This window comes from Lentzea atacamensis, assembly GCF_003269295.1.
GTDB lineage: Bacteria > Actinomycetota > Actinomycetes > Mycobacteriales > Pseudonocardiaceae > Lentzea > Lentzea atacamensis.
Genome location: NZ_QLTT01000001.1, coordinates 1,551,244 through 1,778,266 on the forward strand (window position 1 = coordinate 1,551,244; position 227,023 = coordinate 1,778,266).

A 227,023-nucleotide genomic window follows, 5' to 3' on the forward strand; every position below is an offset into this window, starting at 1 on the left:
CATGCCGATCGCCACCGGCACCAGCACGATCGCGAACACCTGCACGAACTTCGCCGGCTGCAGCCCGACCGCACCCTCGTCACCCATGAAGTGCGCCATCGACAGCCCCACCACGACCGGCAGCGTGAACACCGCGAGCACCGAGTTGATCGCCGTGAGCGTGATGTTGAGCGCCACGTCCCCGCCCGCGAGGTGACTGAAGAGGTTCGCCGACGTCCCGCCAGGCGAGGCGACCAGCAGCATCATGCCGACCGCCAGCACCCCCTTCAGCCCGAACGCGAGCACGAGGCCGAGGCAGATCGCCGGCAGCACGACGACCTGACAGACCAGCGCGATCACCGCGGCCTTCGGGTACTTCGCGACCCTGGCGAAGTCGGCGACGGTGAGCGTCAGACCGAGCCCGAACATGACCAGGGCCAAGGCCAGCGGAAGGAAGATCTGGGCGACGACCACGGCGGCCTCCACGAAATGTCCGGCTTGTGGACTTTGATCTGATCGGAAGATCCTGGCGTTACTCCCCCGCCGGTGGAATCGGCCAGGTGGAGGCAACCGTTCGCCGCCGTCGAGGTGTTCGTACTCCTCGCGGGCCGAGGGTATTCGACTGGTGGGTTGTGCGGCCGCACGCCTGGGGCGGCGCGGATGCACGGCAGGTGGCCAGTTCGGCAGCCGGGTCGTGCGGCAGCCAGGTCATGCGACAGCCGAGCCACGCCTCCACTCCCGGCCCCCCAGGCGTGCGGAGCGGCGTTGCCATGCGGATTCCCAGAACCGGGCGCACCCTGTTCCGATGGCGCGCCTCCTGACCCCGCGCTTCGCCCTCCTCACCGCCGCCGACCTGGGCTACTTCACCGCGATGGGCATCGCGGTGTACGCCCTGCCCCTCTACGTCACCGGCCCGCTGCACAGCACCAACGCCGCCGCAGGCCTCGCGTTCGGCGCCTTCGCCATCTCTGCCCTTCTGCTCCGCCCGTTCGCCGGCCGCCTGACCGACCGCATCGGCCGCAGACCGCTCCTGCTGGGCGGCACCGCACTGGCCGCCACCAGCCTCGCCCTCACCGCGCTGGCCGCCGACCTCCCGACGATCATCGCCCTGCGGCTCCTGCTGGGCGTGGCCGAAGCCGCCTTCTTCGTGGCCGCGTTCGCCGCCCTGGTCGACATCGCCCCGCCGGACCGCCTCGGCGAGGCGTTGAGCCTCAACTCGCTGGGCCTCTACCTGGGCCTGGCCGCGGGCCCGCCGCTGGGCGAGGTCCTCACGCAACGGTCGTTCCCCACGGCCTGGATGACAGCGGCAGTCCTCTGCCTGGCGGCCACCGCGGCCTCGGCGTTCATCGGCGAAACCGGTACACCCACCACCACGAACACCAAGCTGATCCACCGCCCCGCCATCGCGCCGAGCATCGCGCTCTGCACCTCGCTCGCTGCGGCCGGCGGTTTCCTGGCGTTCGCGGCACTGCGCGCCCAGGAGGAGGGGCTGGAGAACACCAGCCTCCCGCTCTTCCTCTACGGCGCCACGGTCGTCGTGTCCAGGGCGGCGTTCGCCAAGATCCCGGACCGCCTGCCGCCGCTGAGACTCGGCGCTGTCGCCCTGGCCGTCATCGCGGCTGGACTGGTCCTCACCGCCACCCCGCACACGCTCATCGCGGGCAGCGTCGTGCTGGGTCTCGGCGTCACGTTCAGCACCCCGGCGTTCTTCGCCGCAGTCTTCGCCACCGCCGAACCGCACCAGCGGGGCGCCGCCTCCGGGACCGCCAGCGCGTTCATCGACATCGGGCTCGGCGGCGGCCCGATCCTGCTCGGTGTCGTCGCGAACGCGAGCATCCCGGCGGCGCTCGCCACCGGTGGCGCGCTGGCCGCGGCCGGCTGTCTGTGGACGCTGAGGCTGCACCGAGCACACTGAACGAGTGCAGATCGGCGTCTTCACCGCGGGCGACCTGGAACCCGCCGAGATGGTCGCGCTGGCGGTCGCGGCCGAGGAAGCGGGCTTCGACGTCTTCGCGGTCGGCGAGCACCACAACCCGCCCTACAACTCGTCGTCCCCCACCACGCTGCTGGCGTACATCGCGGCGAAGACCAGCACCATCCTGCTCTCCACCGCCACGACGCTCATCACCACGAACGACCCCGCGAGAATCGCCGCCAACTACGCGACCCTGCACCACCTCGCGCCGGGCAGAACCGACCTCGTGCTGGGACGCGGCAACACGGCGAAGGTGTTCGGCTGGTTCGGCAAGGAGATCGAGTACAGCCTCCCGCTGACGATCGAGAACTACGGCGTGCTGCGCGAGTTGTGGCGCGACAGGCCGTACATCTGGCACGCCTGCACCCGCTCCCCCGAGATCGCCGACCTCGCGGCGGAACACGACGACGGGCTTTTCGTGTTCGCCGGCCAGACCGAGCACGTCGCCAGGTACCGCGAAAGGGCCGGAAACCCGACACTCGGCGTGCTGGCCGACGACGACGACCTCGGCGAAGCGCTGGACATCAAACCCGACCGGCTGCTGATCCACGCGAAGAGCCCCGATCACCTCCGCCAGATCACCAGGGCCACCACCAGGATCAGCACACCGACCGCCACCGCGGACCCGAGCACCCACAGCCCGTAGACCGCGAACGCCACGAACTCCGATCCGATGGCGGCGACGGAGGTGACCGTGGCACGGGCGTCGGACTCGATCCGGTGCTGCAACTCGGTCTCGATCTGCACCAGCACGAACCGGTACAGCCCGTAGAACAGTCCCAGCAGGACGATCGCCATCGGCACGGCGAGCACGGCGGCCGCGATCAGCGCCACGCCCGAGGCGAACAGCACCCAGCCGCGGAACGGCAGCCGCCCGCCGAGCGACGCACCGGCCGCGCCCAGCAACGGCACCCCGATCGTCGCGAGCGGCACCCACACCGTCGGCACCTGCCAGTCCTGCGCCAGCAGCGTGAAGTACTCCTCGAACGCGTCGATCGCGTACACCAGCGCCACCGCGATCACGGCTCGCTTGATAGGCACGGATGCCCGCAGACCGGCGCGCAACGTCGCGAAGTAGCTCTCGTGCTCCTCTGACTCACGCGGAGGCTCCGGGAACCGCAGCGCGATCACCGACGAAAGCAGGCACATCACGACGGAAACCCAGCCGGCCAGCTCGTAGCCGCCGTACGAGAACAACGCGGTGGCCATGACCGCGACGGGAACCTGCGAGATCAGCTCGATGGTGTCGACCCGCGCGTTGAGCCGGCCGTACTGCTCCTCGTCGCCGTTGGCCGCCAGCCCGTCGTACAGCAGGGCCTCGAACGCACCGGAGGTCAGCGTTCCGCCGAGTCCCCACAACACGAAACCGACGGCGAAACCCCAGAACGACGGGAACAGCACCCACGCCGCGTGGGCGACGGCTTGCAGCACACCGGCGGCGACCAGCGAGCTCCGTCGCGAGAACCGGTCGGCGATGGCACCGGACGGCACCTCGAACACGACCGCGGTGAACGACCAGATCGCGAGCAGCACGGAGATGGAGGCGTCCGACAGCCCGCTGTCGGCGAAGAGCAACGCGTACAGCGCGTAGATCGGGACGAGGTGCGAACACCACGCGAACGCTGTCGCGGTTCGGGACAGATCAGTTGAAGATCAATGTCGTCGTCGCATGGCACAAGGTTAAGCCGTCAGCGCCACCGATTAAATGGCGCTGACGGCTCGTAGTCGCTCAGAAACCGGCGGTGACGCGGGTGAACGCGAGGTCGGACTGCTGGATGCCGGAGCAGTGCGCGGCCACCTGGCCGTCGCAGCCACCGCGGTCGCGGTTCACCGACCAGAACGCGAGACGCCCGAGGCCGTTGGCCTTCGACCAGTCGCGGATCGCGGTCCAGTCGTCCACGGTGGTCAGCTCGCGCTGGTCGGACAGCCCGTTCATGCCGGAGATGCCGACGTGCCTGAACGCCTCGGCGTCACTCCAGCCGAAGGTCGACTTGAGCTTGTTCTTCAGCCCCGTGGCCGCGCCGATGGTGTCGGTGCGGATGTTGGAGCTGCCGAAGTCGAACGGCATGATCGTGAACACGTCGATGTTCGCGTTGAGCGCCTTGGCCTGGTCGATCAGCCGCGCGCCGTAGAAGTTCGGCCCGGTGGTGCCGGTGCCGAACGTGACGATCGTCTGGATGCCCGGGTTGTTCTGCTTGACGATCCGCAGCGCGGTGATGATCCGGTCCTGGACGGTCGTGTTCTCGAACTCGTCGGAGTTCTCGATGTCGATGTCGATGGCCTTCAACCCGTAGGCGTTGATCACCTGCTGGTACGCGGCGGCCAAGGCCTCCGGCGTCGAGCAGTTCGGGCCGAGCTTGTTGCCGCTCCAGCCGCCGAACGACGGCACGATGTCACCGCCGGCCGCGCGGATGGCGTTGATCGTCTGCTGGTCGACGCCACCGGTGAGCGGACGCTGGCTGTCCCACGACGGCGTGCACCCGCCGCCGGACAGGACGAACGCGAGCGTGAACCACTTGACGCCGGTCGAGCCCATGACCTGCGTGGCGCTCTGCGGGTTGCCCCAGCCCAGGTACAGGTAGGGCGCACCGCGGCCGGTGCCGGGCACCGGCGGGTTCGACGTGGTCGTCGTCGTGGTGGTCGTGGTCGCCGGCGGCTGCCCGGTGCCGTCGCACGCTGCACCGTTGATCTTGCAGCCGGTCGGGCTGCCACCGGAACCGCTCACGGTGAAGCCGAAGCTCGCCGTGCCGCCGACGGGCACGTTGCCGTTCCACGTGTTGCGGACCGTGATGTGCTGCCCGCTGGCAGTGCGGCTGCCGTCCCAGAGGGACCCGATCGACTGTCCGCTCGGGAGCGTGAACTCGACGGTCCACGACGTGAGCGCGGACGAGCCGCCGTTGGAGATCGTGTACTTGGCCTCGTAGCCGCCGCCCCAGTCCGACGTCTTGGTGAACGCCGCCGTCACGCCCGTCGCGCCGCTCGCGGGTGCGGCGAGAACGCCTCCGACCACGGCCGATATCGCCAGACCGATGGTCAGGAACTGCCAGCGGAACCTCTTCATGGTGCTCCATTCACGTGCAGGGGGAACGTGATGGCGAGCACGCTAACTGGTCTGGACCACCGGTTCAAGGGTGTGAACAAGACGCATCGGCCTGCGGTTTTGTGGGAGCGCTCCCCTATGGCGCTACAACTGATCCACCCGCTCCGCGTCGCGCTCCTCCAGCAGCTGCAGCAACGCGTACGTGGTCTGCCGTTGCTCTTCGAGCAGCTTGACCAGCCAGGATCCGAAGTAGAGAAATCCGCCGACCCCGATCAGCCCGACGCCGAGGATCCCGCCGGAGACCACGTACGGGATCTGCTCCCACACGTAACCCGTGTGCGCGACACCCCACCAGGCGAAGAGGATCGCCGCGATCCCCGCCGTCATCAGCATGGTGCCGACGAACCCGAGCCCGCTCTGCATCCGTGCGCGGCGCCGATCCTGCATGGTCATCGCTTCACCCGTTGCGCAGGTCTGGGACACCGGTCGGGTGTCCGGAGGGACAGGGAGCGCCGCCCAGCAGGAACGTGCCGAACGACTTCATGCCGAACGCGCCCGCCGCGGCGACACCGAGCCCGGCGAGGACCAGCAGTGCCGGCACACCGGGAAAGTCGAGCAGCGACCGGGGTTTCGCGCGCGCGGTCGCCACCGGTGTCACGGCCTTGGGCGGCGTCATCCCGGCGACCGGCGGTGAACCGGGCAGCGGGGGCGAAGCACCATCGGCGGCCGGTGGCGGCGGCGCGAGAGGTGCTTGCGGCGCAGGCGCATCAGGCGGTGTGAGCGGCGCGGCGGCGGAAGCGTTCGCGGCCGCCTCGGTGTCGCCGACTATCACGACCATCTTGCGCAACGGGTTCAGCAGCGGCACGAGCTCCTTGGGCAGCAACGGCGCCAGCACGCCGTCCAGGATTCCGCCGAGGCCCAGCTTGTTGCGCAACGCCAGCACGTCGACCGTCAGCGTCAGACCGGTGCTCTTGGACGTCGCGGCGGTGCCTTCGAGCTTCGTCGCGGACGTCGGCCACGTCAGTGTGATACCCAGTGGTTCCAACGCCTTCAGCAGGCCGTCCGGCGGCGCGTCCGGTGCCTTGACCGGGAACTTCTGGCCGAGCACCGTGAACTCGGCGACCGAGAACGTGCTCGTGCCGCTTCCCTTGCTGCCGTCGCTGACCGCGACCGACTCGAAGCGCACGCCCGACAGCACGACCAGACCGGCGAGCAGCGAGAGCGTTTGCGCCGACGACACCGCGGTGGACCGCGCCTCGGAACCCGACACCGAACTCATGCTGCTCGACGCGAGGCCGTCCGCGGTGAGCAGGAACGGCACTTCCTGCTTCGCACCCGCGGAGGACTCGGTCTTCGCGGCACCCGCGGTGGCGCGCATGCCCGACTTCGACTCGTCCGCGGGACCACCGGGATGCGACGCGTTGGCCTGCACCGGATACGCGAAGCCCAGCAGCTGCGGCAGTCCGGTACCGACCGCCGCGCCCGGCCACAGCGAACTCGCCAGTGACCGGCCGATCGGGCCCGAACCCAGCTCGGTCTGCGTGTACGACAGGTGCACCTCGCCCTGCGGTTCCGCGGGCACCGGGATCAGATCGGTGTGCAGCAGCACCGAGACGGGTGCGGCGCGGGCGGAGAGCGTGAACCCGCCGATGTCGGCGGCCTGCGCAGGGGCCGGGGACAGCAGCAGAAGCAGCAGTACCAGCGCGTACCTCACGATGTCCCTCCGAAGTAGACGGTGGCCAGGTCGCTGTCGGCACTGATCTCGCCGTGCGCCATCACCACGACCTGGTCTGCCACGGCCGACGCGGTCTCCGCGAACTGCTCCACGATCAGCATCGTGACGCCGGACGAGGCCAGCTCCTTGACGACCTCGTACAGCTCGGCGACGATCACCGGCGCGAGTCCCATCGACAGCTCGTCGATCACGAGCACGGCCGGGTCGGTGATCAGCGCGCGGGAGAACGCGAGCATCTGCTGCTCGCCACCGGACATCGAGCCCGCGAGCTGCTTCTGCCGCGCCTTGAGCTTCGGGAACCGTTCGTAGACCACGGCGGGATCGCCGCGCATCAGGCGCAGGTTCTCCGCGACCGTGAGGTTCGGGAAGATCGCGCGGCCCTCCGGGATCGTGCACAGGCCCGCGCGCGCCAGCTCGTCGGGAGCGGCGTCGTTGACGTGCACCCCGCCCAGGTGGACGTGCCCGCTGGAGGAGCGCAGCTGTCCACTGAGGACTTTGACCAGTGTCGACTTGCCCGCTCCGTTCGGGCCGAGCAGCGCCGTGACCGTGCCGCGCGGCACGTTGAGCGTGACCCCGCGCAGCACCTCGATCCTGCCGTACCCGGCGTGGACGTCCATCAGGTCGATCATCCGAGGTACGCCTCCCGAACGCCTTCGTGCGAGCGGATCTCGGAGGGGGTGCCGGACGTCAGGAGCTGCCCGAGGTTCAGCACGTGCACGTGGTCGCAGTAGCCCATCACGAGGTCCATGTCGTGCTCGACCAGCACGACGGCGCGTCCTTCCGCGCTCAGCTGGCGCAGCAGCTCACCGAACGCGTCGGTCTCGGCGCGGTCCAGCCCGGACGACGGTTCGTCGAGCAGCAGCAGGTGGGGATCGGTCGCCAGCGCGCGAGCGAGTTCCAGCAGCCGCGCGGCACCGGTCGGCACCGTGTCGGCCTGGGCGTCGGCGAACTCGGCGATCCCGACCCGTGCCAGCAGCTCCGCGGCCAGCTTGGCCGGGCGGCGGCGGCTTTCCAGTGCCACCACCACGTTCTCCCGGACGGTCAGCGACCCGAAGACCTCGAGCCGCTGGAACGTCCGCGCCACTCCCAGTCTGGACCGCTGGTGCGGCCCCTTCGAGGTGATGTCCGCGTCGTCGAGCAGCACCCGGCCGGACGACGGCTTGCGCAGCCCGCTGATCACGTCGAACAACGTCGTCTTGCCGGCGCCGTTGGGGCCGATCAGCCCGGTGACGCCGGGATCGGCCGACAGCGTCACGTCGTCGACCGCGGTCACCTCGCCGAAGCGGACCGTCACGCCCTCCACCCTCAGCCTGCTCATGCGCGCCGCCAGGACCAGGCCCGGAAGAACCAGCTGACCAGACCGTTGGGATCACGCGAGAGCCCGGCCGCCGCCACTCCGAGCAGCACGACCGCGACCCCGGCGAACGCGGGAAACCCGCTCTGCAGCACCGGAAGCAGCATCAGCAGCATCCCGCCCAGCGCCGCGCCGGACACCGACGTCACACCGGCGATCACCGCGAACAGCAGCAGCGGCAGGTTGTTGAACAGCTGGAAGTCGCTCGCCGCCACGGTTTCCCGCAGCTGCGCGAACAACCCTCCCGCGAGCCCGGCGATCGCCGCCGACAGCGAGAACACCCAGACCCGGATCCAGCGCACGTTCACGCCGAGCGTCGCGCACGCGGCCGAACTGTCCTTCACCGCGATCATGCGCCGCCCGAGCCGGCCGCGCCGCACCGCCAGCACACCGGCGCCGACCAGCGCGAACACCCCGGCGGCCAGGAGCAGCTGCGCCGTGGCGGACTCGAAGAGACGCGGCACCTGCAGGCTGCCCCGCACCCCGAACGCGATCGGCGACTGCAGCACGAGCTTGTCCATCAGCTGCGCGAACCCCAGCGTGGCCAACGCCAGGTACAGCCCGCTCACCCGCAACGCCGTCAACGCGATCAGCGCACCGATCGCGGCGGCGACCACCGCGCCGGCCACCAACGCCAGCGGCGAGGAGCTCTCCAGCCGCGCCACCGTCACCGCGCCCACGCCGACGAACGTGAACTGCCCCAGCGACACCACCCCGCCGTACCCGGTGAGCAGGACCATCGACAGCAGCACGATCCCGAACACCAGCCCCAGCGCGAGCTGCCCCGCCACCACGCCGTCCACGAGCAACGCCAGCGCGACCACCACCCCCATGAACAACGCCATCCCGACCCCGGTGGCGAGCCCGCCCGGCACCGCCACCCCGCGCGATCCCCGCACGCCACCGATGCGCAGCGGTGACTGGGGCATCGCGAGCAGCACGACGAACAGCAGCAGTGCCGGAATCGCCGCCCGGAACGCGATCCAGAACGGCGAGGACGGCAGGTACGCCACCGCGTAGGACTGCACCAGGCCGAGGCCGAGGGCACCCACGAACGTCCACGGCAGACTGCGCAACCGCCCGACCAGCGCGGCGGTGTAGGCGGTGATCACGAGCAGCGTCATCGTCACGTAGTCGAGCTGCACGACCGGGGTGAGCAGGATGCCGCCCAGCGCCGCCAGCGCCGACCCGATGGCCCAGCTCAGCGCGGACAGCCGGTGGGGACGGGTCCCGTACAACGCGGCCAGCTCCGGGGCGTCGACGCACGCCCGCATCGCGAGCCCGGTCCGCGTCCGGTTCAGCAGCAGGTAGAGCCCGCCCGCGACCAGGACCGCGCAGGCCAGCGTGACGAGGTCGTGGCCGCTGACGAACGACTGTCCGATGTGGATGCCGTACTGGTCGAGGAACGGCCGCACGGGCCGGGCCTGCGGAGGCCAGATCACCTGGGCCGCACCGATCAGCCCGACCAGCACGCCGACGCCGGCGACGAGCGTGATGCCGACCGGCGCGCCCGCGAGCCTGCGCATCACGAACCGTTCGATCACCAGCCCGAACAGCGGCGCGCAGCCGCCGACGACGATCAGCAGGGCGAGCCACTGAGGCAGGCCGCGGTTCTCGGCGAGCTCCCAGTAGAGGAACGCCATGACCATGCCGATCGCGCCGTGACCGACGTTGAACACCTTGGAGGTGCTGTAGGTCAGCACGAGACCGCCGGCGACGACGGCGTAGGCCCCGCCGGTGACGAGGCCGAAGACGGTGTAGGCCAGGAGGGCGGTCATCCACCCACCCCGGTGTCGATCAACGGGCCGCACGAGTACCCGGACGCGGGCGCCAGCCGGGTCCACGTCCCGCCCTTCAGCTTGATCAGGGACATGCACGCCGACGTCCGCTTACCTCCGACGTCCTGCGGCGCGACCATCCCCTCGGCGGTGAAGTCGTGCACCCCGCGGACCTGCTCCAGCATCGCCTTGCGCGTCAGCTGCGGTCCGATCTTCGCGGCGAGCTGGACGAACAACCGCGCGGCCGCCCACGCGAACATCCCGAAGTACGAGGGTGCCGCACCGGGCGCCACCCGCCCCAGCCACTGCTTGTACAGCGCTACCTGGGCGTTGTTCTCCTCGAACATCGCGCCGTTCGTGTAGACGACGGTGCCGTCGACCGCTGCCCCGCCCTGCCGCACGTACTGCGCGTCGTACGCGCTCGGGTCCGTGATGAACGCTTCCGGCGTGTACCCCTGCTGCCGCATGGCCTGCTGCAGCCGGACCGCGTACTGCGCCGACCCCATCCAGTACACGATCTTCGCGCCCGTCTCCTTGAGCTTGGCGACGTACGGCGCGTAGTTGACGTCCGCGATGTCGATCGCCTGCGTGTAGACGAACTTCAGTCCGCGCTGCTCCGCGGCTTTCTGCATGCTGCGCGCGTTCTGCGAGCTCGCGTCGACGTTGAGGTAGAGGAACGACGCGGCGCCCGCGGCGTTCGGAAAGCTCGACTTGACCAGGTCCGGGTACGCCGAGGACACCAGGTTCACCACGTTGGACGCGACGCCGAAGCTCACCGGGGTGCGCTGCCGCTGCACCGTGACCGTCGAGGCCCGCAGGTCCGGGATGCCGCACCCGGTGGCGGCCGGTCCACCACCCTGGTCGAACCCCGACATCGAGCCGACGAGCGCGAACGCCTGCTCGCACGCCTGGGAGGTGGCCTGCTGGTCGCCGCCGCTGTCCGTCCGGGAGTCGAACGACACGAGCTTGAGCTTGCGGCCGCAGATCGCGCCCTGGGTGGCGTTGAAGTACTCGACGAACGCCTTCGTCCCCTGCTGCGCCGCCTGGAAGAGACCGGGCACCGGGCCACTGATGTCCGAGATGTTGGCGATGGTGATCTCGCCGGCGGTCACGCCCTTGTCCGTGGCGCCACCGGTGCCCTGGCAGCCGCCCGCGATGCTGCCGGGCGGGTTCGGCTGCTTGTTCGGCTGCTGCGGGTTGTTGGCACCCGGCTGCCCCGCGGTGCCGTCGGTGCCGGCCACCCCGCCGTCCTCGTCGCCCGGCGCGGTGCCCTGCTGGGTCTCCGCTCCGCCGCCCAGAGGCACGGCGAGTGCCGCGCGTTGCTCGTCGGTGAGCCTGCTCCCGCACCCCGCGACCAACGCGCAGACCACTAACGCGATCAGCGCAACCCTGCGATGCATGCGGACGAACGCTAGGCCACTGCATCAATCCAGACCAGGCCGCCCACCAGCGATTTCACCCGTGTGGCCGACACGATTTCTAGAACAAGTTCTATTGGCAAAGGAATGCGGCGAACACCGTCACCAAACCGAAGTTACGTCGTTAGACCACCTCGGGCCAAAGAACACGTTCTAGCTAGACGGTGGCAGCAGCTCTGGCCGGCGCGGGCGGATCACGTCGCCCGACGACTCACCGCGCAGCCGTCGCATCACCCACGGCACGACGTGTTCGCGCGCCCACCTCCAGTCCTCCGCCCGCCGGATCTTCCGGTCGACCAGCGGAGCCCTGCCGAGCACCGTCCGCTCCAGGGAGTGCGCAACCCCGAGACCGTCGAGCACGGCGATGGCGACCTCGTGGTGACCCAGCTCGTTCAGGTGCAGCCGGTCCGGAGACCACATACGACGGTCACGCAGCTGCCGCATCGCCCACATGTCGACCAGCACGCACGAGTGCTCCGCGGCGATCGCGCGCACGTGCTCGTTGTAGATGGCCACGCGACCACGCATCTTGCGGAACACCGGGTCGTCGGCCCCGTCGACACCCGTGAAGAGGATGACGCGCGCGCCGGCCTCGACCGTGCGCGCCACCGCGTCGCGGTAACGGCGCATCAACGCGTCGATGTTCACCTTCGGCCGCATGAGGTCGTTGCCGCCCGCGTAGAGCGAGACGAGATCCGGGTTCATCGCGAGAGCGCGCTCAAGCTGCTCACCCAGGATCTGCGGCAGCAACCGGCCGCGCACAGCCAGGTTGGCGTAGGTGAACTCCGGATCGGCGGCACCCAGGACGTCGGCGACGCGGTCGGCCCATCCGCGCACACCGTTCGGACGGCCAGCGTCTTCGTCGCCCACTCCTTCGGTGAACGAGTCCCCCAACGCCACAAAACGCTTGCTCATGCTCAGGACTTTAGGTCGCGCGTCATGACCGAGGTTGCGCGGGGATGGATAACGTTTCGATAACGCCAGGGTCTCGAACTGAGGCGGGCTCCCGCTTTCGGCCGTAGTCCCGATCGTGCGACTCCCCATGAACTTGGCAACGCCGACGCGACTCCTCGTCGCGCTGGCCGGCTGTGCGCTGGCCGTGCTGCTCAACACCGGGATCGCGATCGGCCAGCCCCCCAATCCCTCGACCCCCATCTCGACCCCGCCGCCCGGAAGTGGCGGAACGGGCGACGAGGTCGTGCAGACCCAGTGGGGCCCGCTCGGACCCGCCGACCGGGACTTCATGAACCGGGTCAAGCAGGCCGGGCTGTGGGAGAAACCCGCGGGCGACAAGGGCAGGGCCAAGCGGCCGGACCAGCCCAAGATCCTGGAAGCCTGCAAGCACCTCATCGAGGGCCACACGCTGCTGGACAACGTGGTGAACCGGGCGGGCGTCCTGCTCGGGCACACGCTGCCCACGGAGGCCTCCGACGAGCAAAAGGGCTGGCTGGCCGAAATGGACGCGGCGAACGGCGACGAGTTCGACGCCGTCTTCGCCAACCGGCTCCGGGCGGCGCACGGCAAGGTCTACGCCTATGCCGCGCAGATCCGGGCGGGCACCAAGAACGAACTCATCCGCATCCTGTCCACACAGGCGATGATCACCGTCTTCGACCACATGAAGGTGCTCGAGGACACCGGTCGTGTCGACTTCGCCGGCCTGGAGTCCCCGCAGCCGCTCGCACCACCGACGGCTGCCGCCGGGGCACCGGAACCCACGGGCGAGAACGGCAACAGCGCGGACGCTTCCACGAACCCGACCGACGGTGTGATCCCGACCGTGCCGGAGGGCACCAGGTTCACCCGCACCGCCGAGCAAGGCGTGTTCGGTGACAACAACGGCGTCTTCTTCGGCGCCATAGCGGTGCTCGCGCTCGCGCTGGTGGGGATGCGCATGATCTCCCGATCCAAGAAGACAAGACGCAAATCTCGTTCGTTCTGAAAACGCACACCCGTTCAACCGAAGACAGCGGCTCACCGCCGTCAGCTTCAGCATGCCGTTTTATCGGACTACCACGAGGTGGCAAATGGCTTTTCACCGTAGGAAATCCACGATCTGGCTGACGGCCGCAGCAGCGGCGATGGCCCTGGTCGCTGGCGGTGCCGCGGTGGTGGCCATCAGTTCTTCTGATGGCGCCGCGCTCGCCGACGGGGCTGACAAATCGCAGTTCGTCGACATCACCAAGGTGAAGCCGAACGTCAAGAAACCAAAACCGGAGAACGACGCCACCACGGGTACGTTCACCGTGGACTGCGGCCGGAACGAGAACGGGCACTTCAACCCGGACAACTTCATCGCGCAGCCCGGTGTCCGCAACGGTGCCCAGCACCTGCACGACTACGTCGGCAACCTGTCCACCAACGCGGACTCCAACAACAAGTCGCTCCAGGCGGCCGGCACCACCTGCAAGAACGGTGACAAGTCCGCCTACTTCTGGCCCGTCGTGCGCATCAACGACGGTGCGGAGGAAGGCGAGGGCCAGGAGCAGCAGCCGCCGAAGAAGGACGACAAGGCGCAGCAGGAGAAGGACAAGGCCGCCAAGGACGCGGCCCGCCTCGAGTGCCCCGACGTCGCCTCCCGGCTCTCCGAGGACGTGCCGAACGGCGCCCAGGCGGAGATCGACAGGGAGCTCGCGAACATCGAGAAGGTCACCGACGAGGCCGAGAAGAAGCTCGAGCAGACCAAGGCCCAGGACGTCAACAACATCATCGTCGGCCCGACGCGGGAGAAGCGCGCCGCGATCCTGAACCGGATGATGCTCGCGTTCAGCCGCCAGGGTCAGCAGGCTCCCGACCTGAACCCGGCCGCCGCCTGCGCGGTCAAGGAGCAGGGCAAGGCCGCCGCTCTCGACAACGGCGCCGAGAACAACAACGAAGCCCAGGCCGAGGGCCTCGAGAACAAGAAGAACCAGAACAACCCCGAGGAGAACGCGAACAACGAGCTCCCGGGCAACGAGGGCGAGATCCAGCGTCCCGAGGTCGTCGACCTGACCTTCCGCGGTTCCCCGACCGGCAAGGTCGTCGCGATGCCGAAGTTCCTCCGCGTCCTCTACGGCGACGCCAAGGTCTCGACCAACGGCACCAAGAACGCCAAGGACTCGTGGACCTGCACGGGCTTCGAGGACAAGGTGCTGATGAACAAGTACCCGATCTGCCCGCAGGGCTCGAAGGTCAAGCGCATCCACGACTTCCCGAGCTGCTGGGACGGCAAGAACATCGACTCGGCCAACCACCGCGACCACATCGTGTTCCCGGACCAGAACGGCAAGTGCAAGAAGGGCTTCAAGGCCGTTCCCCAGCTGCGCATCTCGCTGACCTACAACATCCCCAGGGAGATCCAGCAGCAGGGCCGGTACGCGGTCGACGCGTTCCCGGAGGAGGAGCACAACCCGTTCTCCGACCACGACGACTTCGCGAACGTGATGTCGCAGCAGATCATGAACCGCCTGGTCAACTGCGTGAACACCGGCAAGAAGTGCCGCGAGTGACGCGCTGACCGTCTGACCGAAGTCCCCCCGGTGCACCTCCCGCGCACCGGGGGACTTTCGTTGTCCCGCTGGGAGATTCCCGCGGCTAACCTGGCGCGCATGATGGCGAGATCACGGCGGACCTGGCGCGATGTGGACGGCGAGCGGATCGAGGGGACCTGGCGGCACGCCTTCGTCCGCAACGGGGACAGGCACTACCTCACCGATCTGTTCATCTACGCCGACGGGCTGGTCGACTGCTGGGGACTGGTCACACTCGACGAGTTCGCCGCCAAGCTCGCCTCGGGGTGGGTGGCGACCGAACTCCCGGACGGAGCAGAGGCGTCGGCGTTCCACGTCGCCACGTGGAAGTTCGCCGAACCGCAGGCCGCGCTGACCGCCGACATGCTCTACGGCGAGGTCCTCGACGAGATCGACCGGCTCAACAACAGGCCGGACTCCACGGCGCGCTGCCTCGCGGCGGTCGACGTCTTCCTCGACCAGCAGGACGAGGACAGCCGGGCGGCCGTGCGCGCGGCGTACCACGCCATCCCCGAGCACCTGCGGATCTACGCGCTCGGCGACATGGACCGCAGGGACTGGCCGTTGCGGGTGCTCGCGGCAGGGCCGGGCAACCCCTACTCCTGGCAGGACGAGGACAAGCTCGTCTCCAAGAAGGAACACGCCGCGGCGCTGCGCTACTTCGAAGGTCTCCGCAGGCAGCGCCGTGCGGCGCCAACGCCTGCAGAACCGGCCGAGACCAGCATCGTGATCAGCCACACCAACCACACCGTGCCGGGCGGATGGCCGGAGAATCCCGGAATCCTCGTGCTGCGCAACGAGTTCCCCGCACCCGTCACCGTCGGCGCGCAGATCCACCCGAGCGTCGCCGACGCCTACGAGGCCGTCGCGGCGAACGTACCGGCGCAGGCGCGGACGGCGGTCATGGCGGAGTTGCTGCGCCTCAAGTTCGCCCAGCACCCCGAGCTCGCCGAGACGCTGACGGCCACCGGCACCGCACGGTTGGTCTACGCCGACTCGTCGGCGTTCTGGGGGCAGCACAGCACGGAGGGCCGGAACTGGCTCGGACGGCTGCTGGAGCTGGTCCGGTCCGAACTGGCTGTTCCCGACCACGACCTGTTCACCAGCCTGAACCTTGTTCCGGAATGATTGACCGCAAAGGTATAGACCACTGACACTGGCGGCATGGTCACCCGTTCCTGCGCGGTGCTGATCGCACTGCTGGCAACGCTGCTAGTACCGGTCACCGGCCCGTCCGCCACGGCGGCACCGGTGACGTTCGTCCACCCCGGAGTCGGGGTCTCCCGTCCGCAGCTCGACTTCATCCGCGCCAAGGTCCAGGCCGGTGCCCAGCCGTGGAAGCTCGCCTACGACCGCATGATGGCGAGCTCGTACGCCTCCCTGTCCCGCGTCCCGAAGCCGAGAGCGATCGTGGAGTGCGGCCCCTACACGAACCCGAACCACGGCTGCACCGACGAGCGCCAGGACGCGCTCGCCGCGTACACGCTCTCGCTGGCCTGGTACATCACCCGTGACAACCGGTACGCGACCAAGGCCATCGAGATCATGGACGCCTGGTCGGCCACCATCCAGGACCACACCAACTCCAACGCCCCGCTGCAGACCGCGTGGTCGGCTTCCTCGTGGCCCAAAGCCGCCGAGATCATCAAGCACGTCCACGGGAACTGGCCCAACAGCGGCCGGTTCGGCACCATGCTGCGCAACGTCTACCTGCCGGAGATCGCGAACGGCCGCGCGAACACCAACGGCAACTGGGAACTCAGCATGATGGAGGCGTCGCTCGGCATCGCGGTGTTCCTGGAGGACAGGGCCGCCTACGACAAGGCCGTCGGCATCTTCCGCACCCGGATCCAGGCCTACATCTACCTCACGACCGACGGAGCGCTGCCGAAGACGCCGCCGGGCAGCGGGATCGACACCAGGGCCGAGATCATCTCTTACTGGCACAACCAGTCCACGTTCGTCGACGGGCTGACCCAGGAGACCTGCCGGGACTTCGCGCACACCGGGTACGGGCTCGCGGCCGCCGCGCACTTCGCCGAGACCGCGCGGCACCAGGGGCAGGACATCTGGGGGGAGATCAGGGAGCGCATGCGGCACGCGTGGGGCCTGCACACCAAGTACCAGAACGGCACGCCGGTGCCGTCGTGGCTGTGCGGCGGCTCGTACAGCCGCGAGCTCGGGCCCACCCCGGAGGTGTCGTTCAACGCGCTGCACACGCGGCTGGGCATCGCGATGTCGAACACCCAGCTCTACACCGAGTCACATCGTCCACACGGGACCGACAACCTGTTCATCGCCTGGGAGACCCTCACCCACGCGGCGAACCCGGCCTGACAAGGGCTAACGTGCCCGCATGACAGACGTGAAGCCACGCAGCCGGGACGTCACCGACGGCCTGGAGCGCACCGCCGCGCGCGGGATGCTCCGGGCCGTCGGCATGGGTGACGAGGACTGGGAGAAGCCGCAGATCGGTGTTGCCTCGTCGTGGAACGAGATCACGCCGTGCAACCTGTCGCTGGACCGCCTCGCCAAGGCGTCGAAGGACGGGGTGCACGCGGCGGGCGGGTACCCGCTGGAGTTCGGCACGATCTCGGTGTCGGACGGCATCTCGATGGGCCACGAGGGCATGCACTTCTCGCTGGTCTCGCGGGAGGTGATCGCCGACAGCGTCGAGACGGTGATGCAGGCCGAGCGGCTCGACGGCTCGGTGCTGCTGGCCGGGTGCGACAAGTCGTTGCCCGGCATGCTGATGGCCGCGGCCCGGCTCGACCTGGCGAGCGTGTTCCTCTACGCCGGGTCGATCCTGCCGGGCCGGGTCACGCTGACCGACGGCACCGAGAAGGAAGTCACGATCATCGACGCCTTCGAGGCGGTCGGGGCCTGCGCTCGCGGGCTCATGAGCCGCGAGGACGTCGACCTGATCGAACGCGCGATCTGCCCCGGCGAGGGCGCCTGCGGCGGCATGTACACGGCGAACACGATGGCCAGCGCGGCCGAAGCGCTGGGCATGTCGCTGCCCGGCAGTGCCGCTCCCCCGGCCACCGACCGGCGGCGGGACGGGTTCGCGCGCAGGTCCGGCCAGGCCGTGGTCGAAATGCTCCGCAAGGGCATCACCGCGCGGCAGATCATGACGCGCGAGGCGTTCGAGAACGCGATCGCCGTCGTGATGGCGTTCGGCGGCTCCACCAACGCGGTGCTGCACCTGCTCGCGATCGCGCACGAGGCCGGGGTCGAGCTCACCCTGGACGACTTCAGCCGCATCGGCTCGCGCGTGCCGCACCTGGCCGACGTGAAGCCGTTCGGGCGGCACGTGATGACCGACGTCGACCGCATCGGCGGTGTGCCCGTGGTGATGAAGGCGCTGCTGGACGCCGGTCTGCTGCACGGCGACTGCCTCACCGTCACCGGCCGCACCGTCGCCGAGAACCTCGCCGACATCGCCCCGCCCGACCCCGACGGTCTCGTCCTGCGAGCTCTCGACAAGCCCATCCACCACACCGGCGGCATCACGATCCTGAAGGGCTCGCTGGCGCCGGAAGGTGCCGTGGTCAAGTCGGCCGGCTTCGACTCGGACGTCTTCACCGGCACCGCGCGGGTGTTCGACCGCGAACGCGCCGCGATGGACGCGCTCGAGGACGGCACGATCACCGCGGGCGACGTCGTGGTGATCCGCTACGAGGGCCCCAAGGGCGGGCCGGGCATGCGCGAGATGCTCGCCATCACCGCGGCGATCAAGGGCGCGGGCCTCGGCAAGGACGTCCTGCTGCTCACCGACGGCCGCTTCTCCGGCGGCACCACGGGTCTGTGCGTCGGCCACGTGGCACCGGAGGCGGTCGACGGCGGCCCCATCGCGTTCGTGCGCGACGGCGACCAGATCACGCTGAACGTCGCCGAGGGCACGCTCGACGTCCACGCCGACCTGGAGAGCCGGCGCGAAGGCTGGGCGCCGCTGCCCCCGCGCTACGAACGCGGCGTGCTCGCCAAGTACGCGAAGCTGGTGGGCTCGGCTTCACGCGGGGCGGTCTGCGACTAGGGCCGCCGACCGCACGAGTGCGGCGACCGCCGGGGAGTGACTGCTGCGCTGCCAGGCGAGCACCGTGGTGACGTCGGGAGCGTCGACGACGGGCACCGCGACGTGTTCCGGCCACTGCCAGGCGCGGCTCGAAGCGGGGATGACGAGCAGGCACTTGCCCAGCGCCACGAGCTGAGCGAGCTGCGACTGGGTGCGGACCTCCGGCCCCGGCCCGTCGGGATACGTCCCGTCGAGCCGGGGCCAGCGGGCGATCGGCAGGCCCGGCACGTCGCTGACCTCCGCCAGCGTGAGCTGATCGCGGGCCGCCAGCGGATGCGCCGCCGGCAGGATCACGACCTGGCCCTCGACGCGGAGGTCCGCGGTGTCGAACCCGGCGAGATCGTCGTACGGGCGATGCATGAGTGCCACGTCGGCCTGCCCGTCGCGCAGCCGGTGTGCCTGCTCGCCGACCTCGCACAGCAGCACCTCGACCGGTGGCGCACCGGGTTCGCCCGCCAGCGCGTCGAGGAGCCGCCGCAGCAGCTCGTGGGACGCCCCCGCCTTCGTGACGAGCACCAGCGGTCGCTTCGGATCACCGGCCCGGCGCGTCCGGCGCTCAGCGGCGGCGACGGCGTCCAGCGCGGCTCTGGCCTCGCGCAGCAGCACCCGGCCGGCGTCGGTGAGCGCCGCTCCCCTGCGGTCCCGGTCCAGGAGCTGGACCCCGAGCCGGCGCTCCAGCAGGCGAATCGCGCGTGAGAGCGGCGGCTGGGCGATCCCGAGCCGGTCGGCGGCACGTCCGAAGTGCAGTTCCTCCGCGACGGCGACGAAATACCTGAGCTCGCGGGTCTCGAGATCGGCCACCGGACCGAGCCTACGCTCTGATACCCGCTGAGTATCAGAGCGTACTGAACCGATCTTGGACAGTGAAGGTGCTCCGCGCCGACCATTGATCAGGTGAAGGACACGAAGATCGCGCTGGTCACCGGCGCGAACAAGGGAATCGGTTTCGCCATCGCGCAGGGCCTCGGAGCGCTCGGTTTCGCGGTCGCGGTGGGCGCACGCGACGACGTCCGGTGCAAGGAAGCTGTCGAACGGCTGCGCGCCACGGGCATCGACGCCTTCGGAGTCGCCCTCGACGTCACCTCCGACGACAGCGTCACCGCGGCAGCAACCGCCATCGAACAGACGACCGGACGGCTCGACGTGCTCGTCAACAACGCGGGCATCGGCGGCCGGACCGACGGTGGCGCACAGGACCCGGCGACGCTCGATCTCGACGTCGTCCGCACGGTCCTCGACACGAACGTCCTCGGTGTCGTCCGGGTGACGAACGCGCTGCTCCCGCTGCTCCGCCGCGCGACATCGCCCCGCATCGTCAACGTCTCGAGCAACATGGGCTCGCTGGCACTGCGGACCGGTCCGATCATGGCCGCGTATGCGCCGTCGAAGTCGATGCTCAACAGCCTCACGGTTCAGTACGCGCGCGCATTCGCTGACACCGGCATCATCGTGAACGCCTGCTGCCCCGGCTACGTCGCGACCGACTTCACCGGGTTCGCCGGTCTGCGGACACCCGAGCAGGGTGCCGCGATCGCGATCCGGCTCGCCACCCTCCCGGACGACGGCCCGCGCGGCGGGTTCTTCGACGACGAGGGCGTCGTCCCCTGGTGAACAAGGGTCACTCACTCGACTGAATTGCCGTGCGGGCACGGTCACCTCATCAGAGGGCACCGGCGACCGGCCCCGCGGCGGCGGGTACCTCGCGATGGCAAGCCGACAGCCAACGCGGAAGGACAGCGCGATGATCGATCAGACGCAAGTTGAGACTCTGTACGACTGCGACGTGATCGACAACAAGGGCGAGAAGATCGGTTCGGTCAAGCAGGTGTGGCTCGAGGACGGCACCGGCACACCGATGTGGGCCGAGGTCCACACCGGACTGTTCGGCATGAAGGAGAGCTTCGTCCCGATTCAGCAGGGACAGGTGGCGGGTGGCGCGATCACCGTCCCCGTCGCCAAGGAGCAGGTGAAGGACGCGCCGAGCGTGCACACCTCGGGCAACCACATGTCGGACGAGGAGCAGGAGGCGCTCTGCCGGCACTACGGGTTGATCCCGAAGGCGAAGACCGGTGAGCACGACCGGCTCGACGGCAGGCGCGGCAGGGGTGACGCGGCCGAGGTGACGCTCTCGGAGGAGAAGCTCGACGTCGGCACCCGCAAGGTCGAGGAAGGCCGGGTGCGGCTGGTCAAACACACGGTCACCGAACAGCGCAATGTCACCGTGCCGGTGACGCACGAGGAAGTCCGGGTGGTCCGTGAGCCCGCGCAGGGCGGCACGGGCAGGGCGTTCGCCGACGAACAGGCGGAGGTCACGCTGCACCGCGAGGAACCGGTGGTGCGCAAGCACACGGAGGCCGTAGAACGGGTCCGGCTGGAGAAGGACGCGGTCACCGAGCAGAAGAGCGTCAAGGGCGAGGTCCGCAAGGAACGCGTCGAGGTCGAGCGCGACGACGAACCGCGCGGCCGTCGCTGAAGTGACGCCGAGCGAGCCGCCCACCACTTCCGCCGGTGGGCGGCTCGCTAGTACAAGCTGTCCAGCACGTCGGCGTAGCGCTTCTCGATCTCGCGCCGGCGCGGCTTCAGCGACGCGGTCAGCAGCCCGTCCTCGACGCTGAAGTCCTGTTCCAGCACTGCGAACCGCTTGATCGTCTCGTGCCTGGCCAGCTGTGCGTTGACGACCTTCACCGCGTTCTCGACCTCTGCCCGCGCGTCGGACAGCCCCGACGCGGTGTCCGGGTCGATCGTCACCAGTGCCACGCAGTACTTGCGGCGGTCGCCGTGCACGATCGCGTTGCTGATGTACGGCGACGCGGCCTTGAGCAGGCTCTCGATCGGCGCGGGCGCCACGTACTTGCCGCCCGAGGTCTTGATCAGCTCCTTCTTGCGGTCGGTGATCTTCAACCGGCCCGCGTCGTCGAGCTCGCCGATGTCACCGGTGTGCAGCCAGCCGTCGACCAGCGTCTCGGCGGTCGCGTCGGGACGGTTGTGGTAGCCGCGCATGACGCCGGGCCCCCTGAGCAGGACCTCGCCGTCCTCCGCGATCTTCACCTCCATGCCTGGGATCGGCGGTCCGACCGTGCCGATCCTGATCATGCCCGGCCGGTTGAAGAACGTCGCCGCGGACGACTCGGTGAGCCCGTAGCCCTCCAGGATCGTGATGCCGGCGCGCTCGAAGAACTCCGCGATCTCCCCCGCCAGCGGCGCCGAGCCCGACACGAAGTACCGGATGCGCCCGCCCACGCGCTCGCGCAACTTGCGGTACACCAGGCGATCCGCGAGCCAGCGCGTCGCGGGACCGTGGTCGCGGTCGGCCCAGGTGAAGATCTTCTCGGTGAGGCCGCCCTTCTCACGCGCCCCCGCGACGATCCGGCCGTGGATTTTCTCGAAGATGCGCGGTGCGGCGGCCACGATCGACGGCCGCAGCTCGCCGAGGTTGTCCACGATCCGCTCGACACTGCCGTCGACGGCGGTCGGCACGCCCGCGGCGATCATCGCCATCGTCAGCACCTTGCCGAACGCGTGCGACAGCGGGAGCCACAGGAAGTGCAGGTCCGTGGGCTGCAGAATGCCAAGGGACGCAATGGCTTCAGACGTCGTCAGCCAGTTGTTGTGAGTGAGCTCGACGCCTTTCGGCGTGCCGGTCGTGCCGGACGTGTAGATCAACGTGGCGAGATCGTCGGGCCCGAGCTCGTCGATGAGCGTGTCGTAGTCGCCGTCCGCCTCGGGGATGGCACCGAACCGCAGCACCTCGACGTCGGGCATCAGTGCCGCGTGCTCGTCCGTCTCGACGACCACCATGCGGCTGCCGGAGTCGGTGACGATGTGCGCGACCTCGCCCTTCGTGCTGTTCGGGTAGATCGTGGTGGTGGCGCCACCGGCGGCGAGCACCGCGAGGTCGGTGATGATCCACTCGATGCTGGTGCCGCCCATCAGCGCGACCCTGTCGCCCTTGGCGAGCCCCTTCGCGCGCAGCCCGAACGCCTGCTTCGCGACACGTTCCTGCAGCTGCGCCCACGTGAGCGAGGCCCAGCCACCGTGGTCGCGGTACCGCATCGCCTCGGCGTCGGGCGTGCGGGCGACCCGGTCGCGCAGCAGGCCGGGAATCGACAGCGCCATTGCTCTCCCCTTCTCTGGAGCGTCGCTCCAGAGCGGTACTCTAACCCGCATGGCCGACCGAAGACAGTCCCTCCTGGACGCGGCGCTGAAGCTCGTCGAAGAGGGCGGCCTGGACGCCGTGACGATCGCAGCACTGACCGAGCGATCCGGCATGTCGAACGGCAGCATCTACCACCACTTCGGCAGCCGCGCGGGCGTGTTCGCACAGCTCTACGCCGACAGCTACGCCCGCTGCGTCGCCGCGATGCTGCCCGCGCTGGACTCGCGCCCCGCCTGTCCCGCCGTGCGCGACCTGACGTTGCACTACCTCGACTGGGTGGCCGCGAACCCGAGCCGCGCCCGGTTCCTGTACGCCGCGCCGGGCCACGCAGACCCGTCGGTCAAGCAGGCGGAGTTCGCCCCCGTGATGTCGTGGTTCCTCGACCGCATGGCTTCCGGCGAAGTGCGCTCGGTGCCGCCGTGGGCGCTCGAACCGGTGGTGATGGGCCCTGCGCACGAGTCGGTGCGCCGGTTCCTGCTGGGGGTGTTCGACCTGAACGAGGCCCGCGAGATCATCGCGGACGCCGTCTGGGCCGTGCTGAAGCCCTAGTCCTCTTTCGGCGCTCGCCCGCGAATGACGATGCCGCCGTCGAACGAGAGGTCGCCGTCGACCCGGCCCAGCTGCACCACGGTCCCGGACACCTTGCCCCGCACGACGTTGGTGACGTCCTCGTCGGTCTGCACGATCTCGAACTCGTCCGCTTCATCTCCAGTCATACCTGCAACATCACCTCAGACCGCAGTTCGTTAGCCATAGAACACATGTTCGATTATGCTGCTGGTATGCGCCAGGGATCACTGTTCGACCTGGAGGCGGAGCCCGCACTGGCTCCGCTTGCCCCACGCCGCACCGAACTGGGCCACGGCGCGTGGATCGACGTCCAGCCGGGCTGGCTCGCCGGCGCCGACGCCCTCTTCGACCAGCTCGTCGCCGAGGTGCCGTGGCGCGCCGAACGCCGCCAGATGTACGACAACGTGGTCGACGTGCCGCGCCTGCTCTGCTTCTACAGCGGCGCGCTGCCGTTCGACGTGCTCACCACCGCTCGTGACGTGCTTTCTTCTTACTACTTGCCCGAGCTGAAGGAACCGTTCACCACTGCGGGCCTTTGCCACTACCGCGACGGGCGCGACAGCGTGGCCTGGCACGGCGACACGATCGGCCGGGGGCAGACCGAGGACACGATGGTCGCGATCCTGTCCGTGGGCACACCGCGGGCGTTGTTGCTGCGACCGCGTGGTGGCGGTGAGACGCACAAGTACGCGCTGGGGCACGGCGATCTGCTCGTGATGGGTGGGTCGTGCCAGCGGACGTGGGAGCACGCCGTCCCCAAGACCGCGAAAGCCGTAGGACCGAGGATCAGCGTGCAGTTCCGTCCGCGCGGGGTCCGCTAGATCACGTCGACGAACACCGGATTGGCGTAGAACCAGAGATCGGCCCACGGGTCCGAGTTCGCGATCTCGTCGATCATCGGGTCGCCCGACGACGTCAGGCGCTTGCCGTCGCTCCCCCTCAGCCGCAGGTAGAACGCCCGCTCGACACCCGCGAACGTGTGCGTGAACCGGATCCTGCCCCGCCGCGGCACCTCGAACGTCTTCACGACCGACGTCTCCGGCGCCACGAAGAGGTCGCGGTCGGACGAAGGACCGGTCACCGGGCCCGAGATCAGGTCGACCTTGGCCAGGACGGGCGTGGCACCCGAGAAGTTCGGCCCGGCGGCGCGGTCGATCTCGATCGTCACCTCGACGTCGCCGCCGCGGCGCACGAACGTCCGCCCGCCCAGCGTCACGCCGCGCAGGTCGTCACGTGAGCGCACGCGCAGCGAAAGGCCGTCGATCAGCCTGCCGTGCACCGTCACGACCTTGCCCGACTGCAGACCGCGCATGACGTCCACATAGGACTTCGACCGCGCGCCCACCACGTTCGCGCCGTACTGGCCGGGGAAGAAGTCGCCGTAGCCGGTCTGCCGGACACCGGAGTCGATCGGCGCGCCCTTCGAACCCGTTGTGGCGTAGTCCTGTTTGCCGGGCGTCAGCGTGTCGCCGAGGACCTGGTGGACGTCCGAGTTCGCGGTGATCCACCACGGCCTGCCCTCGGCCAGCAGCGCGTCCCACAGGCCGCCGACGCGAGCGGTCATCCAGTCGAAGCCGCCGTGCGTGCGGTAGGACTCCATCGGGTAGCCGGGGAAGGAGTCCGCCAGCGGCGCCGCGAGGTCGTAGTAGCCGCGCGCCCTGCCGGGACCGCCCGCCACCTTCGAGATGCCCGCCGCCTGATGGCCGGGCGCGCCCTCCATGCCCACGGCGACGGACGGGGCCGCGTCCCGCCAGCCGCGCAGCTCGTGCGGGCTGTCGAGGCCGCGCCGGGCCGGGTGGTTCGCGAACATCAGCGCGATCTCGGTCCGTCCGGAGAGGACCTGCGCCTCCAGGTACCGCAGCGCCGCCAGTGCGAGCGGCTCGGTGTTGCCGGCGATGCGGCCGTCGTAGGAGAGCTCGAACGCCTTGAGGATGTCGGTGGTGTGCTTGCCGGGCGGCAGGAACACCGTGGCGTGCTCCGCGCCGGGGATGTTCCACTCGAGGCCCTGGTAGACCAGCACGTCGCGCTGCGCACGACGCGCGCGTTCGATGTCCGGCGCGACCTGGTCGATGGAGAACTTCTGATGCGCGGGACCGCCGTGGTCGGTGATCACGACCCAGTCGAGCCCGAACTCGCGGGCCTTCCGCACCTGGTGCTCGATCGGATACTGACCGTCGTCGGAGTACTGCGTGTGGATGTGGTGGTCGCCCGCGTACCAGCGCTCACCGCCGCCCCACGGGTTGACCGGGACGTGAGCCTCGGCCGTGCCCGAACCGGCGACGACGGCACCGGCCGCGATGCCCAGTCCGGCGAGGAACTTGCGGCGCTCGACCGACGAGGGACGGTCGTCCTCGGGGTCGAGCCAGCTGCCCTCGACCGGCTCGACGTCGTGGTGGTGATGATCGTGTGAGTGGGACATGTGCAAGATCTCAACCGGTGAACCTGTCACCACCGATGAACGGCGAATGAACCTTGGTACCGGGAAATTCGTTCACACGGCCTGAACGGCCAGCAGCGCGAGGTCGTCGTGATCGTCGCGGTCGAGCCACTTGAGCACGGCCTCCTCGCAGCGCCGCGAGATCTCCTCGGCCGACTGGCCCTTGCACTCCTTCAGCACGGCCCGCAGCCGCTGCTCGCCGAACAGTTCGGTGCGGTCGGTGTGCGCGCGGGCTTCGGTGAAGCCGTCGGAGTACACCACCAGCGTGTCGCCGGGTGCCAGCGTCACCTGCTCGCCGTGGAACCGGACGTCGGACAGGATGCCGACGATCGCGCCGGGCGCGCTGACGTCCTGCACGGTGCCGTCCGCGCGCAGGATCAACGGCGCCGGGTGCCCGCCGGAGGCGAGCGAGAGCCGCACTCCCCCTGACGACAACGGCACCAGTTCGCCCACGACGATCGTGGTGAAGAGCTTGGAACCGGTGGCGCGCAACGAGGTGTTCAGCAGGTGCAGCAGCCGCACCGGGTTCGTCTCGACGAGCGACAGCGCCTGCAGCGACTGCCGCACACGTCCACTGTGGACCGCCGCCTCCAGGCCGTGGCCGCAGACGTCGCCGAGAGCGAACGTCGCCGTGCCGTCCGTGCGCGGGTGGACGTCGTAGAAGTCGCCGCCGACCAGCGCGCGCTGGTGGGCCGGGATGAACACCGACCCCATCGCCACGCCACGCACCTCGGGCAGCGGCAACGGCAGCAACGCCGAGCGAAGCACGTCGATCGTCCGCTGCTGCTCGGTCAGTCTCGACGCGGACTCGAGCGCCACGGCCGCGTGCTTGCCGAACAACCGGACACGTTCGATGTCGTTGGGGGCGAATTCACCCTGTCGCAGTACGACCAGAGCACCACCGACACCCAGAGGCACGGCGAGGGCGCAGCCGAAGTCGTCCGGCACGCCCCAGCTACCTTCACCCAATGAGGTGATCCTGGTGAGCGTCGAGGTGCCCGTCAGCACCTCCGTCAGCACGCTGGCCCGGCGCGGCGTCCGGGAGACCGTGGGTTCGCCACCGCCACAGCGCCACCACTCCAGACGGTCGCGTGTGGCCGGCACGACGGCGACGCAGTGCTCCCCCAGCAGCTCCGCGGCGAGCTGCACGATGGTCCTCAGCGTGTCCTGCCGGGAACTGCCGCTCGCGAGCCGCAGATGGGCGTGGTCGAGCGTGGAGTCGGTGAAGTACCAGGCGCTCCAGCCCTCGCCGAGGTCGTGCTGACGGCCCGCGACGTGCACGTCGAAGTGCTCGCCCAGGCACAGCCGGGGGAACCGGTCGGCGGCCGCGGCGTTGCGCACGCGCACCACTCCGGCGGGGTCCACGACGAAGACGGCTTCGCGGAGCCCGTCCACCAGGCGCTGCCAGCCGTCGAGGTCGATGCCCACGGCGCTGCTCATCCGTTTTTGTCCAGCGCACTCGGCCGAATCATCACGGCCTCCTGCGGGTAGTTGGCGTGCATCGCGGCATCAAGTTACCTCGCTCCCAACCTAACGTGGCAGGCTTGGCTGCGACCACCGAGGCACGGAGGCTTGGAGTGACCACGGCCAACGAAGAGACGGACGCAACCCTCGAACGGGTTCTCGCCGCGATGAGAGACCTGCGTGACGGCAACTTCCGCCGCAGGTTGGTGGTGCCGGGAAACGGGGCGTTGTCGGCGCTCGCGGACGTGTTCAACGAGATCGCGGAGCGCAACCAGTGGCTGGCCGGTGAGCTGGGCCGCGTCCGGCAGGCCGTCGGCCAGGAGGGCAGGCTCACCGAACGGGTGGCGCCCGCGGGCACCGCCGGTGGCTGGTCGCTGATGGCCGACTCGGTGAACGGCCTGGTGGAGGACTTGGTGCGGCCGACGTCGGAGCTGAGCCGGGTGCTCGCCGCCGTCGCCGAGGGTGATCTCACCAAGCGCATGTCGGACCAGACGCTGCGTGGTGAGTTCGCCACGCTCGGTTCGACCGTGAACGGCCTGGTCGACCAGCTGTCGTCCTTCGCGGACGAGGTCACGCGTGTCGCCCGCGAGGTCGGCACCGACGGCCGCCTGGGCGGTCAGGCGAAGGTGCCAGGCGTGGCCGGTACCTGGCGCGACCTGACCGACAACGTCAACTCGATGGCGAACAACCTGACCAACCAGGTCCGCAACATCGCCCAGGTCGCGACCGCGGTGGCCAACGGCGACCTGACCCAGAAGATCACGGTGGACGTCTCCGGCGAGATGCTGGAGCTGAAGAACACGCTGAACACGATGGTCGACCAGCTGTCGTCCTTCGCCGACGAGGTCACCCGTGTCGCCCGCGAGGTCGGCACGGACGGCAAGCTCGGTGGTCAGGCGAAGGTGCCCGGCGTCGGCGGCACGTGGCGCGACCTGACCGACAACGTCAACTTCATGGCGGAGAACCTGACCACTCAGGTCCGCAACATCGCCCAGGTCACCACCGCCGTGGCGCAGGGCGACCTGACCCAGAAGATCACCGTCGACGCGCGCGGCGAGATCCTCGAGCTCAAGTCCACGATCAACACGATGGTCGACCAGCTCTCGTCCTTCGCCGACGAGGTCACCCGTGTCGCCCGCGAGGTCGGCTCGGACGGCCGCCTGGGCGGCCAGGCGCAGGTGCCGGGCGTCGCCGGCACGTGGCGCGACCTGACCGACTCGGTGAACGTCATGGCGAACAACCTGACGACCCAGGTACGCAACATCGCCCAGGTCACGACCGCCATCGCGCGCGGCGACCTGACCCAGAAGATCACGATCGACGCCCGCGGCGAGATCCTCGAGCTGAAGACCACGATCAACACGATGGTCGACCAGCTCTCCTCCTTCGCCGACGAGGCGACGCGTGTCGCCCGCGAGGTCGGCACCGAGGGCCGCCTCGGCGGCCAGGCCCAGGTCCCCGGCGTCGCCGGCACGTGGCGCGACCTGACCGACAACGTCAACTTCATGGCGAACAACCTGACCAACCAGGTCCGCAACATCGCCCACGTCGCGACGGCCGTGGCCAACGGCGACCTGTCGCAGAAGATCACCGTCGACGCGCGCGGCGAGATCCTCGAGCTCAAGTCCACCTTGAACACGATGGTCGACCAGCTCTCGTCGTTCGCGGAGGAGGTCACCCGCGTCGCCCGCGAGGTCGGCACCGACGGCCGCCTGGGCGGTCAGGCCCGTGTGCAGGGCGTCGCCGGCACGTGGAAGGACCTCACCGACAACGTCAACCTGATGGCGGACAACCTGACCAACCAGGTCCGCAACATCGCCGCCGTCGCCACCGCGGTCGCGAACGGCGACCTCTCGAAGAAGATCACCGTCGAGGCGAAGGGCGAGGTCGCGGCCCTCGCCGAGACCCTGAACGGCATGGTCGACACGCTGCGCGCGTTCGGTGACGAGGTCACCCGTGTCGCCCGCGAGGTCGGTACCGAGGGCATCCTCGGTGGTCAGGCGCGCGTGTCCGGCGTGGCGGGAACGTGGAAGGACCTCACCGACTCGGTGAACTTCATGGCGGACAACCTGACCAACCAGGTCCGCAACATCGCCCAGGTCACCACCGCCGTCGCGCAGGGCGACCTGACGAAGAAGATCGACGTCTCGGCCCGCGGCGAGATCCTGGAGCTCAAGACCACGATCAACACGATGGTCGACCAGCTCTCGTCCTTCGCCGACGAGGTCACCCGTGTCGCCCGCGAGGTCGGCACGGAGGGCAAGCTCGGCGGCCAGGCCGAGGTCGACGGCGTGGCCGGCACGTGGTCGAAGCTGACCGACAACGTGAACCAGCTCGCCTCGAACCTGACCACCCAGGTCCGCGCCATCGCCGCCGTCGCCACCGCCGTGACCGCGGGCGACCTGACCAGGCAGATCACCGTCGACGCGTCCGGAGAGCTCGCCGAGCTCAAGGACAACGTCAACCAGATGATCGCCAACCTCAAGGAGACGACCCGCGCCAACCGCGAGCAGTACTGGCTCAAGACCAACCTGGCCCGCCTGTCGGGCCTGATGCAGGGCCACCGCGACCTGCGCGCTCTGGCCTCGTTGATCATGAGCGAGCTGACGCCGCTGGTCAGCGCCCACCACGGCGCGTTCTTCCAGATCCAGGAGGACGACGACTCCAAGCAGACCCTGGAGCTCACCGCCTCCTACGGCTTCCGCCTGGACGCCGCCCGCGCGACCCGTGTCGCGCTGGGCGAGTCGCTGGTCGGCCAGTCCGCGCTGGAGAAGAAGACGATCCTCGTCACCGAGGTGCCCCCGGGCTACCTGACCGTGTCGTCGTCTCTGGGCGAGTCCGCCCCGGTCAACCTGGTGATCCTGCCGATCCTGTTCCAGGGCGAGACCCTGGGCGTGATCGAGCTGGCCTCCCTGAACGTCTTCACCGACGTCCACCTCGACCTCCTGGACCAGCTCAAAGAGGCCATCGGCGTCAACGTCAACACGATGCTCGCCAACTCCCGCACCGACGCCCTGCTGGTCGAGTCCCAGCGCCTCACCGCCGAGCTCCGCGCCGGCTCCGAGGAGCTCGAAGACCGCGCCCGCCAGCTCCAGACGGCCTCGAAGTACAAGTCCGAGTTCATGGCCAACATGTCCCACGAGCTGCGGACCCCGCTGAACTCCCTCCTGATCCTGGCGAAGCTCCTCGCCGACAACCTCGACGGCAACCTCAACGCCAAGCAGGTGGAGTTCGCCCGCACGATCCACTCGTCCGGCTCGGACCTGCTGCAGCTCATCAACGACATCCTCGACCTCACCAAGGTCGAGGCGGGCCACATGACCCTGCACGAGGACCCGGTCCGCGTGGACGAGCTGGTCCGCTACGTCGAGACGTTGTGTTTGCCGCTGACCGCCGAGAAGAACCTCGAGTTCTCCGTCCGCGTCGACCCGAACGTCCCGGAAACGCTCCGGACCGACGAACACCGCCTCCAGCAGATCCTGCGCAACCTGCTCTCCAACGCCGTCAAGTTCACCCACGACGGCGGCATCCGCCTGCACGTCCGCATGGACGACCCGTCCACAGTGGCCTTCGACGTGCACGACACTGGCATCGGCATCCCTGCCGAGAAGCTCGCCGTCATCTTCGAAGCCTTCCAACAGGCCGACGGCACCACGTCCCGCAAGTACGGCGGCACGGGCCTGGGCCTGTCCATCAGCCGGGAACTGGCCCAACTGCTGAACGGCGCCCTGCGCGTGCGCTCCGAGCCGGGCATCGGCTCGACGTTCACCCTCTGCCTCCCCCTGGGCAAGGTCGCCACCGACGCCGTGGTCCTGCCGGAGCCCACCCCGATCGTGGCCCCCGACCCGGTGCTGGCCGCGTCCGGCTCGATCCGCTTCCACGGCGAAAAGGTCCTGGTCGTCGATGACGACCTGCGCAACGTCTTCGCGCTGACGAGCGTGTTGGAGTTGCACGGCCTGGAGGCGATCTACGCCGACAACGGCATCACGGGCGTACGTGCTTTGGAACAGTACGACGACGTGGCCATCGTCCTGATGGACATCATGATGCCCGAGCTGGACGGCAACGCCACGATCTCCGCCATCCGGGCCATGGAGCGCTACGCGGACCTGCCGGTCATCGCCGTCACCGCGAAGGCGATGAAGGGTGACCGGGAGAAGTCCCTGGCGTCGGGCGCGACCGACTACGTGACGAAGCCGGTGGACACCGAGCACCTGATCAGGCTGATCGCTTACTACCTCGGGGTGTCCGCAGAAGCCTGAGGACGCTTGAGCCGGGTACCGGCAGGGTGCAGAGGCGAAGCCGAGGCGGACAGGGCGATGCACCGCCGAGCAAGCGGTGATGACGTGAGCCGACGGTGCCAACGTGCCCACGTAGGCAGGCGCTTGGAGCTTGACTTTGGGTGCGAGGTGCTAGCGTGCTCGGATCGGCCGGGCGCTTCTGTGCCCGGCTTTTTCAGGCCGATGAGCGCCTCGCAGGGGCCCCGAAGTCAAGCCCCGATCGCAATCGGCGCGAAGCGGCGATGACGCAATCAACGCTCGGTATCGGCCCGCGCGCCCAGGCCACCCCAACCCTCAGTGAGCCGTGTCCACCGACTCCTGAACAGCCGCGTCCACCGTCTCGTGCAAGCTCAGCACCTGGGCCACATCCGCCAGCTCGAACAACCGCCGAACCGGCGCCTGAGTGGCAGCGATCCGCAGCTGCCCGCCGGCCTCGCCCAGCCGCCGGTGCCAGTCGAGCACCAGCGCCAGCCCGGTCGAGTCCATGAACTGCAACCCGGCGAGGTCCAGCACGGCGTGTGCCCCGGTCACGTCCGCATCCAGCCGTGCGGCAAGCACAGGGACGGTGTCGATGTCCAGCTCACCGGCGACGGCGAGCACTCGCCATCCCCGCTGGACCTCGCTGCCGACGTTGAGCTCCATCGTCGCCGTTCCTTCCGCCACGCCCGACTCGTGCGACCCAAATCGTGCAGCACGACGTCAAGGCATGCGACCACCGGGGGGCTGAAAGATCCGAACGGGGCGCCGGATGTGCGACGATGCGCCTTGTGCTGAACGACCCACTGGCTGAGGTGCGGGTGATTCTGACCGCCGAGGGTGGATCGTGCGCTCGTGCACGTCAGGTGGTCCGCGACGCCGCCGTCTCGTGGGGGTTGTCGGAGGACCTGACGGACGACGCGCAGCTCGTCGTCACCGAACTCGTGTCGAACGGGATCGACCACGGTGAGGGGCTGATCACACTCACTGTAAGCCGAAGAGACAGTGGCATGCTCGTCGAAGTGCACGACGAGTCGTCCCAGCAGCCTCAGGTGCGGCCGGTCGACACCAGTTCGGCGCGGGGACGCGGGATGCAGCTCGTGAAGGCGCTCAGCGTGCGCTGGGGTACTACGCCGGACGCGCGGGGGAAAGTCGTGTGGGCCGAGTTGGAGTCCTGAGAACGGGTACTAAGCCCGTATGACTGCCACACCACCCGATCCTGATCCGCAGCGCACGCCCGGGCTGGAGCCCGGTGGCGGGGTGCGACCAGGAGACACCCCGCCTGAATCCGGACAAACCTCAGGTCTTTCGCATCGCGAGCCGACGCCGCCGAAAGCGACCACCGGGCGCGTCGTGATCGCGCTCATCATGGTGCTCGTCGTGCTCGTGGCCGCGATGCTGCTGACCCAGGCGTTCCTGCTCAGCTGACGACTCAGCCGGACAGACGCGAGGCGAGCAGGCGCTTGCCCTGCTCGGCGCCCTTGCGGCTGTCGGTCTGCGCCTTCTTGAAGAACTCCGCCAGTTCACGGTCGCCTTCGCGTTCCGCGTCCTGAATGAAGGTCTCGAGCCGCAGCGCGTTGTCGAGGCACGCCTCGGTGAACCACAGGATGTTGTAATCCTTGTCCTTCGTACCCGTGACGTGACCGGTTTCCGTGGTCGACACGGTCCCTCCTCATCTATCAGGGAATTAGCGGTCACTCGGCGTGTACCCGCCATGGCCTGGTGAAAACCGTCTCGGCTTGTGGTCGTCACCGGAAGGCGCGTACGGTCGGTCCGGACGGGAGTCCTTATGAACCAGCTTCGCCAGAGAACGACCTACGTCCAGTCCATTCCGATCGTCGCCGTCACGGGCGAGATCGACATGATGTCGTCCGCCCCGGTGACCAGCAGGCTCGCCGAGCTGCTCGACCGCAAGCCGCCCGCACTCGTGATCGACCTGCGGGAAGTGCGGTTCTTCGGGTCCGAGGGGATCCGCGCACTCGTGGAGACGCAGCACCAGGCCGACGAGCTCGGTGTCAAGTTCGGCGTCGTCAGCGACACCAGAGTTGTGTTGCGCCCCTTGGAAATGACGGCCGTCGACCAGTTGCTGCTCTTGTTCAACGACGTCGACGACGCCGTCACGGCGCTGAGCGCCTGCTAGGCGGCTGACTCTCGCCTGTTGCGAGAGCGCTCCACCAGGTCGAGCAGCAGGCCTTCCTTGGTGGACCACGGCGAGATGTCCACGACCTCGTGTCCCGAGACCCGCATCAACGCTTCCGCGACCACCGCGCCCGCCAGCGACTGCTGGGCCCGGTGCCGCGAGATCCCCGGTAGCGCCGCCCGTTCGCGCACCGACAGCTTCGCGAGCCGCGGGATCCACTTCTCCAAGTCCTTGAGCCACAACTGACGTGGCACGTACGTGCCAGTGCGCGCTCCGGCGAGCCTGGCCAGCTGCTCGAACACCTTCGAACAGCCAACGGCGCGAGCGCTCTCATCGCGCGGGAAAGCCTTCGCGATCCGTTCCTGAACTTCAGCGCGCATGTCCTGCACGGTCAGGCCGGCTCGCGTCAAAGTCCGCGCCCCCAGGGGCAGTGACACCGCGCGGTCCGGTTCCGCCCCGGATCCCGCGGCCAGTTCCACCGTGCCGCCACCGACGTCCAGCACGACCATCGGACCGGCGCTCCAGCCGAACCAGTGCCGTGCCGCGGTGTACGACAGACGTGCTTCTTCCTTGCCCGACAACACCTTCAGCTCGACGCCGGTGCGTCTGTGCACCTTGCGCATCACGGCATCGGCGTTCGTGCTGTCGCGGACGGAGGACGTCGCGAACGGGAGGAAGGGCGTGTCACCGGCCTTCTTGCAGGCGGCCAGCACCGCGGCGCACAACGACTCGACGCCGTCGCGGCTGATGGCCCCCTCCGCGTTGATCTCGCGGTCCAGGCGCAGCCTGACCTTGTGGGACACCAGCGGACGCATCAAGTCGCGTTCCACGATCACCAGGTGCGCGCTGAAGCACCCGACGTCCAGAACACCGACCGACATCCGCCAACCTTCCTTCTTCCACCAAGTTCCCTTTACCTCATCGGCACCCATTGTGGGAGTCTTGGCACCCGAACAGGGCATCTTCGGGGGATGAGATGCGTTACAGTGCCCCGATGTCCTTGGCAGAGATCCCTTCCCGGCTCGAAGACGCCCTGAAATCGGCAAATCGCGGCGTCATCGTCCTGGCAGTGGACGGCCTGTCCTCGGACGTGGCCAAACAATCCTGGCTGTCGGCCTCCCTCTCCACGCTCACCTCCACCGTGCCGTCCACCTCAGCGACGGCCTGGCTGACCGCACTGACCGGTGCTCCGGCGGACGTGCACCGCGTGCCGGGAACGGTGTACCGCAACGGATCCGGTCTCGTGCACGCCATCAACGGCACGCCCGCGATCCCGGAGCTGCCGACCGTTCTCGAACGGCACGGCGCCACCGTCCTGGCCCGCGAGCTCGACCTGCTCGAAGGCACCTGGGCCCACGCCCTGCTGCGAGGCTGCACCCGGATACCCGCACCCCCTCGGCACAAACTCACCGCCCAGGCGGAGGACCCGCCGCTGCTCGTCGCGAACGTCGTGGCGGATCTCGACAAGGCGCTGCCGGACGCCCGGCTCCTCTGGACGTACGTGAACATCGACGACCACGTGCACCGCAACGGTTACGACGAGTCGGTGCACGAGGCCATGCTCCGGCTCGACGCGCATGCGTCCCGTTGGGCGGCGCAGGGCTGGACCGTTGTGGCGCACTCCGACCACGGCCAGGTTCCCGTCGAGCCGGACCCCGCTCTCGTGGAGGCCTGGGACGCGATCGTGCGCGAGGACTGCGTGATCCCGTCCGGTGGCGCCGGGCGGCTGCGCTGGCTCTACCCGAAAGCGGACCGCGTGGAGGCCGTATTCGACCGCGTGGCAACGGCTCTGGGCGCCGCGGCGACCGTGCACCACGCCGCCGACCTCGGACTGCCGCAGCCGGAGGCGGGACCTGTCGTGGCCGTGGCGGCGTCGCCGGCGTTCCCGGTGCCGGATCCGTCCGCCAAGTTCGAGCACGGTGGCCTGAGCCGGGACGAGATCGACGTGCCCTTCGCGGTCTGGCAAGCGTAGCGACCATTTGTCGGGCGCCGAGTCGTTCATCCTTGTGAACAATTCCCGTTACAACGTGGGAATCCCGGAACAACGGAAAGAATCGTTTTTGACTCTCTTTACAGACCTTGATCGGATCTGGCAGGGTGTCGCCGGGCGCAAGGACATGAAAGGGACTGGACGGTCTCGTGAATCTGTCTCGACGCACCCTTCTGGCTTCTGCCGCGGCCACTCCCCTGCTCACCGGAGCCGGAGCAGCGTTCGCTGCGGGGGAAGCCTCGGCCTCCCCCGCCAAGCTCCGCGGCGCTCTCGACTACGGCCTGACCAAGCTGAAGGCGGTCGCACCGGGCATCACGTCGTTCCCGGAGATCACCCGGTTCGAGAAGTGGACGTACGTCGCCGACGGCGGCTGGATCGGCGGTTTCTGGCCTGGCACGCTCTGGCTCGCGCACCTCGACAGCGGTGACGCGCAGCTCCGCGCGCTGGCCGAGGCCGCGAACGACAGGCTGGCGCCGCGCCGGCTCGAGCCCCGCGACCACGACCTGGGCTTCCTGTTCTACCCGTCGTGGGTCACCGCGTACCGGCTCACCGGCGCCACCAAGTGGCGTGACGGCGCGGTCGACGCCGCGAACACGCTGATCCAGCGCTGGAACCCCACCGGCAGGTACATCCGCGCGTGGGGCAGGCTCGGCACACCGGGCAACGCCGGCCGCGTCATCATCGACACGATGATGAACCTGGACCTGCTCGCGTTCGCTACCGAGCAGACCGGCGACCGCAAGTTCATCGACATCGCGATCGCCCACGCCAGAACGACTCAGACGCACTTCATCCGGCCGGACGGCTCGACCCCGCACGTGTTCGACTTCAACCCGGACACCGGCGCGGCGATCGGCCCGAACACCGTGCAGGGCTACAGCCCGACGTCGTGCTGGTCGCGCGGCCAGTCGTGGGGCATCTACGGCTTCACGACGATGTACCGCCGCACGGGCCTGCGCGAGTTCCGCGACACGGCCCGCAAGATGGCCGACTTCGCGCTGAGCGCCATCACGCCGGACCACGTGCCGGTGTGGGACTACCGCTCCCCGTTGGGCGCCAACGACATCAAGGACTCGTCGGCGGGCGCGATCCTGGCGTGCGGCCTGCTCGACCTGGCCGCGGTCACCGGCAACGGCCGCTACCGCGAGCGGGCGCTGAAGATCCTCGACGGCCTGGTCGGCACCTGCCTCACCACGAGGTCGGCCCGCGCCGAGGCGATCATGGCCCGCGGCACCCGCAACCGGCCCTCGGAAGACGGTGTGGAGGTCTCGCTGCCCTACGGCGACTACTACCTGTTCGAGGCGATCCTGCGGGTGCTCAAGCCCGCGCAGGTCGCCAAGGCCATCGGCCTGTGATTTTGGCGTCTGCAAGTACCACCGTCCCCAGGTCGGTGGTACTTGCGGACGCCGTTACCAGCTACTTCTCGATCACGCGCGCCGTCGGGCCGTTCGACCACGTGGCCTCCAAACGGGACAGGCGGCCCTCGGCGTTGCGGAAGTTCACCACCAGCGGCCCACCCGGCTGTTCGACGGCCACCGACCACCCGTCGGCCGGCGTGGCCGACAGCGCTTCCACCCCCGACGGGCGGTACCGCACGACCACGTCACCGCCGCGCAGGTGGAACGCGTGGACGTACGAACCGTCCGGCTGCCATTCCCCCTCGGGAAGTTGAGCCGAGGAGGGACGTCCATCCGTACTACTGGGAGGAGCCGGAACAGACGAGCTGATCGCAGGAGGCCTGGTGGACGACGAGGGCGTGACGGGTGACGAACTGGCAGAGGTGCCGGTCGCGGGCACCGCGACGGTGATCGACGTGACGGTCGGCATCGGCAGCACCCCTGGACCCGCCGTGGAGCCCACCGCCGCCACCGGCGCCGGCTCCATCGCCGAACGGATCCCGAACCAGGACAGGCCGACGGCGACCGCGGTCACCACCGCCCAGGCGACCAGGTATCCGACCGACCGTCTCACTGCGACGACCCTCCTGTAGCGACTCATGGCATCAGTACTGCTGGTCGAGGACGACCCGGTGGTGCGAGCGGCGATCACACGCGCTCTCACCGGCCAGGGCCACATGGTGCACGGTGTCGCGCTCGCGATCGAGGCTTTGCGCGAAGTCACCGCCAACAACTACGACGTCGTGGTGCTCGACCTCGGGCTGCCCGACCTCGACGGCGGTGACGCGCTGCGGATGATCCGGGGTGTCACGAACACCCCCGTGGTGATCGCTACCGCCCGCGACGACGAGCAGGAGATCATCCGGCTGCTCAACGCGGGTGCGGACGACTACCTCGTCAAGCCGTTCTCCAGCGAGCACCTCGGTGCCCGCGTGCAGGCGGTGCTCAGAAGGGCCCGCGACAGCAAGCAGCTCGTCGTCGGCGGGCTGGAGATCGACGTGGACCACCGCAAGGCCACTGTGGACGGACGGGAGCTGTCGTTGACGCACAAGGAGTTCGAGCTGCTCTCGTATCTCGCCGCACGCTCGGGCGAGGTCGTCCCGCGCGCCGAGATCCTCGCCAGCCTGTGGCCGTCCACTCGCGACGACCAGACGCTCGACGTCCACCTGTCGTGGTTGCGCCGCAAGCTCGGTGAACGGGCCGCGCAGCCGCGTTATCTGCACACCGTGCGCGGCGTCGGCGTGCGTCTGGTCGCACCGAGATGAGGCGGTCACTGGTGCTGGTCGCTCTCGCGGCGACCAGCATGGTGGCGTTGGCGTTCCTCATCCCGCTCGCCATCGTCACCAAGAAAGCCGCGTACGACAGCGCGATCAGCGAGGCCGAGAAGCAGGCCGCCGCCCTCACGCCGGCGCTGCTGATCACCACGAAGGCGCCCGAGATCCGCCAGGCGATCAGGAGCACCCGCTACGGCGGCCAGCAGCGGCTGGCCGTGCACATCAGCACACCGGCCCCCAACACCTACGGCACCTCGCACATCACCGCGGCCAACCTGCAGGACGCGCAGAACCTCGCGAGGGCGTCCACTCTCGAACGCCCGGACGGCGTCGCCTACCTGCAACCGCTGGCCACCAGCGCCAACGGCATCGTGATCGTCGAGGCGTTCGTGCCACGCGAACAGCTCACGCACGGCGTCATAGGCACGTGGTGGGCGCTGGCGGGGGTCGCTGTCGGACTCGTCGCCGGTTCGGTGTTCGTCGCAGACCGGCTGGGTGCGCGGGCGGTGAAGGCGACCCGCACGCTGGCCGAAGGTGCACGGAGGATGGGTCAGGGCGACCTCTCCGTCCGCGTGCCGGTCAAGGGACCGCCCGAGCTCAAGGAGGTCGGGCAGGCGTTCAACGCCATGGCCGAACGCGTCCGGCACCTGCTCGCCGCCGAGCGCGAGGTGGTCGCCGATCTCTCCCACCGCCTCAGAACGCCTCTCACCGCGCTCCTGCTGGACGCGGACACCCTCGGGAGGGGTCCAGGCGCGGATCGGGTCCGCGAGGCCGTCCAAGGACTGGAGAGGGAGGTCGACGAGATCATCAAGGCGGCCCGGTCCGGTCTGGAGCCCGGCAACACGGCCGTGGACGTGGCCGGGGTCGTGCGCGACCGGCTGGTGTTCTGGTCCGCGCTCGCCGACGACCAGGAACGGCCGTGGACGATCCGCGGCGCCGACCGGCCCGCACACGTGCCGCTCGCCCGCACCGACCTCACGGCCGCGCTGGACGCGTTGCTGGGCAACGTCTTCCGCTACACGCCGGAGGGCACGAGGTTCGCCGTGACGCTGGTGCACCAGGCCGACCTGGTCGCTCTCGTCGTCGAGGACGCGGGGCCGGGCATTGCGGACGTGGAGCGCGCGCTGCAACGCGGCGCCAGCGGCGGTGGATCCACCGGGCTGGGGCTCGACATCGCCCGCCGCGCTGCGGAGAGCACGGGTGGTTCTCTCCGCGTCGACCGCGGGCCGCTGGGTGGGGCACGCGTGCAATTGAGGCTCCGGAGGCTCTAGGGCCCTGGTCAGGGCCGGAAAAGAACACCGCCGGCGGCGCGGACCGTGGGACGGGTCCGACGCCGCCGGCGGGCACCGGCCGGCTGCGCTGCACCGCTGCCGCACCACCGAGTTCCGAGCAGGAGGGTGGAACCCGATGAGCAGTGCGCGCTTGCCATCCCACACCGGTGTTACGAGGTGGATCTCAGCCGGGGCTCTCGGCGCCAGGTGTGGGGACCGGCGTATTCAAGGAGGTCTGTGTGATCGTTTTTCGTGATCTGACACGAAGTTAGCCGACGGCCCGCCGTCGCCAATCCACCGTTCAGACGATTAATCCGTTTTAAATATATTTAAGTTCGCCCGGTCGGCTGTCCTCGCCTTAAGTCTATTTAAGATAACGTCGCTGCCACGCCGCCATCCCATCCCCCGAAATGAAAGGCGCCTCATGCTCAGTGTGATGGCAGCTACGAGTTTGGCACTGTCGCTCCTCGTCGCCCCCGAGGCGCCGAGTGCCGCCGATGTCGTTCCTCCCGGCAAAATCACCGTCGACGTCGTCACGGTCAACGGTTCCGGCTGCCCCGCAGGAACAGCGGCGGTAGCGGTCGCGGACGACAACACGGCATTCACGGTCACTTACAGCGACTACACCGCGCAGGCCGGCTCCGGATCGGCCCCGACCGACTTCCGGAAGAACTGCCAGCTGAACCTGCGCGTGCACTACCCGCAGGGCTTCACGTACGGGATCGCGAAGGCCGACTACCGCGGGTTCGCGCACTTACCCAGAGGCGCGAAGGGCATGCAACGCGCCAGTTACTACTTCTCCGGCCAGTCGTCGACCGGTACGAGCACGCACAACATCGCCGGCCCCAAGACCGACAACTGGCAGTTCACCGACACGACCGACGTCGCCGAGATCGTCTTCGCGCCGTGCGGCGCGGTGCGGCACCTCAACGTGAACACCGAGGTCCGCGCGTTCACGAACTCCTCCAACCAGGCGGCGTTCGTCTCGATGGACTCGACCGACGGCAGCGTCAACACCCGCTACCAGTTCGCCTGGAAGCGATGCTGAGCGAATTCGATCACGGAGTGCCCCCGGTGTTCCACCCAGAGTGAGCGCCGGGGGCTCTCACCGTGACCCGCACGTGACTTTTGACGGGCGAGTCAACCAGGCCATTGCTTCCCGCGTATACCCATGTAGATTCCCGACTCACCGCGACGGCCATTCGGGTGACCGTCGTTGGCTCGCGCGCCGCACGCGAACGGAGGCTGCATGCAGGTGAACGCCCAGACCGCACAGGTTGACGACCTGACACTCATCGCGTTGCCCACCGCGGTGAACTGCGCGGATCTGTTCGTGCGCTTCACACTCAGCGAGTGGCGGCTGCGCAACATGATCGACGACTGTTCCGCGGTGGCCTGCGCCCTGGTGGAGGCGGCCATCGAGTCCGCGGACCCCAAGACCTCGCGGCTGATCACCCTGCGACTGCGGCTGAGCGGCGACTACCTGGTCGTCGAACTCGAGGCGGCCAGGTTCACGATGCCGCCGACCTCGCCCGATCTCCGCACCGGCGAGCTGCAGCTCGGTGGCGGCGTGAAGCTGATCTGGTGCGAGCTCCCGCTGCCGACCGGCGTGAACGCCAACGCGGTGCCGCTGCCACGGCGCGAACCCCGCCGCTCCCCCGCGGCCGAGGCGCTGGGCGACGAGCCGGACGTCGACCCCGAGCTCATCCAGCGGATCCTGTTCGGGCTCGGCGGCTCCATGGGCGGCGGTCCCCAGCGGTAGGGGACCGAGGTAAACCGCTCTAGTTCAAGTTTCACCCACAAGGGCGCGTCCAACGGTGGACGCGCCCTTGTGGTGTCCGCGGGTTCACAACTGTGGACGCTTCACCAATTGGGTTCCGCATCTCAGACTGCGGTTACTCCGTTCGAGCCGTGTTACATTCGGCGCGGCGCGTGGACCATCAGGTTCCTGAATGGCGTTCTTTCGGTACGGATGGCAATTCACCGACGACGGCCCCGCCTCGCCCATTGGTGCGGTAACCGATCGACCACAAAAAGTGACAAATGGTCGATGCGCATTGACTTCGGCTAACGCCCGGCAATGTTGCTCTGGTTGGCGGAGGTTCGTTAACACCCTTTCCGATACGGTCTCGTATCACGCCGCCCGACATGTCCCGCACATTCGGAAAGGTGTCTCATGATTAGCACGTTGGCTGCGGCCGCTCTGGCTCTGTCCACCATCGTCATTCCCCCGGTCGCGGATCCGCCCCCGACGGGCCAGATCACCATCGACGTCGTCACGGTCAACGGCTCCGGCTGCCGCATCGGCACGGCCGCCATCGCCGTCTCCCCGGACAACAAGGCTTTCACGGTCACCTACAGCGAGTACATGGCCCAGGTCGGCCCGGAGGCGCGGCCGACCGATTTCCGGAAGAACTGCCAGCTGAACCTCAGGGTCAACGTGCCGAGCGGATTCACCTACGGAATCGCGCAGGCCGACTACAGAGGCTTCGCCCACCTGGAGCGGGGAGCGAAGGGAACGCAGCGGGCGAGCTACTACTTCCAGGGAATGTCGGACAACGACCAGCGCACCAAGTCCTGGAACGGCGCGATGAGCGACGACTGGCAGGTGACGCACAAGACCGACGTCGCCTCCATCGTCTACCACCCGTGCGGCGCGAAGCGGAACTTCAACATCAACACCGAGCTCCGCGTGGACAGGGGCACGTCCGACCCGAAGAAGACCAGCTTCATGGCAATGGACTCGACGGACGGCTCCATCGAGACGATTTACCACTTCGCGTGGAAGAAGTGTCCGAAGGCGTGACCGAATAACCGAACAGCCTGGCCGCCGGGCCCCTTGGTCTCCCGCCACACGAGACCAAGGGGCCTTCCGCTGTGCCCGCGGCACTTCGACGGGAACGCCGATCTGCGGGCAACCAGGTGTTCCCCCAAGGGGCAAACCTGGGACAAGTAATGGCCAGACAGCCTTTCCGCCGCGATGAAAACCTTTACGTGCAGAATCAGAGCGTTCCTCGGGCAACGCACAAAGCACCGGAGCAGCCATGAAGGTGGACACAGTCGTATTCGACCTGGACGGAACCGTGGTCGACACGCTTTCCGGGACCACGCGCACCCTGAACATCGCTTTGCGCTCATACGTGCTGATGGAGTTCACCGACGACGAGACGCGAGAGCACATCGGCCTGGGCGACAACGCCCTGGTGTGCGCGGCGCTGAGGAAGTCGGAGGCGTCGCCCGATCTGGCCGGGGAGGTCCAGGAGGCGTACCTGCGGGCGTACGCGGCGGATCCCGGCCATCTCGCGGTGGTGCACCCCGGCGCCGAGGTACTGCTGAAACGCCTGCGAGCGCGTGGGGTGCGGCTTGCCTTGTGCACCAACAAGTCCAGCCGCATCACCGGCGGGATGCTGCGCACGCCGGGGCTGGACGGGGCGTTCGACGCGGTGGTGAGCGGGGACGAACTCCCCACCGCAAACCGGATCCGCGGCATCTGCTGGAAGCGGTCCGCCGCGCGGGTGGCACGGCGGCGCTGATGCTCGGTAGCAGCATCAGCGACATCCGTGCCACCCGCGCGGCGGCGGTTCCCGTCGTCTGCGTGTCGTCCGGCTGCGGAATCGGTGGCCTGCGGCCGGACTCCTGGATCGACAGCTTCGACGACGTCGAATCAGATGTTCTGGTTCGCGAAGCCCTTGGTCGCGATCTTTGACAACATGCCCTGCCACACCGAGGAGCTGGTGTGCGGGTCACCCGTCACGCCGAGCGCCGACTTGAGGCCGTTGAACGCGTTCTGCGTGTTCGTGCCCCAGTCGCCGTCGATCACCAGGCCGGAGCCGCGGAAGTTGTTGCAGACGGCCTGGACGAACTTGGTGTCGGACTCGGAGTCCTTGAGCACGCGAACCGGCATGCCACCGAAGTCGGCGTGGATGTGGTCCGCGTGGTCGGCGTTGTACCAGCCGTCGAGCACGTAGCGGAACCGGCGGCGGCACACGGCCTCCGTCGCGAGGTAGCGCTTGCGGATCGCCGCGTTGCTCGACGCGTGGTGCTTGTCGAGCGGCGAGATGGTGTTGCCGCCGGACCAGCGGACGTGGTCGAGGTCCATGGCGGTGCCGGCGCCGTGCTGGCCGGGCTTGTTGACGTAGAAACCGGCCGAGACGATGTAGCTGATCGAGCCGTAGCTCGACGAGAGCGAGCGCAGGTCCCGGATCCAGGCGACGAGCGCGTTGTAGAACGCGTCGGTGCACTGCCAGTTTCGCGCGGTGGTGTTGCCGCGGTTGGACCGCCAGTAGTAGACCGGCGTGCCGTCGATCTTCTGGAACGTCATCATCGCCAGCGCGCCGGCCTCGGCGGCCCGGATCTCGGCGTCGGTGTGCTGGTCCCCGATCTTCGGGTCGGCGCCCGCCAGTCCAGGAGCGATGGTGGACAGACCGGCGAGACCGGCGACGGCCGCCGCGCCCGTGACGAAGCCGCGCCTGGTGACGTTGTTTTCGAACACCCCAGTTCTCCCTCTGTGTCCTAGCCGGTGCGGACAGGAGGAAGGCCTGTCTCACGAACCGGCCCGAGGGAGTCTAGGGATCGTGTTCAGAACGGGGAATGCGGCCTGACCTGCGGTTTTCCTCTTCCTTTACCGCACTGAGCCGAGCACGCGGATCAAGCTGCGCTCCGTGTCGTTGCCGAGTTTCTCCAGCGCCAGCTTCGCCACCGGCGCCCCGAGCTTCGCCAGCCCGTTGAACTCGAGGTGGGCGTGGTAGGCGATCTTGGTCGTGCCGGGAGCCGGTCCCGCGGTGATCGAGATGTCGTCGGTCGCGGTGGAGGTGTCGTTGCGGCCGACGAACTGCAGGCACTGCGGGTCGTCGCGGGTCAGCTCGTAGACGAGCTCGGTCTTGCGGCCGAGGAACGTCGACACGTTGTGCCAGCGCGAGCCGACCTCGACCGGGCCGTCGTCGATGCGCGTGCAGGTCACGGTGCCCGGATCCCACTGCTCGGTGCGGGAGAAGTCGCGCAGGTACTCGACGACACCTTCGGGTGAGGACGCCACGGTGAAGGTGCGCTCGACGTCGACGCCGGACGTGTGCGGCGCGTTGAACGCCTGTGGTGCGAGGCGAATCCGGTGCTGTTCCACGAGGGCCGCCTGGCTCTCCGCGCGGCGAAGCAGCCGGTCCAGTCGTTCGGCGTCGATTCCGGGGACGGTCTGCAGCGTGCGCCACATCGCGGCCTTGCTCTCGATGCCGACGCGCAACGTCTCCAGTTCGAGGACGTCGCTGAGCGGCGACCGGCCCAGCAGCCGTCCGTTGAGCTTCAGCCTGCCCGCCTTCTCGGTGAGCCAGCCGATGGCGGCCTTGTGCGGGCGCGGTTCGACGCCGAACGCCCTCATCACGTCGAGCAGCTCGTGCCGGTCCGCTTCCGCGTCGTCGGCCAGCACGCGCAGTTCGGGGTGCGTGCGGCTGACGCGGCGCGCGAGCTCGACGCCCGCGATCGTCCCGGCCAGGTGGTCGTTGAGGTAGATGCCCAGCAGCTCCGTGTTCACGCCGTGCGGGTACCCCGAACCAAGATCAGGGACTCGCCGGTCCGAGCTGATGTCCCTGGTTCCACAAGGTTTTGATGACCAGGCCGAGCGGGGCGATCCGGCGCCGCAACCGCATGATGTGCAGGTGCAGCGCGTTGCTGGTGTCGCCGTCCTTCGTGGGCAGGCGGAGCAGCAGGTCCTCGCGCGAGGTCAGCGCGCGGAAACGCCGCAGCAGTTCGGCGACCAGCGCACGTTCGGTCGGTGACAGCACGACGGAACGCGAACGGAAGCGCAGGATGCCGGACATGTCCAGCTCCGGCACGGCATAGCGGGCCGCACGGGCACGCAGCATCGCGATGCGCACGGCGAGGTCCTGCTGCGGCACGGGCGCGCGGACCCAGTCCTCCCGCATGTCCGTGAGGACGGGCGCGGGCACGTTCTTCTCCAGCACCAGCAGGCACAACGTCCCGCTGCGCTGGCACGCCTCCCGTGCCGCCGCGTCCACCGGCCACCGCACGACCTCGACGGGCAGGTGGTTCACCAGGCTCGACATACGTCCGCTTCCCGAGTCTCCGGCTTGCGTGGACGCCAGTGGCGCGTCCGGAACGTCGGCGAGGTGATTCACGCTCAGCAGGGCACCTCGCGGCACCGACCCCGTACAACCCCGTCTGACCGCGCATTCCCCCGGCAGCCTTCCGGGCCACACCACTGGAGCCGCCGGTTATTTCCGCTCTATCGCGTGCATCGGCTCCAGGATGATCGGCTGCGCCCGGCGGCCCGTGACGAGGTTCCACGCCCACTGCGCCAGCACCGCGACGCGGTTGCGCCAGCCGACGAGGAACGCGATGTGCACGACCGCCCACGCCACCTTGCCGATGAAGCCCTTCAGCCGCAGCTTCTTGATGTCCGCGACGGCGTCACCAGGCGAAATCGTCGCCATCGTGCCGAGGTCGAGGTACTTGAACGGCTTGGTGGGGCGTCCCTCCAGGCGTGCCCTGATCACGCGGGCGACGTGGTGGCCCTCCTGGATCGCGGGCTCGGCGATGCCGGGCAGGTCGTTCAGGTTGACCATGTCACCGATCGCGTAGATGTCGCCGGTGACGCTGCAGTCTGAGGGATTCACCAGAATCCGGCCCTTGCGGTCGAGCTCGGCCCCGGTGGCGTCGGCGAGCTTGCGGGCCAGCTGCGAGGCCTGCACACCGGCCGCCCAGATGATCGTCCGCGCGTCGACCCGGTCGCCGTCCTTGGTGGTGAGGCCGGTGTCGTCGATCGACTCGACCATCGCGCCCGTCATGACCGTGACGCCGAGGCTCTCCAGCTTCTTCCCGGTGTGCTGACGCAGCGGTTCGGAGAACGGCGGCAGCACGTGCGGCACGGCGTCGAGCAGCGTGATCCGGATGTCGCGCGGGTCGATCTCGCGGAACTGCCCCTTCAACGCCCGGCGCGCCAGGTCGGCGAGCTGTCCGGCCAGCTCGACCCCGGTCGGCCCCGCCCCGACGATCGCGAACGACAGCCACTCCTTGGCGTTGTCGGCCGCCACCGCCGTCTCGAACGCCCGCAGCAGCTTCGACCGCAGGTCGACGGCCTGTTCCAGGGTCTTCATGGGCGGCGCGGACCGGGCCCACTCGTCGTGCCCGAAGTAGCTGTCCCGCGCTCCGGCCGCCACGACCAGCGTGTCGTAGCCGACCGTCCGCGAGGAACCGTCCGGCAGGTCCACGTGGACGCGTTTCTGCTCCGTGTCGAACCCGGTCACCTCACCCAGCAGGACCCGCGCGTTGCGCTGCCTGCGCAGGATCGCCCGGAACGCCGGCGCGATGTCGCCCGCGGGCAGCAACGCGGTCGCCACCTGGTAGAGCAACGGCTGGAACAGGTGGTGGTTCGTGCGGTCGATCAGCGTGACCTCGACGTCCGCGCGCTTGAGCCCGCGCACGACGCCCAGCCCGCCGAACCCGCCACCGACGACGACTACCCGGTGCTTACCCATGGAGTTCGCATACCCGCTCCTCCCGGTTGCCATTCGCGTCGCTGGGTAACCGGATCTCATGACGACGACCGCTGACCAGTCGCTCTGGCTCTCCGCGCTGCCCGCCACGCCGCGCCCGCCCCTGACCGGCAAACACACCTTCGACGTGGCCGTGGTCGGCGGCGGCATCACCGGCCTCACCACCGCCCTGCTGCTCAAGCGCCGGGGGCTGCGCGTCGTGGTCCTCGAAGCCGGCCGCGTGGCCTCTGGGGTGTCCGGCAACAACACCGCCAAGGTGACCGCCCTCCAGTCCACTGTGTACTCGCAGATCATCAAGGCGCACGGCCTGGCCGCGGCCACCGACTACGCCACCGCCTCGCTGGCGGCGGTGGCGCAGGTGGCCGACCTCGTCCAGCTGGAGAACATCTCCTGCGACCTGCGCCGCGCCCCCGCCGCCACCTACGCCTACACCGGGTCCGAGGCCCAGCAGGTCGACGACGAGCTGATCGCGGCACGCCGGGCCGGCCTGCCGGTGCGGTCGAGCGTCGACCTCGACCTGCCGTTCGAGGTGCACGCCGCGGTCCGGCTGGACGACCAGCTCACACTGCACCCGGTGAAGTACCTGCTGGGCCTGGCCGCCGCGGTCGACGGCGACGGCAGCCAGGTCTGCGAAAACAGCCGCGTCCTGGACGTGAGCGGCACCCGTGTGTCCACAGCGGACGGTCAGGTCGACGCGGCGCACATCGTGATCGCCACGCACTTCCCGACGCTGGACCGCGGCCTGTACTTCGCCCGCATGGAGCTCACCCGCGCCTACTGCATCGCCGCCAGGGTTTCGTCGCCCCCGGAAGCGCTCGCGATCAGCACCGGCAGCCCGTCGTGGTCCATCGCTGCCCACGAGGACAAGCTGATCGTCGCAGGCCAGAGCCATCCGACCGGCAAGCAGGCGGTCGAACCGTTCCGCAGGCTGGAGGAGTTCGCCCGCAGGCACTGGCAGGTGGAGGAGATCACCCACCGCTGGTCAGCGCAGGACCCGACGGCCTACGACCACCTGCCGATGATCGGAACCTACCTGCCGGGCAACAACACGATGTTCACCGCGACCGGCTACATGAAGTGGGGCCTGACCAGCGGCACGTTCGCCGCCTCTCTTCTCGCGGACCTGGTGACCGGCAAGCCGAACGACCTGGCCGACCGTTTCAGCCCGCACCGGCTCTCGCTGAAGTCGTTGCCGGAACTGGTGAAGAAGAACGCCGAGGTCGCCGTGGAGTTCATCGGCGACCGCGTCCTGCCCGCCGACGCCACCTCCAGCGAGAACCTGCCGCGCGACCACGCCCACGTGATCCGCGACGGGCTGGGCAAGACCGGCGTGTACCGCGACGCCGACGGCCAGTTGCACGCGGTGTCGTTGCGCTGCACGCACCTCGGCTGCCTGGTGCGGTTCAACGCGGCGGAGCGCAGCTGGGACTGCCCGTGCCACGGGTCGCGGTTCGACATCGACGGCGAGGTGCTGGAGGGACCGGCGACCCGGCCCCTCCCGAAGCGTGAACCGCGTTAGTGCGGCACGGCACTAGCTCTTGGCGACGAGCGTGAGCACGTCGTAGCGGGCGACCGACTCGCCCTTCTGGTTCGCCACGTCGGCGTCCCAGCGCACCTCGCCGTACTCCTGGTCCTCGCGCGGGGTGATCTGCTTGACCGTCAACGTCACCGTCAGCGTGTCACCGGGGAACGTCGGCGTGAGGAACCGCAGGTTCTCCAGCCCGTAGTTGGCGAGCACCGGACCGGGCTCCGGCGAGACGAACAAGCCAGCCGCGAACGAGACCACGAGGTAGCCGTGCGCGACCCGTCCGCCGAAGAACGGGTTCGCGGCGGCGGCTTCCTCGTCCATGTGCGCGTAGAAGGTGTCGCCGGTGAACTCGGCGAAGTGCTCGATGTCCTCCATCGTCACCTCACGCGGCCCGGCCACGACCGTGTCGCCCAGCCGCAGCTCTGCCAGCGTCTTGCGGAACGGGTGCACGGAGTCCCCGTGGCGCGGCGCCCCGGTCACCCAGCGGTTCGTGACAGCGGCCAGCGTCCGCGGGCTCCCCTGCACAGCGGTGCGCTGCATGTGGTGCAGCACGCCACGCATGCCGCCCATCTCCTCGCCACCACCGGCACGCCCGGGCCCGCCGTGCACCAGCATCGGCAACGGCGACCCGTGCCCGGTCGACTCACCCGCGTCATCCCGGTCCAGCACCAGCAACCGCCCGTGCCAAGGCGCCACACCGATCACGACGTCACGCACGAAGTCGCTGTCCGCCGACACGATCGACCCGACCAGCGAGCCGGAACCGCGCGCCGCCAGCTCGACAGCGTCGTCCACCGACGAGTACGGCATCAGCGTCGACACCGGCCCGAACGCCTCGACCTCGTGCGGCTGCACCGCGTCGGCCGCGGCCTTCAGCAGCATCGGCGACATGAACGCGCCACGCTCGGCGTCAGCGTCCACAAGCGACAAAGGCCCGTCGCCGTAGACCACCGAAGCGTTCTCCTGCAACGCCTTCAGCGACCGCCGAACCTCCTCGCGCTGCTCCAGCCCGGCCAGCGCGCCCATCTTCACCGACTTGTCGGCGGGGTTGCCGATCACGACCTCGGCCAGCCGGGCAGCCGTCGCCTCAGCCACCTCGTCCATCAGCGAGGCAGGCACCAGCGCCCGCCGGATCGCCGTGCACTTCTGGCCGGCCTTCGTCGTCATCTCCGTCACCAGCTGGCCCACGAACAGGTCGAACTCCGGCGTACCGGCGACCGCGTCCGGCCCGAGGATCGAGCAGTTCAGCGAGTCGGCCTCGGCGTTGAAGCGCACGGACGACCGGATCACGGCCTGGTGCGTGCGCAGGTGCTGGGCGGTCGACGCGGACCCGGTGAAACCGACCAGGTCCTGCGGGGTCAGGTGGTCGAGCAGGTCGCCGGCGGACCCGCAGACGAGCTGCAGCGAGCCCTCGGGCAGCAGACCGGAGGCGAGCATCAGCTCGACGAGCTTCTCGGTCACGTACGCGGTCTGGGACGCGGGCTTGATCAGCGACGGCACCCCGGCGATGAAGGCGGGCGCGAACTTCTCCAGCGGGCCCCACATGGGGAAGTTGAATGCGTTGATCTGCACGGCCACACCGCGCAGAGGTGTGCAGATGTGCTGGCCGACGAACGTGCCACCACGCCCCAGCGGCTCCACGGCGCCGTCCACGAACACGCGGTCGTTCGGCAGCTCGCGCTTGGCCTTGGACGCGTACCCGAGCAGCACGCCGAAGCCGCCGTCGATGTCGATCCAGGAGTCGGACTTGGTCGCACCCGTGCGCGCGGACAGCGCGTACAGCTCGGCCTTGTGCTCCTTCAGGTACAGACCGAGAGCCTTCAGCAGCTGCGCGCGCTGGTGGAACGTGAGCTCGCGCAACGCGGGCCCGCCGACCTCGCGGCCGTACCGCAGGGCAGCGCCCATGTCGATGCCCGCGGACGAGATCCTGGCGATCTCCTCCCCCGTCACGGCGTCGTGCAACGGGGCGCCCTCGGCGTCCGGCGTGTGCCACCGACCCGACACGTAACTGCGCAGCAAGCTCATCGAGCCAACCCTTCTCCGCGAGGGCCGATGGATCCTCATCGACCCGTCTACCGGCAACGTATCAGGGGGTGAACAGGGCTGTGCAGTGCTCGGCGAACGCTTGCGCCCTGCGGGTCAGCGGCCCTCCGCCGGCCCGGCCCAGCACGACCGGGGTGGTGGGCACGGCGTCGCGCAGCGGCAGAGCGACCACCTCGAGGCCTTCGTAGGAAGCCGAGAGCGCGGGCTGCTGGACGGTCATCGAGTAGCCGATGCCGCGGGCCACGAGCGACCGGGCGAGCTCGAAGCTGCGGGCGCGGTGCGTCACCACCAGGTCGACACCCGCGGCGGCGAACACGGCGCGGAAGTAGCGCTCGCTCGGAGGCACGTCGAGCAGGACGAACGGGTCGTCCGCGAGTTCGCGCAACGCGACCGCGCGGCGCCGGCGCAACCGGTGGCCGGACGGCAGCAGCACCTTCGGCGGCTGGTCGTACAACGTGCTGGTCTCGATTCCCGGCTGCAGGTCCTGGTCGTACAGGAACGCGATCTCGCAGCGTCCCGCCAGCAGGTCCTCCTGCACCTCCGGCAGGCTGCCCTCGACGAACCGGACGGAGACCTCCGGGTGCGCGCGTTCGAACGTGGCGATCGCCGCAGGCAGGTGGAACGGCGCGATCGGCGTGTAGCAGCCGACCGTCAGCACGCCGCTGACCTGCTGGCTGAGTCCCCGCGCCTCGGCTCCGAGGTCGCTCATGGCGCCGATCACCCGGCGGGCGTCCGCGAGCACCCGCGTGCCCGCCGCCGTCAACGCGGCGCCCCGGCGTGGCGACCTGACGACCAGCCGGAGGTCCAGCGCTCGTTCGAGTTCGCTGAGTGCCAGCGAGATGGCCGACTGGGAGACGTGACAGCGTGCGGCGGCGGTCGTCAGCGAGCCGGTCTCGGCCACCGCGATCAGGTACTCGAGCTGCCGCAGGGTCACGTTCATCAGTTGAGCTTATAGCTGGCACAAGAAACTTGAGCTGGTCAGCAGAGTGTGCAGGGCGCATCGTACGAACTGTGAACCGACCGCACCGCCACCCGTTCATCCCGTACGCACCGCCACGGCTGCCGATCGAAGAGGGACTCGACCGCGGCAGGGCCTTCTACCGGCTGCTCGACGGCCGCCGGTCCGTGCGGTGGTTCTCGCCAGAACCGGTTCCCGCCGAAGCGATCGAACTGGCGGTCAGTGCCGCCAACACGGCCCCGAGCGGCGCGCACCAGCAGCCCTGGCGGTTCGTCGCCACCCGGAACGATGAGCTCAAAAGGCGTGTCCGTGAGGCGGCGGAGGAAGAGGAACGCCGCTTCTACCACGAGCGCGACCTGCCGGAGTGGCACGCGGCGCTGGCACCGCTGGAGACCGACGCGACCAAGGAGTTCCTGCAAACAGCGCCGTGGCTCGTGGTGGCGTTCGCGCAGAAGCAGCAGAACGGCAAGAAGACGTACTACACCAACGAAAGCGTCGGCATCGCGTGCGGCTTCTTCATCGCGGCGCTGCACACGATGGGCCTGGCGACGCTGACGCACACACCGAACCCGATGACGTTCCTCAGCGACCTGCTGGGACGTCCCGGCGAACGGCCGTACATCCTGTTCCCCGTCGGCTACCCCGCCGACGACTGCGAGGTGCCCGACCTGCGCCGCAAGCCGCTGTCCGCGGCGCTCACCGTCGTCGACGGGCCGCGCCACTAGAGAGATCGACATGAAGCTGGGCGCCGCCGTTCCGGTCCTCGACGAGTGGCGGTTCCTGCCCGCTGTCACCGGCCAGCTGCTCAAGGTCGTCGACCTCTCCGTCGACCAGACCGGCCTGTGCGAGAGCCGGGTTGACGACCAACCCGGTCAGGGCGGCTCCGACCAGCGACAGGGCGGCGAGCAAACGCGACCGTCTCACGTGCTTTCCTCTCTCGCCAGGTCCGGGGGACGACACGCTCGTCCGCTCCGGAAAGCTGGAAATGGGCGGCACGCAGCCGATGTCGAACCACTGTCCGGAGACCGCGGACTTGCCTGATCGTCCCGCAACCGGGAACCATCGGCAGGGTGGACGAACTGCGCGCGTTGCTCACCAAGCACGCCCGGCCCGACCTGACCACGTCGATCGAGGACGTCCTGGTCTCCAAGACGACCACGAGCGGTCCGCCCGCGCCCTCGATGACCGGCACGATCCTCGCGTTCGTGGCCCAGGGCCGCAAACGCATCGCGCTCGGCGACCGCGTCTACGACTACCGGGCCGGCCAGTACCTGGTGGCCTCGATCGACATGCCGATCACCGGCAACCACGTCGGCATCAGCCCACAGGAGCCCGCGCTCGGAATCGGTCTGGTCCTGCGCCCGGAGAACGTCGCCGAGCTGTTGCTGCGACACGACCTGCCGAAGACCGCGGGCACGCCGGAGGGCCTGGCCGTCAGCGACGCCACCCCGGAGCTGATCGACGCCGTGACGAGGCTCGCGAGACTGCTCGACCACCCGAGGGACGCCAGAGCGCTCGCCCCGCTGATCAAGCAGGAGATCCTCTGGCGCGTCATGACCGGCGAGCAGGGCGCCGTCGTCCGCCAGCTGGGCACCAGGGACAGCAGCCTCAGCCACATCGCCAAAGCGGTCAGATGGATCCGCGAGAACCACGCCGAGTCGTTCAAGGTCGGGAACGTCGCGCGGGTCGCCGGCATGAGCGAGTCGGCGTTCTACCGCAACTTCCACGCCGTCACGGCGATGAGCCCGATCCAGTTCCAGAAGCAGATCCGGTTGCAGGAGGCACGGCTGCTGCTCGCGACCACCAGGGACGTCACGGGCGTGAGCCACCGCGTCGGCTACGACAGCCCGTCGCAGTTCAGCCGGGAGTACCGCCGCCAGTTCGGCGCGCCACCCAGCCGTGACGCCGCCCTCAGGCTTGAACCCGCTCTCTGACGGCCAGGTAGACCGCGCGCACCTCCAGCGTCCGCTCGACCTTCTCGAGCACGGGCGCGAAGAACTGGCGCCGGTGCTCGGCGTCGCTCATCGAGATCACCGAGAAGTACATGCTGCCGAACGCCGCGAACAACGTGGCGTTGCGCAGCATCGCCGACGGCACACCGGGGATCATCGACGGCTCCGGTGGCGCCCCGATCCACTGCGTGGCGATGTCGGGCGTGACGACGATCAGTCCCAGCAGGACGAAGAACGCGAACAGCGCGAGCCCGACCACCGCCGCCTGCACCAGCTGCCGGATGGCGAGCATCACCAGGAGGTTGCGCAGCTGCCGTCCGTTCAACCGCTTGGGCTGCAACGGTTCGGCGATCTCGACGCCGGCCAGCGGCGTGCCCTTGCACGCCACCGTGAGGATCTCCGGCCGCAGGTCCTGCTCCACCCGGCCGATCTCGTCGCGCAGGCGCGCGGCCGCGGCCAGCACGGTGATCGCGGCGAACAGCAGCACGATCAGGCTGACCCGCGGCCACTTCAGCCGGTTCATCGCCTGCCACAGCTCACCGGTGAAGAACAGGAAGAGCGTCACGAACAGCATGGGCGGCAACGCGCGGCCGAGCAGATGCACGCTGTTGCGCAGGTCGGCGATCACGTGCCGGATGGCGGCCTTCAGCAGTGCGCCCAAGCCGTAGGTGGTGGCCAGCATCGTGGCCAGGAAAGCCAGTCCGAAGAAGGTGACGAACCACAGCGGGACGACCCACCACTCGTAGTCCGGCCCCTCCGCTCCCGGCGTGGTGATCTTGTCGTTGACCACGTACTGCAGCAGGGGCACGATCACCGGCATCGCCGCGTATGCGATCAGCAACACCACGGTCGTGCGCGGGGAGAAGCTCGGCAGCCGCCGCACGAACAGCGACAGCAGGATCCACGCGGCCACCATCACCGCGACGATCACCCCGAGCAGCACCCACTTCGGCAGTCCGGCGGACTGCTGGAGCACGAGCCACGCGAGGCTGCCGACCGCGACGAACGTCAGCGCCGGCAGCATCCGGGGCAGCACGTGCGATCGGAAGCCGTACCCCTCGATCATGGTCGGCGCACCCTGACGGACGAACCACTGTTCGGTCCGCCGCACCAACATCTCCGAAGCCACGGCGTGGATCATGCCTCAACGGTCGAAGAGCCGCGCCATCACGCTGAAGTAGTGGGTCGGGGCGATGCGGGCGAGCGCGTCGAACACGTACGCGTCCGGCCCGACCAGGATCCGCGCCTTACCGCGTTCGACGCCGCGGTGGATGATCTCGGCCGCCTTGTCGGGGGTGGTCAGCGCGATCTTGTCGAAGTCCGCCGCCATCTGGTCGAGCGACCGGCCGCGGCCGTCGGGATCGGTGTGGATGCGGGCGTTGCGGATGATGTTGGTCTTGATACCGCCGGGGTGGACGGTGACCGCCGAGACGCCGGTGCCGCGCAGCTCCTGCCGCAACGAGTCGGTGAACCCGCGTACGGCGAACTTCGCCGCGCAGTAGGCGCTGTTCTTCGGCATGCCGACGAGCCCGTACACGCTGGAGGTGTTCACGATGACGCCGTAGTTCTGCTCGACGAGCTGAGGCAGGAACGCGCGCGTCCCGTTCACCACGCCCCAGTAGTTGATGTCGAACAGCCACGAGTCGTCCTCCGACACGGAGTTCAGCACGGTCGTCGACGTGGCGACACCCGCGTTGTTGAACACCGCCGCGAGCGGCAGGTCCAGCCAGGCCCGCACCTCCCCGGCGAACGCCCGCACGTCGTCCGCGTCCCGCACGTCGAGCACGCGGCTGAGCACCGGGCCCTGCAACGAGGCGGCGGTCTTCTCCAGGCCCGCCTCGTCGACGTCGGCGATGACCACCGGGGAACCGTGCCGGGACAGCCGCTGCGCGAGGCTGCGGCCGATGCCGGAGGCGGCACCGGTGATCACCGCCGGGCGACCCGCGATCTTTCGCACCATGCGACCAGTAGATCACCATGGGCAAGCCGCCTACTGGCGCAGTTCGGGGAACTCCTCGTCCCGCCACTCACCGCCCTCGATCCCGGCTTCCTCGCGCGTGCGCAGGTCGACGCGGCGGATCTTGCCGGACACCGTCTTGGGCAGCTCGGCGAACTCCAGCCGCCGGATCCGCTGGAACGGCGCCAGGTTCTCGCGCGCGTGCCGCAGGATCTGCAGCGCGGTCTCCCGGTTCGGCTCCCAGCCCGCGCTCAGCGCCACGTACGCCTTGGGCACGGCGAGCCGCAGCGGATCCGGCGCCGGGACGACCGCGGCCTCGGTGACCGCCGGGTGCTCGATCAGCACGCTTTCCAGCTCGAACGGCGAGATCTTGTAGTCCGACGCCTTGAACACGTCGTCCGTCCGTCCGATGTAGAACAGGTAGCCGTCCTCGTCGCGCCTCGCGATGTCACCCGTGTGGTAGTAACCGCCGGCCATCGCCTCGGCGTTGCGCTCCTCGTCGCCGTGATAGCCGACCATCAGCGACATCGGCCGTTGCGCGAGGTCGATGCAGATCTCGCCTTCCTCAGCCGGTTCACCGCTGATCGGGTCGACGAGCACGACCGGAACGCCCTGCAGCGGCCGTCCCATCGAGCCGGGTTTCACCGGCGCGCCGGGAACGTTGCCCACCGACAGCGTGGTCTCGGTCTGGCCGAAGCCGTCCCGCAGCGTGAGGCCCCACTGCTGCCGGACCTGGTCGATCACCTCGGGGTTGAGCGGCTCACCGGCCGCGACGACCTCCCGCAACGAGCCAGGTCCGCCGCTCAGGTCGGCCTTGATCAGCATTCGCCACACGGTCGGCGGCGCGCAGAACGTGGTGACGCCCTTGTCCCTGATCTGGCCGAGCAACGCGGCCGCGTCGAAGCGGCCGTAGTTGTGGACGAAGATCGTCGCTTCGGCGATCCACGGGGCGAAGAAGCAGCTCCAGGCGTGCTTGGCCCAGCCGGGCGAGCTGATGTTGAGGTGCACGTCGCCCGGTTCGACGCCGATCCAGCGCATGGTCGTGAGGTGCCCGACCGGGTACGAGGTCTGGGTGTGCTCGACGAGCTTGGGGCGGCTGGTCGTGCCGGACGTGAAGTACAGCAGCAGACGGTCGTCCGCCCTCGTCTGCGGGTGCGGCAACGGGTTGTCCGGCGCCTCAGCGGTTTCCGCGTGGTCCAGCCAGCCCGCCGCGGCGCCGCCGACCGCGATCAGGACGGGACCGTCCTCGAACTTGTCCGCGTCCTCCACACGCGCGATGACGTGCCGGACGTTGCCGCGCTTCAACCGGTCCGCGAGGTCGGCGGGCCCCAGCGCCGTGGTCGTCGGCATGATCACCGCGCCGAGCTTCATCACCGCGAGCATCGACTCCCACAGCTCGACCTGGTTGCCGAGCATGATCATCACGCTGTCGCCCTTGCCGACGCCGTGCCACGCGAGCCAGCGCGCGACCCGGTTCGACCGGCGTCGCAGCTCGTCGTAGGAGTAGGCACGCTCGGACCCGTCCTCTTCGACGATGTGCAACGCCGTCGTCGTGTTGCCCTCGGCGATGACGTCGAACCAGTCGTGCGCCCAGTTGAAGCTGCTGCCGAAGCTCGGCCAGCTGAAGGACGCCGGGTCGGTGAGCATCAGGTCGCGGGCCGCGCGGTAGGTGTCATGACTGGACATTCCCAGAGCGTGCGGAGACGCGAGGCCGGCGGTATACCCCCGTACGGGGGTATACCCCTTTTCGAGGGTGCCCGTGTCGGCGAAACTGCCAGCGTGCTGCCAGACCGCTTCCAGGCGCTGCTGCCGCAACGCCTGGACATGCTCCGCCGCGCCACCGGGTTGCCCGTCGTGTTCGGCGGGGCCGTCACGCCCGGTCGCGAGCTGTTGCTCAGCAGCTTCTACGGCACGCGCGGCACGGCGTTGCACGGGTTGCGCGTCGGCACCGGCCGGGGGCTGGGCGGCACGGCGATCGCGATGGGCACCGCGGTGCGCGTCAACGACTACGCCTCGACCCGCGCGATCACCCACGAGTTCGACCAGATGGTGGTCGTCGAGGAAGGCCTGACCTCGGTGTTCGCCTACCCGGTCACGGTCCGCGGCACGGTGCACGGCGTGCTCTACGGCGCCGTGCGCGGGCAGGCGACCGTCGGTGACCGGGCGATCAGGATCGCCGGCGCCATGGCGCAAGGCATCGCAGGGGACCTGGACATGCCATCTCTTCACACCCAAGCCGCCCTGCGCGAGCTCGCCGAGGTCGCCAAGCTCGTCGGGGATCCCGGTCTGCGCGAACGGTTGCGCAAGGTCCACCAGGATCTCGGCGGTGCGGCCCCCGTTGCCGTCCCGGCGGGACTGACCCCGCGCGAACTCGATACGCTTCGGCTGGCCGCGGTCGGAGCGTCCAACCGGGACATCGCCGCCGAACTCGGGTTGAGCACCGAAACCGTCAAGGCCTACCTCCGCGGTGCCATGCGCAAGCTGGGGGTGCACAACAGAACCGCCGCTGTCCACGCGGCGAGGTCGACGGGAGCGCTCTGAATGTCGTGGTTCGAGAAAGCCGTGATCGGCACGGACCGCCTGCTGTACAAGCTGACCGGCGGCAAGGTCATGACCGTCTCGTTCAGCAGGCAGAGCGGGCTGACGTTGATCACCGTCGGAGCGAGGTCCGGTGAGCGGCGCGAGAACCAGGTCCAGTACGTGGCCGACGGCGACAGCATGCTGGTGGTCGGCTCGAACTGGGGCAAACCGAACCACCCGGCGTGGACCGCGAACCTGCTGAAGAACCCGGACATCCAGGTGAACGTGCGCGGCGATGTCCGTGACGTGCGGGCGACGCTGCTCGGAGGGGACGAGCGCGAGGCCGCCTGGAGCAAGCTCGTGGCGGCCTGGCCCTCGTTCCAGGACTACGTCGAGCGGTCAGGAGGCCGCGAGCTGAGGGTCTTTCGCCTCACGCCGCGCTGAGTCCCACGCGAGCCACACACAGCCGACGATCATGAGCACGCCGTGCGCGATCCGGGCCGAGGGCGGCGTGAAGAACTGCGGCAGGAACAACACGAACCCCGCCGCGAACAGGATCGCGGGCAGCGTGCGGAGCTTGAGCGCGACCATGACCGCCGCGACGCCCATGGTCACGAGCCCGATCGCGAAAGTCGTTGCGGCGACCGGGTTGTAGCGCACGGCCTCGGCCAGTTCGAGGAGGTTCGGCTGCGCGGCGATCTCGTGCAGGCCGAAGGTCTCCGCGCCGTAGTACGGCAACGTGAGCCCGGCGCCCACCCAGAACGTGATCGCGGCGGTGCGGTGGATCTCCAGCAGCGCGATCGGCACGAGAATGAACCCGATCATGGCGAACAGGTGCGAGGCGAGCCACGCACCGGATCCCATCGCGGTGGCGGCGCCCGCGGCTGTCGTCTCGTCCTCCCACGGTCTGAACACCGGGTACAGCAGGAAGAGCAGGCCGGCGGCGGTGAGCGTCATCTTCATCGTGTCCCCCTGAGATCGGTGAGATACATCCGGATGAGCTGGTCGTAGGTGTCGTCGAGGCCTTCCGGCAGTCCGAACCCGCCGCTGGACTCGATCGACGCGAAGCCGTGCACGATCACCCGCAGCCGCCGCGTCGCGTGGATGGCGGCCGAGCCCTCGATGCCGTACCCGCGCAACGTCGCGAGCTGGATCTCCATGAGCTTCATCCCGGCCGCCCGCTGCAGTTCGTCGTGCAACGGGTCCATCGGCATGGCCGCATACCGCTTCGGGTGTTCGTTGACGTAGGCGCGATACGCGTGCATCAGCGCTGCCACGGCCTCGTCGCCCGCAAGACCGAGCACGGCTCTGGTGAACCGTTCGGCCATTTCCTCCAGCAGCCGCACGCCGACGTGACCACGCAGGTCCGCGAGGCTCGCGACGTGCTTGTACAGCGAGGGCGTGGCGACACCGGTGCGGGCGGCGACGGCGGCGAGCGTCAGTCCTTCGACACCCTGCTCGTCGACCAGTTCCAGTGCCGCGTCCACGACCTTCGAGGTGGTGAGTCGGGGGCGAACAGCCATAGCCCAAAAGCTAATGTCATTAGCCGGAGGTGTCAAGGCAAGCGCGGTGATCGAAATTTTTGTGAAGATCTTGCGCATACCGCCACGTTCGGCCGCAGGAAAGGTTGAATGGTCAAGTCACTCCCGCAAGCAAGGAGAACCCATTGCGGTTAGCCAGAAACCTGGGGGTGGTTGCCGCAGGCCTGATGGTCGCGGCGACCATCACAGCGGTACCGGCCACGGCCGGACCGTCGTTCCACACCGAGATCGACCCGAGCTCCGTGAAGGAGTCGATCGAGTACCTGGTGAAGACCTACGGCGTCAGCGAGCAGGAAGCGCTGCGCCGGCTCGAGCTCCAGAACGACGCGGCCAAGCTCGAAGAGATGCTGAAGCGCGACGCCTCTGGTGAGTACGCCGGCATGTGGCTGGACCAGGAAGGCGGTGGCAAGCTCGTCGTGGCGATGACGAAGCCTTCCGCCGCCCAGCGGCACGTCGTCACCATGCCCGACCGCGCCAACGTCAAGATCCGCACGGTGAAGAACTCGCTGTCCGCGCTGCGATCGGCTCACGACCGCATCAGCAAGCAGGTCGGCGCCGGTCCGGACGCGGTCTACCTGCCCGCGGTCAGCGAGACCGAGAACCGCGTGGTGGTCTGGGAACGCGCGTGGCTCAAGGAGAAGAAGGCCGGGGTCGCCACCGAGTCACAGGCGACGGAGCGCGCCTTCGACGCCGAGCCGGGCATGGTCTCGACCCGCACCCTGCCGAAGCCGACCCCGTACGCGGTCGACTGGGGCTTCTGCCACCCGTTGTACTGCACGAACTACGGCCCCATGAGGGGTGGTCTGCGGCTCGACATGAGGCGCGACAACGGCACCGTCGGTGGCTGCACCAGCGGCTTCAACCTGCGGACGACCGGCGGCGCGTTCCCGGGCGTGCCGTGGGTGCTGACCGCGGGACACTGCATGGCCACCAAGACGAACAACGTGCCAACGCAGCACAACGGTGAGCCTGTGGTGAACCAGCACGGCATCGAGAAGAACGCGTACCCGTACGACTACGCCGCCGTGCGGTACGTCGACGCGGCCGCCGCCAACAAGTGGCTGGAGAGCCAGACCAACCGCAACGTGGTGCTCAAGTACTGCCGCAACGGCGGTACGGACAGCAACGCGGACACCCCGTGCGGTCCGCAGGCGACCTCGCAGAACCAGGAGATCACCAAGGTCACCCCGCTGGCCGAGATCAAGGCGGGCATGATCGTGTGCGCCTCCGGCTCGGGTTCGAGCGCGGTGAACTACCCGGACTCCGTGGACAGCGGTGCCGGTGCGGGTTACCTGGTCGGCACGAGGTGCGGCCGGGTCCTCTCGACCGACGTCGGCATCAACACCGACGTCTGCGCCAGGGCAGGTGACAGCGGTGGCCCGCTGTTCAGCCAGGTCGACAAGGCAGCGCTGGGTATTCTCAACGGCAGCCAGCAGGCGCGCAGCGGCGCCTGCCAGATGGGTGAGCTGAACAACTACTCACCGATCTCGACGATCCTCGAGGACCTCAGCGCCCGCCAGGCGAGCGGTGGTTCGGTCTTCAACGTGATCACCACGCCGCAGGGCTGACGCCCTCAGGTTCCGGAAGGCCCGGTCCGGGTCTTCCGGAGCCGCAGCGCCACGACGTGGCGTGCCAGCGCCGCCATCGCCATCAGGGCGACGAGACCGCACACGCCCCGCCAGCCGAACCCGGTGTACGCCCGCACGCCCAGCCACGAGCCGGCCGCTCCGCCGAGATACGCACACGTCATGTAGGCGGTGTTGAGACGGCCGCGATGGGTGTCACTAAGCGCGTACATGCGGATCGAGTTCGCCACCATCCCGCACTGCATCGCGACGTCGAGGACGAGCGTGCCGAGCACCAGCGCGACCAGGCCGCCGATCCCACCCGCCACCCCGAACGCCAGCACCGCGGCCGACCCGATGACCGCGAGCATGCACACGAGGTTCACAGGATCCGGTCCGCGCCGGTCCACGACCCGCCCCGCGATCGGCGTCGCGATCATCGTGGCCGCGTTGACCAGCGCCAGCAGCCCGACCGCCTGTGCGCCGTAGCCGTACACCGGCCCGGTGACCAGCAGCGCGACACTCCCCCACACCGTGCTGAACGCACCGAAGATCATGGCCTGGTACCAGCACGAACGTCGCAGCTCGGGCTCACTTCGCAGCAGCCGCAGCGGTTCCAGCAACAGGTCCGGATAGGACTGTCGCGTGTGGGGTTCGGTGCGAGACAACGCCCGCCACAGCGCCACCGCCATCACGAACGCGAGCCCCGACGCCACCAGGTACGGCGCCCGCCAGTCCAGCCACTCGCCGAGCACCCCGCTGAACGTGCGGGCGAGCAGCATCCCGCCGACCGAGCCGGCGAGCATGGTCCCGCTCGCCGCACCGCGCCGGTCGGGAGCGACCATCCCGGCGACCATCGGCCCGATGATCGGTGCGATCACCGTGGCCACGCCGACCGCGACCCCGGCGGCGAACAGCGGTCCGAACGAGGGCGCGAACCCCGCCGTCGCGAGGCCCAGCCCGGTGACGGTGAACAACGTGGCGATCAGCGGCCGGTACGGGATCCGGTCACCCAGCGGCACCAGCAGGAAGATCCCGCACGCGTACCCGATCTGGGCCGCGGTGACCACCAGCGCCGCCTGGCCCGGGGCCATCCGCAGTCCCTCGGCCACCAGCGGGGTGACCGCCTGCGGGAAGTAGACGTTGCCGACCGCGACACCGCAGGCGACGGTCAGCAACCAGAGCATCCCCCGAGTCATGGGCGTGACGCTTGCGGCCGCCACCACCTGGCGCAATCGAATTTCCCTATCGGTTGCAGGCCGTTCGACTCATTGGCTGCAGGTCAGCTGACAAGTACCGTGACCGCGTGCGGCGTCGGGGCGACCGGCGGAGTGCCGGTCGAAGCCGGGATCTTCACCACCCGGAGGCAAGGCATGCGAGTAGCCAGACGCTGGGCGACGGCCGCCACCGTCGCCGTCGGCGCAGCGCTGTTGGTTCCCGCGACCGCGAGCGCGCACGCACCATCAGGCGCGATCTTCACGACGCTGCCGGACGGCAGCGAGGTCAACTTCAACCACTTCCCCACCAAGCAGGACGTGTACCTGGACGGCGGCCCCGGTCCCGGCGCGCCGCAGACGGCGGCCGGGCTCGACGACGGCACGTACGTGTTCCAGGTGACCGACCCCAGCGGCAAGGTGCTGCTGTCCACCGATCCGGCGCGCTGCCGCCAGTTCACCGTTGCGGACGGTGTCATCAGCGGCGTCGTCGACACCGACTGCGAGCACGTGACCGGGTCCGATGTGGACCACGACGCCACCACCGTCCAGCTCTTCCCGTACCTCGACACGCCCAACAACGGTGGCGTGTACAAGGTCTGGGTCACCACGGTCGAGGACTTCCTCGCCGGCTGCGCGCAGTTCGGCGTCGCGAACGGGCTGAACGTCGTCGACTGCGGCAACGCCGGCGGCAACCGGCACGGGTTCGTGCCCGCGCACAGCAAGACCGACAACTTCAAGGTCGGCGACCGGGTGATCGTCGAGATCGACACCCGCTTCTACCGCTGGGACGGCGCGGGCCCGCTGGACGGCTATGCCGTGACGTGGACGGACACCAACGGCGCGTCGAACAAGAAGTGGTCCTACTACGCCCCTGAGCTGTACGTGATGCACGAGGCGCACGTGGAGGCCGTCGAGGCCGGTGTCCACCAGATCTCGGTGGCGAACCAGCCCGGCTGCACCGTGCTGCGCGTCGACGTGCAGAACCAGCGCCTGAACGGACCGGGCACGGTCAGCGTGCGCGTGTCCAACATCGGACACGAAAAGACGATCTTCGTCGACGTCCGCTGCGGTTGATCCCGATCAGGTGGGAGCGCTCGATGGGAGCGCTCTCACCTGATGAATAACTGAAAAGGTTTACACGTTGACCGAGAGTCACGGTGTGACAACACTTCCGAACCACTGGGCGCACAACTAAATCCAGGAAAGGTCGGTTCGATGCAGCGACGCATCGGGACGGCCCTCGCTGCTGCCTTGATGGTTGCCGCGGGGATCACCGTCGCCACCACCACCCAAGCTCCCCCTGCCAATGCGGCGGTGATCTGGGCCGACGAGTTCAACGCCCCCGCCGGCACCGGTGTCGACGGTGGCAAGTGGCAGATGGAAGTGGGCAACAACAACGGCAACAACCGTGAGTCTCAGTGGTACCAGGCGGGCACCTCGAACGCGGTGCACGACGGTGCCGGCAATCTCGTGATCACCGCCAAGCGCGAGAACCCCGGCAACTACCAGTGCTGGTACGGAAGGTGTGAGTACACCTCCGCCCGCATCAACACCGCCGGCAAGTTCACCCAGACCTACGGCCGGTTCGAAGCGCGCATGAAGATGCCGCGCGGCAAGGGCATCTGGCCGGCCTTCTGGATGCTGGGTGCGGACATCAACACGGGCAACCCGTGGCCGGGTTCCGGCGAGATAGACATCATGGAGTTCCTGGGACACCAGCAGAACACCGTGTACGGCACGATCCACGGCCCTGGCTACTCCGGTTCCGGCGGCCTGCTGCACCAGTACAACGGCCCGAACTTCTCCGACGGCTTCCACAACTTCGCCGTCGACTGGCGTCCGGGTGAGATCGTGTGGTCCGTCGACGGTCAGGTCTACGGCCGCAAGACGCCCGCCGACCTCGGTGGCCGGACGTGGGTGTTCAACAAGCCGTTCTTCATCATCATCAACCTCGCGGTCGGTGGTGAGTGGCCGGGTTACCCGGACGGCAGCACGACGTTCCCGCAGCAGCTCGTGGTCGACTGGGTCCGCGTCTCCACCGACAGCCCGCCGCCCAGCGGTGGCACGGAGATCCGCGGCATCGGCGGCAAGTGCGTCGACGTGCCCTGGGCGAACACCGCCAACGGCACGCCCATCCAGATCACCGGCTGCAACGGCAACGCGGCGCAGAAGTGGAGCCGCCCGGGCGACGGCACCATCCGCGCGCTGGGCAAGTGCCTCGACGTCAACGGCGGCGGTGTCGCGAACGGCACCGTGGTCCAACTGTGGGACTGCAACGGAACCCCTGCCCAGCAGTGGGCCGTGAGCGGTGCACGGGACATCGTGAACCCGCAAGCCAACAAGTGCCTGGACACCGTCGGAGGCTCCTCGGCCGACGGCACCAGACTCCACATCTGGGACTGCCTCGGCGTCGCCAGCCAGAAGTGGCAGGTATGAGGTTTCTCCCGGCCGGGTTGCGTATGGCCTGAGCGGGAGAACAACGGCGCTGGACGTGAACCCCTGCGGCGGAAGGGTTCATGTCCAGCGCTTCTTCACGCCAGGAGCCTGGCGACGGCCCAGTCCTGCACCGCGACACCGACCGACTTGAACACGGTCCGGCCCTCGCGCAACGGCGGATTCCCCAGCGCCGCACCGAGTTCGACGAGCGACTCCAGCCGGAGCACGCCCGAGTTGACCGCCTGGATGATCTCCCCCGCCTCGCTCAGCGCGGCCTCGACCTGGTCCACGACCACGACTCCGGCAGTCGCCAGCAGGTCCTCCGGCAGCTCCCGCATCACCGGCCGGTACGAGCCGATCGCGTTGACGTGCACCCGTTCCTTGAGCGCGTCACACGTGAACAGCGGCGCCGTCGACGCCGTCGCACAGCACACGACGTCCGCCCCCGACACGGCTTCCTCGGCGTCGGGCGCGAGATCCATGACCGTGTCCGGCAGCTCGTCCTTCAGGCTCTCCAGCAACGCCTCCGCCTTCTTGGCGTCCCGGTTGAACACGACGAGCTTCTTGAGCGGCCGCACCGCGTGCACGGCGCGCACCTGGTCCGCCGCCTGCGCCCCGGCCCCGAGCAACGCGAGGTGCGAGGCGTCCTCGTCGGCCAGCAGATCCGTCGCCACCCCGACCACCGCACCGGTCCTGAGGGTGGTCAGCGGCACCGCGTCCGCGACGAACTGCCCGTCCGGGTGCGAGTAGACGACCGTGCCGGTGATCACCGGGTCGCGCTCGGCCTCGATGCTGATCACCTTGACGGCCGTGGACGCCGTCGGCCGGTGGTGCGCCGCCATCACGAGCGACCGGCTGCCGCTGAACGCCTGCCGCGGCGGCAGCTCGAACTCCCCGGCGGTCAGCCCGATGAACGCTGCGCGGACGGCTTCGATCGCCGCGGGCATGGTCATGGTTCGGATGGTAACGACCCGGAGAATGGCGCCATGACCGAGACCTGGGACCCGTTCGGCACACTGCGCGACGCACTCTGGATCGGCGGGGCGCAATGGGCGGGAAAGTCCACCGTGGCACGCATTCTGGCCAGGCGGCACGGCATCACCGCGTACCACTACGACTACCACGACGCCCGCGCGCACAACGACCGCCGCATCGCCAGCGGTCAGTCGCTACCGGGTTCGCCGGACGACCTGTGGGTGCACGCGTCTCCTCAGGACATGGCGGCGAGCACGCTGGCGGGGTTCCCGGCCCGGTTCGAGTGGGCGCTCGACGACCTGCGCGCGCTCGTGTCCGGCCGGCCGATCCTCGCCGAGGGCTGGGGCCTGCGCCCCGAACTGGTGGCGCCACTCATCGACTCGCCGCGCCGGATGGTCGTCATGGTGCCGACTCCGGAGTTCCGCGAACACCAGGTCCGCGTGCTGCCCCGAGCCGGAGCGATCGGCGCCGAGGTCAGCGACCCCGCGAGGGGCCAGCGGAACCGCCTCGAACGCGACCGTCTCGTCGCCGAGGACGCGGTGCGCAACGCCCACGCACTCGGGATCCGCGTGATCGAGATCGACGGCAACCGTGACGCCGAAGCAGTCGCTGACCTCGTCACCGACCACTTCTCCCCCTACCTGGGGTAGTCAGCCGCGCTTCACCGTGCTCAGGAACGAGTTCCACGCGGCGGCGCCCACCTCGATGTGAACGGCGGGCGCCTTGCTGTCCCGGACACCGATGCCGATGGCCACCTCCACACAAGAGCTTGCGTTCGCGCTGTGGGTGCTCTTGCGCCAGCCGGCCATAGGAATCTCCTCATGTCAGCAGCTGCTTGATCAGCTCCTTCGATTGTTCCGCATCCAGGGCGATCTCATCGAGTGCCTCCACCACGCGCTCGTACGACTTCACGGCGTACGGCGTCTCGATGATGAGGCTCGAGTTCTCGCTCTCCAGGAAGACGACCGGCTCGTACTTGTCGAACGTCAACATGTCGAACGCCCCTGCGAGCCCGGCATGAGCACCGGCGGAGAGCGGGACGATCCGGATCTCGATGTACGACCGCGCGGCCATCTTCAGCAGATGTTCCAGCTGCGCCTCCATCGCCTCGTGACCGCCGATCGGTGACAACAGCACCGATTCATGGATGTAGAAGACGCACTTCAAGCCCTTGCGCAGCACCATCTGCCGCTCAGTGCGGGCGTGCACGCGCTCCTCGATCTCGTCCTCGGGCACGTTCGCACCCGCCGCGATGACGGCCCGCGCGTACTCCGGCAGCTGGATCAGGCCGTGCACCAGCGAAACCTGCCAGCTGATCAGCTTCTTCGCGGTGCGCTCGTGCTCGATCAACGTGCGCGGCCGGATCGGCGTGCACGCCCCGTGCTCCTGCCACCAGCCCTTGAGGTTGGCCTCGTTGAAGAGCGACAGCAGGTGGTCGCGTTCCTTAGGGGGTGTCCGGCAGGTGCCCAGCAACAGCGCGAGCTCCAGCTCGGTGGCGCCTCCCTTGCCGTTCACCAGGTCGGAGAGCTTGGCCTCGTTCCAGCCGACCAGCTCGGCGACCGCACGCGAAGTCATGCCCGTGGCGGCAATGGCCGCGCGCAGCCCGTCACCGAACTCCCGACCCCTTGCAGTGGAGAATCTTTTCGGCATGGCGAGGACGTTAGACCCATTCCCAGGCGGTTCAGAACGTTTGGCCGCAACATAACCCAAAAGGGCGTTAGCTTGGAGGACCTCCAAGTTCCACAATAATTCCGTGAAATTTCGTTGGATGCCCCACGAGGGGCGGCGCCACGCCATCCCCGACGAGCCGGCCAGGGGGCGGCTCGTCGAGACACTATGCGGCAATCCCTTTGTGCCGCAAGAGTTCAGCCTGTGGCGCGACAAGATCTGCTGGCCGACCTGCTGGGACTGCGACGGCGTCTGGCGCGAGAACGAGGGGATCCTGCCATGGCCGCGGAAATCCTGACCGAAGACCTTCTGCGGATATCTCTTCAACGGCTCTCGCGTGAGGTGGTGAAGAGTTATCCACAGTTCGGCGAGATGCTCGCACAAAATATGTTGCGCACGTGCGGCCTGATTCCCGACGTCGAGCGCGCGGAGCACTATCGGCAGCTCGGCACGCTGCTCATCGACCTCGGCAGGCTGTACCTCGCCGAGGCCGACGTGCTGTCGACGGTCGAGATGCCGCCGACTTGAGGGGCGGTCAGTCGAGCTGGTTGCGCGCCAGTGCCTCACGGAAGCCGTCGATGATCGTGCAGAAGAGAAGACCCGCTGGACACCCTGGTCCTTCTTCGCGTGGAGCAACTTCTCCTCACCAGGAGCCGTCCCGCCAGGTTCAGCCCCGGCACGCCGGGCACCGTACGTCGTGCCCGCACCGCACTGCCGAGAGAGAACCCTTCTTGCGTCTCATTCGTTCGTCCGGCAGTGCGGGAGCGCCCGGATCATCCGGTTCTCCTGGGCCGAAACGTCCAAGGCCTGTCGCGCGGACATCACGACCGCGCGGCCGTTCGTGTCGAACTCGTGCGCCAAGGTCGTCAGGGCCTCACCACCGGCGGCCCACGCCGCTGTCCAGGTGAGGCATTCCGCCGCACCGTTGCCACCGCGCTCGACCAGGTCAGTGCCGATCTCGTCGAGCCAGTCCCACGACGTCCCGCCGACACCGGCCAGGAAGGCCTCGTCCCACGTGCGCACCAGCTCGCGGATCGTGCCTTCGGAGCGAGCCCGCTCGTTGACCGACTTGATCCACGCCTGGCGCTCCTCCTCCGTGAGCACCACGCCGGTCTCGGGCTCGCGGAAACCCGGGAGGTCGTGCGCCAGACCGCCCGACCCCACGTACAGCACGCGCTTGTCCGCGAAGAACTCGCCGACGCGGCGTCCCAGCGACGCCGCGCGGCGGAAGGACGCGTGCGGTGGCGACGCGCAGTTGATGAAGACCGGCAGCACGGGCCGGGCGTCGATGGCGCCCAGCAGGTCGCGGGTCGTGTGGCCGAACGCGTGGTCCAGGGCGGCCTCGTACGCGGTCGCGATGTCGAAGTCGTGGGCCACGAGGTTCGCCACCAGGGCGCGGCCCAGGTCGGACGGCACGTCGTAGGTGCCGACGGGGCCCGCGACGTCGCCCTGGGCGGTGGCCGCCAGCACCACCGCGAAGGTGGGGACGACCGCGCGGAAGGCCCGGCGGTGGTCCGTGCCGAAGAAGACGACGAGTTCCGGGTCGAAGGCCGCGACGGCCTCGCGGGCGGTTCCGATCGCCCCGCGGACCGGGCCGTGCGGCGCGCTGGGCAGGGTGATCAGGTGCGAGGCGCAGACCGTTAGGCGATTCTTCACCGGGCCAGTCTAGGTTCCGGGGCGTGACGAGACGTGCACTTGCGGTGATCATCACCGCGGCGCTCCTTGCGCCCGTTTCCCCTGCTCACGCCGACATCACCAGACGCGTCGAGACCGAGCGGACGGAGAGACCCGTCGCTCCCGGCGTCACACTCAGCTCCTTCGACTGGTACGAGCCCGGCGGCTGGATCCGCGGTGACGCGCTCGCCGTCGACCTCACCAAGGGCAAAGTCGGGTACGTCGACCCCGGCAGCGTCACCTGGGCCGCTCCCCTCTCCCAGCAGGCGTCGAGAGCCGTCGCGGCGATCAACGGCGACTTCTTCGACATCAACAACTCCAACGCACCCCAAGGTGTTGGCATCAAGGACGGCCAGCTCAGGAAGTCCGCCAGGGCCGCGCGGTGGGCGTCGACGCGGCCGGCATCGGCAGCGTGATGGAGACCTTCTTCGAGGGCACGCTCAACGGCACGCACAAGCTGACGCAGCTCAACAACGCGAAGATCGACGTGGACGGGATCGGCGTCCTCAACCCGTTGTGGGGCACCTACAGCAGGCCGCGCGCTGTGCAAGGTCCCACCACCACGGCAGAAGTGATCGTCCGCGACGACGTCGTCGAGACCATCGGCGAACCCGGCGACAAACCAGTCCAGGGTTACGCGCTGGTGGGCAGGGACAAGGGCGCGGACGTCCTCAGGCAGCTCAAGCCCGGCGACCGGGTCCACGTCGACTACCAGAGCCGAACCAGCAACGGCAGCGACCCGGCGACAGCCATCGGCGGTCGGCACCTGCTCGTCGAGAACGGCAGGAACGCGCACCCGACGACCCGCCGCACCCGCGCACCGCGGTCGGGTTCTCCGCCGACGGCAAGAAGATGGTGATGCTCACCGTCGACGGGCGGCAGGGCCCGTACCTGCCCGGCCTGAACCTCAGGGACCTCGCCGACGCCATGATCGAGCTCGGTGCGCACAACGCCCTCAACCGCGACGGCGGCGGCTCGTCGACCATGCTCGCCCGCGAACCCGGCACCACCGGGCTCAAGGTGGTCAACACGCCCTCGGACGGCGGTGAGCGCCCGATCCCCAACGGTCTCGCCCTCTACGCGCCGCAAGGCTCCGGCAGGCTCGTCGGGTTCAACGTCGACACGCACGACAAACGCGTCTTCCCCGGCATGACCCGCCGCATGACCGTGCGCGGCTACGACGAGACGTTCGGGCCGGCCACCAACAACGAGCACGTGACGCGCGCGACCGGCGGCTGGGCCATCGGCGACACCTTCCACGCGGCACCGCAGCCGGGACCCGCGTCGTTCACGGCCTTCCGCGGCAGCACGGCCAAGACCGAGAAACTGACCGTCCTGGGCAAGCTCTCCAGGATCGCCCCGGCCAGCTCGCGGATCAGCCTCGGCATGAACGAGCAGAAGCCGTTGCAGATCAACGGTTTCGACGCCAGGAGCTTCAGCGCGAAGATCGAACGGGCCGACCTGGACCTCAGCTACGACCGCCAGATCGTGGAGGTCACGGCAGACCTGCAGATCAGAGCGCTCAGACCCGGCGCGACCACGATCAAGGCCGGAGCACAGGGCAAGGAAACCCAGGTAGCGGTTACGGTCGGCGTGCAGGACGAGCCGATCGCCACCTTTGAGAACGATGTTCCACAGTGGACCTTCGGATCGGCCCGCGCGACCGGTTCCGTGTCCGCCGAACTGAACGGCCACACCGCAACGGGCCTGAAGCCGAGCTACGACTTCACCCGGTCGACCGGCACCCGCACCGCCTACGCCGTCCCGCCGAAGCCGTTGCAGGTCAACGGACAGCCCCTCTCCCTCGCCGCCTGGGTGCACGGCAGCGGCAAGGGCGAGTGGACCGCGTTCACCGTGAAGGACGCGAGCGGCCAGTCGAGATCGCTCTACGGCCCGTACATCACCCGGAACGGCTGGAAACAGCTCGAAGTCGCGGTCCCGCCCGAGCTGAAGTTCCCCGTCGAGGTCACCAGGTTCACCGCGATCGAGACGAAGGCCGACCGCTCGTACCAGGGCGAAGTGATCGTCGACGACATCACCGCACGGGTCCCGCCACCGGTGGCACTCCCGCCCGCACCAGAGCTGCGCGATGACGTGATCGGCCAGGCGAGCGGATGGAAGTTCGCGGTCATGTCCGACGCCCGGTTCGTGGCGAGGAACCCGGACAGCGACCTGGTCAGGTCCGCCCGGCGCACGCTCAGGGAGATCAAGGCGTCCGGCGCCGAGTTCGTAGTGATCAACGGCGACCTGGTCGACGAGGCCTCCCCGGAGGACCTCAAGCTGGCACGACGGGTGCTGACCGAGGAGCTCGGCGACTTCCCCTGGTACTGCGTGCCGGGCAACCACGAGATCATGGGGCCGGGCACGATCGACAACTTCCGCCGCGAGTTCGGTGCCACCCACCGCACCTTCGACCACAAGGGCACCCGTTTCGTGCTGCTCGACTCGTCGACGGAAACGCTGCGAGGCGGCGGCTTCGAGCAGATGGAGATGCTCAGGAACGCACTCCGGACCGCCGAGGGCCAGGCCGTCGTGATGATGCACCACCCGCGGCGCGACCCCTCGCCCGCGCGCACGAGCCAGCTCGCCGACCGGATGGAGGCCGCCTGCTTCGAGCGGCTGCTGTCCGAACGGGACAAGCCCACGGCGTTCACCGGCGGGCACGTCGGCGGCTTCTTCGCGTCCACAGTGGACGGCGTGCCGCACGTGGTCAACGGCAACTCCGGCAAGGCACCGGCCGAGCAGGGTGGGTTCACCGGCTGGACCCTGGTCGGCGTCACCAAGAACAACATCAAGGCGGAGATCCGGCCGCACGTGGACTCGCTGCACGTCCAAGCTCCGGCGAACCTGAGGTTCGGCAGTCCGGAAAAGGTTGCGGCGACGTTGAAACAAGGTGCGCGGACGCTGCCGGTGAAGTACCCGATGAGCGCGGTGTGGGCGGGATCACCCGGCCTGCACGTGGGCGATTCGTCCGGTGTCCGGCCGTGGCACGTGGCGTGGCTCGACCCGGTTGCAGGCCTGCTGACCGCGATCAGGCCTGGTCAAATCACGATCTCGGTCACGGTGAACGGAGTGACGCGCAGCACCGGAGTACGCGTCAGCCCGGTCTGAGTGAGTGCGATGTCGGGCGGTGGGGGAAGATACTGCCCATGACCACCGCCGACAACGGTTTCGCCGACCTGGGGCTGCGGCCCGACATCCTCACCGCACTCACCACGCTGGGCTACGAGGAGCCGACGCCGATCCAGAGCGAAGCGATCCCGCCGCTGCTCGCGGGCAACGACCTGCTCGGGCAGGCCGCCACGGGCACGGGCAAGACGGCGGCGTTCGCGCTCCCGCTGCTCGAACGCATCGCCGACCGGATCGGCAAGGGCGAGAAGCCTCTCGCCCTCGTGCTCGCGCCGACCCGTGAACTGGCGGTGCAGGTGTGCGAGGCCGTGCACCGCTACGGCCGGCACATGGGCGCGCGCGTGCTGCCGATCTACGGCGGCCAGCCCATCGGCCGCCAGCTGCGCGAGCTGTCCCGCGGCGTCGACGTGGTGGTCGCGACCCCGGGCCGCGCGATCGACCACCTGCAGCGCGGCACGCTGCAGCTCGGCGACCTGCAGATCGTCGTCCTCGACGAGGCCGACGAGATGCTCGACATGGGCTTCGCGGAGGACATCGACGCGATCCTCGCCGAGGCTCCCGCCGACCGGCAGACCGTGCTGTTCTCGGCCACGATGCCGCCGCGCATCGACCGCATGGCCAAGAGCCACCTGCGCGAGCCGGTGCTGATCCAGATCGAGCGCGAGAAGACCGAGCCGGGCGAGGCCCCGCGCGTCCGGCAGACCGCGTACCTGGTGCGTCGTGACCACAAGCCCGCCGCGCTCGGCCGTGTGCTGGACGTCGAGGCGCCCACCGCCGCCGTCGTCTTCTGCCGCACCCGCGACGAGGTCGACCAGCTCACCGAGACGCTGAACGGCCGCGGCTACCGCGCCGAGTCCCTGCACGGCGGCATCAGCCAGGAGCAGCGCGACCGCGTGATGGCCCGTCTGCGCGGCGGCACCGCCGACCTGCTGGTCGCCACCGACGTCGCGGCCCGCGGCCTCGACATCGAGCAGCTCACGCACGTCGTCAACTACAACGTGCCGTCCGCCCCCGAGGCGTACACGCACCGCATCGGCCGCGTGGGCCGCGCCGGCCGCGAGGGCGTCGCGATCACCCTGGTCGAGCCGCGCGAGAACTCGATGCTCAAGACGATCGAGCGCGTCACCAAGACCAAGATCCCGATGGAGAAGGTCCCGACGGTCGCCGACCTGAGGGCACGGCAGCTGGAGCTGACCCGCTCGTCGCTCCAGGAGTCGCTGATGGAGGACGACCTCTCCCGGTTCCGCGTCGTCGTCGAGACCCTGGCCGACGAGTTCGACGTCATGGACATCGCGCTCGCCGCCGTGAAGCTCGCCCACGAGGCCTCGGGTGCCGCCGCCGACGAGGAGGAGATCCCCGAGGTCCGCCCGCGCGAGGACCGTCCCCGCCGCGACGGTGCCCCCGCCGGGCCGCGCCGTGAGCGCCGTGGCCCGTCCGAGGGCATGACGAGGCTGTTCCTGGGCGCGGGCCGCTCGTCCGGCATCCGCCCGCAGGACATCGTCGGCGCCATCACCGGCGAGACGAAGCTGAAGGGCCGCGAGATCGGCGCGATCGAGATCGCGGACCGCTTCTCGCTGGTCGAGGTGCCGGGCGCGGCCGCGAACGACGTGATCGAGTCGCTGCGGGACGCGACGATCAAGGGCAAGCGCGTCACGGTCCGCCGGGAGCGTCAGCCCCGCTAGTGCGGTGAGTTCGGATCCGGGCCCCGGCTGCACAGCCGGGGCCCGCTTTCGTCCCCACCGGGCTTCGAACCGTCGGGCGCCAGGGCTTGCGCGCCTCGATCAGGAACCGCGTCGAGGTGCAGGCGAACTCCCCGTGCTCCTGGATGTGCTCGTGCATGTCCAAAAGCCGGTCCCGATACTTCTCCACCGTGAACCCCGGCACGGTCCACAGCACCTTGCGCAGGAAGTGCACGACCGCGCCGACGTCGAAGAACGCCACGCGCAGCGCCACGGACTCCAGCTGCAGCACCTCCAGCCCTGCCGCCTCTGCCTCGGCGCGCGCCCGCTCGGTGGCGCGAGCGTCGCCGACCGGCTGCGGCCCCATCATGAACTCGGTGAGCCCGCGGTTCGTGCCCTCGCCGATCTGCTGCGAGAAGCAGGTCCCGCCGGGCTTGAGCACCCGCGCGATCTCCGCCCACGGCGTCACTACCGGGTGCCGGCTGATGACCAGTTCGAACATCTCGTCGTGGAACGGCAGCGGGCCCTCGTCCGCCGCCTGGACGACGAACGCCTCCGGCAGGTTCCGGGCCGCCACGCGGGCGTTGGGCGGCCACGACTCGGTGGCGGCCAGCAGCGGCGGCTTCACGGGTGCGGAGGCGGTGACCTCGCCGCCGCCGGTCTGCAGGTCCAGCGCCGACGACACGGCCGCCAGCCTCGACGCGATCTGCGACGCGTAGCCCCACGGCGGGCGTTCCTCGGTGGCGCGGCCGTCGAACCAGGAGAAGTCCCAGCCCTCCAGCGGTACCGCGTCCCCCTCTGCCACCAGGTCTTCGAAGGTCCCCATGGCTCGACATGCCACCACAAGCGCTGAGAACGGGCCACCGAAAATGGCGGCACCTGCCTCCGGCCGCGAGACGCCGCGTCCTTCTTCGTCTCGCGCACAGCGAGGCAGGTGCCGCAGGGAGTTACAACGACCAGATGGCCGCTGGGTTACGCCCGCAGGCGGTAAGCCCGCACGACCGTTTGGTCGACCGTGTTGCCGTCGGTGTCCTCAGCCACCACGCGTAGCGACACGTAACCCCCAGGAGCCCCACCAGGGGGCACGATGGACTTCACCGGGACCCAGTTGACACCGTCGTCGAACGACGCGTAGGCGCGAAGTTCACGAATGGTGGCCTTGCCGGCCCCGGATTGACGCGACGCGGTGAACTTCACCGGCATCGGCGCACCGGCCTTCCAGCTGTTGCGGAGGTCGACGGGCAGCGTGTGGTCGACCTCCAGCAACGGCAGCCTGCCGCTCGCAGCACCGGAGAACTCCCAGGTCGTCCGCACGTTCTTCGACAACGCCGGCGTGTCGCGAGCCGCGTTCAGCGTCAGCTGGTAGCGACCGTCCTTCGCCGCGGCGGGAAGTGAGCCTTGCCGGTAGTCGACGATGCCCACCACCTCGTTGTTGTGCCGCAGTTCGACCGAGCCGTAGCCGCTGTTTCGCCAGTTCTCCACCCACGTGGAGCCACCGAACGGGGAGATCCGCACGCTGATCATGTCGCCGGCCCTGTCGACGCCGCCACCCAGCGACCAGGTCACGGCCGACGGACGGCCGAAGCGGGGTGAGGCGACCGCGCGGTGGTTGGACCGCTCGTACTTCTTGCCCGGTGCGTAGGTGACCGCCTTGAGGTCCGCCCAGGACGTGGCGCCTTCGAAGCCCTCGTGGAACCAGCCGACGCCGTTGCCCGCCGAGTAGTACTCGGTGCGCTGCACCGGACCCGTGAGGTCCTCGTCCAGGGCGCCGATGCTCAGCTTCGGCTCACCGTTCACCACCGGGTAGTTCCGTTGGCCGACATGGCCGTCCGGACCCGACGTGTGGTAGCGCGCCTTGACCTCGGCGAGCTCGGAGTGGCGGATCTGCCGCGTTCCGGCCGGCAACGCACCCTTGTCCTGCACGTACAGGGTGTAGGACACCGGCGATCCCGCGATGGCGCGCAACGTCAGCCGCGACGGCGTGACCGTCACGTGGTGTTCCGCCACCGCGATCACCGGGATCACCGACCGCTCGTTGGCCGGGAACGGCACAGGGCCTGCCCACAACACGGCGACCGCGTCCGCCTGCTGCATCTCACGAGCGACGTCGAGCGGGCTCTCCTCACCGGACGTGCGCACCAGCGCCAGCTTGCCTCGCACGTCGGTGCCGCGTTCAGCCACGTCGAGCGCGTGATCGCCCGGCTTCAGGTACGTGCTGCTTTCCCAGTACAGCACCGGGAACCCGCCCACGACCGAGATCAGCGGCTGCCCGCCCTTGAGGCTCGACTCGTAGGTCAGCTCCGGCAGCGCCGCGCCGAACGACAGGCCGTACAACGGCACCCGGCCGTCGATGATGCTGGCGACACCGTTGATCCGGCCCGGCTTCCACGGCACGCGCAGGTCGGCGTGGCGGTACCACACCTCGGACTTGTCATCGGGCAGCTGGACGCTGATCTGCTCGCCCTGCCTGGCGTCCAGCGTCACCGTCGTGTCCGCGGTCACCGACACGCGACCGGCCACCTCGGTCGCCGACACCGGGGTGAACCAGGCGTAGTTCGCCGTCTTCTCGTCGATCCGGCCGAGCACCGCGTAGTCCCCCACGCCGATGCGCGCCGTGCCGACGCCGTCGGTGATCTCCATGATCGATGCTTCCTGCGTGGCCATGTTGACCAGCACCACGAACTCGTCGGGGACCGGCTTGCCGTCGCGGCCGGTCATCGACAGCGTCAACGTGCGGCGCTCCTCCTGCACGTACGCACCGACCGAAGTGGTCAGCGAGACGCCGCCGCCGGAAGCCTTGATGTGCCCGAAGAACGTGCCGTTGCCCTTGCGCGGGTCCAGCACCACGTCGACCGCCGCCGTGCCACCGGCGGGAACCGTCACCGCGGCCGGAACCGTGAAGTCGGCGCCGAGATCGTGCTGCAGCGCCAGGGACACAGATTCCGAACCCGAGTTCGAGTAGGTGATCGTCTTCGTGAACGTCTTGGTGTGCGGCCACTCCAGCAACCCGAACGACAGGCTGCCGACGTCCGCGCGCACCTGCTGCGACACCGCGCGGCCCACGTCCAGCAGGCCGCTGCCGGCCTTCGCGGGCGTGTCCGCGACGGGCTTCACCGTCGCCATCAGGTGCGCCTTGAGCTCGGCTGCGGTCCAGGAGGGGTTGCGCTGAGCCAGGATCGCCGCGGCGCCGGCGACGTGCGGCGCCGCCATCGACGTGCCGGTCAGTTTCGCGTGCAGGTCGTCGACGTAGTACTCCCACAGCGTTCCCGCCGCCCGCGCGGCCACGATGTCCGTACCCGGCGCCGCGATGTCCGGCTTGACCGCGAAGTCCCTGTACCGAGGCCCCTGCGACGACCACTCGTTCACCGTGCCGGACTTGGTCAGGTTCGCCACCGCCAGCACCGCGTCGGCGGCCGCCGGTCCGCCGACCTTGACGCGGTCACCCGAGTTGCCCGCCGCCGCCACGAACAGGACACCGGTCTCGGCCGTGAGCTCGTTCGCCTTGACCGACATCGGGTCGGTGCCGTCGGACGCCATCTGGCTGCCGAGGCTCATGTTGACGACCTTGGCCCCGGCCTCGCGCGCGGCCCAGTCCATGCCGGCCAGGATGGCGCTTTCCTCGCACCAGTCGGCCTCGCAGACCCGGCCGACCGCGAGCTTCGCGCCCTTCGCCACACCGGAGTACTTGTCACTGCGCCCGGCGATCGTCGCGGCGACGTGCGTGCCGTGGCCGATGTCGTCCTGGATGCCGGCGGGCGTGAAGTCCTTCGAGACCGCCACGACGCCCGCGAGCTCGGGGTGGTTCTGGTCGTAGCCGGTGTCGAGCACGGCGACGGTCACGCCGGTGCCGTCGAACCCGGACTGCCAGGCTGCGGGCGCGCCGACCATCGGCACGCTCTCGTCCAGCGAGATCTTCGCCTTGCCGTTCAGCCAGAGCTTTCCGGCACTGCGCGCGGTGGCCCGCTGCTTCCACCGTTGCTCGGCTTCCTTCTTCGGCACCGCCGCTGCCGCGCGCAACCGGTTGTCCAGCACCGGGATCCGGTCGATCTTGTCGTCGGTGTAGCCGAACGAGTGCAGCGCCGTGACGTCGAAGAAGCGCTTGTCCACGCGATCCTGCCCAACCGCGTCGACGGCGTCCGCCGGCACCACGTACTGGTGGCCGTCCCGCACGTACTGGGCGAACCGCATGCCGGGCCGCCCCTCGACCCCGAGCAGTTCTCCCCGCTCGTTCACGACCACCTTGTCACCGCTGATCAGCGTGATGGTGCTGGTCGTCCCCAGTTGAGCTCTGGTTGGTTCCGCCTGTGCCGTCGCCACCGGGCTGAGCAGCCCGGCGGCGAGGACGGCGATCATCAAACAGCGCGCTCGGCGCACCTGTCCTCCCCTGGATGTGAACCTCTCACCCCAGGAGACTCAAGACGTTCGGAAAAGGTTGCTCGGGTCACGCACCGCGGTAGGTGCCGAAGCTCCAGCGGTTGCCCTCGGGATCGGCGACGGTGAAGCCGCGCGACCCGTAGTCCTCGTCGCGCAGCCCGCGGATCTCCGTCGCCCCGCGCGCCATGCACCGCGCGTGGATCTCGTCGGGCCGGTCGGTCACCACGTAGACGGACCCGGCGCCGGCCGCGGTCGCCTCGACCTCACCGACCGAACGCACGGTGGAGCCGAGCATCACTCCGCCGCCCTCCGGCCAGACCATCTCGCAGTGCACGACCTCGCCCTCGGCTTCACCGGGCACGACGAGGTGCTCGGAGAACCCGAACGCCTCCACGAGGAAGCGGATCGCGGCGGGGGCGTCCTGATAGGACAACGTGGGCCAACAGGTAGGTGAAAGTGTGGTCATGGCTACCACTCTGCGACGCCGGACGCCTCACTGCCTTGTACGAATGGAAGCTCTGCCGCCATCCACTCGGTCGGGGTGGCTCCGCACAACGCCCGCCAGTCCCGGTTGAAGTGCGCCTGGTCGGTGTAGCCGCAGGCAGCGGCCACCTCGGTCAGCGTCGGCCGCCGCTGCCCGCGCAGCATCCGGTTCGCCCGCTCGAACCGCATGACGCGGCCCATGACCTTGGGTGTCAGCCCGTACTCCGCAGCGAACCGCGCGCTCAGGTGCTGCCTGCTCCACCCGACCTCGGCGGCGATCTCCCCGACCGTCGCCCCCGCCGCGAGCCGCTGCCACGCCCACGCGACCTCGACCTGCTGCTTCACGGGCCGCAGCAACCGTCCCAGCACGAGGTCGAGCTGAGCGAACCGGTCCCGCCACGTCGTCGCGGTCTGCAGCCGTTCGCGCAGCTCACCGGCCGGCGCGTCCAGCGTGTCCAGCCCCACGGTGGTCGCCGCCAGCTCGCCGGCGGGCAGTCCGAAGAACGCCCGCGCGCCCAACGGCGTGAGGTCGCACTGGACGCCGTGCTGGAAGCCGTCGTGGGTGATGATCACGGCCTCGTCGTGCAGGCCGCCGCACAGCGCGGCGAACCTGCCCTGGTCGAGGTCGACCGTGCCGTCCACGGTGACGACGAGGGTCAGCGAACGCGACGGCAGGCCGCGGTGGATGCCGGGTTCCGACCGCAGCCGATACCCGGAGTACCGCGTCACGAACGGCCGCAGCCTCGGGTGCGGCGCACCGACGACGTGCTCGACGTCCACGTCCTCGATGCTAGTGCCGTGGCAGTCGGTTCTGCCCCCGTGTTCGGCGGTCAGACGGCCGCATCGTGGTGCCGCTGAGCGTCGAACACGCGGCGAAGGCTGGCTGTCGCGGCACTAGAACAACTCGCCGAGCACTAGCAGCCCAGCGCCCACCGGCACCAGATCGGCGCCGTACGACGTGACGCTCACGTCCAGCCCGGGCATCGCGCGCAGGTACAGCTCGGGGGACTCCAGCACCTTCCGTCCACTCAGGACGATCTGGTCCAGGTCCAGCAGCTGCACCAGGTTCTGCACGGCGGCCGCGAGCACCCGAGCCGCCTGCTCACCGCTCGCAACGGCGTGCACGGCCTCAACGCACCCGCGCCGCCCGCACACGCACAGCGGCCCGTCCAGCTGGATCGTGGTGTGCCCGAGCTCGCCCGCACCCGACCGCGCGCCCCGGTGCACCTCTCCGCCGAGCAGCAGCCCGACACCCAGACCGGTGCCGACGAGCACGAGAGCGGCGTCCTCCATCGGTCTCCGCCAGGCCTCGGCCAGCATCGCGGCGTTGGTGTCCTTGTCCACGACGACCGGCAGCCCGAGTCGTTCCTCCGCCAGCGCCCGCAACGGAACACCGGACCAGCCGGGCAGACCGTTCGGGGACACGACCCCGTCGCGGGAGTTCAGCGGACCGGCGATCCCGATGCCGAGCCCGAGCACCTTCTCATCGGCCGAGATCAGCGGCTCCAACACCTCCAGCACGTCGGAAGGCGTGAACATCGGCGCCAGCGGCACGACGGACGCCGACACGACCTCACCGGTCAGGTCAAGCCGCACCACCCGCAGCTCGTCCCGGTCGACGTACGCCCCGTACGCGAACGCCCCGCCGGCGGCCAGCTGGAGCGACATCCGCGGCTTGCCACGGCCGCCGTCGCGGACCGCACCGGTCTCCTCCAGCAGCCCGGCCGAGATGAGCCGCGCCACGATCTTCGACACCGCCTGCGGGGTCAGCCCGGCTTCGGCGGCGATGGAAGCCCTGCTCAGGGCACCTGACCGAACGAGGCGGAGCACCGTCCGGTCGTTGTGCGAACGCAGTGAGGTGAGGTCCACATAGCAATTATGCAACAGCGTTGTTTTAATCGGGGCATGACACGAGTCGGACTGCTGGGCTACGGCATCGCGGGACGGGTCTTCCACGCCCCGCTCATCTCCTCGACCGAGGGCATGGATCTCGTCGCCATCGTCACGGCGAACCCGGAGCGGCAGGCGCACGCCCGTACCGCGTACCCGGACGCCAAGATCGTGACCACCGACGAGCTGTTCGAGCTGGACCTCGACCTGATCGTCGTCGGCACCCCGAACCGCACGCACGTCGAGTACGCGCGGCGAGCCATCGCCAAGGGTGTCGCGGTCGTCGTCGACAAGCCGTTCGCGCCCACCAGCGCCGAGGCGAACGATCTCGTGACCGCGGCCAGGGCGAAGGGCGTGCCGCTCACGGTCTTCCAGAACCGCCGCTGGGACAGCGACTTCCTCACCGTTCGCAAGATCATCGGCCAACTGGGCGAAGTTCGGCGGTTCGAGTCTCGATATGAGCGCTGGGTGCCGGAGATCTGGGACAACTGGCGCGAGTTCGGCGCGCCGGAGGAGGCCGGTGGCCTGCTCTACGACCTCGGTGCGCACCTCGTCGACCAGGCGGTGCAGCTCTTCGGCCCGGTCTCGAACGTCTACGCGGAGCTGGACCTGCGCAGGCCCGGCGTGCAGGTGGACGACGACGTGTTCGTGGCGCTGACGCACGACAACGGCGTCCGGTCCCACCTGTGGGCCAGCGCGCACGCCGCCCACCACGGGCCGCGGTTCCGCGTGCTCGGCAGCGAGGGCGCGTTCGTGATCAGCGGCCTGGACGAGCAGGAGGACGCGCTCGACGCCGGTCGCCGACCGACCGACGCCAACTGGGGTTACGAGACCCGCAGCGGCCAGCTCGGCGTCCTCGGCCAGACGGTCGAGGTGCCCGTCGAGCTCGGCGCGTACGAACACTTCTACGCCGAGCTGCAGGCCGGCCGCATCCCCGTCGACCCCGCGGGGAGCGTGTACGCGCTCGAGGTCATCGAGGCCGCCTTCACCTCCGCGCGCGAGAACCGGGTGGTGACCCTGTGACCACGAGCGAAGAGCTCCTCGCCCAGGAGCGGCGCCTGCAGTTCACCCGCTTCGGCAACGACGTCGCGATCGACCTCGGCCTGCACCTGCTCGCCGCGGCCCGTGAACAGGGCCTGCCGATCGCGATCTCGGTGCAGCGCAACGGGCACAAGCTCTTCCACGCCTCGCTGCCCGGCACCGCGCCGAACAACGACAGGTGGCTGGAGCGCAAGGCCCGCGTGGTCGACCTGTTCGGCCACAGCTCGTTCTACGTGGGCACCTCGTTCCGCGAGAAGGGCACGACGTTCGAGGCGGAGTCGCGGCTCGACCCGGACCTGTACGCGGCGCACGGCGGCGTCTTCCCGGTCATCGTCCGCGGCACCGGCCCGGTCGGCACCGTCGGCGTGTCCGGGCTGCCGCAGGCCGAGGACCACGCGTTCGTCGTCACTCAGTTGGAATCGTTTCTGAACTCGCGCGACGCGCAATAGCACGAATAGTCCTTGGTACAAAATACCGACACCAGTCCGGAGTGGCACCAAGAGGCGCAATGTTGTATTGGTACACATCACTTCGAGTGGCTTCACATCCACTCGGGGTGGTGTTGTATAGCATCCGAACTTGCCTCACCCGTGCGAACAAAAGGGTGATCCCACTGGGCCAAACGAGTGCCCTATTCCACCCATTTACGAATAGAGGCGGGGTCACCCTTCTGCCGATGCGGAGGCAGTTGCGCGGGCCATCAGTTGTACGCTCCGTAGCATCCACAGGCGTAAGGCACCCGCCCGAATGTCGCCTTGTTGGCCCCTTCACAGCTCTCAATTGCGCGAACTAACGTCCGTTTCGGCGTATCGGATTGGTCCATTAGCGCATTGAGATAGGTGGGTGTGGGTTGTGACTGTGACGGATTCTGACCTCAATGAGGGCCGTCAGCAGCTGAGTTTGGGTACGGCCGCCGCTCGTAATCTGGCCACGACCACCAAGTCCGTCCCGCAGATGCAGGGAATCACTTCCCGCTGGCTGCTCAAGGTGCTGCCCTGGGTCCAGGCCGCAGGTGGCGCTTATCGCGTCAACCGCCGTCTCACCTACACGTTGGGCGATGGTCGCGTCTCGTTCACGAACATCGGCGCGGACATCCGCGTCGTACCGGCCGAGCTCACCGAGCTGTCGCTGCTGAAGGGCTTCGACGACGAGGCGGTCCTCGCCGCGCTCGCCGGCCGATTCCAGCAGCAGGAGTTCGGCATCGGCGACCTCATCGTCGAGAAGGGCCGTCCGAAGGACACCGTCGTGCTGATCGCGCACGGCAAGGTCGACAAGATCGGCACCGGTGAGTACGGCGGCGAGACCGTGCTCGGCAACGTGGCCGACGGCGAGTACTTCGGCGAGACCGTGCTGGCCGGGCCGCAGGACGAGTGGGAGTACACCGCCAAGGCCGTCACCCCGGTCACCGTCCTCACGCTGTCCTGGGACGACTTCCAGGCCCTCAACGGCGAGGCCGGCGGCCTGCGCGCCCACATCCAGCAGGCCTACAACAACCGCAACAAGCCGCAGAACGACTTCGGCGAGGCCGCGATCGACATGGCCGCCGGCCACGACGGCGAGCCGGTGCTGCCCGGCACGTTCGTCGACTACGAACTCTCGCCGCGCGAGTACGAGCTGAGCGTCGCGCAGACCGTGCTGCAGGTCCACACCCGTGTCGCGGACCTCTACAACAACCCGATGGACCAGGTCGAGCAGCAGTTGCGGCTCACGATCGAGGCCCTGCGCGAACGCCAGGAGCACGAGATCGTCAACAACCGGTCGTTCGGCCTGCTGCACAACGCGGACCTCAAGCAGCGCATCCACACCCGCACCGGCCCGCCCACGCCCGACGACTTCGACGAGCTCCTGTCGATCGTGTGGAAGGACCCCGGCTACTTCCTCGCCCACCCGCGCACGATCGCGGCGTTCGGCCGCGAGCTGAACAAGCGCGGCGTCTACCCGCAGCACATCGACTTCCACGGCCAGCAGGTGCCGGCGTGGCGCGGCATCCCGGTGCTGCCGTGCAACAAGATCCCGATCTCGGACACCCGCACGTCGTCGGTGATGCTGATCCGCACCGGCGAGCAGAACCAGGGCGTCATCGGCCTGCACCAGACCGGCATCCCGGACGAGTACCAGCCGGGCCTCTCGGTGCGGTTCATGGGCATCAACGACCAGGCGATCATCAACTACCTGGTCAGCGCCTACTACTCGGCCGCGATCATGGTGCCCGACGCGATCGGTGTCCTCGAGCACGTCGAGCTCGGTCGCGAGGGCTAGACGTTGGCGTCCTTCACCATGCCGGAGTTCTACGTGCCGCACCCGGCACGGATGAACCCCCACCTCGAACGTGCCCGCGTCCACTCGACACAGTGGGCGCGGGACATGGGGATGCTCGACACCGGGGTGTGGACTCCGGAGATCCTCGCGGGCGACGACTACGGGTTCATGTGCGCGTGGACCCACCCGGACGCGCCCGCGGAGATCCTCGACCTCATCACGGACTGGTACGTCTGGGTGTTCTACTTCGACGACGAGTTCTTTGCGGAGTTCAAACAGAACACGGACGTTGCGGGAGCCAAGGCGTACCTCGACCGGCTGCCCGCGTTCATGCCCATCAACGGCACCGATCCGTCACCGGAGCCGCGGAACCCGACCGAGCGCGGGCTCGTCGACCTCTGGCAGCGGACCATCCCGCTGATGTCGGAGGACTGGCGGCGCCGGTTCACCACGAGCACCCACAACCTGCTGCTCGAGTGCATGTGGGAAATCAAGAACATGGCGACCGGCACCGTCGCCAACCCCATCGAGTACATCGAGATGCGCCGCAAGGTCGGCGGCGCGCCCTGGTCGGCGAACCTCGTGGAGGTCTCGGAAGCCGCCGAGGTGCCCGCGTCGATCGCGGGCACGCGGCCGTTGCGGGTGCTCTCCGACACGTTCTCCGACGCCATCCATCTGCGCAACGACATCTTCTCGTACGAGCGGGAGGTACAGCGCGAGGGCGAGAACTCCAACGGCGTCCTCGTGTTCGAGAAGTTCTTCGGCCACGACACGCAGACCGCGGTCGAGGCGGTGAACACCCTGCTGACCTCGCGGCTGCACCAGTTCGAGAACACGGTCTTCACGGAGCTGCCGCTGCTGTTCTCCGAGCACGGCGTCGACCCGCTGGAGCAGGCTCGGGTGCTCAAGTACGTGAAGGGCCTGCAGGACTGGCAGTCCGGCGGGCACGAGTGGCACCTGCACGCCGGCCGCTACACCAAGACCGACTCGGGTGCCGGCAACAGCGCGTTCTTCCGCACGATCCTGCGCGGGCCGACCGGCCTGGGCACGTCCGCCGCGTGGCTGGGGGTGGCTCGTGGTTGAGGTTCCTGTGTTCGACATGCCTTTCGCGGCACGGCTTTCGCCGCACGTCGACCGCGTCCGCGAGCACACCAGGGCGTGGGTGCGGGACATGGGGATGCTGAACGGCGCGCCGTGGACCGAGGCGTTCTACGACGCGGCGGACTACGGCGGTTTCGCGCCGCTGACGCATCCGACGGCGTCGCTGGACGACCTGAAGCACATCAGCGACTGGCACACGTGGGGCTTCTACGTGAGCGACGCGTTCCGGGACGGCTTCCTCCGCACGCGCAACGTCGTGGGCGGCAAGGCTTTCGTCGCCCGGCTCAAGTCGGTGCTGACCGGGTCCGCTCCGGCGCTGCACCCCGCGGAGAAAGGCCTGGCCGACCTGGTCTCCCGGTCCACTTTGGACGCGGAGGATCAGGAGCACCTCGCCGAGTACCTGGACGCCCTGCTGTGGGAGCTGCACAACACCGCCCAGGGCAGAGTGCCCGACCCGATCGACCTCGTGGAGATGCGGCGCCGGTCGATCGCCACGGACCTGTCCGCGAAGCTGGCGCGCAAGTCGGTCGCCGCCGAGCTGCCCGCGGAGTTGTTGCGCAACAGCACGATGCGGGCGCTCGTCGACTCGTTCGGTGACGTTCCGGCGCTGCGCCAGGAGATCGTCGGGTTCGGCCACACCTACGCCACCGGTGCCAGCACCACCAGCGCGGTGCTGGCCGTGCAGCAGTTCTTCGAGTGTGAACCGCAGCAGGCGGCCGACGTGGTCGCCGACCTGATCGCCGCGCGGCTGCGGCAGATCTGCTCGATCATCGGCGACCTGCCGTCCATCGCGGCCGAGTACGACCTCGGCACGGAGGCGCAGGCCGCACTGCAGCGGTACGTCGAGGCGCTCAAGTCGTGGCTCGCCGGTGAGCTGCTCTGGACGCAGAGATCCCGCAGGTTCAGCTTCTCCCCCACCTCCACCCGAAGGTCGTTCCACTCCCCCACCGGGCTCGGCACCGCCGCAGCCCTCGTTCGCTAGTTCCACTTCCGCTGAAGCAGATTGGCGTGATTCGCAGTGACTGTTACCGATCCGGGTCTTGGGGTCGAGGACCAGCAGCTGAGCCTTTCCACCGCCGCAGCCCGCAACCTCGCGACGACCACCAAGTCCGCGCCGCAGATGCAGGGCATCTCGCCCCGGTGGTTGCTGCGCATGCTGCCGTGGGTCGAGACCAAGGGCGGCGCGTTCCGGGTCAACCGGCGCCTGAGCTACGCCGTCGGTGATGGTCGTGTCACGTTCACGAGCGTCGGTTCCGAGGTGCGGGTCGTGCCGCAGGAGCTGTGCGAGTTCCCGCTGCTGCGCGGATTCGACGACGAGGCCGCGCTCACCGCGCTCGCCAACCGCTTCGAGCAGCGCGAGTACGAGCCGGGCGACGTGATCGCGGAACGCGGCGACCCCGCCGACTCGATCGTCGTCATCGCGCACGGCAAGGTCACCAAGACCGGTCGCGGCGAGTACGGCGACGAGGTGGCGCTGGGCACCATCGCGGACGGTGAGCACTTCGGTGACAACGAGATCCTCGCCGGGGTCGAGGGAACGTGGGAGTTCACCGCGCGTGCGTTGACGCCGACGACCGTCGTGGTGCTGTCACGGGCGACGTTCAACCAGCTCAACGGGCAGATCGAGCCCTTGCGCGAGCACATCGCGCAGCAGCTGGCGAGCCCGGCCGGAGCGGCGAACAAGCACGGTGAGGCGGAGATCCGTCTCGCGTCCGGCCACGACGGCGAACCCGTGCTGCCCGGCACGTTCGTGGACTACGAGCTGCGGCCGCGCGAGTACGAGCTCTCGGTGGCGCAGACGATCCTGCGCGTTCACACGCGCGTCGCCGACCTCTACAGCCAGCCGATGGACCAGGTCGAGCACCAGTTGCGGCTGACGATCGAAGCGCTGCGCGAGCGGCAGGAGTTCGAGCTCGTCAACAACAAGGAGTTCGGCCTCCTCGCCAACGCCGACCTCAAGCAGCGGGTCAGCACCGGCTCCGGCCCGGTCACGCCGGACGACATGGACGAGCTGATCTCGCGGCGGCGCAACACCCGGCTGATCCTGGCGCACCCCAAGGCGATCGCGGCGTTCGGCCGGCAGCTGTCGGCCCGCGGGCTCTACGCGCCGACGGTCGAGGTCGAGGGCAAGCAGCTGCAGTCGTGGCGCGGCATCCCGATCGCGCCGTGCGACAAGATCCCGGTCAACAAGAACGGCACCACGTCGATCCTCGCGATGCGGCTGGGCGAGGAGAAGCAGGGCGTCGTCGGCCTGCGCCAGACCGGCATCCCGGACGAGTACGAGCCCGGCCTGAACGTGCGGTTCATGGGCATCGACGAGCACGCGATGCTCAAGTACCTGGTGTCGACGTACTACTCGGCCGCCGTGCTGGTGCCGGACGCCCTGGGCGTGCTGGAGAACGTGGAGATCGGTCTCTAGTCATGACCGCAGAGTTCTTTGGGGAAATGACCGAACCCCTCGCGGCCGGAAGACCAGCCGGCGAGGTGCTCGCGTGGAGCCGGGGCCTCGTGCTCCCGGCTCTGCGCAAGGCAGTCGAACAGCTGCCCCCGTCGATGCGCACGATCGCGGAATACCACCACGGGTGGCGCGACGAGTACGGCAACCCGGTGCTGGAGAACGGCGGCAAGGCCATCCGCCCGGCGTTGGTGCTGCTGGCGGCCGAGGCCGTCGGAGGCGACGCCTCCCGCGCCGTCCCGGCGGCGGTGGCGGTGGAGTTGATCCACAACTTCTCGCTGCTGCACGACGACGTGATGGACAGCGACACGACCCGCCGCCACCGTGCCACGGCGTGGACCGTGTTCGGTGTCAACGCGGCGATACTCGCCGGCGACGCGCTGCAGGCGCTGGCGGTGGACGTGCTCGCGGCGTCCGGGCATCCGCGCATTCTGGAGGCGATCCGGACGCTGGGTGACGCCGTGGTGTCGTTGCTCGACGGCCAGGCGTTCGATCTCGACTTCGAGACGCGTGCCGACGTGGCGGTGTCCGAAGTGGAGCAGATGGCGCGGGGCAAGACGGGCGCTCTGCTCGGTGCCTCAACGGCTTTGGGCGCGTTGTACGGCGGCGGCACGGACGAGCAGGTCGAAGCGATGCGCGGCTACGGCGCCGAACTGGGTCTCGCGTTCCAGCACGTGGACGACCTGCTCGGCATCTGGGGCGACCCGGCGGTGACCGGCAAGGCCGCGCACTCGGACCTGGCCAACCGCAAGAAGTCCCTGCCCGTCGTGCACGCGCTGACCGCCGGAGTTCCGGCGTCGGCGGAGCTGGCGACGCTCTACTTCGGCTCGCAGGAGATGAACGCCGAGACGCTGGCGCGGGCGGCTTCCCTGGTCGACGCGGCCGGTGGCCGGGCGTGGAGCCAGCAGCAGGCCGACGAGCTGCACACGCGGGCACTGCTCCATCTCGGCGAGGCCTCCCCGACCGCACGTGCGGCGGTGGAGCTCGGCACCCTCGCTCAACTGGTCACCCACCGAGACCACTGAAGGGGCACTCGATGACGGAACATCCGCCGCGTTCGGTGCTGCTCGCCTCACCCCGGTCGTTCTGCGCCGGGGTGGAGCGCGCCATCGAGATCGTGGAACGGTTGCTCGACCAGCGCGGCGGCCCCATCTACGTGCGCAAGCAGATCGTGCACAACGTCCACGTGGTGCGGTCGCTGGAGGCTCGCGGCGCCGTGTTCGTGGACGAGCTCTCCGAGGTGCCCGTTGGTGCCACGGTCGTGTTCTCCGCGCACGGGGTGTCGCCTGCTGTGCGTTCTGAGGCTGTGTCCCGGTCTCTGGACGTGCTGGACGCGACGTGCCCGCTGGTGACCAAGGTGCACTCGGAGGCCAGGCGCTTCGCCGAGCGCGGCGACACGATCATCCTGATCGGACACTCCGGGCACGAGGAAGTCGAAGGGACGCTGGGAGAAGCGCCCGACCAGACGGTGCTGGTGGAAACCGTCGAGGACGTCGAGGCGCTGGACATCTCGGGCCCTGTCTCGTACCTGACGCAGACGACGCTCGCCGTGGACGAGACGGCGGACGTGATCGAGGCTCTGCACCGCAAGTTCCCGCAGCTGCGCGGGCCTGGCTCTGATGACATCTGTTACGCGACGACGAACCGTCAAGTCGCGATCCGGGACGTGGCCACGCAGTCGGACCTGGTTCTGGTGGTGGGTTCGAAGAACTCCTCCAACTCGGTGCGGATGGTGGAGCTGGCGGCCCGCGGTGGCACGCCGGCTCACCTGATCGACGACGCCTCGGAGATCGACCCGGCCTGGCTCGCCGGGGTGTCGACGGTGGGGTTGTCGGCTGGTGCCTCGGCACCGCCGGAGCTGGTGGACGAGGTGGTTTCCGCGTTGCGGTCCTTGGGTTCCGTCACGGTCGCCACCCACACGACGGCGACCGAGACGATCTCGTTCACGTTGCCGCTGGCGGTGCGCCGTGCTGGCTGACATCACCTCGCCCGCTGACGTCCGGGCGCTCCCGTCCTCCGCGCTGTGCCCGCTGGCGTCGGAGATCCGGTCGTTCCTGATCTCCAGGGTGCACCGGACCGGCGGGCACCTCGGCCCGAACCTGGGTGCCGTCGAGCTGACGATCGCGGTGCACCGGGTGTTCTCCTCGCCCGTCGACGTGGTGCTGTTCGACACCGGGCACCAGTCGTACGTGCACAAGATGCTGACCGGGCGTTGCACCGACTTCGACTCGTTGCGGCAGGCCGGTGGCCTGTCCGGCTATCCGTCCGCGGCCGAGTCGGCGCACGACGTGATCGAGAACTCGCACGCGTCGACCGCACTGTCCTATGCGGACGGTCTGGCCAAGGCCTTCGAGCTGTGCGGCACCGATCGCCGGGTCGTCGCGATCGTCGGTGACGGCGCGCTGACCGGAGGGATGTGCTGGGAGGCGTTGAACAACATCGGCGGCTCCTCCCGGCCGGTCGTGGTGCTGTTGAACGACAACGGCCGCTCCTACGACCCGACCGCGGGCGGGTTCGCGGCCTCGTTGGCAGCCGGAACCGCGCGCGGGCTGTTCGAGGCGCTGGGCCTCGCCTACATCGGCGAGGTCGACGGCCACGACGTGCACGCCGTCGAGAACGCCCTGTGGGAGGCCAAGACACTGGGCCGGCCGGTCGTCGTGCACTGCAAGACCGTGAAGGGCAAGGGTTACGAGGCCGCTGAAACCGACGAGGCCGACCGCATGCACGCGGTGGGCGCTTCCGGAGCTCCTGGTGGCCGCACATGGACCGACGCGTTCTCCGACGAGATCGTGGCGATCGGCGCGGAACGTCCGGACGTCGTCTGCCTGACCGCGGCGATGCTGGAGCCGGTCGGGCTGCGGCCGTTCGCGTCGAAGTTCCCTTCGCGGGTCTTCGACGTGGGCATCGCCGAGCAGCACGCCGTGACGTCCGCCGCCGGCATGGCCATGGGCGGGCTGCATCCGGTCGTGGCCGTCTACGCGACCTTCCTGTCGAGGGCGTTCGACCAGCTGCTGATGGACGTGGCGCTGCACCGGTTGCCCGTGACGTTCGTGCTGGACCGTGCCGGTGTGACCGGCCCGGACGGCGCGTCGCACCACGGCATGTGGGACGCGTCGGTGCTGCCCGTCGTGCCCGGCCTGCGGCTGGCCGCCCCACGCGATCCCTCTTCGCTGGCCGCGTTGCTGCGCGAGGCCGTCGAGGTGTCCGACTGCCCGACGGTCGTGCGCTATCCCAAGGCTTCGGCCGGGCCCGATGTACCGGCGTTGCGCCGGGTGAGCCATTTCGACGTGCTGCGCGAGGTTCCCGACGCCGACGTGCTGCTGGTCGCGGTCGGCCCGTTGGCTGGTCCGTGCCTGGCGGCGGCTGTCGAGCTGGCGTCGCACGGCGTCCGGGTCAACGTGGTCGACCCGCGGTGGATCGCTCCCCTGGATCCGCACCTCGTCAAGTACTGCGGCCGGCACCGCCTGGTGCTCGCGGTGGAGGACACGACCTCGACCGGTGCGCTGGGCGCGCGGCTGGGCCAGGCGTTACCGGGTCATTGCGTCGCGACGTTCGCCCTGCCGCCCCGCTTCCTGCCACACGACTCACGCGCCCGCATCCTGCGTGCTCACGGCCTGGACGCGGCCGGCATCACGACGAGCGTGCTGAAGCGCCTCGGCGTGAAGTGACGACCCACCCGATCGCGAACGACAACGCGATCGCCCCGGCACCGACCGCCGGTGCCTTGACCTCGGCCGGCAGTTCGAGCGGCCGCATGGCAGTGGCAAGACTCAGCAGAATCGGGCCCTGCACGACGAACGCGACGTAGGCGGACCGCGCCAGCCCTTCGGCGAGAGGCTTCTGGCCGGTCAGCCTGCGTTGCGCCAGCCCGATGAGCCACAAACTGCCCGCGACGACCAGCACTCCTTCTGCCAGCGCGAGCATCAGCGCCTGCCACCGCCAGCCGCCGAGGAACGGTTCGGCGTTCTTGGCGAGGTCCAGAACACCCAGCAGCGCCGCCGCCATCGGCAGCACCGCGATCGTGCCGATGACGACGTTGCGGCACGCCCGGTAGATCTCGTCCGGCACCCGCTCTGCCAGCTTGCGCCCACCGATCGCGCCGAGCAGGAACATGCCGAGGCACTGCGGCCACCACCACAGGTGCAGATCGCCGACCTGCCCGCTCCTGGCCGGAAAGACCAGCCGTGTCAGGAACGTCGTGCCCGCCACCATCACCGTCATGCCGACGACGGTCCTTGTGGTGATGGCGCGTTCCCTGACCGGCGGCCCCAACGCCAGCACCGTCGAGAACACCAGCAACACGCCCACGAACCACAGCGACCCGCTGTCCAGGAACGGATCCCGGTGCGTGAACGCGTGCCACCACGACACCGGCCGCCCGGCACCGTTGTAGGCGATCCAGACGAACGTCGGCCACACGACCACGGCGCTGACCACCCAGGGCGTCCCGAGCCTGACCAGCCGCTCGGTGATGAACCTCCTGGTGCCTTTGCGCTCGATCGAGCCGGGCGTGAAGATCCCGGCCATGAAGTAGAACGTGCCCATGAAGAACAACCCGGACGGCCCGATCAACGCCGCCAGCGCGGTCTCCACGCCGGGGTGGAACGTGACCTCGTTGACCTCGTCGTACGGCCAGCCGCCGATCGCGGCGTAGCCCAGCAGCGCGTGGCCGCCGATGACCCACGCCACGAGGATCACCTTCAGGTTGTCCACAGCGGACAATCTCACGCTTTCCATGGTCCGCTTCGGCGTGTGCTGACGCCAGCGGCCGTTCGCGCAACCGGATCACTACGGACGGTCGCCCGTGTACACGCCCAGCGTGCGGAACCTCAGGCCCGGCTCCAGGTACTCCTCCATCGCGTGCGCGATCCACCCCGCGATACGGGCGATCGCGAAGATCGCCTCTCCCGCGTCCGGCGGCATCTTGAACATCAGCCCGAGCTGGGCCAGCGCCAGGTCGATGTTCGGGAACGTCTGCTGCTGCGAGGCGATGATCTTGTCCGCCACCAGGTCGCCGTGGCTGCGCAGCAGCGCGAGCAGGTGGTCGGCGCGCGGGTCGCGCCGCTCGTAGACCCGATGCCCGAAGCCGGGAATCGGGTGACCGGACCGCAGGTGTTCGGCTACCGCGCCCATCGGATCGTCCTCGGCCTGGGCGAGGAACCGGTGCGCGATCGTCGTGGCGGCGCCGTGCTTCTGCCCCTCCATCGCGCCCAGACCGGCCGACACCACCGCGTACGGGTGGGCGTGGGCCGAGGCGGCCACGCGGGCGGCCATCGTCGAGATGGCCAGGTCGTGGTCGGCCAGCAGGATCAGGGCGGCGTTGAGCAGGTCGGGTTGCGCGGGCTCCGGCGAGAGGCGGGCCCACAGGCGTTCGGCGATGTCGGTGCCCTCCGGCTTGCCGAGCAGGGGGAGGGACTCGACGACGTCGGCGATCATGGCCTTGGCGGTGGAGACGGCTCGGTCGAGGTCGAAGCGCAGGGGGTCGCCGGCGCTCGCGAGGGCCACGGCCACGCGGATGCGGTCGGTCAGGGTGGCGCTTCCGGGGAGGGCCATCCAGATTTCCTGGCCCTCGGGGAACTGCAGGCCGACGGTGTCGATCGACGTCCAGAGCCAGTGGGCCACGTCTTCGAAGCGCTTGGTGCTGGAGAGCTCGGGGACCGAGCGGCCGCGGTAGTAGAGGCGGTCGTTCTCCAGCAGGGAGATGCGGGTGCGGATGCGATCGGTCACAGCGGCCACTGCTCCGCGCGCACCAGTGCGTTGAGCCAGGGCCTCCACCTCGGCGACGCCGAACATGCTCTGGCGGTTGACCTTCTGGCTGGTCAGCAGGCCGCGGCTGACGTAGGCGTACACCGTCGCCGGTTTGACGCCCAGGCGGCGGGCGGCTTGATTGGTCGTCAACATTGATTCCATCAACATTGACTGTATAAGACATGTTGACGGAGCCTGTTGTACATGTTGATTGATGCACCCAAAGGGCTTAAAGACGTCGTCGTCACCACGACCCTGATCGGGGACGTGAACGGGGCCGCGGGCTACTACCACTACCGCGAGCACGACGCGATCGAGCTGGCCAGGACGCGGTCGTTCGAGGACGTGTGGTTCCTCTTCGTCGAGGGTCGACTGCCCACTGCCGACGAGTCCGCGCTCTTCGGTGCGCAGACCGCACCACTCCGGGAGTTGCCGAAGGCCGTCAGCGAGGTGCTGCCGGCGATCGCGCGGTCGGGGTGCACGGCGCTGGCGGGGCTCAGGACGGCGCTGTCGATGCTGCCGAGCCAGCCGATGTGGGACGCGCCGATGAGCAGCAGGAAGGCGGACGCGCTCAGGGTCAGCGCGATGACCCCGACGATCCTGGCGGCACTGCACCGGCTCAAGCTGGGACTTGATCCGGTCAACCCCAGGGTTGATTTGTCAACGTCGGCGAACTGGTTGTACATGTTGACCGGACTGGAGCCGTCAACGTGGACGAGCCGCGCTGTCGAGCAGTACTTGATCGCCACGATCGACCACGGGTTCAACGCGTCGACGTTCACCGCGCGCGTTGTCGCCAGTGCGGGTGCGGACGTCGTGTCGGCGGTGACGGCGGCGATCGGGACGTTCTCCGGACCGCTGCACGGCGGCGCCCCCGATCGGGCGCTGGAGGCGCTCGACCTCATCGGGACACCGGAGAACATCGACGCCTGGGTCCGCGACCGCATCGAACAGGGCGACCGGATCATGGGGTTCGGCCACGCCGTCTACAAGACGGAGGACCCGCGGGCGCGGCTGCTCAAGGAGATCGCGCTCCAGCACCCGAACGAGCTCACCACCTTCGCCGTCACCGTGGAGCGCCGGGTCACCGAGCTGCTGCAGGAGCTCAAGCCCGGCCGGCAGCTGTACGCGAACGTGGAGTTCTACGCCGGCGTGGTGATGGAGCTGTGCGGGATTCCGCGCGAGATGTTCACGCCGACGTTCGCGTGCAGCCGGGTGATCGGGTGGTGTGCCAACGCGCTCGAACAGTCCGAGGACACGAAGATCATCCGCCCGGTCGCCCGGTACACGGGTCCAGCACCCCGAATCGGGTCAACGCGGATCAAGTGAGGTACCGCAGGTCGTCGTACACGCGGATGCGGTCGCGGTCGGTGACGTCGGTCGAGCCCGCCAGGCCCGCGTTGCGGTCGCGGTGCCGGTCGAGCCAGACGGAGACAACTGCCAGAACCAGGAGGATCGCCACGAGAGTCATGGCACTAAGTTTGCGAGCTACCAGATCCTGCCAACAGTGGCAGATCTGACGTGGCGCGCTAAAATCCTGCCATGCTGCAATCGGTGGCGGTTCCGCTGATCGACGGCGTTGCGCCGTTCGAGTTCGGCCTGCTCTGCGAGGTGTTCGGCATCGACCGGACCGAGGAGGGCGTGCCGCCCATCGGCTTCCGGGTGTGCGGCGAGTTCCCGAACGAGCCGGTACCGACGAACATCGACGGGGTCTCCATCACGCCGGAGCACGGGTTCGACGCGCTGCAGAGCGTCGACCTCGTCGCGCTCCCCGCCGCACGCGTTCGCGAGCACTACCCGGAGAAGCTGGTCAAAGCGCTGAGAGAGACCGACGCGACGCTGCTCAGCGTCTGCAGCGGGGCGTTCATCCTCGGCGCGGCCGGACTGCTCGACGACCGGCACTGCACCACGCACTGGCGTGAGGCGCGGCTGTTCCGCGAGCGATTCCCCAAGGCACAGCTCAACCCGGACGTGCTGTTCGTGGACGACGGCAACATCATCACCAGCGCCGGCACGGCCGCGGGCATCGACGCCTGCCTGCACCTCGTCCGGCGAGAGCTCGGCACCAAGGTCGCCAACACGATCGCGCGCAGGATGGTCGTGGCACCGCAGCGCGACGGTGGTCAGCGGCAGTTCGTGGAACTCCCGATCCCGGAGTGCAGCACCGACAGCCTCGAACCGGTGCTGGAGCGGGTGCTCGACACGATCGCGGAGAACCACACGGTGGCGTCCATGGCGAAGCTCGCCGTCATGTCCGAGCGGACGTTCGCACGCAAGTTCGTCGCGGAGACCGGCACCACCCCGAACAAGTGGCTGTCGCTCCAGCGGGTGTTGCACGCGCGCAGGCTTCTCGAAGAGACCGATCTGGACGTCGACGCAGTCGCCGCCAGGTCAGGCTTCGGAACGGCCGCTCTCCTCCGGCACCACTTCCATCGGGTCGTCGGCGTCGCACCGAGCGATTACCGCCGCACATTCGCCTGTCGCTAGGCGGGTGAAGATCTTCTCGGAGATCTCGCGCAAACTCTCGACCTCGGCGTCGGTTAGCTGGTCGAACACCAGTGCCCGCACGGTCTCGGCGTGCGCGGGCGCGGCCGCCTCGATCGCGGACCGGCCCTGGTCGGTCAGCACGACGAACGACCCGCGCCCGTCACTGCTGCAGTTCTCCCTGCGCACCAGGCCGCGCTTCTCCATCCGGGCCACGTGATGTGAGATGCGACTCTTCTCCCAGTGCAAGAACCGTGCGAGCTCCAGCACGCGCACACGCCCGTCCGGCGTGTCGGTGAGCTGCACCAGCACGGCGAAGTCGGCCATCGAGATCTCGGAGTCGACCGACATCTGCCTGTTCAAGTGCGCGTTGAGCTCACCCTGCATGCGGACGTAGGCACGCCACGCCCGCTGCTGCTCGGGCTCCAGCCATCGTGTCACCGGTTCAGCATACGGGAATAGTTGACACATCATCCACGTTCGGGCAAGGTGGATGACACTTCAACCAAATGCCCCTACCGAAGGACTGAACACCATGACCACCGCCACCAACCTCTCCGAGCTGACCGGCGCCTACGTCATCGACGCCTCGCACTCCCGCATCGGTTTCGTCGCCCGCCACGCGATGGTCACCAAGGTGCGCGGCGCGTTCAACGAGTTCGACGGCAAGATCAACATCGACGGTGACAAGCCGGAGAACACCACCGCCGAGGTGACCCTGAAGGTCGCGAGCATCGACACCCGCAACGCGCAGCGCGACGGTCACCTGGCCACCAACGACTTCCTCGACGCCGAGACCTACCCGGAGATCAAGTTCGTCTCGACCTCCGCCAAGCAGGTCGACGACGACAACTTCGAGATCTCCGGTGACCTCACCATCAAGGGCATCACGAAGAACATCACCATCCCGTTCGCGTTCGAGGGCGTCGCCGTCGACCCGTACGGCCAGACCCGCGTGGGCTTCGAGGGCTCGCACACGATCAACCGCAAGGACTACGGCGTGACCTGGAACGCCCCGCTCGAGACCGGCGGCGTCCTGGTGGGCGAGAAGATCGTCCTCGAGTTCGAGATCTCCGCGGTCAAGCAGGCCTGACGACGGCCACCGGGCACGGGGCGTGGTAGATCAGGGCCTGCGAGGTGGACCCGAGCAGCATCCCGGCGAATCCGCCACGCCCCCGCGAACCCACCACCAGCAGTCCGGCCCGCTCCCCGAGCTCCAGCAGCGACGGGATCGGCCGCTCCCCCACCACGAGCTCTTCCACCGCGACGTCCGGGTGCTTCTGCGGCCACCCGGACAGTCGCGCGTTCAGCGACGAGGACGGCTCGTCCACCTGAGCCAGCGCCGCCACCAGCGGCACGCCCATGGCCGCCGCCTCCTCGAACCCGAAGCCCAGCGCCGGGTCCGAGCCGGGCGAGAGATCGACGCCCACCACCACAGGCCCGTCGTGCTGTTGCCCACGCACGACGACGACGGGGCACTCACCGTGCACCGACAGCGCCACGGCCGTTGAGCCGACCAACGCCCCGGTGAACCCGCCCAGCCCGTGCGACCCCACCACCACTTCCCGCGCGCGTGTCGACTCCGCGAGCAACACGGGCGTGGGGTGCTCCATGCGCAGGTCGTGCTCGACAGGCACATCAGGTGCCTCTGCGCGTGCGACGGCAACGGCCTGAGAGAGCCACATCCGCCCCTGGTCGTACATCGCCGAGCGCAACTCACGCGCCGATGAGATGACCTCGGGATAGCCGCGCGTCGGCAGCGTGTACGCGTGCACCAGCCGCAACGGAGCATCGTGCCGCACGCACGCCCGAGCCGCCCACGCCACCGCGGCCAGCGCGGACGAGGAACCGTCGACACCGACGACCACAGGAAGACCGCTCATGATCCCAAAGTAGGCCCGATCGTCGTAGCGGGCCGCGTGCCGTTGGTCCCCTCCTGGCAGAGTCTTTGGGCTACCGTGACCGGATGGCGACGCGCGTTTTCCTCGTCGACGACCACGAGATCGTCCGCCGCGGCATCGCGGACCTGCTCGGTGAGGAGTCCGATCTGGAGGTGGTCGGTGACGCCGCGTCGGTCACGGAGGCGCTGGCCAAGGTGCCAGGAGCCCAGGCCGATGTGGCGGTGCTCGACATCCGGCTCCCCGACGGCAACGGCATCGAACTGTGCCGCGAGCTGCGCAGCCGGATCCCCGGCCTGCAGTGCCTGATGCTGACGAGCTTCGCGGACGACGAGGCCCTGTTCGACGCGATCATGGCGGGCGCGTCCGGGTTCGTGCTCAAGCAGATCCTGGGCGCCGACCTGGTCAACGCGGTTCGCACCGTCGCGGCTGGACAGTCCCTTCTCGACGCTCGCACGACCTCCGCCCTGCTGAACCGCATTCGCCGCGAACGCGAGGAGGGAGACCCGCTGCGCATGCTCAGCGAGCAGGAGCGCACGGTGCTCGACCTCATCGGCGAGGGCCTGACGAACCGGCAGATCGCCGAGCGGATGTTCCTCGCGGAGAAGACCGTCAAGAACTACGTGTCGCACCTGCTCGCGAAGCTCGGCATGCAGCGCCGCACCCAGGCCGCCGTGTTCGCCTCCCAGTTCCGCAAGGACGGCGAGAAGCCCCGCTGACCCTTTCGAGTGAACTGGTCGGTGGACACCCGCCGGCCCACGCGTTCACCTGACCGGGAGCGGCACCCGCCAGACCACGCAGGCGCCACCGCCCTCGGTCCCCCGCACCGAGAGCGTGCCGCCGAACTTCTCGGCGCGGCGGGCCAGGTTGCGCAGGCCGCTGCGCGCGGTGTCGGGCGGGACGCCGATCCCGTTGTCCTGCACGGTGATCACGACGTCCTCACCGGCGTCGATGAGGACGGTCAGCTCCGTGGCGGATGCGTGCCGGACGGCGTTCGTAACGGCCTCGCGCACCACCGCCTCGACGTGTTCCGCGAGCTCTGGTGGCACTGAATTGTCGACGGTGCCGGACATCCGCACCGCCGGCGACAGGTGGGTCGACTCGGTCAGCCCCGCCACGAGGTCCAGAAGCCTGCGGCGCAGGGAGGTGTTGTCGGTCGAGTGCAGGTCGAAGATGGACGTGCGGATCTCCCGCACGGTCTCGTCCAGCTGCTCCACCGCGGTCTGCAGGCGTGCGGCGACCTCGGGCTCGGTGATCCGCCGCATCGTGGCCTGCAGCGTCAGGCCCGTGACGAACAGCCGCTGGATGACGTGGTCGTGCAGGTCGCGTGCGATGCGGTCGCGGTCCTCCAGCACGTCGAGCAGCCGCTGCGAGCGTTGCTGCTCGGCGAACTCCAGCGCGACCGCCGCCTGGTCCGCGAAGGACGCCAGCACCGGCACCTGGTCGGGCAGGAACCGCGACTCGCCGGCCCTGCGCAACACGACGAGCGCGCCCGTGACGACCGGTCCCGACCGCAGCGGCACCGCCAGCACGGGGCCGAACGCCGAGCCCAGGTCGTCCACCAGCAGCGGCACGCCGGAGCGAATGACCTCGTCGACCGCGTAGTCGGAGGCGTTGAAGTCCTCGATCCTGATGCCCGCGCTCGCCGCGACCGTCAGCGGCTCGTGCCGGCCGTCACCGAGCACGACGAGGGCGGCGTCGGCGCCGGCCAGCTCGACGGTCCGCTGGGTGATCAGCCGCAGCGCGTACTCGCCGGACGCGCCGCCGAGCAGCTCGGAGTTGACCTCGCCGATCGCCTCCAGCCACCGCTCGCGCATCCGGGACCGCTCGAACAGCCTGGCGTTCTCGATCGCGATGCCCGCGGCCGCCGCCAGTGCCTGGAGCACCGCCTCGTCGTCGGCGGTGAACTCGGCCGCGTCGATCTTCTCGGTCATGTAGAGGTTGCCGAACACCTCGTCGCGCACGCGTACGGGCACGCCCAGGAAGCTGTGCATCGGCGGGTGGTTCGGCGGGAAGCCGACGGACATGTCGTGCTGGGACAGGTCGCGCAGCCGCAACGGCGTCGGGTCCTTGATGAGCAGCCCGAGCAAGCCCTTTCCCTCCGGCAGGTGCCCCATCGTCGCGCGCGTTTCCTCGTCCACACCCACGTAGACGAACTCGGCCAGGTCGTCGCGCGTGCCGAGGACCCCGAGCGCGCCGTAGCGGGCGCCGACGAGGTCGACGGCGGCCTGGACGATGCGCTGCAGCGTCGAGTCGAGCTCCAGCCCGGACGCGACCGCGAGGACGGCGCCGAGCAGCTCCTGCATGTGGTCACGGGTGGTGACGATCTCGTCCATGCGGTCTCGCACCTCGTCGAGCAGCTCGTCGAGGCCCCGGCGACCAGGCAGATCAGGCACGCCGACTAGATTCGCACACTTTTGAGCATCGCACGGCCCTACCAAAAGAGGACCTTCGACCGTGGACGGCCCCGCCGCCCCGGCCCGACAGTGTGAGCATGACGATCGCCGTGCCCGACTCACTCGGACTCGCGGGTGAGGACGTGCGCGGCGTCCTCGCCCTGGCGAGAGACTCGGCCGGCGGCGTCCGGTTCGAGGTCCGTCCCGAGCAGATCGAACTGCACACCGCGACCCCGCACAGCAGGGAAACGCGGATCAACTGCGGAGTCGCGCTGCTCAACGTCCGGCTGGCGTTGCAGGGCCACGGCATCCGTCCTCTGGTGACACTGCTGCCCGGCCCGAGCGCGAACGACGCGGCCGCGGCCGTGCGGCTCGGCGGCTACCAGGAGCCGGACCCGGGCGTGCTGAGCTTGCTGCACGTGTTGCGCACGAACCGTCGCACGTGGACGACGTTCCCCGGAGTGGCCCCCTGGCGCGGGCTGCTGTCGCGGGCGGCCGAGGTGGAACGCGCCTGGCTGCACGTGAACGGCGGCACCGAGCTGGTGCTGTGCACGTTCAACCAGGGTGCTGCGGCGGAAATCCGTGCGGGGCAAGCGATGCAGCGCGTGGTGCTCACCGCGGGGACGGTGGGGATCGCCGTCACCCCCGCGCCGGACGCGATCAGCCTGCCCGCGTTGCGCGCGGACCTGCGCCCGTGCCTCGGCAACACGCTGGTGCCGCAGGTGGTTCTGCGGCTGGGCGCGGAGTAGGCCGTCCCACGTCGCGCGGGGGTCGGCTGACACGCTGCGCGGGACGGGCACGGCCCAGCGCCTGGGTGGTGATGAACTTCGCCGGGTCCGCGACCGGGGACTCGACGACGAGGTCCTTGTACTCGTCCTCGATGCCCTTGTTGTGGATCTGGATGGCGAGCGGTGCCTCCCGGCCGGCGGGTTCCTTCTTGTCCTCGAACTTCAGGACCTCCTGCGCCTTGCACTTGGTCGCGCCGTCGGGAAGCGGGCAGCACGCCATGCGCGCGATCACGGTGTCACCGTTGGCGAGGATCTCGCACTGCGCCCACTTCTTGATGTCCCAACGGGGGTGCGGGTACCTGGTGAACAGGCCCTTGCCGCCGTTGTTGTGGCCCGGCCGGTAGTCCCACGCGCCACCGTTGGGCGGCTGGAACTGGATCGCGCCGAGGCCGTTCAACGGTGGTGTCTGGACCTTGCCCCAGATCAGCACGGTCGGCTGGTGGTCGCCGGAGACCTGGCGGACCTTGAAGATCCAGCGAAAGCTCTTGTACTGCCGCTTGTTGTAGTAGATCCAGCCGCGCGAGGCGTTCTTCCGGCTGTGGATCGCGCCGTTCTTCACGACGAACGCGTCCTTGGCGTGCGCGGTCCACCCGTCGAGGGTCTTGCCGTCGAAGACGGGCACCAGCACGGGATCCGCGGCTCGCGCGGGGGTCGTTCCAGCGACGAGCGCCAGAACGAGGGCAGCGACTATCCACAATGGACGACGAAACATCTGTTACCGTCCTCGGCTCCGAGGTATTCGGCAGCGACGGTCCACCCACGGTAGGGCGCGGTCATCGGAGCAGTCAACGGAAACGCGTGTTTCTGAAAACGGACAACCCCTACCGGGCCAGCACCGCCCTCCAGAGCAGCCGGGCGAGCTCCGGGTGGCAGATGTCGTTGTGCGCGCCCGCGATTCCGTCGATGCGGCGGATCACGGAGGTGCAGTCGACGTTGTGCACCTGCCCCTTGAGCAGTTCGCCGGGAGATCCGATGTTGTGGCCGTGGGCGTAGGTGCCCTGCACGCCGTGCGCGCCGATGCCCCCGTACTTCGGGTACTCGTCCAGGTCGACCTGCCGGCCCGAGCGTGCGGCCAGCGGGTAGAACCTGCCGATGGCGTGGTCGTGCGCGGACGTGGTGACGATGATCGGGCCCGGCACCCGGCCGAGCACGCCGCGGAAGTAGCCGGAGCCGGCCTGGCCGGGCAGCCGTTCCGCGAACGACCACAGCGACATCGCACCCTGCACCAGGGTGAGCGTCGCGGGCTGCACCACGTTGGCCATGGCGGTCGCGGTGATGCAGCCGAAGCTGTGGCCCATCAGGTGGATGCGCGCGTGCGGGGCGGCCTGGGCGACGTCGCGGGCGATCCGCGCCGCGCCGCTCTCGCCGAACACCTTGGCACGACGCTTCATCTTCCAGAACGTCAGGATCCGCAACGGCGACAGGATCCCGCCCAGCGCCGGGTCCTCGAGGCACGCCCGGTAGAGCTGCTCGGCGTCGAACGCCATCCCGTCCTCGCCCGGCAGGTCGGGAACCGAGCTCTCCAGGTAGTCGTAGGCCTGCTTGACCGTCGCGGACATCCGGCAGGGGTGCTGCCGCGCGGCTTCGACGATCGTCCGCACCGCGGCGGTGCGCCCGGCGCCTCCCCCGAGGCGCTGAGCCTGGGCCTTGATGAACTCGTCGGACCGGACGTCCTCGTCGCCCCAAGCCTTCGAGGGCCAGTGCAGGCCCACGAGCAACGACTTGAAGCCGCCGGGAAGCCGGTGCGCCGCTTCACGTTCCGCACGGCAGTCGGCCATCGTCCTGATCCACTGCCCGTACTGCTGCCGGGCGGCGGGGACGTCGCCGTTCCACCCGTGGATGAAGAAGAACACGTCTGTGACGCCGCGGCGGGCGTCGTACAGGACGTCCGCGCTGTCGCGCCCCCGCTCGTTTCCGGTCTCGTCGAAGCAGACGAGGTGATAGCTGATGTCGTGGCCTGGCACGGATTCTCGGGACATCGCGGATCACCACCACACAAAAAGCGCGCCCTACTGTTCTCCGGTTATCGGAACGCGGGCGGCTCATGGTTAGCCTCTGCGATCAGGAAAACCCGTTCGGACCAGGCGATTCACCCCGATTGCGCCGGTAGTGTCGTGCCGCGCGGACCCGGTTGCCGCAGGACGGCGAACACCATTCCCGCCGCGAGTGGTCCTTCACGAAGTACAGCACGCAGCCCGGTGCATAACAGGCGCGCAACAGAACCCGGCCCTCGCCGGTGAACAGCTCCACCGCCTCCGCCGCGATCGAGGCACGCTCCCGGTCCGCGGGCGACCCTTCGCTTTCCTTGTCCCGCAACAGTTCTCCGTCGCGCACGGCCAGCTGTGGCCACTGCCGCGCACTCTTCGCAGCGCGGTTCACCTCCGCCACAGCACGCCCCAGGTCACGATTCTGCGCGACCGCACGCGTGTCTCCGGTGAGCACGCCGGCGAGGTCGCGGAGTGCCTGCCGCAGCGCCCGGAAGGCCTTCAGGTCGTCCTGATCCACGGGTACGCCCAGGAAGTCGCGCAGCGCACTGACGGTGGTCAGGTCGTCGTGCACCTGCGACCGGTTGGCCCAGATGGTGTTCATCAGCAGGACCGGACGGGGTTCGTCGGGCGTCAGCACGTCTAACGGTAACACGGTCTTGCATCCGTTAGACTCACGTTCTAACGTTTGCAGCGTCGCCCAACCGTTGGAAGGACTCCCGTGAACCTCGTCCCCCCGTTCGACGCCGACACCGCCCGGCTCAAGGTCCGGGCCGCCCAGGACGCCTGGAACACTCGCGACCCGCAGCGCGTCGCGAGCGCGTACACGCCGGATTCGGTGTGGCGCAACAGGTCCGAGTTCGTCCGCGGGACCGCTGAGATCGTCGGCTTCCTCACGAAGAAGTGGGAGCGCGAGCACGAGTACGTGCTGCGGAAGTCGCTCTGGGCCTACGGCGACAACCGCATCGCCGTGCGCTTCCAGTACGAGTGGCACGACGACGAGGGCCAGTGGTGGCGCAGCTACGGCAACGAGAACTGGGAGTTCGCCGCCAGTGGCCTCATGAGCCGGCGCGAGGCGAGCATCAACGACGTGCGGATCGCCGCCGAGGATCGCCGCATCGACCCCGACTCGACCTACGACATCCCGACGGAGTAGCGAGATGCACGTCGAAGCGTTGTGGCGCTACCCGGTGAAGTCGCTCGCCGGCGAGCCGCTCCAGGAAGCCGAGTTCACCGACAACGGCGTGGCAGGCGACCGGCTCGTGCACGTCCAGGGCCCGCGCGGAGTCCTGACCGGACGCACCCGGTACGGGCTGCTGACCATCCCGTCGACGACCGGCCCGGACGGCCCGCTCGTCGACGGACATCCTTGGGACAGCTGGGAGGCTCACGCACTGGTCCTCCCCCACGGCGGCCGGCTGACCCGCTACACCGGCCCGGAGCGGTTCGACGTGCTGAACGTCCTCGTGGCCACGGACGGCCAGGTCGCGGCGGCGGGGATCGACGTGCGGCGGCTGCGGCCCAACATCCTCATCGGCGGGGTCGAGCCCGGCGAGGAGGAGACCTGGCCCGGCCACGCGCTGGTGGTCGGTGACGTCGTGATCGGGATGTTCAAGCAGCGCAGCCGGTGCGTCGTGACGACGATCGACCCGGACACCGGTGCGCAGGACCTGGACGTGCACCGGCGGATCAGGCACGAGTTCGGTGGCGTGCTGTGCCTGGACAGCTGGGTGATCCAGCCGGGCACCGTCAGCGTCGGGGACGCCGTGGAGGTGGTACCGACCGACGAGGTACCCGCCCGTGTCGGCGGGTGGATCGTCGGCCGGCCCTACGCCGTCTGAACGGATCCGCGGGCGGGTCCTCGACGAGGTTCACGGCCAGGTTCGTGCCAGCTTCCGAAACGTCTCGGGGTCGCTGTGCGCGAGCACCACGCGGAGCAGGTGACCGCCGGGTGCGCGCAGCGCGTGGCACTCGAGCCAGCGGGAGACCGGCTCCGCGCCCGGTGCGGTCAGACGGGCGACCTCCGCCGCCACGTCGTCGGTCTCGATGTCGACGTGACAGCGCGGTGCTTCGTCGATCGCCTGGATGTCGACGGTCAAGCCGGGGACGGCGCCGTCCAGAGCCGTGAACTGCTCCTCGCCCTCCACCGGACGCGCCGGGACACCCAGCGCGGCGGACCAGAAGGCCGCCGCTGAACCGGCCTGTGCGACGGGTGTGTCGTGAAGACTCCGAACAGTCGGCTGCGATGCACGGCACCGGCTCCGCTCTCGTCAGATGTTGCGCCGGTACTGGCCGCCCACCTCGAAGAACGCCTCGGTGATCTGCCCCAGCGTGCACACGCGGGCGGCGTCCATCAGCACGGCGAACACGTTCTCGTTCGTCTGCGCGACCTCACGCAGCCGTGCGAGCGCCTTCTGCGCCTCGTCGCGGTGCGCCGCCTGGAACGCACGCGTGCGCTCGACCTGCGACTTCTTCTCCTCCTCCGTGGCGCGGGCGAGCTCGATCTTCACGACCTCCCGCTCACCGCCCTCGGGCAGGAAGGTGTTGACGCCGATCAACGGCAGCGAGCCGTCGTGCTTGCGCTGCTCGTAGAGCATCGACTCGTCCTGGATGCGGCCGCGCTGGTAGCCGGTCTCCATCGCGCCGAGCACACCGCCGCGTTCGGAGATGCGGTCGAACTCCATCAGCACGGCCTCTTCGACGAGGTCGGTCAGCTCCTCGATGACGAACGAGCCCTGCAGCGGGTTCTCGTTCGCGGACAGGCCCCACTCCTTGTTGATGATCATCTGGATGGCCATCGCGCGGCGGACGGACGACTCCGTGGGAGTGGTGATCGCCTCGTCGTAAGCGTTGGTGTGCAAGGAGTTGCAGTTGTCGTACAGAGCGCACAACGCCTGCAGGGTCGTGCGGATGTCGTTGAAGTCCATCTCCTGCGCGTGCAGCGAGCGGCCGGACGTCTGCACGTGGTACTTGAACTTCTGCGAGCGCTCGGCGGCGCCGTAGCGGTCGCGCATGGCCACGGCCCAGATCCTTCGCGCCACCCGGCCGATGACGCTGTACTCGGCGTCCATGCCGTTGGAGAAGAAGAACGACAGGTTCGGCGCGAAGTCGTCGATCTTCATGCCGCGCGCCAGGTACGACTCGACGTAGGTGAAACCGTTGGCGAGCGTGAAGGCGAGCTGGCTGATCGGGTTCGCCCCGGCCTCGGCGATGTGGTAGCCGGAGATCGACACCGAGTAGAAGTTGCGCACCTGCTGCTGGATGAACCACTCCTGGATGTCCGCCATCATGCGCAGCGAGAACTCCGTGGAGAAGATGCAGGTGTTCTGGCCCTGGTCTTCCTTGAGGATGTCGGCCTGCACGGTGCCGCGGACGTTGGCGAGCGCGAACCTGCGCAGCTGCTCGTACTCCGCCGCGTCCGGCTCGCGGCCGTGCTCCGCGCGGAACTTGTCGACCTGCTGGTCGATCACCGTGTTCAGGAAGTAGGCGAGGATCGTCGGCGCGGGGCCGTTGATCGTCATCGACACGGACGTGGTCGGCGCGACGAGGTCGAAGCCGTCGTAGAGCGCCTTCATGTCGTCCAGCGAGGCGATGGAAACGCCGGACGTGCCGATCTTGCCGTAGACGTCCGGCGGGGTGTCCGGGTCGCGGCCGTAGAGCGTCACCGAGTCGAACGCGGTCGACAGGCGCGTGGCCGGGTTGCCCTTGGACAGGTACTTGAAGCGGCGGTTGGTGCGGAACGCGTCACCCTCGCCGGCGAACATGCGCGCCGGGTCCTCACCCTCGCGCTTGAACGGGAAGACGCCGGCGGTGTACGGGAAAAAGCCCGGCAGGTTCTCCTTGCGCAGGAACCGCAGCAGCGAGCCCTCGTCGTCGTAGCGCGGCAGGCTGACGCGGCGGACCTGGTTGCCGGACAACGTCTCCCGCGTCAGCTTGGTGTGGATCTCCTTGTCCCGCACCTTGAACACGAGCTCGTCGCCGGAGTACTGCTCGCGGATCTGCTCCCAGCCGGTCAGCAGGTCCGCGGTGTCGCGGTCGACCTGGCGCTCGGCGTCGGACGCCAGTTCGGCGATGTCGGTGACGCCCTTGCCCGCGGCCTCCAGCGCCTTCTGCGCGGCGGTGAGCTGGGTGTGCGTGCGGACGGCCTCGACCTGCTCCTCGGTCTTGCGGTGGTAGCCGCGCACGGTGTCGGCGATGTCGGACAGGTAGCGAGCGCGCGAGGCGGGCACGACCGTGGACGCCGAAGTCGACGTCTTGCCGCTGACCGGCGCGAGAGAACCGGCCTCCACGGCCAGACCGTGCTCGACGAGCCCGTCGCGCAGGAACTGGTACAGCGCGGTGACGCCGTCGTCGTTGAACGTCGCGGCGGACGTGCCGAACACCGGCATGTCCTCCCACTTGGCGCCGAACGCCTCACGGTTGCGCACCATCTGCCGCGCCACGTCGCGGCGCGCGTCCTCGGCACCGCGGCGCTCGAACTTGTTGATCGCCACGGCGTCGGCGAAGTCGAGCATGTCGATCTTCTCGAGCTGCGACGCGGCACCGAACTCCGGCGTCATCACGTACAGCGAGAAGTCCACGAACGGCACGATCGCCGCGTCGCCCTGACCAATACCGGGCGTCTCGACGATGACCAGGTCGGCACCGGAGGCCTTGCACGCCGTGATGGCCTGCTCCAGGCCGTCCGGGATCTCGCTGCCCGCACGGCGCGTGGCCAGCGAACGGAAGAACACGCGGTCGCCGTCGAGGCAGTTCATCCGGATGCGGTCGCCGAGCAGCGCGCCACCACCGCGGCGGCGCGTCGGGTCGACCGCGAGCACAGCGATGCGCAGCTTGTCCTGCTGGTCGAGCCGGAAGCGGCGCACCAGCTCGTCGGTCAGCGACGACTTGCCGGAGCCGCCGGTGCCGGTGATGCCGAGCACCGGAACCTTGCGCGTGGTCTCCAGCTCGACCGGCAGACCGGCCTCGATGTGCGTGATTGCGCGCGCGAGGGCCTCGTCCGCGCCCGTCAGCAACGCATCGTGGCTGAACGGCTCGGTGAGCGCATGGTCGCACTCCTCGATCATCAGGTTGATCATCCGCGCGAGGCCGAGCGTCTGGCCGTCCTGCGGCGAGAAGATCCGCGCGACGCCGCGGGAGTGCAGCAGCTCGATCTCCTCGGGGACGATGACGCCGCCACCGCCGCCGTAGACCCTGATGTGCCCGGCGCCGCGCTCTTTGAGGAGTTCCACCAGGTACGAGAAGTACTCGACGTGCCCGCCCTGGTAGGCGCTGATGGCGACGCCCTGCACGTCCTCCTGGATCGCGGCGTTGACGACCTCGGCCACCGACCGGTTGTGACCGAGGTGGATGACCTCCGCACCCTGCGACTGCAGGATCCGCCGCATGATGTTGATCGCCGCGTCGTGGCCGTCGAACAGGCTGGACGCGGTCACAAAGCGGACCGGGTTCGCCGGCTTGTGCAGTGTGGTCGCCATGAGAATAGTTTGACTTCCTACTATTGGACGTGCAACCGAGGGTGGTTCACGTCTCTGAATCGAGCACGAACCGCCGCCCCGTCGACCCTGCACGGACGGTCTCGACCGGGGGTCGAGGACGGCTGCGCGAGGGCGATTCGCGGCGGAACCAAGAGACCACTCGCGGATCGCGCCAATGATTCCATATGTTGGAGAAAACGAAACCGCGCCGATCCGAGAATGCGCGCCGGACTGGCGCGAACCAGCCGAATGCAACGAGCACCGATGTTTTGTATTCCACGACACGGGTATGCGCACGCGCGCGAGGTGGCACCCCTTCGGACAAGGGTCGAAAGACCCTGAAACGAACCGGAACTCTGCCCCCGCACTCCATCGGAAGCACTCGGCTCGTACACCTCCACCTGCGCACCAGTAGTCCGTTCGGCCCCATACGTTGCTCCCGAAAAGTCCCCCGTTTCGCACGAAACGAGGTACCGCCGGACAACTTTTCGCCATATCTTTTCTTTCGCGCCGACAGGGGAGGTCAATTGCGCAATCCCGCCTGACCGCTGCCCGGACGATGACTCCTGCCGTCATCACGGGATTCAATCCACCACACAAACCGCTGCTCCGCGCGGACGGTGCCGCGCGCCCAAAATCCCGAGGAAACCGCCATGGCTGCACGCACGAAGTGGATCGCGTCCGTCCTCGCCACGCTGACCGCGGTGGCGTTCGCCGGCCTACCCGCCGCAGGAGCCGCGGAGGACGCGGCCAGACACGGACCCAAGCACGGACACAGACACGGGCTCATCAGGGGTGACGTCGCACGGCCGGCACCACCGCCACCGCCGAAGCTGCGCGTGGTGAACGGCCCCCTCGAGCCGGGAAGGTCACGAGTCGCCGGCACCGGCAAGGTCGCGCTGCGGGTGCTGGTGATCGCGCTCGACTCCGCGGACTTCGGCCTGTCCACCTGGAAGGCGGTGCTCGACCGGATCGGCACGCCGTACGACGTGCTCACCGCACGAACGGAGCAGCTGACCGCCGATCGCCTGGTGCGGTCGGACGGCACCGGCCGCTACCACGCCGTGCTGCTCACCGACAACGCGCTGCTGCAACCCGACGGGTCGGGCGGGTACGTCAGCGCGTTCGAGCCGGCGGAGTGGCAGACGCTGTGGGACTACGAGCGCAACCACCGGATCCGGCAGGTGTCGCTCTACACCTCCTGGGGCACGTTCCCGGAGGACTACTGCCTGCGCCCCGGTGTCGAGGGCGGCGTCGGCGGCAGCGGCCTGAGCGCGACGCTGACCCCTGCCGGAGCCGGCCTGTTCGACCGTCTCGTCGCCGACGCGGACGTACCCATCACCTTCTCCTATGTGTACCGCTCCACCCTCGCACCCGGTTGCGGCGCGCAACCGACGTTGATGGTGGGCGATCACGTCCTCGGCGTCGTCGGCACCTCGGCGGACGGACGCGAGCGCGCGGCGTTGACGTTCTCCTCCAACGAGTTCCTGCCGCAGACCGACATCCTGGGCTACGGGCTCGTCCGCTGGGCGACGCGCGGGGTGTTCACCGGCGAGCTGCGGCACTGGATCAACGTCGACGTCGACGACTGGTTCAACAGCACCGACCACCTCTACCCGGACGGTCACCTGGAGACCGATCCCGGCTTCCGGCTGAGCGGGTCGGACGCCGCCGGGACCAACGCGCAGCAGAACGCGTTGCGCGCCGGCTACCCGGCGGCCGCGGGCTTCACCCTGAACCTGCCCTACAACGGCGGTGACCTCACGCCGTCAGCGCCGTCCCGCTGCTCGGGCTCGGGCACGCCGGACGCGCTCACCAGCTACTCGAAGTGCCTCAAGGGCAACTTCCGGTGGGTCAACCACACCGTGTCGCACCCGGAGATGAACTTCCTCGACTACTCGACGAGCCGCCGCGAGATCGCGGACAACCTCACCATCGGACGGCAGGCCGGGCTCACCGTGCCGACCGACGTGCTCAAGACCCCCGCCTACTCCGGACTCGGTGTCTACCACCCGGATCCGAACGCTCCCGACACCGAGCCGCCGGTCGACTTCGGGCTCCGCGCGTCCAACCAGGCGATGCTCACCGCCGCCGCGGACGTCGGCGCGCGCTACCTGCACGGCAACATGTCGTTCCAGAGCCACCGCCCGTCCTGCTTCAACTGCGGCATCCGGCATCCCCTGCGCCCGGAGCTGCTCGTCGTGCCCGACTGGCCGACCAACATCGGCTACCAGGTGACCACGCCGGCTGAGGAGACGTTGCTCTACAACAGCCTCTACGGACCGAACGGGCGATTCCCCTACTACGACCACGATCTGAGCTACCCCGAGCTGCTGAACTACGAGTCCGAGGTGGCGCTGCAGCACGTGATGAGCGGGTCGGCGTACGCCCACACGCTGCACCAGGGCAACCTGCGCCAGTTCGCCCCCGGCCGCAGCCTCACGTTCGACTGGCTGCGGACGGTCGTGGACAGGTACAGCACCCGGTTCTCGGTGCCGCTGCGCAACCCCGACTGGCCGTCCCTCGCGCGTTACGTCGACGCGCGCACGAGCCACTTCGCCGAGATCCGCGGTGGCGCGGACGCGGTGTGGGACCGCGCCACGAACACCGTCACGAGGACGAGCACGACGACCGGTTCGTTGTTCCTCACCGGCGTCACGCACGCGTCCGGAACGACGGACCGGTACGGGGCAGAGCTCATCACCCGGTTGCCGATCACGGCAGGCACCACCGTCGTCGCCACGGCGGTGCCCAGACCATGACGCCGAAGGTGATCGGTCCGCTGCTGGCGGCCATCGCGCTCGCCATCACGACGATCACGGTGCTCAGCCCACCCGGCACCGACCGGGCGGGCAGGGCGCTCCAGTCCGCCGACCCGGTGCCGTACCCGTTGCCCGCCAAGCGGTTCGTGCCCGTCCGCGCGGCACAGGCACCGGTCGGCTCCGGCCGCCGCGGTGACCTCGTGGCGTTGCGGCAGCTCGTGGTCACGACGGGCGAGGGCGACTTCGGGCTGGAGACCTGGAAGTCGGTGCTGGACACCATCGGCACGCCCTACGACGTGCTGAACGCGAGCACCGAGCTGCTGACGCCCGACCGGCTGGTCCGGCCGGACGGCACCGGCCGGTACAACGGCGTGCTGCTCACCAGCAGCGCGCTGCTCAAAGCCGCGCCGGACGGGACGTACGCGAGTGCGCTGACCCCGGGACAGTGGGAGGTCCTGTGGGACTACGAGCGCACGTACGGCGTCCGGCAGGTGTCGCTGAACACCCACCCGAGCACGTCCCCCGAGGACCTCTGCCTGCGGGTGGGTGACGAAGGCCCCGTCGGCGGCACCGCGGTCGAGATGGCGCTGTCCGCGGAGGGCGGCGCCGTCTTCGACCACCTCAGGCCGGACGCGCGGATCCCGCTCCTGCGGTCCTACGTCCACCGGGCGCGGCTAGCATCCGGTTGTGCCGCCGAACCCGTGCTGACGGCCGGGGACGCGGTGCTCGGCGTGCGGAGCAAGGCACCGGACGGCAGGGAACGGCTCGCGCTGACCTTCTCGTTGGGAGCCAACGACACGACGGCGCACCTGCTCGGCCCGTCGCTCGTGCGGTGGGCGGCTCGCGGCGTCCTGCTCGGGGAACAGCGGCACTGGTTCACCGTCGACGTCGACGACTGGTTCAACTCCACCGCGCGCAAGCACCCCGACGGCACCACCGACATGTTCCGGTTGAGCGGGAGCGACGCCAAAGCCGCGAGCGCGCAACAACGCGATCTCCGCGCCCGCCATCCCGTCGCCGCGGAGTTCACGCTCACGTTGCCCTTCAACGGAAGCAGGCTGAAGCCGGACGCGCCGGCGTCCTGCGACGACCCCGGCACACCGGACTCGCTCAGCAGCTGTTCGCGTGAGCTGGTGCGGGAGTTCCGCTGGGTCAACCACACCGCCACCCACCCGCAGATGAACCACCTTTCCTACGACGTGAGCCGGACCGAGATCAGCGAGAACCTCGCGATCGCCGCCGCGGCCGGGCTGCCCGTCCCCGCGAGCGTCCTCAAAACGCCCGAGTACTCGGGACTGGGCGTGTACACACCGGATCCGGGCTCGCTCGACCCGCCGACGGACTTCGGTCTGACCGGGTCGAACCGCGCGATGCTCGACGCGGCGCACGACGCCGGGGTGAAGTACCTGCAGGGCAACATGTCCTTCGCCGGTCATCGGCCGAAGTGCGGCAACTGCGGGATCTACCACCCGTTGCGGCCGGAGCTGCTCGTCGTGCCGGACTGGCCGACCGCCATCGACTTCGAGGCGACGAGCCCGGAGGAGCAGACCGCCCTCTTCAACCGTCAGTACGGCCGCAACGGCAAGGCGGCCGACCACCGTGATCACGACCTGACCTACGAGCAGGTGATCGACACGGAGGCCGAGGAGGCGGCGCGCCACCTGATGAGCGGGTCGGCGTACGCCCACACGTTGCACCAGGGAAACCTCCGCGAGTACGCGCCGGGCCGTTCGCTCGCGTTCGACTGGATCAACGCGACCGTGGCGAAGTACGCGGCGCTGCACCGGGTTCCGCTGCTGGGGCCCGACTGGCTGACCCTGGCGCGGTACGTGGAGGCGAGGACCGCGCACTTCGCCGCGCTGGACGCCGGGCGTGACGCGGTGTGGGACCGCAGCACCGACGCGATCACCTACGTGCCGAGTGCCGCCGGGAGCCTCTTCCTCACCGGGGTGCGGCAGCGGGAGGCGAGCGAGGCCGATCAGGGCGGCGCCGACGAGAGCGACACCTACGGCGCCGCCACCGTGGCGAAGATCGGCTTGGCGGCGAACCAGACCGTCGTGCTGACGGCGAGCCCACGCCCATGATGACCCTGTCGAGCGAGGATCCGCTCCGCGTCGCGCTCGTGTCCGAGGGGTGTTACCCGTTCCACCCCGGCGGCGTGAGCCTGTGGTGCGACCAGTTGATCCGGGGCATGCCGCAGCACGCCTTCACCACCGTCGCGCTGACCGTGGACGGCACCGAGCGGCCGTGGTGGCCCGCTCCCGCCAACCTCACCGAGGTGGTGACCATGCCGCTGTGGGGTAGACGACCCCGGCGCGCGCGTCGCAGGCCCGCCGGGTTCGATGAAGTGCACGAGGCCTTTCTGAGGTCGTTCATCCCGCACACCGACAGCAGCCCGGAGAAGTTCGCGCGGGCGGTGCGGCGGATCTTCGACCTGGCGCAGACCTCGGACGTCGGCGCGGCGCTGGTGTCCAACGACTCGGTGGCGCGGCTGGTCCGCGCTGTGCACGACTGCGGCGAGGGGCCGATCTCGTTGCAGGACGCAGTGATCGCGACCGATCTGCTCGAACACTCGTTGCGGCCGTTGTCGTTCCCACCTGTCCGCGCGGACGTGTGCCACCTGGCGATGAACGGGTTGAGCGCGTTGGTGGGTCTGGCGGCCAAGTGGGCGCACGGTACGCCGTTGCTGATGTCCGAGCACGGCGTGTATCTGCGTGAGCGCTATCTGGGCGCGGTCGGCGAGTCGCTCGCCCTGCCGGCGAAGGTCGTGCTGCTGAGCTTCCACCGGGCGCTCGCGGGCGCCGCCTACCGCGCCTGCGACATGCTCACGCCGCACTCCGACTACAACCGGCGGTGGCAGCTGCACAGCGGGGCCGACTCCGGTCGCATGTGGACGATGTACAACGGCATCGACCCCGCCGAGTTCCCGGTGGCGCCGGGAGAACCCGACGTGCCGACGATCGTGTTCGTCGGGCGGATCGACCCGCTCAAGGACCTGCACACGTTGATCAGGGCGTTCGGCGAGGTCCGCCGCGCGCTGCCGGAAGCGCGCCTGCGCGTCTTCGGCCCGGTGCCCGAGGCCAACAAGGACTACCACGCGAGCTGCGTGCGGCTCGTCGACCAGCTCGGGCTCGCCGGCAGCGCGGTGTTCGAGGGACTGGTGCCGAGCCAGGTCGACGCCTACCACGCGGGCCACCTCGTCGCGTTGACCAGTGTGTCGGAAGGCTTTCCGTTCACCGTCGTGGAAGCGATGTCCACCGGCAGACCGCCGGTGTGCACGGACGTCGGCGGGGTCAGCGAGGCGGTCGCCGACGCGGGTCTCGTGGTACCGCCGCGTGATCACGAGGCGGTCGCACGGGCGTGCGTGCGGCTGCTCACCGACAACGTGTTGCGGCGCAAGCTGGGCGGACTCGCGCGCCAGCGGGTGATCGAGCGCTTCACCGTGCAGCGGTGGAACGACAGCTACCGCGCGAGGTACGCCGAGCTCACTACGACGGGGGTCGCGCCGTGATCCTCGACGAGCTGGTGGAGCGCGTAGCGAGCCTGCTGCCCGACCCGGTGGACGAGCTGCAGGTGGCTGCCTTGCTGGAAAGCCAGGGCATCACCGACCAGGTCGCGGTGGACCGCTACGGGCGCGCCGACGTGTTCGCGCTCGGGCAGGAGGTGTTCGAACGGTTGCCGCGTGGGAGCGTCGCCGTCGAGGACCACTCCCCTGGCACCACGTGGCTGCACGCCGTGCGCGGACCGCTGTACCTCGTGCCGACGACCGTGTTTCCCGCCGTGGCCGCGGTGCTGGGCGGTCCGGCCGCCGTGTGGGCGATGGTCGTCGCCACCGCCGTGAGCTGGGTGTGGGGCTCGGGTGCGAGCGCCGTCGCGCACCGGTTGCTGAGCGGCGGGGCTGCGGCCACCGCGGCCAGGTCGTTGCGGTGGCTCGGTGCCGCGGGGACGGCTGTCGCGGCGACGACGGCGGCCGCGGTGCTGGGCTGGCGGTCCGCGTTGTTCGTGCTGGCGTTGGCCGGTCTGCAGTTCGCGATCGGGGTGCTCCTGTTCCACCGCGAGGAGGTTCGGCTCGCGGTGGCGGTGCTGCCCGCCGGTGCCGGCGGGGTGCTGTTCCTGGTGTCGGAGGTCGTCGGGATCGCGTTGGTGCTCGGTGGTGTGACGGTGCTGCTCGCCGTCGGTGGCGCGTGGCGGGCAGGGCGTGCCGCCCGCGACTCCGGTGGTGTGCGCCCGCCCCGGGCGTCGACGCTGCTGGGTACCGCGTTGCCCAGCAGCGTGTACGCGGCGCTGTGCGCGATCCTGTTGCTGTACACGGACTCTCGCTACGTGCTCAGCGCACTCGACCTCGCGGTCGCGGCGGCGCCGTTGGTGCTGGGGATGGGCGTGGTCGAGTGGCGCGCCCACCGGTTCTTCGAGCTGGCGACGCAGGAGCTGCGCCGGTGCGCGCTGCCGGCCGACTTCCACCAGGCGATCTGGCGCGGCTTGCTGCGGGAACTGGGCTTCTGCCTGACGGCACTCGGCGCGGCCGCTCTCGTCCTGCTCGTGGCACTGCGCGTCTCCGGCGTGCTCACGTCGCCGGGTGCCCTGCTGATCGACGGGCACGTGCTGCTCGGCGGTGCGTTCTTCCTGGGCTTCGTGCTCGTCCGGACCTCCGGCCCGCTGCCGGCGCCGCTGATCGTGTCCGCCGCCCTGCTCGGTGACGTGACGGCGGTCGCGCTCGGCGCCGATCCCGTGCCGGCCTTCCTGATCACCTGCACCGCGTTGTCGATCTTCTTGCTCGTGGCGCTCCGCGGGAGCGTCGGACAGGTCCGCCACTACCGATGAGGAAGTGATTCCCATGCATGCGGTGATACTCGCCGGAGGCAGAGGAGTGCGGCTTCGGCCGTACACCACGGCTTTGCCGAAGCCGCTCGTGCCGATCGGCGAGGAATACGCGATTCTCGACATCATCCTGCAGCAGCTCGGCAGGCGGCACTTCGACCGCGTGACGCTCGCGATCGGCCACCTCGGTTCGCTGATCCGCGCGTTCGTCGGCGACGGGTCGCGCTGGAACATCAGAGTGGACTACGCGGAGGAGAAGATGCCGCTGTCCACCATCGGGCCGTTGCTCAACATCGTCGACCTCCTGCCGGAGCACTTCCTCGTGATGAACGGCGATGTGCTCACCGACCTCGACTACGAGGCACTGCTGGGCCACCACATCACGTGCGGTGCTCCGCTGACAGTCGCTACCTACCAACGGAAGGTGAAGATCGACTTCGGCACGCTGTCCACTGAGGAGGGACGCATCGTCAGCTTCGTCGAGAAGCCCGAGCTGTCCTACGGCGTGAGCATGGGTGTGTACGCGATGACCCGCAAGACGCTCACCCCGTACCCGCGCAACGTCCCGTTCGGACTGGACGAGCTCGTGCTCGACCTGCTGGCGCGCGGCGAGGAACCGGCAGCCTACGAGTTCGGCGGCTACTGGCTCGACATCGGCCGGCCCGACGACTACGACGAGGCCAACCGGAACTTCGAGCAGCTGCGGCCGGCACTGCTGCCCGGATCCGTTCGCCACAACGCGATGGACGTGACGTCGTGACAGTGCTGCTGTTCGGCGCGTCCGGCTACCTCGGCCGCGCGGCGGGCGAAGAACTCCACGCGCGTGGCGCGCGGGTCCTCCGGGTCAGCAGAACGGTGCCGGGCGAGGACGGCTGGGTGCGCCACGACCTGGTGCGAAGTAGCAGCGGTGAGCTCGTCGGCCTGTTGCGGTCGGTCAGGCCGGACGTCGTCGTCAACTGCACCGGGTTGCTCGACGGTACGACGAGTGAGCTGGTCACCGCCAACGTGACACCGACCGCGGCGCTGCTCGACGCGATCCCGCAGGCGGTGCCGCGTGCCCGGCTCGTCGTGCTCGGGTCGGCCGCCGAGTACGGACGCGTCCGGGAGGGCAGCGCGGTCGCGGAGGACGCGGCGGCGAACCCGGTGTCCGCGTACGGGATCACGAAGCTCGCGAGCACGTTGCTGGTGCGGGACGCGGTCGCGGCGGGACGGCTGGACGCGGTGGTGTTGCGGATCTTCAACCCGATCGGCCCCGACCTGCCCGCGGGCACCGTGCTCGGCCGAGCGGCGGAGGCGATTCGGGCGGCGATGCGGGAGGAGGACGACATCACGCTCGGCCCGCTCGGTTCCTACCGCGACTTCGTCGACGTCACCGACGTGGCGTCGGCGATCGCCGACGCCGCGCTGGCACCGGGGCTGGGCGAGCCGGTGCTCAACGTCGGGAGCGGGCAGGCCGTGGCGGTGCGGCAGGTGGTGGCGATGCTGGCCGAGGTGGCGGGGTTCCGGGGCAGGGTGCGCGAGACCGCTCCGGTTCAGTCGCGGTCGGGCGCCGTCACGTGGATCGCCGCGGACACCAGCCGCGCCCACCGGGCACTGGGCTGGTCACCGCACCACGACCTGGCCGACTCGGTCCGTTCGCTGTGGCAGCACTCGTGACGCACAACGGGAGAAGCACGTCCGGGCTCGTCCCGGACGTGCTTTCCGCGCTGGGCTCAGAACTGGTCGGCGCGGTACCAGTCGAAGGTCCGGCGGACGCCCTCGTCGAGGGCGACGCGCGGGCGGTAGCCGGTCAGGCCGCGCAGCAACGTGAGGTCCGGGCAGCGGCGGGCGACCGATCCCGGCGGTGCGGCGGCGCGGTGCACGGAGGGAGCATGGCCCGCGATCTTGAGCACCAGCTCGGCCAGCTCGCCGATGTTCGTCTCGGCCGTGTCGTCTCCGATGTGGACGATCTGGTGCGCGGCCTTCTCGGTGCGCATCAGCCCCACCACCGCCTCGACGGCGTCGTCCACGTGGCAGAACGCCCGGAACTGGTCGGTGCCGTAGACCGTGAACGGGTCCTCGCGGCGCAACGCGCGCAAGCACAGTTCCGGGATGACGTGGTCGGCGCCCATGCGCGGCCCGTACACGTTGTGGAAGCGCCCGACGACGACCGGCACGCCCTTGGCCCTGCCCGTGTGGATCACCGCCGCCTCGCCCAGCATTTTGCTTACGCCGTAAGCGAACCGGGGCGCGGTGACGTCCTCGACCACGAGCGGCACGGTCTCCGGGGTGGGCACCGGCACGAGCCCGGTGCCGACGCCGCCCGCGTAGGTCTCGCTGGTGGAGGCGAAGAACAGCCGCTGCCGCGGCGTGATCCAGTCCAGGGTGTTGAGCACGGCGAGCGTGTTGATCCGGACGACGCGTGCGGGGTCACGTTCCACGTTGCGCACGCCCACCACCGCGGCGAGCAGGTACACGTCGTCACAGTCGCGTGGCAGCGCGGCGAACGACGCGGGGTCGGTGAGGTCGGCGGAGATCACCGGCACGTCCAGCGCTTCGAGCTCGGGATCGCGGCGGCCGCGCGAGAAGTCGTCGACGACCGTCACCTCGTGGCCGTCGGCAAGGAGTCTCCTGGTGAGGTGGAGCCCGATGAACCCGGCGCCACCCAGCACGAGGTTCTTCATTCACGCCACCTCCGGTTCGTAGCCGAGGGCGGCGTACCGCACGCCGTGCCCGGTCACGTCGCTTTCGCTGAGCACCCGCCACGAGTCGTAGACGAGCCGCACTCCCGATCCCGGCAGCAACCGGCCGACGTCGAGCCGCCGGTACTCGGGGTGGTCGGTGATCACCAGCACGGCGTCGGCGCTCGCGAACCCGGCCTCGACGTCCACCGGTGTGCCGCCGTAGCGCCTGATCACGTCGCCGTCCACGAGCGGGTCGTGGCCGAGCACCTGCACACCCGCCTCGGTGAACCCCGGCATCATCGACGCGATCGGCGTGCCGCGCATGTCGTCGGTGGGCGGCCAGCCCTTGTAGGCCCAGCCGAGCACGAGCAACCGCTTGCCCTCCGGCTCGCCCATCATCTCGATCACCCGCTCCGCGACGTGCACGGGCAGGTCCTCGTTCACGCCGCGAGCCGACTTGATCAACCTCGGCACGTAGCCCGCCTGCTCGGCCGCGGACAACAGCAGGTACGGGTCCTTCGACAGGCAGCCGCCGCCGACGTAGCCGGGCTTGCAGATGTCGGGACGCGGGTAGTCGGCGTTGGTCGCCCTGATCACCTCGAGCGGGTCGAGCCCGAGCCGTTCGGTCAGCCGCGCGACCTCGTTGCCGAACGAGTAGATGACGTCGGTGTGGCAGTTGTTGACGAGCTTCACCAGCTCGGCGGTCTCCAGCGTCGAGACCGGCACGAGCTGTGCGGACAGCCCGCCGAAGAGCTCCAGCCCCAGCCGCAGGCTCTCGTCGTCGAGACCGCCGACGACCTGCGGCAGTTCGACCAGCTCCCGCAGCGCCTGTCCCTGGATCGTGCGCTCGGGTGCCATCACCAGCCGGGCCGATCCCCACGCCTCGGCCAGCTTGGGCAGCACCACCGACCTCGTCGCGCCGACCGGCACGGTGCTGCGCACGACCACCAGCGTGCCCGGTGCGCACCGCTTGCCGATGTGCTCGGCCGCCGCGGCGAGGTTGAGCAGGTAGGGCTCGCGGCCCGACTCGCCGACGGGCGTGGACACGCAGATGATCGCCGCGTCCACCCCGGAGTCCGGCAGGTCGTGCGACAGGAAGATGCGTCTGCCGACCCACTCCTGGAACACGTCCTCGACACCGGGTTCGAAGATGTGCGGCCGCCCGTTGGAGAGCGACTCCAGCAACGCCGGCTGGGTGTCGACGCCGTGCACCTCGTAGCCGCGGCGGGCCATCGCCGCGGCGAGCGTGAGGCCGACGTACCCCATTCCGATGATGCCCACTTGGCGGAATTTCGTTTCCTCGCCTGTCACGACCGGATCCTCCCTCGTGTTCGCACGACATTCACCGGCAGGGAGCCGCGACCGTGTCGAGCGCCCGCACCGTCACATATCCTTCGAATCCTTCTTCGCGATAACGCCGGCACGCTTCGGCGACGTTCTCCGCACGCGTCGCGTAGTCAACCGCCAAAACGGTCTTCCCGGCTTCCTTCAGCTTCCTCGTCTGGGCGAGGTTCGCGGCGCAGAACTCCGCGGTGCACGGCTCGTCGGTAGCACGGAAGAAAAGCTCCTCCATCCCGATGCCGTCAATCGCGGCGAGGTAGCCGGGGTACTCGCGCAGCTCCGGCGAATTCTGCGGGTAAACACCGAAGGCCGGGTTCAGCCGCTTGACGTGAGCGCTGATCCGCACGATCAGGTCCGTCATCCGCGCCGCCAGTGCCACCCGGTCGGTTCCCGGTAAGAGCGCGAGGTCGATCTCCTCGTACGCGAGCGGTGTGTCGAGGTAGACGCCGTCGAAGCCGGTCGCGAGCGCCCGGTCCAGCCGCGGCCGCACCGCGAGCTCCCACCAGCCGGGTTCCCAATAGCGGACGAAGTGCTCGCCCGGCCAGCTCGGCCACTCGTTGAGCAGCAGCCGCTCGGCGCGGATCGCCGCGAAGTCGGGCCGGAACTCCTCGATCGAGCCGATCTCGAAGTAGGCGAGCACCCGCTTTCCGGACGCCTTGAGCCGACCGATCTCGTCAGCCCGGAAATAGGACGAGCCGGCGTCGCGCGCCAGATCCACCACGGCGGTGCGAAACGGCGCGGCCGCCAGCTCGTCCAGTCGCCCGCCGGGATAGCCCTGCAACTGGTACACAAAGCCGCCCGGCAGCGGAGAATCGTCGGCACAGGCGCTCGAAACCGAGGTCAGCATCGTCACCAAAACGATGACGAGCACTCGGAAACGGCGGCCTCCCACACGTTCACGGTACCGATCGGAACCAAACCATCAATGCGCCACCTGGACGATTTCCCGCGATTTACAACCCGCCAGGAATATCTCGAAAAGGCACCGGAATCACGCTTCAACACCTCGACGAGGCTCGTGAGGCTGCGCTGCCCGTGCCGAGCTCGCCGAGTACGCCCGCCTCGCCGCGGACGGCAAGCTCGTCGTGCGCGTCGCGGAGAGCCTGCCGCTGGTCGACGCCGGCCGGGCACAGGAGCTGAGCGCGTCCGGTCACGCACGGGGGAAGCTCGTCCTGCGCCCGTGAGCGCTGTCATCGGGTGGCAACATCTGACTCATGACTCAACGTGTCGCGGTGACCGGAGGCAGCGGGAAGCTCGGGCGTGCCGTCGTGGCCGACCTGCTGGAGCACGGCTGGGAGGTCCACAACCTCGACCAGGCCACTCCCCCGGCTGATCAGGGGTGTGACTTCACGCGCGTCGACCTGACCGACCACGGCCAGGTCGTGGAGGCGATCAGCGGCATCGACGACAGGTACTCCGGCCTGGACGCCGTGGTGCACCTGGCGGCGATCCCCGGACCGGGTGTCGCACCCAACGCGCGTACCTTCCACAACAACGTGACCAGCACTTACAACGTGTTCGCCGCGGCACGGCTGGCCGGTGTGCGCAACGTCGTGTGGGCGTCCAGCGAGACGGTGCTGGGGCTGCCGTTCGACACTCCCCCGCCGTACATCCCGATCGACGAGGAGTACGCGGGGCGGCCTGAGACGTCGTACTCGCTGGGCAAGCTCGTGGACGAGACGCTCGCCCAGCAGTTCTGCCGGTGGGAGCCGGAGATGAAGATCATCGGGCTGCGGTTCTCGAACGTCATGGAGCCGCACGACTACGAGCGCTTCCCGTTCGACGCCGACCCGCTCGCGCGCAAGTGGAACCTCTGGTCGTACATCGACGCACGGGACGGTGCTCAGGCCGTGCGCAAGGCGTTGGCCCACGACGCCACGGGCTTTGACGTCTTCATCATCGCCAACGCCGACACGTGCATGACGACGCCGAACAACGAGCTGGTGGCGAAGGTCTATCCGGGCGTGCCGCTCAAGAGGGAGTTCGGTCCTCACGAGACGCTGCTGTCGATTGAGAAGGCACGGCGGGTGCTGGGGTTCGAGCCTGTGCACACCTGGCGGTCGTGATCTCCCTGGCGAGGCCGGACAGGTCTTCCGCCGCCCGCGCCCTCGGCCCGGCCTGACGCAGGTGGTTGAGGGCGCGGGCGAGCAGCAGTTCCGCCTGCTGCTCGCACCACCTCCTACCGCCCGCCCGCTCGACGCGAAGAGCCAGCTCGCGGGGTTCCGCGTCGGTCGCGTAGACGTCGGTACCGGCGTTGATCGCGGCGACCACGGGCAGCGTGCGGCGGCGGTGCGCGAGGTCGTCGTAGAGCGGGCGGCCGCTGACGGGCGCGCCGCCCCAGATGGCCAGCACGTCGTCCACGTGCTGGCGCGCGAGGCCGACATCGTCGCCGAACTCCCTGAGGTGGACGGCCTGACTCCTGACGGCGCCCGCGGCGAGGGCACCGAGCTCGCACGCGCAGGCCGTCAGCGCCGAGTGCTTCGCCGCCGCGACGCCCAGGTACTCGGCTATGTCGACGTCGTCCCGTTCGTCCATCTCGGCTTCCTGGACGTAACCGTCCACAACGGACAGCAGCGCGGCGTTGAGGATCATCACCTCGGGCCTGGTGAGCTGCGCGAAGGCGAGGGAGATCAGGGCGTCCGCGGCCGAGACGGCACGGTCGTCGCCGAACTCCACCCACGCGCTCGGCTGGTGGCCGCGGCTGAGCGCACGGGTCATCAGGTCCGCGTGCAGCTGTTCGTGCTGGTGGGCGAGTTCGACGGCGGTGGCGACGCGGATCGCCGGGATGGCGTCGCCGACGGCATCGGCGGCGAGCAGCGCGAGTGCGGCCGTCGAGAAGTCCGACCGGTGGTACTCGACGACCTCGCGGGTCTCGTCGGGCAGTGTGGCGAACGCGGCCTTGAGCGGCGCGTCGATCATCGCGCGGCTCCAGGCCAGCACGGCCCGCGGCGGCGCCACCACGTCGATGCTCGTCATGCGCCTCCTCTCGGACCTCGGGAGGAGACGCTAAACCCGCAGGTCAGGTGTGGAGGCGTGATTGCCACTGTCGTGTTGAAGAGGGGCACGATCCGGCGAGCGCGACTACGTTGATGTTGAACGGGTTGTTGCGACCATCACCCGACCGTGACCGTCGTTTTCCTGAAGGGCTGACCGTGCGTTACACCAAGCTCGCCGGCATGGACGTGTCCGAGATCTGCCTCGGCATGATGAGCTACGGAGATCCATCGCTGGGCAACCATCCGTGGTCGATGCCGGAAGAGGAGTCCCGGCCGTTCATCAAGGCCGCGATCGAAGCCGGGATCAACTTCTTCGACACCGCCAACGTCTATTCGGCCGGTTCGTCGGAGGAGATCACCGGGCGTGCGCTGAAGGACTTCGCCCGCCGCGAGGAGATCGTGCTCGCGACGAAGGTGCACGGCCGCATGCGCCCCGGCGTGAACGGCGCGGGGTTGTCCCGCAAGGCGATCTTCGCCGAGATCGACGCGTCGCTGCAGCGGCTCGGCACGGATTACGTCGACCTGTACCAGATCCACCGCTTCGACGCGTCCGTTCCGCTGGAGGAGACGCTCGAAGCTCTGCACGACGTGGTGAAGTCCGGCAAGGCGCGCTACATCGGTGCCTCGTCCATGTACGCGTGGCAGTTCGCCAAGGCGTTGTTCACGCAACGGCAGAACGGCTGGACGCGCTTCGTGTCGATGCAGAACCACTACAACCTCCTTTATCGCGAGGAGGAACGCGAGATGCTGCCGTTGTGCGCGGACCAGGGCATCGCCGTGATCCCGTGGAGCCCTCTCGCCCGCGGCCGCCTGACCCGCGACTGGGACGCCACGACCGCCCGCACCGAGACCGACGAGTTCGGGTCCACCTTGTACGTCGAGTCGGACCGCGCGATCGTCGAGCAGGTGGCGTCCGTCGCCGCCGCGCGTGGTGTGTCACGGGCCCAGGTCGCGCTGGCGTGGCTGCTGCGCAACCCGGTGATCACCGCACCGATCGTCGGTGTGACGAAGCCGCACCACCTGGACGACGCGGTGGCGGCGCTGGAGTTCGAGCTGACCGACGACGAGGTGCGGCTTCTCGAGTCGGCGTACGAGCCGCACCGCATCGCCGGGCACGCGTAGGCAACACTCCGGCCCGGCCCAGTTGGTGGCGCGCGTGGTCGATGGTTTCGGGTGTGGTGGCGAACATCGGTGTGATCACGTTCGCTACGGAGCTCCCGGTCCGGGTCTCCGGCAGGAAGCTCACGCGGGTTCCTCGCGGAGCTGGACCAGCAGCTCGTTCCGCCCCGCCAGCAGCTCGGTCAGGATGCGCCTCGCGGCTCCGAGCAGATCGGCCACATCGGCACCCGCGAGGGCGTACACCACGGTCGAACCCTCGCGGGTCGCGGTGACGATCCCGGATCTTCGCAGCACGGCGAGCTGCGCGGAGAGGCTGGACGGCTCGACCTCGACCTCGGCGAGCAGCTCGCGCACCGCTCTCGGCCCGTCCTGGAGCAGCTCCAGCACCCGGATGCGCACCGGGTGCCCGAGCATCCGGAAGAACTCGGCCTTCGCCTGGTACAGCGGGACCGGCACCGGTCAGCCCACCCCGTGCTCGGCGGCCAGGCGCCTGAGGTTGGCGAGGTCGGCGCTGTGCACTTCCTCGGCGTAGGCGTCCTGCTGTTCGACCGCCTGCCGCACGGCTTCCTCGGCCTGCTCGATGCGGGCGAGGAGGTTGTCCCTGAACTCGTTCACGGCATCACGACCTGTCGAATTGAAGAAATCTTCAATTCAGCAGGCTACCCGAGCTTGGCGACCTCGATGAAGTCGGGGACCTGGGCCTTGAGGGCGCCGTTCGGCTGGAACCGGTAGAACAGGACGGCGGTGCTGCACGCGGAGTTGCCGAACCAGGCGTGGTCGCAGGTGATCTGCGGGCCGAGGAAGCTGTCGAGGTTCTTCACTGCCCGCAGGGCCTGTTCAAGCGTACGTCCGAAGTGGACAGCACTCGCGCGAGCGTCATGATGTCCGCGAACGACATCACCGCACCCGCAACGGGTTCGTCGTGCCCGGCGGCCTTCATCGCCGTGCGGTACTCCTCGATCTCCGCCTGGTTGGCGGGCGGCGCGGACAGCGGATCGGTGGGGTGCCAGAAGTCGGACGACAGCTCGACCCCGATCGACTGGTTCCCGACGGACTCCGGCAGGCCGGTGCACGACGCCGCGAGGATCCGCCCGGCGTAACCGGCTTCCCGCAACGCCCTGACGATGTGGGTGCACTGCTCCTCGGTGGCGGCGATGCTGCCCGACGCCTCCGCGGTCTTCACGGCCCGCGCGAGGCCGGCCCAGTCCGGGCTGCCGGCCGGGTAGTAGACGGAGCGGTAGCTGAGCCCGAACCTCTTGGCGGCCGGGACGAGCACGGTGTCGGTGAAGGCGTGCGTGGCCGGAGACTCGGGCAGCAGCCACGCGACCGTCTTCACCTCCTGGTCGGCGTAGTACTTGAGCGCTGCCGTGCCGTACGCGACTGCTGCGGCGCCGAAGAAGAAGGCGTTCTTGTGGTTCATCAGACCTGGCGTGAACTGCACGTGTCCCACCAACGGGATGGCAGCCGCGCTCAGCACGGGCATCGCGGCGTCGGCACCCGTGTCCACACCTTGCACGACGACCGCGACCTTCTCGCAGACGAACTTCTCCGCGCACTGGTGCGACTGCTCCGGCGCGCCGTCCGTGGGACAGGTGACGAGCTCGAAGGGACGGTTGCGCACGCCGCCGTTGCGGTTGAGGTGGGCAACGGCGACCTCGGCACCGATCTGCAGCTCCGGCACCGCGAAGGCGCCGGACGCGTTGTTGAGATACCCGATCTTCACGGGTTCTCCGCCTGGGCCTTTCTGCGGCTCGGCGGCACATCCGGTGACCAGAAGGAAGACGGCGACCAAGGTCCTTGAGTGCAGGGCCGCCGATGGTCGCCAGCTGAGATGCCACCGATAAGTCGGGTTCCCTCGACACCTACGATCCGCACGGTTGAGAGTTCCGCAGACGCGGATATAAGCTCGCGTTCGTGCCGAATCTGCGGATCAGTGAGGCCGCCGCGTTGCTCGGGGTCAGTGACGACACCCTGCGCCGGTGGATAGACCAGGGCCGCCTGCGGTCCGTTGTGCTCGACAACGGGCGCAAGGGTGTCAGCGGGACGGAGCTCGCCGAGTTCGCCCAGCACCTGACCGAGGTGGCGGAGCCGGGCACGACGGTCGCGGCGTCGGCGCGCAACCGGATGAAGGGCATCGTCACGCGCGTCATCAAGGACGGCGTGATGGCCCAGGTCGACATGCAGGCCGGGCCGTTCCGCATCACGTCGTTGATGAGCCGTGAGTCCGCGGACGAGCTCGGTCTCGAGGTGGGCAGCGTCGCCGTGGCCTCGATCAAGTCCACGCACGTCGTCGTCGAGATCCCGGAGGCCTCGAGTTGAAGCGCGTTCTCGTGCTGACGCTGCTGCTGGCGGGCTGCGGTTCCCCGGCGGCGACGAGCACCGGTGGGGACATCACGGTGTTCGCGGCGGCGTCGCTCACCGAGTCGTTCACGAAGCTGGGGACGGCGTTCGAGGCCGCGCACCCCGGTTCGAAGGTGCGCTTCAGCTTCGCGGGCAGCTCGGCGCTGGCGCAGCAGATCAACCAGGGCGCGCCGGCCGACGTGTTCGCGGCCGCGGCTCCGGCCAACATGAAGCAGGTGACGGACACCGGGGCGGTCACGGCGACGCCGGCGACGTTCGCGAGGAACACGCTGCAGATCGCCGTGCCCAGGGGAAATCCGGGCAGGGTCACCGGACTCGCCGACTTCGCCAAGGCGGACCTGAAGATCGCGCTGTGCGCGGAGCAGGTGCCGTGCGGGGCGGCGGCGAAGAAGGTGTTCGAGGCGGCCGGCGTGAAGGCCGCGCCGGACACGCTGGAGCAGGACGTGAAGGCCGTGCTGACCAAGGTGTCGCTGGGTGAGGTCGACGCGGCGCTCGTCTACCGCACGGACGTGAAGGCGGCGGGCGGCAAGGTCGAGGGCGAGGACTTCGCGGAGGCGGCCAACGCGGTCAACGACTACCCCGTCGCACCGCTGGCGAAGGCTCCGAATGCTCCTACTGCCAAGGCTTTCGTCGACTTCGTGCTGTCCGGCCGCGGTCGCGAGGTGCTCATCGAGGCGGGTTTCAGCGCGCCGTGAGGTCCAGGCTGCCGGTCGTCCTCGTCCTGCCCGCGGTGATCGGGCTGGTGTTCCTGCTCGTGCCGCTGGCGGGACTGCTGATCAATGCACCCTGGGCGACGCTGCCGGCCCAGCTCTTCAGCCAGGAGGTCGGGCAGGCGCTGCGGCTCTCGTTGATCTGCGCTTCGCTCGCCACGGTCGTGTGCCTCGTACTCGGCGTGCCGCTGGCGTGGTTGCTCGCGCGCAGCGACCTGCCGGGACGAGGTGTGCTCCGGGCGCTGGTCACCGTGCCCCTGGTCCTGCCGCCGGTGGTGGGTGGTGTGGCGCTGCTGCTGGTGCTCGGCCGGCGCGGAGTGGTCGGCCAGTACCTCGACCAGTGGTTCGGGATCTCACTGCCGTTCACCACGGCGGGCGTCGTGCTCGCCGAGGCGTTCGTGGCGATGCCGTTCCTGGTCATCTCGGTCGAAGGTGCGCTGCGCGCCGCGGATCCGCGTTACGAGGAGGCAGCGGCGACGCTCGGCGCCTCGCGCTGGCTGACGTTCCGCCGCGTGACCCTGCCCGGCGTCATGCCGGGCGTCATCGCGGGAACCGTGCTGTGCTGGGCGCGTGCGCTCGGCGAGTTCGGCGCGACGATCACGTTCGCCGGCAACTTCCCCGGCAGGACGACGACCATGCCCCTCGCCGTGTACCTGGCGCTGGAGACCGACCCGGACGCCGCGATCGTGCTCAGCATCGTGCTGCTCCTGGTCTCCGTCGCGGTGCTCGCGGGGCTGCGCGACAAGTGGATCAGCGGGCCGTCATGACGCTGCAGGCAGAGCTCCGCGTCGAACGGGCGGGCTTCACCCTCGACCTCGACCTCGCGATCGAACCGGGCGAGGTCGTGGCGTTGCTCGGCCCCAACGGCGCGGGCAAGACCACCGCCCTGCGCGCCCTCGCCGGGCTGCTGGCCAGCACGAGCCGCATCCGGCACAACGGGTCCACTTGGGACGGTCTGCCCGCCGAGAAACGGCCCATCGGCGTGGTTTTCCAGGACTACTTGTTGTTCGCGCACATGAGCGCGCTCGACAACGTCGCGTTCGGCCTGCGCGCCCGCGGCACCCGCAAGGCCGAGGCCAACGCCGTCGCGCTGCGCTGGCTGGACCAGATCGGCCTGGCGGACTTCGCCCACGCCAGGCCCCGCCGGTTGTCCGGCGGCCAGGCCCAGCGCGTCGCCCTCGCCCGCGCCCTGGCGACATCACCGGAACTGCTGCTGCTCGACGAACCCCTGGCGGCACTGGACGCGAGCACCCGGCTGCGCGTGCGATCCGAACTGGGCAGGCACCTCCAGGACTACCCCGGCCACACGCTGCTGGTCACCCACGACCCGCTGGACGCGATGGTGCTCGCCGACCGGCTCGTCATCCTGGAGCACGGCCGGGTCGTGCAGCAGGGCTCGCCGCGTGACGTCGTCCGGCAGCCGCGGACCGACTACGTCGCCCACCTCGTCGGCCTGAACTTCTACCGGGGTGTCGCCCGCGGCACAGAGGTTCTGCTCGACGACGGCGGCACCCTCTCCATCGCCGAGCCGGCGGATGGCCCCGTGCACGTGGTGTTCCCGCCGTCAGCGGTCAGCCTGTACCCCGCGAAACCCGCGGGCAGTCCGCGCAACACGTGGCAGGCCGTCGTTTCCGGCATCGAACAGCACGCCCACACGACCCGCGTCGACCTCGACGGCTCCCCCTCCGTGCTCGCCGACATCACGACAGCGACGGTCGCCGAGCTGCGGCTGCAGCCCGGCGACGCGTTGTGGGTTTCGCTGAAGGCGACGGAGATCCACACCTATCCGCGTTAGTTCACACGAAAGCGCCGCGAAGTGTCCGCTAGTCCTTGCGGAGGCGTTCGGTGACCTGATCACCGACGGCGCGCGTCAGGCCTTCGGGAGCGTTGATGCCGAGTTGCTCGACGACGGCATCGGCGTGCAGGTCGACGGCCGACTCGATCAGATCGGACAACGTGTCGCAGGACGCCCTGCCGCGTCGCCACGCCACAACACAGGCCCCCACCGCGATCACCGCTGACGGCCACCACCACAGCGCGGGCACCAGATACATCAACCCCCACGCGCACAAGCGGGCGTCGTCGGTCAGACGTGCCCGTGCCGACGAGAGCTCTGTGCGGACACCGTCCGGGACGACCAGCCAGAGCCGGGGCCAGAGCGAGCCGAGGTCGAGGCCGTACGTCCCGTGCACGCGTTCGCCGACCGCCCGCAACCGGTCGGCCATCCACAGTGGACGATCTGGCTGGACCGGGCAGATGCGATCACGCTTGGCGAGCAACAGGTTGAGTTTCCGCATGTCGGGGTTCGACGCGACCAGCTCGTCCCCGTAGGCGTCGTCGGCCCGCTTCCACCACCACCGGCGCAACGCCGTCAGCGCCCAGCCCGGCGGTCCGAGCCGGGTCGCGAACCACAGCCGCTGCACGAGCGCCCCCAGGCCCTGCGCGACGAAACCCGCCCCGGCCGCGCCGACGAGCACCGCCGCGGCCAGCAGCACGAGCGAGGCGGCTGGGCGGTGGGGCCGCGACAGCTCCGCCACCACCGGCGAGACGTCGAACAGCCGCCCGTCGCGCATCAGCCAGGTGGCGGCGACGAAGGCGAGGAACAACGCGCCGGGCAACGCCAGCAGGGCGATCCACCGTTCGGCCGCCTTGGCACCGAGCGTGGTCAGCACGCCGGTCATCGCCGCCGCTCCACTCGCATCCGGCGGTCGTGCACCTGACGATCGGTGGTTCGAGGCGCGTCTGCGGCGTGCTGCGCTCGATGCGCGGGCAGTCGCCGGGGCAGCGCAGCACCGCGGTCGACCCGCTGCCGTTGCCGGAGCTGACTCCGCGTTCGGTGCGGCAGCAGGCGGATGCGTTGCGCGCCGCACTCGACGCCCTGGAGGATCCCGATCTGCCTCTCGCCGAACAGGAGCGGCGGGAGGACGAGATCAGTGCGTGCCTGGCGTGGTTGAAGAGCACGATCACCACGCCCGTGCTGGAACACTGCGGTGAGCGCGTGTGGTGGATTCCGGCGGGCCCGCTCGCCGCGTTGCCGGTCCACGCGGCCGCACTGACCGAGGTGTGCTCGTCCTACAGCCCGACGCTCGCGGCGTTGCGCGGGCCCGAGCGCGGTGGTGAGGCGAGTTCGCTGCTACTCGTCGCCATGCCCGAAACGCCTGGTGCGCCGCCGTTGCCGGGGGTGGCCGCCGAGGTCGACCTGCTGCGGCCGTTGTCCCCCGTCGAGCTGATCGGCGAGGACGCGACCAAAGCCGGTGTCACCGCGGCGCTCGGCTCGTGCGAGGTCGCGCACTTCGCCTGCCACAGCGCACCCGCGACGGACCAGGCCCCGGCCAGGCTGCTGTTGCACGATCACCACCTGGAACCGTTGACGCTGCTGGACATCGCGCACGTGCCGGTGCCATCGGGCCGCCTCGCCTACCTGTCGGCGTGCGCCACGTCGCTGGGCACCGCCCGGCTCGCCGACGAGGCCACCCATCTCGCGGCCGCGTTCCAGCTGGCCGGCTTCCCTCAGGTGGTCGCGACGCTGTGGCCGGTGGACGACGAAACGGCACTCGACGTGGCGACCGGCTGCTACGGGCTGATGCGCACCGAACGCGGTGTCGACCCGGCCAGGGCGGCGGAAGCGTTGCGCACCACCACTTTGCGACTCGCGGCGGACAACCCGCGCAATCCGAGTCTGTGGGCCTGCCACATCCACGTCGGACGTTAGGAGCCGAGCGCGCCGAGCCTGCGTGCCGCTTCCGACTCACCCCACCGGAACCCGATCCGCCGCGACAGCGCCACAGCCTCGCCGTAGGACGCCTTGGCCTCGGCAACCCGCCCGGCGAGCTCGTGCACGATGCCGCGATCAAGCAGCACCCCGGCCTCGATCTGCCTGTCCCCCACCGAACGCGCCAGCTGCAACGCTTCCGCGGACAACTCCAGAGCCCGGTCCAGCGAACCCATCTGCCGGTGCGCGTCGGCCATGTTCGCCAACGCGTGCAGCTCGCCGGACCTGTCGCCACAGGCGCGGAAAGTCCGGAGAGTCTCCTCGTAACACCCCAGCGCGGCGGGCAGATCACCCAAAGCCGCGTGCACCAGCCCCAGATTGGTGCGCACGTAAGCCGCGCCCTGCGAGTCGGCGAGCTCCTCGCGCAAGGTCAGCGACGCTTCCAGCGAGGTGACCGCGGCGGGCAGGTCGCGCCGGCGCCAGTGCACGATGCCGAGGTTGTTGAGCGTCACGGCTTCGAGCTGCCGGTCGCCCAGCGATCGGGCCAGGGAGAGGGCCGCGGTCCAGTGCTGCTGAGCCTCGGCGAACTTGAAGCCGCGCTCGCAGGCCGCGCCGAGTTCCTTCAACGCCAGGGCTTCCGCACGCGTGTCGCCCAGAGACCGCGCGGCTTCCAGGGCGAGCGTGTTGAGCTCGGCCCAGTCCGCCACCTCGGAGCGGCGGCGGAAGTACCAGGACAACCCTGCCGCGAACGCGATCGCGTCGGCGGGGGAAGCCTGGTGGGCGGCGGCGATCAGGTTGTCGCGCTCCTCGGCGAGCCAGAGGTCGGCCGGGTTGTCCGCCAGGGCTTCCAGGTAGTGCTTGTGCAGGCGTTCCAGCGCCAGCGACTGCTCTGCGGACGACTCCGAGCCGCGGCACCGCTCGCGCGCGAACAACCGCAGCAGGTCGTGCAGGGCGAAGCGGCCGGGTACCGGTTCCTCGACGAGGTGGGCGTCGGCCAGTTCGGCGAGCAGTTCCTCGACGTCCGGCACGTCGGTCAGCGCCCGTGCTGCCGCGACGGCGAAGTCCGGGCCGTCGAGGAGGCCGAGCAGCCGGAAAACCCTCGCCACGGCGGGAGATCCGAGCTCGGCGTAGCTGACCTCGAACGCCGAGCGCACCGCGACGTCGCCGAGCCTGAGCTCGTCGAGGCGGCGCGCCTCGTCGGCCAGCCGTGCCGCGAGCAACGGTGCGGTCCACTGTGGACGGGCCACGAGGCGAGCACCCGCGATGCGCAGCGCGAGCGGCAGTCCGCCGCACCAGCGCACGAGTTCCGCCGCGTCGTCGACCTTTCCGGCGACACCCTCCAGCAGCTGGAAGGCCTCCTCCAGCGGCAAAGCGCCGAGTTTCACGTACGAGGCACCGTGCAGTGAGGTGAGCGGGCGGCGTGAGGTGATCAGCACGGCCGAGCCCGGCCCAGTCGGCAGCAGGCGTTTGACCTGGGAGGCGGTGGCAACGTTGTCCAGCACCACGAGCAACCGGCGCGACGCGGTGAGAGAGCGGTAGCGCAGGGCTTCCTCGTCGCCGGGACGTTCGCCGAGCGCGCGCAGGAACTGGCTCAGGATCCGGTCGGAGGCGCCGTCGGAGAGGTCGGCGTAGAGCTGGCCGTCCGGGAACCGGTCGGCGATCTCGTGCGCCGCCCGCACGGCCAGTGCCGACTTTCCGATGCCCGCCTGCCCGGTGATCACGCACACCGCGACCCGGTCCTGCCGCGGCTGCCCCTTGATCAGGCTCAGCTCGCGCGACCGGCCGGCGAACGTGACCACGTCCGGCGGAAGCTGGCGGATCGCCGACACGCCAACGGGTTTCGCGCGCAGGATCTCCGCCTGCAGCCGTCGCAGCGGCTCCCCCGGCTCGACGCCGAGCTCGTCCATGAGCACCCGGCGGCACTCCTGGTACGCGGCGAGCGCCTCGGCCGGGCGTCCCGCGCGGTGCAGCGCGAACATCTGCTGTTCGCGCAGGCGTTCGTTCAACGGGTGTTCGCGCACCCACTCGTTCAGGTCGGCGACGATCTCCACGTGCCGCCCGAGGTCCAGCTCGGCCTCCGCGCACTCGACCCGCGCGGCCAGCCGCAGCTCCTCCAGCTGGGCGACGACCCCGCGCAGCAGCCCGGACGCGGCGAGATCGGCCAGCGCCGGGCCACGCCACAACGCGAGCGCCTCTCGATATCGTTGCGGCGTGCGTTCCCTGCGGGCGACGTCGAGCAGCTCGGTGAACCGGGTGAGGTCGAGCTCGGCCGGGTCGATCGACATCAGGTAGCCGGGCGCCCGCGACAGCAGCCGCGAGCCGACGATCTTGCGCAGCTGGTAGACGTAGACCTGCAGGTTCTTCAACGCGGTCTTGGGCGGCGCGTCGTCCCACAGCACGCTGATCAGCCGGTCGACCGACAGCACCCGCCCCGGCTGGGCGAGCAGCAGCGCGAGCACGGCCCGTTGCTTGGGCGGCCCAAGGCTCAGACGCACGCCGTCGTCGGCGTAACACTCCACCGGCCCGAGCACCCGGAACTCCACAACGCCCGATCGTAACTACCGAACGCATACCGGACACATGCCACGCGCGTTGACGTTTGATCCATGACGAAAACATCACTGGCGCTGGTGGTGGCACTCGGCACGCTGGCCGCCGCCGTGTCCCCCGTCCAGGCTGCCGAGCCCTACTCCGAGAGCCCGTCCCAGTCGCAGGCCGTCCGGGCCGGCAACGGCTACGACGTGATCGTCGGCGGCGTCAAGAGAGCCACCGTGCAGGTCAGCGACCCCGCCTACACAGTCCGCTCGGTCTCCTCGGCCGACGGCTCGCTGGCCGCCGTGATCTCCGACTTCGACGGCGTCAAGGGCGCGTCGCTGCAGACCGTCGACCGCTACGGCAAGTCGCGATTCGTGGCACGCGGCGCGATCACGTCCGCCGTCTTCCACGGCTCGAAGCTCGCCTACGCCGACGGTGAGAACGTCGTGGTGGACGGCGCGGTCGCGGGCAAGCTCAAGGGCCGCGCACCCGAACTGCTCGGCTTCACCTCCGACGGCACCGGCCTGCTGGCCGTGCAACACCCCGACGCGGCCGACGAGAGCACGTACGTCGGCTCGCTGGTCCGGTTCGACCTGAAGACCGGCGCCGCGAAGCCGTTGGTCACCTCCGGCACCGAGGCGCTGTACCGCGACTTCAAACTCGTCGACGTCAAGGGCGAACGGCACGTCAGCTTCATCAAGCACAACGAGATCTACCGCTGCGGCGGCGCGGAACCGCAGTGGCTGGGCCTGGTCTCCGAGAACGGCGAGGTGCGTTCCCTCGTGGGCGAGACGCGCCATCACTACCGCAGCGCGGTGTGGAGCACCGACGGCACCCGCGTCGCCTACGAGGTCATGGGTTGCGTGTCCGACAAGACCCGCGGCCCCGACCAGTTCGCGGGCTTCAACGGCGTCTACGTCCAGGACCTGGCCACCCGCAAGGCGTCCCGCGTCGTCGAGGGCCTGTCGTTCAACTACGCCCTGACCGGCATCGAGGGTTCCACGCCGGTCATCGGCAGCCCGCAGAAGGGTTACCTGAAGGCGTCGGGCATCTCCGCGTCGTCGCTGGACGGCGAGATCACCACGATGGGCCGCCTGAACCGCGCCGAGTACATCCACCAGCTCTGGGACACGCGCAACGAGTTCAACGGCAACTCCTCCTGCGGCCCGACCAGCGCCGTGATCGACCTCGTGACCTACCAGCTGCCCAACGAGTTCGGCGTGCAGGTCTCACAGCCGACCTCCCACTGGTCGAAGTGGGGCCGCTACATCACCGACGAGTTCACCAACCGCGGCACCACCTTCAACCGCACGATGAACGACTGGTCCCGCACCGGCAGCTGGAAGGGCGCCCACGGCTGGATCACCGGCTACTACTGCGGCGGCAACCCGGCCCGCCCGTGCGCCTCCTGGGAGTCCGAGCGCGACTTCCTGGCCCGCAACGGCGCCGCCGTGCAGCAGGGCAACTTCACCCCGGCCCAGGTCCGCGCGTTCATCGACCAGGGCAAGTTCGTCATCATGAGCGGTACGTGGGGGTCGACCTCCGGCCACCTGTCCGTGGTGATCGGCTACCACGACAACGGCTCCTTCTACGTCCACGACACCTACGGTGCGGGGACTGACGGCAGCTACGACGGCGCGAACCAGCTCTACACGTGGAGCTACATCGCGCCCGTCCAGATGTGGGCCGCCTGATCCAGCGCTCGCCTTCCCTCCTACCTGTGCGTGTCGCGGGTAGGAGGGATTAGGCCGTTCAAGTGACGGCTCTCTGGCCAAAAAATGGCCATGAATCCAGCCGAAGCAAAGATTCTAACGCGAAACTGAATGGCCGGGCACAACATCACTGATCCGGAGCAGACCTGCACTGCCCGTTCGCGTGAACCTGATCGCCCGCACTCCAGCCGGAAGTATCGTGCAAATCAGCAGCGGGTGCACCCGCCGAGGGGGTCACGAGGATGTAGCCGATGACGTTCGGAGCGAGTATACGCAGGACACGACGCAAGCAGTCGAAAAACGGACAGTCCACAATGCTGGGCTCCACAGTGGAGGCCCTGCAGTCGTACGTGCTCAACACGGGCGTCATAGGCATCGTCGAAGGTGTGCTCGGAATTCTCGCCTGCGGCGGAATCCTCAGCGCCCTGCTCGGCCGGCCCGGTGTCCGCGCCGCCTCGACAGTCGCGGTGATAGTGGCCGTCCTGGGATTGTTCGTCCTCCTCGTCGCGAACAAGCTGGAGTGGCGACGCCGGACGGAGCTGGACCGCAGGCTCCTGCTCCGTTACTGCGACCGGCTCCACGAGCGCTGCAACTTCACCTGGCGGATCTCCGACTGGCGGCAGGTCGTGACGATCGAGGCCAACGGCGACACCCACGACAAGATCACGTTCACCGCCGTGCCGACCTGCGACACCCTCGACTTCGTGACGTTCTGGGAAGGCCCGAACTGGGACTGGCCCGAGAGGTACCGGCGCAAGACCGACGTGCACGTCCGCAGCGTCGAAGTCGAAGGCGAGGGCGGGACCCGCTTCGACGTGACCTCCCAGTGGCTGAGCAGAGGACGCCTCAAGGTGATGGTGCACCTGAGTGAGCCCGCTCTTCGCGACAGCGAGATCAGCCTCATCGCCGAGTTCACTTTTCCAGCGAAGTGCCTGCCGCTGGTGCAGGGCTCACCCGAGGAATTCGTCAAGAAGTTCACCCCGGGACCCGAACACCTCGAATACACGGTGGTCCTGCCGCCGGACTGCAGCGGTTACTGGGACGGGGTGGGCCTGAAGTCCGGAACCGAGCGTTATTCCATTCAACGGCGTACGAACACGAGCGGCCGCGAGGAGATCAGCCTCGTCGCCGATGGCGTGGCCACCGGCGCACGAGTGGGCATGAAACTGGACATCAAGTGAGACGGGAGGCCTCACTTGTCGTCTGCTCCTCCCGAGCCACCTTCGCCACCAAATCCGCGCAAGATTCACTCCCGTTGAATTGAACGACGGCACACGTCGTCAATTCTGCGGCGATAGCGAAAATTGATACGACAATGGGCCGATGTGCCGGGCACCCCGTCGGGCGTCCTGCTGAATCGTAGATCAAACTCGTCTCGGTATACCAATCGCCTACTCCATCCGATACTTGACTCTACCCGTCAAGTAGTTGCTAGCGTGTGCCTGTGGCGACCACCTCGGACCATGTGGACCTGCGCGACGACCTGATCCGGCTCGTGACGAGCCGGCTGCTCGACCCGCTGGAAATCCTGCTCCCCCAAGCAGATCTCGCCGACCTCCGCAACCAGGTGCGGATCGACGCCGAGATGTGGGCGGCCCAGCTGCTCGGCGAGGACGGCGCCCTGGCCAAACAGGTGGCGATCCGCCTGATGGCCGTGCTCTACCCCGGCGACACCCCGTTCGACCCGCCCGACACGTGGTGGGCGACCCCGCTGGGCCGCGTCACCGCACGCCGCGCGGGTCACCCGAGCAAGGAAGGCGTCTCGTTCGGCGTGGCGGGCGCGATGCTCGGCATCACCCGCCAGGGCGTCCACGACCTGGTGAGCCGCAAGAAACTGCTGCGGCACCCGGACGGCGGCGTCACCGTCGACTCGATCCGCGCCCGCCTCGACCAACGGAGAGAACTGTGAACCTCGCGGCCCACGACCACGGCGGCGACGGCCCGCCGATCCTGCTGCTGCACGGCGCGGGCGGTGACATGTCTGCCTGGCAAACGGTTGCGCCCCAACTGAAAGGCCGCGCCGTCACCGTCGACCTGCGCGGCCACGGCCAGTCGCCGGACGGGCCGTGGGAGTGGGACGCGGTGCTGGAAGACCTCGAAGCCACCGTGGTCCACTTCGGACTGACGAGTCCGGTCGTCGTCGGACACTCGCTCGGCGGCATCCTGGCCGGCATGTGGGCGCGCCGCCACCCGGACTGCCCCGCGGCGATCAGCCTGGACGGACACCGGTCCGCCGCAACGGATCCAGCCAACTACGCCGGCCTGCCGCGCGAACAGGTCGAGGCGGACCTCGCCAAGCTCAACGCCGTCTTCACCGCCCAGGAGGAGGTGATCACCCGCCCGAACCGCGAGATCACCAGCGCCTGGCGGAAGTCCCCGGAGTTCGCTGACGCGCTGCCGATCTTCGCCGAGGTCGCGAGCCCGTTCCTGCTCGTCCTGGCCACGAGGAACCTTCCGGTGCCGCCGGATCTGATCCCGCTGATGGACGCTCACCGCGCGGGACTGCGCCGCGACCTGCCGATCGTCTGCCCGAACGTCCGCGTCCACGAGATCGACGCGACGCACGGCATGGTCTTCGAACAGCCCGCCGAGGTGGCCGCACTCGTCAACGCGTTCATCGCGCGCTGAACAGCCGCTCCAGCGCCGTGCGGGCGCGGACCGGCGCCGCGCTGTCGCGTTCCAGCTGCAGGAAGTGGTTGAGCGCCAGCATGATCCCGATGATCTCGTAGACCAGCTGGTCGACATCGGTGCCGGCGGGGAGATCACCGTCGCTGACGGCGCGCCGGATGTGGATGCGGAGATCCCTGCGCCACAACGCGTTCATGCCCGCCAGCGCGTCCCGCACACGGCCGCTGCGACCGTCGAACTCGGTGGTGGCCGCGGTGAAGAAGCAGCCGCCGGGCAGCACCTCGCGTTCGAGGTAGGACACCCAGGCCTCGCACACCGCCTTCAACCGCGGCAGGCCGGACGGGAGTTGTTTGACGCGCTGCGGCACCTCACGGGAGAAGACCGCGGCCGCCTCGTCGACCACCGCCAGCTGCAGGCCTTCCTTCGTGCCGAAGTGTCCCAGCAGACCGGCCTTGCTCATCCCCAGTTCGTCGGCGAGCCTGCCGATCGTCAGGCCCTCCAGTCCTTCCGCGGAGGCGATCGCCAGGCTGCGTTCCAGGATGCGCTGCCGCGTCTCGAGGGTGTCGGCAACAGATCGGCGCGGGCTCACGACGACATCTTAGCCCTTTAGCTACCGACCGATCGGTTGCTATATTCGCGTCGTCGTCTCGCCGAAGGAGCTCACCTTGTCCGGATCCCGTGTCGTCGCGCTCGGTCACCACCAGCCGCAGCGCATGCTGACCAACGCCGACCTGGAGAAGATGGTCGACACCAACGACGAGTGGATCCGCCAGCGCACCGGCATCGCCACCCGCCGCATCGCCGACGACGAGTCGGTCACGGACATGGCGGCCTCGGCAGCAGCCAAGGCGCTCGCCGCGTCCGGCCTGGAACCCGCGGCCATCGGCCAGATCATCGTCGCCACCTGCTCCGCGATCGACCGCTGCCCGTCGATCGCCGCGCAGGTCGCCGCCCGCCTGAACGTGCCCAGCGCGGTCTGCTTCGACCTCAACAACGCCTGCGCCGGCTTCTGCACGGCCCTCGCGACGGCCGACCACACCCTGCGGGCGGGTGCCGCCCAGCACGCGCTGGTCATCGGCGCCGAGAAGATGTCCGACCTGGCCGACTGGACCGACCGCGCCAGCTGCATCCTGCTGGGCGACGGCGCGGGCGCCGCGGTGCTGAGCGCATCCGACGAGCCGCAGATCGGCCCGGTCACCTGGGGCTCCGACCCGACCCGCAACAACGCCGTCCGCCTGGTCGACGCCTGGCAGCCGCGCTTCGCCCAGGAGGGCCAGGCCGTGTTCCGCTGGGCCACCAGCGAACTCCCGGCCGTGGCGGCGCAGGCCTGTGAACGCGCGGGCATCGCCACCACCGACCTCGCCGGCATCGTCACCCACCAGGCCAACCTCCGCATCATCGAGGCCATGACCCGCAAGCTCGAGCTGCGCGACGACGTGGTGATCGCGCGCGACGTGGTGGACTCCGGCAACACCTCAGCCGCTTCCGTGCCGCTGGCACTGTCCAAAATGGTCGAACGGGGTGAGCTGCCGTCCGGTCAGCCGGTGCTGCTCTTCGCGTTCGGCGGCGGGCTCTCGTGGGCCGGCCAGGTCGTCACCTGCCCGTGAAGGCGCGCTGAACGAGCACCCCCAGGCACTGTCTGCGCACGGAGGACGAACTCCGTCACGTGGCGTACGCGGCGTCTCGCCCAGCTGGGTGCGACTCGGATGCCGGCCGTCGGCGTTCGAGTGACAACTCGCGAGATCACCGACCCCGGTGCGGCACACTCCGTCAAAGAGGACTTTGCGGACAGTAGTCGGGGGGTGAAATGCTGCGGGACTTCATCTCCTGGCTGGACGACTACCTCCCACCGGCCATCGCCAAAGCGGTCCTGGGCATCCTGTCCGTCGCGGCACTTCCAGGCGCGGTGTTCGGAAGTCTGCTCATCAAGTCTGCGGCGCTCTTGGTGGCCCTTTTCACCGTCACGTCACTCGGTCTCATCCTGCTCGCCGATCGCAGTGCGCTGCGGCGCGAACTCGAAGAACACAGGCAGCTGGTCCGCCGCTACTGCGCGCACATCAGGCGCGTGGAGAGGCTTTTCTACCAGATGACAAGCTGGCACGAGGTGTGCGTGGTGACCGACGACCGCGGCAACACCGATGGCGTGGTCAAGATCAGAATCCGCGTCCTGCGGCCGGACATGCTGTTCCTCCGCCTCAGGTTCAGCTGCGACTGGGCGCAACCAGCGCGAAGGCTACCCGGCCCGGCCACAAGATCAAAGTCTGCGTCGCACGGGTCGAGTGAAGCATCCAGCAAATAGGCCGGTGTGGCGGCTCGGGAGCCCGCCGAGCCGCCACACCGTTGGTGACGCACGAGAAGGAGGTTCACCAGCCGGCGCGGGAACGAGCGCATCGCCGCGTGGCGTCATCGGTCCGCCACCTGGCCAACGCAGCGACGTCGGAGTTCGCCGTCCCCGCTTGCCCTGTGCCGACTGGTACATGCCTCCTGACCGGGTTAAGGCCTCGCGCGTCCTCCGCCCACTCGCACCATCTCCGGCCTCGAGCGTGAATGCCTCCGCCGCTGCAAAGGCGGGGACATCGACGACGAGACGGACGGGGGAACGGATGATGCGCGGGCGGCGACCGGTTCGGGAACTGGGATCTGGGTGGTCGGGAGAACTTCCGGGGTGGAGGCGACCTTGGTCTCCTCCTCGGCCGGCTGGGTCCACACCGGACGGTTCGCGTCGACCGTGTTCTGGCGGAAGAGTTCCGGGGTCTCGGTGATGATCTTGCCTGGGGATTCGAGACCCACGATGCCGACGAGCTTGCCGTCGGCGATGAAGCCGGTGAGGCCGTTCACGTCGGTGGTGTCGGTACCCAGGACGGGCAGTCCGGCGCCCTGGACCCGCATGCCGTACTGCTCGGTCCAGAACCGGGGCACCGGCGTGTACGGCTTGGCGTGCGAACGGCCCACCAGCAGGTTCTCGGCGGCGGCGCGTCCGCCCTCGACGGCGTTCAGCCAGTGCTCGACACGGCGCACCGCGCCGTTGAAGCGCAGGTTGGGCCACCGGGCGACATCGCCGCACGCGACGATGTTCTCGGCGCCGACCACGTGGTTGGTGGCGTCGCAGAGGACGCCGTCCTCGATGACCAGACCGGAGCCGCGCAGCCAGTCGACGGCCGGTGAGGCGCCGACGGCCAGGACGACACAGGAGGCGAAGAAGACCTGGCCGTCCGAGAGATGGATGCCGATACCGCCGGGCTGGCGCACCCAGTGCTTGATGCCGACACCGGTGGCCAGACGCACACCGTGCTCGACGTGCGCCTCGGTGATCTTCTTGCCGATGTCGTCACCGACGACACCGCCCAGAAGCGCGGGCGACCGGACGATCAGCGCCACGTCGCGGCCCATGTGACGAACCGAACACGCGAGCTCGCAGCCGATGAAGCCGCCACCGATGACGGCGACGAGGCCCTGCGACTGCCGGATGTTCTTGCGGATCGCGACCGCGTCGTCCAGCGTCCGCAGCACGTGCACCCGCGGGTCGTGGCGCGGCGCCCCGCCCATCGCCCTGGCGTCGACCCCGGTGGCGATGATCATGCCGTCGTACTTGATCTCCTCGCCGCCGGGCACCCAGACGGACTGCGTCTTCGGGTCCAGGTGCAGGGCCGGCGAGTTCAGGCGCCACTCGGCGTCGAGATCGCCGGAGAACGACAGCAACGCGTCGTCGGGGTGCCATTCACCCGTGATGATCTGCTTCGACAGGCATGGGCGGTGGTACGGGAGGTGGCGCTCCGCCGACAGGATCGTGATCTGCCCGTCGAAACCCATCTCCCGCAGCCGTTCCGCGGAACGGACTCCTCCGAGCCCGCCGCCGACGACCACGATCCGTTCGCTCACTTCACTCGCTCCCTGATCTCGATCGCGCGCATCGGGCACGCGCGCTGCGCCGCTCGGGCCTGGGCGAAGTGCTCCTCCGGCGGCCGGCGGTTGTAGGTCAGGCGGTTGTCTTCGATCAGCTGGAAGACGTCCGGGGCCTCCGCCTGGCAGGTGCCGTAGCGGTGGCATTTCTCGTTGTTGACGCTCACGTCCATCGCGTCGCCCTCGCCTACGCCGGGTTCCTTGCCGCGCTCGGTGTCGAGCATGCCGATGCGCATGAGCACATCGGGCGGCAGGAAGCGGGCCAGGGCCAGGGTCGCGGTCGGGACGAGGACGGTGAGGCCGGCGAGCCACAGCACGGACAGGTTGCCGTTCGCGATGGCGCCGAACCAGGAGTGGACCACGGTGATGCCCACCGCGATGTAGGCGGTCTGATGGAACCGCAGCCACTTGCGGTAGAAGACTTTGTGTCGCATGGAGGCCAGTACGGCGATCGCGAGCATGACCTCCAGGCCGAGGATGCCGAGCGCGTGCCGGAACAGACCGCCGTCGACGAACGGCAGGACGAGCTTGATGAAGCTGAACGTGCCGGTCTGGATCAGTGTGAAGGCGAACGCGTGGATGGAGCCGAAAGCGATCGCCAGTGAGGCGAGCACCATGTGCCCGTTCTTCAGTCCTTCACGGCCGGTGAGCTTCTCCGCCCACCCGGTCGCGATCAGCACACCCCAGGACAAGGTGGCGCACATCAGGACGTAAGCCAGCCTGGCGGAGATCTGGGCCATCTTCTTGACGCCCGAGTCGAACTCGGACGACTGGGCCACCAGGAGCGGAATCTGGCTGGACAGCAACTCTTCCTCCGGAAAAGAACTTCTCGCGGGAACCCGCCCGGTCCTGTCGTGCAGGAGTGGACACATCAGGGCCGGGCGGGTGGGAACAGGTCCGCGTTGGAGTGCCTCTGACCTTGGGACACCACCTCCGTTTCCCGTTTTCTGACGGGGTCTTGCTGACCTACCGCACCGGTCGTCGCGGGCGGAGTACTCGGAGCAGGAGGATCGTGAGGACCGCTCCCGCGGCGGTGACCGTCAGGATCACCCACATGTTCGGCCCCTCACCGGAGGCCAGCGAGGCGTTGATGATGCCGCCGGCGGGCTGGGGTTCCGCGAAGGACGAGTCGCCCGCGAGACCGGTGCTCTCCAGCAACGTCATGTGCTTCATCACAACGTCGATACCGGCCTGCGCGAACGGGCGGATCGTGTCGTTGCGGGTCTGCGAGCGCACCTTGGCGACGAACATGAAGACCTGACCGTGCGCGGCCCGCAGCCGGGCGACGAACGCCTGGTCGAACGCGTCTCCGTCGAGCGCGCTGATCTCGTCCATCCACGACTGCTGCGCCGGGCTCGGCACGTCGGGAATGGTCACACCCAGCGTCGCGGCGGCCTTCTTCGTCGCCGCGTCCAGCATCATGTGGTCCAGCATGATCATCTTGCCGATCTGCTTGACCCGCGCGTTCGACCCCTTGGTGGCGGTGAGCTCACCCATGGGCATTTCCCACAGGCCCGCCTGGCGGACCTTCACCAGGAGTTCGCGGTCGTTCGCGGTCAACGGACCCGTCGGCGTGTCCTGCACTCCACCGGTGTCCGCGGGCTGCGCTTGAGCCGTGACGGTCACGCCGGAGAAGAGGAACAACATCGCCAAGACGGTGGCGAGGGCTCTGGTCATCGTCTTGATGTCCTCGTTGTTCAGTGGAAGTCGGTAGGGGTTCTGAAGATCGAGCAGTGGGCTCAGTAGCCGGGGGCGCCCGACGTCGGCGCAGGCGGCGGTGCCTGACCGTTGTTCGGGCTCGGGGACGTGCTCGGCTTGCTGCTGCTCTTGCTGTTGTTCTGCGCTTTACCGCCGGTGATCTTGGCGCCGTTCGGGGCGGTGACCCACCACGTTCCGTTCTTTCCCTGACCCTTCATGTCGCCGGCGACCTTGTCCTCGGCGTAGGTGTACTGCGGGAAACCGGCGATGGTGAGCTGCTTGGTGCCGTCCGGCCTGGTCAGGACGCCCATGGAGATCGGGTCGACCCCGGTCGCCATCGGTGCCTTGTCCGCGAGCACCGGCTTCCACGCCTTCGCGCACTCGCCCTCGCAGTTCGACTTGGACGGCTTGGGGGTGTCCCTGTCGAAGCGGTAGAGCGGGAGCCCTTCGGCGTCGGTGACGAACCAGCCCATCTGGTCGGTGTGCGCGATGAAGTACATGTTCGTACCGCCCAGATCAGCGGGTTTGGCCTGCAAGCCGCCCGTTGCCGCCCCTCCGGGAGGAGTCTGGGTGCTACCGCACGCGGTGAGGCTGACAGCCAGTGCCGCCAGGGCGGTGATGGCTCGACCACGTCGCATCGGCAGGTCCTTTCTCGGCTGGGGGTACCGAGGAGTACGGACACGATCCGGCAACGGTTCACGAAGTTCGTGAGGAATATTTGCCTCTCGACTTCCGCCGGTTCATGAGGCAAGGATGTCCCCCGTGGCGCGGCATAGACGTCAACGAGAGTTAGACGAACAATCACCAAGACCGGGATCCCTCGAGGAAGAGTTGATCCGTCGGCTGTACGAGGAATTCGGCAGCGCCCTGCTCGGGCACTGCATGAGGTTGACGGGCCATGATCGTCAGTGGGCCGAGGACATCGTGCAGGAAACCCTGGTCAGGGCATGGCGCAACGCCGAAAAACTCGAACGTGACCCCGTGCTCCTGCGGTCGTGGTTGTTCACGGTGGCAAGGCGGTTGGTCATTGACGACAGACGTAAGAGGAGCGTCCGTCCGCAGGAGTTCGAACTGACCCCTTCGGACGAGTCGCCATCGGGCGGCGAGGAGGATCGCACCCTCGCGGCGATCGTCGTCGCCGAGGCGATGAACGGTCTCTCAGAGGAACACAGGGAGGCTATTCTCGAGACATATCTGCGGGACCGCACCGTCGGTGAGGCCGCGGCGGCACTGGGTGTGCCACCGGGAACGGTCAAGTCGAGGGTGTACTACGCGCTCCGTGCGTTGCGGCGTGCGTTGCACGATCGGGGAGAGACGCGGTGACAACGGCACCAGATCACCTCGACGTCGCCGCCTACGTGCTCGGCATCCTCGATGCCGATGAGGTGGAGGCGTTCGAGAACCACCTGACCGAATGTCGGCGGTGTGCTCTTGACCTGCGCGACTTCGCGGTGGTGCCGGACCTCATCGACGAGGCCGACGCGGGCGGAATGCTGCGCGGAACAGCTCCGGAACGCCCGGACGGCAAGTCGGTGCGGGTCATGCTCGACGCCGTCGCGGCGCGCAGGAAGCGCAGACGGTGGTTCGTCGCCCAGGGTGTCGCGGCCGCCGCCGCCGGCATCGTGGCGGTGACGGCTGTCGTCACCTCGCTGGTCGTACGTGGCGGCGAGGACGGTTCGAACCAGGCAGCGCCCCCGAACCCCGGCACCACGACATCGCAGACTCGTGTGGCGAACAACTCCACCGACTCGTCGATGAAGGTGCAGCAGCAAGACCCCAACAGCGGTGTCTTCACGAAGATCACCGCTTCGGACGAGCCGTGGGGCACCTCGATGGACATCGAGGTCAGCGGCATGACCGGCCCCAGCCGGGGCTCGCTCGTCGCCGTCGGGCGCGCGGGCCGTGTCGCCCAGGTCACCTCCTGGTACGCGCCGGAGCCGGTCGCGGGCGACTCCAAGACCATCCGCCTGCAGGCGAACGTGGCCATGCGCTGGCACGAGATCGCGACGTTCCGGATCGTCGACGAGAACGGCAAGACCCTGCTCGAGGCCGTCGCTTCCTGACGCTTCCGGACACCAGACCACTGCCCCTGCGGGATCCGTGAGATCCTGTGGGGGCGGTTGTCGTTTTTGGGGAGGCTGTGCACGTGGCGATTGGCCCGTCAGCTGTCGAGCGCTGGCTCGATCTGTCCACAGAGGAGCTACGTGCTCAGGTCAAGCAGCTCGTGTCCGCCCGGCTACCGGGCGATCACGCTGTGTGGCAGGCGATCCGGCGTCATCCAGCGCTGGTCCCGCGCATCCGCGGTGTCCTCTCCGGACTCGCCGCGACCGCGGCGGGCAGCAAGGACGAGGCCATGCAGAAGGTCTGGATCTCCAACGCGCGCGCCGCTCTGGACCTCCCGGCGCCGGTGAAGGCCGCGCGCAAGCCGGTGGTGAAGGAGGATCCGGTGCCCGAACCGGAACCCGTCATCGAGCTGAAGCAGCCAGAGGCGCAGCAGCAGAAGCAGCCGCACAAGCCAGCGCCAACGATGCTCTTCCAGGAGCCGAGTTGAGTGCCGCGGCCTCCAACTTTCACCGCGTCTTCCGGCGCCCGGCAGGGCGCCTCGCGGCACCGGCCCCGCATCCACGGACAACCAGTACGAGGACGCGGGGCCGGCACCGCGATGCACCCGTCTGAACGGCGACACACGAGGCAAAGGCTGGAGGCCGCGGCACTGTGGTCATCTTCGGATCGCTCATCTCCCTGTCAGGTCTGCTGATCCTGCTGTTCCGCACCGCGAGCCTGGGCGGGCTCAGCCCCACCGTCGTCGGCTGGGTGATGATCCCGCTCGGCCTGGTGTTCGCGGTGCTGGGCGTGCTGCGCAACCGGCGCAAACGCGGTCAGAAGGGCCCCGGCCCGGTCGGCAACCCGATCCAGCGCGCGAAGGCGTTGCCACGCCTGTGGAAGGCCTGGCGCAGCGGCAAGTACCCGGAGCTGCCGCGCAGCCAGGTGATGATGTGGGCGGTCGCGCTGGTGTACCTGGTGTCGCCGATCGACGTCGTGCCGGAGCTCCTGCCGGTGATCGGGGTCACCGACGACGCCGGGGTCGCGGTGTGGCTGCTCAGCAGCCTTTCGATCGCGTCAGGTTCGTTCCTGCGCTGGGAGAAGGACCATCGCGACCCGAGCCGCGGGATCGAGTCCCCGTGAGGCCTCCTCGCGCATGATCGCAGCCAGGCCGGGCGACGTCTCGGTCACCGGCCGGAAGCCGAGGCGTTCGTAGTACGGAGCGTTCCACGGCACGTCACGGAACGTCGTCAGCGTCACCGCGTGCCCGCCGCGCTTCACGTGCTCGATCAGCGCCGCACCGATCCCCTGGCGTGCGTGTGAGGGGTGCACGCTGACCTGGTGGACGTGCTTCGCGCCGTCCACGTCACCCACCGCGATGAACGCGAGAGGCACGCCCTGCTCGCCCACCGCGACCCAGACTTCGTGCTCTGCCAGCGCTTCCAGGGACATCGGGTCGTCATCCGCGATCTCCGGCATGCCGATGTCGCGGAACGGCTCTCCGGACGCGACTTCGATCTCCTGGAGGTACGGCAGTTCGGCTGGTTGGACGAGACGGATCAACACGCGCGCAATCCTGGTAGGTCGGACGCGAACGCCGCACCTGAATAACGTTAAAGTCCGACCTGATGCGAACCAGAACCGTGCGGGTCCTCCTGGTCGAGGACGATGATGGCGACGCCCTGCTCGTCGAGGCACTGCTCGAAGAGGCGAGGGCGCCGTTCATCCTGTCGCGCGCCCGCTCACTGGCTGAGGCGGAGCGCCTTCTCTCCGACGCCGAGTGTGTGCTGCTCGACCTGGGCCTTCCCGACGCGCACGGGCTCGACAGCCTGCACCGGCTGCTCAGCAAGCCGGACGCGCCCGCGATCCTCGTGCTGACCGGGCTGGACGACGAACGCGAAGGCATCGACGCGGTCTCGGCCGGTGCGGAGGACTACCTCATCAAGGGCCAGGTCGACGGCGAGCTGCTGCTGCGCGGTGTCCGGTACGCGGTCGAACGGCGGCGCGCCGACGACGCCCAGTTCCAGCTGCGCGAGGCCAAGCTGCTCGCCGCGGAACGGTCCCGTCTCGAACGCGGCCTGCTCCCTCCCCCGCTGCTGAAGGGCTCCGACCTCGACCTCGCGGTGCGCTACCAGCCCGGTGGCCAGCGGATGCTGCTGGGCGGCGACTTCTACGACGCGGTCGGGCTGCCGGACGGCTCGGTGCACGCGATCATCGGCGACGTCTGCGGCCACGGCCCCGACGAGGCCGCCCTCGGCGTCTGCCTGCGCATCGCGTGGCGTGCCCTGGTGCTCGCAGGAGAACCTCCGGAGAAGGTGCTGCGGACGCTCGACCAGGTGCTCGTCGCCGAACGACACGGCGAGGGCATCTTCACCACCGCGTGCGTGGTCACCGTGGCACCGGACCGGCGGTCCGCGCGCTACTTCCTGGCCGGCCACCCGGAGCCGTTGCTGGTGGTCGGCCAGCAGATCGTCGACCTGCCGAAGTGCAAGGTCGGCGTGCCGCTGGGCGTGCTGCCGGACTACGCGTGGACCGGTGTGGACGTGCCGTTGCCCCCTGGCTGGCAGCTCGTCTGCTTCACGGACGGACTGATCGAGGGCCGGGTACCCGGTGACACCGATCGGCTCGGTGTCGAGCGCCTGTGCGAGATCCTGCGTGACCAACTGCGGCGAGGGCCTGACTGGCTGGACCCGCTGATCGCGGAGGTGACCAAGCTCAACGGAGGGGAACTCGACGACGACATGGCCGTGCTGCTGCTGAAGGACCCCGCGTGAAGCTGACGGAGAGGCTGCCTGCGAGCAGGCTGCTGACCGCCATCGTCACGATCCTGCTGGCCATGACAGCGGTGGCGATCGCGTCGACGGTCGTCGCACTGGACTCGCTGAGCGATGCGCGGAAACAGTCGATCGACCGGATCGCACCGGCGGAGCGCCGGGCGAAGGACCTGAACCGCGCGCTGCTCGACCAGGAGACCGGCCTGCGCGGTTACGTGTTGACCGGCGAACAGGACTTCCTCAAACCGTACCTCGACGGGCAGACCGCCGAGGTGCAGGCCGCGCAGGACGTGAAACGCCTCGTCGGCGACGTCAACGGCCGGGTGAGCCGCATCGAGGAGCTCACGCGGCAGTGGCGGTCGCAGTACGCGGAGCCCGCGATCGCGGGTGTCCGGCAGTCCGGTCCGGCCGGCACACTCGTATCGGACACCGATCGCGGCAAGGCGCTGTCCGACCAGCTCCGCAGCGAGGCCGGTGCGGTGCAGGCCGACATCGGCAGCCTCGGCGAGACGGCGCGCCAGGACGTCGAACACGCCGCGAAGGTCGTGCTGTGGCTGGTGATCGGCATGGGCGTGTTGCTGGTCGCGGTGATCGGCGGACTGTCGTTGCTGTTGTACCGCCTGCTGGTCGCGCCGCTCGCGGAACTCGCCGAGCAGGTCCGCCAGGTCGCGTCCGGAGACTTCCAGCACGAGATCGATGTGAACGGCCCGCGCGAAACCGTCATGCTCGGCGAAGACGTCAACGCCATGCGCCGCCGCATCGTGCAGGAGCTGGCCACATTGGACGCGGCCTCCGCCGAGCTGCAACGGTCGAACTCCGAGCTGGAGCAGTTCGCCTACGTCGCCTCCCACGACCTGCAGGAGCCCCTGCGCAAGGTGGCGTCGTTCTGCCAGCTGCTGCAACGACGGTACGGCGGCAAGCTCGACGAGCGCGCCGACCAGTACATCGAGTTCGCCGTCGACGGCGCCAAGCGGATGCAGGGGCTGATCAACGACCTGCTGGCGTTCTCCAGGGTCGGCCGGATCACCCGCGAACGCACGATGGTCGACCTGGGTGAGGTAGTGCGCCAAGTGGTGGACAACTTCTCCGAGCGCATCGAGGAAACCGGCGCCCGCGTCGACGTCGTTGGCGACCTGCCTTCCGTGCGAGGTGAGGCGACTCTGCTCAGCGCGGTGTTCCAGAACCTGATAAGCAATGCGTTGAAGTTCAGAGGCAGCGAGACGCCGGTGATCACCATCGGCGCCGAACCCGACGGCGATCTCTGGAAGTTCTCCGTACGTGACAACGGCATCGGGATCGAGCCGGAGTACGCTGACCGGATCTTCGTCATCTTCCAGCGCCTGCACCCGAAGGACGCCTACCCGGGCACGGGCATCGGGCTGGCGATGTGCCGGAAGATCGTCGAGTACCACGGCGGCACCATCTGGCTGAAGACCGATGTGGACGCCGGGACGACGTTCGAGTTCACGCTGCCCGTCGCCCTGGAAGACCTGGTTGAGGAAACGCATGACTGAAGCATCGTTGAACGTGATCGACGTCCTGCTCGTCGAGGACGACCCCGGCGACGCGCTGATGACGCAGGAGGCGTTCGAGCACCACAAGATCCGCAACGTTCTGCACGTGGTGAAGGACGGTGTGGAGGCGCTGGAGTTCCTGCGGCGCGAGGGCCGGTACACCGAGGCTCCCCGGCCGGGGCTGATCCTGCTCGATCTGAACCTGCCCCGCAAGGACGGCCGCGAGGTGCTGGCCGAGGTGAAGGGCGATCCCGAGCTGCGGTCGATTCCCGTGGTGGTGCTGACGACCTCGGAGGCGGAGGAGGACATCCTGCGCAGCTACAGCCTCTACGCCAATGCGTACGTCACCAAGCCGGTGGACTTCGACAGGTTCATCGAGGTCGTCCGCCAGATCGACGACTTCTTCGTCACCGTGGTGAAGCTGCCGCGCTGATCACGGCGGCGCTGAAGTCGAGGCAGTGCCGGCAGATCCGTACGGTCCCGCTCTCGTGGACGGGCCTGGTCTCGCCGCAGAACGAGCACTCGCCGTCCTCGGCGACCTGGAGCGACGCGACGCAGATGTCGCAGATCATCGTGCTCGGGCCGGCCATCATCTTGTCGACGTCACCGCCGCTGCGGCCGCAGAACGAACACAGCTCGGTGCGCTTCGAATGCTCGACGATCTGATGCACGCGCTGATGGCTCATCTTCAGCGCTTCCGCGATCTCGCGCATCGAACCGCCGGCGCGGTGCAGGCGCAGCACGGTGTGGTGGTAGACGGCCTTGGCGATGTCGGCCCGGTCCTGTGCGGCCGCGGCCGCGGTGCACGCCTTGCGCGCCGCCGCCAGCAACTCCTCGTCGAGGGTCATGGCGTCTAGGCTAGCTAGACGCGTCTAGTATGTCTAGACAGCGAGTCAGTCGACGCCGCGGACGATCAACGGATCGTCGTCGGCTTGGACGACCCACTCCTGGTCTTCTCGTGGTTCGGGGACGACAGACGCCCAGAGCCCGTCTCCTCCAGGCCTGATGGTCACATTCGGCGCAGTCATGTTCTCTGGCTACCCGATTGCGCGGCACGTATGCCCGACAACATGGTCGTGATGGCGGCCATCACCCGTGCGGTGGCCTCGTCCAGCACCTCGGCGGTCAGCTCGAGGTCGTACAGGTCGGACAGGTCGACCGGCGCGCCGGCGACCACGTCGACCTTCTTGCGCGGCAACAGCCTCGGCAGGATCGTGCCCCTGGGCAGCAGGTCCTGCGTGCCCCACTCGGCCACCGGGATCACGGGCACCTGGCTCTCCAGCGCCATGCGCGCGACGCCGGACTTGCCCTTCATCGGCCAGCCCTCCGGGTCGTCGGTGAAGGTGCCCTCGGGGAACACCATCACGCACTCGCCGTTCTGGAGCGCCTCCACGGCCGGCTTGAGGGCCTCGGACGCTTTGACCGTGCCGCGTTCCACCGGGATGTGACCGCCCGAGCGCATGACCCGGCCGATGACCGGCATACGCCACAGCGACGCCTTCGCGAGCACGCGCGGCACCCGGCCGGACGTAAGCGCGAACACCACGGCGGCGACCGTGTCGGAGTTGGACAGGTGGTTGAACGCGAGGATCACGCCGCCGTTGCCCGGTACGTGCTGCCTGCCGCGCACCCGCAGACGAACGAAGAGCACGACGATCGGCCACAGCACGTCGATCGCCAGCGAGAACCAGAAGCCCCTGCCTCTCCGGGGCATCTTCCAGGTCCAGGCGGCCAGCTCCAGCGGTGTCACGGTTGGTATTCGAGCACGCCGCCGTTCATCGTTCGGGTCAATTCGCCACGTTCGACCAGAACATCGAGATGCGCGGCCGTCTCCCCGATCGCGAGCACCTGGTTGAACATGTCGAGGTCGTCGAACCGGCGCTGGCGGCGGGTCCACCCGATCTTGCGGGCGGTCTCGAACGCCGAGCCGCTGACCGCCTTGAGGATCTCCTCCAGGCGCTGTTCGTGGTGGTGCAGCAGCTCGTCGACGCGGGCGTGCGAGCTGTCCGTCACCGGGCCGTGGGCCGGCAGCAGGCGCAGGTCCGGCAGCTCACGGGTGAGCCTGAGCGACGTCATGTAGTCGCCGAGCGGCAGTTCGGGGCGCAACGGCTCGAAGCCGATCGACGGCGTGATGTGCGGGAGCACGTGGTCGCCGGAGAACAGCACCTTCGCGGTGTGGTCCACGAACACCACGTGACCTCGGGTGTGGCCGGGCGTCGGAACGACCTCCAGCTCGCGGTGTTCGAGGCCGACCTTGCCCCGGACCAACCACTCGTCCGGCTCCTCGTAGTCGCGCAGGGCCTCGCCGCGGTCGACGTGGTGCATGATCTTGATCCACGTCTCCGCCAGCTCGCTCGCGCCCCACTTGCGCAGGTCGTCGACGTGCTGGTCTTCCTGCCCGTGCAGGATGTGCCGCAACGAGGGCTGCTCGCCGAGGCCGAGCCCGATCTTGGCGCCGAACATGCGCCGCAGCGACACCGCCATCGTGAAGTGGTCGCGGTGCACGTGCGTGACGAGGAACCTGCGGATGTCCTCGAAGCCCTTGTTCAGCGTGCCCAGCGCGGCTTCCAGCTGGTCACGTGCCTCGTCCAGCGCCCAGCCGGAGTCGACCATGACCAGGCCGTCGCCGTCCTCGATCGCGTAGACGTTGACCGCGCGCAGGCCGTCGTTCGGCAACGGCAGCGGGATGCGGTGCACGCCTGGTGCCACCTCGAACGCGCCCGGTTCACTCCACACGCCCGCTCACCTCATTGTTAGCGCTTGCAAGTAATTCTTACCGGACGGTAACACGGTATTCCGGGTGCTTGTCGATGTACTTCGCCACGAACGGGCAAATCGGCGAGACCTTGAGACCACGGGCCTGCGCGTCGTCGAGCGCGAACTTCGCGAGCTGCGCGCCGAGGCCCTGACCGGCGTACGCCTCGTCGACCTCGGTGTGCGTCAACGCGATGACGTCACCGATGAGCTGGTAGTCGAGCTGACCGGCCAGCTGACCGTCGACGTGGAGCTCGTACCGGCTGTCCGTCTCGTTGTTGATGACCATGCCGACCATCTTGCCCCGGACGGATGGAAAATGACGGGCATGGACGTCTACCTGCTGATCCTGGGTGACCACCTGCCCAACCCGTGCACGGGTGAGGAAGTGCCCCAGGCCGACCGGCTGCGGGCGATGGTCGAGCAGGCGGTCGTGGCCGAGGAGGCGGGCTTCACGGGTGTCGCGATCGGTGAGCACCACTTCACCCGCTACATCGTGTCGGCACCGGAACTGCTGCTCGCCTGGGTGGCGGCGCGGACGTCCACGCTCAAGCTCTCCACCGGCGTGACGCTGCTCGCCCACCGCGACCCCGTGCTGGTCGCCGAGTCCCTCGCCACCCTGGACGTGCTGTCCAACGGCCGGGCCGAGCTGATCGTGGCGCGCGGGGTCGACCAGCAGACGGACGCGGCGTTCGGGGTGCAGCCCGGCGAGCTGCGCGAGCGGTTCGAGGAACACCTGCGGTTGCTGATCAAGCTCCTCGAGGAACCCGGCGTGAGCTGGGACGGCCGGTTCCGCGGCCCGCTGAGCCAGGTGACCACGACGCCGCGGCCGGTGCAGCTGCCGCGGCCGACCGTGTGGATCGGGTCGGGGTCGGCGGTGTCCGCGAATCTGGGCGCCGAGCTGAAGATGCCGCTGATGCTGCCGTCGACGCTGCGGGATCCCTCCATCTACGCCGACGTCGTGCGGCACTACCGCGAACGCTTCCCCGGCGGGCGGGTCGGCGTGCCGAGTCACGTCTTCGTGGCGCACGAGGACGCGCGGGAACGGTGGCGGCCGCATCTGGCCGAGTACGCGCGGTTCGCCGATCCGTGGCGCGGGGACGGTGCCGTCGACGTGGACGCGATCATGGACGGCGCGGCGGTGTGCGGGACGCCGGACGAGGTGGCGGCGCGCCTGAACGCGTTGGCGCAGCAGCTGTCCATCGACACGCACCTGGTGATGGTGGACATCGGCGGCATGCCGCACGACTCCGTCATCGAGACGATCCGCCTGTTCGGTGCGGAAGTGCTGCCGAAACTTGTTTAACGCCGGCGCTGCCAAGGGTTAACACACAGCCGTCACGATTGAGGTCGTGGGCATCACCGTCATCGGCATCACGCATCCAGGTCAGGTCGGGGCACTCCCCGGCGGCACGAACGTGCTGGTGCTGGCCGATGACGGCACGTACGCCGATGAGTTCCTCGACACCGACTTCCGTGCGCACCAGCTGGTGGTGCGCGCACACGGGCGCGGGTCGGCTTTCTTCGGGGTGGCGGACAAAGCCCGTGAGTTGGGTGCGGAGCGGCTCCTCTTCGGCGGCGTGCACGACACCGCCGCCTCTTTTGCCGCCGGAGAGGACCCCGTGCTCGTGCTCGGCGTGCGACCGCCGGGCGGGCCGATCGTCTGCAACGCCGCGTTCCTCGAGTGGCTGGACCGGTGGCCGCGACCGGCCCGCGCCTACGGCGAGGACGTGGACCACTGGCTCGCCGAGAACGCGTTGAGGGAAGGCCTCCGCGTCGAACTGGTTTCATGGAGAATGGAACCGATCGTCTCAATGCGACGGAAGTTGACGGCCTAGTCATCGGAAGGCTGAAGACACTGCGGCCGCAGTGAAATACCGTTCCTCCCGCACCGCATCTGCGTGTACACGCAGCGCAGCTGAGAGATCTCTCAGCGTGGCGGCGGGGGGCGGGGTCGCCGGGGTCAATCTCAGGGTCGTCTCAGTGGAAGACCTGACCCTTCGGTGTGCCCGTGTCGCCGAAGATGGTGCGCACGAGACCCACAGGAGGGGACAAACAGTGAGCGCGTCCGATGGAGTCGCGGCCAGAGCCGTTGACGTGTGGAAGGAATACGGGTCCGGCGACGCCGCCGTGACCGCGCTCGCGGGGGTGAGCGTCGACCTGGAGACGTCCAGGTTCACTGCGATCATGGGGCCGTCGGGATCGGGCAAGTCGACGTTGATGCACTGCCTCGCGGGCCTCGACGACGTGACTCGCGGCGAGGTGTGGATCGGTGACACGAAGGTCACCGGGCTGAAGGACCGCGGTCTCACGGAGCTGCGGCGCGACAAGGTCGGCTTCATCTTCCAGCAGTTCAACCTGCTGCCGACGCTGACGGCCGAGGAGAACATCACGCTGCCGCTCGCGATCGGCGGCAAGAAGGTCGATCGCGCGTGGTTCGACGTCGTCGTCGACACGGTGGGCCTGAGGGACAGGCTGACCCACCGGCCGACGCAGCTGTCGGGTGGCCAGCAGCAGCGCGTGGCGTGTGCGCGTGCGCTGGTGTCGCGGCCGGACGTGGTGTTCGCCGACGAGCCGACCGGCAACCTGGACTCGCAGTCCGGTGCCGAGGTGCTGGGTTTCCTGCAGCGGTCCGCGCGTGAGTTCGGCCAGACCATCGTGATGGTCACGCACGACCCGAACGCCGCGTCGTACGCCGACCGCGTCATCTTCCTCAAGGACGGCAACATCGTCCGGGAGCTCCTTTCGCCGTCCGCGGAAGAAGTTCTCGACACGATGAAGCACCTCGACGCACCCGGAATGATCGAGCACAGCGGTAGCAGCCATGTTTAAGGCGACTATCAAGAGCTTGCTGTCGCGCAAGCTCCGGCTGGTGCTGTCCGCGCTCGCGGTGGTGCTGGGCGTGATGTTCGTGTCCGGTTCGTTCGTGCTGACCGACACGCTGCAGCGGTCGTTCACCGACCTGTTCTCGTCGGCTTTCGCCAATGTGGACGTTTCGGTGTCGCCGAAGACGGAGAAGGGCAAGGAACCCGTACCGCTGACGCCCCAGGCCATCGCCGACGTGAAGTCGGTGCCGGGCGTGGCGTCGGCCGTCGGTGACGTGCAGGGCTCCGCGCGGCCGATCGGCAAGAACGGCAAGGTGATGACCACCTCCGGGGCGCCGCGGTTCGGCGCCAACTGGACGGGCACCGGCCAGGAGAAGATCCGGGAGGGCAGGGCCCCTCAGGCGGACAACGAGGTCATCGTCGGCGCGTACCTCGCGTCGTCCGGCCAGTTCAGGGTGGGCGACGACATCTCGCTGCTCACCCTGGAGCCCAAGAAGACCTTCAAGATCACCGGCATCTACGAGTACGCGGGCGGGCGCGAGTCGCTGGGCGGCGAGCTGTCGGTGGCGTTCACCGAGCCGGTCGCGCAGCAGTTGTTGCTGGGCAAGAAGGACGTGTACTCGTCGATCACCGTGACGGCGGCGAACGGCCAGTCGGAAGACGCTCTGCGCAACGCCGTCGCGGCGAAGCTCGGCTCCGGCTACGAGGTGAAGACCGGTGCCACGCTGGCGAAGGAGCAGGCCGACCAGATCAACGAGGGCCTGAAGTTCTTCAACTACGTGCTGCTCGGGTTCGCCGGCATCGCGTTGTTCGTCGGAATCTTCATCATCCTCAACACGTTCTCCATCATCGTCGCCCAGCGCACGCGTGAGCTCGCGCTGCTGCGGTCGATGGGCGCGTCACGACGCCAGGTCATCGGGTCCGTCGTGCTGGAGGCGTTCGTGATCGGCCTGATCGCCTCGATCGTCGGCCTCGGGGCGGGGATCGGCGTGGGCGCGTTGCTGGCGAAGATCTTCAGCTCGGTGGGCGGGACGAACCTGCAGCTCGCGGGCATCGGTGTGCCGATGTCGGCGGTGATCTCGTCGTTCGCGGTCGGCATCGTCGTCACGATGATCGCGGCGGTCATGCCGGCGCTGCGGGCCTCCCGGATCGCCCCCGTGGCGGCGATGCGGGAGGCGGCGACGCCGGACCGGCCGCTGACGAAGATCACGATCACCGGTGCGCTGGTGGCCGCCGCGGGTGGCACGGCGCTGGGCTTCGGGTTCCGGCAGGCGTCGCTGCCGCTGATCTTCGGCGGCATCCTGGTGGCGTTCATCGGCGTGGCGTTGCTGACCCCGCTGCTGTCCAAGCCGATGGTGTCGCTGATCGGCCGGCTGCTGTCGTGGTCGATGCCGGGACTGCTGGGCCGCAGGAACTCCGCGCGCAACCCGCGCCGGACCGCGATCACCGCGGCCGCGCTGATGGTCGGCATCTCGCTGATCACCGGCGTGAGCGTGGTGCTGACGTCGGCGACCAAGTCGATCGAGAAGCTGGCCGCCGGCCAGATCCAGACCGACCTGATCATCTCCGGCGAGGGCCAGATGGAGGGCATGCCCGCGTCGTTCAAGCGGGACGTGCTGACGAAGGTCGAGCAGACAGAAGGCGTGAGCTCGGCGTTCGGCTGGGCCTCCGACGGCGTGCTGCAGGGCGAGGACCAGCTGTTCGCGATCGCCCCGACAAGCGTGCCCGCGATGAAGCAGATGTTCGGCCTCAAGCCGAAGCACGGTGACATCGCGCCGCTGAAGGAGAACCAGCTCGCGCTGCCGGAGGACCTCGCGTCCGAGAAGGGCCTCTCGGTCGGCAGCACGCTGACCCTGCAGCTGGCCAGGAGCGAGGAGCCGCGCACGTTCACCGTCGGGTTCGTCTGGGCCAAGACCCAGGTGCTGCAGGGTGCGCTGGTGCTGCCGGAGTCCGCGTCCCGCGACTTCCGGTCCGACCAGATCGTCCAGGCGTTCCTGCAGGTGAAGCCGGGGACGGCGGTGGCGGACGTGCAGAAGCGCGTCGAGCCGCTGCTCGCCGACAACCCGGAGATCACCGTGCAGGACCGCAGCGGGTTCGTGAAGCAGACGACCTCGCAGTTCGACACGGTCCTGCTGATGATCCAGATCCTGCTGGCGCTGGCGATCCTCATCGCGGTCCTCGGCGTCATCAACACCCTGGCGCTGTCGGTGATCGAGCGGACCCGCGAGCTGGGTCTGCTGCGGGCCATCGGCATGCGGCGGGCGCAGGTGATGCGGATGATCACCGTCGAGTCGGTGGTGATCTCGGTGTTCGGCGCGGTGCTCGGCCTCGCGGTCGGTGCGGCGCTGGGCGTCGCGACCGTGCAGGCGTTGAAGGACCAGGGCATCTCGGAGATCGGGTTCCCCTGGGTCACCATGGTCCAGTACCTGGTGGTGGCCGCGGTCGTCGGTGTGATCGCGGCGATCCTGCCCGCGATCAGGGCCGCTCGCCTCAACGTGCTGGACGCGATCGCCTACGAGTGATCGTCCCCTGAGGGGAACCGGATCACGTTGAGCAAGCGGGGCCGCCGACCGTCTCCCGGACGGTTGGCGGCCCCTTTTCGCGAGTGCCGCCCGCGGAGGTCAGTAAGGTGCTATGAGCCGCGTCCACGTCTTGACCAGCCACGACTCGTACTGCTCGATCGTTTGCTCCGTCGTCTTGGTGAGCGGCATGCCCTCCAGCAGCGGTGCCACCACTTCAAGCTGCCCGTCTCCGGGTTGGAGAAGTCACTGGCCTGGTACTCCGGCCACCTCGGCTACTTCCCGGTGATGCACTTCGTCGAGGAAGGGTGCTGATGGGCGTCGCCCTGACACATCCCAACGGAGGGCCGGGCTTCGCGATCCGCTCAACCCCGAGAAGGCCGCCGCGGCATCCGGGTTCGACTACTTCGCGATCGGCGTGCCGGGCAAGGACGCGCTCAACGCGCTCGCGGCGAACCTGGCCGCGCGGGGCGTCGCGCACGACGGCGTGATGCGCACGCGGGTCGGCTGGCTGCTGTCGGGAATCACCGACCCGGACGGCTACGACATCCGCTTCTACACGGTGCCGCTGGAGATCCCGGAGGGCGCCGGGCTGATGGTGAGAGAGTCGTGACCACCACCGTCTCCCCCGCCCGGCACATGGCGTCCATCGCTTCCGGACTGTTCGCCCTCTGTCTCTTCGGGACGGTCGCAGTCGTGCTCACGCAACTGACGGGGTCGTCGCGCATCTGACCGGTGCGATCTCCGTCGCGACCCTGCGCAGCTGGACCGCGTACGTCGCGGAATCGGTCGTGCCGTGGTCATTCACGCTGTGCCAGGCCGTCGCACTCCGGCACTGGCCACAGGTGGGTGGTTTCCGCCGCCGGAGCAACAGAAACCACCCACCGGCGATCAGGCGTGCGGACAGGTGTCCCGGTAGGCCGAGATGAGCGTGTTCGGCGCCGGGGCCGGGCAGAGGAACTGGTCGTAGCGCAGGTCGTCGTCGACGAACCGCTTGAGCCACGACAGCGTGTACTTGCGGACCGTCACGTTGTCACTGCGCGGATCCGAGTGGTCGCCGCCGCGCAGTTCCAGGAACGCCTTGTCGGGCGCCGCCGTCATCGAGGTGTAGAACGGCAGCGAGTGCTGGGAGTTGGGTGCGGTCGGGTCGTTCTGGCCGCCGAGCACCAGGGTCGGCACCCCGACGGTCGACCAGTTCTTGGTCGTGTGCCATCCGGCCAGCGGGATCGAGGCCTGCAGGGCCGGGCGGCTGACGGAGGCGCGCAACGCCCCGCCACCACCCATCGAGTGGCCCATCACGGCGAGCCGGGTGGCGTCGACGCGCGGGTTCGTGCGGACCGCGTAGTCGAGGGCCGCGAGCAGCTGGCGGCCCCGGCTGTCGGGGTCGTCCCAGCCCGACAGCGTGTTGATGGTGACCACCACGAAGCCGTACGACGCGAGGCGCGGCCCGAAGTGCGCGACGGACGACTGGGTGGCTGTGAAGCCGGGTGAGATCGCGACGGCACCGAAGGTGAGGTTGCTGGTCGGTGTGTAGATGGTGCCGCCACCGAAGTTCGACTGGCGGGGAATGGCGGCCTGGGTGACGGCGAACGTGCCTCGGGAGGCCTCCACCGATGCGGCGGTGGGTGCCGGGCCGCGTTCGTAGGGGTTGGCCGCCGCTGAGGCAACAGCAGGGGCGGTGGCCGGGATCAGCGCCAGGACTAGTGCCGCAAACACAGCTTTGATGCGCACGACGATGACACCTCGAATTGGTTGCAGGGGTACCAATTGCGACAGCGATCCCAACGCTACCGCTCAGTAGCCCCATTGAGGTTCGGCCACATGGATGGTTGCCGGAACATTTCGATGCCGTTCCAACGGACGTCACCGAATCGTTCCCGGTTACACAGCGCAGCAGATCGGTGAATTGTCGTCCGATGCAGTCACCGTAGAGGCGGTATGCGGCGAATCGGATGGCGCACAAGGGTGATCGCGTGCCCACTCGGAGACAGTTCCTCGTTCTGAGCTCGACGGCGGCTTTGACCAGCCTGCTGTCCGAGACTCCCGCGTCCGCCGCCGAAGTCGCGCAACCGTACGCGTCGTACTGGCACCCGGCCACGATCCTCGACTGGGATCCGTCGACGGACCGGGACGCCAGGTACAACCGCAGCACCGTGCCGCTGGCCAAGCGTGTTGTCCCGGCCCGCCCTGCCAACGCCCACGCCCACACCGGTGAGGCGCGAGTGCAGGCGTTGGTCGCGTACGCGCCGACGAGCAACAACCCGGCACAGGGCTCGCTCGACATGAATTACTACGCCACGAACTACTGGCAGTACATCGACGAGCTGGTGTTCTGGGGCGGTTCCGCGTCCGAAGGCCTGATCCTCGCGCCGAACCCGACCGTCACCGACGCCGCGCACCGCAACGGTGTCCGCGTGATCGGCAACGTGTTCCTCCCGCCCACGGCCTACGGCGGCCAGCTGCAGTGGGTCCGCGACTTCGTCCGGCGCGAGGGCGACAGGTTCCCGGTGGCGGACAAGATGATCCAGGTCGCCAGGCACCACGGTTTCGACGGCTGGTTCCTCAACCAGGAGACCGCGGGCGGCGACGCTAAGCTCGCCGGCGACATGCGCGACTTCATCGTGTACCTGAAGAAGAGCGGGCTGCGGGTCATCTGGTACGACGCGATGACCAACACCGGCAGCGTCTCCTGGCAGAACGCGCTGACCTCGCGGAACCAGATGTTCTTCGAGCAGTCCGACGAGATGTTCCTGAACTTCTGGTGGAGCGCGAGCGGTCTGCAGAACTCGGCGAACCTCGCCAGGCAGCTGGGCCGCAGCCCCTACGACCTCGCGTCCGGTGTGGACGTCGAGGCGAACGGCTACAACACGAGCGTCGGCTGGGCGTCCGTCTTCCCCGAGGGCAAGCCGCACACCACGTCGCTCGGCTTCTACCGTCCGGAATGGACGTTCAAGTCGGCCGCCGGTCCCGCCGACTTCTACACCAGGGACAACAGGTTCTGGGTCGGCCCGAACGGTGATCCGTCGAACACGACGACGGCCGCCGCTTGGAAGGGCGTGGCGCACTACATCACCGAGCTGACGCCGATCACCTCGCTGCCGTTCGTGACGAACTTCAACACCGGCCACGGCAGGAAGTTCGCGGTCAACGGGACCGTGCGTTCGTCCCAGGCGTGGAACAACCTGTCGCTGCAGGACGTGCTGCCCACGTGGCGGTGGAGCGTCAAGGGCACCGGGACGAAGGTCGTGCCGTCGCTCGACTGGGACGAGCCGTACGACGGCGGTACCGCGCTGAAGATCACCGGCACTCCGGCGTCCGCCAACGACGTCCGGTTGTTCGCGACGTCGTTGCGGCTGACCGGGAACAGCCAGCTCGAGATCGTCCACCGCACCGGCACCGGACCGTCCCGGCTGCAGGCGGTGCTGCGGATCGGCACCACCGAGAAGGTCCTGGACCTCGGCGGGATCAGCGGTGCGTGGCGGCGCAGCGTGTTCCCGCTCGGCGAGCACGCCGGCGCGACGCTCACGGAGATCACGCTGCGCGTGCTGCCGGGAGGACCGGTCACCGCTCTGATCGGCCGGATCGGCGTGACGGACCCGGTCATGACGCCCCCTGCCGCACCGGCGAACGTGCGGGTCGAGCAGGTGAGCCGCACCGACGCCACGACGGTGTCGGCACGGCTCACCTGGACGCGCTCGCCCGGTTCGGTCCGGCAGTACCGGGTCTACAAGTGGACCGGCAACGAGCGGATCTTCCTCGGCGGGACGGCGAACGACGCGTACTTCGTGCCGGCGATCCCGTTGACCTCGGGGGAAACCGCGCAGATCGAGATCGAGACGGTCAGCGAGGCTTTCGACGTCTCACCGCCGGCCCGCGTCTCCGTCACTGGAACACCCTGACGTAGTCGAGCACCATGTCCTGCGGCAGCTGCGTCCCCGGTCCCGGCGGGCCGGGGAAGTCGCCGCCCACCGCGCTGTTGATGATGATGAAGAACGGGTGGTCGTAGACCCACGGGCCGCGCGTGGACTCCAGCTGGTTCTTGTCGACGGTGAAGAAGTTGTTGCCGTCCACGCTGAACGTCATGTGGCTGGAGCCCCACTCGACCGCGAACGTGCGGAACGCGCTCGCAGCGGGAGTGCCGAGGTCGAGCGGCTGCCCGAACCCGCCGGCGCCGTGGTACGCGGGCGCGTGCAGCGTCGAGTACACCCGGTTCGGTTCCCGGCCGACGTGTTCCATCACGTCGATCTCGCCGCAGTTCGGCCACGGTGTGCGCTGGTCGAAGAAGTCCGCGCCCAGCAACCAGAACGCGGGCCACAGCCCCTGCGTCGTGGACACCTTGATCCGCGCCTCGACCCTGCCGTAGGTGAAGCTGAACCTGCCGTGCGTGTTGAGCCGTGCCGACGTGTACTGGCACGTCGTGCTGCCGCTGACCGGGTCCGGCGGGCACGCGCTGCCCGGCGTGACCTCACGGCGCGCCTGCAGCACCAGGTTGCCGTTGCCGTCGTGCCGGGCGTTGTTGTTGTTCGTGTAGTACTGCAGCTCGTTGTTCACACCCGGCCCGGTCTCCGCCTGCCACTTCGAGGCGTCCGGGCCGGTGCCCGCGGGCGCGTTGAACTCGTCGGCCCACACGAGCCGGCCGGGGAACGACGGGTTCGGCGGCAGCGGCGGGGCGGGCGTGGGGTTGCCACCGGTGCCGTAGACCTGGAACTCCCACAGCGAGTAGCCGTACCCGTTCGACCTGGCCGTGCCGAACATCCGGACGTAGCGGCCCTGACCACTGACGGTCAGCGTCTCCTTGAAGCCGCGGCCGGTGGTCGTCGAGTAGATCTCGCGCCAGTTCGCGTTGTCGTCGGAGACCTCCAGCCGGTAGGCCGTCGCGAAGGCCGGGTCCCACTGCAGCACGACCCTCGAGATGGTCGCGGGTGCGCCGAGGTCCACCGAGATCCAGCCGGGGTCGACCCAGCCGGTGGTCGCGCTCGTGGCCCAACGGGTAGCGGGGTCGTGGTCGAACGCCTTGGCCGGGAGGCACCGGCCGCAGTTGGCGTCGTCCTGGAACGTCGAGGCCGCGCCCTGTTTTCCGTACGAGAGCAGGGTTTCGGCGGCCCCGGTGTCCCGAGTGCCGAACACCTGGAACTCCCACAGCGAGTAACCCCACTGGGTGGCGCGCTCGGTCAGGTCGAGCCGGACGTACCTGCCCGTGCCGTTCACCGGGAGTGTCTGGGTGCCGCCCGGGCCCGTCGCCGTGCTGTACAAATCGTTCCAGCTGTTGCCGTCCGGGGAGATCTTCAGGCTGAACGTCTTCGCGTGCGCGGTTTCCCACACGAGGACGATCTGGTCGACCCTCGCCGTCGAACCGAGGTCCAGCTGGATCCACTGCGGGTCGCGGAACTCGCTCGACCAGCGGGTGCCCAGGTCGCCGTCCACCGCCGCGGCCGGGGTGAAGGCGGCGTTCTCGCTGGTGGACGCCGTGACGGGACGGCCTTGGGAGAGCAGTGGACCGGCGGCTTCCGCGTGGACCGGAACGATCAGAGCGGCAGCGACCAGTGCCGCGGCGACGAGTGGAAGTCTGCCGCGGTGAAGGCTTCCTGACATGGGTGCTCCTGGGGCCGGAGAACGGGATCGTGAGAGCGCCCTCCGGATCCGAGCGTCATCGCAGCAGGCACGCGATGTCAAGAAAACCGGTACTACTGAACATTTCTTGCGGATTGACGCCCCAATGCGACTGCGCCATGCTCGATTTGCGTGAGAGCGCTCTCCTAACCGCCCGCCCCTGCAGCGGAGAGGAAGCTTCAATGACGAAGCCCTTGTCCCAGCTGGCCGCCGTCCTCGCGCTGGCCGCCGGCGTGCTCAGCGTTCCCGTTACCGCGCAAGGAGAACCCGTCCGCGTCGCCGAGTTCGTCGCGGACTGTCAGCTCAGTCACCGCCTGCCGGACGACCCGATCGTCCTGCCCGGTCTGGCCGGTGCCTCGCACTTCCACGACTTCTTCGGCAACCACTCGACCAACGCCCACTCCACCCAGCAGTCGCTGGAGGGGAAGACCGGCAACTGCAACCCGGTCTCCGACATCTCCTCGTACTGGGTGCCGACGATGTACCGCGACAACACCGCGATCACCCCGACCGGCATCACCTTCTACTACCTCGGTGAGGGCGTGAACAACCCGGCGGCGATCCAGCCCACCCCGTACGGGCTGAAGATCGTGGCGGGCAACGCCAGGGCCACCGGCGACCACGACAGCATCGCGCGCTGGTCGTGCCTGCACGCGGGGCACGTCAACCCGTCGAAGAACTTCGTGGTGTGCCCGGCGGGCACGATGCTGGAGACGTACCTGGACTTCCCGCAGTGCTGGGACGGCCGCAACCTCGACTCCGCCGACCACAAGTCGCACATGTCCTACCCCGTCGCGGGTGGATGTCCTTCCTCGCACCCGGTTCCCGTGCCGAAGCTGCGGATGGTGCTGCGGTACCCGGTCAACGGCAGCACGGCGGGACTCCGGCTCTCGTCGGGCACCGGGCAGACGATGCACGGAGACTTCTTCAACGTGTGGCCGCGCGCCGAGATGGAACGCCGCGTCCGCAACTGCATCAACGTGGTGATGAAATGCGATCACGCCGGCAACCACGGCTGATCGTGCTCCTGCTGGCAGGCGTCCTCCTCTCGGCCTGCCGGCAGGAACCACCACCACCGTCATCGCCCCCGAACGGTTACGGCGCAACAGAACGCGCGTTCGTCGAGCTGGCGATCGCCACCGACGAGCAGGCCCTGAAACTGGTGGAGCTGGCCGGCAGGCCCGAACTCGTCGAGAACCGCAGGGCCGAGCTCGTGGCGTTGCGGAAACTGCTCGACGCGCCGTACGTGAACCACCACGCCGGCCACGACATGCCCGGCATGCCGACGGATGCGGAGATCCAGCTCGCCTCCACCAGCCCGGACGCGCTGAAGCAGTTCGTGCACGCGCATCTCACCGAGCAGCTGGAGGTCCTGCGCTCGGCGGCCTCGGCGATCACGCATCCGCCGACCGCCGAGGTCGCGGAACTGATGGAACGCCACCGCACGGCGGAGCTGGCGGCCGGGTGAGGCGTCAGGACGTCCGCAGGCGAACCGGAAGATCCCGCGCGATGGCCCACGTGACGGCCATCGCGACCACCCACGCACCCAGTGACACCGCGTGCCAGCCGTCGCCGAGCAGGTGCGGCATGTTCCTGACGAACGGCGTGTCCCCGGTGCCGGGCATCGTGATCCCCGGCACCACCGCCAGCGCCAGACCGACGGGCAGCGTGAACACCCCGCCGTACCCCCACCGGTCGAACGCCGCGGTGACGAGCATGCCGACCGCGCACCACACGAGGAACATCAGGAAGTACGCGAGCGGCGACCCGTGCGGGGTCGACCGCCAGTCCATCAGGCTGTAGAGGCCGTCCTCGACGAGGAACCCGAGCCACGCCAACAGCGTCATCGCGAGCGCGAAGACCACGGTGAAACCGGTCGCCGCGCCCAGGAACTCGCGGCGGGTGCGGCCGTGCGCGATCGCGATCGGCAGCACGTTGTGGATCGTGTACACGCCCACCCAGAGCACGAACCAGCGCGCGATCTGCACGGTGACGAGCATCCAGCCGCTGAACACGACGTCGCCGAACAGCGAGATGCCGAACTCGACGGCGAGAACCGCCAGGAAGACACTGGCGCCGACGATCCCGCCGTACGACACCAGCGCGACGGTCAGGTGACGGAAGATCTTCACCGCTTGCCTCCGACCGGCTCGGTGAGGTGGACGAACAGGTCCTGCAACGCGATCGGGCCGAGTTCGAGGCCGAGCTGCCGGGCGCGGACGAGCCCGGAGTCGTCGAGCTGACCGAAGACCATCGCGGACTTCGTGCGCCCCAACGACTTCTCACTCAACACGGTCAGCCCCTCGGTGAACTCGTCGACGTCAGCGGCGTTTCCGACGACTTCGGTGCCACGCGACCGCAGCACGTCCGCCTCCTCCTGCAACACCAGCCGGCCGCTGTCGATGATCACGACCTCCTCCAGCAACGACGACAGCTCCTCGATGAGGTGCGTGGAGACGATGATCGTGCGCGGGTGCGCCATGAAGTCGTTGAGCAGGGCGTCGTAGAACGCGTACCGGGTCGGCGTGTCCATGCCGAGGTGCGACTCGTCGAGCATCGTCAGCGGCGAACGGCTGGCAAGTCCGATCACGGCACCAACGGCGGACCGCTGACCCAGCGACAGCTCCCCGACCTTGGACTTCAGCCCGATCTTGAACAGCTCGGACAGCTCGAGCGCGTACGCGTTGTCCCACGTGTCCCGCCACGCCGCGCCGTACTCGAGCACGTGCGAGACCTTGTCGCTCTTGTCCGCGGCGTCGGCCGGGTGCCGCACCAGGCAGACCTTCCGCATCGCGGCCGCGTTCTCGAAGACCGGCTCCCCGTCGAGCTGAACCGAGCCGATCGCCCTGCGGTAGCCGGCCAGCACGGACATCAGGCTGGTCTTGCCGGAGCCATTTCGCCCGAGCAGTCCGTAGATCTTGTTGCCGGACAAGGAGAAGCTCATGTCGTCGATGGCCGTGACGTCGCCGTAGCGCACCGTCAGGCCCTGCACGTCAACGCGCATCACGCACTCCCGTTCTCGTGCTGCTCGATGCGGCGGATGACGTCGGCGAGCGGAATGCCGATGGCGCGCGCCTCCGCGACCATCGGATCAACGACCTCACCGAAGAAGGTCTCCCTCCCCTGTGCCCGCAGCATGTCGCGAGCCTGCGTGCTCACGAACATCCCGATCCCCCTCTTCTTGTAGAGCACCTTCTCGTCCACGAGCTGTTGAAAGGCCTTCGCCGCGGTCGCCGGGTTGATCCGGTAGTAGGCGGCGTACTGGTTGGTCGACATGACCTGCTCGTCCGCTTTCAACGCCCCGCTGAGCACGTCCGCCTTGATCCGGTCGGCGATCTGCCGGTAGATCGGGCTCCGATCGTCGAACACGACGTCACTTCCTGGGTTCGTTACTCATGTAATGAACCATAGCAGTGCCGGGGTACGATTGGCACGTGGTCGGGATCGCGATCCTGTGCGCGGTACTAGCCGCCGGGTGCAGCGCGCTCGGCGCGATGTGGCAGCACGCCGGTGTGCGGGAGCTGACCGATCTGAAGCTGACCTCCGCACACCGGCTCGTGACGTCACGCCGGTGGGTCTACGGGTTCCTCGTCCTCTTCGCGTGCGCGGTCCTGCAGATCGTCGCGCTCGCGCTGGCGCCGGTCTCGGTGGTGGCGCCGTTGAACGCGCTGGCCATCCCGATCATCGCGGTGGCACGCGCGCGGAAGTTCAGCGGGCTGCTCGCGGTCGCGGTGCTGGTGGCCACGGCGGGGATCGTGGTGTTCGTGTGGATCACGGCGGGCCAGGCGGTGCCGACGGAGGTGTCGGCGAAGGTCGCGCTGCAGGCCGGTCAGCTGGTGGTCGCGGGAGTGCTCGTCTGCACCGTCGTGGCGACGTTCCAGGCGGGCGCGGTCAGGGCGCTGGCGCTCGCCGTGGGCGCCGGGATCGCCTACGGGCTGGTCGCCGTGCTGGTCAGGGACGTCACGACCACGCTGCCGCAGATCGAGTGGGTCTCGTTGCTGGGGCTGGTCGTCGCCTTCCTCGCGGGCGCCTGGTTCATCCAGCTCGGGTACGCCGCCGGGCCGCCCGACCTCGTCGTGGCGGGACAGACCGTCGTCAACCCGATCGTCGCCGCGTGGATCGGCATCAAGCTGCTCGGTGAGGGCGCGGGCATGAGCGCGCTCGCCCAGGCCGGCCTCGTGATCAGCGCGATCGCCGCCGTCTCCGGCACCGTCGTGCTGGCGCATTACTACCGTGTCAAAGTGACTGCATGACTTTCGTCGTCACGGGCGGCAACGGCTCGCTCGGCAGGCACGTCGTCGCCGCTCTGCCCGGTGCCAGGGCGGTGTCCCGCTCCACCGGCACGGATCTGTTGCGCGGCACGGGTTTGAGCGCACTGCACGCGGACGTCGTGGTGCACTGCGCGACGTCGTTCCGGCGCGAGGTCGACATGACCAAGGCGGTGCTGGCGGCCAAGCCCGCACACCTGGTCTACATCTCGATCGTCGGCTGCGACCGGGTCCCGCTCCCCTACTACAAGCAGAAGCACGCGGCCGAGCAGCTGATCGCCAACTCCGGTGTGGCGCACACGATCCTGCGTGCCACGCAGTTCCACTCGTTGCTGCGCCGCATGTTCGACAGCACGTCCAAACTGCCGCTGATGCTTGTGCCGGGATTCGCGTTCCAGCCGGTCGACGAGGCCGAGGTCGGCCTGGAACTGGCCACGCTCGCTCAGGCGGCACCGTCGGGACCAGCGCCCGAGATGGGTGGACCGGAGATCCACGAGGCGATCGACCTCGCCCGGATGTACTTGGCCGCAACGGGAAAGAAGCGCACGCTCGTGCCGTTGAAGGTCCCGGGAGCGACGTACCGCGCCTACCGTGCAGGAGGGAACCTGACACCCGGCCGCGCGGTCGGCCGGCGGACGTTCGCGGACTACCTCAGCGGTGATGCCGGCTAGCGGTGGGCCGCGAGCTCCGGCACCGGGTTCACCGTCGTCCGCGGCAGGCGCAGGACCGAGTCGAGGATCTCGCCTGCTCGCACAGCGGTGTTCGAGAGCAGCGACGACGTGATGCCGTGGGTGTGTTCGGTGCCGCCCTGCAGGTAGATCCCGCCGCGGATCTCGTCGTTCGTGACCACCCGGTAGTCGCGGGTGATCTTCAGCCGGCCGTGCTCGTCGCGCTCGCAGTGGCCGGCGAGATCGCCGAGCAGCCGGACGGGGTTCGCCGGCCGGTACCCGGTCGCGTACACGATGACGTCCGCGTCGAGCGGCAACCGCCCGCCGTCCGCGAGCGACTCGATCACACACTTGCCGTCGGGGTTCACGTCGGTGAGCCGCGAGGTGTTGTGCAGCGACAACCTCTGCCTGCCGAGGACCTTCTCCCGGTAGACCCGCCGGTAGAGCTCCTCGATCAGGTCCTGGTCGACCACGCTGTAGTTGGTGTTGGCGTGGTAGCCCATGAGCTTCCGCTTGACGTCCTCCGGCGCGCGGTAGAACTCGTCGACCGCCGCGGGGTCGAAGATGCGGTTCGCGAACGAGCTGTCGTCGGCGGGGCTGTACCCGTAGCGCGCGAAGACGCCGTGCACCTCGGCCTCAGGGAAGCGGTCGTGGAAGAACGCCACCGTCTCGGCCGCGCTCTGTCCGGCACCCACGACTACGACGTGCCGCGGGTCCTCCAGGGTGCCGACCTTGTGCAGCAGGTCCTGGTTGTGCCAGATCCGCTCGCCCGCCTCGATGCCGTCCGGCAGGCTCGCCTCGAGCCCGGTGGCCAGCACGACGTTGCGCGTTCGGACCAGCTCCTCGCCGACGGTGATCTCGAACCCGTCGCCGCCGGTGCGGATCCGGGTCATCTCGGCGCCGTACGACACGTGGTGCGCGACCCGTTCCGCCGCCCACTCGAAGTAGTCGTGGAACTCCTTGCGCAGCGGGAAGAAGTTCTTGCGGTTGACGAAGTCGATCAACCGCCCGCGATCGCGCAGGTAGCAGAGAAAGCTGAAGCCGCTCGTGGGGTTTCGCAGCGTGACGAGGTCCTTGAGGAACGACACCTGCATGGTGGCGTCCTCCAGCAGCATCCCCCGGTGCCAGCCGAACCTCGGCTGCCGCTCGAAGAAGCGCGCCCGGACGGGCCGCTCGTGCTCTTCCACCGCGATCGCGAGAGCGAGGTTGGACGGGCCGAAGCCGATTCCGGCCAGGTCTAACACCGGGTTCATCGCGGTCCTCTCGTGGCACCCCTGAGCATCCTAAAGCGACCCTAACTTAACTAAGGCATACCTTAGCTAGTACATTCGGACGTGATCTACGCCGCTGGCGGGTGACTCGACCGGAGCTCAACTGACGACGAGGCGCGCGGTGGCGAGCAGTGCGCTCGCGGTCAGGCCGAACATGGCGTGGAAGCTGTCGCTGAAGTGACTCGGGGAGACGAACCCGGCCTCGGCGGACGCCCTGGTCAGGTCCGCACCCCTGCTGACGGCGGCCGCGACGTGCCGCATCCGCACCCACAACCGGCAGCGGCGGAAACTCGTGCCCGTGCTGAGCGGGAAGAGGTGCAGGAACCTCGACGTCGACAGGCCGATCGCGGCGGCGACCCGCGCGGCGCTCTGCCCGGGGTCTGACCGCAGGAGGCCGGTCGCGGTGCGGATCCGGTCGTCGGCGGTGTCCGCGAGGCCCGGTTCGAAGTAGAGGAAGAGCATCCGTCCGTCCGCGATGACCTGATGCGTCGTGCGCGCGGGGATGAGGGCGCCGCGGACACGGCGCTCGCCCGTGCCGCCGGTGCGGAGGGTGAACGGGGCGTCGACGCCGTAGGCGAAGCAGTCCACGGAGCCGGAGTGGGCGTCCAGCTTCAGCGACGGACCGAGGTAGGCGGCTTGGCCGAACCCGACCCAGATCGTCGCCCGGCAGCACGTTTCCGGAAGCGCGTCCTCCTCCACGCCACCGATGATCCCACCCGTGCAGACAGCGATCATCGTCATCACCGCGATGTTCTTCCTCGGCATGGGCGTCTACGCGCTCGCCGCCCCGCCGTTCCGCATCGTCGCGGACACAGCGGAGAGCCGGTCCGAGATCCGCGCGGTCTACGGCGGGTTCGGCATCACAGTCGCCGCGGTGCTGACCGCCGCGGCACTCGACGCCGGCGGCACCCGGACCGGCGCGGTCGTCACCGTCGGCGGGGCACTGGCGGGGATGGCCCTGGGCCGCCTGGTCTCCCGGCTCGCCGACAGGGCCGCGCCGTTCTACCCGATCTGGTTCTGCTTCTGGGTGGAGACCGTGACCGCCGCGCTGCTGTTCAGCTCCGCGACCTGGTGATCAGGTCGCGGAACCACTGCGCGCTCTGCTTCAACGTGCGCTGCTGGGTCTCGTAGTCGACGCGGACGATGCCGAACCGCTTGTCGTACCCGTAGCCCCACTCGAAGTTGTCCATCAACGACCAGGCGAAGTACCCGCGCACGTCCGCACCGGCCCGTACCGCCTCGGCCACCGCCGAGATGTGCGAGGCCAGGTAATCGGCCCTGTCGGCGTCCGCGACGAACCCGTCCTCGTCGGCGGCGTCGTCGAACGCGGCACCGTTCTCGGTGATCACCATCGGCACGCCGTAGTCCTGCTGCAGCCGGACCAGCAGCCGGGTGAGGCCCGACGGCACGATCTCCCAGCCCATCGCGGTGACCGGCAGGCCCTGCGGCACCACCTCGGGCGCGGCCGGGTTGTCGGTCGCCTTGAAGACGTGCGAGGTGTAGTAGTTGACGCCCAGCACGTCCATCGGCGTCGAGATGATCTCCAGGTCGCCGGAGCGGACCGGGATCTCGGCGCCGCGCGCGGCGATGTCGATGAGCACGTCCTCCGGGTAACGGCCGTGCACCAGCGGATCCAGGTAGATCCGGGTGCCGAGACCGTCCGCGCGGCGAGCCGCGTCGACGTCGCGCGGGTCGTCGGAGGCGGGGGTGGAGACGCCCATGTTCAGCGTGATGCCCAGCGATCCGACACCGCGCGACCGCAGCTCCTGCGACGCCAGGCCGTGGGCCAGCAACAGGTGGTGAACGGCTCGCACGGCCTCGGCGAAGTTCTTGCGGCCCGGCGCGTGGCGGCCTGTGTCGTAGCCGAGCATCGCCGAGCACCACGGCTCGTTCAGCGTCGTCCACGTCCGCACGCGGTCGCCCAGCGCGTCGTGCACGAGGCCCGCGTACTCGGCGAAGCGGTAGGCGGTGTCGCGGTGCGGCCAGCCACCCGCGTCCTCCAGCTCCTGCGGCAGGTCCCAGTGGTAGAGCGTCAGCCAGGGGTCGACACCCTTCTCCAGCAGCTCGTCGACGAGCCGGGAGTAGAAGTCGACGCCCTTGGGGTTCACCTGTCCGCGGCCGCCCGGCTGGACGCGTGGCCAGGAGACGGAGAAGCGGTACCTGTCGACGCCCAGGCGCGCGATCATCGACACGTCGGCGGGCATGCGGTGGTAGTGGTCGCAGGCGACGTCGCCGGTCTCGCCGTTGGCGACCGCGCCGGGGCGGCGGCAGAAGGTGTCCCAAATGGACGGTGTGCGGCCGTCCTCGTCGTGCGCGCCCTCGATCTGGTACGCCGAGGTCGCGACGCCCCAGAAGAAGCCGGTCGGCAGACCCTCAGACATGCGCTTCCTCCAACCAGCACGCCACGCGCCGGCGCACCTCGACGGAATCCAGCGACGGCATCCGCTCACCGCACACGTCCATCGCGTGCGGGCAACGCGGGTGGAACGGGCAGCCCGCCGGCATCGAGCGGAGATCCGGCGGCGAACCGGGGATGCCGCGCAGCTCCCGGCGAGGACCGCGCAACGCCGGGAAGGAGCCCAGCAGGCCCTGGCTGTACGGGTGCTTGGCGGCGCGGTAGATCTCCGCCGCGGGAGCCTCCTCCACGACGCGGCCGCCGTACATGATCGCGATGCGGTCGGAGAACTCGACCAGCAGCGAGATGTCGTGGGTGATGAAGACGATCGAGAAGCCGAGCGTCTCGCGCAGCCGCATCATCTGGCCGAGGATCTGCCGCTGCACCACCACGTCCAGCGCCGTGGTGGGCTCGTCCATGATCACGATCTCGGGTTCCAGCGCGAGCGCCATCGCGATCATCACGCGCTGCCGCATGCCGCCGGAGAGCTGGTGCGGGTACGCCGTCAGCCGGTCGACCGGGATGCCCACCAGCGACAGCAGCTCGCGGCCACGAGCAGCCCGTTCCTGCCGGGTCATCGCCGGTCGGTGGGTGCGCAGCACGTCGTCGATCTGCGTGCCGACCGAGATCACCGGGTTGAGGGCGTTCATCGCGCCCTGGAACACGATCGCGATCTCGTTCCAGCGCAGCACCTGCAGCTGCTTCTCGGTCAGCGTCAGCAGGTCCTGCCCCTTGAACAGCACCTCGCCGGACGGCACCCGTCCGGGCGGCTGCAGCAGGCGGGTCGCCGCGTAGGCCAGAGTGGACTTGCCGCTGCCGCTCTCCCCCGCCAGGCCGAGAACCTCCCCGGCCCGCAGCGACAGCGAGACGTTGTGCACGGCTCGCAGCGAGCCGTAGTCCACCGAGAGATCGCGGATCTCCAGCACCGGGCTCATGCGCGCACCTTCCGCAGCCGGGGATTCGCGTACTCGTCGATCCCGAAGTTGATCAGTGCCAGTGCCGTGCCGAGCAGCGCGATGCACAGCCCGGCGGGTACGAACCACCACCACGCGCCCTGACCGAGCGCCTGGTTGCTCTGCGCCCAGAACAGGATCGTTCCCCAGTTCCAGGTCGACAGCGACACGACACCGACGAAGGACAGCGTGATCTGCAGCATCACCGCGAAGATCACCGTGCCGACGAACCCGGACGCGATCACCGCCGTCAGGTTCGGCAGCACCTCGAACACGATGATGCGCCAGGTGCGCTCACCGGACGCCCGTGCCGCCTCCACGAAGTCGCGGCGCCGCAACGACATCGTCTGCGCCCGCAGCACCCTGGCACCCCACGCCCACGCGGTCAGCGAGATCACCGCCGCGATCAGCACGGTGTCCGCCGACGGCAGCATCGACGCCACGATGATGATCAACGGCAAGGCCGGGATGACCAGGAAGACGTTGGACAGCATGGACAACGCCTCGTCGGCCGCGCCACCGAGGAACCCGGCGGTCACCCCGACCAGGATCGACAGGAAGGTCGCGAGCACACCGCACACGAGCCCGACGACCATCACTCCCCTGGTGCCCACGAGCACCTGCGAGAAGATGTCCTGCCCGGTCATCGTCGTGCCGAACCAGTGCGCGCCGGACGGTGGCGACAGCAGGTCGTCGCCCATCTCGGACGGGTCGTAGGGCGCGACCCACTCGCCGATCACCGCGATGATCGTGAAGAAGGCCACGATCCCCAGGCCCAGCTTGGTCTTGAAGTTCATCGCGGAGTCAGCCCTCCCGCCGGGTGCGCGGGTCGAGCAGCAGGTAGCCGACGTCCGCGAGCAGGTTCGCCACCAGCACCGCCAGTGTGATCACCAGGAACACCCCCTGCATCAGCGGGTAGTCCTTCGCGCCGATGCCCTGGAAGAGCACGTAACCCAGGCCCGGGTACGAGAACACCATCTCCACCAGCAGCGCGCCACCGACGATGAAGCCCAGCGACAACGCGAAACCCGAGATCGAGGGCAGCACGGCGTTGCGCGCGGCGTAGGCGAACATGATCCGCCGCTGCGACAGGCCCTTGGCCCGCGCGACCAGCACGTAGTCCTCCGCCGTGACGGTCACCATCATGTTGCGCATGCCCAGGATCCAGCCGGCCACCGAGCTCACGACGATCGTGATGCCCGGCAGCACGGCGTGTTCCAGGACGCTGCCCGCGAACTCCCAGGAGAACTCCGGCACCAGCCCCGCCGCGTACCCGCCGGACGCAGGGAACAGCGGGAACGTCACGGAGAACACCGAGATCGCGATCAGCCCGAGCCAGAAGTACGGGATCGACGACAGGAACGTCGTCACCGGGATCAGCGTGTCCATCCACGAACCGCGCTTCCACCCCGCGTAGACACCCATGAGCGTGCCCAGCAGGAACGCGATGACGGTCGTGACGCCGACCAGGCCGAGCGTCCACGGCAGCGACTGCGACAGCACGTCGGCGACCGGCGTGGGGAAGAACGTGAACGACAACCCGAGGTCACCGCGCAGCAGCGTGCCCCAGTAGTCGACGTACTGCTCCCACAACGACTTCTTCTCGTCCAGCCCGAACAGGATGTAGAGCGACGCCATCGCGTCGCTGTTCAGCCGCCCGCCGAGCTTGGTGATCATCGCCTGCACCGGGTCACCCGGCAGCAGGCGCGGCAGCAGGAAGTTCGCCGTGATCGCCGCCCACAGCGTGATCAGGTAGAACAACCCGCGGCGCAACAGAAAGGTCATGCCGCTGCCCCCGCTGTCTCCACGTAGAGCCAGCACGCCGCCCAGTGGCCGGCCCCGACGTCCGAGCGCGGTGGCGCGTCGATCCAGCACCGCGCCTGGACCTTCGGGCAGCGTGCCGCGAACTGACAGCCCGCCGACACCGCGGCGGCCTCCTCGGCGGGTGCGTCCAGCGCGACCACCGACCGTTCCGGATCAGGTGCGGACTCGATCAGCAGCTGCGTGTACGGGTGCGCGGGCTGCTGCGTCACGGACTCGCTGTCGCCGCCCTCGACGATCTGGCCGCCGTACATCACGAACGTCTCGTCGGCGAAGTACCGCGCCGACGCGATGTCGTGCGTGATGTAGAGAACCGCGAGCTTGAGGCGTTCCTTCAAGTCCAGCAACAGGTTGAGCACGCCGAGCCGGATCGAGACGTCCAGCATGGACACCGGCTCGTCGGCGAGCAGCACCTCGGGGTGGGCCGCAAGCGCTCGCGCGATGGCGACGCGCTGCCGTTGGCCACCGGAGAGCTCGTGCGGGTAACGCGAGAGGAAGTCGGCGGGCAGCTGCACCCGCTCCATGAGCTCCTCCGGCGTCTCCTGCCGCTTGTGGATCTTCAGCGGCCGGGTCAGGTGGTAGCGGATCGTGTGGATCGGGTTGAGCGATGCGAACGGGTCCTGGAACACCATCTGGACCTTGCGCCGGTACTCCCGGACCCGTCGCACCTTCCTGCCGTCCAGCAGGATCTCCCCCTCGGTGGGCTCCACCAGTCGCGCCAGCAGCTTCGCCACCGTCGACTTGCCCGATCCCGACTCGCCGACGAGGGCGGTCACGCGCCCGCGGCGCAGGACGAGGGAGACGTCCTGCACCGCGCGCACGCGCTTGTAGGTCTTGACCAGACCCTCAGCTTCCAGCACGACTTCGTTCATCAGGCGGCCGGCTTCAGCTTCATGACGATCTGCAGGGCGTTCGGCAAGGTGGCCTGCGGCGGACCGTACGGGTCCTCCTCGGAAGGCCAGCCGACCCAGCTCTTCGTGCTGTACTCGGCACCGATCGGACCCGCGGAGGTCGGGATCATCGGCACCTGTTCCACCATGATCTTCTGCAGCACGGCGAGGCTCTTGGCCCGCGTCGCGTCGTCGGCGGCGTTCGCGTACTCCGCGAGCGCGGCCGTGGCCTCCGGGTTGTTGTAACGCCCGAAGTTCACCGCGGCGGTCTGCCCGATCGGCTTGATCTCCGCGCCGTCCATGATGTTCTGGTACATCTCGTACGGCGTGGCACCGGTGTTGGTCCAGCGCAGCGAGCCCTGGAAGGCGCCGTTCGCGAAGTCGGTCGTCCACGCGTCCGCGGTCTGCGTGCGCACGGTCGCCTCGATGCCGATCTTCTTCAGGTCACCCTTGATGATGTCCAGCACCGTCAGGTAGTCCGACCAGCCGGACGGGTTGGTCAGCTCGATCGTCACCGGCTTGCCACCGGGTGCCCTGAGCACGCCACCGTCCAAAGTGAACCCGGCGGCGGTCAGCTTCTGCTTCGCCTTGTCGACGTTGACCTCGAACCGCGCGGACTTGTACTCCGGCGCGAGGAACGACTCACCGGCGGGCAACGGCATTCCGGTGGGCGACTCGAGCTTCGGGAAAAGGCGCGCCTCACCGCGGACGAAGATCGCCTCGCGATCGATCACGTCGCTCATCGCCGAGCGCAGCGCGGCGTTGTCGAACGGCGCGACCGTGGTGTTCAGCCACAGGCCGTGGATGCCGAGCCCCGCGGGGAACCACAGCTTGTGGTTCTTCGGGTCCTTGTCGACGTAGAGCTTCTGGTAGTCGGGGATGAAGACGTACGACCACTGGCTCGCGCCCGACGCCAGCGCGGTGGTCTGCGCGGTGTTGTCGTTGTACGAGGTGTACTGGATCTCCGGCACCTTGGGCAGTTCCTGCCAGTACTCGGCGCGCCTGGTGACCGTCACGGTCTGCGAGGTGAACGACTTCACCTGGTACGGGCCGGTGCCGACCGGGTTCGGGTTCGTGTAGGTCGTCGGGTCGGCGACGGTGCTCCAGACGTGCTGGGGCACGATCATCGCGCTGATGACCTTGTTGCGGTTCACGAACTGCGGCGAGGCGAACGTGACCTCGACCTTGCCGTCCGGCGTCGCCGCCGCGGTCTCGACCTTGAGCGAGTCGCGGTTGTTGAGCGCCGGCCACTTCTTCAGGATCTCGTACGAGAAGGCGACGTCAGCGGCGGTGAGCGGCTTGCCGTCGGACCACTTCACGTTCTCCCGGATCGTGAAGGTGACCTTCCTGTAGTTGTCCGCCCAGTCCCACTTGGTCGCGAGCCACGGCACGGGATCCTGGGCCGGCCGCGTGTTGTTCACGAACGCGAGCGGCTCGTAGATCACGTACCGGTAGCCGAGCGAACCCGCTGCCGACGTGGGCAGGAACGGGTTGTGGTTCTCGGTCAGCGGCCCGTTGGGCATGCCCACGGTCAGCACGCCGGAGGCCTTGGTGGCGCCACCGGAGGAGCAACCTGTCGCCGCGAGCGCCAGTGCCAACGCGGCGATGATTGTTCTGCGCATGGGGGAGTCTCCCGACACGACGGCGCATGAGAGCGCTCTCTCATGCGTACGGCGAACTCGCCAGACGGCGTGCGGCCGTCTGGCGCGGTTCGTTCAGTTGTGGTGGGTCAGGGCGCGGATTCGCGCACGATCAACGAGGTGGGCAGCACCAGCGGGTGGTCGGGCATCGGCTGTCCCTCGAGCGTGGAGAGCAGCATCCGCGCGGCGGCGGCGCCCATCTCCTGCAGCGGCTGGCGGATCGTCGTCAGCCGGGGTTCGGTGTGTCCCGCGACCGGGACGTCGTCGAAGCCGACCACGGACACGTCACCGGGAACGGTCCTGCCTGCTTCCCGCAGCGCCCGCAGCACCCCGACCGCAGAGAGGTCGTTGTGCGCGAACACCGCGTCGAACGGGATGCCGCTCGCGATGAGCTTGTCGACGGCGAGCTCACCACCTTCCGTGGTGAAGTCGCCGTCGACCACGAGGTCCGGGTGCAGCGTCAGGCCCGCTTCCGCCAAAGCGAGCCGGAACCCGTCCAGCCTCGCCTGCGTGCACCCGAAGTGCGGTGGCCCGGTGACGACGGCGAACCTGCGGCGACCGGCCGCGACGAGATGCCGTGCGACATCAGCGCCTCCCTGCCGGTTCGTCGTCGTCACCGAAGGGAACTCCGGGTGCGAGCCGCGATCGTCGATCATGACGACGGGCAGGCCGGCCCGGTAGAGCGTGGAGATGTAGTGCAGGGCGTCCGGCGGCTCGACGACCAGCAGCCCGTCGAAGGCGTTGGCGGACACGTGGTTCGCGAACTGGTTCAGCGACTCCGGCCCGCGGTTCAGCGTGTAGAGCAGCAGCCCGTACCCGTCGGCCTCGAGGGTGTCGACGATGCCCTGCATGACCTCACCCATCCAGGGCCAGGTGAGCGACGGCGCGAGCATGCCGACCGTGCGGGTGCGCCCCCGCGCCAGGCCGACCGCACGTGCGCTGGGCACGTACCCGATCTCGTCGATGACCTTGCGGACGCGCTGCGCGGTCGTCGCGTCCACGTCCGGCTTACCGTTCAGCACACGTGACACGGTCGCTTTGGACACCTGGGCGCGTTGGGCGACCTCTGCGATCGTGACACGCATGCCGAACTTCCTTTCCGCCGCCTCTGGAACCGGTTCCGTAACCGGTTCCGACGAGGTGTGACGGAGTCAACAGCCTGACGTGAGGATTAGTCAAGACTCTTACCCGGACTTCGTGGGAGCGTTTCCACGGCGGCGCACATCTCCGCAGCTCAGGCCCGATCGAGTGAACCGAATTGAGACGACTTGATCGAATCCGCGTTCCCGGTACCGCTCGGCCGAACGGCGCAGTCCCTGCCGCAAAAGGATCAGCCGGAAACGAGCTGATGATCGTGCAGAATCTCGGTCATGGGGGTTGTCACGGCAGTGAGCCGCAGCGAGGGGTACACGTTCACCAAGCCCGTCCGTTCGAGCATCACGCTGCTCGAGGGCCTCGGCGTCGAGGGTGACGTGCACCAGGGCGTCACGGTGAAGCACCGGTCGCGGGTCAGGCAGGACCCGACGCAGCCGAACCTGCGCCAGGTCCACCTGATGCACGCCGAGCTGTTCGACGAACTGCGGGACAAGGGTTTCGCCGTCGAGCCGGGCGAGATCGGCGAGAACGTCACGACGCGCGGCATCGACCTGCTCGGCCTGCCCACCGGCACGCGGCTCCACCTCGGCGCGGAGGCGGTCGTCGAGGTGACCGGGCTGCGCAACCCGTGTGTCCAGATCGAGAACTTCTCGGCCGGGCTGCTCAAGGAGGTCGTGAGCAAGGGTCCCGACGGCGAGCTGATCCGGCGCGCGGGAATCATGTCGGTCGTGCTCGTGGGTGGCGTGGTGCGCCCCGGCGACGAGATCCGGGTGGAGCTGCCGCCGGAGCCGCACCGGCCGTTGGAGAAGGTTTAGGGCCTGTATCGAAGTCCCGTTCGATGAGAGTCGCGCCTGAGGTGGCCCCTGGCGTGCCCCCGGAGCCACCTCAGGCCCGGCTATCGCGAACATGGACTTCGATACAGGCTCTAGTACCGCAGGCGGTGGTGCAGCGCCCATGCGCCGGCCCCGACGACCAGAGCGACCAGTGCCAGGAACAGGCCGGCCTCGATCGCCTGGAACGACCAGAACCGGTCGTCCGGCTGGAACCCGACGCGGCGCACGACTCCCTGCGCGCGCATGCATTCAGGAATGTTCGTGGTGGTGCAGGCGGCGGGCGAGAACGCGACGGGGTTGCCCGCAGCGTCCACATAGGACGAGCTGACCACCCAGGCACCGGCGGGCGTCTGGCCGTCCGTCGACGTGACCGGCGTCGCGTAGGCAGGGCGCAGCGCGTTGCCCACCAGCACGAGCAGCGGAACGTACGACATCACGGTGATGACCATGGCGGCCAGCGTGTTGCGCACCATCAGGCCGACGGTCGCGCTGAGAGCGAAGGCCAGCGCCGTGTAGGCCCCGAGGGTGAGGCCCTCGATCTCGAACGTCGGCGTCACCAACCGGCCACCGAACATCACGGCCCGCAACGGCGCGGACGCCCACGAGTTGAGCAGTCCGAGCAGGGTCATGCCGGCGATGACCGGCAACCCCGCCACCACGATCTTGCTGGCCCACCACCGGGTCCGGCCGATCGACTGGGTCAGGCTGAACACGTGCGTCCCGTGTTCGATCTCGCGGCCGAAGAGCGGCCCGCCGATGACCGCGCCGAGCAGCACCGGCAGCGCGAGCAGCACGAGACGCAGGTAGTTGACGTACATGCCGTACCGGTCGTCGACGAGCTGATCATCGGTGATCGACTGCGCGTCGAACCGCACGAACGTCATCACCGCGGCCAGTGCGGCGATGATGCCGAGGCTCAGCAGGATCTGCAGCCGTTGCTGCCGCCACGCCACCCAGATCATGCCGCCACCTTCTTCGCGGAACGCAGGTAGGCCAGAGCCAGTTCTTCGAGCGACGGCTCGTTGTTGTCCCAGCCGGGGACGTCGGGGGTGCGGGCGAGCACGGTCGCCTGACGCCCGGTCGTGCGCGCCTCCACGACGCCGTCCGGCAGCACGAGCTCCCGTGAGCCGACCAGAACCCGGTGCTGCGTCAGCAGATCCTCGACGTCTCCCTGCAACCGGACCTGTCCGTCGGCGAGCAGCAGCAGGTGGTCGCACACCCCGTCGAGGTCGGCGATCACGTGCGAGGACAGCAGCACCGTCATGCCCGTCTCGGCGACTTCGGCCAGCACGGTGTGCATGACCTCCTGCCGTGCGATGGGATCGAGGTCGGCCAGCGGTTCGTCGAGCATCACCAGCTCGGGGCGCCTGCCCATCGCGATGGCGAGCGCGACCCGCGTGCGCTGCCCGCCGGACAACGTGCCGACCTTGGCGCCGAACGGCACGTCCGCCTCACGCACGAGACGCCGGGCGTACTGGTCGTCCCAGCCGGGGTTCAGCTTCGCTCCCGCCCTCAGCATCTCGTCGACGGTGAACCCCTTGTACAGCGGCTTGTCCTGTCCCAGGAAGGCGAGGTGCCGGTTCGCGCCGTGCTTGCCGGGCGCCTGCCCCAGCACGTGGATCTCCCCGCTCGTCTGGCGCTGCAGGCCGGTGGCGATGCGCATGAGCGTGCTCTTGCCCGCCCCGTTGGGGCCGATCAGGGCCGCGATCCGGCCGGCGGGCAGCTGGAACGTGCAGTCGCGCAGCCCCCAGCCGCGCCGGTAGCGCATGGTGAGCGCCATCGCGTCGAGCGCGATCGTGGTCAACGTCCTTCTCCTTCGTAGTGGAGATCAAGCTCTGCTTTGACGAGTGCCTCGACGTACTCGCGGTCGAGTCCGTCCGCCAGCGCCCGCTTCATCCACCCGGCCAGTTCCGCACGCAACCCGTCCGCGTCCGGCTGCACCGGCGCGGCGGACACGAACGTCCCCACTCCGCGCCGCCCCTCGGCGAGCCCCTCGTGTTCCAGCTCCCGATACGCCTTCAGCACGGTGTTCGGGTTGATCGAGGTCGTGGCCACGACCTCCTTCACCGTGGGCAGCTGGTCTCCCGGCAGCAACAACCCGAGTCGCAGCGCGTGTCTCGTCTGGTTGACCAGCTGCTGGTAAGCGGGCACGCCGGAGCGGCGGTCGATCCGGAACTCGATCACCCTTGCCTCTTTATCTAGTTAACTAGTTAAACCACTATCTACTGCGCAGCGGTGTGCCGTCAAGATGTCGCGGAAGGACTCAGTCGACGCCGAAGTGTCCGTCGAGGATCACCGAGATCGTTCGCGGCTTCTCGACCACGGCCAGGTGCGCCGCGTCCCCGACGATGTAGAGGTCGGAGTCCGGCAGCTCGTCCGCGATGTGCCGCGCGCACTCCGGCGGCGTCGCGTGGTCCTGCGCCGCGGCGATCACCACGGTCGGCACGTCGATCTTCACGAGGTCCGGCCGCAGGTCCATGTCCCGGACCGCTTCGGCACAGGCGATGTAGGACGGCACGTCCACTTTCAGCAGTTCCGCGCGGAAGTGGGCGACGACCGCCGGCGAGAACGCGGGGGTGAACCAGCGCGAGACGATCGTGTCCGCGACGGGCTCCATCCCGAAGTCGCGCAGGATGCCGATCCGTTCGTCCCAGCCGGACTTGTCCGGGTGCCAGGCCGTCGTGCACACGAGCGCGAGCCGCGAGATCCGGTCGGTGTGCGCCGCGAGCCACATCCCGACCATCCCGCCCAGTGACACGCCGCAGTAGTACACCTGGCGCAGTTCCAAGTGGTCCAACAGGTCCACGACGTCCGCCGCGAGAGTTTCGATCGTGCAGGGGCCGGACACCGGCGCGCTCGAACCGTGACCGCGGTGGTCGAAGCGCAGCAGCCGGAACGGGAGCGAGAACTCGCGCCACAGCTCGGTGGTGGTGCCGAGTGCGTTGCCCAGCACCAGCACCGGTGCGTCGTCCGGGCCGGTCAGCGTGTGATGCGGGATCACCGGGGGTCACCTCCTCACTCAACGGTGCGAGTCTGCAGGGTGTTTTCCCAGGCCGCACCCCGAATCCACCTCGATCAGCGCTGACGGGCTCGGCCGTAAGCGTGACGGGGCCCCGGGAAACGGCGAATGGACGGGAACCGCTTCGCGTCCCACCACAAACCACCGGCCTGGCCCCCAGCCGTAACACTGTTACGGGGAGCAGAATGAGGGCTTGTCTGCGCCACCGAGCCCACCGGGAAGCCGATGAACTCCGTTGCTCCGTTCGCACACGAAGCCCTGTTCTACCGGGGCGAGGACGAGTTCCTCGCCGGTACGGCCAGATTCGTCGCGGACGGCGTGAGCAGAGGCGAACCCGTGCTGGTCGCGGTACCGGAGGCGAGGATCGTCCTGTTGCGCGAGCGCCTGGGCGACCAGGCCGACCAGGTGCACTTCATCGACATGACCGAGGCGGGCCGCAATCCCGGCCGGATCATCCCCGGCGTGCTGATGGCCTTCAGCGCGAGCGCCCCGCAGAGCCGGGTCCGCATGGTGGGGGAACCGGTGTGGCCGGGCCGCAGCGAGCTCGAGTATCCGGCGTGCGTGCAGCACGAGGCGTTGATCAACACGGCGTTCGAAGGGCGCAGGGGCACGCTGCTGTGCACGTACGACGCGGCGTCCCTGCCCGATCACGTGCTGGAGGACGCCATGCGCACGCACCCGGTGATCATCGACGGCTCCAAACGGTTCGCGAGCGAGTGGTACACCGACCCGGCCCGCCTGGCCGACATCTACAACGTCCCGTTACCGCCGCCGCCCAGTTCCGCGGAGCAGCACAACTTCTCCGTCGGCACGCTCGCACACATGCGCAAGGTCGTGACGGCGTACGCGAACTGGTTGCGCCGCGAACAAGTCGACGATCTGGTGCTCGCCGTGAACGAGCTCGCGACGAACAGCATCCTGCACGCGTCCGGGCGCGGGGTGCTGCGGATGTGGCGGGAGGGCGACACCGCTGTGTGTGAGGTGAGCGACTCGGGCAAGGGACTCCCACCCTCGTTCACCGGTCTGTCGGGCTTCGGGATCGTGATGGTGAACCTGTTGTGTGACCTGGTTCGCACCCACACGAGTCACAGCGGCACCACCGTTCGGGTGTACTTGGGGCCGTAGACAGTCGCCGCCATCTCATAGAAATGCGCCTGACACGCGAACCTGGTTGCCTGGCACATCTATGACGGACCACCTTTCCCCCCTCGACATCGCTTTCCTCGCCATGGAGGGCAACAGCAACCCGTTGCACCTCGGCGCGGTGGCGACCTTCGCGCCCGCCACGCCGGTGCATCCGGCTCGCATCGCCGCCGTGTTGTGCGAACGCGCGCTGGAGATCCCGCGCCTGCGCCAACGCGCCCGCACCTCGTTGCTGGGCGGCGCGCGCTGGGTGGAAGATCCCGGCTTCGCAGCAGAGGATCACGTCTTCACGCACCACGTGCGCGGCCGGGAACGCTTCGCCACCTTGGTCTCCCACCTCATGGCGCAGCCGCTGGACCTCGCGCGCCCGCCGTGGGAGCTGCACGTCGTCACCGGTCTGGCCGGTGGGCGGTTCGCGGTCGTGGCCAAGCTGCACCACGCGTTGTGCGACGGCATGAAAGCCGTTGGCCTGGGCCTGCAGCTGTTCGACGCGTCACGGCTGTCCATTCCGGACGCTCCGGCGCCGCCCGCGAGGTCGATCATCCCGTCGCTGCGCGGGATCAAGGACACGCTCGACATCGCCTCGTCGGTGCTGATGAACACCCGCCCGCCGACGTTGAACTCGCCGGTCCTCACGTCGTCGACCCGTCCGCGCCGCGTGGTGATGTCACGCCTGGATCTCGCGGACGTGCACCGAATTCGCCGGGCACACGGCGGCACGGTGAACGACGTGTTGCTGGCGCTGGTCACCGGTGTGTTGCGGCACTGGCTGTCCGCGCACGGCAGCGCCACTCCGTCGTCCGTGGTTCGCGCGTTGATTCCGGTTAACCAGCGCTCACGCTCCGGCGACGCCGCCGCCGGCAACCAGATCTCCGGCTTCCTGGTGTCGCTGCCGGTCGGCGAGCCGGACCCGGTCGAGCGCCTGCGCTGCGTCCGGGAACAGATGGAGTCGGCCAAGGCCGCCGGACCCGATCGCGGCGCGGGCGCGTTGCCGCTGCTCGCCGACAAGGTGCCACCGCTGGTGCACCGCCTGGCCGCGCCCGTCGCCGCCCGGTGCGCACCGCTGCTGTTCGACACGCTGGTGACGTCGGTGCCGCTGCCGTCCGTGCCGCTGTCCCTGGACGGCGCCGCGTTGTGCGAGCTGTACCCGGTGGCGCCAGTGGCTCCAGGACACGCGGTGGGCGTCGCGCTGTCCGTGTACCGGTCCTCTGTGCACGTCTGCCTGCACACCAACCAGTCGTGGATGTCCGACGCGCAGTGGCTCGACGGTGTGCTGCGCCGCGAGCTGGCGTCCCTTCAGGACGCGCGCGAGCTTGTGGGTTTGCCGAGGTAGAACGACGGGCAAACCTGGCGCATGGGCAACACCGTGGTCCTCGACGTGGACGGAACCCTGGTCGACACCAACTACCACCACACGGTGGCGTGGCTGCGAGCCTTCCGCAGCGTCGACGTCACCGTGCCCGCGTGGAAGGTGCACCGCTCCATCGGCATGGGCGGCGACCGCCTGGTGGCCGCCGTGGCGGGCGACCAGGTGGAGCGGTACCACGGCGACGCGGTGCGCGACGCGTGGGAACGGTGCTTCGACGAGATGATCGACGAGGTCCAGCCCCTCGAAGGCGCGCACCGGCTGGTCCGCGCCGCCACCGACCTGGGCCTGGCCGTCGTCCTCGCGAGCTCGGGCAAGCGCAAGCACGTCGAGCACTACCTGAAGCTGATCGACCCCGGCGACGTGGCGTGGACGTCAGCCGACGACGTGGAGGACTCGAAGCCGGCGCCAGACCTGATCGAGGTGGCGCTGCGCGAGGTGAAGGGCTCCCGCGCGGTCGTCATCGGCGACTCGGTGTGGGACTGCGAGGCCGCCGGGAGGGCAGGGTTGCCGTCGATCGGGCTGCTGACCGGCGGGTTCGGGGAGGACGAGCTGGTCGACCGCGGGGCTTCTGCGGTGTACGCGGACCTGGACACGTTGCGGGCGGAGCTGACGGACCTGCCTTCGCCGAGTTCGAGGAGCCGAGCGCCTGAAGGCTCAGGGCCGGGGCGTGTCCGACTTCTTGGGCGGCTTGTTGCCAGGCTTGCTCGGCCGAGCCGGATCCTCACTCGGCTTCTCCGTCGGCACCACGCTCGACACCGGTGAACCCTCCCCAGCGGCGGAAGTCGTCGGCACCCCGCTGGGCGCCGTGCTCCCCGCACTGGAACTCCCGTGCTGCGGCGGCGCCCCTGGCGCGGCAGGCGTCTGCACCACCGTCACCGTGGAAGGCCCCACCGTGACCACCTGCGTCGACGAGCCCGGCGTTGGCCGCTCATCCGCCGCAGGAGCCTCTCCAACGCCCCCTAGGTTCGCCATGGCGACAGCCACCGCGGCCACAGCCGCCGCCGCTGCCCCGGAGATCGCCAAACGCTTGCCCCGGCGCTGCCGCGGCACCACCGAGGGTGGATCGGACACCGCGGCGTCCGGCAACAACGCCGGCAGCCCAGCGCTGGCCTCGTAGGCCGCCAGCAACGACCGCGAGCACTGCGCGGCGGTCGGCCGGCGCGCAGGCTCCATGTCCGTCATCGCGGAGAGCAACGACACCCAGGCCAGCGGCAGATCGATCGGAATCCGCGGCGGCCTGGCCAGCCGGGCCAGTGCGGCCTCCGCGTCCCCGCCGGGGTACTCGGACCGCCCGGTCAGGCACTCCAGCAGCACCAGGCCGAGCGAGTAGACGTCGGCCTCGGGCCCGACGTCCGCCCCGCGCACCTGCTCCGGCGCCAGGTAGCCCGCGGTCCCGACCAGCACGCCGGTCGTGGTCACCCGCGTGACCTCCGGCGCCAGCGCCAGCCCGAAGTCCGCCAGGTAGGCCTGCTTCTCCTCGTCGTCGATCAGGATGTTGGACGGCTTGATGTCGCGGTGCACCACGCCCAGGCCGTGCACGTGGTCCAGCACCGCGGCGACCTGTCCGCCGACCCGCGCCACGAACCGGGGCGGCAGCGGTTCGCGCATGCGCTGGCGCAGCGTGCCGCCGGTGATCTCGCGCATCACGAAGTACGGGCGGCGCGACACCGTTCCCGACGCGTACACGGGGATGATGCCAGGGCATTCCAGCGACGACAGCATCGTGGCCTCGCGCTGCATGCGCAGTTCGTCGTCGGGCAGGCCGGGGCCGGTGAAGACCTTGATGGCGACGGAGGACGTGGTCGTGCGGTCGTACGCGCGGTAGACCTCGGCCATGCCGCCGGAACCGAGCAACGAGCCGACGACGAAGCGGTTGTCGATCACCGCGCCCGTCAGGTCGCCGTCCCAGGGTTCGCTCATCAGCCTCCGCTCGTCGCGCAGCAACCTAACCGGTCGCGTGGAATTCCGGCTACCCGGCCAACCTGAAGATCAAACTACAATCAGTCCCGCCTCGATTTCTCGCACGAGAGCCTCGTCGCGTTTCAGCTGCGCGAGATCGGTCGTGGCCAGAACCACGTAACCGAGCGAAGTCCACAGGTCCTCGGTGCGCGGCACGGTCGAGCCCTCGCCGTACGGCAGCACGGATCGCTCGAAGCTCGGCAGCAACGACGGAAGCGACTCCAGGCGCACGGCATTGCCCAGCTCACCGGCCGCGGGCGAGGACAGGTACACCGACTTCACGTGCTGGTGCTGCGTGTACCGGCCGACCGACGTGTCGTCATCCACTCGGTGGCGGACCATTCGGGTGATCTGGCTTTCCCGGACGCCGAGGAACGTCAGCTCCTGCTGTTCCGCGCCGGCCAGCCGCGCGCCGATCTCGATCAGCCGCGGGCCGCCCGGTGTGATCATCACCTCCACGTGCGCGGGACCGTTGCGCACGCCGGTCGCGTCCAGCACCTGGCAGACGTACTCGAACAACTCGTCCACCACCGGTTCGTCGGCCGGAACGAGAGTGTTGGACAGGTAGATGCCGAGCCGGTCGCCCCGGCACTCCTTCGCATAGCGCCAGACGGCGGCGAGGCCGTGCCGTCCGTCGATGGAGTAGGTGTCGACCTCGTACTCGGTGCCGAGCGCGAGCTCCTGCACGAGCACGCGGTCGTTGCGGAGGTTCAGCTTGTTGACGGTGCCCAGGATGCGGTTGAACTTGGCCCGCCAGTCGTCACCCGGCCGCGCCACGAACACGTCGTCGGTGCCGCCACTCTCCTGCGGCTTCAGCACGAACTCCGAAAGGCCCTCGCGCCGCAGCCATCCGGCCACCTCGTCGGCGTTGTCGGAGCTGATCTGCCGCAGGTGCGGCACGCCGGCGGTCCGCAACGCCACGGCCATCTGCCACTTGTCCCGCCGTGCGGACGAGAGCGTCAGCACGTTCGAGCGGCCCGGCACGATCAGCTCGGACAGCGTCTCGGCTGTCTCGACACCGGTCTCGGTGCCCGGAACGACTGCCAGCGGCTCGTGGTGTGCGAGTTTCGCGGCCAGCTCGTCCAAGTCATCCAGGACGTGCACCTCGCGGTGGTTCTCCGGGATCCACGTCCTGGCGAGCCCGGCGGGTGGCTCCGGGGTGGTCAGCACCGCGATCGCCTCGACGCCACGCTCGGCGAACGCGGGCGCGATGCCCCTGCCGGCCGAGTACGGATCCACCACGACGATGCTCGCCACCGCTGCTCCTCCAAGATCGTAAAGATGTCTTCCGAACGAGGAGCACAACGGAAGGAGCGTGACCAGGCATTCCTGTCTCGATTGGGTCGAGACGACCGTCACTCGAAACGCAACGTCTCGTAGACAGGAGCTGTCACCAGACAGCGAGCGGACGCCCGCCACACACGGACGAGCCGGGCGCGCAGGTCGGTGCCGCCGCTCAACGCCTGCGCCACGAGCTGCAACCCGAGCAGCTCGGCGACGATCTGCTCGGCCGTGTGCCGCACGTTCACCTCCGGCTGCAGCTCGCCGTGGTCCCGCGCCTTCGACAGCAGGTCCCGCACGACGGCGATCCAGCCGACGACCTGCGCCGCAGCCGCGACGTCGAAGAACACCGCCTCCCGCAACAGCTTCGCGCTCACCCGCACGGTGAGGTCGGACTCCAGCCTGCGGGCGAACTCGAACGACATCGCGATCAGCGCCTGCATCGGCGGCTTCCCGGCCGCGAGCTCTTCGTCGCGCAGCCGGTGCCACAGCAGCGACTGCTCCTCGATGATCGCGACGCCGAGTGCCTCCTTCGAACGGAAATGGCAATAAAGCGCGCCTTTCGACACGTCGGCCCGCCCACACACGGCGGTGAGGCTGGACCCCGTGAACCCTTCGCGGTCGAACACCTCGGCGGCCGCACGCAGGAGCTTCGCCCGCGTGCGTGTCGACTTCTCACGTTTGACGCTCATACCTCGGTCCGCGCGGCGCCGGTCGCGACGGCGACGGCGAGCGTGTCCGGCATCTGCCAGTACTGCTCGATCTCGCCCAGATGCACCGAGAGCACCGCTGCGAACTGCAGGTTCGCCCGCTCACCGGTGGCGAGGACCCGCCAGCGCGTCCAGCCGACCACAGCCGCGTCTCCTCCGTCGACGATCACCTGGCGCACCGACAGCTGCTCCAGGCCGAACGTGGCGAACAAGGTCAGGAACTGGGACTCCACCTCCCGCCGGGTACGCGGGCCGTGTGCCCATCGGGCGCCGCTCGGGTCGGGCGCCTCCCATTCCACGGTCGGCGCGCACAGCCGCGCTATACCGGGTGCGTCCTGTGCCGCTAGTCGCGCTAGGAACACCTGCACCACTTCGACCGTCGAGAGCATTTCCTCCACCTTCTCATCCCGGTCATTGCTGCGGCAACGATCCCGGTGCCGCTCAGACTAGCCCGCGGCACAAAATGTGAGTGTGCACACCCCATTGGCCCATCTACGTTTACCCCAAACATCCGATCGTGTGATTCCAGTGGTACGCGAACTTTCAACGACCGCCGGTATCACCGCAATGCACGGCACGAACTTCGAGCTTCTGCGGCAGGGTGGATGATGCACCCGCCATCACACCGAAACGGAGCAGAACCGTGCTCAAGGCAGTCCGTCAAGCCCACGAGCACCTGGACACCCCGCCGATTACCGCCTTGATTCCACAGGCGCGGCGAGAGCAGGGCCTCACCCAGCGCGAACTCGCGGACCTGTTGTGTGAGATCTCACAAAACGACAGCGTCACCCGTGAAGAAGTGTCGAGATGGGAACGCGGTAAACGCATTCCCGGCCCCTACTGGCGTGCCTGGATCAGCGCGGCGCTCGATGTGCCGCACGCCGAGGTAGACCGTGCCGCGGTGGTCGAACGGGAATCCCGCAGGACACGCAACGAGGACCACTCCCACTAGCGGAGCGCGGGCAGACGGCAGGGGTCTGCCCGCCCGCCGGAGGGCGGCGTCAGCGCGGCCGCCGTGACGCCGCCCTCCCCACAAGTCCCAGGTGGTAAGGACCTTTGGCCCCCTGTGCGCCCGCGCACAGGGGGCCAAACTGCGTAATGTGGCCCCCTACGTGAACACAGTTGGAACGTTGTTGTTACTCGCCGGTAGCTCGTTCGGCAGCACACCAGGGGTTTCCCCTGTGAAAGTGAACGAGATCGCACTCGGCTCCAGCGGATTCGTCGAACTGCGCAACACCGGCTCGACCGCCACAGACGTCGGAGGATGGACGCTGCAGGCGTGCGCGGGACGCACCTCGCGAATCCTCGCCACCATCCCACCCAACAGCGTCCTGCCTCCGGGTGAATACTTCGTGATAGTCGGCAGCGCGTTCAGCGGAACGATGCCGAACGGTCTCGTCGTGAACACCGTGGACGGCACGGGCGTAATCGCCCGAAACCGGTACGGCGCGCACGCGGACAGCATCGGACTGAGCTCCTCCTCCCCGTGCAGCGAAGACGGCGCCGCGCGCCCGTGTGCGGATTCCGCGCTGGGCCGCGACGGCGACTCCCGCGACACGGATCACAACTCGATCGACTTCACCTGCCAAATTCCTTCTCCTGGCGAAAATAATTCGCAACCTATCTGAAATGGCCCCTTTCGAGCCCGAACGAATGAGAGCAAAGTCAGTCCCGGCGGCAAGACAGGCCATTCTCCCCGGCCAGACCTGCCGCCAGCGAGAAATACCCCGAATTCACTTCTCGAAGGGACAAGACAATGCGTCGACTGCTGGGCGGAGCCGCTGCGCTCGCAATCGCGAGCACGATCGCGTTCGCGGGTCTGGCGACGGCCGCCGAGGAGCCCACGGCTCCGGAGGTCATGCAGCTGCCGGCAGTGCTGATCAACGAGGTCTCCACCATGGGTCCGAACGGCCCGCTCGACGAGGCGATCGAGATCGTCAACCTCTCGAACGAGCAGGTCGACCTGACCAACTGGGTCATCCGGATCTACAACCAGCGCAACGAGGTCATCCAGACGATCCCGCTGATGGACGTGACCGGCCAGCCGCTCACGCTGGCTCCGGCGAACAACGTCGGCAGCACGCTGGTGCTGACGGGCGCCGAGTTCTCCGGCACGACCTCGACGCCGAACGTTCTCCCGGTGCGCTTCCTCGGCGCCGAGGGCATTCCGGCGCTCGGTGGTGTCGCGATCTTCGGCAGCACGGCTCCCACCGCGTTCAAGATCGACGGCGTCGCATTCTCCGCTCCGGTGTCCGCTGCCAAGGAAGGCGTGCACGCGCAGCCCGAGAACCAGCGCACCGCTCAGCTCGCGGGCTCGAACACGCGCAACCTGCTCAACCAGGACACCAACAACAACCAGCGCGACTTCTCGTTGCAGGAACGCACCTTCTGATCAACTCGCTCTGACCGTCCAAGCGGGTGCACTCACGTGCCCGGGCCGCCGCCCCTCGGCAGCCCGGGCACTTCCGTGCGTGGCGCGAAGTCGCCAACGGCGACTAACCGCCGCTTTGTCCTATATCCCAACGAATTCCGGCCCCTCATCCTTCTGTGACCTGATCACCGTGGGAGGGCGCCGTGATACGACACGTTCTGGCACTTGCCATCGCCGCCGCGACGCTGGGCGCACCACCCGCGTCCGCCGCACCACCATCACCACCGACACAGACCTCCGAGGCCTCGCACCGGATCACGCTCATCACCGGTGACGTCGTGGAGTACACCGAACGGTCGGACGGCCGGAAGACGGCCCAGATCCACGCCGCGCCGCGCGACGGCGAGGAACCGATCTTCCACACCATGACGACGGCGAAAGGTCTGCACGTCTACCCGTCCGACGCGATGGGAGCCATCACGTCGGGCACGGTCGAACGCACCCTCTTCAACGTCACCGAGCTCGTGCGCACCGGCCAGTCCGACGACCGCACGACCACGGTTCCGGTGCTGATGACCGGCGGCTTCTCGGCGAACGCACACACGAGGATCGGCAGCCTCAACGCTTCCGGCATCCGGGTCGAGAAGGCGAAGGCACGGGAGTTCTGGACTTCGCTCGACATGAGCGCGAAGTCCGGCGTGCGGGTGACGTACGACCGCCCGATCCGGATCACGCTCGACCAGACCACGAAACAGATCGGCGCTCCCGAAGCCTGGAGCACGGGCCTGGACGGCCGTGACGTCACGGTCGCCGTCGTGGACACCGGCATCGACGCGAACCACCCCGACGTCGCCAGGAAGATCACCGCGGCGGAGAACTTCTCTGACGAGCCGGACGTCACCGACCGGCACGGCCACGGCACGCACGTCGCCGCGACCGTGGCGGGCACCGGCCAGGGGTCCGCAGGCAAGTACAAAGGTGTCGCCCCCGCGGCGAAACTGGTGATCGCCAAGGTCTTCAACGGCGCGGGCGAGGCAGAGACGTCGCAGGTGATGGCAGGCATCGAATGGGCGGCCAGGTCCGGCGCGAAGATCGTCAACCTCAGCCTGGGCGGTGAGGTCACCGACGGCACGGACGAGCTGAGCGCCCTGGTCGACCGTCTCTCCGCCGAGACGGGCGTGCTGTTCGTGGTCGCGGCGGGCAACAACGGCCCGGCAGGCCGCTCGGTCACCTCCCCCGGTGCCGCCACCTCGGCGCTCACCGTCGGAGCGGTCGACCGCCAGAACAAGCTCGCGCCGTTCAGCAGCACCGGCCCTCGCATCGGTGACGCGCACGTGAAGCCCGAGATCAACGCTCCCGGCGTGGGTGTCGTGGCTGCTCGTGCCGCCGACACGAGCATGGGCGCCCCGGTCGGCGACGGCTACACCGCCGCGTCCGGCACGTCGATGGCCACGCCGCACGTCGCCGGCGCAGCCGCCCTGCTCGCCCAGCAGCACCCCGGCTGGAACGCGCAGACGTTGAAGAACGCGCTCGTCACCAGCGCCGCGGACGTCGGTATGCCGTGGTACGAACAAGGAACCGGCCGGCTCGACGTGGCCAGGGCGGTCAGGCAGAAGGCCACCGCCACCGCGTCGGCGAGCTTCGGCCGCTACGAACGCGGCCCGCGTGGCGTGCTGACCAGGGAGATCCAGTACGTCAACGACTCCGGCACCCCGCTCACCCTCGACCTCGCCGCGACGATCAAGGGCTGGGACGGGAAGTCCACGACCGGGTTCAACCTCAGCACCACCAGGCTGGCCATCGCGGCCCACAGCAAGGCGTCCGCCGTGCTCACCCTCGATCCCGAGGTCGGCCCGGCGGGCGTGTACGGCGGAGTCGTCACGGCCACCGGCGGCGGAGCAAGCCTGCGCACCGCGGTCAGCGTCTACGAGGCACCGCAGACGTTCCCGGTGTCGGTGCACGTCCGCGACACCGCCGGGCGCCCGCCGGCACCCGCGACGGGTCAGCTGATCGACGACTCCAACGGCGGCGACGACGTCAACGACCCGTTCGACGAGACCACCAGCTTCTACTTCGATGTCGTGAACGGCGAAGGCATCGCGAACGTGCCGAGCGGGCGCTACTCCGCGGTGACCTGGACGACCGAGAACACCGCCGGTGTGCGGCGGTGGTCCGCGCTCGCCGCGCCGGAGCTGACCATCACGGGCGCCGCGAGCGTCTCACTCGACGCGCAGAAGACCGTGCCGATCGAGGTCGTGCCTCCTGGTCCGGCCGAGCAACGCGACCGCACCGTGACGATGCGCCGCGTCGTGCCCGCGGAGGGCGAGAAACTGCCGCTGATCACCGAAATGGCCGCCGTGCTCGGCACGGCGCCGTGGGAGATCCGCGCCATTCCCGCCGCGGCCGTGAAGAAGGGCGCGATCTCGCTGCAGGACAACGTGACGCTGCAGTCCGCGACGGTCACCCTGACCTCAGGCGGACGAACGCTGGGCACCGACGGCGACGTGGCCGTGCTGTCCGCGAAGTGGGCGGGTGACCGCGACCTGACCATCGGCGGGGACACCGCTCTCGTGAAGATCAAGCCGGACACCCCGGCGAACATGGTGAAGGCGGCCAACACCGCAGCCACCAGCGCGGCACAGGCCGGCAAGAAGGCAATCCTGTCCTATGTGGACGCTCCAGGCGCTCTTCCGCTCACCGGGCTCGCCAGCACCTCACTGCCGTCGTTGGGCGTCAGCAACACCGACGGTGAGTTCCTCGCGAAGCAGACGGCGGTGAAACTGAGCGTCAAAGCCGTCCCGGAGGCCGTCTACAACCTGAGCTTCCTCGACGCCAACGGGATTCCGGCCGACCACCGCCGGACGGTCGACCCGGCGAAGCTGGTCAAGCGCCAGACCGCCTACCACGCCGACAAGCCGGGCCTGACCGTGCAGAAGACGTGGTACCCGTTCCCGACCGGTCTGTGGCAGTCGCAGATCCTGCGCGGCACCACGTTCACACCGCCGGCCGCGTGGACCGAGTACATCGGTCCCGGCGACGAGCGGATCGTGTGGAAGCGGCACGTGACGCTGAGCGGCCTCGACGCCAGGGGCCAGCGCGCCGCCATGACCATGTTCCAGGAGAACCTGTTCCGCGAGGGCGCCGCCGCGGCCACCGAGCGGTGGTTCGCCGGACCCGTGCACAGCACCGCGATCGAGCTGCAGTCCGACCACCCGGCCCGCTACCCGGCCGCGAACGGGGCCTGGCGGCAGCTGTGCTCGAACTGCCGGGCGGGCGACATCTTCGTCCCGCAGCTGCAGTGGACCGACGGCACGCCCGGCCATTACACGAACCCTTATCAGAACAGCAAGTTCTTCACGACGACCAAGGTCAGGCTGTTCCGCGGCGACACCGAGGTCCCCGCCGTGCAGGAACCGCTGGCGTTCTACCCGACGTTCCAGATGGTGCCGGAGAAGGCGACCTACCGCCTCGAGACGGTCGAGACGCACGCGCCGGGAGCGGTGGCGGGTGCGGTCAACGCGGTGCTGTTCACCCTGGCCCCGCGCACCGAGACCACCTGGACGTTCCAGTCCCACCGTTCGCAGAACCCGCCGCCACTCGGGTACTCGTGCCACGCGGGCCAGACGACCTGTCAGTTCCAGCCGCTCATCCGGCTCCGCCACGACCTGCCGCTCAGCCTCACGAACACCGCACCGGCCGGCAAACCGTTCGTCTACCACGTGCGCGCGTCGTCCAGCGTGCCCGTGACACTGGTGAAGGTGCAGTGGTCGGCGGACGAGGGCAGGACGTGGCGTCAGGCGGCGATCCAGCCGAGCGGCGACCGCTGGGAGGTCACCGTCGACAACCCCGCCGGCGACGTCTGGCTGCGCACCGAGGCCAGGGACGGCGCCGGAAACACGGTCACGCAGACCATGCAGAAGGCGTTCCGGACTCACTCCGGCGGCTGACGCGGGGGCAGCAGGGAACTCGCGCCTCTGGCCGCAGCGCGCAGACCCGCCTGAAAACGGGTCTGCGCGCCCAGCTCGTCCATGAGCCTGTGCAGCCGCCGCTGGAACGTGCGGTAGCTCAGCCCGAGCTGTTTCGCGATGCTGCGATCCGGCAGCCCGGTCGCGAGCAACGCGAGCAACCGCGCGTCCGCGATCGACATCTCGTTGCTGGACGGCTGGCCCGGCAACGACAGCGGCACCGCGTCCTCCCACAGTCGTGCGAACAACGCCCCGAGCGAGTCGAGCAACGCCGACCGGTGCACGATCACCGCGCTCTCCAGCGTCGTCTCCGTGCTGTGCAACGGGATCAGCCCAAGGTGCCCGTCCGCGAGGATCATCTTCGTCGGCGCCACCGCGACGACCCTGGCCTCCTCCCCCAGCGACAACCCCATTTCCAGGTCGGCTCGCAGGTCGTGCAGCTCCAGCGCCCGCCGCTCGTAGATCCCGCGGAACCGGACACCGCGGTTCAGCAGCTCCTCCTCGACGGGGTGCAACGCTGTCGGCGGCGTGGCGTACGGCGGCTTGTCCACGAAGCGCACCTCGTGCCGGGCCGTGCGCATCACCTGGTCGACCCGCCGCGAGATCGCCTCCGGCCCGTGCACCACCTCGACGAGGTCGGCGGGGGCGCGCACACCGGCCGCGCGTTCGTAGCGCACCTGCAGCTCCCCGGCCAGCAACCGGTCCCGCCGCAGATCGTCTTCCCGGCGCAGGAAGTACATCGCCAGAGCCACGTCCGGCGCGACGGCCGTGTGCAGCCCGTTGACCTGGTGGACGAAACCCAGTTCGGTCAGTGACCTCAGCGCGGCACGAACCGCCCGCTCAGCCAGTTCCGTGGCAAGACAGAGCTCTGTCACCCCGAGTTGATACGAGTCCACGAGCGTCTCGTAAACCGTGAGTTCGACCGGACGCAATCCGAGCACACAAGCCAGTATGCCGACTTCGGGCAACCGTTGACGCGGGGCCGGAAACAGGTGTAGACATCGGTTGAAAAGGTTTACACACCTTCTCATCGCCGCCGCCGCTCGCTGTTGTACCAACGCACGCGCGCGAAAGGACGGCCGATGGAGCCCAACCGCCGCGACTTTCTCAAAGTCGCCGGTGCCACCGCTGGTGTCACGATGTTGTCGGGGTCGTTCCTGTCCACGCCGGTCGCGTCGGCGGAGGAACACGCGAAGATCCCGATGGCCGAGTCGCCGCGGGACCGGGTGCCCGCGATCCTCGCCAAGATCACCCCTCCGACCTTTCCCGGTACGAGGTTCGACATCACCGCGTACGGCGCGAAGGGTGACGGCAAGACCAAGAACACCGAGGCGTTCAGAAAGGCCGTCGAGGCCTGCAACAAGGCGGGCGGCGGGCAGGTCGTCGTGCCGAGGGGCAGCTTCCTCACCGGCGCGATCACGCTGCTGAGCAACGTGAACCTGGTCGTCTCCGAGGGTGCGGCGATCAGGTTCTCCACCGACCCCGAGGACTACCCGCTGGTCTACACCCGGTGGCAGGGCATCGAGTGCATGAACTTCTCGTCGTTCATCTACGCGCGCAAGGCCGAGAACATCGCGATCACCGGTCCCGGCCTGATCGACGGCCAAGGCCCGTCCGGACCGTGGTTCGACTACGACAAGAAGCGCCAGCCGGACTGGGAACAGCTGCAGAAGCAGGCGGTGGACAACAGGCCGGTGACCGAGCGGAAGTTCGGCATGGGCCACTTCCTCAAACCGAACATGATCACGCTCTACGAGTGCAGGAACATCCTCGTCGAGGGCGTGCAGCTGCGGAACTCGGCGATGTGGAACGTGCACCCGGTGTTGTGCAGCAACGTGACGATCCGCGACATCTTCGTCCACAGCCGCGGCGGCATGGTCGACGGCTGCGATCCCGAGGCATCGCAGTACGTGCACATCACGGGTTGCCGGTTCGACTGCGGTGACGACGGCATCGCGATCAAGGCGGGCCGCGACATCGACGGGCGACGGGTGGGCGTGGCGAGCGAGAACATCGTCATCGAGAACTGCTCGTTCGAGGGCCGCTGGGGCGCGCTGACGGTCGGCAGCGAGATGTCCGGTGGCGTGCGGAACGTGTTCTTCCAGGACTGCACGGTGAAGAAGGGCTCGTCGTACAAGCCGTTCCACGTCCTGTACATCAAGACGAACAAGCGGCGCGGCGGCACCGTCGAGAACATCCACGCCCGGCGGATCAAGGCGACCGACGTCGACCGCGAGGCGATCATGGTGACGCTGAACTACAGCCTCACCGGCCCCGGCTACGGCCCGATCGTGAACCCCAAGGTGCAGAACATCACCGCCGACGGCTTCACCGTCAACGGGGTCAGGAAGACGGCGGTGACCCTGGACGGCCTGGCCGAGTCGCACATCAGGAACGTGGCGATCTCCAACAGCACCTTCACCGGTGTGACGACCGCCAAGCCCAGCATCAAGAACGCGGACGGCACCACGTTCACGAACGTCACCATCAACGGCAAGAAGGTCTGAGGAGAGATTCCCCGTGTCCTTGTCACGTCGTGATTTCGCGCGTGTGTCCGGCCTGACGGCCGCCGGTCTCCTGCTCCCGGCAGGCGTGGCGGCCGCCGAAGCTCCGGGTCTGGGCAGAGACCCGTGGCGGGAAGTGCCGCTGATCCTGGCGCGCGTTTGCCCGCCGCGCTTCCGCAGGAAGGACTACGACGTCACCGCGTACGGCGCGAAGGGTGACGGCCTCACCAAGAACACCGAGGCGTTCCACCACGCGATCACGGCGTGTCACAGAGCCGGTGGGGGACGTGTTGTCGTTCCCGCGGGCACGTTCCTCACCGGCGGCATCGAATTGTTGTCCAATGTGGAGCTCCACGTCGCCGAAGGCGCCACGATCAGGTTCTCCACCGATCCCAACGACTACCTGCCGCTCGTGCTCACCCGCTGGGAGGGCACGCTCTGCTACAACTACCAGCCGTTCATCTACGCGTTCGAGCAGAAGAACATCGCCATCACCGGCAAGGGAACGATCGACGGCGACGCGACCAACGGCCCGTGGCCGGAGTGGCGTGCCGGCTCGACCGCGCTGCTGCGGCAGTGGGGCGAGGAGGGCAAGCCGGTCGAGGAACGCGTCATGGGCGTCGGCAAGAACATGCGGCCGAACATGATCCAGTTCTTCCGCTGCAGGAACCTGCTCGTCGAGGACGTGCTGATCAAGAACCCGGCCATGTGGTCGCTGCACTTCGTGTTCTCGCAGAACATCACGGTGCGCCGGATCGAGATCTACTCGACGAACTCGCAGGGCGACGGCGTCGACCTCGACTCGTCGTCGTACGCGCACGTGCACGACTCCAAGTTCAACACCAACGACGACTGCGTCGTGGTGAAGAGCGGACGGGATGCCGACGGACGGCGGGTCGGCATCCCGTCCACCCACATCGTGGTCGAGCGCTGCAAGTTCTCCGGCCGCTGGGGCGGGATCACGATCGGCAGCGAGATGTCGGGTGGCGTCCGGAAGGTGTTCTGCCGCGACTGCGAGATCAACGCGCCCGACTACCCCGGCCGGTACCCGATCAAGCACGCGCTCTACATCAAGACCAACCAGGACCGCGGCGGCGTCATCGACGGTGTCCACCTGCGGAACGTGTTCGGGCAGAACGTCGAGCGCGAGATCCTGTTCGTGTCGATGTTCTACCAGAACGGCGGCACGAAGGGCTTCTTCCCGCAGATCAACAATTTGACGATCGACCGGATGCGGATCAACGGCGGCAGAATCGCGGCGACGTTCCGAGGGTTCCCGCAGTCGCACATCAGGAACGTGCTCATCTCGAACTCGACGTTCACCTCGATCACCGAGCCGAACCTGATCGAGCACACCGACAACCTGGTGTTCCGCAACACCACGATCAACGGGGTGGTGCCGGCGTGAGGTTCCTCCTGGCGCTCTTGCTGATTGCTGCCGGACTCTCCACCGGCTCACCGGTCGCGGTGGCTGGTGGCGGTCTGTCGTGGAAGGCCGTCAGCGACCCGTTCTCGCTGGACTTCCGGGACCGCGGCCGGATGCTGACCGGGCAGCGCGAAACGTCTTACCGGCTGGCTGACGGTACTTCTCATGCGCTGACGAAGGTCGTTGCACAGAAACGGGTTCCTGGTGGCGTCCGGTACGTGGTGGCGACCACGGAGGCGTCCAGGACCGCCTCCGTGGTCGTGACCCGGACCGAGCGCGGGCTGCGGGTGGGCTGGACGCTGGAGCCTTCTCTCGGCGTCGCACAGGTTTCCGCGAACCTCACCGGGTCGCTGGAGGAGCACTTCCTCGGCGGTGGCGCCCACACGATGTTCGTCGACCTGCAACGGAAGGTGTTGCTGAACAAGGCCGTGTTCGTCGGTGCGTCGAACTTCGGCAAGTGCAACAAGAACGGCGCGCCTTCGACGTTCTTCATCTCCAGCGCGGGTTACGGCGTCTACGCGGACACCAAGGCGATCGGGCGGACGGCGTTCCCCGGTGCGGTGGCTGACGACCACTGCGCGGACAAGCCGGCGCCGTGCCCGGTGACGTTCGGCGTGCCGGACCGGATCCAGTTGTGCTTCAAGACCTCCCGGCTGGACTACGAGGTCTACGCGGGCTCACCGGCGCAGGTCAACTCCGCGTACTTCAAGCGCGTCGGCACGCCGACCTTGCCACCGGCGCGGCAGTTCGCGCTGACGAAGTGGCGGGACAAGTACACCCATTCCGACGAGGTCGTCGAGGACGTCACGCAGTTCCAGGCGCGCGGCGTTCCACTGGACACGCTCTGGGTCGACAACCCGTGGGAACAGGGCCCTGTCGGTGCGAGGCCGACCTACGCGTGCATCGGCGCGTTGAAATTCGACAAGACGATGTACCCGGACGCGCAGGGCACGATCAACTGGATGCGCGATCGTGGCGTGAACATGGGTGTGTGGGTGGCGCCGTTCCTGAACAAGATGTCCGACGGCAAGGAATGCCCGCACGACTACCCCGCCGGTTCCTTCGCGCAGTCCGACCGCACCAACGTGTGGGACATCGACCTCACGAACCCGGTGGCGCGCGCTCACTACGAGGCAAAGCTCGAAGCGGTGTTCCGGATGGGCGTGAACTTCGTCAAGGGAGACCGCGGCGAGGAGCACAACTTCGAGGAGACGACGTTCGCCGGCGGGCCGGGCACGCTGATCCACAACCGGTACCCGTTGCTGTACGCCGAATCCGTGGTGAACGCGCTGCGGAAGGTGCACGGCGACAACTACACGACGTTGTTCCGCGCGGGTGGCGACGGGATGCCGACGCTGCTGCGCGGGTTCTGGCAGGCCGACGCCGACATGAGCTTCGACGGGCTGCGGCTCACGAACCGGCGCGGCATCAACTCGTGGATCTCCGGCCACCCTGTGCACGGCTCGGACATCGGCGGCTACCGCAACCTGGGTGGCGGGCCGTCGGAGTCGCTGTTCGTGCGGTGGGCGCAGCAGTCGGCCGTGACGCCGGTGTTCCAGGTCGGCAGCTCGGGCCGCAACGCGACGCCGTGGGTGTACGACGCGGCGACGTTCGAGCGGTTCAAGCGGGCCGCGGTGCTGCACTACGAGCTGTTCCCGTACCTGTACCAGCAGGCGGTTCGCGCTTCGAAGGACGGCACGCCGATCACGCAGCCGATGGCGTTCCGGTATCCGCACGCCGAGGCCGCGTGGAAGGCGGACCAGCAGTTCATGGTCGGGCCGGACCTGCTCGCGGCTCCTGTCACGGCGGATCGGGCCGAGACCGACGGCGCGGCAGGGAAACCGACGCCGGTCGACGTGTGGCTGCCTCGCGGGGAGTGGATCGACCTGTTCTCCGGGGCTCGGGTGACCGGCGGACGGACCGTCACGCGAGAGGCCGCTCTGGACGAGTTCCCGCTCTACCTGCGGGCTTCCGCCGCGATGCCGTTCAACTTCCGCACGCCCGACGTGTGGCCGAAGCCGTGGGGTGTGAACGACCTGGACCGCAAGGACCGCGCTGGCTGGCTCGTCTCGCCTTCGGCCGATGGCCGGTTCGGCAACCTCCAGGCCGACTCGTTCGGCAAGCACCTCCTCGTCCGGCTCACCGGCGCGCCGCGGGAGGCGCAGCTGATGGTTCCGGCCGGGGTGAAGCGCGTGGTGATCGACGGGCAGCCGCTGCCGGCGTCGACCGTCGAGGAGCTGCGCGGCAGGACAACGGGCTGGGCGTCCGTCTCCTCAACGCCCGGCACGTTCGGCGGCACGGTGCTGAAGCTCCTACCCCGAAGCGGCTCCAGCACCGTGCTGCTCACGCTCACCTAGACTCAAATGTTCCGAACATCTGGATTGTGTGCGTATCCTGATGTCCATGGTTCGGCTGACACGAGCACAACAGCAGGAACGCACACGGGCATCCGTGCTGGCGGCGGCGAAGGAGGAGTTCGCCGAGCACGGCTACGCCCTGGCGAAGATCGACCGGATCGCCGACCGGGCCGAGCTGACCCGTGGCGCGGTGTACTCGAACTTCCCGAGCAAACGCGCCCTGTACCTGGCGGTGCTGATCGACGTGGCGGAGGCCGCCGCAGGTGAGCCTCCGCCACCGCCGGCATCGACGGCCGGCGCGCTGGAACAGTTCGCCAGGGTCTGGCTCGAACGGTTGCCGCTGGGCGGCACGGCGTGGGGCGGGCGCCTGCAACTGCGCTCGCTGGACGGCGTCCTCGACGACGAACACGCACGCGAGGTGCTGGCGCAGGTCGCCAGGCTGGAGGCGCTGCTGCTCGCCATCGCGCTGGAAGCGGGCGGCCCGGCGCGCCGGGTGCGGCTGGCCGAGCTGGTGCTGACGATGCTGGACGGCGCGAGTCATCGTGCCGAGACCGCGCCGGGGTCCGGTGACCCCTTCGACCTGACGCACGCGTGCGGGCACCTGGCCGGCATCGGCCTCACGGACACCTGGGCGCCGCCGCACCTGCCCTTCGTCACCCCGGCGAAGCCGTGTGCGGACAGCTGGACCGCGCCGGAGGGACTCGTCGACCGGATCAGCGGCCGGCAGGCCGACCTCGCCTCCGACGGTCTGATCACCGTGCTGGGCGCCGGTCGTCTGGGTGCCGCGGAGGAAGCCGTCCGCTCCGGCGAGAACGTGACGATCGTGGTCGTCACGGGCGACCCCGCCGAGATCGGCCGCCTGGTCCGGCTCAGGATCACCGACGTCGCCGGATGCCTGCGGCGGGTGTTCCCCGCCGATGTCTGGCAGCGCGTCCGGCTGGTTCTCGACGACGACGCGCTGGTGGCATCGGCGCTCGGACTGCCGGATGTCGACGACGAGACCGAGACCGCGGTGCGGGTCCAGGACGGCGTGATCGTCGCCCGGTCCGGCGGGCGCGGCGCCGGCCACGCGGTGTCGGCCGCGCGGAAGACCACGACGTGAGCGGGCCGGATCTGCTGGTGCTGCATGCTTTGCGCTGCGTCGGCACCGCCGGCCTCGAACGCGTGGCGGCGACCACCGGTCTCAGCGAGTCCGACGTCGAGTCCGAGCTGATCGATCTCGCGGCCGCCGGTCTCGTCACTCGCTTCGCCGAGTTCGGCGTGTGGAGCCTGACGGAGACGGGCAGGACCGCGGATGCCGAGCGGATCACCGCCGAGCTGGAGTCGGCAGGTGCCCGCCCGGCGGTGACCGAGGCGTTCGACGGTTTTCTCGTGCTCAACCCGGAACTGCTCGACCTCTGCACGGCCTGGCAGCTGCGGTCCGTCGACGGCGTCATGATCGCGAACGACCACAGCGACTCCTCGTACGACGCCCGCGTGCTCGACCGGTTCGCCGACTTCCACGGGCGTGCCACCGTCGTCTGCGCCCAGCTGTCGTCGGCGTTGCCGCGATTCGGCCGCTATCGGATCCGCCTCGCCGAAGCCCTCGGCCGCGCAGGCTCCGGCGAGCTGGAGCACGTGGCCGACAGCACCGCGTCCTACCACGCCGTGTGGGCCGAACTGCACGAAGACCTGCTGGTGTCACTGGGGATCCCGCGATGAGGTGGATCAGGCAGCTCAACGCCGAGACCGGAGACTCGGCGGAGGTGCTGGGAGGCAAGGCACACGGGCTCGTCGTCCTGCACCGTCTCGGGTTGCCTGTGCCCGCTGGGTTCGTCGTCACCACGCAGGCCTGTCGCGCGTTCCTGCGGGACGGGCGTCTTCCCGACGGGCTCGACGACGAACTCGCGACCGCGATCGCCGGGCTCGACGTGGTGTCCGTCCGCTCCGGGGCCGCCGTGTCGATGCCCGGCATGATGGACACGATCCTCAACCTGGAGCTCACAACCACCGCCGCCGCCAGGTCCGCGGTGGAAGCCGTCTTCTCCTCGTGGAACACACCACGGGCGCGAACCTACCGGGAACTGCACGACATCCCGCACGAACTCGGTACCGCCGCGATCGTGCAGAGGATGGTGTTCGGCAACCGCGACGACCGCAGCGGCACCGGAGTCGCGTTCAGCCGCGATCCCAACACCGGCGCGAACGTCCCGTACGGCGAGGTCCTTTTTGGACACCAGGGCGATGACGTCGTCTCCGGCAGCTCATCGACCCTGCCCCTGCGCGAGCTGGCGGACCGGGAACCGACGGTGTGGGCCGGTCTGCTCGACGCCCTGAGCCGGGCCGAGGCGCACTACCGCGACGCGTGCTACGTCGAGTTCACCTTCGAGGCCGGTGAGCTGTGGCTGCTGCAGGTCCGTCCGGGCCGGTTCGTGGGAGCAGCCGCTGTCCGCCTCGCCACCGACCTGGCCGACGAACGCGTGATCGACCGGCACGAGGCGCTGCTCAGGATCTCGCCACAGCACCTCCGGCACGTCCGCACACCCCGGATCGCAGCGACCTCAGAGGTGCTGGCCAGAGGACTGGGCGCGTGTCCCGGCGTCGCGACCGGCAGGGTGGCGACCACGGCCGACGCGGCGGTGCGCCTGGCGGTGGACGGTCCGGTCGTCCTGGTACGCCCCGAGACGTCGCCGCACGACATGCGCGGCCTGGCTGCGGCCACCGGCATCGTCACCGCCCGCGGCGGGCCGGCCAGCCACGCCGCGGTCGTCGCACGGGCGATGGGAAAGCCCGCCGTCGTGGGAGTCTCCGGCCTCGTCGTCGCGGGAAGCTCGGCGAGCATCGGGGGACGCACCTTCGACGAAAACACCCTGCTCACCATCGACGGGACCGGTGGCGAAGTCGTCCTCGGCAGCCCTCGCGTCGTCACGAACGCTGCGGACGCCCACCTGCACCGGCTGCTGCGCTGGGCTGACGACGTGTCGGGCGACCGCTCGGAACGCGATGAGGCCCAACGCCTCAGCGCCGCCCACGCCGTGCTCCGCCGCTGAAGGCTCAGGGCCGCACAGCAGGCCCGAGCCCCGTCCAGCGCAGCTCCGGCGGAAGGTGGCCCATGTCGTTGTACAGCACCAGTGCCGGAGCTGCGCCGTCGCGGTGTTCGATCGCGGTCAGCGCCGTGTTCCCGCAGTTCAGCCCGAGCCACCTGGCCGGTGGCGCGTCGAGGGCGTGCCGCACCAGCCAGGCCACCGAATAGGCGTGGGTGACCAGGACCTCGTGGGTCTCGGTGTCCGCCGGGCGGGCGAAGCGGCCGATCAGTGCTTCCGCGACACGTGCGCCCGCAGCGGCCTCCGCGGCGTCGTACCCGTCGAAGAACCCCGCCCACGCGGGAGGGATCTCGTCCGGCACGTGCGGCACGTGGTCGATCAGCTCGGCCGCTTCCCGCACAGCGACACCCGGCAGGTACCGGCCGATGATCTGGGCGGATCGTGTCGCCCTGACGAGCGGTGAATGCCAAACGGCGTCGACCGGCAGACCGGCCAGGCGTTCTCCGAGCAGTTCCGACTGCCGTTGCCCGGTCTCGGTCAGCTCGCCGAACGGGTCCGCCTCGCCGTGCCTCACCACGTACAGGTGTCGTGTCGCCATCGACTTAGGATACTCACAACATCCAGATGTTCACACCATCCGAACATCAGCTAGCGTCTCGACAGGTGGCGCACAGGCATCTCACAGAAATCGGCCGCAATCTGTTCCCATGACGGACAACCACGACCGCGGCCTCCAGTTCGACCTCGCCACCCTGATCGGGCGCCGGCGGGCGTTGTCGCTGTTCGGCGGCGCAGGCCTCACGCTCGTGGCCTGTGCTCCGTCGACCACCACGTCGAACTCGACCGCCACCACCAGCAACGCCAGTTCATCAGGAACGACGGCAGCCGGCAGCCCGCTGGAGGCCATTCCCGAGGAGACGGCCGGACCGTTCCCCGGCGACGGCTCCAACGGTCCGAACGCCCTCACGCAGAGCGGCATCGTGCGCTCGGACATCCGTTCCAGCTTCGGCTCGTCCACCCGCACTGCCGAGGGTGTGCAGCTGAACATCGAGCTGACGGTCCAGAGGGAAGACGGCACACCGTACGCGGGTGCCGCCCTGTACCTGTGGCACTGCGACATCAACGGCGACTACTCGATGTACTCCGACCGCGTGAAGAACGAGAACTTCCTGCGCGGGGTCCAGGAGGCGGACTCGGCGGGGAAGCTGAAGTTCGTCAGCGTCTTCCCCGGCGCGTACTCGGGGCGCTGGCCGCACATCCACTTCGAGGTCTACCCGAGCCTCGCCGAGGCCACCAAGGCGGGCAACAAGATCACGACCTCGCAGCTCGCGTTGCCGGAGACGACCTGCAAGGAGGTCTACGGCACGACCGGGTACACGCAGAGCGTCCGGAACATGTCGCGGACGACCTTGAAGCAGGACATGGTGTTCCGCGATGGCGTGGACCACCAGATGGCGACCATGTCCGGGAACGTCCAGTCCGGCTACACCGCCTCACTGACCTTCGCGGTGGAGGGCTAGCCACAGTTCCGCCCGCAGCCCCGGTGAGTCCATCGAGCGGCCGAGGGCTTGCTCGGCCTTGCGCACGCGGTTGCGGAGCGTGTGCCGGTGCACGCCCAACGCCGTCGCCGCCGGATCCCAGGCGCCGTGGTGCGCGAGCCACACCCTCAGCGTCTCCCGCGTTTCCTCGTCGAGCGGCCTCAGCAACGCGTCGGCGAACCCGTCCGGGAGCCGCACGTGCCCGGCGAGGTCCTCGAACCTGCGGAGGCCGGCCTGCCGCGCCTGCCGGGCTTCGCGGTAACCCCGCGCGACCTCTGTGGTGTCCACTTCGGACGATGCGAAGCCGTCGAACTCGGTGGTGAGCACGACGATGTCGCCGTCGTGCTCGGCCCAGAACACGTCGCCGTCCGGCGGTTCGCCGGCGAGGAACACCCGGAACCGGTCAGGCAGGCCGTCGACCACCAGCCCGGCCAGCAGCATCCGGAACTGGCCTGCCCGGAGCTCCCTTCTCGCCGCGTCGGCGGAGTCGTTCTGCGCGAGGGCGAGGACGAGCAGCGAGGCGGCCGTGTTGACGATGCCCAGATCCGGCCTGGTGGTTCCGACCGCGAGCACGCCGCGGGAACGGCTGCCGAGGACCTGGAGGAACACGTGCACGCCGTCGAGCTCGAACGCCGCGCTGGCGAGGCCACCCGCGGTCGTCAGGCGCGCGAGCTCGGCCGTCAGGTCCGGGACGAGGCGGGGGTTGTGGGCGTGCACGGGCCGGCCGGCCGCGTCGAGGAGCACGGCCCATCCGTCGATCCACTGGCCGAGCCTGCGCACCACTCCCCCGACGCCCGCACGGACGGCGGCTCTGGTGAGCGCGCGCTGGCCTTCGCTGGTGCGGGTGAGCGCGGCGTACTCGTCGGCGGCGATGGCCTTCGACACCGCCTTGCTGATGGCGATGAACGGCACCTCGCGCGGCACCTCGACGAGCCCGAGCCCCGCGTCGGCAGCCGCCTCCACCAGGGCACGCGGCACCTCGTCGTGGCCGAGGCCGGTGCCGAAGCCCAGTCCGACCACACCGGCACGCACCAGGCGTTCGACGTAGCCGGCGCTGAAGGGCCTCAGGCCGGTGGTCAGCAGCAGTTCGCCGCCCTCCAGGAACGGGGTCGGGTCCGCGAGCTCGGTGCCGTGCACCCAGCCCACCGGCTTCGTCACGTCCCCGGCGAGCACCGGGAGCCGCAACGTCCGTGCGAGTTCCCGCAGCGTGATGGGCATGTGCCAATTTGTACAACGTGAGCACCCCAGATCACCATTTAAGACACTGCGTGGCGCGGTGACCAGGACCATGCTGAGGACATGACCCGACTGCTGCCCGAGAACCGGCTGGTAACCGCGATCCCCGGCCCGAAGTCGCTGGAACTCCAGGCGCGGCGCAAGAACGCCGTCGCCGCGGGTGTCGGCTCGACGCTGCCCGCCTACATCTCCTCCGCCGACGACGGCCTGCTGATCGACGTCGACGGCAACCAGCTCATCGACCTCGGCTCGGGCATCGCCGTCACGAACGTCGGCAACCCGGCCCCCGCGGTGGCCGAGGCCGTGCACGCGCAGATCGACAGGTTCAGCCACACCTGCTTCATGATCACCCCCTACGAGGGCTACCTCGAGGTGTGCGAGGAGCTGAACCGCCTCACACCAGGCGACCACGAGAAGCGGTCGGTGCTGTTCAACTCCGGCGCCGAGGCCGTGGAGAACGCGGTCAAGATCGCCAGGCACGTCACCGGCAGGCAGGCCGTCGTGGTGTTCGACCACGGCTACCACGGCCGCACGAACCTCACGATGGCGTTGACCGCCAAGAACATGCCGTACAAGCACCGCTTCGGGCCGTTCGCGCCCGAGGTCTACCGGGTGGCGGCGTCCTATCCGCTGCACGACGGACTCACGGGTGCCCAGGCGGCGCAGCGGACGATCGCCGCCATCGAGAAGCAGGTCGGCGCGGACAACACCGCCGCCGTCGTGATCGAGCCGATCCAGGGCGAGGGCGGGTTCATCGCGCCCGCCGAGGGTTTTCTGCCGGCGGTCGCCGAGTGGTGCCGTGAACGCGGCGTGCTGTTCGTCGCCGACGAGATCCAGACCGGCTTCTGCCGCACCGGTTCGTGGTTCGCCTCCGACCACGAGGGCGTGGTGCCGGACCTGATCACCACGGCCAAGGGCATCGCGGGCGGCCTCCCGCTCGCCGCCGTGACGGGCCGCGCCGAGATCATGGACGCCGTGCACGTCGGTGGGCTCGGCGGCACCTACGGCGGCAACCCGGTCGCGTGCGCTGCAGCTCTCGGTGCCATCCGCACGATGCGCGAGCGCGACCTGAACGCCGCCGCACGCCGCATCGAGGAGACGGTCCTCGGCCGGCTGCGTGCCGTCGCCGAGAAGACCGACATCATCGCGGAGATCCGCGGCCGCGGCGCGATGCTCGCCATCGAGTTCACCGAACGCACGCCCGAAGTCGCCGCCCGCGTCGCGAAGGCGTGCCACGACCAGGGTGTCGTCGTGCTGACGTGCGGTACTTACGGCAACGTGATCCGTCTGCTGCCCCCGCTGGTCATCCCGGACGACCTGCTCGCCGAAGGTCTCGACGTGCTCGAAGGAGCCCTGCTCGCATGATCGCGTTCAACACCCCGGAAGACGTCGAAAACGCCGTCGCCAAGGCTCATGACGTCGCCCCCGAGCTCGCCGCGCTGCCCGCACACCGCCGCGCCACCGCCCTGGACCACGTGTCACGCCGGCTCGCCGAGCGCGCGGAGGAGTTCGCCCAGGCCATCAACGACGACTCCGGCAAGCCGCTGAAGTGGGCACGCGTCGAGGTGACCCGCGCGATCTCCACGTTCCGCTGGGCCGCCGAGGAAGCTCGCCGCTTCTCCGGCGAACTGCAGCGCCTGGACACCGACCCGGCCGCCGAGGGCCGCCTCGCTCTGGTGCGCCGGGTACCGCGCGGGCCGGTGCTGGGCATCGCGCCGTTCAACTTCCCGCTGAACCTGGTGGCGCACAAGGTCGCCCCGGCCCTCGCGGTCGGCGCCCCGATCGTGCTGAAGCCCGCGCCCGCGACGCCGAAGGTGGCGTTCCTGCTCGGCGAGCTGCTGGCCGAGACCGACCTGCCCGACGGCGCCTGGTCGGTACTGCACCTGTCCAATGAGGACACGGCGGCGCTCGTCGAGGACCCGCGCCTGCCGGTCGTCTCGTTCACCGGTTCCGGCCCGGTCGGCTGGGGCATCAAGGAACGCGTGCCGCGCAAGCACGTCACGCTGGAGCTGGGCGGCAACGCGGCCGCGATCGTCGCCCCCGACTGGCAGGACATCGAGTTCGCGGCGCAGCGCATCGCCACGTTCGCGATGTACCAGGCGGGCCAGTCGTGCATCTCGGTCCAGCGCGTCTACGTGCACACCGACGTCTACGACGCCGTGTCCGAAGCCGTTGTGCAGCACGTGAACAAGCTCGACGTCGCGAACGACGTCGGCCCGCTCATCAGCGATGCCGCCGCGCAACGCGTTGAGTCGTGGGTGAACGAGGCCTCTGCGACCGTGCTGACCGGCGGCTCCCGCGACGGCAGGGTGTACGCGCCCACCGTGCTGACCGACGTGCCGGAGGACGCGAAGGTGAGCGCCGAGGAGGTGTTCGGCCCGGTCGTGCTGCTGGCGCGAGTCGACTCGGTGGACGAGGCGTTCGACCGCGTCAACGCCTCCCGCTACGGCCTGCAGGCGGGCCTCTTCACAACCGACGTGCGCCTGGCTTTCCGCGCAGCGCAACGACTCCAGGTGGGCGGCGTCATCGTCGGCGACGTGCCGAGCTACCGCGCCGACCAGATGCCCTACGGCGGCGTGAAGGAGTCCGGCACCGGCCGCGAGGGCCTCCGCGCGGCGATGGACGACCTGACCGAACCCCGAGTCCTGGTGCTGACCGGCCTGGAGCTCTGAACATTTCCCGGTCGTTTTCCCGGTACAGGCCAAGGAAACCCCGATCGGCCCATTCATCCGACGAATGGGCCGATCTTGACCTTGACTGCGATGATGCACGAGTGGCCGTCACCATCAGGGATGTCGCTCGCCAAGCTCAGGTCTCCGTCTCGACCGTCTCGCGCGCCCTGAGCGCGCCCGGCCTCGTGAAGGAAACCACCCGGCAACGGGTCCTGGACGTGGTGCGAGGACTCGGCTACCAGCCGAACCGCGCCGCGAGAAGCCTGATCACCGGCCGCACCGGCAACCTCGGCATCGTGGTACCAGACCTGGAAAACCCCTTCTACCCGGCAGTGCTGCGCGGCGTGCAGACCAGGGCCGGCGAGGCGGGCACCTCGGTCTTCTTCTGCGACAGCCGCGAAGACCCGGAAACCGAGGCCGAACTGGTCCGCACGATGGCGGCCCAGGTCGACGGCGTGGTGCTCTGCTCACCCCTGTCGTCAGACGAGACCATCACCGAGCTGGCCAACCTGACGCCACTGGTGCTGATCAACCGCACCGTGCCGGACGTCTCGTCAGTCCTGATGGACAGCGGCTCTGGCATGGACCAGGTGATCACGCACCTGGAGTCCTTGGGCCACACGGAGTACGTCTACCTGGGCGGCCCCACCATGTCCTGGTCGCACAACCGCAGGCTGCAGGGCCTCCGCAACCGCGCCCGAGTGCTGGGCCCCTTCGAGCCGAACTTCGCAGGCGGCCGAACCGCCGCCGAACAGGCACTAAAAACGAACGCAACCGCGTTCATCGCCTACAACGACCTGATGGCCCTGGGCGTGCTGAGCCACCTGGCCGAACACGACATCAAGGTCCCGCAGCAAATCAGCGTCACCGGCTTCGACGACATCCTCTACGCCGCGATGTGCTCCCCAGCCCTGACCACGGTGGCCATGCCGACCGAGGAAGCGGGCAAGGTGGCCGTGGACCTGCTGGCCGAACGCCTGGACGACGCCCCAGCCGAACGCCGCGAGCTCCCCACCAACCTCGTCATCCGCGCCAGCACCCGCAAACACCCGACGTCCACGTGACGCGGCCCAACCACCAGTCGCCCGCAAATCACCAACGCTTCCACGGCCGACTTCCCAATCACTGACACGTACGACTCAACCGTCACTCCGGCCGCGGGGAAGCCTCTCGGGATGGCTCCCCCGCGCACGGCCGAGGACGTCGCTCTAGTCGTACCCGCGAATGTGGCCGTCCTCGTCAGCGAGAATTTCGTGGCGCTCCATGTCCGGCTCCTTCCGTCGTGGCTGACATCACAAAGGTAGAGCCCTCCCGGCGTCCTGTGGAGTGAATTTGCACCGCAACCGGGGTATCACTCACGAACGCAAGGGGTCCATAGGGGTGACCCCCACCACACACTCCACCGTGTGGCGTCCACCACACGCTTAGCCCAACTCATGGCTACACAGCGCCAATCAAGACACCGGTCTTGCCCCAACAGGTTGCCCAACCTGGCCCATCCGGGGGACAAAACCAGTCATGCGAACGATGCTCACCGTAACCGTCGTGGCCACCTTGCTGCTGACCCCAGCCACCCCAGCCCTGGCCGCCGACCCGGTGGCCAAGACGGTAGAACTCCTCAACGCCTACCGCGCAAAGCACGGCGTAGGCCCTCTCTCCCTCGATTCCGAGGTGACCCGAACAGCCCAAGAATGGGCAGATCATCTACACGAGACAGTCGGTTTCGAACACCGCCCGAACAACCCCTACGGCGAGAACCTCTACTGGATCGGCAGCCGCACCCGAGCAATGGACAGGGTGGCCACAAACGCCCTGGAAAACTGGTACAGCGAATCCCGCGGCCACGACTACACCAAGGAGATGACCGCCTCCAACATCAACTACGAGGTCCTGCACTTCACCGCCATGGTCTGGAAGTCGTCCGACCGAGTGGGCGTGGGCCTGAAACAGGGCGCCAACGGCACCTACGTAGTGGTCAACTTCGCCGCCCGGGGCAACACCCTGACCCAGTTCGTGGCAAACGTCCTCCCACCCACCACAAGGTGACCACGCGCGCCCCTCTCGCGAAGGCGAAGCCGAGCTGTTTTTCACACCGCGGGCCGCCACGCAAACGCAACCGCCACACACGCACCCAACGCGCCCACCTACGGACACGAAACAGGAACCCGCCAACGCAACCGGGGGACGACCCACCCAACCGACGCGCAAACGCCGGAAGGGCCCCACAGCAGCACACTCACCGCAACCCAGCAGTCTCAGTAACCGCCCTCAAAGCCGCCACAACAGCCGAAAACGGCGGCAAAGACGGCTTCTCCCCCGGAGCCTCCCCCAGCCACCCCACAACTCCACGATCAATCCGAGAAGGCGGCACCGGCACCAACGTCCCCAGCCGATGGGTGAGCGCCCCCCGAGCCCGCAACCGAATCAGGTTCACCTGCGAAGCCTCATCAGCAGACGACGTGAGGATGAGCCACCTCCCAGGAGCCCCAGGCAAAACCACCACAGGCCCACTCAGCATCCGCACAGACAGGAAGTGCTGCACCTCCCCACCGACCCCGGCAGCGAGCTCCACCGCGGACACCTGATGATCAGTGGTCAACAGCAACCGATTCTCCGACCGCAGGACCAACCACCCCCACTCCGAGTACCGCTCAAGCGCACTGGAGAACGTGTCGAGCCGAGGCAGATCTCCCGACGGCGCAGTTCTCTGCAGCGCAAGTCCCGGCGACGTGGTTCCCCGCGACGCAACTCCCGGCGGCACAACTCCCGGCGACGCCACAACCTGCGACGCAACTCCCGGCGGCGTAGTCCCCTGCGGCCCAACTCCCTCAGGCGAGTTCATCGATCTCACCCTCACTTAGCTAAGAACAATCGGTTCGTGTAACTGCGATCACACGATTTGACTCCCCGCCGCCATGAACTCACTATCGGCCCGCCATCGGCACACTAGAACGAGGCTGGAGAGCGTGACCAACCTGCGACAACGCCATGTGACCATGATCGCCCTGGGGGGTGTGATCGGCGCCGGCCTCTTCGTAGGCACAGGAGCGGGCATCGCACTGGCGGGCCCAGCAGTCCTGATCTCCTTCGCCCTGGCCGGCCTGCTGGCCCTCCTCACAATGCGCATGCTGGGCGAAATGGCAGCAGAACACCCGAGCAGCGGCGCCTTCTCCGTCCACGCCGAAAAGGCGATCGGCCCCTGGGCAGGCTTCACCATCGGCTGGCTCTACTGGTGCGCGGTAGGAGTAGTGCTGGCCGTAGAAGCCACCGGCGCAGCAAAGATCGCCTCGAGCTGGATCCCAGCAGTCCCCCAATGGGCCTGGGTCCTGATCTTCATGTCAGCCCTGACCGCCATCAACCTCACCGACGTCCGCAACTTCGGCGAGTTCGAGTTCTGGTTCGCCGGCCTGAAAATCGCCGCGATCATCCTCTTCCTGGCCCTGGGCACAGCCGCCATCGCAGGCCTGATCCCCACGGTCGACTCCCCAGGCCTCAGCAACCTCCACGACTTCCTCCCCAACGGCTGGAGCGGTGTACTGGCAGGCCTGATGGCGGTGGTGTTCGCGTTCGGCGGCCTTGAAGTGGTGACCATCGCCGCCGCGGAGGCCGAGGACCCGGAGCACGCCGTCGGCAAGGCCGTCCGCTCCTCCATCACCAGGTTGCTCGTCTTCTACCTGGGTTCGATGGCCGTGGTGGTGACGCTCCTCCCGTGGAACAGCTCAGAGGTGGGCGCCAGCCCCTACGTAGCAGTCCTCGACCACATCGGCATCCCGGCAGCCGGCCAGGTCATGAGCGTCGTCATCCTGATCGCCCTGCTGAGCGCCATCAACGCGACCCTGTACGGCGCCTCCCGCATGCTGTACTCGCTGGCCGAACGCGGTGAGGCCCCGAAAGCGTTGCTGAACAAGAAGAACGGCGTCCCCCGCAACGCGGTGCTGGCGTCCGTCACGTTCGGTTTCTTCTCGGTGCTGCTGAACTACCTCTGGCCGGACACGGTCTTCCTGTTGCTCCTGAACGCCGTGGGATCCGCGCTCCTCGTCCTCTGGGGGTTCATCGCGATCTCGCAGATCCGCCTGCGCCGCACCATCGCGAACCCGACGGTGCCGATGTGGGGCTATCCGTACCTCTCCTGGCTCACGCTGGCCGGCATCGTCGCGATCATCCTGCTGATGCTGAGCGACGAGCAGGCCCGTGGACAGATCCTGTCCACGGGCGTGCTCGTCGCCGTCATCGCGGCGGTCGGGCTCAGCAGGTCAGCTTCGCGCCGGCGAAGTCTCCGCGGTCGAACCTGACGCCGTCACCGCTGTCGTTGACGACGAGCCGCAGGAACTTGGCGCCCTGCAGGGATCCGGAGATCGACACCGCGTCGTCCTTCCACGTGCGCAGGCCGCTGGAGGCCACGCGCGTGCCGTCCGCCCAGATCTCGAAGATCGCCGAGCCCTGCTGGTTCACGTCGCGCTCGTCGTCGATGCCGACGTCGGACGAGAACGACGTGCAACGCCCGCCCACGTACAGAATCAGTTCGGCGTTGGCGTGCGTGCCTAGGCCCTTTTCGTAGGTCTTGCCGTTGATGGTCAGCGTCTTGCCGTCACCACCGACGTAGCCGCCGTTGGACCTGTCCCGCTCGACAGGCCCGTAGCCGCTGCGTTCGGTGGTGAACGTGACGTCGCTGGCCCACAGCGAACCACCGGGCGGCGGCGCGACCGGCACCAGCGCCGGCGAGGTCACCGGGCGGGTCAGCTTTCCGCGGCCGACCCATGTGGCGCCCAGCGAGCCGTTCAGGACGTGCGTACCCGGCACGGCCCCGGCCGGTGGTGTCACTTTCCACTTGCTCTGCACCGACTGCGATGTCAGCAACACGGGAGCGCGCTCGGAGGAGAGCTTCTCCACCTTCCACCCGGCGGGCGCCCTGAACGTCGTGGACGCGTCCAGCACCGGGATCGGCGCCTGGTTGGTCGCGGTCACCGTGGCCACGAACGGCTCGCCGGCCGGGGTGATCGTGCTCGGGATGCCCGCGTACTGCTGCGCGATGTCGAGCGAGGTGTCGATCGCGGGCTCGTGCTGGTACCAGTCCTGCGACGCCTTCACCCGGAAGATCGCGGTGCCGTGCGGCGGCAGCGACGCGGAGATCTTGCCGGCGGACTGGAAGTTCTTGTGCTGCCACAGATCCCGCACGGTGTAACCGACACTGCGCGGCAGCCCGATTTCGCGGGCTGTGGTGGAGATCGTCGCGTTCACCTCGGACTCGTTGAACAGCGCCACCGCCTTGTCGCCGTTGGCCAGGGGCTTCACGAACACCCAGTGCCCGTCCTTCTGGTAGATCACCTTGCCCTGGACGCCCAGCCTGTCCTGGTTGATCGCGATGATCTCCTTGTTGCGCAGGATGTCGAGGTGCTCCGGCGAGATCTTGCGCAGGTCCGCGCCGATCAGCAGCGGTGCCGCCATGATCGACCACAGCGCGAAGTGGCTCTGGTACTCGGTCGTCGTCTGCTTGCCGTTGCCGACTTCCAGCATGTCGGGGTCGTTCCAGTGGCCGGGGCCGGCATAGGCGTCCAGCGGCGCGTTGAGCTTGATGATCTCGACGGTCTTGGACCAGGTGTCGTTGATGTCGCCGGTGGTGCGCCACAGGTGACCGACGCCCTTGCCCCACTCCCACGGCTTGTTCTGGCCCCACTCGCAGATCGAATAGACGATCGGGCGGCCGGTCTTCTTCAGTGCGTCACGCATCTTCGTGTAGCGCTCGAGTGCCGGACGGCCCTCGTTGTTGCAGTTGTCGTACTTGAGGTAGTCGACGCCCCAGTCCGCGAACGTCTGCGCGTCGATCTCCTCGTGGTCCAACGAGCCGGGCATCGTCTTCGCGCACGTCAGGGTGCCCGCGCTGGTGTAGATGCCGAACTTGAGGCCGCGGGCGTGGATGTAGTCGGCGAGCGCCTTCATGCCGCTGGGGAACCGGGTCGGGTGGTTGCGCAGCCGGCCCGTCGCCGGGTCGCGGGTGAGGTCGGCCCAGCAGTCGTCGACGTTCACGTACTGGTAGCCGACGTCCTTCAACCCCTTGGACACGAAGATGTCCGCCATGTCGCGGATCATCTGCTCGTTGATGTCGCAGCCGGTGGTGTTCCAGTTGTTGAACCCCATCGGCGGTGTCAGTGCCAGCGCCGGATCGACGGCCGGGCCCGGATCGGCCTGAGCCGCCGGTGCCGCCACGGAGGCGGCGACGAGCGCCAGCGCCGTCAGCAGAGATCTCACTCCCACTTGTAACCCCTGTAGTTGCGGATGAGCTGATAGGTGTTCTGCAGGCCGGAGCTCTCGATGCTCCGGTAGATGCCCCACTTCGGGCGCAGGTAGTTCTTGTCCCGCCACAGGTCGACGGCCGTCGTGCGGCCCTGGCCGACGACCGTGCCCGCGTCCTTGAAGAGCCACGCGAGGTGGCCGCCGCTGTTCGACGCCTTGCACTCGAACTCGACGTCGATCCACTTGTTCTGCAACGGTGTCCAGTCGCCGACGACGTGCTCGGTGTTGGCGTCGTTGTCCCGCAACGTGAGGATCGTCAGCGTCGGCTTGTCCTTCATCCGCGGCGTGAGTGTCCACAGTGGACCACCGACGTCCTGCACCTTCATCTGCATGATGTGCGTGAAGCGGGTCGTGGCGGTGAGCGAGGACGGCCAGAACGCCTGGTAGGTGATCTTCCAGGTCTGATCCTTGCCGATCTTGTGCGTGGTGCCGCCCGACCGCATGCCCTTGGACTCGTTGCGCTGCCGGTCGGAACCGTCGCGGTCGCGGGTGTGCATGTCGAACCGCCAGTGGTCGCCCTCGACGTAGATGTGCTTCACGCCGCCGTGCGAACCCGCGCGGTCGTCCTCCAAGCCCTCGAACGCCCTCAGGCCGTCACCGGACGGTGTCGGGTTCCACTTCAGCGCCCAGGCGGCCTCGATCACCGGATCCGCGTACGCGGGCCGGGTCAGGCCCAGCGCCAGTGCCCCCGCGGCGCCGAGTTTCACGGCGCCGCGACGGGAGAGTTCTGCCATCGTCTGCCTCCTTCGGAAATCTCTCCTTCGGTGGCGGCGGGTGACGATCAGGCTTTGGGCTTCTCCAAGGTGATCGCGAAGACGTGCAGGCGCGGCCCGCCCGTCTTGGGCAGGATGACGGCGGCGAGTTGCTGGGCGGCATCCAGCTCGATCGTCTGGTGGAAGATCGACACCTGTTTCTGCACGGGACCCGACGGCGTGTGCATCAGCGTGGTGGCGACGGGTTCAGACTCGCCGAACTGCGGCCGCTGCTGCCAGGCCGTCACCCGGAACCGCACAGGCACAGAGCCGCCGGCGTAGCTGACCGCGCCGTTCGCGTCGACGTTGCCGGTGTCCGCGGCCGCGAGCAGGTGCAGCTTCACGTACTTCCCGGCGGGGACGGCGAGTGTCTGCCCGTTGGCGATGACGTTGTTCTTGCTGGCCTCGTCGCCGTTGTGGAACTCGAACAGGATGCCGTCGTCGGTCACCGAACCCGTCTGCGGCAACTGCGCGGCGGGGTAGGTGTTGCCGAGGCCGTCGAAGTCGCCGTCACGGCTGGTGAACTCGTTGGAGAGACCGTCGTTGTCGAGCGCCGCGCTGATGTCCACCGGCACCGCGCTGCCACCGGGCGGCAACGCGGGCAGGCCCCAGCGCCTGGCGGGCTCGGTGATCCGGACTGGCGCGATGGTGAAGTCGCGCTCGCCCTTCGCGTGGATCAACGCTTCCTGGCCGCGCTCGAGCTCGAGCTCGACGACGCCGTCCTGGACGCGCCACTTCGAGCAGCCGCGGACACGCAGAGGTCCTTCGATGCCCGTGCGGATGCGGCACGGCTGACCGGCTTCGCTGTGCACGCGCACGAACCGCGTCCTGCCCTCGCGCCGGACCGCGCTGATCAGGAACGCGCCCTCGGTCCTGGTGTCGTGGATCGTGACGTCCCGCCACACCGGCGGCACCGCCGGGAAGATCCGGATCAGGCCGCCCCAGCTCTGGATCAGCATGTCCTGCAACGACTTCGCCGCGGAGAGAGGCGTCTCGATCACCGGGCCTGCCTCGAAGTACATCGTGTTGGGCTGGGCGAAGCGGGCCACGAACTCCCGCAGGTACCGGAGCGCCTCGTCGCCGCGGGTCATCTGAGCCGCGATCGAAGCGGCACCGGTGAAGGTGAAGCCGCGCAACGACCCCTCGAAGCTCAGCCAGTGCTTCAGCGAGCGTTCGATGAGGTCACGACGTTCCGGTTGCTCCCAGTTGACCTCGTGCAACGGGTAGACCGCGAGCATGTGCGAGTAGTGCCGGTGCGACTTCGCGAACGGCACCCCGGCCCCGATCATGAACCCGCCCGCGTCCGCCGGGTACTCGACGAGCTGGTCGAGCACCTCCTGCCACTTCGGCGCCAGCGGGTCGTCGATCCTGAGGATCTTCGCGCTGTCGATGAGCGTCCGGCACGACCAGCGCAGCAACGCGAGGTCGTAGTTGCAGTCCGGCGCGACACCGTACTCGGGCGAGTAGGTGGGCAGCAGGTGCAGCTTGCCGTCGTTGCCCCTGCGCAGAAAGTGCAGGTAGTAGTTGGTGGATCTGCGCAGAACCGGGAAGACGGTGTCCCTGAGGATCCGTTCGTCCATGGTGTGCCGGTAGCTGAGCCACGCGTTGTGCAGCAGCCACGGCAGGTTCCCGATCTCCGGGTCCGGCGACGGATGCAGCGGCGAGCCGACGAACCCGGCGTCCTGGAACGTCGGGTCTGTGCTGCGCCGCAACCCCATCGAGTCGGCGCGGAACTCCGGCCTCAACGCGTCGACCAGGATCTGCCGGTGTTGCGAGATCGTGCGCGGGATCGGGTCCAGTTCGAGGTGGTTCGACGCGAGCACGGGCCAGTACTCGAGCTGGGCGTTGAGGTTGAACCACACCGACGGCCACGGCGTCGGCTCCAGCCACGGCCCGGTGGTGGGCATGATCGGTGCTTCTCTTCGCGCGCCCGACGCGAGCTTGTACAGCTGGATCCAGTAGAAGCTCTGCATCAACGCGTCCGGCACCGACACGAAGCTCTTGCGGTAGAAGCGTTGCCACCACCGCCGGTGCTGGTACCGCAGCACCTCCGGCACCGGCGCCCTGGTCACCGCGTCCCGCACCGCCGTCTCGGCGGTCCGATCCGGATATGAGTGGTCCACCGACAGCAGCAACTCCGTGCGGCCGCGGAGCTTCCTGATCCGGAACGCCGTGGCGGTCTGGCCGCCCGCGACCATCTCCTGGGTGACGAACGTGAGGCCGTTCTCGGTGCGGGTGACCGGCTTGGGGTTGGGAGGCAGCGTCGCGGGCGGTGGCTCGCGGATGACGCGCGGGCTCACCGCGTCCAGCGCCAGGAACTCCAGCCCGAAGTCCTTCTCGCCGCTCGTCGGCCGCACTTCCAGGTGCAGCAACGACTTCTCGGCGTGCACGAACGCCCTGACCGCCAGCTCACCCACATCCGTGACGATCTTGCCGCGCAGCTCGGCGTGCCACAGGTCGAGCCTGAGGTCGACGCCGGCGATCTTGCCCCGCGGCGTCAGCAGGACACGTCCGACCGGCAGCCGCGCCACTCCCCACTCGTTCCCGAACTGGGGCCGGTGGTCCTGCACCTCCGCGTGGTCGACGGTGAACCTGATGGCGTTCGCGCCTGGTTCGCGGTAGACAGCGGAGGCGAGAAAACCGTTGCCCAGGAACGGGCCCTCGTACCAGGCGCGCGGGATCCGCTGCCACACCAGGTCCTGCTCACCGAGGAACCGCTCCCAGTCGATCCTCGTGGCGCACCCGGCGACCGGAGGGTCCGCGTTCGCCCTCACCGGCAACGCCGTGAGCGCCGCCCCAGCCACAACCCCACCGAACAGCCCCCGCCGCGACAGCTCCACAGAACACCCTTCAGGTCCGCGGCGGCTGCGAACAAAAGATCGGAGGTGTACCTACGCTCGCAGCCTAGGACGGCCCACAGAGGCGGTCAAGACCAGTCAAGCGTCGGATGAAACCGTTTACCGCGAGCAGTAGCCTGGCTACCGCCGCGAACTTTGGAGGATGCCGTGATAGCGCGTTCCTACCCGTTCGGTCCGGTGGACGGGCTCGAGATCGACCCGATGTACGCCCGTCTGCGTGACGACGAGCCGCTCGCCCGCGTCAAGCTCCCGCACGGCGAAGAAGGCTGGCTGCTCACCAGGTACGACGACGTCCGCTTGGCGCTCGGCGATCCGCGGTTCAGCCTCGCGCAGGCCGCCGTCCGCGACACGCCCCGGATGGGCCCGCAGCGGATTGGCGCGATCCTGACCGACCTCGACCCGCCGGACCACACCCGGTTGCGTCGTCTGCTGGCGCACGCGTTCACCGTGCGTCGGGTCGAACAGCTGCGGGCCGGTGCCGAACGGATCGCCGGCGAGCTGCTGGACGAGATGGAGAAGGCCGGCCCACCGGCCGATCTCGTGACGGCGTACGCGGTTCCGTTGCCGGGGCTGATGGTCTGCGACCTGCTCGGCGTGCCCTACACCGACCGCGACCACTTCCAGGACCTGGCCGCAGCGTTCATGTCGATCACGGCGATGACCGACGAGGAGAAGCTGTCACGGCTGGGCGAGCCCGCCGCCTACCTCTCCGGGCTCGCCGACCAGCGGCGCGAGCACCAGGAGGACGACCTCATCAGCGCGCTGGTGGTGGCGCAGGAGGAAGGCGACCGGCTCACCGCCGACGAGCTGGTGCAGCTCACGGTGCTGCTGCTCGGTGCCGGTTACGACTCCACCGCGGCCCACATCGCCAACTCGGTGTACACGCTGCTGCAGTTCCCCGGCCAGGCCGAGCTGCTCCGCTCGGACCCGGAGCTGATGCCCGCCGCCGTGGAGGAGCTGCTGCGCTGGATCCCGGCGCAGGAGATCAGCGACATCCTGCCGCGGTACGCGCTGGAGGACGTGGAACTGAGCGGCGGCACCGTGCAGGCGGGCGAACCCGTGCTGCTCGCCAAGCATGCCGCCAACCGCGATCCGCGCCAGTACCCCGACCCCGACCGGTTCGACGTGACGCGCAACGCCAAAGGACACCTGACGTTCGGGCACGGGCCGCACCACTGCATCGGCGCGCAGCTCGCGCGGATGGACCTGCAGGTCGCGCTGACGGCGATCCTCGATCGGTTCCCGGGACTGCGGCTGGCCGGCGACGTGCCATGGCGGACCGGCTTGGCCATGCGAGGTCCGCTGGCCATGGCGGTCGCCTGGTGATCAGCCGTTGACGTTCTTGAGCCGGGCGGCCTTGTACCTGCCGTTCGGCTCAAGGCCGTACTTCAGCGGACGGTGGTCGGTGCGCGTTGCAGCATCTCACCCCTGCTGACCTGCTCGGACGGTGCTGTGGGAGCACCGACGAGTGCGAACGCCAGGAATGCGGCGAGCACCACTGAAATGGATTTCAGGTAGCACCGACTTCAGTGGTGAGTCGTCCGTGGACGATCACCCGCTGTTCGCCGGCAGGTCGCGCTGGTACCAAGTGCCCGACTTGCCGCTGAGATCGGCAGGGGTGGCAGGACCGACCGGCACGAACCCGGCCTTGGTCAACACTTTCTGGGACGCGGCGTTGTCGTGGGAGACAGCGGCCCGCAGGGTGTGCAGGCCGTGCAGCGTTGTCGCCCTCCGGCACAGCTCCCGGACGGTCGCGGTCGCCACGCCGCGGCCGGCGACCCGCTCCGCGACCCGGTAGCCGAGTCCGGCGGTGCCGTCCTCCAGGTCGTACAGGTTGAACCTGCCGAGCACCGAGCCGTCCTCGGCGACGAGCACGTAGAAGGCGCAGATGCCAGCCTCCTGCTCGGCCAGCAAGGCGTTGTACCGCTCGGTGAACCGGTCGAAGAAGTCGTCGCCGCGGTCGGGGATCGAGGCGGCGAAGTAGGTGCGGTTCGCCAGTTCGAAGGCCAGGACCGCCGGGGCGTGGCCGGCGTGCAGCGTCTTCAGCTCGGGCATGGCCGGACTCTACAAAGATCCCGCGGTGGCACTAGGCCGAGCGGCTTTGCGGCGCCAGCACCTCGTTGATGGCGTCCAGCGAGATGCCCAGCGCACCGGCGAGGGCCGCGATGGTGAAGAACGACGGAGTCGGCGCGCGGCCGGTTTCGATCTTGCGGACGGTCTCGGCCGACAACCCGGCGCGGGCCGCGATCTCGACCATGCTCTCCTCGCCGCGGGCGTTCCGCAGCAACTGACCGAGCCGCCTGCCGCGCTCCCGTTCCAGCGACGTCAGGGGAATGCGCACCATGACGCGGATTCTACGCGAATCAGGCAAGTCAAGAGCCCCGCAAAACTCCGTTGCGAGGCCCGCGGATCACGACATAGGTTCGTCGTACACAAGAGAGGAGGTGGTCCAAAGTTGTATAGCTACAGGACTCGTGAGGTGGCTGTCCGCTAGGACCAGCCCTTCGGTGACGCCTAGTCGTAAACCAAGGCAGCCACCCGGCCCCCGGACTTCGAGCGCTGGTCCCGCTCGGCCCGCTAGCGCGGGAGTCGTCCGGGGGTTGTCCCGTTCTGGAGGGACTTCTTCAGGGCCTTGAGATCGGCCACGAAGGCCTCGTAGGCCTCGGTCCAGTTCTCGGCACGCAGCACGGCCGACGGGTGCACCGTCACCCCGATCCGCAGCCCGTCCTGCTCCAGCACCTCGCCGCGGTGCTCGGTGAGCTTGAAGGACGATCCCAGCAACGCCTTCGCCGCGACAGCACCCAGGCACACGATCAGTTCCGGCTGCACGACCCTGATCTCCTCGCGCAGCCACGGGAAGCACGCCACCACCTCGGACCGGCGGGGCTGCTGGTGGATCCTGCGCTTGCCGCGCTCGGTGAACTTGAAGTGCTTCACCGCGTTGGTGAGGTAGGCCTCGTCCCGCGCGATCTTCACGGCGGCCAGCGCCTTGTCCAGCAACCGTCCCGCCGGGCCCACGAACACGTGGCCCTCGACGTCCTCCTTGTCGCCGGGCTGCTCGCCCACCATCATCAGCCGCGCCGGCACCGGCCCCTCGCCGAAGACGGTCTGCTTCGCGTCCTTGTAGAGCTCGCAGCCGCGGCACTCGCAGGAGGCAGAACGCAGCGCCGCCCAGTCCTTCCCCTCGGGGACGAACTGAGCGGCGCTGATGGCGTTACTTGTCCGAGCGGAAGGCATCCTTGACCTTCTCGCCGGCCTGCTTGATGTCGGCCTTCGCGCGCTCGGCGCGGCCCTCAGCCTGCCACTGCTCGTTGTCCGTGGCGTCGCCGACGGCCTCCTTGGCGCGGCCCTTCATCTCTTCAGCCTTGTTGCTGAGCTTGTCGTCGGCACCCATGGATCAGGCTCCTTCGCTACGTGGTCAGCTACGTCGATTGGTTACCCGGCGAGCACCGTCCGAAACAGTTGATAAGGTGATCACTCGCGGTTGAGAACCCAGCCGCAAGCCGGTGAGACGGCTTGCTCTGGGTGTGTCCCGCTTCTTCGAGCGCTCCGAGCCCGTCGTCCCACCGGCATGCCGCTGTGACCATGACGACGTGAAAGGAGCCGGCGGTGTCGTCCGCGAGAATCACCGCCCTCGAGGCCGAGGTGGCAGGGCTGCGCAAAGCTCTGGCATCCCGGACCGTCATCGGGCAGGCCACGGGCCTGATCGCCGCACTCAAGCCGTGCACACCCCAGCAGGCTTTCCAGCTGCTGGTGCACGTATCGCAACACCACAACATCAAGCTGCACGTCGCCGCCGACCGGCTGGTGGCGGCGTTCGTGCACGCCCACCTCGGCAGGCCGGTCAACCCGGCCGACCAGGTGTTGTGGGATCACGTCAACGCGACGACCGCGAACGACTCCGGCGAAAGCGACGACGGGCTGGCCGAAGAGGTCAGCAGCACGTCCCCCTGAGGCAGCGGGACGGGCGTCGTGCCGAGGTTCACCACCACGCGGGTCGTACCGCGGTGCAGCACGAAGCACAGTCCGTCCTGCTCCACCACGAACCTGTCCAGCCGCGGATCGGCGAGCTCAGGGCGGGACCGGCGCAACGCGATCAGCGCCTTGTACGTCTCCAGCACCTTCCCGTGATCGCCAGTGGTGGCTTCGTCCCATTTGAGGCGCGAGTTCTCCACCGTCCTCGGTGACATCGGGTCCGGTACGTCCGACTCGCCCCAGCCGTGCCGCGCGAACTCCCGGCGCCTGCCCGTCCTGACCGCCTCGGCCAGCTGCGGGTCCGGAAAGGACGCGAAGAACTGCCACGGCGTCGAAGCCGCCCACTCCTCCCCCATGAAGATCATGGGCGTGTACGGCGAGCAGAGCACGATCGCCGCCGCGCACAGCAGCTTCCCGGTGGACACGCTCGCCGGCAACCGGTCGCCGGTCGCCCGGTTGCCGATCTGGTCGTGGTTCTGCGTGTAGGCGAGGAACCGGTGGCCGGGGATCAGCGCGGTGTCGACCGGCTTGCCGTGGTGCTTCTCGCGGAACGACGACCAGGTGCCCGCGTGGAAGAACACCTTCTCCAGCGTGTTCTTCAACGCTCCCGGCGCCGCGAAGTCCTCGTAGTAGCCGAACGTCTCGCCGGTCAGCGCCACGTGCAGGCAGTGGTGCAGGTCGTCGGACCACTGCGCGTGCAGGCCGTAGCCACCGCCTTCGCGCGCGGTGACCAGCTTGGCGTCGTTGAGGTCGGACTCGGCGATCAGCGTCAGCGGGCGGCCAACCGACGCCGAGAGCGCGTCCACCTCGACCGCCAGCTCTTCGAGCACGTGGACCGCACGCTGGTCCGCCAGCGCGTGCACGGCGTCGAGCCTGAGGCCGTCGACGTGGTAGTCCCCGAGCCACTGCAGGGCGTTGTCGATCACGTACCGGCGGACCTCGTCGGAACCTGGCCCGTCCAGGTTCAGCCCCGGGCCCCAGTCGTTGCGACCGGCGAAGTACGGGCCGAACCGGTCGAGGTACGCGCCGGACGGCCCGAGGTGGTTGTAGACCACGTCGAGCAGCACGGCGAGCCCCTTGCCGTGGCAGGCGTCGACGAACCGCTTGAACCCGTCCGGGCCGCCGTAGGGTTCGTGGACCGCGCCCCACAGCACGCCGTCGTACCCCCAGCCCTCGGCGCCGTCGAAGCTGTTGACCGGCATGACCTCGACGAACGTGATGCCCAGGTCCACCAGGTGGTCGAGCTTCCCGATGGCCGCGTCGAACGTGCCTTCCGGCGTGAACGTGCCGATGTGCAGCTCGTAGATCACGCCACCCGGCAACGCACGGCCGGTCCACGTGCTGTCGGTCCACTCGAAGTCGTGGTGATACACGCGGGACGCCTTGTGCACGCCGTTGGGCTGCCACAGCGACCGCGGATCCGGGTACGCCTTGCCCTCGATGACGAACGCGTAGTCCGTCCCCTCGGCCTCAGAGTGCCACCAGTCGCCGTCACGCTTCATCTCGTGGTCGAAGCCGTCGACGCGCACGTGCACGGACTCGGGGCTCGGCGCCCAGACAGAGAAGCTCACCGCGCCAAGGCTAATGCCTTTCGCCGTGCGGTGCCGATGACGCCAAGAGGGGGTGGCAGCCGCGGCTGCCACCCCCTCCCGGGCAGGGGTGATCAGGTCACCAGAGCGTGCCGCCCGCGGGGATCTCGGCACCGACGGCGAAGAAGTCGTGCCACTTCACCGAGGTACCCACGAACGAGGAACCGTTCGACAGGGCCGCGTAGACGTCGGCCGCGTCACCGCGGGTGAACGTCGAGATGTCGTCCCGGCCGTCACCGTTGAAGTCACCGGTGCCGGGGATCTCGCTGCCGACCGCGAAGAAGTCGTGCCACTTGATCGACGTGCCCACGAACGACGACCCGTTCGACAACGCCACGTACACGTCCGCCGCAGGGCCACGGGTGAACGTCGCGATGTCGTCACGGCCGTCACCGTTGAAGTCACCCACAGCGGGGAACTCCGCACCGACCGCGAAGAAGTCGTGCCACTTGATCGAGGTACCGACGAACGAGGAACCGTTCGACAGCGCCACGTACACGTCGGCCGCACCACCACGGGTGAACGTCGCGATGTCATCGCGGTTGTCCCCGTTGAAGTCACCGACCAGCGGAACCTCGTTGCCCACGGCGAAGAAGTCGTGCCACTTCACCGAAGTGCCGACGAACGAGGAACCGTTCGACAGCGCGACATACACGTCCGCCGCAGGGCCACGGGTGAACGTCGCGATGTCATCGCGGTTGTCCCCGTTGAAGTCGCCCACCAGGGGCGTCTCGGTGCCGACCGCGAAGAAGTCGTGCCACTTGATCGACGTGCCCACGAACGACGACCCGTTCGACAGCGCCACGTACACATCGGCAGCGGGGCCACGGGTGAACGTCGCGATGTCATCCCGGTTGTCCCCGTTGAAGTCACCGATCAACGGGAACTCGTCGCCCACGGCGAAGAAGTCGTGCCACTTCACGGACGTGCCCACGAACGAAGAACCGTTCGACAGGGCCACGTACACGTCGGCGGCGCCGCCGCGGGTGAAGGTCGCGATGTCGTCACGGCCGTCGCCGTTGAAGTCGCCGCTCTTGCTGGCGAACCCGTCCGCGAACGAGCCGGGGACGTTCTGGCGCACCCAGTCGTTCATCGACTGCTCGCCGATCCGGCTGTAGATGCCCGGCTTGTTCGGCCGGGCGCAGCCGGTGCCCCACGACACGATGCCGACCTGGCGCCAGCCGCGCGCGGTGCCGGTCAGCAGCGGGCCGCCCGAGTCGCCCTGGCAGCTGTCGAGGCCACCGGCCAGCGGGCCCGCGCCGAGCATCGAGGCCGGCTTGAACGCGCTGCCGTAGGCCGCGGCGCTCGACATCGTCGCGTCCGGCTGCACCGGAACGTCGACCTCACGCAGGTCGTTGCTCCCGGCGCCGCCCTCGGACGTGGCGCCCCAGCCCATCGTGCGGACCGTGACGTTCGGCATCCACAGGTTGCGCTCCGCCGACGAGGCGATCGGCAGCGTCGCCTTCGACGACGGGGAGCTGAGCCGCATCAGCGCGACGTCGAACCCGCTGCCGCTGGCGCTGGTGTACTGCGGGTGGATGCGGAGTTCGGCGACGCTGCGGACGTCACCGCCCGAACCGCCGGAAATCCGGGTCTGGCCGATCAGCGTGCTG

Annotated in this window: 223 protein-coding genes (2 of these 223 running past the window's edge); 116 read left to right on the plus strand and 107 right to left on the minus strand. The window is 68.9% G+C overall.

Annotation, left to right across the window (positions count from 1 at the left end; genetic code table 11):
- Positions 1 to 465, minus strand: partial view of a bile acid:sodium symporter family protein gene (locus tag C8D87_RS07350; protein ID WP_233439442.1) — the 5' portion only. 402 nt of this gene lie to the left of the window's left edge; the window shows 465 of its 867 coding nt (coding positions 1-465); its start codon is at positions 463 to 465; the stop codon falls past the left edge of the window.
- A gap of 319 nt (positions 466 to 784) precedes the next feature.
- Here C8D87_RS07350 and C8D87_RS07355 point away from each other — a divergent pair, with 319 nt between their 5' ends.
- Together C8D87_RS07355 and C8D87_RS07360 are read left to right on the plus strand one after the other, a co-directional pair.
- Entirely contained in the window at positions 785 to 1,894 is a 1,110-nt protein-coding gene (locus C8D87_RS07355; protein ID WP_112226007.1) for an MFS transporter, read from the plus strand.
- A gap of 4 nt (positions 1,895 to 1,898) precedes the next feature.
- Complete coding sequence (locus C8D87_RS07360; protein ID WP_325049629.1) at positions 1,899 to 2,600, plus strand: LLM class flavin-dependent oxidoreductase; 702 nt, start codon at positions 1,899 to 1,901, stop codon at positions 2,598 to 2,600.
- Here the strand turns inward: C8D87_RS07360 and C8D87_RS07365 are convergent.
- The 9 genes from C8D87_RS07365 to C8D87_RS07405 all read right to left on the minus strand — a co-directional run bounded on the left by C8D87_RS07365 (position 2,519) and on the right by C8D87_RS07405 (position 12,194).
- Positions 2,519 to 3,595 (minus strand): MFS transporter, encoded by a 1,077-nt coding sequence (locus C8D87_RS07365; RefSeq protein ID WP_109635924.1) that lies wholly within the window; start codon positions 3,593 to 3,595, stop codon positions 2,519 to 2,521. The genes C8D87_RS07360 and C8D87_RS07365 overlap by 82 nt on opposite strands.
- An 88-nt stretch (positions 3,596 to 3,683) precedes the next feature.
- Entirely contained in the window at positions 3,684 to 5,015 is a 1,332-nt protein-coding gene (locus C8D87_RS07370) for a cellulose binding domain-containing protein (protein ID WP_112226008.1), read from the minus strand.
- A gap of 123 nt (positions 5,016 to 5,138) precedes the next feature.
- Entirely contained in the window at positions 5,139 to 5,447 is a 309-nt protein-coding gene (locus C8D87_RS07375) for a hypothetical protein (RefSeq protein WP_109635920.1), read from the minus strand.
- 4 nt (positions 5,448 to 5,451) lie between these two features.
- Positions 5,452 to 6,708 (minus strand): choice-of-anchor P family protein, encoded by a 1,257-nt coding sequence (locus tag C8D87_RS07380; RefSeq protein WP_109635918.1) that lies wholly within the window; start codon positions 6,706 to 6,708, stop codon positions 5,452 to 5,454.
- Positions 6,705 to 7,358: an ABC transporter ATP-binding protein gene (locus C8D87_RS07385; protein WP_109635915.1), complete on the minus strand. Its 654-nt coding sequence runs from the start codon at positions 7,356 to 7,358 to the stop codon at positions 6,705 to 6,707. The genes C8D87_RS07380 and C8D87_RS07385 overlap by 4 nt, the downstream gene beginning before the upstream one ends.
- Complete coding sequence (locus C8D87_RS07390) at positions 7,355 to 8,047, minus strand: ABC transporter ATP-binding protein (protein WP_109635913.1); 693 nt, start codon at positions 8,045 to 8,047, stop codon at positions 7,355 to 7,357. The genes C8D87_RS07385 and C8D87_RS07390 overlap by 4 nt, the downstream gene beginning before the upstream one ends.
- Positions 8,044 to 9,861: an ABC transporter permease gene (locus C8D87_RS07395; RefSeq protein WP_112226009.1), complete on the minus strand. Its 1,818-nt coding sequence runs from the start codon at positions 9,859 to 9,861 to the stop codon at positions 8,044 to 8,046. Before C8D87_RS07395 ends, C8D87_RS07390 begins: the two co-directional genes overlap by 4 nt.
- Positions 9,858 to 11,261: an ABC transporter substrate-binding protein gene (locus C8D87_RS07400; protein WP_146231506.1), complete on the minus strand. Its 1,404-nt coding sequence runs from the start codon at positions 11,259 to 11,261 to the stop codon at positions 9,858 to 9,860. The genes C8D87_RS07395 and C8D87_RS07400 overlap by 4 nt, the downstream gene beginning before the upstream one ends.
- Positions 11,262 to 11,432: 171 nt before the next feature.
- The gene (locus C8D87_RS07405) at positions 11,433 to 12,194 is read right to left on the minus strand and encodes an SGNH/GDSL hydrolase family protein (protein ID WP_112226010.1); all 762 of its coding nucleotides are present in this window, start codon (positions 12,192 to 12,194) and stop codon (positions 11,433 to 11,435) included.
- Positions 12,195 to 12,321: 127 nt separating this feature from the next.
- Here C8D87_RS07405 and C8D87_RS07410 point away from each other — a divergent pair, with 127 nt between their 5' ends.
- The 5 genes from C8D87_RS07410 to ilvD all read left to right on the plus strand — a co-directional run bounded on the left by C8D87_RS07410 (position 12,322) and on the right by ilvD (position 18,824).
- Entirely contained in the window at positions 12,322 to 13,221 is a 900-nt protein-coding gene (locus tag C8D87_RS07410; RefSeq protein ID WP_109635902.1) for a DUF4142 domain-containing protein, read from the plus strand.
- Positions 13,222 to 13,306: 85 nt separating this feature from the next.
- On the plus strand, positions 13,307 to 14,767 hold the full coding sequence (locus C8D87_RS07415; RefSeq protein ID WP_112226011.1) for a DUF1996 domain-containing protein: 1,461 nt from the start codon (positions 13,307 to 13,309) through the stop codon (positions 14,765 to 14,767).
- A 99-nt stretch (positions 14,768 to 14,866) separates the two neighbouring features.
- A complete protein-coding gene (locus C8D87_RS07420) occupies positions 14,867 to 15,916 on the plus strand; it encodes an NADAR family protein (protein WP_215732206.1) in 1,050 nt (349 codons plus the stop codon).
- A gap of 36 nt (positions 15,917 to 15,952) precedes the next feature.
- A complete protein-coding gene (locus tag C8D87_RS07425) occupies positions 15,953 to 17,125 on the plus strand; it encodes an alginate lyase family protein (RefSeq protein ID WP_109635897.1) in 1,173 nt (390 codons plus the stop codon).
- 19 nt (positions 17,126 to 17,144) lie between these two features.
- Complete coding sequence (gene ilvD / locus C8D87_RS07430; protein ID WP_109635894.1) at positions 17,145 to 18,824, plus strand: dihydroxy-acid dehydratase; 1,680 nt, start codon at positions 17,145 to 17,147, stop codon at positions 18,822 to 18,824.
- On the opposite strand, the gene C8D87_RS07435 is transcribed toward ilvD, so the two are convergent.
- Positions 18,801 to 19,664, minus strand: a complete 864-nt coding sequence (locus C8D87_RS07435) for a LysR family transcriptional regulator (protein WP_112226012.1) — start codon at positions 19,662 to 19,664, stop codon at positions 18,801 to 18,803. The two genes, ilvD and C8D87_RS07435, sit on opposite strands and share 24 nt — an antisense overlap.
- Positions 19,665 to 19,757: 93 nt before the next feature.
- On the opposite strand from C8D87_RS07435, the gene C8D87_RS07440 reads away from it, so the two are divergent.
- Together C8D87_RS07440 and C8D87_RS07445 are read left to right on the plus strand one after the other, a co-directional pair.
- Entirely contained in the window at positions 19,758 to 20,474 is a 717-nt protein-coding gene (locus C8D87_RS07440; protein ID WP_109635889.1) for an SDR family oxidoreductase, read from the plus strand.
- Positions 20,475 to 20,604: 130 nt separating this feature from the next.
- Positions 20,605 to 21,336 (plus strand): DUF2382 domain-containing protein, encoded by a 732-nt coding sequence (locus C8D87_RS07445; protein ID WP_112226013.1) that lies wholly within the window; start codon positions 20,605 to 20,607, stop codon positions 21,334 to 21,336.
- Between the two features lie 47 nt (positions 21,337 to 21,383).
- Here C8D87_RS07445 and C8D87_RS07450 read toward each other — a convergent pair whose 3' ends face one another.
- Positions 21,384 to 22,979, minus strand: a complete 1,596-nt coding sequence (locus C8D87_RS07450; protein WP_109635883.1) for an AMP-dependent synthetase/ligase — start codon at positions 22,977 to 22,979, stop codon at positions 21,384 to 21,386.
- A gap of 49 nt (positions 22,980 to 23,028) precedes the next feature.
- On the opposite strand from C8D87_RS07450, the gene C8D87_RS07455 reads away from it, so the two are divergent.
- On the plus strand, positions 23,029 to 23,568 hold the full coding sequence (locus C8D87_RS07455) for a TetR/AcrR family transcriptional regulator (RefSeq protein WP_109635880.1): 540 nt from the start codon (positions 23,029 to 23,031) through the stop codon (positions 23,566 to 23,568).
- Here C8D87_RS07455 and C8D87_RS45735 read toward each other — a convergent pair.
- Positions 23,565 to 23,735, minus strand: coding sequence for a hypothetical protein (locus C8D87_RS45735; RefSeq protein WP_170154887.1), 171 nt, complete (start codon positions 23,733 to 23,735; stop codon positions 23,565 to 23,567). The genes C8D87_RS07455 and C8D87_RS45735 overlap by 4 nt on opposite strands.
- Positions 23,736 to 23,801: 66 nt before the next feature.
- On the opposite strand from C8D87_RS45735, the gene C8D87_RS07460 reads away from it, so the two are divergent.
- The gene (locus C8D87_RS07460; protein ID WP_109635878.1) at positions 23,802 to 24,410 is read left to right on the plus strand and encodes an alpha-ketoglutarate-dependent dioxygenase AlkB; all 609 of its coding nucleotides are present in this window, start codon (positions 23,802 to 23,804) and stop codon (positions 24,408 to 24,410) included.
- Here the strand turns inward: C8D87_RS07460 and C8D87_RS07465 are convergent.
- Both C8D87_RS07465 and C8D87_RS07470 read right to left on the minus strand, forming a co-directional pair.
- Positions 24,407 to 26,008: a PHP domain-containing protein gene (locus C8D87_RS07465; protein WP_112226015.1), complete on the minus strand. Its 1,602-nt coding sequence runs from the start codon at positions 26,006 to 26,008 to the stop codon at positions 24,407 to 24,409. The two genes, C8D87_RS07460 and C8D87_RS07465, sit on opposite strands and share 4 nt — an antisense overlap.
- A 72-nt stretch (positions 26,009 to 26,080) precedes the next feature.
- On the minus strand, positions 26,081 to 27,466 hold the full coding sequence (locus C8D87_RS07470; RefSeq protein ID WP_112226016.1) for a PP2C family protein-serine/threonine phosphatase: 1,386 nt from the start codon (positions 27,464 to 27,466) through the stop codon (positions 26,081 to 26,083).
- 137 nt (positions 27,467 to 27,603) lie between these two features.
- Between C8D87_RS07470 and C8D87_RS07475 the strand changes: the two genes are divergently transcribed.
- On the plus strand, positions 27,604 to 31,752 hold the full coding sequence (locus C8D87_RS07475) for a hybrid sensor histidine kinase/response regulator (RefSeq protein ID WP_109635870.1): 4,149 nt from the start codon (positions 27,604 to 27,606) through the stop codon (positions 31,750 to 31,752).
- Between the two features lie 312 nt (positions 31,753 to 32,064).
- On the opposite strand, the gene C8D87_RS07480 is transcribed toward C8D87_RS07475, so the two are convergent.
- Entirely contained in the window at positions 32,065 to 32,433 is a 369-nt protein-coding gene (locus C8D87_RS07480; RefSeq protein WP_233439440.1) for an STAS domain-containing protein, read from the minus strand.
- A gap of 95 nt (positions 32,434 to 32,528) precedes the next feature.
- Here C8D87_RS07480 and C8D87_RS07485 point away from each other — a divergent pair, with 95 nt between their 5' ends.
- Both C8D87_RS07485 and C8D87_RS07490 read left to right on the plus strand, forming a co-directional pair.
- A complete protein-coding gene (locus tag C8D87_RS07485; RefSeq protein WP_109635868.1) occupies positions 32,529 to 32,924 on the plus strand; it encodes an ATP-binding protein in 396 nt (131 codons plus the stop codon).
- Between the two features lie 19 nt (positions 32,925 to 32,943).
- Positions 32,944 to 33,174, plus strand: coding sequence for a DUF6480 family protein (locus C8D87_RS07490; protein ID WP_109635865.1), 231 nt, complete (start codon positions 32,944 to 32,946; stop codon positions 33,172 to 33,174).
- A 4-nt stretch (positions 33,175 to 33,178) separates the two neighbouring features.
- On the opposite strand, the gene C8D87_RS07495 is transcribed toward C8D87_RS07490, so the two are convergent.
- A complete protein-coding gene (locus C8D87_RS07495) occupies positions 33,179 to 33,409 on the minus strand; it encodes a hypothetical protein (protein WP_109635862.1) in 231 nt (76 codons plus the stop codon).
- A gap of 126 nt (positions 33,410 to 33,535) precedes the next feature.
- On the opposite strand from C8D87_RS07495, the gene C8D87_RS07500 reads away from it, so the two are divergent.
- Positions 33,536 to 33,886: an STAS domain-containing protein gene (locus tag C8D87_RS07500; RefSeq protein ID WP_109635859.1), complete on the plus strand. Its 351-nt coding sequence runs from the start codon at positions 33,536 to 33,538 to the stop codon at positions 33,884 to 33,886.
- On the opposite strand, the gene C8D87_RS07505 is transcribed toward C8D87_RS07500, so the two are convergent.
- On the minus strand, positions 33,883 to 34,767 hold the full coding sequence (locus C8D87_RS07505; protein ID WP_109635857.1) for a Ppx/GppA phosphatase family protein: 885 nt from the start codon (positions 34,765 to 34,767) through the stop codon (positions 33,883 to 33,885). The two genes, C8D87_RS07500 and C8D87_RS07505, sit on opposite strands and share 4 nt — an antisense overlap.
- A gap of 113 nt (positions 34,768 to 34,880) precedes the next feature.
- On the opposite strand from C8D87_RS07505, the gene C8D87_RS07510 reads away from it, so the two are divergent.
- Together C8D87_RS07510 and C8D87_RS07515 are read left to right on the plus strand one after the other, a co-directional pair.
- The gene (locus tag C8D87_RS07510; protein WP_109635855.1) at positions 34,881 to 35,858 is read left to right on the plus strand and encodes an alkaline phosphatase family protein; all 978 of its coding nucleotides are present in this window, start codon (positions 34,881 to 34,883) and stop codon (positions 35,856 to 35,858) included.
- 167 nt (positions 35,859 to 36,025) lie between these two features.
- Positions 36,026 to 37,231 carry an AGE family epimerase/isomerase gene (locus C8D87_RS07515; RefSeq protein WP_112226018.1) on the plus strand — a complete coding sequence of 402 codons (1,206 nt, stop codon included), beginning with the start codon at positions 36,026 to 36,028 and terminating at the stop codon, positions 37,229 to 37,231.
- Between the two features lie 61 nt (positions 37,232 to 37,292).
- Here C8D87_RS07515 and C8D87_RS07520 read toward each other — a convergent pair whose 3' ends face one another.
- Positions 37,293 to 37,472: a hypothetical protein gene (locus C8D87_RS07520; protein WP_146231505.1), complete on the minus strand. Its 180-nt coding sequence runs from the start codon at positions 37,470 to 37,472 to the stop codon at positions 37,293 to 37,295.
- Between the two features lie 145 nt (positions 37,473 to 37,617).
- Between C8D87_RS07520 and C8D87_RS07525 the strand changes: the two genes are divergently transcribed.
- The 7 genes from C8D87_RS07525 to C8D87_RS07555 all read left to right on the plus strand — a co-directional run bounded on the left by C8D87_RS07525 (position 37,618) and on the right by C8D87_RS07555 (position 43,351).
- A complete protein-coding gene (locus C8D87_RS07525) occupies positions 37,618 to 37,866 on the plus strand; it encodes a hypothetical protein (RefSeq protein ID WP_109635847.1) in 249 nt (82 codons plus the stop codon).
- A gap of 6 nt (positions 37,867 to 37,872) precedes the next feature.
- A complete protein-coding gene (locus tag C8D87_RS07530) occupies positions 37,873 to 38,538 on the plus strand; it encodes a response regulator transcription factor (protein WP_109635844.1) in 666 nt (221 codons plus the stop codon).
- The gene (locus C8D87_RS07535) at positions 38,535 to 39,818 is read left to right on the plus strand and encodes a HAMP domain-containing sensor histidine kinase (protein WP_112226019.1); all 1,284 of its coding nucleotides are present in this window, start codon (positions 38,535 to 38,537) and stop codon (positions 39,816 to 39,818) included. The genes C8D87_RS07530 and C8D87_RS07535 overlap by 4 nt, the downstream gene beginning before the upstream one ends.
- Before the next feature lie 424 nt (positions 39,819 to 40,242).
- The gene (locus tag C8D87_RS07540; protein WP_109635839.1) at positions 40,243 to 40,866 is read left to right on the plus strand and encodes a DUF4360 domain-containing protein; all 624 of its coding nucleotides are present in this window, start codon (positions 40,243 to 40,245) and stop codon (positions 40,864 to 40,866) included.
- Positions 40,867 to 41,067: 201 nt separating this feature from the next.
- Positions 41,068 to 41,580 (plus strand): ATP-binding protein, encoded by a 513-nt coding sequence (locus C8D87_RS07545; protein WP_325049630.1) that lies wholly within the window; start codon positions 41,068 to 41,070, stop codon positions 41,578 to 41,580.
- A 414-nt stretch (positions 41,581 to 41,994) separates the two neighbouring features.
- Positions 41,995 to 42,624, plus strand: coding sequence for a DUF4360 domain-containing protein (locus C8D87_RS07550; RefSeq protein ID WP_109635836.1), 630 nt, complete (start codon positions 41,995 to 41,997; stop codon positions 42,622 to 42,624).
- A gap of 244 nt (positions 42,625 to 42,868) precedes the next feature.
- Entirely contained in the window at positions 42,869 to 43,351 is a 483-nt protein-coding gene (locus C8D87_RS07555) for an HAD family hydrolase (protein ID WP_170166342.1), read from the plus strand.
- 131 nt (positions 43,352 to 43,482) lie between these two features.
- On the opposite strand, the gene C8D87_RS07560 is transcribed toward C8D87_RS07555, so the two are convergent.
- The 4 genes from C8D87_RS07560 to C8D87_RS07580 all read right to left on the minus strand — a co-directional run bounded on the left by C8D87_RS07560 (position 43,483) and on the right by C8D87_RS07580 (position 47,305).
- On the minus strand, positions 43,483 to 44,310 hold the full coding sequence (locus C8D87_RS07560; protein WP_109635831.1) for an extensin family protein: 828 nt from the start codon (positions 44,308 to 44,310) through the stop codon (positions 43,483 to 43,485).
- Positions 44,311 to 44,439: 129 nt separating this feature from the next.
- A complete protein-coding gene (locus tag C8D87_RS47475; RefSeq protein WP_233441960.1) occupies positions 44,440 to 45,342 on the minus strand; it encodes an SRPBCC family protein in 903 nt (300 codons plus the stop codon).
- Between the two features lie 25 nt (positions 45,343 to 45,367).
- Positions 45,368 to 45,946: a helix-turn-helix domain-containing protein gene (locus C8D87_RS07575; protein ID WP_211337271.1), complete on the minus strand. Its 579-nt coding sequence runs from the start codon at positions 45,944 to 45,946 to the stop codon at positions 45,368 to 45,370.
- 96 nt (positions 45,947 to 46,042) lie between these two features.
- On the minus strand, positions 46,043 to 47,305 hold the full coding sequence (locus tag C8D87_RS07580) for an NAD(P)/FAD-dependent oxidoreductase (RefSeq protein ID WP_211337270.1): 1,263 nt from the start codon (positions 47,303 to 47,305) through the stop codon (positions 46,043 to 46,045).
- Positions 47,306 to 47,363: 58 nt separating this feature from the next.
- Here C8D87_RS07580 and C8D87_RS07585 point away from each other — a divergent pair, with 58 nt between their 5' ends.
- Positions 47,364 to 48,842 (plus strand): FAD-dependent oxidoreductase, encoded by a 1,479-nt coding sequence (locus C8D87_RS07585; RefSeq protein ID WP_112226020.1) that lies wholly within the window; start codon positions 47,364 to 47,366, stop codon positions 48,840 to 48,842.
- A 12-nt stretch (positions 48,843 to 48,854) separates the two neighbouring features.
- Here the strand turns inward: C8D87_RS07585 and paaZ are convergent, their stop codons facing one another.
- Together paaZ and C8D87_RS07595 are read right to left on the minus strand one after the other, a co-directional pair.
- A complete protein-coding gene (paaZ, locus tag C8D87_RS07590) occupies positions 48,855 to 50,876 on the minus strand; it encodes a phenylacetic acid degradation bifunctional protein PaaZ (RefSeq protein WP_109635817.1) in 2,022 nt (673 codons plus the stop codon).
- Positions 50,877 to 50,937: 61 nt separating this feature from the next.
- On the minus strand, positions 50,938 to 51,834 hold the full coding sequence (locus C8D87_RS07595; protein ID WP_109635814.1) for a LysR family transcriptional regulator: 897 nt from the start codon (positions 51,832 to 51,834) through the stop codon (positions 50,938 to 50,940).
- Positions 51,835 to 51,905: 71 nt separating this feature from the next.
- Between C8D87_RS07595 and C8D87_RS07600 the strand changes: the two genes are divergently transcribed.
- Positions 51,906 to 52,577, plus strand: coding sequence for a nitroreductase family protein (locus C8D87_RS07600; protein WP_109635811.1), 672 nt, complete (start codon positions 51,906 to 51,908; stop codon positions 52,575 to 52,577).
- Here the strand turns inward: C8D87_RS07600 and C8D87_RS07605 are convergent.
- A complete protein-coding gene (locus C8D87_RS07605; RefSeq protein ID WP_146771647.1) occupies positions 52,549 to 52,776 on the minus strand; it encodes a hypothetical protein in 228 nt (75 codons plus the stop codon). The genes C8D87_RS07600 and C8D87_RS07605 overlap by 29 nt on opposite strands.
- 146 nt (positions 52,777 to 52,922) lie before the next feature.
- Here C8D87_RS07605 and C8D87_RS07610 point away from each other — a divergent pair, with 146 nt between their 5' ends.
- Positions 52,923 to 53,786 (plus strand): AraC family transcriptional regulator, encoded by an 864-nt coding sequence (locus tag C8D87_RS07610; RefSeq protein ID WP_215732207.1) that lies wholly within the window; start codon positions 52,923 to 52,925, stop codon positions 53,784 to 53,786.
- Here the strand turns inward: C8D87_RS07610 and C8D87_RS07615 are convergent.
- The 3 genes from C8D87_RS07615 to C8D87_RS07625 are packed head-to-tail and all read right to left on the minus strand — an operon-like array spanning position 53,764 to position 57,447.
- Positions 53,764 to 54,945, minus strand: coding sequence for a hypothetical protein (locus C8D87_RS07615; protein WP_109635806.1), 1,182 nt, complete (start codon positions 54,943 to 54,945; stop codon positions 53,764 to 53,766). The genes C8D87_RS07610 and C8D87_RS07615 overlap by 23 nt on opposite strands.
- A gap of 3 nt (positions 54,946 to 54,948) precedes the next feature.
- Complete coding sequence (locus C8D87_RS07620; RefSeq protein WP_112226023.1) at positions 54,949 to 55,764, minus strand: SDR family NAD(P)-dependent oxidoreductase; 816 nt, start codon at positions 55,762 to 55,764, stop codon at positions 54,949 to 54,951.
- A gap of 30 nt (positions 55,765 to 55,794) precedes the next feature.
- Positions 55,795 to 57,447 carry an AMP-binding protein gene (locus C8D87_RS07625; protein WP_109635801.1) on the minus strand — a complete coding sequence of 551 codons (1,653 nt, stop codon included), beginning with the start codon at positions 57,445 to 57,447 and terminating at the stop codon, positions 55,795 to 55,797.
- 93 nt (positions 57,448 to 57,540) lie between these two features.
- Here C8D87_RS07625 and C8D87_RS07630 point away from each other — a divergent pair, with 93 nt between their 5' ends.
- The gene (locus tag C8D87_RS07630; protein ID WP_215732208.1) at positions 57,541 to 58,302 is read left to right on the plus strand and encodes a helix-turn-helix transcriptional regulator; all 762 of its coding nucleotides are present in this window, start codon (positions 57,541 to 57,543) and stop codon (positions 58,300 to 58,302) included.
- Positions 58,303 to 58,725: a nitroreductase family deazaflavin-dependent oxidoreductase gene (locus tag C8D87_RS07635; protein WP_112226024.1), complete on the plus strand. Its 423-nt coding sequence runs from the start codon at positions 58,303 to 58,305 to the stop codon at positions 58,723 to 58,725.
- Here the strand turns inward: C8D87_RS07635 and C8D87_RS07640 are convergent.
- Together C8D87_RS07640 and C8D87_RS07645 are read right to left on the minus strand one after the other, a co-directional pair.
- The gene (locus C8D87_RS07640; RefSeq protein WP_109635795.1) at positions 58,681 to 59,244 is read right to left on the minus strand and encodes a hypothetical protein; all 564 of its coding nucleotides are present in this window, start codon (positions 59,242 to 59,244) and stop codon (positions 58,681 to 58,683) included. The two genes, C8D87_RS07635 and C8D87_RS07640, sit on opposite strands and share 45 nt — an antisense overlap.
- Positions 59,241 to 59,804 carry a TetR/AcrR family transcriptional regulator gene (locus tag C8D87_RS07645; protein WP_112226026.1) on the minus strand — a complete coding sequence of 188 codons (564 nt, stop codon included), beginning with the start codon at positions 59,802 to 59,804 and terminating at the stop codon, positions 59,241 to 59,243. Before C8D87_RS07645 ends, C8D87_RS07640 begins: the two co-directional genes overlap by 4 nt.
- Before the next feature lie 143 nt (positions 59,805 to 59,947).
- Here C8D87_RS07645 and C8D87_RS07650 point away from each other — a divergent pair, with 143 nt between their 5' ends.
- A complete protein-coding gene (locus tag C8D87_RS07650) occupies positions 59,948 to 61,390 on the plus strand; it encodes a trypsin-like serine protease (RefSeq protein WP_233441961.1) in 1,443 nt (480 codons plus the stop codon).
- A gap of 5 nt (positions 61,391 to 61,395) precedes the next feature.
- Here C8D87_RS07650 and C8D87_RS07655 read toward each other — a convergent pair whose 3' ends face one another.
- Complete coding sequence (locus tag C8D87_RS07655) at positions 61,396 to 62,586, minus strand: MFS transporter (protein WP_215732209.1); 1,191 nt, start codon at positions 62,584 to 62,586, stop codon at positions 61,396 to 61,398.
- A 174-nt stretch (positions 62,587 to 62,760) separates the two neighbouring features.
- On the opposite strand from C8D87_RS07655, the gene C8D87_RS07660 reads away from it, so the two are divergent.
- On the plus strand, positions 62,761 to 63,678 hold the full coding sequence (locus C8D87_RS07660; protein WP_146771648.1) for a hypothetical protein: 918 nt from the start codon (positions 62,761 to 62,763) through the stop codon (positions 63,676 to 63,678).
- Between the two features lie 141 nt (positions 63,679 to 63,819).
- The gene (locus C8D87_RS07665) at positions 63,820 to 65,040 is read left to right on the plus strand and encodes a glycoside hydrolase family 16 protein (RefSeq protein WP_112226029.1); all 1,221 of its coding nucleotides are present in this window, start codon (positions 63,820 to 63,822) and stop codon (positions 65,038 to 65,040) included.
- Between the two features lie 95 nt (positions 65,041 to 65,135).
- Here C8D87_RS07665 and C8D87_RS07670 read toward each other — a convergent pair whose 3' ends face one another.
- Positions 65,136 to 65,993 carry an ornithine cyclodeaminase family protein gene (locus tag C8D87_RS07670; RefSeq protein WP_112226030.1) on the minus strand — a complete coding sequence of 286 codons (858 nt, stop codon included), beginning with the start codon at positions 65,991 to 65,993 and terminating at the stop codon, positions 65,136 to 65,138.
- A 33-nt stretch (positions 65,994 to 66,026) separates the two neighbouring features.
- Here C8D87_RS07670 and C8D87_RS07675 point away from each other — a divergent pair, with 33 nt between their 5' ends.
- Complete coding sequence (locus C8D87_RS07675; RefSeq protein WP_112226031.1) at positions 66,027 to 66,665, plus strand: hypothetical protein; 639 nt, start codon at positions 66,027 to 66,029, stop codon at positions 66,663 to 66,665.
- Here the strand turns inward: C8D87_RS07675 and C8D87_RS07680 are convergent, their stop codons facing one another.
- Together C8D87_RS07680 and C8D87_RS07685 are read right to left on the minus strand one after the other, a co-directional pair.
- Positions 66,666 to 66,824 carry a DUF397 domain-containing protein gene (locus C8D87_RS07680; protein WP_109635778.1) on the minus strand — a complete coding sequence of 53 codons (159 nt, stop codon included), beginning with the start codon at positions 66,822 to 66,824 and terminating at the stop codon, positions 66,666 to 66,668.
- A gap of 10 nt (positions 66,825 to 66,834) precedes the next feature.
- Positions 66,835 to 67,665 carry a helix-turn-helix domain-containing protein gene (locus C8D87_RS07685; RefSeq protein ID WP_170166343.1) on the minus strand — a complete coding sequence of 277 codons (831 nt, stop codon included), beginning with the start codon at positions 67,663 to 67,665 and terminating at the stop codon, positions 66,835 to 66,837.
- A gap of 118 nt (positions 67,666 to 67,783) precedes the next feature.
- Between C8D87_RS07685 and C8D87_RS07690 the strand changes: the two genes are divergently transcribed.
- Both C8D87_RS07690 and C8D87_RS45050 read left to right on the plus strand, forming a co-directional pair.
- Positions 67,784 to 67,981: a zinc finger protein gene (locus tag C8D87_RS07690; protein WP_109635772.1), complete on the plus strand. Its 198-nt coding sequence runs from the start codon at positions 67,784 to 67,786 to the stop codon at positions 67,979 to 67,981.
- Complete coding sequence (locus tag C8D87_RS45050) at positions 67,963 to 68,211, plus strand: hypothetical protein (protein WP_146771649.1); 249 nt, start codon at positions 67,963 to 67,965, stop codon at positions 68,209 to 68,211. Before C8D87_RS07690 ends, C8D87_RS45050 begins: the two co-directional genes overlap by 19 nt.
- A gap of 210 nt (positions 68,212 to 68,421) precedes the next feature.
- Here the strand turns inward: C8D87_RS45050 and C8D87_RS07695 are convergent, their stop codons facing one another.
- Positions 68,422 to 69,339, minus strand: a complete 918-nt coding sequence (locus C8D87_RS07695) for a DODA-type extradiol aromatic ring-opening family dioxygenase (RefSeq protein WP_112226033.1) — start codon at positions 69,337 to 69,339, stop codon at positions 68,422 to 68,424.
- Between the two features lie 23 nt (positions 69,340 to 69,362).
- Here C8D87_RS07695 and C8D87_RS45740 point away from each other — a divergent pair, with 23 nt between their 5' ends.
- Genes C8D87_RS45740 through C8D87_RS07705 form a run of 4 tightly spaced genes read left to right on the plus strand, consistent with a single transcriptional unit; the run spans position 69,363 to position 74,168 of the window.
- Positions 69,363 to 69,773 carry a hypothetical protein gene (locus C8D87_RS45740; protein ID WP_170166344.1) on the plus strand — a complete coding sequence of 137 codons (411 nt, stop codon included), beginning with the start codon at positions 69,363 to 69,365 and terminating at the stop codon, positions 69,771 to 69,773.
- The gene (locus tag C8D87_RS47480) at positions 69,740 to 70,216 is read left to right on the plus strand and encodes a hypothetical protein (protein WP_233441962.1); all 477 of its coding nucleotides are present in this window, start codon (positions 69,740 to 69,742) and stop codon (positions 70,214 to 70,216) included. The genes C8D87_RS45740 and C8D87_RS47480 overlap by 34 nt, the downstream gene beginning before the upstream one ends.
- Positions 70,216 to 72,468 carry a phosphodiester glycosidase family protein gene (locus C8D87_RS07700; protein ID WP_233441963.1) on the plus strand — a complete coding sequence of 751 codons (2,253 nt, stop codon included), beginning with the start codon at positions 70,216 to 70,218 and terminating at the stop codon, positions 72,466 to 72,468. The genes C8D87_RS47480 and C8D87_RS07700 overlap by 1 nt, the downstream gene beginning before the upstream one ends.
- A 38-nt stretch (positions 72,469 to 72,506) precedes the next feature.
- Positions 72,507 to 74,168, plus strand: a complete 1,662-nt coding sequence (locus tag C8D87_RS07705; protein ID WP_109635762.1) for a DEAD/DEAH box helicase — start codon at positions 72,507 to 72,509, stop codon at positions 74,166 to 74,168.
- On the opposite strand, the gene C8D87_RS07710 is transcribed toward C8D87_RS07705, so the two are convergent.
- From C8D87_RS07710 to C8D87_RS07730, 5 genes are all read right to left on the minus strand, one after another.
- Positions 74,137 to 74,991: a methyltransferase domain-containing protein gene (locus tag C8D87_RS07710; protein ID WP_112226035.1), complete on the minus strand. Its 855-nt coding sequence runs from the start codon at positions 74,989 to 74,991 to the stop codon at positions 74,137 to 74,139. The two genes, C8D87_RS07705 and C8D87_RS07710, sit on opposite strands and share 32 nt — an antisense overlap.
- A 146-nt stretch (positions 74,992 to 75,137) precedes the next feature.
- Positions 75,138 to 78,539 (minus strand): S8 family serine peptidase, encoded by a 3,402-nt coding sequence (locus C8D87_RS07715; protein WP_146771650.1) that lies wholly within the window; start codon positions 78,537 to 78,539, stop codon positions 75,138 to 75,140.
- A gap of 67 nt (positions 78,540 to 78,606) precedes the next feature.
- Positions 78,607 to 79,005 (minus strand): VOC family protein, encoded by a 399-nt coding sequence (locus C8D87_RS07720; RefSeq protein WP_112226037.1) that lies wholly within the window; start codon positions 79,003 to 79,005, stop codon positions 78,607 to 78,609.
- Between the two features lie 2 nt (positions 79,006 to 79,007).
- The gene (locus tag C8D87_RS07725; protein WP_112226038.1) at positions 79,008 to 79,802 is read right to left on the minus strand and encodes a helix-turn-helix domain-containing protein; all 795 of its coding nucleotides are present in this window, start codon (positions 79,800 to 79,802) and stop codon (positions 79,008 to 79,010) included.
- A 114-nt stretch (positions 79,803 to 79,916) separates the two neighbouring features.
- Positions 79,917 to 80,891 (minus strand): ROK family transcriptional regulator, encoded by a 975-nt coding sequence (locus tag C8D87_RS07730; RefSeq protein ID WP_112226039.1) that lies wholly within the window; start codon positions 80,889 to 80,891, stop codon positions 79,917 to 79,919.
- A gap of 36 nt (positions 80,892 to 80,927) precedes the next feature.
- Here C8D87_RS07730 and C8D87_RS07735 point away from each other — a divergent pair, with 36 nt between their 5' ends.
- The 9 genes from C8D87_RS07735 (at position 80,928) to C8D87_RS07775 (ending at position 91,436) form a co-directional block, all read left to right on the plus strand.
- Entirely contained in the window at positions 80,928 to 81,935 is a 1,008-nt protein-coding gene (locus C8D87_RS07735) for a Gfo/Idh/MocA family protein (RefSeq protein WP_112226040.1), read from the plus strand.
- Positions 81,932 to 82,402 carry a heme-degrading domain-containing protein gene (locus C8D87_RS07740; RefSeq protein ID WP_112226041.1) on the plus strand — a complete coding sequence of 157 codons (471 nt, stop codon included), beginning with the start codon at positions 81,932 to 81,934 and terminating at the stop codon, positions 82,400 to 82,402. The genes C8D87_RS07735 and C8D87_RS07740 overlap by 4 nt, the downstream gene beginning before the upstream one ends.
- Before the next feature lie 403 nt (positions 82,403 to 82,805).
- On the plus strand, positions 82,806 to 84,212 hold the full coding sequence (locus C8D87_RS07745; protein WP_215732210.1) for a family 2B encapsulin nanocompartment shell protein: 1,407 nt from the start codon (positions 82,806 to 82,808) through the stop codon (positions 84,210 to 84,212).
- Between the two features lie 3 nt (positions 84,213 to 84,215).
- Complete coding sequence (locus C8D87_RS07750) at positions 84,216 to 85,295, plus strand: terpene synthase family protein (RefSeq protein WP_112226043.1); 1,080 nt, start codon at positions 84,216 to 84,218, stop codon at positions 85,293 to 85,295.
- The gene (locus tag C8D87_RS07755; protein WP_146771651.1) at positions 85,288 to 86,295 is read left to right on the plus strand and encodes a terpene synthase family protein; all 1,008 of its coding nucleotides are present in this window, start codon (positions 85,288 to 85,290) and stop codon (positions 86,293 to 86,295) included. Before C8D87_RS07750 ends, C8D87_RS07755 begins: the two co-directional genes overlap by 8 nt.
- A gap of 36 nt (positions 86,296 to 86,331) precedes the next feature.
- Positions 86,332 to 87,732 carry a family 2B encapsulin nanocompartment shell protein gene (locus C8D87_RS07760; protein WP_211337267.1) on the plus strand — a complete coding sequence of 467 codons (1,401 nt, stop codon included), beginning with the start codon at positions 86,332 to 86,334 and terminating at the stop codon, positions 87,730 to 87,732.
- Between the two features lie 26 nt (positions 87,733 to 87,758).
- Positions 87,759 to 88,793: a family 2 encapsulin nanocompartment cargo protein polyprenyl transferase gene (locus tag C8D87_RS07765; protein ID WP_112226045.1), complete on the plus strand. Its 1,035-nt coding sequence runs from the start codon at positions 87,759 to 87,761 to the stop codon at positions 88,791 to 88,793.
- An 11-nt stretch (positions 88,794 to 88,804) separates the two neighbouring features.
- Entirely contained in the window at positions 88,805 to 89,746 is a 942-nt protein-coding gene (locus C8D87_RS07770; RefSeq protein WP_112226046.1) for a 4-hydroxy-3-methylbut-2-enyl diphosphate reductase, read from the plus strand.
- Positions 89,736 to 91,436 carry a 1-deoxy-D-xylulose-5-phosphate synthase gene (locus C8D87_RS07775; protein WP_112226047.1) on the plus strand — a complete coding sequence of 567 codons (1,701 nt, stop codon included), beginning with the start codon at positions 89,736 to 89,738 and terminating at the stop codon, positions 91,434 to 91,436. The genes C8D87_RS07770 and C8D87_RS07775 overlap by 11 nt, the downstream gene beginning before the upstream one ends.
- Here the strand turns inward: C8D87_RS07775 and C8D87_RS07780 are convergent.
- Positions 91,399 to 92,496, minus strand: coding sequence for an acyltransferase family protein (locus C8D87_RS07780; RefSeq protein ID WP_170166346.1), 1,098 nt, complete (start codon positions 92,494 to 92,496; stop codon positions 91,399 to 91,401). The genes C8D87_RS07775 and C8D87_RS07780 overlap by 38 nt on opposite strands.
- Positions 92,497 to 92,556: 60 nt before the next feature.
- On the minus strand, positions 92,557 to 93,678 hold the full coding sequence (locus C8D87_RS07785) for a citrate synthase (RefSeq protein WP_233441964.1): 1,122 nt from the start codon (positions 93,676 to 93,678) through the stop codon (positions 92,557 to 92,559).
- Between the two features lie 42 nt (positions 93,679 to 93,720).
- On the opposite strand from C8D87_RS07785, the gene C8D87_RS07790 reads away from it, so the two are divergent.
- Positions 93,721 to 94,845, plus strand: a complete 1,125-nt coding sequence (locus C8D87_RS07790; protein WP_112226330.1) for a citrate/2-methylcitrate synthase — start codon at positions 93,721 to 93,723, stop codon at positions 94,843 to 94,845.
- On the opposite strand, the gene C8D87_RS45745 is transcribed toward C8D87_RS07790, so the two are convergent.
- Positions 94,838 to 94,987, minus strand: coding sequence for a hypothetical protein (locus C8D87_RS45745; protein ID WP_170154883.1), 150 nt, complete (start codon positions 94,985 to 94,987; stop codon positions 94,838 to 94,840). The genes C8D87_RS07790 and C8D87_RS45745 overlap by 8 nt on opposite strands.
- Before the next feature lie 71 nt (positions 94,988 to 95,058).
- On the opposite strand from C8D87_RS45745, the gene C8D87_RS07795 reads away from it, so the two are divergent.
- The gene (locus C8D87_RS07795; protein ID WP_112226050.1) at positions 95,059 to 96,003 is read left to right on the plus strand and encodes a GlxA family transcriptional regulator; all 945 of its coding nucleotides are present in this window, start codon (positions 95,059 to 95,061) and stop codon (positions 96,001 to 96,003) included.
- Here C8D87_RS07795 and C8D87_RS07800 read toward each other — a convergent pair.
- Entirely contained in the window at positions 95,908 to 96,441 is a 534-nt protein-coding gene (locus C8D87_RS07800; protein ID WP_112226051.1) for a MarR family winged helix-turn-helix transcriptional regulator, read from the minus strand. The two genes, C8D87_RS07795 and C8D87_RS07800, sit on opposite strands and share 96 nt — an antisense overlap.
- A gap of 94 nt (positions 96,442 to 96,535) precedes the next feature.
- Here C8D87_RS07800 and C8D87_RS07805 point away from each other — a divergent pair, with 94 nt between their 5' ends.
- Positions 96,536 to 97,093 (plus strand): YceI family protein, encoded by a 558-nt coding sequence (locus C8D87_RS07805; RefSeq protein WP_109635716.1) that lies wholly within the window; start codon positions 96,536 to 96,538, stop codon positions 97,091 to 97,093.
- Here the strand turns inward: C8D87_RS07805 and C8D87_RS07810 are convergent.
- Positions 97,080 to 97,883 (minus strand): universal stress protein, encoded by an 804-nt coding sequence (locus C8D87_RS07810; protein ID WP_112226052.1) that lies wholly within the window; start codon positions 97,881 to 97,883, stop codon positions 97,080 to 97,082. The genes C8D87_RS07805 and C8D87_RS07810 overlap by 14 nt on opposite strands.
- Before the next feature lie 83 nt (positions 97,884 to 97,966).
- On the opposite strand from C8D87_RS07810, the gene C8D87_RS07815 reads away from it, so the two are divergent.
- A complete protein-coding gene (locus C8D87_RS07815) occupies positions 97,967 to 98,617 on the plus strand; it encodes a response regulator transcription factor (RefSeq protein ID WP_109636458.1) in 651 nt (216 codons plus the stop codon).
- Between the two features lie 45 nt (positions 98,618 to 98,662).
- Here C8D87_RS07815 and C8D87_RS07820 read toward each other — a convergent pair whose 3' ends face one another.
- On the minus strand, positions 98,663 to 100,234 hold the full coding sequence (locus C8D87_RS07820; RefSeq protein WP_112226331.1) for a GAF domain-containing sensor histidine kinase: 1,572 nt from the start codon (positions 100,232 to 100,234) through the stop codon (positions 98,663 to 98,665).
- Positions 100,235 to 100,392: 158 nt separating this feature from the next.
- Here C8D87_RS07820 and C8D87_RS07825 point away from each other — a divergent pair, with 158 nt between their 5' ends.
- Positions 100,393 to 101,043 carry a hypothetical protein gene (locus C8D87_RS07825; protein ID WP_112226053.1) on the plus strand — a complete coding sequence of 217 codons (651 nt, stop codon included), beginning with the start codon at positions 100,393 to 100,395 and terminating at the stop codon, positions 101,041 to 101,043.
- Here C8D87_RS07825 and C8D87_RS07830 read toward each other — a convergent pair.
- From C8D87_RS07830 to C8D87_RS47485, 3 genes are all read right to left on the minus strand, one after another.
- Positions 100,955 to 101,779 carry a family 16 glycoside hydrolase gene (locus C8D87_RS07830; protein ID WP_233441965.1) on the minus strand — a complete coding sequence of 275 codons (825 nt, stop codon included), beginning with the start codon at positions 101,777 to 101,779 and terminating at the stop codon, positions 100,955 to 100,957. The genes C8D87_RS07825 and C8D87_RS07830 overlap by 89 nt on opposite strands.
- A 124-nt stretch (positions 101,780 to 101,903) precedes the next feature.
- Complete coding sequence (locus C8D87_RS07835) at positions 101,904 to 103,061, minus strand: hypothetical protein (RefSeq protein WP_112226055.1); 1,158 nt, start codon at positions 103,059 to 103,061, stop codon at positions 101,904 to 101,906.
- An 82-nt stretch (positions 103,062 to 103,143) separates the two neighbouring features.
- Positions 103,144 to 103,671, minus strand: a complete 528-nt coding sequence (locus C8D87_RS47485) for a CGNR zinc finger domain-containing protein (RefSeq protein WP_146771652.1) — start codon at positions 103,669 to 103,671, stop codon at positions 103,144 to 103,146.
- Positions 103,672 to 103,788: 117 nt separating this feature from the next.
- Here C8D87_RS47485 and C8D87_RS07845 point away from each other — a divergent pair, with 117 nt between their 5' ends.
- Together C8D87_RS07845 and C8D87_RS07850 are read left to right on the plus strand one after the other, a co-directional pair.
- On the plus strand, positions 103,789 to 104,223 hold the full coding sequence (locus C8D87_RS07845; protein WP_112226057.1) for a nuclear transport factor 2 family protein: 435 nt from the start codon (positions 103,789 to 103,791) through the stop codon (positions 104,221 to 104,223).
- A 4-nt stretch (positions 104,224 to 104,227) separates the two neighbouring features.
- Entirely contained in the window at positions 104,228 to 104,908 is a 681-nt protein-coding gene (locus C8D87_RS07850; protein WP_112226058.1) for an MOSC domain-containing protein, read from the plus strand.
- A 30-nt stretch (positions 104,909 to 104,938) separates the two neighbouring features.
- Here C8D87_RS07850 and C8D87_RS07855 read toward each other — a convergent pair whose 3' ends face one another.
- Together C8D87_RS07855 and icmF are read right to left on the minus strand one after the other, a co-directional pair.
- Complete coding sequence (locus C8D87_RS07855; RefSeq protein ID WP_170166373.1) at positions 104,939 to 105,235, minus strand: VOC family protein; 297 nt, start codon at positions 105,233 to 105,235, stop codon at positions 104,939 to 104,941.
- Between the two features lie 102 nt (positions 105,236 to 105,337).
- Positions 105,338 to 108,544 carry a fused isobutyryl-CoA mutase/GTPase IcmF gene (icmF, locus tag C8D87_RS07860; protein WP_112226060.1) on the minus strand — a complete coding sequence of 1,069 codons (3,207 nt, stop codon included), beginning with the start codon at positions 108,542 to 108,544 and terminating at the stop codon, positions 105,338 to 105,340.
- 653 nt (positions 108,545 to 109,197) lie between these two features.
- Here icmF and C8D87_RS07865 point away from each other — a divergent pair.
- The 6 genes from C8D87_RS07865 to C8D87_RS07890 are packed head-to-tail and all read left to right on the plus strand — an operon-like array spanning position 109,198 to position 117,780.
- Entirely contained in the window at positions 109,198 to 111,306 is a 2,109-nt protein-coding gene (locus C8D87_RS07865) for an Agd3-related carbohydrate-binding protein (RefSeq protein WP_112226061.1), read from the plus strand.
- Positions 111,303 to 113,390 (plus strand): Agd3-related carbohydrate-binding protein, encoded by a 2,088-nt coding sequence (locus C8D87_RS07870; protein ID WP_112226062.1) that lies wholly within the window; start codon positions 111,303 to 111,305, stop codon positions 113,388 to 113,390. The genes C8D87_RS07865 and C8D87_RS07870 overlap by 4 nt, the downstream gene beginning before the upstream one ends.
- Positions 113,387 to 114,817: a GT4 family glycosyltransferase PelF gene (gene pelF, locus C8D87_RS07875; protein WP_112226063.1), complete on the plus strand. Its 1,431-nt coding sequence runs from the start codon at positions 113,387 to 113,389 to the stop codon at positions 114,815 to 114,817. Before C8D87_RS07870 ends, pelF begins: the two co-directional genes overlap by 4 nt.
- A complete protein-coding gene (locus tag C8D87_RS07880) occupies positions 114,814 to 116,127 on the plus strand; it encodes a hypothetical protein (RefSeq protein WP_112226064.1) in 1,314 nt (437 codons plus the stop codon). The genes pelF and C8D87_RS07880 overlap by 4 nt, the downstream gene beginning before the upstream one ends.
- Positions 116,128 to 116,140: 13 nt before the next feature.
- On the plus strand, positions 116,141 to 116,884 hold the full coding sequence (locus tag C8D87_RS07885) for a nucleotidyltransferase family protein (RefSeq protein ID WP_146231500.1): 744 nt from the start codon (positions 116,141 to 116,143) through the stop codon (positions 116,882 to 116,884).
- On the plus strand, positions 116,881 to 117,780 hold the full coding sequence (locus tag C8D87_RS07890; protein ID WP_215732211.1) for an NAD-dependent epimerase/dehydratase family protein: 900 nt from the start codon (positions 116,881 to 116,883) through the stop codon (positions 117,778 to 117,780). The genes C8D87_RS07885 and C8D87_RS07890 overlap by 4 nt, the downstream gene beginning before the upstream one ends.
- A 56-nt stretch (positions 117,781 to 117,836) precedes the next feature.
- On the opposite strand, the gene C8D87_RS07895 is transcribed toward C8D87_RS07890, so the two are convergent.
- The 3 genes from C8D87_RS07895 to C8D87_RS07905 form a co-directional block, all read right to left on the minus strand.
- On the minus strand, positions 117,837 to 118,787 hold the full coding sequence (locus tag C8D87_RS07895) for an NAD-dependent epimerase/dehydratase family protein (RefSeq protein ID WP_109635681.1): 951 nt from the start codon (positions 118,785 to 118,787) through the stop codon (positions 117,837 to 117,839).
- Entirely contained in the window at positions 118,788 to 120,068 is a 1,281-nt protein-coding gene (locus C8D87_RS07900) for a nucleotide sugar dehydrogenase (RefSeq protein ID WP_233441966.1), read from the minus strand.
- A 61-nt stretch (positions 120,069 to 120,129) separates the two neighbouring features.
- Entirely contained in the window at positions 120,130 to 120,975 is an 846-nt protein-coding gene (locus C8D87_RS07905; RefSeq protein ID WP_112226333.1) for an endo alpha-1,4 polygalactosaminidase, read from the minus strand.
- Positions 120,976 to 121,213: 238 nt separating this feature from the next.
- Here C8D87_RS07905 and C8D87_RS07910 point away from each other — a divergent pair, with 238 nt between their 5' ends.
- A complete protein-coding gene (locus C8D87_RS07910) occupies positions 121,214 to 121,312 on the plus strand; it encodes a hypothetical protein (protein WP_233441967.1) in 99 nt (32 codons plus the stop codon).
- 30 nt (positions 121,313 to 121,342) lie between these two features.
- Positions 121,343 to 122,194, plus strand: coding sequence for an NAD-dependent epimerase/dehydratase family protein (locus tag C8D87_RS07915; RefSeq protein ID WP_112226066.1), 852 nt, complete (start codon positions 121,343 to 121,345; stop codon positions 122,192 to 122,194).
- Here C8D87_RS07915 and C8D87_RS07920 read toward each other — a convergent pair.
- Positions 122,100 to 123,104, minus strand: a complete 1,005-nt coding sequence (locus C8D87_RS07920) for a polyprenyl synthetase family protein (RefSeq protein ID WP_112226067.1) — start codon at positions 123,102 to 123,104, stop codon at positions 122,100 to 122,102. The genes C8D87_RS07915 and C8D87_RS07920 overlap by 95 nt on opposite strands.
- Positions 123,105 to 123,280: 176 nt before the next feature.
- Between C8D87_RS07920 and C8D87_RS07925 the strand changes: the two genes are divergently transcribed.
- Complete coding sequence (locus C8D87_RS07925; RefSeq protein WP_109635671.1) at positions 123,281 to 124,246, plus strand: aldo/keto reductase; 966 nt, start codon at positions 123,281 to 123,283, stop codon at positions 124,244 to 124,246.
- A 120-nt stretch (positions 124,247 to 124,366) separates the two neighbouring features.
- On the opposite strand, the gene C8D87_RS07930 is transcribed toward C8D87_RS07925, so the two are convergent.
- Genes C8D87_RS07930 through C8D87_RS07935 form a run of 4 tightly spaced genes read right to left on the minus strand, consistent with a single transcriptional unit; the run spans position 124,367 to position 125,966 of the window.
- Positions 124,367 to 124,699 carry an ArsR/SmtB family transcription factor gene (locus C8D87_RS07930; RefSeq protein ID WP_112226068.1) on the minus strand — a complete coding sequence of 111 codons (333 nt, stop codon included), beginning with the start codon at positions 124,697 to 124,699 and terminating at the stop codon, positions 124,367 to 124,369.
- Between the two features lie 3 nt (positions 124,700 to 124,702).
- Positions 124,703 to 124,858 (minus strand): hypothetical protein, encoded by a 156-nt coding sequence (locus tag C8D87_RS45750; protein WP_170154881.1) that lies wholly within the window; start codon positions 124,856 to 124,858, stop codon positions 124,703 to 124,705.
- A gap of 44 nt (positions 124,859 to 124,902) precedes the next feature.
- On the minus strand, positions 124,903 to 125,064 hold the full coding sequence (locus C8D87_RS45755; protein WP_170166348.1) for a hypothetical protein: 162 nt from the start codon (positions 125,062 to 125,064) through the stop codon (positions 124,903 to 124,905).
- A complete protein-coding gene (locus C8D87_RS07935; RefSeq protein ID WP_170166349.1) occupies positions 125,061 to 125,966 on the minus strand; it encodes an ABC transporter substrate-binding protein in 906 nt (301 codons plus the stop codon). The genes C8D87_RS45755 and C8D87_RS07935 overlap by 4 nt, the downstream gene beginning before the upstream one ends.
- Before the next feature lie 191 nt (positions 125,967 to 126,157).
- Between C8D87_RS07935 and C8D87_RS07940 the strand changes: the two genes are divergently transcribed.
- The 4 genes from C8D87_RS07940 to C8D87_RS07955 are packed head-to-tail and all read left to right on the plus strand — an operon-like array spanning position 126,158 to position 129,109.
- Positions 126,158 to 126,562 carry a TOBE domain-containing protein gene (locus tag C8D87_RS07940; protein WP_109635661.1) on the plus strand — a complete coding sequence of 135 codons (405 nt, stop codon included), beginning with the start codon at positions 126,158 to 126,160 and terminating at the stop codon, positions 126,560 to 126,562.
- Positions 126,559 to 127,299, plus strand: a complete 741-nt coding sequence (gene modA, locus C8D87_RS07945) for a molybdate ABC transporter substrate-binding protein (protein ID WP_112226070.1) — start codon at positions 126,559 to 126,561, stop codon at positions 127,297 to 127,299. The genes C8D87_RS07940 and modA overlap by 4 nt, the downstream gene beginning before the upstream one ends.
- Positions 127,296 to 128,081 carry a molybdate ABC transporter permease subunit gene (gene modB, locus C8D87_RS07950; RefSeq protein ID WP_112226071.1) on the plus strand — a complete coding sequence of 262 codons (786 nt, stop codon included), beginning with the start codon at positions 127,296 to 127,298 and terminating at the stop codon, positions 128,079 to 128,081. The genes modA and modB overlap by 4 nt, the downstream gene beginning before the upstream one ends.
- Positions 128,078 to 129,109 (plus strand): ABC transporter ATP-binding protein, encoded by a 1,032-nt coding sequence (locus C8D87_RS07955; RefSeq protein WP_112226072.1) that lies wholly within the window; start codon positions 128,078 to 128,080, stop codon positions 129,107 to 129,109. Before modB ends, C8D87_RS07955 begins: the two co-directional genes overlap by 4 nt.
- A gap of 28 nt (positions 129,110 to 129,137) precedes the next feature.
- Here the strand turns inward: C8D87_RS07955 and C8D87_RS07960 are convergent, their stop codons facing one another.
- A complete protein-coding gene (locus C8D87_RS07960; protein WP_112226073.1) occupies positions 129,138 to 129,995 on the minus strand; it encodes a hypothetical protein in 858 nt (285 codons plus the stop codon).
- Between the two features lie 29 nt (positions 129,996 to 130,024).
- On the opposite strand from C8D87_RS07960, the gene C8D87_RS07965 reads away from it, so the two are divergent.
- A complete protein-coding gene (locus C8D87_RS07965; protein ID WP_112226074.1) occupies positions 130,025 to 131,026 on the plus strand; it encodes a CHAT domain-containing protein in 1,002 nt (333 codons plus the stop codon).
- On the opposite strand, the gene C8D87_RS07970 is transcribed toward C8D87_RS07965, so the two are convergent.
- On the minus strand, positions 131,023 to 133,569 hold the full coding sequence (locus C8D87_RS07970; protein WP_112226075.1) for an AfsR/SARP family transcriptional regulator: 2,547 nt from the start codon (positions 133,567 to 133,569) through the stop codon (positions 131,023 to 131,025). The genes C8D87_RS07965 and C8D87_RS07970 overlap by 4 nt on opposite strands.
- 63 nt (positions 133,570 to 133,632) lie before the next feature.
- On the opposite strand from C8D87_RS07970, the gene C8D87_RS07975 reads away from it, so the two are divergent.
- From C8D87_RS07975 to C8D87_RS07990, 4 genes are all read left to right on the plus strand, one after another.
- The gene (locus C8D87_RS07975; protein WP_112226076.1) at positions 133,633 to 135,255 is read left to right on the plus strand and encodes a C39 family peptidase; all 1,623 of its coding nucleotides are present in this window, start codon (positions 133,633 to 133,635) and stop codon (positions 135,253 to 135,255) included.
- Positions 135,256 to 135,524: 269 nt separating this feature from the next.
- The gene (locus tag C8D87_RS07980; RefSeq protein WP_146771653.1) at positions 135,525 to 136,454 is read left to right on the plus strand and encodes a hypothetical protein; all 930 of its coding nucleotides are present in this window, start codon (positions 135,525 to 135,527) and stop codon (positions 136,452 to 136,454) included.
- Between the two features lie 263 nt (positions 136,455 to 136,717).
- Positions 136,718 to 137,182, plus strand: a complete 465-nt coding sequence (locus C8D87_RS07985; RefSeq protein ID WP_233441968.1) for a hypothetical protein — start codon at positions 136,718 to 136,720, stop codon at positions 137,180 to 137,182.
- Entirely contained in the window at positions 137,179 to 137,901 is a 723-nt protein-coding gene (locus tag C8D87_RS07990) for an alpha/beta fold hydrolase (RefSeq protein WP_233441969.1), read from the plus strand. Before C8D87_RS07985 ends, C8D87_RS07990 begins: the two co-directional genes overlap by 4 nt.
- Here C8D87_RS07990 and C8D87_RS07995 read toward each other — a convergent pair.
- Positions 137,888 to 138,490, minus strand: a complete 603-nt coding sequence (locus C8D87_RS07995) for a TetR/AcrR family transcriptional regulator (protein ID WP_112226079.1) — start codon at positions 138,488 to 138,490, stop codon at positions 137,888 to 137,890. The genes C8D87_RS07990 and C8D87_RS07995 overlap by 14 nt on opposite strands.
- 76 nt (positions 138,491 to 138,566) lie before the next feature.
- On the opposite strand from C8D87_RS07995, the gene C8D87_RS08000 reads away from it, so the two are divergent.
- Together C8D87_RS08000 and C8D87_RS08005 are read left to right on the plus strand one after the other, a co-directional pair.
- On the plus strand, positions 138,567 to 139,508 hold the full coding sequence (locus tag C8D87_RS08000; protein WP_112226080.1) for a beta-ketoacyl-ACP synthase III: 942 nt from the start codon (positions 138,567 to 138,569) through the stop codon (positions 139,506 to 139,508).
- 200 nt (positions 139,509 to 139,708) lie between these two features.
- Positions 139,709 to 140,200 carry a hypothetical protein gene (locus C8D87_RS08005; RefSeq protein ID WP_112226081.1) on the plus strand — a complete coding sequence of 164 codons (492 nt, stop codon included), beginning with the start codon at positions 139,709 to 139,711 and terminating at the stop codon, positions 140,198 to 140,200.
- 194 nt (positions 140,201 to 140,394) lie between these two features.
- Here C8D87_RS08005 and C8D87_RS08010 read toward each other — a convergent pair whose 3' ends face one another.
- The 4 genes from C8D87_RS08010 to C8D87_RS08025 all read right to left on the minus strand — a co-directional run bounded on the left by C8D87_RS08010 (position 140,395) and on the right by C8D87_RS08025 (position 144,137).
- Entirely contained in the window at positions 140,395 to 141,780 is a 1,386-nt protein-coding gene (locus C8D87_RS08010; RefSeq protein WP_170154879.1) for an NAD(P)/FAD-dependent oxidoreductase, read from the minus strand.
- The gene (locus C8D87_RS08015) at positions 141,777 to 142,607 is read right to left on the minus strand and encodes a ferredoxin (RefSeq protein ID WP_233441970.1); all 831 of its coding nucleotides are present in this window, start codon (positions 142,605 to 142,607) and stop codon (positions 141,777 to 141,779) included. Before C8D87_RS08015 ends, C8D87_RS08010 begins: the two co-directional genes overlap by 4 nt.
- Positions 142,608 to 142,767: 160 nt before the next feature.
- On the minus strand, positions 142,768 to 143,478 hold the full coding sequence (locus tag C8D87_RS08020; protein WP_112226082.1) for a DUF4142 domain-containing protein: 711 nt from the start codon (positions 143,476 to 143,478) through the stop codon (positions 142,768 to 142,770).
- A gap of 62 nt (positions 143,479 to 143,540) precedes the next feature.
- Positions 143,541 to 144,137 carry a hypothetical protein gene (locus tag C8D87_RS08025; protein WP_109635621.1) on the minus strand — a complete coding sequence of 199 codons (597 nt, stop codon included), beginning with the start codon at positions 144,135 to 144,137 and terminating at the stop codon, positions 143,541 to 143,543.
- A 115-nt stretch (positions 144,138 to 144,252) separates the two neighbouring features.
- Here C8D87_RS08025 and C8D87_RS08030 point away from each other — a divergent pair, with 115 nt between their 5' ends.
- The 4 genes from C8D87_RS08030 to C8D87_RS08045 all read left to right on the plus strand — a co-directional run bounded on the left by C8D87_RS08030 (position 144,253) and on the right by C8D87_RS08045 (position 146,685).
- Positions 144,253 to 144,822 carry a sigma-70 family RNA polymerase sigma factor gene (locus C8D87_RS08030; protein ID WP_030468711.1) on the plus strand — a complete coding sequence of 190 codons (570 nt, stop codon included), beginning with the start codon at positions 144,253 to 144,255 and terminating at the stop codon, positions 144,820 to 144,822.
- Positions 144,819 to 145,562 (plus strand): anti-sigma factor family protein, encoded by a 744-nt coding sequence (locus tag C8D87_RS08035; protein ID WP_109635618.1) that lies wholly within the window; start codon positions 144,819 to 144,821, stop codon positions 145,560 to 145,562. The genes C8D87_RS08030 and C8D87_RS08035 overlap by 4 nt, the downstream gene beginning before the upstream one ends.
- Positions 145,563 to 145,645: 83 nt before the next feature.
- Entirely contained in the window at positions 145,646 to 146,050 is a 405-nt protein-coding gene (locus tag C8D87_RS08040) for a hypothetical protein (RefSeq protein WP_146771654.1), read from the plus strand.
- Positions 146,051 to 146,214: 164 nt separating this feature from the next.
- A complete protein-coding gene (locus C8D87_RS08045; protein WP_112226084.1) occupies positions 146,215 to 146,685 on the plus strand; it encodes a YkvA family protein in 471 nt (156 codons plus the stop codon).
- Here the strand turns inward: C8D87_RS08045 and C8D87_RS08050 are convergent.
- The gene (locus C8D87_RS08050) at positions 146,620 to 147,105 is read right to left on the minus strand and encodes a GNAT family N-acetyltransferase (protein ID WP_215732270.1); all 486 of its coding nucleotides are present in this window, start codon (positions 147,103 to 147,105) and stop codon (positions 146,620 to 146,622) included. The genes C8D87_RS08045 and C8D87_RS08050 overlap by 66 nt on opposite strands.
- A gap of 65 nt (positions 147,106 to 147,170) precedes the next feature.
- Between C8D87_RS08050 and C8D87_RS08055 the strand changes: the two genes are divergently transcribed.
- From C8D87_RS08055 to C8D87_RS08065, 3 genes are read left to right on the plus strand one after another with little or no spacing between them, the layout of a single operon-like run.
- Entirely contained in the window at positions 147,171 to 148,316 is a 1,146-nt protein-coding gene (locus C8D87_RS08055; RefSeq protein ID WP_112226086.1) for a PP2C family protein-serine/threonine phosphatase, read from the plus strand.
- Positions 148,313 to 149,830, plus strand: a complete 1,518-nt coding sequence (locus C8D87_RS08060) for a sensor histidine kinase (protein ID WP_233441971.1) — start codon at positions 148,313 to 148,315, stop codon at positions 149,828 to 149,830. The genes C8D87_RS08055 and C8D87_RS08060 overlap by 4 nt, the downstream gene beginning before the upstream one ends.
- Positions 149,823 to 150,263 carry a response regulator gene (locus tag C8D87_RS08065; RefSeq protein ID WP_109635607.1) on the plus strand — a complete coding sequence of 147 codons (441 nt, stop codon included), beginning with the start codon at positions 149,823 to 149,825 and terminating at the stop codon, positions 150,261 to 150,263. Before C8D87_RS08060 ends, C8D87_RS08065 begins: the two co-directional genes overlap by 8 nt.
- On the opposite strand, the gene C8D87_RS08070 is transcribed toward C8D87_RS08065, so the two are convergent.
- The 5 genes from C8D87_RS08070 to C8D87_RS08085 are packed head-to-tail and all read right to left on the minus strand — an operon-like array spanning position 150,238 to position 152,873.
- Positions 150,238 to 150,678: a MarR family transcriptional regulator gene (locus C8D87_RS08070; RefSeq protein ID WP_112226087.1), complete on the minus strand. Its 441-nt coding sequence runs from the start codon at positions 150,676 to 150,678 to the stop codon at positions 150,238 to 150,240. The two genes, C8D87_RS08065 and C8D87_RS08070, sit on opposite strands and share 26 nt — an antisense overlap.
- Before the next feature lie 45 nt (positions 150,679 to 150,723).
- Entirely contained in the window at positions 150,724 to 150,858 is a 135-nt protein-coding gene (locus C8D87_RS48505) for a hypothetical protein (RefSeq protein WP_267899836.1), read from the minus strand.
- Positions 150,855 to 151,580, minus strand: coding sequence for a lysophospholipid acyltransferase family protein (locus C8D87_RS08075; protein WP_233441972.1), 726 nt, complete (start codon positions 151,578 to 151,580; stop codon positions 150,855 to 150,857). The genes C8D87_RS48505 and C8D87_RS08075 overlap by 4 nt, the downstream gene beginning before the upstream one ends.
- Positions 151,577 to 152,566: an MBL fold metallo-hydrolase gene (locus tag C8D87_RS08080; protein WP_112226088.1), complete on the minus strand. Its 990-nt coding sequence runs from the start codon at positions 152,564 to 152,566 to the stop codon at positions 151,577 to 151,579. Before C8D87_RS08080 ends, C8D87_RS08075 begins: the two co-directional genes overlap by 4 nt.
- 37 nt (positions 152,567 to 152,603) lie before the next feature.
- Positions 152,604 to 152,873 carry a GNAT family N-acetyltransferase gene (locus tag C8D87_RS08085; protein WP_112226338.1) on the minus strand — a complete coding sequence of 90 codons (270 nt, stop codon included), beginning with the start codon at positions 152,871 to 152,873 and terminating at the stop codon, positions 152,604 to 152,606.
- A gap of 30 nt (positions 152,874 to 152,903) precedes the next feature.
- On the opposite strand from C8D87_RS08085, the gene C8D87_RS08090 reads away from it, so the two are divergent.
- From C8D87_RS08090 to C8D87_RS48510, 6 genes are all read left to right on the plus strand, one after another.
- On the plus strand, positions 152,904 to 153,890 hold the full coding sequence (locus tag C8D87_RS08090; protein WP_112226089.1) for an LLM class flavin-dependent oxidoreductase: 987 nt from the start codon (positions 152,904 to 152,906) through the stop codon (positions 153,888 to 153,890).
- 46 nt (positions 153,891 to 153,936) lie between these two features.
- The gene (locus tag C8D87_RS08095) at positions 153,937 to 154,422 is read left to right on the plus strand and encodes a hypothetical protein (protein WP_112226090.1); all 486 of its coding nucleotides are present in this window, start codon (positions 153,937 to 153,939) and stop codon (positions 154,420 to 154,422) included.
- 220 nt (positions 154,423 to 154,642) lie between these two features.
- On the plus strand, positions 154,643 to 155,416 hold the full coding sequence (locus C8D87_RS08100) for an ABC transporter ATP-binding protein (RefSeq protein WP_112226091.1): 774 nt from the start codon (positions 154,643 to 154,645) through the stop codon (positions 155,414 to 155,416).
- Positions 155,409 to 157,931: an ABC transporter permease gene (locus tag C8D87_RS08105; protein WP_112226092.1), complete on the plus strand. Its 2,523-nt coding sequence runs from the start codon at positions 155,409 to 155,411 to the stop codon at positions 157,929 to 157,931. The genes C8D87_RS08100 and C8D87_RS08105 overlap by 8 nt, the downstream gene beginning before the upstream one ends.
- A gap of 415 nt (positions 157,932 to 158,346) precedes the next feature.
- Positions 158,347 to 158,541, plus strand: a complete 195-nt coding sequence (locus tag C8D87_RS08110; RefSeq protein WP_112226093.1) for a hypothetical protein — start codon at positions 158,347 to 158,349, stop codon at positions 158,539 to 158,541.
- Entirely contained in the window at positions 158,538 to 158,660 is a 123-nt protein-coding gene (locus C8D87_RS48510; RefSeq protein ID WP_267899837.1) for a hypothetical protein, read from the plus strand. Before C8D87_RS08110 ends, C8D87_RS48510 begins: the two co-directional genes overlap by 4 nt.
- Positions 158,661 to 158,819: 159 nt before the next feature.
- Here the strand turns inward: C8D87_RS48510 and C8D87_RS08115 are convergent, their stop codons facing one another.
- Complete coding sequence (locus tag C8D87_RS08115) at positions 158,820 to 159,659, minus strand: dienelactone hydrolase family protein (protein ID WP_112226094.1); 840 nt, start codon at positions 159,657 to 159,659, stop codon at positions 158,820 to 158,822.
- Between the two features lie 242 nt (positions 159,660 to 159,901).
- Between C8D87_RS08115 and C8D87_RS08120 the strand changes: the two genes are divergently transcribed.
- On the plus strand, positions 159,902 to 161,827 hold the full coding sequence (locus C8D87_RS08120) for an endo-beta-N-acetylglucosaminidase (protein ID WP_170166350.1): 1,926 nt from the start codon (positions 159,902 to 159,904) through the stop codon (positions 161,825 to 161,827).
- Here the strand turns inward: C8D87_RS08120 and C8D87_RS08125 are convergent.
- The gene (locus C8D87_RS08125; protein WP_112226096.1) at positions 161,811 to 163,520 is read right to left on the minus strand and encodes a discoidin domain-containing protein; all 1,710 of its coding nucleotides are present in this window, start codon (positions 163,518 to 163,520) and stop codon (positions 161,811 to 161,813) included. The two genes, C8D87_RS08120 and C8D87_RS08125, sit on opposite strands and share 17 nt — an antisense overlap.
- 200 nt (positions 163,521 to 163,720) lie before the next feature.
- On the opposite strand from C8D87_RS08125, the gene C8D87_RS08130 reads away from it, so the two are divergent.
- Both C8D87_RS08130 and C8D87_RS08135 read left to right on the plus strand, forming a co-directional pair.
- The gene (locus C8D87_RS08130) at positions 163,721 to 164,557 is read left to right on the plus strand and encodes a DUF1996 domain-containing protein (protein ID WP_112226097.1); all 837 of its coding nucleotides are present in this window, start codon (positions 163,721 to 163,723) and stop codon (positions 164,555 to 164,557) included.
- Entirely contained in the window at positions 164,530 to 165,006 is a 477-nt protein-coding gene (locus C8D87_RS08135; protein WP_146771655.1) for a hypothetical protein, read from the plus strand. The genes C8D87_RS08130 and C8D87_RS08135 overlap by 28 nt, the downstream gene beginning before the upstream one ends.
- Before the next feature lie 4 nt (positions 165,007 to 165,010).
- Here the strand turns inward: C8D87_RS08135 and C8D87_RS08140 are convergent, their stop codons facing one another.
- From C8D87_RS08140 to C8D87_RS08150, 3 genes are read right to left on the minus strand one after another with little or no spacing between them, the layout of a single operon-like run.
- The gene (locus C8D87_RS08140) at positions 165,011 to 165,670 is read right to left on the minus strand and encodes a hypothetical protein (RefSeq protein WP_112226099.1); all 660 of its coding nucleotides are present in this window, start codon (positions 165,668 to 165,670) and stop codon (positions 165,011 to 165,013) included.
- The gene (locus tag C8D87_RS08145; RefSeq protein ID WP_112226339.1) at positions 165,667 to 166,542 is read right to left on the minus strand and encodes an ATP-binding cassette domain-containing protein; all 876 of its coding nucleotides are present in this window, start codon (positions 166,540 to 166,542) and stop codon (positions 165,667 to 165,669) included. The genes C8D87_RS08140 and C8D87_RS08145 overlap by 4 nt, the downstream gene beginning before the upstream one ends.
- Complete coding sequence (locus C8D87_RS08150) at positions 166,542 to 166,907, minus strand: GntR family transcriptional regulator (protein ID WP_109635570.1); 366 nt, start codon at positions 166,905 to 166,907, stop codon at positions 166,542 to 166,544. The genes C8D87_RS08145 and C8D87_RS08150 overlap by 1 nt, the downstream gene beginning before the upstream one ends.
- A 65-nt stretch (positions 166,908 to 166,972) precedes the next feature.
- Between C8D87_RS08150 and C8D87_RS08155 the strand changes: the two genes are divergently transcribed.
- Positions 166,973 to 167,791: a DMT family protein gene (locus C8D87_RS08155; RefSeq protein ID WP_112226100.1), complete on the plus strand. Its 819-nt coding sequence runs from the start codon at positions 166,973 to 166,975 to the stop codon at positions 167,789 to 167,791.
- Complete coding sequence (locus C8D87_RS08160) at positions 167,788 to 168,477, plus strand: SDR family oxidoreductase (protein ID WP_112226101.1); 690 nt, start codon at positions 167,788 to 167,790, stop codon at positions 168,475 to 168,477. The genes C8D87_RS08155 and C8D87_RS08160 overlap by 4 nt, the downstream gene beginning before the upstream one ends.
- Here the strand turns inward: C8D87_RS08160 and C8D87_RS08165 are convergent.
- Complete coding sequence (locus C8D87_RS08165; RefSeq protein WP_112226102.1) at positions 168,474 to 169,727, minus strand: lysine N(6)-hydroxylase/L-ornithine N(5)-oxygenase family protein; 1,254 nt, start codon at positions 169,725 to 169,727, stop codon at positions 168,474 to 168,476. The two genes, C8D87_RS08160 and C8D87_RS08165, sit on opposite strands and share 4 nt — an antisense overlap.
- Positions 169,728 to 169,844: 117 nt before the next feature.
- On the minus strand, positions 169,845 to 170,486 hold the full coding sequence (locus C8D87_RS08170) for a helix-turn-helix domain-containing protein (RefSeq protein ID WP_233441973.1): 642 nt from the start codon (positions 170,484 to 170,486) through the stop codon (positions 169,845 to 169,847).
- Here C8D87_RS08170 and C8D87_RS08175 point away from each other — a divergent pair.
- Positions 170,464 to 170,820: a DUF4345 domain-containing protein gene (locus tag C8D87_RS08175; protein ID WP_112226104.1), complete on the plus strand. Its 357-nt coding sequence runs from the start codon at positions 170,464 to 170,466 to the stop codon at positions 170,818 to 170,820. The genes C8D87_RS08170 and C8D87_RS08175 overlap by 23 nt on opposite strands.
- Here C8D87_RS08175 and C8D87_RS08180 read toward each other — a convergent pair.
- The 7 genes from C8D87_RS08180 to C8D87_RS08210 all read right to left on the minus strand — a co-directional run bounded on the left by C8D87_RS08180 (position 170,801) and on the right by C8D87_RS08210 (position 178,529).
- Positions 170,801 to 172,126 carry a GH1 family beta-glucosidase gene (locus C8D87_RS08180; RefSeq protein ID WP_112226105.1) on the minus strand — a complete coding sequence of 442 codons (1,326 nt, stop codon included), beginning with the start codon at positions 172,124 to 172,126 and terminating at the stop codon, positions 170,801 to 170,803. The genes C8D87_RS08175 and C8D87_RS08180 overlap by 20 nt on opposite strands.
- Entirely contained in the window at positions 172,119 to 173,075 is a 957-nt protein-coding gene (locus tag C8D87_RS08185; RefSeq protein ID WP_112226106.1) for an ABC transporter ATP-binding protein, read from the minus strand. The genes C8D87_RS08180 and C8D87_RS08185 overlap by 8 nt, the downstream gene beginning before the upstream one ends.
- Positions 173,072 to 173,890: an ABC transporter permease gene (locus tag C8D87_RS08190; protein WP_112226107.1), complete on the minus strand. Its 819-nt coding sequence runs from the start codon at positions 173,888 to 173,890 to the stop codon at positions 173,072 to 173,074. Before C8D87_RS08190 ends, C8D87_RS08185 begins: the two co-directional genes overlap by 4 nt.
- A gap of 7 nt (positions 173,891 to 173,897) precedes the next feature.
- Positions 173,898 to 174,878, minus strand: a complete 981-nt coding sequence (locus C8D87_RS08195) for an ABC transporter permease (protein WP_109635549.1) — start codon at positions 174,876 to 174,878, stop codon at positions 173,898 to 173,900.
- Positions 174,875 to 175,786 carry an ABC transporter ATP-binding protein gene (locus tag C8D87_RS08200; protein ID WP_112226108.1) on the minus strand — a complete coding sequence of 304 codons (912 nt, stop codon included), beginning with the start codon at positions 175,784 to 175,786 and terminating at the stop codon, positions 174,875 to 174,877. The genes C8D87_RS08195 and C8D87_RS08200 overlap by 4 nt, the downstream gene beginning before the upstream one ends.
- Positions 175,786 to 177,426, minus strand: coding sequence for an ABC transporter substrate-binding protein (locus C8D87_RS08205; protein ID WP_112226109.1), 1,641 nt, complete (start codon positions 177,424 to 177,426; stop codon positions 175,786 to 175,788). Before C8D87_RS08205 ends, C8D87_RS08200 begins: the two co-directional genes overlap by 1 nt.
- 107 nt (positions 177,427 to 177,533) lie before the next feature.
- Complete coding sequence (locus C8D87_RS08210) at positions 177,534 to 178,529, minus strand: LacI family DNA-binding transcriptional regulator (protein WP_109635540.1); 996 nt, start codon at positions 178,527 to 178,529, stop codon at positions 177,534 to 177,536.
- Between the two features lie 285 nt (positions 178,530 to 178,814).
- Between C8D87_RS08210 and C8D87_RS08215 the strand changes: the two genes are divergently transcribed.
- A complete protein-coding gene (locus C8D87_RS08215) occupies positions 178,815 to 179,354 on the plus strand; it encodes an MOSC domain-containing protein (RefSeq protein WP_112226110.1) in 540 nt (179 codons plus the stop codon).
- A 110-nt stretch (positions 179,355 to 179,464) separates the two neighbouring features.
- On the opposite strand, the gene C8D87_RS08220 is transcribed toward C8D87_RS08215, so the two are convergent.
- The 4 genes from C8D87_RS08220 to C8D87_RS08235 form a co-directional block, all read right to left on the minus strand.
- Positions 179,465 to 180,334 carry an ABC transporter permease gene (locus tag C8D87_RS08220; RefSeq protein ID WP_112226111.1) on the minus strand — a complete coding sequence of 290 codons (870 nt, stop codon included), beginning with the start codon at positions 180,332 to 180,334 and terminating at the stop codon, positions 179,465 to 179,467.
- Positions 180,331 to 181,176 (minus strand): ABC transporter ATP-binding protein, encoded by an 846-nt coding sequence (locus tag C8D87_RS08225; RefSeq protein WP_233441974.1) that lies wholly within the window; start codon positions 181,174 to 181,176, stop codon positions 180,331 to 180,333. Before C8D87_RS08225 ends, C8D87_RS08220 begins: the two co-directional genes overlap by 4 nt.
- The gene (locus C8D87_RS08230; protein WP_112226112.1) at positions 181,173 to 181,556 is read right to left on the minus strand and encodes a GntR family transcriptional regulator; all 384 of its coding nucleotides are present in this window, start codon (positions 181,554 to 181,556) and stop codon (positions 181,173 to 181,175) included. The genes C8D87_RS08225 and C8D87_RS08230 overlap by 4 nt, the downstream gene beginning before the upstream one ends.
- Positions 181,557 to 181,635: 79 nt before the next feature.
- Complete coding sequence (locus C8D87_RS08235) at positions 181,636 to 182,373, minus strand: alpha/beta fold hydrolase (protein WP_112226113.1); 738 nt, start codon at positions 182,371 to 182,373, stop codon at positions 181,636 to 181,638.
- A gap of 243 nt (positions 182,374 to 182,616) precedes the next feature.
- On the opposite strand from C8D87_RS08235, the gene C8D87_RS08240 reads away from it, so the two are divergent.
- The 3 genes from C8D87_RS08240 (at position 182,617) to C8D87_RS08250 (ending at position 185,665) form a co-directional block, all read left to right on the plus strand.
- On the plus strand, positions 182,617 to 183,516 hold the full coding sequence (locus C8D87_RS08240) for an anti-sigma factor RsbA family regulatory protein (protein ID WP_109635527.1): 900 nt from the start codon (positions 182,617 to 182,619) through the stop codon (positions 183,514 to 183,516).
- A 61-nt stretch (positions 183,517 to 183,577) separates the two neighbouring features.
- Positions 183,578 to 184,867: a wax ester/triacylglycerol synthase domain-containing protein gene (locus tag C8D87_RS08245; RefSeq protein ID WP_112226114.1), complete on the plus strand. Its 1,290-nt coding sequence runs from the start codon at positions 183,578 to 183,580 to the stop codon at positions 184,865 to 184,867.
- A gap of 21 nt (positions 184,868 to 184,888) precedes the next feature.
- Entirely contained in the window at positions 184,889 to 185,665 is a 777-nt protein-coding gene (locus C8D87_RS08250) for an HAD family hydrolase (protein ID WP_112226115.1), read from the plus strand.
- Here the strand turns inward: C8D87_RS08250 and C8D87_RS08255 are convergent.
- The 4 genes from C8D87_RS08255 to C8D87_RS08275 form a co-directional block, all read right to left on the minus strand.
- Positions 185,558 to 186,823, minus strand: coding sequence for a serine/threonine-protein kinase (locus tag C8D87_RS08255; protein ID WP_112226116.1), 1,266 nt, complete (start codon positions 186,821 to 186,823; stop codon positions 185,558 to 185,560). The two genes, C8D87_RS08250 and C8D87_RS08255, sit on opposite strands and share 108 nt — an antisense overlap.
- A 69-nt stretch (positions 186,824 to 186,892) precedes the next feature.
- Positions 186,893 to 188,119: an ATP-grasp domain-containing protein gene (locus tag C8D87_RS45760; RefSeq protein WP_170166351.1), complete on the minus strand. Its 1,227-nt coding sequence runs from the start codon at positions 188,117 to 188,119 to the stop codon at positions 186,893 to 186,895.
- A gap of 98 nt (positions 188,120 to 188,217) precedes the next feature.
- Positions 188,218 to 188,835: a ScbR family autoregulator-binding transcription factor gene (locus tag C8D87_RS08270; protein WP_112226119.1), complete on the minus strand. Its 618-nt coding sequence runs from the start codon at positions 188,833 to 188,835 to the stop codon at positions 188,218 to 188,220.
- On the minus strand, positions 188,832 to 189,242 hold the full coding sequence (locus tag C8D87_RS08275; protein ID WP_109635508.1) for a nuclear transport factor 2 family protein: 411 nt from the start codon (positions 189,240 to 189,242) through the stop codon (positions 188,832 to 188,834). Before C8D87_RS08275 ends, C8D87_RS08270 begins: the two co-directional genes overlap by 4 nt.
- A gap of 254 nt (positions 189,243 to 189,496) precedes the next feature.
- Here C8D87_RS08275 and C8D87_RS08280 point away from each other — a divergent pair, with 254 nt between their 5' ends.
- The 4 genes from C8D87_RS08280 (at position 189,497) to C8D87_RS08295 (ending at position 195,171) form a co-directional block, all read left to right on the plus strand.
- A complete protein-coding gene (locus C8D87_RS08280; protein WP_233441975.1) occupies positions 189,497 to 189,805 on the plus strand; it encodes a helix-turn-helix transcriptional regulator in 309 nt (102 codons plus the stop codon).
- Positions 189,806 to 190,034: 229 nt separating this feature from the next.
- Positions 190,035 to 190,481 carry a lamin tail domain-containing protein gene (locus C8D87_RS08285; RefSeq protein ID WP_267899838.1) on the plus strand — a complete coding sequence of 149 codons (447 nt, stop codon included), beginning with the start codon at positions 190,035 to 190,037 and terminating at the stop codon, positions 190,479 to 190,481.
- Positions 190,482 to 190,609: 128 nt separating this feature from the next.
- Positions 190,610 to 191,245: a lamin tail domain-containing protein gene (locus tag C8D87_RS08290; protein WP_109635503.1), complete on the plus strand. Its 636-nt coding sequence runs from the start codon at positions 190,610 to 190,612 to the stop codon at positions 191,243 to 191,245.
- 182 nt (positions 191,246 to 191,427) lie between these two features.
- Positions 191,428 to 195,171: a S8 family serine peptidase gene (locus C8D87_RS08295; protein WP_112226122.1), complete on the plus strand. Its 3,744-nt coding sequence runs from the start codon at positions 191,428 to 191,430 to the stop codon at positions 195,169 to 195,171.
- On the opposite strand, the gene C8D87_RS08300 is transcribed toward C8D87_RS08295, so the two are convergent.
- A complete protein-coding gene (locus tag C8D87_RS08300) occupies positions 195,156 to 196,130 on the minus strand; it encodes a helix-turn-helix domain-containing protein (RefSeq protein WP_233441976.1) in 975 nt (324 codons plus the stop codon). The two genes, C8D87_RS08295 and C8D87_RS08300, sit on opposite strands and share 16 nt — an antisense overlap.
- A gap of 141 nt (positions 196,131 to 196,271) precedes the next feature.
- Here C8D87_RS08300 and C8D87_RS08305 point away from each other — a divergent pair, with 141 nt between their 5' ends.
- Genes C8D87_RS08305 through C8D87_RS08330 form a run of 6 tightly spaced genes read left to right on the plus strand, consistent with a single transcriptional unit; the run spans position 196,272 to position 204,505 of the window.
- Positions 196,272 to 197,696 carry a glycoside hydrolase family 28 protein gene (locus tag C8D87_RS08305; RefSeq protein ID WP_112226342.1) on the plus strand — a complete coding sequence of 475 codons (1,425 nt, stop codon included), beginning with the start codon at positions 196,272 to 196,274 and terminating at the stop codon, positions 197,694 to 197,696.
- Positions 197,697 to 197,709: 13 nt separating this feature from the next.
- A complete protein-coding gene (locus tag C8D87_RS08310) occupies positions 197,710 to 199,101 on the plus strand; it encodes a glycoside hydrolase family 28 protein (RefSeq protein ID WP_112226123.1) in 1,392 nt (463 codons plus the stop codon).
- A complete protein-coding gene (locus C8D87_RS08315; protein ID WP_112226124.1) occupies positions 199,098 to 201,476 on the plus strand; it encodes a glycoside hydrolase family 31 protein in 2,379 nt (792 codons plus the stop codon). The genes C8D87_RS08310 and C8D87_RS08315 overlap by 4 nt, the downstream gene beginning before the upstream one ends.
- Positions 201,477 to 201,522: 46 nt before the next feature.
- Positions 201,523 to 202,578 carry a TetR/AcrR family transcriptional regulator gene (locus C8D87_RS08320; RefSeq protein WP_112226343.1) on the plus strand — a complete coding sequence of 352 codons (1,056 nt, stop codon included), beginning with the start codon at positions 201,523 to 201,525 and terminating at the stop codon, positions 202,576 to 202,578.
- On the plus strand, positions 202,575 to 203,177 hold the full coding sequence (locus tag C8D87_RS08325) for a transcriptional regulator (protein ID WP_112226125.1): 603 nt from the start codon (positions 202,575 to 202,577) through the stop codon (positions 203,175 to 203,177). The genes C8D87_RS08320 and C8D87_RS08325 overlap by 4 nt, the downstream gene beginning before the upstream one ends.
- Positions 203,174 to 204,505: a PEP/pyruvate-binding domain-containing protein gene (locus C8D87_RS08330; protein WP_112226126.1), complete on the plus strand. Its 1,332-nt coding sequence runs from the start codon at positions 203,174 to 203,176 to the stop codon at positions 204,503 to 204,505. The genes C8D87_RS08325 and C8D87_RS08330 overlap by 4 nt, the downstream gene beginning before the upstream one ends.
- Positions 204,506 to 204,509: 4 nt before the next feature.
- On the opposite strand, the gene C8D87_RS08335 is transcribed toward C8D87_RS08330, so the two are convergent.
- The gene (locus C8D87_RS08335; protein ID WP_112226127.1) at positions 204,510 to 205,097 is read right to left on the minus strand and encodes a histidine phosphatase family protein; all 588 of its coding nucleotides are present in this window, start codon (positions 205,095 to 205,097) and stop codon (positions 204,510 to 204,512) included.
- A gap of 109 nt (positions 205,098 to 205,206) precedes the next feature.
- Here C8D87_RS08335 and C8D87_RS08340 point away from each other — a divergent pair, with 109 nt between their 5' ends.
- The gene (locus tag C8D87_RS08340; protein WP_112226128.1) at positions 205,207 to 206,019 is read left to right on the plus strand and encodes a dioxygenase family protein; all 813 of its coding nucleotides are present in this window, start codon (positions 205,207 to 205,209) and stop codon (positions 206,017 to 206,019) included.
- Here the strand turns inward: C8D87_RS08340 and C8D87_RS08345 are convergent.
- Positions 205,993 to 207,255 (minus strand): PucR family transcriptional regulator, encoded by a 1,263-nt coding sequence (locus C8D87_RS08345; RefSeq protein ID WP_112226129.1) that lies wholly within the window; start codon positions 207,253 to 207,255, stop codon positions 205,993 to 205,995. The genes C8D87_RS08340 and C8D87_RS08345 overlap by 27 nt on opposite strands.
- Before the next feature lie 81 nt (positions 207,256 to 207,336).
- Between C8D87_RS08345 and gabT the strand changes: the two genes are divergently transcribed.
- From gabT to C8D87_RS08375, 5 genes are all read left to right on the plus strand, one after another.
- On the plus strand, positions 207,337 to 208,638 hold the full coding sequence (gabT, locus tag C8D87_RS08350) for a 4-aminobutyrate--2-oxoglutarate transaminase (RefSeq protein WP_112226130.1): 1,302 nt from the start codon (positions 207,337 to 207,339) through the stop codon (positions 208,636 to 208,638).
- Positions 208,533 to 209,945, plus strand: a complete 1,413-nt coding sequence (locus tag C8D87_RS08355; RefSeq protein WP_411711349.1) for an aldehyde dehydrogenase family protein — start codon at positions 208,533 to 208,535, stop codon at positions 209,943 to 209,945. The genes gabT and C8D87_RS08355 overlap by 106 nt, the downstream gene beginning before the upstream one ends.
- Before the next feature lie 101 nt (positions 209,946 to 210,046).
- Positions 210,047 to 211,009: a LacI family DNA-binding transcriptional regulator gene (locus C8D87_RS08360; RefSeq protein WP_112226132.1), complete on the plus strand. Its 963-nt coding sequence runs from the start codon at positions 210,047 to 210,049 to the stop codon at positions 211,007 to 211,009.
- Between the two features lie 481 nt (positions 211,010 to 211,490).
- A complete protein-coding gene (locus C8D87_RS08365; protein WP_170166353.1) occupies positions 211,491 to 211,991 on the plus strand; it encodes a CAP family protein in 501 nt (166 codons plus the stop codon).
- A gap of 950 nt (positions 211,992 to 212,941) precedes the next feature.
- Positions 212,942 to 214,237 (plus strand): amino acid permease, encoded by a 1,296-nt coding sequence (locus C8D87_RS08375; protein ID WP_233441977.1) that lies wholly within the window; start codon positions 212,942 to 212,944, stop codon positions 214,235 to 214,237.
- Here C8D87_RS08375 and C8D87_RS08380 read toward each other — a convergent pair.
- The 3 genes from C8D87_RS08380 to C8D87_RS08390 are packed head-to-tail and all read right to left on the minus strand — an operon-like array spanning position 214,191 to position 219,828.
- On the minus strand, positions 214,191 to 216,191 hold the full coding sequence (locus tag C8D87_RS08380) for an NPCBM/NEW2 domain-containing protein (protein WP_233441978.1): 2,001 nt from the start codon (positions 216,189 to 216,191) through the stop codon (positions 214,191 to 214,193). The two genes, C8D87_RS08375 and C8D87_RS08380, sit on opposite strands and share 47 nt — an antisense overlap.
- Positions 216,188 to 216,970, minus strand: a complete 783-nt coding sequence (locus tag C8D87_RS08385; RefSeq protein WP_109635462.1) for a hypothetical protein — start codon at positions 216,968 to 216,970, stop codon at positions 216,188 to 216,190. The genes C8D87_RS08380 and C8D87_RS08385 overlap by 4 nt, the downstream gene beginning before the upstream one ends.
- 47 nt (positions 216,971 to 217,017) lie before the next feature.
- Complete coding sequence (locus tag C8D87_RS08390; protein ID WP_112226136.1) at positions 217,018 to 219,828, minus strand: glycosyl hydrolase family 95 catalytic domain-containing protein; 2,811 nt, start codon at positions 219,826 to 219,828, stop codon at positions 217,018 to 217,020.
- Between the two features lie 165 nt (positions 219,829 to 219,993).
- On the opposite strand from C8D87_RS08390, the gene C8D87_RS08395 reads away from it, so the two are divergent.
- Positions 219,994 to 221,172, plus strand: a complete 1,179-nt coding sequence (locus tag C8D87_RS08395) for a cytochrome P450 (RefSeq protein WP_233441979.1) — start codon at positions 219,994 to 219,996, stop codon at positions 221,170 to 221,172.
- 225 nt (positions 221,173 to 221,397) lie between these two features.
- On the opposite strand, the gene C8D87_RS08400 is transcribed toward C8D87_RS08395, so the two are convergent.
- The 4 genes from C8D87_RS08400 to C8D87_RS08415 all read right to left on the minus strand — a co-directional run bounded on the left by C8D87_RS08400 (position 221,398) and on the right by C8D87_RS08415 (position 223,240).
- Complete coding sequence (locus C8D87_RS08400; protein WP_109635457.1) at positions 221,398 to 221,901, minus strand: GNAT family N-acetyltransferase; 504 nt, start codon at positions 221,899 to 221,901, stop codon at positions 221,398 to 221,400.
- Positions 221,902 to 221,932: 31 nt separating this feature from the next.
- A complete protein-coding gene (locus tag C8D87_RS08405; RefSeq protein WP_109635455.1) occupies positions 221,933 to 222,190 on the minus strand; it encodes a helix-turn-helix domain-containing protein in 258 nt (85 codons plus the stop codon).
- Between the two features lie 233 nt (positions 222,191 to 222,423).
- Positions 222,424 to 223,083: a UdgX family uracil-DNA binding protein gene (locus C8D87_RS08410; RefSeq protein WP_109635453.1), complete on the minus strand. Its 660-nt coding sequence runs from the start codon at positions 223,081 to 223,083 to the stop codon at positions 222,424 to 222,426.
- A complete protein-coding gene (locus tag C8D87_RS08415; RefSeq protein WP_112226137.1) occupies positions 223,061 to 223,240 on the minus strand; it encodes a CsbD family protein in 180 nt (59 codons plus the stop codon). The genes C8D87_RS08410 and C8D87_RS08415 overlap by 23 nt, the downstream gene beginning before the upstream one ends.
- Positions 223,241 to 223,455: 215 nt before the next feature.
- On the opposite strand from C8D87_RS08415, the gene C8D87_RS08420 reads away from it, so the two are divergent.
- Complete coding sequence (locus C8D87_RS08420; protein WP_109635450.1) at positions 223,456 to 223,800, plus strand: ANTAR domain-containing protein; 345 nt, start codon at positions 223,456 to 223,458, stop codon at positions 223,798 to 223,800.
- Here C8D87_RS08420 and treZ read toward each other — a convergent pair.
- Together treZ and C8D87_RS45765 are read right to left on the minus strand one after the other, a co-directional pair.
- A complete protein-coding gene (treZ, locus tag C8D87_RS08425; protein WP_112226138.1) occupies positions 223,719 to 225,392 on the minus strand; it encodes a malto-oligosyltrehalose trehalohydrolase in 1,674 nt (557 codons plus the stop codon). The genes C8D87_RS08420 and treZ overlap by 82 nt on opposite strands.
- Positions 225,393 to 225,489: 97 nt before the next feature.
- Positions 225,490 to 227,023, minus strand: partial view of a trypsin-like serine protease gene (locus C8D87_RS45765; RefSeq protein WP_170166354.1) — the 3' portion only. The gene runs 266 nt beyond the window's last position; 1,534 of the gene's 1,800 nt are visible here — the last part of the coding sequence; its start codon lies beyond the right edge, outside the window — the gene reads right to left on this strand; it ends in the stop codon at positions 225,490 to 225,492.

Coding starts and splice junctions, on each gene's coding strand:
- C8D87_RS07355 (WP_112226007.1), top strand. CDS start 785: ATGGCGCGCCTCCTGACCCCGCGCTTCGCCCTCCTCACCGCCGCCGAC.
- C8D87_RS07370 (WP_112226008.1), bottom strand. CDS start 5,015: ATGAAGAGGTTCCGCTGGCAGTTCCTGACCATCGGTCTGGCGATATCG.
- C8D87_RS07375 (WP_109635920.1), bottom strand. CDS start 5,447: ATGACCATGCAGGATCGGCGCCGCGCACGGATGCAGAGCGGGCTCGGG.
- C8D87_RS07385 (WP_109635915.1), bottom strand. CDS start 7,358: ATGATCGACCTGATGGACGTCCACGCCGGGTACGGCAGGATCGAGGTG.
- C8D87_RS07390 (WP_109635913.1), bottom strand. CDS start 8,047: ATGAGCAGGCTGAGGGTGGAGGGCGTGACGGTCCGCTTCGGCGAGGTG.
- C8D87_RS07395 (WP_112226009.1), bottom strand. CDS start 9,861: ATGACCGCCCTCCTGGCCTACACCGTCTTCGGCCTCGTCACCGGCGGG.
- C8D87_RS07400 (WP_146231506.1), bottom strand. CDS start 11,261: ATGCATCGCAGGGTTGCGCTGATCGCGTTAGTGGTCTGCGCGTTGGTC.
- C8D87_RS07405 (WP_112226010.1), bottom strand. CDS start 12,194: ATGAGCAAGCGTTTTGTGGCGTTGGGGGACTCGTTCACCGAAGGAGTG.
- C8D87_RS07410 (WP_109635902.1), top strand. CDS start 12,322: ATGAACTTGGCAACGCCGACGCGACTCCTCGTCGCGCTGGCCGGCTGT.
- C8D87_RS07415 (WP_112226011.1), top strand. CDS start 13,307: ATGGCTTTTCACCGTAGGAAATCCACGATCTGGCTGACGGCCGCAGCA.
- C8D87_RS07420 (WP_215732206.1), top strand. CDS start 14,867: ATGATGGCGAGATCACGGCGGACCTGGCGCGATGTGGACGGCGAGCGG.
- C8D87_RS07425 (WP_109635897.1), top strand. CDS start 15,953: ATGGTCACCCGTTCCTGCGCGGTGCTGATCGCACTGCTGGCAACGCTG.
- ilvD (WP_109635894.1), top strand. CDS start 17,145: ATGACAGACGTGAAGCCACGCAGCCGGGACGTCACCGACGGCCTGGAG.
- C8D87_RS07445 (WP_112226013.1), top strand. CDS start 20,605: ATGATCGATCAGACGCAAGTTGAGACTCTGTACGACTGCGACGTGATC.
- C8D87_RS07450 (WP_109635883.1), bottom strand. CDS start 22,979: ATGGCGCTGTCGATTCCCGGCCTGCTGCGCGACCGGGTCGCCCGCACG.
- C8D87_RS07455 (WP_109635880.1), top strand. CDS start 23,029: ATGGCCGACCGAAGACAGTCCCTCCTGGACGCGGCGCTGAAGCTCGTC.
- C8D87_RS45735 (WP_170154887.1), bottom strand. CDS start 23,735: ATGACTGGAGATGAAGCGGACGAGTTCGAGATCGTGCAGACCGACGAG.
- C8D87_RS07460 (WP_109635878.1), top strand. CDS start 23,802: ATGCGCCAGGGATCACTGTTCGACCTGGAGGCGGAGCCCGCACTGGCT.
- C8D87_RS07465 (WP_112226015.1), bottom strand. CDS start 26,008: ATGTCCCACTCACACGATCATCACCACCACGACGTCGAGCCGGTCGAG.
- C8D87_RS07470 (WP_112226016.1), bottom strand. CDS start 27,466: ATGAGCAGCGCCGTGGGCATCGACCTCGACGGCTGGCAGCGCCTGGTG.
- C8D87_RS07485 (WP_109635868.1), top strand. CDS start 32,529: ATGCGCCTTGTGCTGAACGACCCACTGGCTGAGGTGCGGGTGATTCTG.
- C8D87_RS07490 (WP_109635865.1), top strand. CDS start 32,944: ATGACTGCCACACCACCCGATCCTGATCCGCAGCGCACGCCCGGGCTG.
- C8D87_RS07500 (WP_109635859.1), top strand. CDS start 33,536: ATGAACCAGCTTCGCCAGAGAACGACCTACGTCCAGTCCATTCCGATC.
- C8D87_RS07505 (WP_109635857.1), bottom strand. CDS start 34,767: ATGTCGGTCGGTGTTCTGGACGTCGGGTGCTTCAGCGCGCACCTGGTG.
- C8D87_RS07510 (WP_109635855.1), top strand. CDS start 34,881: ATGTCCTTGGCAGAGATCCCTTCCCGGCTCGAAGACGCCCTGAAATCG.
- C8D87_RS07530 (WP_109635844.1), top strand. CDS start 37,873: ATGGCATCAGTACTGCTGGTCGAGGACGACCCGGTGGTGCGAGCGGCG.
- C8D87_RS07535 (WP_112226019.1), top strand. CDS start 38,535: ATGAGGCGGTCACTGGTGCTGGTCGCTCTCGCGGCGACCAGCATGGTG.
- C8D87_RS07540 (WP_109635839.1), top strand. CDS start 40,243: ATGCTCAGTGTGATGGCAGCTACGAGTTTGGCACTGTCGCTCCTCGTC.
- C8D87_RS07545 (WP_325049630.1), top strand. CDS start 41,068: ATGCAGGTGAACGCCCAGACCGCACAGGTTGACGACCTGACACTCATC.
- C8D87_RS07550 (WP_109635836.1), top strand. CDS start 41,995: ATGATTAGCACGTTGGCTGCGGCCGCTCTGGCTCTGTCCACCATCGTC.
- C8D87_RS07580 (WP_211337270.1), bottom strand. CDS start 47,305: ATGGGTAAGCACCGGGTAGTCGTCGTCGGTGGCGGGTTCGGCGGGCTG.
- C8D87_RS07585 (WP_112226020.1), top strand. CDS start 47,364: ATGACGACGACCGCTGACCAGTCGCTCTGGCTCTCCGCGCTGCCCGCC.
- paaZ (WP_109635817.1), bottom strand. CDS start 50,876: ATGAGCTTGCTGCGCAGTTACGTGTCGGGTCGGTGGCACACGCCGGAC.
- C8D87_RS07595 (WP_109635814.1), bottom strand. CDS start 51,834: ATGAACGTGACCCTGCGGCAGCTCGAGTACCTGATCGCGGTGGCCGAG.
- C8D87_RS07615 (WP_109635806.1), bottom strand. CDS start 54,945: ATGATCCACGCCGTGGCTTCGGAGATGTTGGTGCGGCGGACCGAACAG.
- C8D87_RS07620 (WP_112226023.1), bottom strand. CDS start 55,764: ATGGTGCGAAAGATCGCGGGTCGCCCGGCGGTGATCACCGGTGCCGCC.
- C8D87_RS07625 (WP_109635801.1), bottom strand. CDS start 57,447: ATGTCCAGTCATGACACCTACCGCGCGGCCCGCGACCTGATGCTCACC.
- C8D87_RS07635 (WP_112226024.1), top strand. CDS start 58,303: ATGTCGTGGTTCGAGAAAGCCGTGATCGGCACGGACCGCCTGCTGTAC.
- C8D87_RS07640 (WP_109635795.1), bottom strand. CDS start 59,244: ATGAAGATGACGCTCACCGCCGCCGGCCTGCTCTTCCTGCTGTACCCG.
- C8D87_RS07645 (WP_112226026.1), bottom strand. CDS start 59,804: ATGGCTGTTCGCCCCCGACTCACCACCTCGAAGGTCGTGGACGCGGCA.
- C8D87_RS07655 (WP_215732209.1), bottom strand. CDS start 62,586: ATGACTCGGGGGATGCTCTGGTTGCTGACCGTCGCCTGCGGTGTCGCG.
- C8D87_RS07660 (WP_146771648.1), top strand. CDS start 62,761: ATGCGAGTAGCCAGACGCTGGGCGACGGCCGCCACCGTCGCCGTCGGC.
- C8D87_RS07665 (WP_112226029.1), top strand. CDS start 63,820: ATGCAGCGACGCATCGGGACGGCCCTCGCTGCTGCCTTGATGGTTGCC.
- C8D87_RS07670 (WP_112226030.1), bottom strand. CDS start 65,993: ATGACCATGCCCGCGGCGATCGAAGCCGTCCGCGCAGCGTTCATCGGG.
- C8D87_RS07675 (WP_112226031.1), top strand. CDS start 66,027: ATGACCGAGACCTGGGACCCGTTCGGCACACTGCGCGACGCACTCTGG.
- C8D87_RS07680 (WP_109635778.1), bottom strand. CDS start 66,824: ATGGCCGGCTGGCGCAAGAGCACCCACAGCGCGAACGCAAGCTCTTGT.
- C8D87_RS07685 (WP_170166343.1), bottom strand. CDS start 67,665: ATGCCGAAAAGATTCTCCACTGCAAGGGGTCGGGAGTTCGGTGACGGG.
- C8D87_RS07690 (WP_109635772.1), top strand. CDS start 67,784: ATGCCCCACGAGGGGCGGCGCCACGCCATCCCCGACGAGCCGGCCAGG.
- C8D87_RS45050 (WP_146771649.1), top strand. CDS start 67,963: ATGGCCGCGGAAATCCTGACCGAAGACCTTCTGCGGATATCTCTTCAA.
- C8D87_RS07700 (WP_233441963.1), top strand. CDS start 70,216: ATGCTCACCGTCGACGGGCGGCAGGGCCCGTACCTGCCCGGCCTGAAC.
- C8D87_RS07705 (WP_109635762.1), top strand. CDS start 72,507: ATGACCACCGCCGACAACGGTTTCGCCGACCTGGGGCTGCGGCCCGAC.
- C8D87_RS07710 (WP_112226035.1), bottom strand. CDS start 74,991: ATGGGGACCTTCGAAGACCTGGTGGCAGAGGGGGACGCGGTACCGCTG.
- C8D87_RS07720 (WP_112226037.1), bottom strand. CDS start 79,005: ATGACCACACTTTCACCTACCTGTTGGCCCACGTTGTCCTATCAGGAC.
- C8D87_RS07735 (WP_112226040.1), top strand. CDS start 80,928: ATGACACGAGTCGGACTGCTGGGCTACGGCATCGCGGGACGGGTCTTC.
- C8D87_RS07765 (WP_112226045.1), top strand. CDS start 87,759: ATGACCGAACCCCTCGCGGCCGGAAGACCAGCCGGCGAGGTGCTCGCG.
- C8D87_RS07770 (WP_112226046.1), top strand. CDS start 88,805: ATGACGGAACATCCGCCGCGTTCGGTGCTGCTCGCCTCACCCCGGTCG.
- C8D87_RS07785 (WP_233441964.1), bottom strand. CDS start 93,678: ATGGAATCAATGTTGACGACCAATCAAGCCGCCCGCCGCCTGGGCGTC.
- C8D87_RS07790 (WP_112226330.1), top strand. CDS start 93,721: ATGTTGATTGATGCACCCAAAGGGCTTAAAGACGTCGTCGTCACCACG.
- C8D87_RS45745 (WP_170154883.1), bottom strand. CDS start 94,987: ATGACTCTCGTGGCGATCCTCCTGGTTCTGGCAGTTGTCTCCGTCTGG.
- C8D87_RS07795 (WP_112226050.1), top strand. CDS start 95,059: ATGCTGCAATCGGTGGCGGTTCCGCTGATCGACGGCGTTGCGCCGTTC.
- C8D87_RS07805 (WP_109635716.1), top strand. CDS start 96,536: ATGACCACCGCCACCAACCTCTCCGAGCTGACCGGCGCCTACGTCATC.
- C8D87_RS07810 (WP_112226052.1), bottom strand. CDS start 97,883: ATGAGCGGTCTTCCTGTGGTCGTCGGTGTCGACGGTTCCTCGTCCGCG.
- C8D87_RS07815 (WP_109636458.1), top strand. CDS start 97,967: ATGGCGACGCGCGTTTTCCTCGTCGACGACCACGAGATCGTCCGCCGC.
- C8D87_RS07820 (WP_112226331.1), bottom strand. CDS start 100,234: ATGGACGAGATCGTCACCACCCGTGACCACATGCAGGAGCTGCTCGGC.
- C8D87_RS07825 (WP_112226053.1), top strand. CDS start 100,393: ATGACGATCGCCGTGCCCGACTCACTCGGACTCGCGGGTGAGGACGTG.
- C8D87_RS07835 (WP_112226055.1), bottom strand. CDS start 103,061: ATGTCCCGAGAATCCGTGCCAGGCCACGACATCAGCTATCACCTCGTC.
- C8D87_RS47485 (WP_146771652.1), bottom strand. CDS start 103,671: ATGAACACCATCTGGGCCAACCGGTCGCAGGTGCACGACGACCTGACC.
- C8D87_RS07850 (WP_112226058.1), top strand. CDS start 104,228: ATGCACGTCGAAGCGTTGTGGCGCTACCCGGTGAAGTCGCTCGCCGGC.
- icmF (WP_112226060.1), bottom strand. CDS start 108,544: ATGGCGACCACACTGCACAAGCCGGCGAACCCGGTCCGCTTTGTGACC.
- C8D87_RS07865 (WP_112226061.1), top strand. CDS start 109,198: ATGGCTGCACGCACGAAGTGGATCGCGTCCGTCCTCGCCACGCTGACC.
- C8D87_RS07870 (WP_112226062.1), top strand. CDS start 111,303: ATGACGCCGAAGGTGATCGGTCCGCTGCTGGCGGCCATCGCGCTCGCC.
- pelF (WP_112226063.1), top strand. CDS start 113,387: ATGATGACCCTGTCGAGCGAGGATCCGCTCCGCGTCGCGCTCGTGTCC.
- C8D87_RS07885 (WP_146231500.1), top strand. CDS start 116,141: ATGCATGCGGTGATACTCGCCGGAGGCAGAGGAGTGCGGCTTCGGCCG.
- C8D87_RS07895 (WP_109635681.1), bottom strand. CDS start 118,787: ATGAAGAACCTCGTGCTGGGTGGCGCCGGGTTCATCGGGCTCCACCTC.
- C8D87_RS07905 (WP_112226333.1), bottom strand. CDS start 120,975: ATGCTGACCTCGGTTTCGAGCGCCTGTGCCGACGATTCTCCGCTGCCG.
- C8D87_RS07915 (WP_112226066.1), top strand. CDS start 121,343: ATGACTCAACGTGTCGCGGTGACCGGAGGCAGCGGGAAGCTCGGGCGT.
- C8D87_RS07920 (WP_112226067.1), bottom strand. CDS start 123,104: ATGACGAGCATCGACGTGGTGGCGCCGCCGCGGGCCGTGCTGGCCTGG.
- C8D87_RS07955 (WP_112226072.1), top strand. CDS start 128,078: ATGACGCTGCAGGCAGAGCTCCGCGTCGAACGGGCGGGCTTCACCCTC.
- C8D87_RS07960 (WP_112226073.1), bottom strand. CDS start 129,995: ATGACCGGCGTGCTGACCACGCTCGGTGCCAAGGCGGCCGAACGGTGG.
- C8D87_RS07975 (WP_112226076.1), top strand. CDS start 133,633: ATGACGAAAACATCACTGGCGCTGGTGGTGGCACTCGGCACGCTGGCC.
- C8D87_RS07980 (WP_146771653.1), top strand. CDS start 135,525: ATGACGTTCGGAGCGAGTATACGCAGGACACGACGCAAGCAGTCGAAA.
- C8D87_RS08005 (WP_112226081.1), top strand. CDS start 139,709: ATGCTGCGGGACTTCATCTCCTGGCTGGACGACTACCTCCCACCGGCC.
- C8D87_RS08020 (WP_112226082.1), bottom strand. CDS start 143,478: ATGACCAGAGCCCTCGCCACCGTCTTGGCGATGTTGTTCCTCTTCTCC.
- C8D87_RS08025 (WP_109635621.1), bottom strand. CDS start 144,137: ATGCGACGTGGTCGAGCCATCACCGCCCTGGCGGCACTGGCTGTCAGC.
- C8D87_RS08030 (WP_030468711.1), top strand. CDS start 144,253: ATGTCCCCCGTGGCGCGGCATAGACGTCAACGAGAGTTAGACGAACAA.
- C8D87_RS08055 (WP_112226086.1), top strand. CDS start 147,171: ATGCGAACCAGAACCGTGCGGGTCCTCCTGGTCGAGGACGATGATGGC.
- C8D87_RS08065 (WP_109635607.1), top strand. CDS start 149,823: ATGACTGAAGCATCGTTGAACGTGATCGACGTCCTGCTCGTCGAGGAC.
- C8D87_RS08070 (WP_112226087.1), bottom strand. CDS start 150,678: ATGACCCTCGACGAGGAGTTGCTGGCGGCGGCGCGCAAGGCGTGCACC.
- C8D87_RS48505 (WP_267899836.1), bottom strand. CDS start 150,858: ATGACTGCGCCGAATGTGACCATCAGGCCTGGAGGAGACGGGCTCTGG.
- C8D87_RS08085 (WP_112226338.1), bottom strand. CDS start 152,873: ATGGTCATCAACAACGAGACGGACAGCCGGTACGAGCTCCACGTCGAC.
- C8D87_RS08090 (WP_112226089.1), top strand. CDS start 152,904: ATGACGGGCATGGACGTCTACCTGCTGATCCTGGGTGACCACCTGCCC.
- C8D87_RS08105 (WP_112226092.1), top strand. CDS start 155,409: ATGTTTAAGGCGACTATCAAGAGCTTGCTGTCGCGCAAGCTCCGGCTG.
- C8D87_RS08125 (WP_112226096.1), bottom strand. CDS start 163,520: ATGTCAGGAAGCCTTCACCGCGGCAGACTTCCACTCGTCGCCGCGGCA.
- C8D87_RS08130 (WP_112226097.1), top strand. CDS start 163,721: ATGACGAAGCCCTTGTCCCAGCTGGCCGCCGTCCTCGCGCTGGCCGCC.
- C8D87_RS08135 (WP_146771655.1), top strand. CDS start 164,530: ATGCGATCACGCCGGCAACCACGGCTGATCGTGCTCCTGCTGGCAGGC.
- C8D87_RS08145 (WP_112226339.1), bottom strand. CDS start 166,542: ATGCGCGTTGACGTGCAGGGCCTGACGGTGCGCTACGGCGACGTCACG.
- C8D87_RS08160 (WP_112226101.1), top strand. CDS start 167,788: ATGACTTTCGTCGTCACGGGCGGCAACGGCTCGCTCGGCAGGCACGTC.
- C8D87_RS08165 (WP_112226102.1), bottom strand. CDS start 169,727: ATGAACCCGGTGTTAGACCTGGCCGGAATCGGCTTCGGCCCGTCCAAC.
- C8D87_RS08170 (WP_233441973.1), bottom strand. CDS start 170,486: ATGACGATGATCGCTGTCTGCACGGGTGGGATCATCGGTGGCGTGGAG.
- C8D87_RS08180 (WP_112226105.1), bottom strand. CDS start 172,126: ATGTCTGAGGGTCTGCCGACCGGCTTCTTCTGGGGCGTCGCGACCTCG.
- C8D87_RS08185 (WP_112226106.1), bottom strand. CDS start 173,075: ATGAGCCCGGTGCTGGAGATCCGCGATCTCTCGGTGGACTACGGCTCG.
- C8D87_RS08190 (WP_112226107.1), bottom strand. CDS start 173,890: ATGAACTTCAAGACCAAGCTGGGCCTGGGGATCGTGGCCTTCTTCACG.
- C8D87_RS08195 (WP_109635549.1), bottom strand. CDS start 174,878: ATGACCTTTCTGTTGCGCCGCGGGTTGTTCTACCTGATCACGCTGTGG.
- C8D87_RS08200 (WP_112226108.1), bottom strand. CDS start 175,786: ATGAACGAAGTCGTGCTGGAAGCTGAGGGTCTGGTCAAGACCTACAAG.
- C8D87_RS08205 (WP_112226109.1), bottom strand. CDS start 177,426: ATGCGCAGAACAATCATCGCCGCGTTGGCACTGGCGCTCGCGGCGACA.
- C8D87_RS08210 (WP_109635540.1), bottom strand. CDS start 178,529: ATGCGTGTCACGATCGCAGAGGTCGCCCAACGCGCCCAGGTGTCCAAA.
- C8D87_RS08215 (WP_112226110.1), top strand. CDS start 178,815: ATGGGGGTTGTCACGGCAGTGAGCCGCAGCGAGGGGTACACGTTCACC.
- C8D87_RS08220 (WP_112226111.1), bottom strand. CDS start 180,334: ATGATCTGGGTGGCGTGGCGGCAGCAACGGCTGCAGATCCTGCTGAGC.
- C8D87_RS08240 (WP_109635527.1), top strand. CDS start 182,617: ATGAACTCCGTTGCTCCGTTCGCACACGAAGCCCTGTTCTACCGGGGC.
- C8D87_RS08245 (WP_112226114.1), top strand. CDS start 183,578: ATGACGGACCACCTTTCCCCCCTCGACATCGCTTTCCTCGCCATGGAG.
- C8D87_RS08250 (WP_112226115.1), top strand. CDS start 184,889: ATGGGCAACACCGTGGTCCTCGACGTGGACGGAACCCTGGTCGACACC.
- C8D87_RS08255 (WP_112226116.1), bottom strand. CDS start 186,823: ATGAGCGAACCCTGGGACGGCGACCTGACGGGCGCGGTGATCGACAAC.
- C8D87_RS08270 (WP_112226119.1), bottom strand. CDS start 188,835: ATGAGCGTCAAACGTGAGAAGTCGACACGCACGCGGGCGAAGCTCCTG.
- C8D87_RS08275 (WP_109635508.1), bottom strand. CDS start 189,242: ATGCTCTCGACGGTCGAAGTGGTGCAGGTGTTCCTAGCGCGACTAGCG.
- C8D87_RS08290 (WP_109635503.1), top strand. CDS start 190,610: ATGCGTCGACTGCTGGGCGGAGCCGCTGCGCTCGCAATCGCGAGCACG.
- C8D87_RS08305 (WP_112226342.1), top strand. CDS start 196,272: ATGGAGCCCAACCGCCGCGACTTTCTCAAAGTCGCCGGTGCCACCGCT.
- C8D87_RS08320 (WP_112226343.1), top strand. CDS start 201,523: ATGGTTCGGCTGACACGAGCACAACAGCAGGAACGCACACGGGCATCC.
- C8D87_RS08330 (WP_112226126.1), top strand. CDS start 203,174: ATGAGGTGGATCAGGCAGCTCAACGCCGAGACCGGAGACTCGGCGGAG.
- C8D87_RS08335 (WP_112226127.1), bottom strand. CDS start 205,097: ATGGCGACACGACACCTGTACGTGGTGAGGCACGGCGAGGCGGACCCG.
- C8D87_RS08340 (WP_112226128.1), top strand. CDS start 205,207: ATGACGGACAACCACGACCGCGGCCTCCAGTTCGACCTCGCCACCCTG.
- C8D87_RS08345 (WP_112226129.1), bottom strand. CDS start 207,255: ATGCCCATCACGCTGCGGGAACTCGCACGGACGTTGCGGCTCCCGGTG.
- gabT (WP_112226130.1), top strand. CDS start 207,337: ATGACCCGACTGCTGCCCGAGAACCGGCTGGTAACCGCGATCCCCGGC.
- C8D87_RS08375 (WP_233441977.1), top strand. CDS start 212,942: ATGATCGCCCTGGGGGGTGTGATCGGCGCCGGCCTCTTCGTAGGCACA.
- C8D87_RS08385 (WP_109635462.1), bottom strand. CDS start 216,970: ATGGCAGAACTCTCCCGTCGCGGCGCCGTGAAACTCGGCGCCGCGGGG.
- C8D87_RS08400 (WP_109635457.1), bottom strand. CDS start 221,901: ATGCCCGAGCTGAAGACGCTGCACGCCGGCCACGCCCCGGCGGTCCTG.
- C8D87_RS08405 (WP_109635455.1), bottom strand. CDS start 222,190: ATGGTGCGCATTCCCCTGACGTCGCTGGAACGGGAGCGCGGCAGGCGG.
- C8D87_RS08410 (WP_109635453.1), bottom strand. CDS start 223,083: ATGCCTTCCGCTCGGACAAGTAACGCCATCAGCGCCGCTCAGTTCGTC.
- C8D87_RS08415 (WP_112226137.1), bottom strand. CDS start 223,240: ATGGGTGCCGACGACAAGCTCAGCAACAAGGCTGAAGAGATGAAGGGC.